This window comes from Pseudoalteromonas sp. 68 DY56-GL68 (assembly GCF_041414825.1).
GTDB lineage: Bacteria > Pseudomonadota > Gammaproteobacteria > Enterobacterales > Alteromonadaceae > Pseudoalteromonas.
The window spans coordinates 137,641-368,326 of the sequence record NZ_JAOCZL010000021.1 but is presented as its reverse complement, the minus strand read 5'-3'; the positions used below and the strand labels follow the sequence as shown (position 1 = coordinate 368,326).

Here is a 230,686-nt window from a genome sequence, read left to right as displayed (position 1 = left end):
CAACCTGTGTGGTACGCTTCACCGTTGCGGATTGGGCTGCCAAGCGCACGAATGCGACCCGCATTAATACCAATCCCTGCACGTTGTGAAACATACTTAACAATCGCAGACGATGTCGCATTAATAGAATCTAGGCTATCACCACACTCGATAAGTACACATGAGCTGAACTGGCGCGTAGGCGTACGCACACCGGCCATGATTGGTGTTGGTAACGAAATCTTGAATGTAGATACTGCATCATAAAAGCGCTTGATGTAGTCAAGACGCGTCTCTTTTGGATAATCAGAGAATAAGCTTGCAGCAACTAAGATATATAAAAACTGTGCACTTTCGTAAATTTCACCAGTAACACGGTTTTGAACCAAATATTTCCCTTCTAGCTGTTTTACAGCAGCATAGCTGAAGTTTAAGTCGCGGTTGTGATCAATATAAGAATCTAACTCATCGATTTCTTGCTCGGTATAATCAACAAGTAAGTGTTGATCATAACGTTTGTCTTCAACTAATTTCGTGATGTGATCATATAAGCGTGGTGGCTCAAATTGGCCGTACGCTTTTTTACGTAAATGGAATACAGCTAATCGAGCAGCAAGGTATTGGTAGTCAGGCGTATCTTTAGAGATCTGATCAGCTGCCGCTTTGATGATAGTTTCATGAATGTCATCGGTACGAATTCCATCGTAAAATTGAATATGTGATTTTAATTCAACTTGCGAGACAGACACGTTATTTAGACCTTCGGCGGCCCAAGCGATCACGCGATGGATCTTATCTAGATCAAGTGACTCTTTACGGCCGTCACGTTTGCTTACAGATAGCTGTTGGTTCATAGTCTTGCCTGTATTCCTTGGGAAATTATATTTTTAGTGAAAATTTATTCTTCAGTATAATTTTTATTATTAAACACTAGATTGTGTGAATTGAATAACATTTAGCCACAATATCTGGTGTTCTTTAAATTGCAGATCACAAGATAGTGTGGTCTGCGATCATTTGCAAGGGACAGAAATGCCCCTATTTGTGGATAACTACTGGATAAGCACATTGTGTTAGTGAGCATTAACCTTTGACCATTCATTGATGATGAAATTTGTAAAAATCAACTCAAGATCTAGAAAATTTACCGTTTTTAAAAATAAATTTTGACTGTTTTTTTTATCGTCAAAGAATGCTCAAAACTCAAACCGATCACAATATATAGTATCTAAATTTAAATATAGCACTATATATGGTTAAATCCATCAATAGGCGAATGCCAATTGAAATCAGCTTGCCAATCCAGAGCAGCATCAACACTGGGTATATAGCCCCATAAAGCAGTAGCACTATACATATTGGCTGCTTTTGCCGCTTGGATGTCGCGCTCTGCATCCCCTATATACAAACAACGACTGGGATCAACATTGAGGATCTCAGCAGTGTGCAGTAGTGGATCTGGAGATGGCTTAGCCACGTCTAGTGTATCTCCACTCACCACAGCCATAGCATTACTTAAAGAAGGGATTGCTTTGACTAAGGGCTCTGTTAAAAAACTTGGTTTATTAGTCATAATGCCCCATTTAATGTCTTTTTGTTCAAGTGCAACTAAGAGCTGCTCTATACCCTTAAAACATTTACTGTGCACAGCAATATCTGCGGCGTAGTAGTCAAGAAGCTGCTGGCGCAAGGCGAGCTGTTCAAGTTCGGGCCATTTATCACCAAAGCCTACTTCTAATAATGCATTTGCACCATTAGAAGCAGCGGGGCGATAAACATGCTCAGCAACAGGCGCCACATTGGCATCTGCTAACACACGGTTTAATGCGCCACCTAAGTCATCTGCGGTATCGAGTAGTGTGCCATCTAAATCAAAGATAAAGGCATCAAAATCGATAGAGGGTGTTTGTACACCACTCATCAGGCTAGTTTCTCAAAGTGAAGAATGTAATTAACACTGACATCATCATTTAAGCTGTACTGCTTAGAAAACGGATTATAGGTAAGGCCTGTACTGGCTCTTACTTTTAACCCCGCTTCCTCTGCCCACGCAATAAGTTGTGCAGGTTTTATAAACTTCTTGTGGTCATGAGTACCTTCGGGAACCATTTTTAAAAGCTTTTCAGCGCCAACAATGGCAAATAAGTATGCTTTCGGGGTTTTATTTAATGTTGAAAAGAATACATCAGCACCTGGTTTGGCAAGTTCTGCTACAGCACGAATAATAGAAGCAGGATCTGGAACATGCTCCAGCATTTCCATACAGGTGATCACATCAAAGCGAGCAGGGTGCTCAGCCGCAAACTCTTCTGCGGGTACTTTAATATAATCAACGGGCACGCCGGTTTCCAAACTGTGTAGTTTGGCAACGGTTAAAGGCTCTTGACCCATATCGATGCCTGTCACTTTTGCGCCCATACGTGCCATGCTTTCACTTAAAATGCCGCCACCACAGCCAACATCTAAGGTTTCCTTATCAAATAAGCCGCCCACTTTATCGGCAACAAAATCCAAGCGAAGAGGATTTATTTCATGAAGAGGTTTGAACTCTCCGTCGCGATCCCACCAACGTTCTGCGATGGCTTCAAACTTTGCAATTTCTGCATTATCTACATTTTGATGTTCGGTCATAAAAAACTTCCTCGTCAATCTGAGGCCATTATATAGGGGTAAATTAATAAATCGCAAAGATTTAGCGCCTGTAAATCTAAATAAATTGTGATAGCATGGTCTGGAAATAATAACTAAAGCTCTGAAGACGGCGCTTTGCCTCTTTATGAGTCAATACTGAAGGAATGTGAAATCAAATGACTGATCTCGCCAATGAAATTCTGCCAGTCAATATTGAAGATGAATTAAAAAATTCCTACCTTGATTATGCGATGAGTGTAATCGTAGGACGTGCATTGCCAGACGTACGTGACGGCTTAAAGCCAGTTCACCGCCGTGTTTTATTCGCAATGAACGAACTCAATAATGATTGGAATAAACCTTACAAGAAATCAGCACGTGTTGTTGGTGATGTAATCGGTAAGTACCACCCACATGGCGACAGCGCGGTATATGACACCATCGTTCGTATGGCGCAGCCTTTCTCATTACGCTATATGCTTGTTGACGGCCAAGGTAACTTTGGTTCTGTTGATGGTGACTCTGCGGCAGCAATGCGTTATACGGAAGTCCGTATGGCGAAAATGTCACATGAATTATTAGCTGACTTAGAAAAAGAAACGGTTGATTACGTACCTAACTACGACGGTACTGAGCAAATTCCTGACGTATTACCTACAAAAGTACCTAACTTATTAGTGAACGGTTCTTCAGGTATCGCGGTTGGTATGGCAACAAACATTCCGCCTCATAACTTAACAGAAGTTATCAATGGTTGTTTAGCGCTTATTCAAAACCCTGATATGTCAATTGCTGACCTTATTGAATATATCCCAGGTCCTGATTTCCCGACTGCGGCGATTATCAATGGTAAAAAAGGCATTGAGCAAGCGTACTTAACCGGTCGTGGTAAAGTATATATCCGTGCTCGTGCTGAAATCGAAGTTGACGAAAAAACCGGTCGTGAAACAATCATCGTTCACGAAATCCCTTATCAAGTTAACAAAGCGCGTCTTATCGAAAAGATCGCTGAGCTTGTTAAAGATAAGAAGATTGAAGGTATTAGCGCACTACGTGATGAATCAGATAAAGACGGTATGCGTATCGTTATCGAAATCAAACGTGGTGATGTTGGTGAAGTAATCTTAAACAACCTTTATGCACAAACTCAGTTACAAACTGTGTTTGGTATGAACATGGTTGCACTAGATAACAACCAACCTAAGTGCTTTAACCTTAAAGAAATGCTTGAAGCGTTTATCGTACACCGCCGTGAAGTTGTTACACGTCGTACCGTATTTGATTTACGTAAAGCCCGTGATCGTGCTCACACGCTTGAAGGCTTAGCGATTGCTCTTGCGAATATCGATCCGATTATCGAACTGATTCGTAAGTCACCAACACCAGCAGAAGCAAAAGCTGCATTAACAGCACGTTCTTGGGAGTTGGGTACTGTTAAAGCAATGCTTGAAAAAGCAGGTGAAGATAACGTTGCACGTCCTGATTGGTTAGCTGATGATTTAGGTATCCGTGACGGTCAATACTATTTATCTGAGCAACAAGCACAAGCAATTCTAGACCTACGTTTACACAAGCTAACGGGTCTTGAGCATGAGAAGATCTTAGACGAGTACCAAACACTCCTTGATCTAATTGCCGAGCTTTTACACATTCTTTCAAGCCCAGAGCGCTTAATGGAAGTTATCCGCGATGAGCTAGTAGAAATTAAAGAGCAATATGGTGACGAACGTCGTACTGAAATCAGTGCAGCAGCTCACGATATTAGCCTTGAAGACCTAATTAATGAAGAAGACGTGGTAGTAACGCTTTCTCACGAAGGTTATGTTAAGTATCAACCATTATCTGACTACGAAGCACAGCGTCGTGGTGGTAAAGGTAAGTCAGCAACGAAGATGAAAGATGAAGACTTCATTGAACGTCTATTAGTTGCTAACACACACGATACAATTCTGTGTTTCTCAACGGCAGGTCGCTTGTATTGGCTTAAAGTATATCAGTTACCACTTGCAAGCCGTGCAGCGCGTGGTAAGCCAATTGTTAACTTATTACCACTTGAAGCTGATGAACGTATTACTGCTATCTTACCGGTACGTGAGTACGAAGAAGATAAATACATCTTCATGGCGACTGCATTTGGTACAGTTAAGAAAACACCACTTACAGCATACAGCCGTCAACGTGCGAGCGGTATCATCGCTGTGAACCTAAATGAAGGCGATAGCCTAATTGGTGTTGATATCACTGATGGCACGAATGAAATCATGCTATTCACTGATGCGGGTAAAGTTGTTCGCTTTAAAGAAGCGGAAGAATCAGCTGTCGTTGATGAAAACGGTAACCCAGTTCTAGACGAAAACGGTAACCCAGAAATCCGCTTCAAAGGTGTACGTCCAATGGGTCGTACAGCAACAGGTGTTCGTGGTATCAAGATGGCAGACGATCAACGCGTTGTGTCGTTAATCGTACCTAAGTCAGATGGTGCAATCCTCACTGTGACAGAAAACGGTTATGGTAAGCGTACTGCACTTGAAGATTACCCATCTAAGAGCCGTGCAACACAAGGTGTTGTATCAATCAAAGTAAGCGAGCGTAATGGCGCTGTGGTTGGTGCAGTACAAGTTGACGACAACGACGAAATCATGATTATCTCGAATCGCGGTACCTTAGTACGTACCCGTGTAAACGAGGTTTCTACGGTTGGTCGTAATACTCAGGGCGTTATTTTGATACGAACTATTGACGAAGAGCAAGTAGTTGGTTTACAACGTATCGAAGAAATCGAAGTTGATGAGCTTGAAGCCATCGAAGGCGAGGCCGTTGAAGTAGTCGATACAAATCCTGAAGAAACGGGTGATAACCCACCTTCAGAATAACATTGATTTAAAAAGCGGCTTCGGCCGCTTTTTTTATTAGCACTATAATTACTGGAATGAGGCAAAGTAATGACTAAATATAATTTTTGTGCAGGACCGGCAATGCTGCCGCCAGCAGTTATGCAAAAAGCACAAAAAGAATTTATAGATTGGCAAGGTTTAGGTGTATCTGTGATGGAAATCAGCCATCGCAGTAGTGATTTCATAGAGCTCACTGCTAAATGTGAAGCTAGCCTGCGTCGTTTAATGAATATTAGCGATGAATTTGAAGTGTTATTTATGCACGGCGGTGGTCGTGGTCAATTCAGCGCAGTTCCGCTTAACCTTCACCTTAATGATAAAACCGCTGTTTATTGTGAAAACGGTGTGTGGTCAAAAGGCGCGACACAAGAAGCCGCAAAATTCACTGCCGTTGAAAGTATCAATGTGCGTGATGATGAGCAGCAAAATGGTCAGTTTTCTATTAAACCAGCGAGCAGCTGGGAATTACCTGCGGATGCGTCGTACATTCACTATTGTCCAAATGAAACCGTAGATGGTATTGAAATTTTTGATGTGCCTTCACATCCGTCAGCTCCCATTGTGGCTGACATGTCTTCGACTATTTTATCGCGCGAAATTGATGTGAATCAGTTTGATCTTATTTACGCTGGTGCACAAAAGAATATCGGTCCGTCTGGCTTATCGATTGTTATTATCCGCAAAACGTTACTTGAGCGCGAGGGCCTTGCAAAGCCAGGTATTCTTGATTACGCCTTAGAAGCAAAACAAGGCAGCATGTATAACACACCACCTACATTTGCGTGGTACTTAGCGGCTGAAGTTTTTGAGTGGCTCGAAGCCAATGGCGGCGTTAAAGCCATGGAAGAGCAAAATATCGCAAAAGCAGAGCTACTTTACAACTACATTGATAGCTCAGATTTTTACAGCAACAAAGTTGCTAAGCATTGCCGTTCGCGTATGAACGTACCGTTTTGGTTAAACGATGAATCGCTTAATGACAAGTTTATCAGTGAGTCAAAAGAAGCTGGTTTATTAGCTCTTGAAGGCCACCGTATTGTCGGTGGTATGCGTGCAAGTATCTATAACGCGATGCCGCTAGAAGGTGTTCAAGCTTTGGTTAATTTTATGGATAAATTCGCCAAGGAGAACAGCTAATTATGGAACAGCTTCGTCTTGAACCGATTACAAAGGTAAATGGCAGTGTGACACTGCCTGGCTCAAAAAGTTTATCAAACCGTATTTTACTGTTAGCAGCGCTGGCAGAGGGCACCACAGTTGTAGAAAACCTACTTGATAGTGACGACATTCGTCATATGTTAGGTGCACTAAAACTTTTAGGCGTTAATGTATCGCTTAATGAAGATAAAACAGTGGCAACTGTCGAAGGTGTTGCCGGTAAATTTAAAACACCTAGCGAGCCACTATTTTTAGGCAATGCTGGTACGGCTTATCGTCCTCTTACAGCGGTGTTAGCGGCGGTAGAAGGCGAATACCAGCTAGTGGGTGAGCCTCGTATGGAAGAGCGCCCAATCGGCCATTTGGTGGATGCGCTACAAGCACTTGGCGGTGATGTTGAATACCTAAAAAATAAAGATTATCCGCCTCTGGCTATTAAAGGCGGCAAAATCAACGGTGGTAAAGTTGCAATTGATGGCAGCATTTCAAGTCAATTTTTAACTGCATTATTAATGGCAGCCCCGCTATTTAATGGCGACACAGAAATCACTATTAAAGGCACCTTGGTATCAAAACCTTATATCGATATCACCCTTGATGTGATGAAGCGTTTTGGCGTTACTGTGAGCCATGACAATTACGAAACGTTTTACGTTAAAGGCTGTCAACAGTATCAAGCACTTGAACGTATAATGGTTGAAGGGGATGCATCTAGTGCTTCTTACTTCGTTGCGGCTGCTGCAATAGCGGGCGGCGAAATTGAGATCAATGGGGTAGGTGCTGCATCTGTTCAAGGCGATATTGGTTTTGCCAAAGTCATGGAACAAGTTGGCGCTAAAATTGATTGGTACGATGAAAAGCTGGTGGTTCGTAAGGGAGAGCTGAACGCCGTAGATATTGATGCCAATGCAATTCCTGATGCGGCAATGACGCTGGCAACTGTTGCGCTTTTTGCAAAAGGTAAAACGGCCATTCGCAATATCTATAACTGGCGTGTAAAAGAAACAGATCGCTTGCATGCCATGGCCACAGAGCTTCGAAAAGTAGGTGCTGAGGTTGTTGAAGGGGAAGATTTCATCGAAATTACACCACCTAAAACATTTAACGATGTAGCGATTGATACTTACAACGACCACCGCATTGCCATGTGCTTTGCGATGGTGGCAGTTGCTGGTAAGCCAATAACCATTAACGATCCTAAGTGTACATACAAAACTTTTCCAACGTTTTTCAAAGTACTAGAGTCTGTCTCAAGTCAATAAAACAGAAGAAAATATAAAAAGTTACACTCTAAATGCGGATCTATTATCAGAACTGACGTATAATATCGCGGTTTTATTTTGGTGTGCATTGCAGGAGGTTATAAATGCAGGCGTTATCAATGCCCGTTATCACCATAGATGGCCCAAGTGGTTCAGGTAAAGGAACTGTTTGCCGCTTGTTAGCCGAGAAATTAGGTTGGGATGTATTAGACAGCGGCGCGATTTATCGTGTGTTGTCACTTGCGGCACTCCATCATCAAATTGAATTAGACAATGAAGAAGGTCTTGTTCCTCTTGCTGCAAATTTAGATGTGCAATTTTTGGTTGATAGCCAAGCACACACATCGAAAATTATTTTGGAAGGCGAGGATGTCACAACCACAATTAGAAACGAAGAAGTAGGGGCTGCTGCCTCAAAAGTAGCAGCACTGCCGCGAGTTAGAGAAGCATTGTTACGCCGCCAGCGAGCATTTAGAACTGAAAATGGTTTAATTGCTGATGGTCGTGATATGGGAACGGTCGTGTTCCCTGATGCACCACTGAAAATATATTTGACAGCTTCTGCTGAGGAGCGCGCGCGTCGACGTTTTGCAGAGTTGAACGAACGTGGTCTAGATGTTACACTAAGTGGTCTACTTGAGGATATAAAGGCCCGTGATCATCGCGATATGAATCGTGAAATTGCGCCGCTTATACCTGCAGATGACGCGATTGAAATCGACACAAGTGATTTTAATGCAATGCAAGTGTTTGATAAAGTTGTAACTTTGTTAGATGAAGCAGTACTTGCAGGTAAGCTTCCTAAAGCTAAAAAGTAAATTTTTTAAGGTGCCGGCAGGAGGCCAGTGCTATTTTAACAACCCCATGCAGCATGGTTGCTAATTGGTTATTTAATTATTTAGAGACGTATAATGTCAGAAAATTTTGCGCAGTTATTTGAAGAAAGCCTAAAGGGTTTTGAAGCAGAGCAAGGCTCTATCGTTAAAGGTACAGTTATCTCAATCGAGAACAACATCGTACTTGTTGATGCTGGTCTTAAATCTGAGAGTGCAATCCCTGCTGAGCAATTCAAAAATGCTGCTGGTGAACTAGAAGTTGCTGTTGGCGACGAAGTAGATGTTGCACTAGATGCAATCGAAGACGGTTTCGGTGAAACTATCCTTTCTCGTGAGAAAGCGAAGCGTCACGAAGCGTGGATCCGTCTTGAGAAAGCGTGTGAAGAGCAAGAAACTGTTACTGGTGTTATCAACGGTAAAGTTAAAGGCGGTTTCACTGTTGAAGTTGATTCAATCCGTGCTTTCCTACCTGGTTCACTTGTTGATGTTCGTCCAGTACGTGACACAACTCACCTTGAAGGTAAAGAGCTTGAGTTCAAAGTAATCAAGCTTGACCAAAAGCGTAACAACGTAGTTGTTTCTCGCCGTGCAGTTATCGAATCAGAAAACTCACAAGAGCGTGAAGAACTTCTTGCTAACCTTGTTGAAGGTCAAGAAGTTAAAGGTATCGTTAAGAACCTTACTGACTACGGTGCGTTCGTTGACCTTGGTGGTGTTGACGGTCTACTACACATCACAGACATGGCGTGGAAGCGTGTTAAGCACCCTTCAGAAATCGTTAATGTTGGCGACGAAATCGCAGTTAAAGTTCTTAAATTCGACAAAGAGAAAACTCGTGTATCTCTAGGCCTTAAACAGCTTGGCGAAGATCCATGGGCAGCTATCGCTGGTCGTTACCCAGAAGGTTCTAAGCTTTCTGGTCGTGTAACTAACCTTACTGACTACGGTTGTTTCGTTGAAATCGAAGAAGGCGTAGAAGGTCTAGTACACGTTTCTGAAATGGATTGGACTAACAAGAACATCCACCCTTCAAAAGTTGTTTCACTAGGTGACACTGTTGAAGTTATGGTTCTTGAAATCGACGAAGAGCGTCGTCGTATTTCTCTTGGTCTTAAGCAATGTATTGCTAACCCATGGCAAGAATTTGCTCGTCTACAAAACAAAGGCGACCAAGTTACTGGTAAGATCAAATCAATCACTGACTTCGGTATCTTCATCGGTCTTGAAGGCGGTATTGACGGTCTTGTTCACCTTTCAGACATTTCTTGGAACACGCCAGGCGAAGAAGCTGTACGTGAATTCAAGAAAGGCGACGAAATCACTGCTATCGTATTGCAAGTTGACCCAGAGCGTGAGCGTATCTCTCTAGGCGTTAAGCAAATCGAAGCTGACCCTTTCAATAACTACCTGGACGCAAACAAAAAAGGTGCTATTGTTAAAGGTAAAGTGACTGAAGTTGATGCGAAAGGCGCAACTGTTGAGCTAATCGAAGGCGTTGAAGGTTACATCCGTGTAGCTGATATCGCTCAAGAGCGTGTTGAAGATGCTACAACTGTAGTTTCTGAAGGCGACGAAATCGAAGCGAAATACGTTGGTGTTGATCGTAAGAACCGCACTTTAAGCTTATCAGTTAAAGCTCTTTTCGAAGCAGAAGAGAAAGAAGTACTAGAGAAGCTTAAGAAAGAAGAGCCTGCGTTCGAAAACGCAATGGCTGCAGCATTCAAAAATGCTCAAAAAGACTAATCTATAGTCTTTAATTGGAAGGGCAGTTTTGCCCTTCCTTTATCTCTTTTTAAGGAAACGTTATGACTAAGTCAGAATTGATAGAACAACTAGCTGAACAACACGCACACATCCCAGTGAAAGATGTTGAAAATGCCGTTAAAGAAATTCTTGAACAAATGGCCGGTTCATTATCTAGCTCAGATCGTATTGAGATCCGTGGCTTTGGAAGTTTCTCATTGCATTATCGTTCTCCACGCACAGGTCGTAATCCAAAGACTGGCGAAACAGTTGAGTTAGACGGTAAGCACGTACCACATTTTAAACCAGGTAAAGAATTACGTGATCGCGTAAATGAGAGTATTGCCTAGTTTTATACAGGAGTAGTTACTTGTTTAGGGTATTAAAAATTGTATTAATAGCGCTGTGTTTATTTATTGCGTTTGTACTTGGTTCACAAAATCCACAATTGGTGCAAATCAATTATTTAATTGCCAGTAATACGTTGCCCTTAGCTGTTGTAATAAGTATCTGCTTTGTTTTAGGTGTCGCCATTGGTTGTTTTATAAGCTTTACACTGTTTTCGCAGTTAAAGTGGCAAAATTATCGCTTAAAGAAAAAGTTAGCGCCTGAAAAAAACAATAAAAAGCTTGTTGCTAATAAAGACACCTAACCATGATTGAGCTTCTGTTTTTACTTTTACCCGTTGCAGCCGGTTACGGTTGGATAATGGGTAAAAACAGTGCTAAAAACCAAGCTCATCAGCTTAATAGACAAATCACCTCTGAATATTCTAAAGGCCTTAAATTTCTCTTAGACAGAGAAGAAGATCAAGGCTTAGAACACCTTATTAACCTTCTTGAAGTCGCTGCTGATTCGGTTGAACACTACTCAACACTTGCAACCATGTTCCGCCGCCGTGGCGAGCTTGACCGCGCCATTAAAATTCATGAGCTGTTATTAAAACACCCAAGCCTTGATGAGCAACAAGCTGCTACTAGTCGCCTTGAGCTTGCTGAAGATTATATTATGGCAGGCTTATTAGATGGCGCAGAAGAACACTTAGTTTGGCTTGTAAAGGCAGGAAACAAAGAAGCGTTAGAGCCAATTATTAATCTTTATTCACAAACCCGTGAATGGGAAAAAGGCATTAATATGTACGAGGCACACAGTGATTTGTTCACTAAACCTCAACATATAAAAGCCATTGCCAACTTTTACTGTGAAGCGTCCTTACAAGATAATGATACGCAAATTATGCGTAAAGCCATTAGCTTAAACCACAAAGCTATTCGCCCATTGTATGAGCTTGGCCACAGTGCATTTATTAAAGAAGACTACGTAAAAGCAATCTACTATTGGCGTGAGCTAATTTGTCAATTTACCTTTTTTGCCCCTGTATTTGTTGAACAGCTAGCTATAAGTTACGAAAAGCTTAATTTAACTCATCAATTCCATGAGCTACTCAACGAGTTGCTCGATAAGGGTGGGGTACTTATAAAAATAAAACACTGCCAAGCTTTACTAGAACAAGGTCATATTGATCAAGCAATAAAATTTTTAACGGATAGTTTAAAGCGTCATCCAACTATTCGTGGCTTTAGCTTCTTATTACAGCTACTTGCTAAACAAAATAATGATATTAAAGATGTGCTAGACCAAATTGATAAGCTAGTTACGTCTTATATCGCAACCAAACCTGATTTTCAGTGCCAACACTGTGGCTTTACTAGTCATACCATTTATTGGGTATGTCCATCTTGTAAGCACTGGGAAACAATTGTTCCAAGCCGTGGCATAGACGGTTTTTAATTCATATTAGTCCATTAGTTTTTAGGAAAGTTATGTCTGTCGAAGATTCAAAAAAAGTATTAATTGCCCTTGATTATGATGATCAACAAACAGCTCTTGCGTTTGTAAAGCAATTATCGCCTGATACGTGTCGCCTTAAAGTAGGCAAAGAAATGTTCACGTATTTTGGTCCTAGCTTTGTTAAGGAACTAATCGACTTAGGTTTTGATGTATTTTTAGACCTAAAATTTCACGATATTCCAAACACAGTGGCTAAAGCTGTGACAGCGGCTGCAAAAATGGGTGTATGGATGGTTAACGTGCATGCCTCTGGCGGCGTTGAAATGATGACTAAAGCAAAACACGCTTTAGAACAGTTTGGTGATGATGCTCCATTACTCATTGCAGTAACCGTACTTACTAGTATGGATGCCGCAGAACTTACTCGTTTAGGTGTAGATAAAACGCCAGAAGAGCAAGTAATTTACCTAGCAAACCTTGCCAAAGAATCAGGCCTTGATGGGGTAGTGTGCTCAGCACAAGAAGCGAAAAAGCTAAAAGCAGAACTCGGCGCAGACTTTAAACTGGTTACCCCAGGTATTCGTCCCGCAGGCAGCGATGCAGGTGACCAAAAGCGCATCATGACACCAAAACAAGCCGTTGAAGATGGCAGCGACTATTTAGTTGTAGGCCGTCCAATCACCCAATCGGCAGACCCCGTTGCAACACTAAAAGAAATTAACGACTCACTAAAATAATCCTCGTTATTTTAAAATAGTCTTTAAAGAGCATTGTAAGCGTGATTTATATCGCGCTAAATACAGTGCTCTTTTTGTTTGTGGCAATTTCCCTAGGTTAACTGCATTTGAGAGTCAGTTAATCAAACTCGTTTTTGGACATAAATGAGTCAGAGTATTTATTCGGTAACGCCTTAATAAACGGCGAAAAATAGTAGGCTAAAATAAGCGACGAAGGAGCGCAAGCCTACTGTTTTGCGTCCATTGTTTAATTAACTTGTTAGGTTTTTAGTCACTAAAAATAAACAAATTACTCTTTTTTATTAAAGGTTTAAGCGATTCAACTGTACCATTATTTATATGATAAAGGATATATGTGTAATCCCAAGTTTCAGCTAAAACTACATTTAAAGAAGGAATAATAATAGTCGTGAAGTTCATTTGCCCTCTATCCATATCTTCTGCGTAAGTGGGCAAATATTTATCTAGGTCTTCAAGTTTATTAATGGTCTCGTTTTCTAAATTGACAGCGTACATTTCATATTCTAAATGTAGCAACCTAACTAATTGATTAAACCTTTCCCATTCAGGTTCTGTTACTTCATCTAGTTTGTAACACTCATCTTGACCTAGCCAGCCACTCCATAAGGAAATGAACTCCTGAGAAAACTCTTTTTTTACTTCCCAATCATCAAAATACTCAGAGATCACAGAAACACCTAACAATTTTATAGTGCGCTCGTCGCGCATCTTTGTGCCGATGTTACGCGCATGTATTAATGAATCTATTTTTAACAAATAACGTAATGCATTGCCAACTTTAATATTTTTATTGACACTAAAGGTATTCAGAAAAAGAAAATGCGCTCGTCGCTCATTTTTTTGAATATGGGAACATAATAATAAACTGTATATTAATACAGTTATTTATGTCATCACCAACATAAAAGTTAGTGGATTATCAGATTATGGAGTAGAGCCAATATCATTAGGTGAATCACTATATCTAATAGCTAAAAGGTGATCTATAGAGTAATTACGTTAATTCACTTTGGGGCAAGGGCTTAAGGGCGGAACTGTGCCAACAAGAGACATTTCGTCTACTCCATTTGACTCATTCGATCTGCGGAACCACCGCCTGGTGCAGAGGGCGGTAGCTTTGGTTTATCTTCACTAATTATAAACATCATAATCCCAATAGAAGCGCCATAGGGTATTAACCAAACGATAATAATCTGTGCAACCTTTTGAGCTTTTTCAAATGAGTCTGACCTCAATATCACAATGCTTGCTACTATATTGCAAAGTGCGGCGATTCCAATCGCAATTTCTAAGTAGTAATTTTCCATTTATCACCTCAGTCTTTAGAGTGCCACGAGTGGACGGTAATAACACTGCAGTCAGCAGACAAAGATAACGGGTTAAAATGCTTTGCGAAGCGTAACATAACCCACTGTTTTTTTTATTTAAATGCCTTGTTAAATTCTTTCGCTACATAATTTGGAACATCTATTTTCTTGCCACCTTTCGTAAAATGATCATCAAAAGCGTATGCCATTTTCTCTAAAGGTGCTTCATAATATCCAGAAGTTTGAATTTCAGTTATGTAGCGTTCCATAAATGGTATTGCACCTAAATGCCTCCATTGTGCAACATGGACAAGTTCGTGAAAATGTAAGCGCAAATCCGATGCAAACTGAGGGAGAACATAATAAGTGTTTTTGTCGTAATTCCGTGCACTTCCATATCTATAAAGTCACCCAACCCCGTTTGACGTAACTCAGGAAAGTTAGGCTTGGGGATTGTATCGACAATCACAAAATATGATTGTTGAAGGAACTCTAAAGGATAAAAACCTTTGAATTCACCAAAGAATTTAGAGCAAGAAATCCTTTGTTCTTGGTACTCAATGTTCACCTGATCAATCCACCTTTCAATTTGATGCAACATACGAGAATCCAGAAAAAAGTAACGCCGTAATAAACGGCACAAAATAGCAGGCTAAAATTGGCGACGAAGGAGCACAAGCCTGCTGTTTTGTGTCCTTTGTTTAATTACTTTGTTAGCTGTACGATTTTTATGATTTTGTTTTCTTTAGATATTGTTAAGTAGCTTATTTCTAGGCAATTGCCATTTTTTATAACTTTACCTGGTAACTCTTTTTCATAGAAAAAAGGTGTTCTTGTATAGTTATTATAAGAAAACTCGACCTCTTGCACTTCAAATGTTGCTGTATGTCCCTTAACTTCATCTAGGCGATAATTTTGAATACAGCCTGATACAAGTGAAAACTCACCCGCATCAATCTGACTTTTAACATCGAGATCTTGTTGTAACTCGGAGTAAGTACTAAACAGTGCAATGAAAAAAATCATACCCAAAATTGATAAAAGCCAATTTCGTGAAATTTTAACCGTGCTCAATACAAGATCAGTGATGGCTGGCAGCCTAACAAAAGCCACAAGCAAAAATAAAACAGGTAGCACCCACAAAAAGTAATCGATGCTGGGTTTTAAACTGATTTCAAAATATGGAATCAAATTTCACCTAGTACAGCTAACGCCGCAAATAAACGGCAAAAATTAGTTGGCTAAAATTTGTGAGGCACGAACAAAGCCAACTGATTTTTGTCCGCACTTTTAATTTGCTTTGTTATGTGTACATTAAACCTAACTAATTAAATAACCAAGTAAAACAAGTGCTAAAACAGAGTAGATTAGTACAAGCCGCAACTTATTAAACCTAAACATAAATTCATAGCCACAAACAGGACATGAATTTTTTGTATATTGAGGAGAAACGTATTCTTGTTTAGGAATTACACTACTCTGGCATTTAGGGCATTTCAAACGATAATCACTTATACATTTTGCTGGGAAGTATTAAATTTACTGATGAATTTTCGGTACACATAACAATTTAATAGTGCGCAAATCGCGCATATTTCTACCACGCAACTGCTCACTTTTCTGATTACTACGTTTTTATCAAATTAGCTAACCTTTTGCTAGTTAACAAAATAATTTAAATTGGTAAAGTGGTCTTATGACAAGAATGCGCAAATTGCTCATTTTCTTGAATATAGGGGAAAGTTGTAAATTTTGAATATAAAGACTGTATCAAAAGAAAATTTTCAATCTTCGTTTGAGGCAGAGCTCTAGAGCAGTTACGCTAACTCATTTTGGGGCAGAAGTGAGTTAATCTGGAAAGGCAGTCTATGGAAGAATAGCGACTTTCACTTTTAAATGAAAAATACTCAAAATTGCGATTGAAAATTTATGGCACACGCACGTTAAGGCTATAAAACCAATAAGAATAAAAAAGAGTAAAGCGTTAACTTTACTCTTTCAGATAATTCAATATCTTGTTGACTCGCAACTTACTTCAACCTAATCGACGTTGCTTCAATATCAATCAAACCTTGCTTAAACAAACCACCAATGGCTTTTTTGTAGTTTGCTTTACTGGTTGAGAAAGTCTTTTTAATTGCTTCTGGGTCTGACTTATCACCTAAGTGAAGTACGCCACCTTCGGCTTTTAATTTTGCTAAAATCTTTTCGCCTAGGTCGTTCACTTTGCCCATGCCTGGCTTTTCAAGTAGTACGTCGATTTTACCGTCTTCACGTACTTTTTGAATAAAGCCTTTTAAACGTTGGCCAACAAACAGCTTTTTAAATACCGTGTTGTAGTAAACAACGCCAATGTGGGCTTCGTTCACGAGTACTTTGTAGCCTAGGTCTGTTTTACCGGCAACGATTAAGTCAACTTCTTCCATTACAGAGTAAGTTGGTTCATCTTTCGATAAAAACTTATTAAAGTTGCTCGATGCACAAATACGTTGGCTGGCGTTATCTAGGTATAAGCGTACAAGGTAAGAAAAGCCGTCTTTCATTTTTGGCTTTTGTTCGTTGTATGGCGCAAGTACGTCTTTTTCGAGACCCCAATCCATAAACGCACCAGTGCTGTTGATTGCTTTAACACGTAGTAGGGCATATTCCCCTACTTCTGCTAATGGTTTTTTTGTGGTGCCAGTTGGGTGACCTGCATGATCTAAGTAAATGAATACCTGAACGCTGTCGCCAGCTTCTAGTTCGTAATCAATTTCTTTGCTTGGTAAGAATACTTCGCCTAAATCACGGCCATCTAAATAAGCACCTTCGTTAGACATTTCGTTAACGAAAAGGGTTTGTGTGGTTCCTAAAATACTCATTGTTATTCCTGTTCTGGCTTTTTCTTACGGCGCATTGGAGCAAAACCATCTACATCAATTGGTGCTTGAATAGGGGCTTTAGGCTTTTTAGGGGCTGCTTTGCGTTTTGGTTTTGCAGGTTTAGCAGCCACTTTTTTCTCTGCTTTTTTCCAAATTGTGTTTGGTTTTTTCTCACGCAGACCTTTAAATTTACCAACAAGGCCGTCAACGGTGAAAAAGCTTAATTCATCATTTAAAAATGCTTTAATTGCTTTGTAGCTAGGCCAATCTTTCGGGCCTACTAACGAAATAGCAGTTCCTTTAAAGCCTGCGCGACCAGTACGACCAATACGGTGCACATACTCTTCAGCATGTTTTGGTAGGTCAAAGTTAATAACGTGAGTCACGCTTAATAAATCAAGACCACGTGATGCAACATCGGTGGTAATTAAGATTTTAAAGTTTTCACGGCTAAAGGCATCCATGATTTCAAGGCGCTTAGCCTGTGTTAAGTCACCCGCAAGCGCTTGTGCTTTAAAGCCTTTATCGTTTAACAATTGGCTTAAACGCTGGGTGTCAGCTCGTGTTGCAGTGAAAATAATGCATTGGCCAACATTATCTTGTTTTACAAAGTGCTCAAGTAGGGCTTCTTTGTGATCTAGATGATCAGCTAAATAAAGCTGCTGGGTAATGTCACTATGTTGCTCGTTAGAGGCACTTAACAATATTTGTTTTGGTGAACGTAATAAGTTACGCGACAAAGCATCAACTTGTGCATGGTCAAGGGTTGCTGAAAACAATAACGTTTGGCGTAAACGGTGATCAGCAAGCTCGTTGATCATTTTAACTTGATCGGTAAAACCTAAATCTAGAATACGATCAGCTTCATCAAAAATTAACAGCTCTAACCCTGAAAGCTGTAATGAGCGTTGACTCAAATGGTCAGCTAAACGCCCCGGTGTGCCCACCACAAAATGTGGGTCTTTACGAAGCGCTTTAATTTGGTCATTAAAGTTTTCACCACCCAGTACTTTTACGGCACTAATGTTTGTACCAGCAATTAATAGTCTTAATTGGCTGTATACTTGGGTTGCTAATTCGCGTGTAGGCGCAACGATCAAAACGCGAGGGTCGCGTTTACTGAGTGCTTTTTGTTTCATTACACGCTGTACAGCAGGTAATAAAAACGCCAGCGTTTTGCCCGATCCTGTTTTTGACTGTGCAAAAATATCATGGCCTGCGATAGCTGTTGGTACCGCGTGAGCTTGAATGTCAGTGGGCTGGGTGATGCCTTGATGCGCAAGTTGTTTTTCGAGGCGTGTATCAATCCCAAGTTCAGTAAAATGCAATGCGTAATCTCCGATGAGCAAAATTTGTAAATCCTGTTCATTATAACGCACTTGCCTCACTTGGAGACAGTAAAAACACAGCTATTTCGCATCAGTTTTTGCAATTATCGCTAATTCGCGTAAAATACGCGCCCTCAATGCGCCGGATTTGCGATTCGGTTAACGCCCCACATGGGCATTTAAAGCAAAAGGTAAAACCATGACTGCTGTTCATAAAGACAATGTAACGAGCGAGCACTTTGTTGTTTGCGCACTTTACAAATTTGTAGCCCTTCCTGATTTTGAAGCGATTCGCCAACCACTACTTAAAGTAATGGAAGACAATGAAGTACGCGGTACTTTGTTACTTGCAGCTGAAGGTATCAATGGTACTGTTTCTGCTAAACGTGAAGGTATCGATAACCTACTTGCATGGTTAGATGCACAACCAAACCTAGATAACATTGTGACTAAAGAGTCATACGATGACGAATGTCCGTTCTACCGTACTAAGGTAAAACTGAAAAAAGAAATCGTCACTATGGGGGTTGAAGGTATCGACCCACGTGAAGTAGTGGGTACATACGTAAAACCAGCGGATTGGAATGCGTTAATTTCAGATCCTGAAGTGATTCTTATCGATACGCGTAACGATTACGAAATCGAGATCGGTACTTTCCAAAATGCGGTTGATCCAAATACTAAAACATTCCGTGAATTCCCAGCGTGGGCGAAAGAAAACCTAGACCCAGAAAAGCACAAGAAAGTCGCTATGTTCTGTACTGGTGGTATTCGTTGTGAAAAATCAACTGCGTACATGAAAGAGCAAGGCTTTGACGAAGTTTTCCACCTTGAAGGCGGTATTCTTAAGTACTTAGAAGAAGTACCAAAGGAAGAAACCATGTGGGAAGGTGAGTGTTTTGTTTTCGATAACCGTGTTGCGGTAAATCACGATTTACAAAAAGGTTCTTACGACCAATGTCACGCGTGTCGTATGCCGATCACTGAAGAAGAAAAGCAAAAGCCTGAATACATGGAAGGTGTTTCGTGTCATCACTGTCACGACAGCCTAACAGAAGAACAACGTGGCCGTTTTGCTGAGCGTCAAAAGCAAATCGAATTAGCACAAGCGCGTGGCGAAGGTCACATCGGTAACGAAGCGCAAGAAGTTCTTCGTAAGCGTAAAGAAGCTAAAAAAGCGCAAAAAGAAGCACAGCGCCAACAGTAATTCTTAGCTCTATGAATTGATAGAAACCCCAGCATTGTCTGGGGTTTTTTGCGTTTAATTATAGTGAAAACTTTAATGTCGTTCCTTAATGATGTACATTAGCGCCGCTTTTGATAAATTTTATACAACCAACTAATTTTTAAATATTTTATACAGAGCTTTAAATTGGCTAAATATAGCGATTAGCCTGCCTTGCTATTTAAGAATGTTGGAACAAAAAGAGAAGGATATCTATGAAATTAAAGCTTACAACCGCGGCACTATGCCTAATGCCGTTACTGTCGTATGCCAATTCTAATAATGAGTTCAGTTACTTTGGTTTAGCTCTACAAAATAATAATTACGATATCAATTTTATCCCTTCGATAGAGCAAGATTCTTTCGCACCACTAAATTACAGTGATGAGCAGTCAGGTAAAGGCTTTAGAGGTTTTTATGGTTATCAGTTTAACCAATATTTTGCCGTTGAAGTGGGACTAGGCTTACCTGGAGAAGCAAACTTTAATATTTACCGTGATACGGTCAATAATAAAAATGAACCGACCAAGGAGACTGTGTACGAGGGAGATTTTAAAACACTTTCTTTTGATACACGAATTATTGCCACTTACCCAATTACGGGGAGTTTTTTCCTAAGAGCACACGCTGGTGCCTACGTCTGGGACAATGATTTTAGCTACTTACAAGAATCAGCAGAATCTTATAGTGTGGTTGAAAAAAGTGATACCGGAGTATCCTTGTTAACGGGCTTTGGTGTTGGCTATGGTTTTAATGATAACGTAGCGGCTACAATCGACTATGAAAAAACCGACATAGCTGATATCTCAACACAAACAATCGTGGCATCGCTTGTGTTTAGGTTTTAACAGCTCATCTAGTAGTCGCTCGATTTATTTAAAAAGTGAGTAGCCATCGTCATGCTACTCACTTCTCATTATTACTCTTTACTCTTTACTCAGTACCAGTGCTATATCAATTAGCTAATAATATTTTGCTTGCAGCCCTTGATTAATAAGCTTTACCAGCCTTTATAATGACATTAGCCGCACTGAACTGCTATTAATCGAACATATCTTCTTATTGATCACAAAGCTGTTACACTTCGTAACAATTAAAACGATTCTTATTTAGGTGAAATTTTGAAGCTTGGCAGATTTCAATCATGGACATTTTTAGCCTGTATTAGCTTTATAACAGTAGCGCATGCAGCAAATGTTGTCGTACAACCCGTTACATTAGAACAAACAAAACAGCAAATAAAAGCTGTTGGTAACGCTGAGGCAATTCATTCAGTAACACTTTATCCTGCTGTAGGGGATAGAGTTACCCATGTACATTTTAAACCAGGAGACAATGTCGAAAAAGGTGAATTGTTGCTCGAGTTAGATTCTCGCCGTCAAAAAGCAGCCCTTACAGAAGCTCGAATTACATTACAAGATACTGAGCGCACTATGAAGCGATTAGTTGAAAGTCATGCTAGAGGAGCTGTCCCACAAAGTGATCTAGATGATGCTAAAACCTTATTTGAACTGGCTAAAGTTCAGTTAACTCAGGCTGAAACTGAATTAGAAGACCGCCAAGTGCGTGCCCCATTTAGTGGCGTGATGGGTCTTACCGACGTTGAAGTAGGCGATAGGATCACCACCCAAACAGCTATTGCAACGATTGATGACACAACTGAGCTTTACATTAACTTTAATGCCCCAGAGGCCGCAGTTAATGTATTGCGAAGCAAAGGCAGTGTGGAAGTGACTCCTTGGCTTAGCGAGAAAGCTTACGAGGCAAAAATTGCACAATTAGATTCGCGTATAAATGGACAAACGCGCACTTTAAGAACGAAAGCAAAACTTGATAACTCAGCCAAGCAGTTTATGCCAGGGATGAGCTTTCGAGTAAATATAAATATACTTGGTGATGATTTCGCTGTAGTACCTGAAGCTGCCATGATGTGGGGCGCTGCAGGCCCTTATGTGTGGAAAAGTGCTGATAATAAAGCGACCCGTGTTGATGTCAAAATTGAACAACGATTAGCAGGACGTTTACTCGTGTCCGGTGGATTAAAAGAAGGTGATTTACTCGTAACTGAAGGTGTTCAGCGTTTACGACCTGACCAAGAGTTAGTTCATATTAATGATATTAAACTGGCCAAGGAGCAATAATGAAACAGCAACCTATGATGGAAGATTTACCATCAATGGCGATACGTCGGCCAGTATTAATTGTGGTGCTGAATTTGTTGATCATCATTGCTGGTATTGCAGCGATAGCAGGTGTTGAAGTTCGTGAATTACCTGACGTGGATAGACCTCGAATTACTGTTTCAGCCTCATTTCCTGGTGGCTCACCTGAAACTGTTGATACAGAGGTGACCAGTAAGCTTGAAGGAGCTGTAGCAAGGGTAAGTGGCGTTAAGACTATTCGCGCTCAAAGTGAAGAGAATAACGCTCGCATTGTGGTTGAGTTTCGACCTGGCATAAATTTAGACGATGCAGCAAATGAAACCCGAGAATCAGTCGCGCGTGTTCAGCGTGAATTACCTGAGGAAGTTGAACGTGTATCTATAATAAAAGCCGATAACGATGCCGAAGCGGTTGTATCGTTAACGGTATCAAGCGACAGCTTGTCACTTGAGGCGTTAACTGAGCGCGTTGATGTCGATTTAGCACCTCAGTTTTTAACTATTCCTGGAGTTGCTGATGTACGCTTAAACGGTGATCGTGAACGCGTATTACGTGTTCGAATAGACCCACTCAAACTGAGTAGCTTTAATCTAACTGTGCCTGATATTGCTAACGTGCTTCGCCAAGCGCCTTTTGACGTACCAGCGGGAAGTTTAAAGTCGAGCGATCAACAAGTGATCGTGCGTGCCGATGCAACGTCTATTTCTGCAGAGCAGGTAGCCGATATTATTGTTCGTGATGATACTCGAATTGGTGATGTCGCTGCGGTGTATTTTGGCCCTGCAGATCCGCGCTCATTTGTAAGACTCAATGGCACGCCAGTGATTGGTATGGAAATTATTCGCCAAGCACAGTCAAATACTATCGAAATATCTGATGAAGTTCTTAGCTTAATTGAAGGAATGCGCGAACGTTTTCCTGAAATGGAGTTTACGCTTACCTCTGATGACGCACAGTTTATTAGAAGCTCCGTTGATGAGGTTATCAACTCTTTATTACTGACAGTGTTGCTGGTGGTGATTACGCTTTGGGTGTTTATTGGCTCATGGCGAGCAACCCTTGTTCCTGCCTTTGCAATACCTGTGGCATTAATTGGATCGCTCGCGCTTATTTGGGCACTAGGTTTTTCGATTAATATTTTAACTTTATTGGCGTTAGTGTTAGCAACAGGTCTAATTGTTGATGATGCGATTGTGGTGAGTGAAAACATACAGCGGCAACGTGGTTTAGGGTTGGGTAGGCGTGCAGCAGCGGTTATTGGCACCCGTGAAGTATTTTTTGCAGTAGTAGCAACGACCGCAGTACTTGCCGCAGTATTCGTGCCTATTGCTTTTTTACCTTCAACAGCAGGGCGACTGTTTAGAGAATTTGGTGGGGTACTAGCCGGTGCAGTGATTATTTCCAGCTTTGTGGCCCTTTCATTAGTACCTGCATTGACCTCAAAGCTGAAATTAAAGCAAGGTGGTTTTCATCCTTTCGCTAAATTGGGACATGGTTTAGCAGCAATATATAAACGCTCTATTCATGGTGTGCTTGAACATGCGTGGTTAACATTTTTTGCGTGTTTATTGGTTGCTGCAGGCTCTGGTGCACTTTATTTCAATTTAGATAATGAGTTATTACCGACAGAAGATCGCGGCAAAATTAGGATTTTTGCCCGTGGCCCAGATGGGGTTGGCCTTAATTTTATGGATAGGCAAGCTGTGCAGATGGAAGATATTTTATTACCTTATGTTGAAAGCGGAGAAATTGAGTCAATTTATACTGTAGTTGGGCAGTGGGATCCTAACATCGTATTCATTACAGTTCCGTTAAAACATTGGGATGAACGTCATTTTAGTCAGCAAGAAATTATTGATAAAATTCGCGAACCATTGGGTAATATTCCAGGCGCGGCGGGTTATCCTGGTGGCTCAAATAGCTTGAACTTACGTGGTCAAGGTGGGGGAATCGAGCTTGCATTACTTGGCCAAGATTATTTAGAGATATTTAAAGCTGCACAAGACTTCTCTGCTGAAATTGAAAAAGCGATGCCAGCTGTTGCCCCTGTGCGTATTTCGTATCAGCCATCGCAGCCACAATTGCGGGTTAATATTGATAGGCGCCGTGCTGAAGAATTAGGGGTATCGCTCAGTGATATATCAGTGACGCTACGAGCGGCAATTAATGGTGATGATATCGCCGATTTAAACATTGGTGACCAATCAATCCCAATTATGCTGCAAGCTCAAAACCAAACAATAACGAACCCTGATGATTTAGCCAATCTATATGTTGGTACGCGCGATGGCGAGCTAGTACCACTTAGCAGCGTCGCAACTATAACGGAAGAGGGTGTTGCTGCAGAGCTTGAGCGCCATGCACAGCGTAGAGCCATTGAGCTTAGTATGGAGTTACCTGAAGATGTGACAATCGCTGAGCTGGTTACTAAAATTCGTGAAATTTCGCAGCAAAGTTTACCAAGCGGTATTAGCCTTGCGTTCAAAGGTGAAGCCCTTACCTTTGAAGAAACCGCCAATGAAGTACTTATAACCTATGTTCTAGCATTCTTAATTGTTTTACTTGTGTTGGCAGCCCAGTTTGAGAGCGTTAATAGTGCTATAGTGGTAATGATAACCGTACCATTTGGTATTACATCGGCAATATTAGCCCTGTATTTAACGGGTACTTCATTGAACATTTACTCGCAAATTGGTTTAGTGATGCTGATTGGTTTGATTGCTAAAAATGCGATTTTACTGGTGGAATTTGCTGACCAGCTACGGGATCAAGGCCGCTCCGTTAGAGTTGCAGTTGAAGAAGCCGCTTTAGTGCGTTTACGACCTATTGCCATGACATTAGTCTCAACTTTACTGGGTGCTTTACCGCTCATTCTTTCAACGGGGGCGGGAGCCGAAGCACGAAATGCAATAGGCTGGGTTGTATTTGGAGGCTTAGCACTTGCTGTGTTATTTACGCTTTATTTAACCCCTGTTATTTACCTCGGTTTAGCGCGTTTTACTAAACCAAGAGGGGATGAGTCTAAACTACTTGCCGATGAGCTTGAAAAAGCTTAATTTATTAAAATCGGCTATTTTTCTTTGAAAAAATAGCCGATTACGCTCACAATCAAGAAAAAGTTTCTGACTAGGTACGCATATGCAAGCCGAACACATCGATATTGCCCAATTTTTGAAAGATCACGCTCCTTTTGATGATCTCCCTGATGAGGCCATTAATAAACTCGCATCACAAGTTGAAATTGCTTATTTTCGCGCAGGTACACAAATATTAAATTATGGCGAAGATATCGCTGATTTATACGTTATTCGTACCGGTGCGGTTGAAATGTATCGTCGTGACGGAGATTTGTATAACCGTTTAACTATTGGCGGTATTTTTGGGCAAATGGGTTTGCTAATGAATCGCAAAGTTCGGTTTCCAGCAAAAGCACTTGAAGACACACTTGTTTACTGTATCAATGTAGAGTTATTTAACCAGTATTGTGACCAGTTTGAACCCTTTGCGGACTTTTTTGAAGCTGATGGTAATGTGCGCTTACATCAAGCAATCGTTGAGCAAGCTGATAGTAACGACTTAACTACAGCCAAGGTAAAATCTTTATTGCACCGTGATGTTGTAACGGTTGCCAAAGATGCAACAGTTCAAATGGTGGCGCAGGTGATGACACAAGAGTCGGTTTCGTCAGTTCTAGTCACCGATGCAGACAAACCTATTAGTGATGACCCCGATGATGATGATGGCCAAGTAGTGGGGATCATTACCGATAGAGACTTACGCTCAAGTGTAATTGCAAAAGGGCTGAGTTATGAGTCACATGCTCAGCAAATAATGCAAACAGATTTAGTACTCCTTGATAGCAATGCGTATGTATTTGAAGCCGTTCTTGCGATGCTTAGAGACAACATTCATCACTTGCCCATTGTGGTAAAGAAAAAGCCTATAGGTGTTATTTCATTATCCGATATTTTACGCTATGAGTCGCAAAGTAGCTTGTTATTAGTGCGCGGTATATTAGCACAGCAGTCGGTGGAAGATTTAGCTCATTATGCAAGGCAACTGCCGAGTGTGTTTGTACGTATGGTGAATGAAGATGCCAATTCACATATGATTGGTACGGCAATGGCTGTAATTGGGCGCACATTTAAACAACGCTTGCTTGATTTAGCTGAAGAGCAATTTGGCCCACCGCCTGTTCCATATTGTTTTATTGCATTAGGGTCTATGGCACGAGATGAGCAGTTAATTGTGACCGACCAAGACAATGCCATTATTCTTGATAATAGTTTTGATGAGTCTTTGCACGATGATTATTTCCAAAAGCTCGCTGATTTTGTCTGTGATGGCTTGGCTGAGTGTGGTTATAAGTACTGTGATGGTGAAATTATGGCGTCATTTAAAAAGTGGCGTTTAACACGAGAGCAATGGCAAGAACAATTTGCAGGCTGGATAGCAGAGCCTAAGCCTCAAGCTTTATTACACAGTTCTATATTTTTTGATTTGGACGGCGTTTACGGCAAAACCAAATGGGCTGATGAATTAAAGCGTTTTATTGCAAAAGAAGGGCGTAGCAATAAACGATTCTTAGCCAATATGGCAGCTAATGCGCGTAACCGAACCCCACCTTTAGGCTTTTTTAAAGATTTCGTTTTAGAGCACAATGGTCAGCACAAGCGTTCTATGAATTTGAAACGCCGTGGGACAGCACCTTTGTCTGATGTTATACGTGTACATGCACTGGCAATTGGTAGTAGAAAGCAAAATTCATTTGAGCGCATTGAAGATATTATCGATGCAAAGCTTCTTCCCGAAGGCAAAGCGCAAGACTTACGAGATGCCCTTGAATATATCGCTATGATCCGTATTCGACATCAAGCATGGCAAATTGAAATGCTCGATGAAGAACCTGATAACGATTTAGAGCCACATTTGCTATCACCTTTTGAGCAGCGAAACTTAAAAGAGGCGTTCGCTATCTTAGATAAAGCGCAAAACTTCTTAAAATTTCGCTACTCAGCCAATTCAGGAATGAAATAATGGCTGCTCACCCTTCAAAAATTGATTGGCCGAAGCGTTATGAGCTGTTAGCTGAAAAAAGTACGCACCCAGTGATTAAAAGTTTTTATCAATCAGCTGTATCAAATGGCAGTTTACCAATTAGTGAAGTGCCATTGGTCGCGTTAGATTTTGAGACGACCGGTCTAAATTTTGATAAAGATGATATTGTTAGTGTGGGGTTAGTCCCTTTTACATCAAAACGAATTTATTGCAAAGACAGCGCCCATTGGCTCGTCCAACCGCAGCAAAAGTTAGATGAAGAGTCTATTGTTATACACGGAATAACACACTCTGAGCTCAAACATGCCCCTGATTTTTCGTCAATTATGGAGCCGGTACTTGAGGCTTTAACAGGTAAAGTCATCGTGGTTCATTTTGCGCCAATTGAAAGGCACTTTTTGTATCAGGCAATGATGTCACGCGTTAATGAAGGGGTAGAATTTGCCGTTATTGATACATTAGAGCTTGAAAGAAGGGCTCTGAAGGCAAAGCAGGGATTACTAGGTCGGTTATTTAACTCCAAACTTGGCTCGGTAAGGTTAGCTGATTCACGAACACGCTATTCTTTACCCGCATATCAAAATCATAATGCTTTAAATGACGCCATAGCAACCGCCGAGCTATTACAAGCGCAACTCGCTTACCATTACCGACCAGATACTGAATTGTCTCAACTCTGGTTTTAGCTCAGTAAGGAGCAATTGTGAAAATAGATGATATTAAGCTTTTTATGCTGGTGGTTGAGCTACAAAGCTTTTCAAGTGCTGCAGAAGCGCTAAATCTACCAAGATCAACTGTGAGCAGACGAATTAGTGAACTGGAAACACAGCTGAGTGCCAAGTTACTAATTAGAACAACACGTAATCTAACGCTAACGACCACGGGGTTAGATTACTACAACAATATGTTGAATATTATTCCTCAACTTGATAAAGCGAATGAAGTTGTAAGAACTCAAAGTCACAGTCCAACAGGGCGTATAAAAATAGGTTTTTTAAATGAATCAGACATTCTTTGTCATGATATTTTGCAGGGTTTTTTACGTCAATATCCGAACATTCAGATCGAAACTCACCTAAGTAGCTTGGGTTACCATGACATTATCAGCTATGGTTTAGATGCCAGCATTCATATTGGACCAATAGCAGACAGCTCCTTTGTAGCGCGCCAAATCAAGCCTTTTAAACGTAAGTTATATGCGGGCAGGCAATACATTGAAAAGTTTGGTAAACCTAAGTCGTTAAATGAGCTTCAAGATCATTCTATAATTTTACTGCGTTGGCCTGATGGTCGGCTAGAAAATACCCTGCAATTTCAAACTGAAAGTGTAGTCGTAAACAGCCAATTAATTGTTAATAACTCCTATTTTATAAGGCATAGCGTATTAGCTGGCTCAGGAATAGCATTGATGCCTGAGATTGTTGTGAAAGATGCCCTAGCCGCTGGGGAAGTCGTTGACATACTGCCAGAATACGAAACTATGATTGAGGATATCTGGTTAGTTTACCCAAGTAGGCAGGGTACTTCTCATGCCGCTAGGTTATTTATTGATTATTTCTTAGATCAAGTAAACAAGTGGCAGTAATTGTCTCAATAAATGGAATAGTGTTTGCCGCTATAGGCTAATTATCTCACTATTATTAAATAATATAATCGCTTTCCCAAAACAACATATGGAAAGCTATATTATGAATAGTTTAAAAACTTTATCTATCTTAGCTGTGGCAATCGGGGTAACGGGTTGCCAAGCTGAACTTAAAACACCAGAAAAACCACTTAGACCAGTCAATGTTGTTCAATTAGAGCATAAGGAAAACTACAGAAATTTCAGGCTTAGTGGCGTAATACAATCACAAAAGCAGGCTGATTTGTCGTTCCGCGTTGCTGGTAAAGTTGAAAATATATTTGTAAACGAAGGCCAGTTTGTCAGAAAAGGTCAAATACTTGCGTCGTTAGATAGCCATGATTTTGAAGTGCAAGTCAGTGAGTTGCAAGCACGCTTAGATGAAGCCGTTGCGAGTAAAGAGCTGGCAGGGCTTGAGCTTTCTCGTATTCGCAATGCCAGTAAAGATGGCGCAATAGCAAGTATAAAGCTAGACCGTGCTGAAACTATGTATAGCCGTGCAATTGCTAATGTAAAATTAGTTACACAAGCCCTGCAAAAAGCAGAAGACTCGCTACGTTATACCAACCTTAAAGCCCCATTTGATGGTGTTGTCGCACAGATTGCTATTGATTCATTTGAACAAACATCACCACAATTTTCTGTTTTAACCCTTCATCAACCAGATTTACTCGAAGCGGTCACTGATGTGCCAGAAGGCGCTATTAATGAAATTGCACTTGGTATGCCTGCACAGATTAATTGGCATGGGCACGATAATTCTTTATCAGCGACCGTGACGGATATAGCAAGCGTACCACATCAGCTTAAACGCACTTATGAAGTCACTTTTGGAGTTAAAAACCCGAATAACGAGCCGCTTTTTTCCGGAAAGCCTGTATACGTAGACCTTAATATTGTAGATGAAGAAGGTAAGTTCTGTGTTCCTACGCAAGCACTGGTGCAACAATCAGTAAATAGTTTTGTGTTTAAAGTAGAAGGGAATACCGTTCAAAAGCTACCGGTTGAGATAACAAACCAAAAACAATCGGTTGTGTGCATAGATGGTAAGTTAAAGCGTGGCGATTATATCGTTACTTCAGGCAGTGCATTTGTTGAAGATGGTCAGCAAATAAGTTTTGTTCAAGAGGTGAAGTAAGCTATGAATTTATCTACTTTCGCACTTCGCCAACGAACATTTGTGATTTTTTTCACAATACTTTGCATGATTGCTGGTGTTTACTCTTATTTTGACTTGGGTAAGTTAGAAGATCCCACTTTTACCGTTAAAAGTGCGGTTGTTGTTACGCTTTATCCTGGTGCATCAGCCGAGGAAGTTGAGCAGCTCGTAACGGACAAAGTTGAAACGCGGCTGCAAGAAATGGGGTCACTTTGGAAGCTTCGTTCGTTATCTCGCCCAGGAAGCTCAATGATTTTTGTTGACCTCAAAGAAAGCTATTCTTCTGAAGAGTTACCCCAACAATGGGACTTGTTAAGACGAAAAGTTCAAGATGTTAAATTAGAGCTACCGATTGAAGCTCAAATATCGGTAGTGCAAGATGAATTTTCTGAAGTTTATGGGATGTTGTTTGCAGTCTATGGTGACGACATTCCAATGCATCAACTAGATGATTATTCGAAAGAATTGCAACGTCGAATTAAAGCTGTTGATGGCATTAAAAAAGTACAATTACATGGTGTGCGTAAACAGGTTGTCAATATTGCTGTAAGCGATACAAAGTTAGCACAAAGTAATATCTCTATGTTGCAGCTTGTTGATCAACTTAATGCTCAAACAAGCCCAGTGAATGGTGGAGACTTTGATATTGGCAAAGAGAATATTCGTGTTGAGCAAACAGGCCAATATCAAAATCTTGCTGACATACAAAATTTAATGATTCGTACAGGTATCAATGAGCTTAAAGATAGTTCTGGAGTCGTACGTCTTGGTGATATTGCCACTGTTACTATGGGTTATGAAACACCAATCAATACAGCTAGCCGTTTTAATGGTCAACAGGCAGTTACACTGGCTGTTAGCCCAGAAAATGGCATAAATGTCGTTAATATTGGTGATGAGTTAAAATCTGTACTTGCAGATTTTGAATCTGAACTGCCTATTGGTGCAAGTGTTGGCATCATTGCTTACCAGCCTGATGAGGTTACAAAATCAATCAACAACTTTGTCGCTAATTTAATTGAAAGTGTCGTAATTGTGGTTGTTGTGCTGTTCATTTTTATGGGCTGGCGCAGCGCGACAATTGTTGGTGTTAGTCTATTTTTAACTATTTTATTTACATTAGTGTATATGAATATGACTAATGTTGATCTTCAGCGTGTGTCACTTGGTTCATTTATTCTTGCCTTGGGTATGTTAGTTGATAATGCGATTGTAATTGTTGATTTATTTGTCGCTAAGTTAAAGCAAGGCATTCAAAGAACAGAAGCCGTTAGAGAGTCCATTTCAGAAATGGCTTGGCCATTATTAGGCGCAACAGTTATTGCGGCGATGGGAACAACGCCAGTGCTGTTTTCACAGACAGACTCTGCCGAGTTTTCTTTATCAATAGTGCAAGTGTTATGTAGCTCATTATTGCTCTCGTGGGTTGTAGCAATGATAGTTACGCCACTACTATGTTGGGCGTTTATTCGTGTAGATAACAACCACACAAAGCAGAAAGAATCTAAGGTCATGGCAGGGTATCGCAAAGCAGTTAACTGGACTGTCGATAATCCTAAAAAAGCAGTTTTAATGGTCGTTCCTTTGCTTGTTGCAACACTCCTCGCGGCGCCAATGCTAAAAGTAAACTTTATGCCAAGCTCAGACCGTGCAATTGTGTTTTTAGATTACTGGCTACCTAATGGTGGTCGAAGTGATGTTGTTTCTGAGGACATGAAAAAAGTTGAACAATGGTTACTCGCACAGCCAGAAGTAAAAAGTATTTCAAGCTACATTGGTGAAAGTGCGCCCCGTTTTTCTGTAACAGTTGAGCCAGAGCCCCTGGATTCAAGCTATGGGCAAATCCTCATTAATACACAAGATTTTGCAGGCATAGCACCATTAGTTGAGCGAGGCGACCAATGGTTAGCTGCTGAGTTTGCACATGCTGAACCGCGCTTTAGAGATTTAAAATTAGCGACGAAGGATAAGTATTCAATTGAAGTTAGATTTGAAGGGCCGGATCCAGAAGTATTAAAGCAACTGTCAAAACAAGCGAAAGACATTATGAGCTCACATCCAAATACCAAGTATGTACGTGATGATTGGCGTCAAGAAAGTAAGGTTCTTGTTCCAATTATAAATCAAGAAGCGGCAAGGCTTGCGGGTGTAAACCGTACTGATATCGCAAGAGCACTTAACCAAGCTTCTGAAGGTATGCAAATAGGTTCCTTGAGTCAAGGTGATGACTTAATCGCAATTAAGCTAATCAATAGCGATAGTAGTATTGAGCAGCTTGATAATATTCCAGTGAGATCATTACTTTCAAGCCATAGTGTGCCACTTGGGCAAGTTGTTGATGATATACAAATAAAAGGCGAGCAAAGTGTTATTTGGCGTCGAAATCGTCAACCAGCCATTACTGCACAGGCGGGTGTAGTTAATGCAACTCCTGCATCAGTACGTTCTGAATTAGCACCTCAAATAGAGTCGATGACTTTACCTAAGGGCTACAGCATGCATTGGGGAGGAGAGTATTATGATGAAAAACGCTCGATTGATGATCTTTTAGAGCAGAACCCTAAAGCGACAGTATTAATGCTGCTTATTTTAGTGGCCATGTTCAATGCATACCGTCAGCCACTGATCATTTTTATCACTCTACCACTTGCAAGTATTGGGATTATTTGGAGCTTAATTGCATTAGATAAACCATTTGGCTTCATGAGTATTGTCGGCATGATTTGTCTGTCAGGCATGATTATTAAAAACGGTATTGTACTAATGGATCAAATTGAGCTTGAGCGAAAAAATGGCAAACGTATTGTTAATGCAGTGAAAGATGCAACTCTCAATCGTACTATGGCAATTTCAATGGCTGCGTTGACAACGGCACTTGGCATGATTCCATTATTAACAGACAAGTTATTCGACCAAATGGCCGCCACTATAATTGGAGGGTTGATGGCCGCTTCTGTTTTATCACTGTTTATTATGCCTGCACTATATCGTTTGTTTTATGCGAAAGAAGAGCGATTAGAAAAGCAACTGCAACACGATAAAGGCGAGGAGTATTAAAATGAAAAAGCTAACATTAACAATCATTTCATCAGCATTACTTATTAGTGGCTGCTCTATGACGCCAGATTATGAAAGACCAGACGTGAGTGTTGCTGATGTGTATTTAAATGCATCAAATTCGAAAGAGATACAACAGCAATTAACACAGCAGAATTGGTGGCATAAATTTGCTGATGAACAACTTATTGAGCTTGTTGAGGATGTTCAACAGCAGAACATTAATATTAAACAAGCCAGTGAGAGGATTAACGCAGCGAATGCTTATCATCAATCAGTCGCGTCGTATAAAGTTCCGACTCTTTCTTTAAGTGCAGGTGTGGTTGATTTACGGTTTAGTGAAAATGAAGCCGTTGCCGGTGGGTTAATTGGTGATATTGCCTTACCAGACAGTTTTGGTGGGGGCTATATCTCCGGTGCCAGTAGAGATAGTAAAGATCATTTTGTCGGTTTAAATGCCAGCTGGGAGCTAGATATATTCGGACGTATAGAGAGTATGTCTGCCGCTGCAAAAATTAGAGCTGAACAAGCAGAGGTTATGAAAACAGCTGTCAATACAGCTGTTACAGCTGATGTTATTAACAACTATTTGCAGTACCGAGGCGCGCAATCTCGCCTTGCTATTGCTCAGCAAAATGTAGTGCAACAAGAACAGTCTTTAGCGCTCGTTAGATCATTATTTGAAAATGGTTATAGCTCTGAATTAGATATTGCCAATGAAAAAACAATGCTCGCGACGACTAAATCTGCACTCTTGCCACTTAAAACAGCGCAGCAAGTTCACCTGAATCGCATTGCTATTTTGCTTGGTGAGTCTGTGAACCAAACTAAATTGAGATTTACTGATGCACCATTACCACAAATGCAAGGGCTGGTGCCAACAGGGTTACCTTCACAACTACTGACAAGACGTCCCGATATCGCACTGGCGGAGCGAGAAATTGCTGCCAAAAATGAAGAGGTGGGTGCGGCTATCGCTGCTAAATACCCAAGCCTTTTCCTTACTGGTGCGCCAAGCTTTGTAGCGGGTGACTTTGATGATCTTATTAATTCGGATTCAATATCTTGGTCATTAGGCGCTGGAGTAAGTTGGAATATATTTGATGGCGGCCGAGCTCAGGCCATGGTTGATATGCAAAAAGCCAATTTTAAACAGTCAGTGTTAAGCTATCAGCACACTGTTAATGCTGCATTTAATGAAGTTGAAACAACGCTCTACGCGTATGCGAATGCTCAGCAATTCAATACTCAAATTTCAAAAGCTGTTAGTCATGCTGAAATGGCATTGGATAAAGCAAGAGTTTTGTATCGTGATGGTTTAATTGATCATATTTCAGTTCTAAATGCGCAAAAACAGAACAACCAACTAAAAGATGCAGAAGTTTTAGCTAGATTAAACACTTCAACCACAGTCGTAATGTTACACAAAAGCTTAGGAGGGGATTGGCAGATAAAAAAATAGTTTAAGATATTCCATATGTTGAAACAAAACCCAACAAGAACTGACTCTCCTGTTGGGTTTTTATTTTTTATCGTCCTCTTGGCTCAGTTCTTAAACCAAGCAGCAAGCTCACACACATTAACAGCAGTACTACGGTGAAAGGTAAGCCTGTTGATACAGCGCCAGCTTGTAATGCCTCGATAGCTTGCGTGCCGCCAATCCAAACTAGAGCAGCAGCAATTGCGCCTTCAATGGTCGCCCAGAAAATGCGCTGTGGTACAGGTGCATCAACCTTACCGCCTGCGGTAATCGAATCGATAACTAATGAACCTGAATCAGAAGAAGTGATAAAGAACACGAGTACCAGCACAATTGCAATGAATGAAAGCACTTGTGACATAGGTAATGCTTCAAACATTTGGAACATAGCCAGTGGTACATCAGTTAAGCCTTTTTCACCTAGTACACCCACTTTATCCACCACTTGTTCAATAGCGATACCACCATAAATTGACATCCAGAAGATAGTCACAACGGTAGGCACAAGTAATACGGCAATTAAGAACTCACGAATTGTACGTCCTTCAGATACGCGCGCAATGAACATACCTACAAACGGTGACCATGAAATCCACCAAGCCCAGTAGAATACAGTCCAGCCATGCATCCAGGTTTCATCTTCACGGCCATGCGGGTTACTCAGTGGAATAATGTTTTCAACATAACCCATTACCGTATTAGGAAGGTTGCCAAATGCTGCAGAAAAACCAACAAGTGCAACAAATACAAGTAATACAAAAGCGATAAGCATGTTTACGTTACTAAGCAGTTTTACACCGCCGTCAATACCGCGAACTACAGAAATCACAGCAAGTAACGTCACACCAACAATAACGCCAATTTGTAAGCCAATGCCGCTATCGGTTCCAAATACATGATTAATACCTGCAGCCGCTTGTTGTGCCCCTAAACCAAGAGACGTTGCAAGACCAAATAGCGTGGCAAGTACAGCTAGAATATCAATAAGGTGGCCAGGCCAGCCCCACGCTTTGTCGCCTAAAATAGGGTAAAAAATTGAACGAATAGATAGCGGCAGACCTTTGTTATAGCAAAAGAATGCGAGCGAAAGCGAAACAACCGCGTAAATTGCCCAAGGGTGTAAACCCCAATGGAACATAGTTGCACCCATTGCTAGTTTGGCAGCTTCTGGGGTGTTAGCTTCAACGCCGAGTGGTGTTTCATACCAGCCTGTAAAGTAGGCAACGGGCTCAGCTACGCCCCAAAACATTAAGCCAATACCCATACCTGCAGCAAATAGCATTGCCAGCCATGAAATACGAGAGTGGGTTGGTCGCGCTTCTTTACCACCAAGTCGGATATTACCGTAAGGAGACACAATCAACGCCAAGCAAAACAATACGAATAAGTTTGCTGACCACATAAAAAAGCCATCAAAATTATTAATAATGTCATTCTTTATACCGTCAAGGGTTGCTTTGGCCGTTTCGGCGTCAGAAATGAGTGTAGCCACTAAAAATAGCGCAATTAAGCCTGCACTAATACCAAATACGGGGTTGTGCACATCAAAGCCCCATTTTTGTACATTGTCCTGACCGACAGTGTAATCTGTATTGTCGATACTGTACTTGTCATGATGTTCGCTCATGAATACCTCTTGTTGTAATTTTATTTAGCAGATAGCTAAACGGCCGGTAGGCACACAAATTAGCTATATCAGTATTTTTACGTTCGAAATTTAAAAATAGTTTGAATACTAATCATAATAGTGCCCATGATTAATCTTTAGTGTAGGAGGTCGTACACAAATGTAAATGCTTTTGTCCCTAAATATCCGAATAAATACAGTTTTTTAGCTTGTTTGAATGTAATTTAAACAGTTATGGCGCAGGTAGATAATTATTTGATGACAGTGAAATTTTCGAGAAGCTAATTTGTTACGTTAGTTAAATTGCTGCAAGTGGTGACTTGCAGCATAATATCAAAAGCTTATTTTTTGTACGCGTCGTTGTGAACCCCAGCAGCACGACCAGAAGGGTCAGCATTGTTTTGGAATGATTCATCCCAAGCTAGAGCTTCAGGTGTTGAACATGCAACAGACTTTCCATGGGGAACACATTTAGCTGCAGCATCACCAGGGAAGTGTTCTTCAAAAATACTACGATAGAAATAGGCTTCTTTAGAATCAGGCGTATTAATCGGATATTTATACTTCGCATTGGCAAGATCTTGATCGCTTACTTGCTCATTCACATACTCTTTTAAAGTATCAATCCAGTTATAACCTACGCCATCAGAAAATTGCTCTTTTTGACGCCAAAGCACTTCGTCTGGCAGGTAGCCGTCGAACGCTTCACGAATAATGTGTTTTTCGATTTTACCGTCTTTACACATTTTCGCTTCAGGGTTAATACGCATTGCGACATCAACAAATTCTTTATCTAAGAATGGCACTCGCGCTTCAACGCCCCATGCAGCCATTGATTTATTAGCGCGTAAGCAGTCAAACATATGAAGCTTAGACACTTTACGATTGAGCTCTTCATGGAACTCTTGTGCATTTGGTGCTTTATGGAAGTATAAATAACCACCGAATAATTCGTCAGCACCTTCACCCGACAACACCATTTTAATACCCATGGCTTTGATTTGGCGTGCCATTAAATACATAGGTGTTGAGGCGCGGATGGTTGTTACGTCATACGTTTCGATGTGGTAAATCACTTCACGCAGTGCATCAATGCCTTCTTGAATAGTAAAGTGAATAGGGTGATGAACCGTGCCAATCATATCAGCTACTTTTTGTGCCGCAGCTAAGTCAGGTGAACCTTCAAGCCCAACCGAAAATGAATGCAGCTTTGGCCACCATGCATCAGACTCGTCGTTATCTTCAATCCGTTTTGCAGCAAAGCGTTGCGTTATAGCAGAAATAACCGATGAATCTAAACCACCAGATAGTAATACACCATAAGGAACATCACACATTAATTGACGTTTAACCGCAGCTTCAAGACCTTGTTTTACATCACTTGCTTTTGCATCGTTATCTTTTACTGCATCATAGCTTTGCCAATCGCGGGCGTAGTACTTTCGTAATTGACCATCTTTGCTCCATAAGAAGTGCCCAGGAGGGAACTCTTCAATATGTTTACAAATTGGCGAAAGTGCTTTTAATTCTGAGGCTACATAAAAGTTACCATGCTCATCATGACCCGTATAAAGCGGAATAATACCGATATGGTCACGGCCTATTAAATAGGCATCTTGCTCTTCGTCGTATAAACAAAACGCAAAAATACCATTTAAATCGTCTAAAAACTCAGGACCTTTTTGCTTGTATAAAGCCAATATGACTTCACAGTCTGATTGCGTTTGAAAAGTAAAATCGCTTTCTAGATTTGCAGCTAACTCTTTGTGGTTATAAATTTCACCATTAACAGCAAGTATATTAGTACGTTCAGGGTTATACAGTGGTTGGGCACCACTTGATACACCTACGATAGCAAGGCGTTCATGAACTAAAATCGCTTTATCAGACGAATATACGCCAGACCAATCTGGCCCGCGGTGTCTTAAAAGTTTTGACATCTCAATTGCTTGACCACGCAATTGTGTGGGATCAGATTTAATATCTAATACACCAAAAATTGAACACATAGTGACTCCTCATTCCTATTATGTGTGCAGTTAACATAAATTTAAAACTGCGAACCTTTGTTTTAACAGAAATAATTACCTAAGTCACACAGGTTTTCTAAATATTTAAGAATAAAATATGCACCATAATAGGTGAGCGTTGCACCAAAATGATCAATAACTATTTTGCAATAAGCTCATAGACAATGGATAAATCGGAAATCGCTCTATATCCAAAAGCGAGCAGCTATTTTTTTAGTTAATCTTTGCACTGGTTTTGTGCAGTAGACTGGTTAAATAATTTGTGCTGGTGATCTTGTGTATACAAGATCTATAAATTGAGCAGCACAGAGGGGTGCTGCTCACTATTTTACTGTTTATTTTTATATTCTAGAGCAATTTTTAATTGATTTAGATGAGAAGTTAGCTTTTGTTGTGCTTTAGTTGCCTCATTTAAACTGACGAATTCAAAGTGTAAAAAATCCCCCGGTTTTAATTGGGCAAAGTGTCTTAAATCAGCCTCAATAACTGTACCTAGTAATGGATAACCACCGGTTGTTTGAGCATCATTTAAAAGAACAATAGGCTCGCCACTCGGTGGCAACTGGATACTACCAGGCATGACTGCCATAGAAGGTAATGATAAACCATGTTCTAATTTGCATTCATCACTACTTAACCTCGCTCCCATGCGGTTACTACTGGGCGAAATATGCCATGAATGATTAATAAATTTGTCGATGCTTTGCTCTGGCAGTAATTTATTGTGAGGGCCTTCATAAACACGTATGTGTGTACTTTTTGGTGGAAGCATCGCACCTAAACCAATTTTGGTTTTGTACTGTGGTGTTATGTCTATGCTGTCACCAGGGTTTAAAGCGTTACCATGTAAACCACCAAACTTAGCGGTTAAATCGGTAGAGTAAGAGCCTAATATAGGCGTTGGTAATTGCCAAATACCACCTATAGCAAGGTAGCTTCGAAATCCATGTCGTGCAGCATTAAGTTTTAATACATCGCCTTTTTTTATGTAATAACTCCAGCCTGGTTGAAGAGGGTTACCATTGACTGTAGCTTTCATATCCGTGCCGTGTAGGGCAATGTAGTAATCATTATCGAATTTAATTTCGGCAAGACCTAACGTGATTTCAAGTACAGGGCAATTATCAGGGTTACCGACTAGTCGGTTACAAATAATTTGTGCATATGGGTCGATACAACCTGATTGACCAATACCTAAATGTCTTGAACCTGTGCGTCCTTGATCTTGTATAGACATTTGCATACCCGGTTTAACAACGGTGATCACGATAGCACCTCCTTGATTGTAAACTCGATGGTATCACCTGGCGCAAAAGCGCAAGGAGAGGGAGCATTAATATCAAATAATTTAAAGTCGGTGTGACCTATAATTTGCCAGCCACCTGGCGAAGTTTCTGGGTAGATACCAGTTTGTTCACCGCCAATAGCAACTGAGCCTTTAGGAACAGATGTACGAGGATCGCTACGTCTCGGTGTGTATAACTTTTTATCTAAACCACTTAGATAGGCAAAGCCTGGCTGGAATCCTAAAAATAATACATGGTAGGTGCCACTACTATGTAATTGTACTACATCATCCACGCTTAGGTTGTGATAGTGTGCAACATGCTTAATGTCAGGGCCATGAACTCCACCGTAACGTGTCGGTAACTGATGGTGGGTAGAGTTAAATTTTAATGATGAGACTTCAAGCCAGTGCTCATTCAAAGCTGATAACCAATATTGACGTCTTAAAGGATCGTTTAAATATAAAGTCAGATTATTGTTTGCCGGCACTACATCAATAAAATCACCAGATTGTTGGCAGAGTTGTGCTAAAGCCCAGACTTTTTTTTGTGTTTCTAGAATTGTCTGTTCTGAATGACTTACATCAAAATAAATGCAGTGAGTGGTAAGTACAGTAATCGATGGCGAGCTGTATGTAGTCATTGCATCCCAATTTAAAAGTGATTAGTCATAGCAACATAGCATAAAAGCACGAATTTGTTGATGTAAATACAGTTTTTGTATTTTAATCGAGTGTTAATTGCCTACAACCTGGTGTTGTAGGCAATCTTTTTGTTACTGGTTGTTTAGAAGCCAGTTAGATAACAAACGCACACCGTAACCAGTGCCGCCTTCAGCAAGCTCATCTTTTGCTTTGCTGTTAAGCGCATTTCCGGCAATATCAATGTGAACCCAGCGAGTTTCACCCGCAAAGTTTTTCAGGAAGCTAGCTGCTGTTGTTGCACCTGGACCATGTGAACCAATATTTTTTAAGTCTGCGATATCAGACTTTAATGCATCTTCGTAGCCAAGGGGTAAACGCCATACATTTTCGTTTACTTGCTTACCAGCGATCGTTAGTTGCTCTACTAATTGGTCATCCTCAGAGAAAATGGCAGCATAGTCATTACCTACAGCACCAATTTTAGAGCCGGTTAATGTTGCAACGTCAACCATAATACTTGGTTTAAATTTATCACGGGCGTACCACATTGCATCGCTAAGCACTAAACGACCTTCAGCATCGGTGTTTACAATTTCTACGCTTAGACCTTCGGCTGTACGTACTACATCGCCAGGTGCAACGGCAAATTGTGACACCATATTGGCTGCCATGCCCATTACTGCAACGACATTAGTATCAGCTTTTGCTAGTGCCATTGCTTTAACCGTTCCAAGTACCGCTGCTGCACCGGCCATATCTGATTTCATGCGGGCAATTGATGCACCTGTCTTTAGACTATAACCACCAGAGTCAAATGTAATACCTTTACCCACTAAAGCGATCGGTGTATTTTTATTTCCTTGATAATGCGCAACAACTAAACGTGAACCTTGTTCGCTACCACGACCAACTGCTTCTAGTGCACCCATACCAAGTTTTTTGATTTGCTTAGGCTCTAAAATAGAAATTTTGACACCTAACTTTTTAAGTTCTTTTGCAGCTTTTGCAAAATCAGCCGGCGTCATTTCAGTTGCAACTTCACTTGTTAAGTCGCGAGCTAAAAATACGCCTTCTTCTATATGTTGTAGTAAAGTATGGTTTTTGACCGCTTGGTCTATATTTTCTACATCGACTGTATAGCTCACTAAGTGACTATCTTTTTCTTTTTTGTAAACTTCAAAGCGGTGGTCACGTAGATTTGCGCCATGGGCAAACTCTGCAGCATATTTAGCGTTAGTTTCTTGATCAGTGATTGTTGAGAAATCAAGGCTGACGTTTTCTTGTTTTGCTTTATGTAGCTGTGCATGTACATTGCCACCAAGCTTTGCCATTTTTGCTGCATCTAGCTTTGCTTGTTCACCTAAGCCAACTAGAAGAATACGTTGATGCTGACTACCATTTGGAGCAATGATCTCTAATGTCTTACCATATTTAGCTTCAAAGTCTGAAAAATCAATCACTTTGTTGATGTGAGTTTGTGTCTCTGAGGCTAAATGATTGAATTTGGCGATTTGTGTTTCAGTGTCTAAAAACAATACCAAAGTGTTATCTGTTGCTTGAATAGATTGCTTAAAAGTGAACTCTGCTGCATTCACTTGCGTAGCAAGCGTTATACCCAATGCAAGAGCAGATAAGCTATGTGCAATTCTCATTTATATATCCCAATGTTAAAAAAAGCTTTTTTTACCCTATTAACACTAAAGAGTTAAATTTTAAGCGGTGAATAGCCCGTGGGATGCGTTTAAGTTGAAATATTTTATATTTCTCTTAGGTCTATTAAATACACACGCTATGACGAGGTAAATTAGTATGACAATTAAGTCTTTATTGGTGGCATGGTTCACCGCCAGTGCAGTTGCTAGTATCAGTCCCGTTTTGGCCAAAGAAGACCTGCCTAATGCAACTAAGCATATTGAAACTATAGTATTAGGTTCGGGTTGTTTTTGGGGAGCAGAAAAACGCTATGAAGCCCTCAACGGTGTGCTCGATGCGGTATCGGGTTATGCTGATGGCCAAGGCTTTAAGGCGACATATAAAAATATTACACGTAGTTCTCGTCGTTTTGATGAAAACAATTACGCTGAGGTAGTTAAAGTAACTTATAACAGCAACAAATTAACGACAGAAGATCTTTTAAAACATTACTTCGAAAGTCATGATCCCACACAGCTTAACCGGCAGGGCAATGATATTGGCACACAATATCGGTCGACTATTCTAACCAGCAACTCCAATCAGCTTGTTAGTGCAAATCGCCTTAAAGAAGAGTATCAAAAAAAATTATCATCTGCAGGCTTTGGTGAAATTAAAACGGTTATCAAACCGCTTGATAGGTTTTTTAAAGCAGAGGAGTATCACCAAGACTATATAAAGAAAAATCCGAATGGCTACTGTCCTGATCATTCTACAGGGGTTGTATTTAGCCCATTAGAAAAGCCTAAAATAGATAACACTGCCTTACTCGCTAACAAACACATCGTAGTAATAGATGCTAAAGGCTATTGCCCGTATTGCGAAAAATTTAAAAAAGAAGTTGCTAATGCTTACAAGGGCACAATCCCTATGACTTTTCGCCATGCTGATCAACTCGCTGGCTTGGTTATTAACACACCTACTTGGGCAACACCCACACTTTTATTTATCGAAGATGGTAAAGAAGTTTATGGGCGTCAAGGGTATGTAAATAAGGAGGAGTTTTACAAAGCATTGGGCGCATTTAAATTGGGGGACAGTGAGGCCTTTCGAGTGGCATTTCATTCCAGAACAGACAGCCCGTTTTGTAAGGAATATGACATTTTTAAAAATACCCCAGATGGCATTTTTATCGATAAATTAAGTGGTGCACCATTATTTGATACCCGAGATAGGTTTAATTCAGGAACAGGGTGGTTGTCTTTTACTCACCCTGTTAAAAATAGTGTAACGATGCATGAAGATAATAGCTATGGTATGCAGCGCATAGAGCTAAAATCCAAAAGCTCAGGGATTCATTTAGGGCACTTATTTCCGGGGGAAGGTCCAAGAGGACAAGATAGATATTGCATCAATGCAACAGTACTTGAGTTTGTTCCGCGTAGTTAAATGTTATTAGTAAAAATTAGTTGAAACCATAGTTATAGCCTATCCTAAAACTATGGCTGGAGAAACTAGATACTTTTTGTGTTGAAAACCAAACTAATTTATACGTTAATTTTAAAATTGTGCTTATTTTCTAATGGATTAGTGTGTAAGGAATTAAAAGCCATCGTGATAGGTGTAGAGAATATAGAGTATCTACCTTATTACGATGGCAGTGACAGTAAAAAGCCTAACTTCACAGGATTTAGTGAAAAATTGCTTAAACAATTCAGCAGAGAATTTGGTTATAGCGTTAAGTTTTATCCCGCCCCTTTAAATCGTCTTTATAGGGATCTGGTTACTGAAAACTATATTGATTTTAAATATCCTGACAATCCGCAGTGGCAAAAATCGTTTAAAGATACATTTTCGAAATCTAACCCCATTATTTACTCAGAATCTATTTTGAATACAGTTACAGGCATTGCGAGTTTGCAACAAAATACCACGCTTTCGGACTGTAGTAGGATAGGTAAAGTTCGAGGCTTTACATCACAAAGTTATAAATCACATTTTATGAAAAAGCAGATAGACGTTGTGGAGACGGCTGATACCAGTGAATTGATTTCTTTATTATTGTTAAAGCGAATAAATTGTATTTACATATCTAAAGATGTTTTGAACTATAAAATGCGAGAAGAGTTTGAAAACAGAGTGCCCGTGTACTTTCACGATAAACTTGCGGTAGATGTGCAAAGTTTCCATCTATCAACAGTTAAATATCCTGATGTTATTGAGCAATTTAATTTATATTTATCTACCCACAGTGACCAAGTTAGAGCTTTAAAGCAGCAGTTTGATATTGGCCTTTAATCAGGTCAAAAAAAAGCCCAGTCAGAACACACAAGAACCGGGCTTTCGACAACAATTTGGTTGGGGGAACCTTTACAACTACAGCGCTAAGTTTTGCTTTGCACGGCTTAAGTTGTGGTTTACAAGTTCATTTTTAGAAATTTGTACTGCTTCATAAAAGTCAGAAAGCGCGGCTGTATCGTTTTCAGACATGATGCGTGCAACACCTCGGTTACTTAGTGCAAACGATGTTAACTCGCGGCGTTTGTAACCTGGTACTTTACTTGTACTTAGAAGAGAGATTGCTTGTGTACACAGGCTTTCTGCTTCTGAAAAATTCTTTTCTTTAACGCTTAATGCGCAGCGGTTGAAGGCAGTTTCGTATTGGCTGGTTGCATTATCGTTGGTTTGCGCTTGCTCAATAACCATCAGTTTATAATCAGCTTGTGCGGCTACTGCCATCGCTGAGCAAGTTAATAAAGAGCTAAGTGCAATAGTGGTTACAAGTGTTTTTAACATGATAGTTTTCCTTTGAATAAGTTGGTGTTTCTTGCCAACGAGTGAACTTTAAAATATTCCTATAAGCTAAACAAACGATTAAATTAAACCTGATAGATGAAGAAATTTAATCTATAGAGTAATTACTCAGAGCTTGGAGTTTTATGAAGGTTGAGCGTATGTAATGTCGATTCTAGTATCTTTAACAACTGAAATAAGTTTGGCTGAGTGCTTATAAATTTTCATGCCTGGCTCATTTATATACATCTGTAGACTGTGATTTTTATATGGAGATAGGTTTAGATAAACGAGATAACTTTTTAACAGTAGCCATTGGTTAGTAACTTTGTTAAAAATTATGGAAAAAGCATTTCAAGGTGGCATTTAAATTTCAAAGTTACCTGTATTTTTACAAGTTGAAAATGCTTCTGAACCTGAGTAAATATGTTTGTATATGAGAATCGCGGTGTTTAGCAAAACAATTAAAATTTTTGTCAAAGAATCATAGACGAGCCTATAGTGAGAACAACAAGGAAAGAATTATGAAAACAGGATTTTTATCAATTGGATTTTTATTTATATCAAATGTTGTGTTTGCTGATTGTAAAGTTGCGCTTGAAGAAAGATTAAAAGAAGATTTAAATCTTACATACCAGCAATTTGATCAGACTTACGATGCTGGATTTAGGTTACTTGAAAAATCAGGCTGTCATGCTGAAGCTGCTATTCTGATTAAACGTTTTATTACCCATAATAATTCAAAAGAAAGCTCATTAACTTGGCATTTAGCACAAATGGAAGGGCTAGCGGGTAATTATAAACACGCTGTTTTTCACGCAAAAAAAGTATTGGATCCCAATGAAGACTTAAGTAATTCAAAAATGTATTGGAATGACTTTGTTTTAGGGAACATCGCTTTTTGGAGTAAAGACGAAGCAAAGCTAAGAAAGCACATAGCGAATATAGAAAATGGTCAAAATTTTAAACCTAATCAGATAAACCTCAATTTCCTGAATCAGTTACTCAAAAATTTTGATTCAAGCTACAAACAGGCATTGTCTGAAGCAAGTGGTGAGTGAGTCTAAAATACAAGTGGCTTATTGTATGGCAGCACTGCTTCATCGATTTTCCAAACCATACATTTTATTTGACTGAATAAAATGAATAACCGGAGACTCAAATGAACAAGGAAGTAAAAAACACATTTGATAAATACCCTGAAAATGCCAGAGCTAAGCTCTTCGAGATTCGAGAGTTAGTTTTTCAAATTGCATCTGAATTGGGCCTAGGTGAAGTTGACGAGACACTAAAATGGGGAGAGCCTAGCTACAGTGTAAGAACAGGCAGCCCTTTTCGAATCGACTGGAAGTCAAAGTCACCTAACAATTATTATCTGTTTTTCAACTGCCAAACTAAATTGGTAGATACATTTCGTGAACTATATGGTGAACAGCTTCATTTTCAAGGAAATAGAGCAATAGCTCTTTGTTTATCAACATCGTTACCAAAAGCAACAATAAAGTCTTGTTTGATGTTAGCTTTAACTTATAAGCAGCGAAAGGGATTACCTCTTTTGGGGATGTAAAGTTTCGGATCAGAAAGGTTTGAAGTGGACTATAGTCGATTTGCTTTAATACGACCTAAGATTGCAGTAAAACGGAGTCAATATTGAGCCTTAGTGTTCAATCAAAGTTATTAATTAGTGCGGGTGTTATTGCGTTTTTTTTCTGCTATCTGGCACGTACTCTGTATATTTGGCGGGCCTAGTTGGTATGTTTTTGCTAGGGCTCCTCAACAAATTATTGAATCTTCAATACACGGAACTTTGCTTGCCCCCATTGGCACACTAATAGTAGCGAGCTTAATGTTTGCTTGTGCTGTGTTTGCTTTTTCAGCGGCGGGCTTAATCCGCAAAGTTCCTTTTCTCAAACCTGCTTTAGTAACTATTGCGGTAATTTGTACTTTACGGGGTTTAGTTGCTATTCCAATATTTATTACAACCTCAGGTTTAGATATTTGGCAAATAGTTGCAAGCGTTACTTGGTTTTATGTTGGCGTTTGTTTTGTTTTGGGTTCTATAAAGTAATGTTGAATTTGAAAGCCTTCTATAAAACAAGCTATTTAAGTGTTGGGAGGCATTCAAAGTACATAAACGACAAAACCCAGCCGAAGCTGGGTTTTGTTTGAGACAACACAATTCTGTGAGAACTTATAATGCTAAGTTCTCTTTCGCACGCGTTAAGTTGTGCTCTACTAACTCGTTACCTGAAATTTGTACTGCTTCGTAGAAGTCAGACAGTGCAGCTGTGTCGTTTTCAGACATGATGCGAGCAACACCGCGGTTGCTTAAAGCAAATGACGTTAATTCACGGCGTTTATAAGCAGGTACTTTGCTTGTATTTAGTAAACTGATTGCCTTTGAACAAAGCGTTTCAGCTTCGGTAAAATTCTTTGCTTGAACACTTAACGCACATTGGTTAAATGCTAATTCGTATTGACGGTTAACCTCAGCACTTGCCTGTGTCGATTGGTCAATTACCATTAATTTATAGTCACTTTGATCAGCCATTGCCATAGCTGAACAAGTTAATAAAGAGCTAACTACAACGGGTTTCATAAGTGTACTAAACATAATCTTTTCCTCTGTTATATCGGTATCAAGTGCCGACAATTGAACTTTAGTTGAGTAGAAAAAATTCAACAAACGATAAAAAAACACTCAATAGATGAAGAAAATTAACTTATAGACTTTAGTCTAATGTAATAATTTAAGACTAAGCGCTGTATGCATTAGTTTATAAGGGTTATGCTTAAATTGTCGTAAATTAAAAGTATAGAGTTTTAAATAGCTGAACAATAATTTGATGATTTAAAAAGCCTAACTGTCCCCACTTTAAGTTGAGGGCTTATTGATGGATTGAAAATGGACTTACTAACCCTTGTACTGGTAGTTGCTATTGGTTTAATTGGCTTTTATATATTACTAAGACGCTTATTACGGATGGTAAGGTGGGCTAAAACGAGTTAAAGCTTAGTTGATTGTTATTTAAGATATTATAGATTTAGACAACCCTCAGGTTTCTCTGAGGGCCATAATAACTACTTAAGGTGCTTAAAAGTATCAATCATCCATTTTATAAATAGCTCTAATTGTGCATTGGTTTCACTTGGTTCGTGTTGCACTAAGTAATATTTATCCTTGGTTTTTAATGGCATATTAGTGAAATTAAATAACCATTGCTCATCAAACCAAGTCTGACTGATAGGTAAGGGGATTAGGGCAATACCCATACCCTGTTGCGCAGCACGTGCCACACCAAACATACTATCAACCTGAATAATTTGCTTTGGTGCAAAGTCTTCAACGCCTGCATGTTCTGCCCATTGGTGCCAAGCCCAGGGACGCGCCTTATGAAGTATTAGAGGAACTTCATTTAATGCCTGAAACGGGTTTTCTTGCCATGCTTGCCAGTTTTCTTTATTGCAAGCTGGCGTATACGATAGCGAAAACAACTCATGTACAACCCCTTCGTGCGGTTTAGACGAAGACAATACAATCGATAAGTCGCTTTGCTTAGTCAGCTCTTTACGCGTTTTTAAGGTATTAAGCTGTAAGTTTGTATTTGGATGATCGCTAGTCCATTCGCTCAGTTTTGGCATTAAAAGCTCACTGGCGAAAAACTCAGGTAGCGTAATACTTATAGTCACGTTCTCTTGTAACTGACTAAACTCGTTAATGGTTTTTTCTAGCGCTTTAATAAGCGGCGATACAGAGTCATAAAAATTTTTCCCCGCAGCTGTTAAGCGGATAGAGCGGGTTTGACGTTCAAACAGTTCAATACCCAATTGTTCTTCTAATTGTTTGATCTGATGGCTTACGGCTGAAGGCGTAAGGTAGAGTTGGTTTGCAGCATCTTTAAAGCTAAGGGTGCGTGCAGCAAAACAAAATGAGCGTAAGCCACGTATAGGTGTTTGCATAGTTAATTTCAGTAAGTCTCAATAGCGCTTGTTAGTTAATTAACTGCTAAGCAATTATTATCCCAAAATGTAAAAAGTAAGAGAGTAAAAGTTGAATATAGCTAATATTTGCACAAATGCATAAAAAAGACTCTTTAATTGATTGTTTAATCTACTTTTATTGCATTTAAAAGATTTTAGCAGTTTTCTGAAACAGGTAACACCCTATACTTCAAAGACTTTCACTTCACAAAGTTAGGGCATTTTATACTATTTATGTGACAAATTGGTGCAACTTACAGTAAATCAATAGATAAAAAAAATCCCTCTTGCGAGGGATTTTGGGTAACTCAGCGCCATTGGCACTGGGAATGAGGTCGGTACATGGGATGTGAGTGGTTTAAAAAACCATCTCTGGAACATCACCTTCAACAAGCAATTTGCCTGCCGTTTTGCTAATTATTTCATCTACTGACACGCCCGGAGCGCGTTCGATTAGATGAAATGCGCCGTCTTTAACTTCTAGTACGGCTAAATCAGTTACGATTTTCTTTACACAGTTAACCCCAGTTAGCGGTAAAGTGCAACTTTCTAATAACTTAGAGTCGCCATGCTTGCTTGCATGAGTCATCGTAACAATAATATTCTTCGCGCCAGCAACGAGGTCCATCGCGCCACCCATGCCTTTAATTAGCTTCTTTGGGATCATCCACGATGCGATGTTACCGTTCTGGTCAACTTCAAATGCACCTAAGACCGTTAAGTCTACATGACCACCCCGTATCATGGCAAAACTATCTGCACTATTAAATATTGCTGCACCTGTGGCTGCTGTCACGGTTTCTTTACCCGCGTTGATCATATCTGCATCAACTTGGTCTTTGGTTGGGTACGCACCCATACCTAATAAACCATTTTCAGACTGCAACATAACTTCGATACCGTCAGGTACATAGTTAGCAACCAGAGTAGGGATACCAATACCTAGGTTTACGTAATAGCCATCTTGTAGTTCTTGTGCAACACGCATTGCAACTTGTTCACGTGATAATGCCATTTTATTGCTCCTTAATCGCGAGTTGTTACACGTTCAATGCGTTTTTCAAAGTCGCCTTTGATCACGCGATTAACATAAATACCTGGGGTATGAATTTGGCTTGGCTCAAGTTCACCTGGTTCAACAACTTCTTCAACTTCAGCAACGGTAATTTTACCTGCTGTCGCGGCCATCGGGTTGAAGTTCATTGCGGTGTGGCGAAATACAAGATTACCGTAGCGGTCGGCTTTCCATGCTTTAACAATGGCAAACTCACCAGTAATTGACTCTTCTAAGATATACGGGCGACCATCAAATTCTTTGACTTCTTTACCTTCGGCAACAGGGGTGCCGTAACCTGTTGCTGTATAAAACGCAGGAATACCCGCACCACCAGCGCGCATCTTCTCAGCGAGTGTCCCTTGTGGTGTTAAAACAACATCAATTTCGCCATCGAGTAGTTGTTTTTCGAAAAGCGCATTTTCACCCACATAAGACGCGATGATTTTTTTAATTTGCTTATCGTGAAGTAAAACCCCTAAACCAAAATCATCTACACCGCAGTTGTTTGAGACAACGGTTAGATTTTTAGTCTGTTTACGCTTAATTTCACTGATAAGTCCCTCAGGAATACCACACAAGCCAAAGCCACCAGCGATAATAGTATCGCCATCTTTTAAACCTTCCATTGCAGCTTCATAACTTGAAACCACTTTATCGAAACCGGCCATGAGCCTACTCCTTAATTATTCTGAGTGTTCTTTAGAGCAAGTGATACCTTGCTGACAGGTTGTTTATTTAATGCACTGCAAATAGCCCAACCAGCTTTCGCCAGTCTTTCTAAATCAATTCCATGCTCTATGCCAAGCCCTTGCAGTAAGTAAACTACATCTTCAGTGGCAACATTTCCTGACGCGCCTTTGGCATAAGGGCAACCACCAAGGCCTGCAACGGCACTGTCAACCGTTGCTATACCGCGGCTTAGGGCGGTGTAAATATTTGTTAGCGCTTGCCCGTAGGTGTCGTGAAAATGTACAGCGAGTTTAGATTTATCAATATGTTGCAAGAGTATATCTAATAACTCATCGACTTTTCTCGCTGTACCTACACCAATGGTGTCACCTAGGCTAATTTCGTAACAACCAAGCTCAAGTAATCGCTTTGAGACGTTTAATACATCATTGTAGTCGACATCACCTTGATATGGGCAACCCATAACGCAGCTAACATAACCTCTAACACGAATGTTATTCGCTTTGGCAAAAGCCATAACATCTTTAAAGCGATCAATACTTTCATCAATAGAGCAGTTAATGTTCTTTTGACAAAACGCTTCACTTGCTGCTGTAAAAATCGCAAATTCTTGTATGCCGACTTGTTTTGCCGCCTCTGCACCTCGTAAATTTGGGGTGAGGGCACTTAAATTAACGTCTGGCAAACTTAACGCGCTTATTACATCGCAAGAGTCAGCCATTTGTGGCACCCATTTAGGTGACACAAAGGCGCCTGCTTCTATATCTTTAAGCCCAGCATCTGCAAGGCCGTTGATAAGAGCGACTTTATCTTGAGTGCTAACGGCGGCTTCATTTTGCAAGCCGTCTCTGGCGCCAACTTCTACAATACGAACAAAATCAGGAAACTGTGCCATTACGCCTCCGGCTCTTCAACAATCGCGAGCATATCACCGTGGCTCACCAGTTCACCTTCAGCAAAGCAATAGCTAGTTAATACACCATCATGCGGGGCATTAAGGGTGTATTCCATTTTCATCGCTTCAATGATGACAACAGCGTCACCTTTAGCGACAGTACTACCCACTTCAACTAAATGTTTAACAACAGTACCATTGAGTGGTGCAGCGAGTGGCAATGCATCACTTTCGTGTTCACTAATATAGTGTTTATCAATCAGTTCTAGCACCGTTTGCTGTGCTTTGTACATCACTGTGATGTGAGAGTCTGTTTGATTAATATGAGCCACAACTTTTTCGCCATTAACGACTAGGTTTGCAAGGCCATTTTCAACCTTACCCGAGGTTGTATAGTCAACCCCATCTAAGCTAATTTCAAAGCCTTCTGATGTTTTAACCGCATGAACGTTTAAATCAACAAACGGAATTGTTGTTTTAGCGTCACTGTTTAGCATAAAGCCTGTTAATTGTTGCCATGGGCTGCTGCTTTCACCTTTTAGTTGATGTGCATACGTATAGGCTGCCACAACGGTCGCAATAACAAACTGTTGCTTGTTTTTAGCAACAAGTCGCTCACCTTGGTCTTCAATAAAGTGCGTATCGGGTGCACCTGCTTGAAAAGTAGGGTGGTTAGCAAGGTTATGTAAAAAATTAACGTTACAGCTAAAACCTGCTAGGTGGAATTGCTCTAATGCTTTTGATAAACGCCCAAGCGCTGCCTCACGGTTATCGTCATGAACAATTAATTTAGCAATCATAGGGTCGTAGAACGGGCTAATTTCATCACCCGCTGCAATCCCTGTATCTATACGTACAAATTCAGATTCGTTCGGTGTAAATAGGGCGTCAATGTGGCCAGAACACGGAATAAAGTCATTACTTGGATCTTCTGCATAAATACGCGCTTCAAAGCTGTGACCTTGTAGCTGAATATCTGCTTGGCTAAGTGGTAAAACTTCACCTGCCGCAATATTGATTTGCCAATTCACCAAATCAACACCGGTTACCATTTCTGTTACTGGGTGCTCTACTTGTAAACGGGTGTTCATCTCCATGAAGAAGAATTCATCACCGCATAGTAAAAACTCAACAGTACCAGCACCGCGATAGTTAATCGCTTTGGCACAACGTACCGCTGCTTCACCCATTTCTTTACGAAGTTCATCAGATAGACCCGGAGCAGGGGCTTCTTCAATTACTTTTTGGTGACGACGCTGTAATGAGCAGTCACGGTCGCCTAAGTACACACAGTTACCATGACTATCAGCAAAAACTTGTACTTCAACATGGCGAGGTTTGGTGACATAGCGCTCTAACAGTACTAAATCGTTACCAAAGCCGGCTTTTGCTTCACGTTTTGCACCTTCAAGAGCACTGATAAAGTCTTTTGCGTGTTCTACAACTCGCATACCTTTACCACCGCCACCAAAGGCCGCTTTAATCAGTACCGGGTAACCAATTTTTTCAGCTTCAGATTGTAAGAACTCAGTATCTTGATTATCACCATAGTAACCAGGCACTAAAGGTACATTTGCTTGGTGCATAATTTCTTTAGCGCGTGTTTTTGAACCCATGGCTTCAATGCTTGATGCTGGAGGGCCAATAAAGGCGATATCATTTTTCTCACACGCGAGTGCAAAGTCACAGTTTTCAGATAAAAAACCATAGCCAGGGTGAATACAATCAACACCTGCTTGTTTTGCAACATCGATGATTTTGTCTGCGACTAAGTATGAATCTTTACTTGGAGCGGGGCCAATGTGATAGGCCTCATCAGCAAGCTTTACGTGCTGAGCATGTTTATCAGCATCTGAATACACTGCAACCGTTGTTAAGCCCATTTGCTTTGCTGTACGCATAACACGGCAGGCAATTTCACCACGGTTGGCAACGAGAATTTTTTTTAATGATTTTGTTGTCATAATGGGTCCTATTTCTGCCAGTTAGGGGCACGTTTTTCAAAAAATGCAGTCAGACCTTCTTGGCCTTCTTCAGATACACGAATGCGAGCAATGCGCTCAGCGGTTAACTCAATCAGTGCATCATCAATTACGTTGCCAGCCACATCGTTTATTAGCTGCTTTGCTGCTTTAACAGCAATAGGGCCATTGTTAACAAGGTTTTGTAAGTGTTTATCGAGCGCTGTTTGTAAATCGCCGGTGATCTGGTGAATTAAACCCAGTTGCTTAGCTGTATGCGCGTCAAAAATCTCTGCCGTTAAAAAATAACGACGTGCAGCGCGCTCACCAATAGCTTTAATGACATAAGGGCTGATAACCGCAGGAATAAGACCCAGCTTTACTTCACTTAAGCAAAATTGTGCATCGTCTTGGCAAATTGCGATATCACAACACGCAATCAAGCCTAACGCACCGCCAAATGCAGCACCTTGTACGGCACAAATTGTTGGATGTGGGCTGGTAGCAAGGACTTTCATAAGCTTTGCTAGCTGCATAGAATCCGCTAAGTTTTCTGCAAAGTCATTGCCTGCCATCGACTTCATCCAATTTAAATCAGCCCCTGCAGAGAAGTGCTTACCTTCGGTTTTTAAAACCAATGCGCGCACATCGCAACTGTTTGCGTGTTCAATTAAACGGATCAGCTCACTAATGACTTCTTCGTTAAATGCATTGTGTTTTTCAGGGCGACTTAGTACCAGTACAGCCACATTTGATTTTGTTATTTCGAGTGTTACTGACATAAGGCCTCCATTACATTCTAAATACGCCGAACTGCGAATCGCGCTCTGGTGCATTTTTAGCTGCACTTAAGGCAAGCCCCAATACATTGCGGGTATCAGCAGGATCGATAATGCCATCATCCCAAAGGCGGGCACTGGCGTAATATGGATGACCTTGTTTTTCGTATTGCTCGATAATTGGCTTTTTAAACTCACGGACTTGCTCATCAGTCATGCTTTCGCCTTTACGGGCTAAACCGTCTTGTTTTACTTGAGCAAGAACGCCAGCTGCTTGTTCACCACCCATTACCGAGATACGGGCGTTTGGCCACATCCACATCATGGTTGGTTCGAATGCACGGCCACACATACCGTAGTTACCTGCACCATACGAGCCACCAATTAACACGGTGAATTTTGGTACATCAGCACATGACACAGCGGTTACCATTTTCGCACCATGTTTGGCGATACCTTCGGCTTCGTACTTTTTACCAACCATAAAGCCAGTAATGTTTTGTAAAAAGACCAAAGGAATTTTGCGTTGTGCACATAGTTGTATAAAGTGCGCGCCTTTTTGCGCTGATTCACTGAATAAAATGCCGTTGTTGGCAACAATACCGACAGGGTGACCAAATATTTTTGCAAAGCCGGTTACTAGTGTTTCGCCAAAGTAGCGTTTAAATTCATCAAATGATGAATCATCAACAACACGGGCAATTACTTCGCGTACATCAAATGGCTTTTTGAGGTCGGTACCCACAATGCCGTAAATTTCGTTAATGTCGTAACGCGGCGGTTTAACATCATCAAGTAACGGTGCAGTAGGGCGTTGATAGTTAATTCGTTCAATACATTGGCGCGCGATAGAAAGTGCATGGGCATCGTTTTCAGCATAGTGATCGGCAACACCTGATGTTTTACAGTGAACATCAGCACCACCGAGCTCTTCAGCACTCACTTCTTCACCTGTAGCCGCTTTAACCAGTGGCGGGCCTGCTAAGAAAATTGTGCCTTGCTCTTTTACGATAATACTTTCATCAGCCATCGCTGGTACATAAGCACCACCTGCAGTACATAAACCCATTACGACCGCAATTTGTGGAATGCCTTTACCAGACATACGTGCCTGATTATAGAAAATTCGGCCAAAGTGTAATTTATCTGGAAATACATCATCTTGCTCAGGCAGGTTTGCACCGCCTGAATCAACTAAATAAATACACGGTAAATGACAACGCTCTGCGATATCTTGGGCACGTAGATGTTTTTTCACTGTTAGTGGAAAGTATGTACCGCCTTTTACGGTTGCATCATTGGCGATGATCATACATTCAACGCCTTTCACACGACCAATCCCAGCCACAACACCGGCACAAGGAATAGCTTGTTCATATACGCCAAAGGCAGCAAATTGTGAAATCTCTAAAAATGGCGAGCCTTCATCAAGTAGCGTTTCAATACGGTCACGAACAAACAACTTACCACGGCCTTGGTGGCGCTCAATCAGGGCAGGGCCACCACCTAAACGGATATCCGCTACCTTTTCACGTAAATCACTTACGAGAGCGGCCATGTTGTCGTGATTTTGCAAAAATTGCGGATCGTGTGGATTTACACTCGATTTTAAAATCGTCATAACAAGGTCCTATCGGCTTTCAGTGAATAATTCGCGACCAATTAGCATGCGGCGGATTTCAGAGGTACCTGCACCAATTTCATATAGTTTTGCATCACGTAATAAGCGACCAGTCGCGTATTCGTTGATATAACCATTACCACCTAAGATTTGAATAGCATCTAGGGCCATCTTAGTTGCAAGCTCTGCTGCATATAAAATAGCGCCAGCGGCATCTTTACGCGTTGTTTCACCGCGATCACATGCACGAGCTACCGTGTAAACGTATGAACGAGCAGCATTCATTTGCGTGTACATGTCAGCAATTTTGCCTTGAATAAGCTGGAACTGACCAATTGGGCTATCAAATTGTTTACGCTCATGAATATAAGGAACCACAATGTCCATACATGCTTGCATAATGCCAAGCGGGCCTGCGGCCAAAACAACACGCTCATAATCAAGGCCACTCATAAGTACTTTTACGCCTTCGTTTAAGTTACCTAGAATGTTTTCTGCTGGTACTTCGCAGTTCTCGAACACTAATTCACAGGTGTTAGAGCCACGCATACCAAGTTTGTCTAGCTTTTGCGCAGTAGAGAATCCTGGTGTGTTACGCTCAACGATGAACGCTGTGATCCCTTTTGGGCCGGCATTTAAATCTGTTTTTGCATAGATAACAAAGGTATCGGCATCTGGACCATTAGTGATCCACATCTTGTTACCGTTAAGTACAAACACATCGCCTTTTTTCTCAGCTTTTAATTTCATTGATACAACATCAGAACCCGCATTTGGCTCACTCATCGCAAGGGCACCAATGTGCTCACCACTGATAAGCTTAGGCAGGTATTTTTCTTTTTGAGCCTGTGACCCATTACGGTTGATTTGGTTAACACATAGGTTTGAATGAGCACCATAACTTAAACCAATCGATGCGCTTGCACGGCTAATTTCTTCCATTGCGATTACATGCTCAAGGTAACCAAGGCCCGCACCGCCAAATTCTTCAGGTACTGTCATACCTAATAATCCCATTTCGCCAAGCTGTGGCCAAAGTTGATTAGGGAAGGCATTGTCTATATCGGTTTGTTCTGCAAGTGGGGCAATTTCTTGGCTCGCAAAGCTATTAACGTGATCGCGGATCATGTCTGCTGTTTCGCCAAGCCCGAAGTTCATTTCTTTGTATAGTGAAATAGTGCTCATAATGTGTGTTCCTGTGAGAGTCTGTTGACGAGATTGTTGTCAGGTTATTCGTCTAAATTATTAAGGGTTTCACGACAGCGGCGTTCTGCTGTAACCAATTCCATCAGAACAACTTTAATGTCGTCCATTTGTTGGCTTAGGTCCGCTTTTTTCTCTGCGATAAGGTCAAGCATAGTCACTAGCTGTTTAGCGCTTGATTTATCTGCGTCGTACAGTTCAAACAAACGACCCGTTTCAGCTAAGGTAAAACCTAAGCGTTTACCGCGTAGAATAAGTTTTAGTCTTACTTTGTCGCGTTTTGAATAAATACGGGTTTGACCGTTTCTCTCTGGTGAGATCAGGCCTTGGTCTTCGTAAAAGCGGATAGAGCGGGTGGTAATATCAAATTCTTTTGCTAGTTCGCTGATACTAAACGTTTGCTCATTGCTAGCAGGTTCAACTGCTGCGCTTTCAAAGTTTGTTTGATTGTCTTGTTTCATGATTTATTTACCTCATTCGAATAACACCAATATAAGTGAAGTTTACGTAAAGGTAAAGGGTGATTTAGGAGTTATACTTTAGACTTATAAAGATAACTGGTTGGATTTGTTGAAAAGCTTTATTTATCTAGCCTTGTAAGCAGATGTTCGATTTTTAATACAACAAAATACAGATAAGTTTACAGTTTTAACGACCGCAAAAAAGTTGATTTTAGATTTACGTTGGCGTAAACGTAAATATTATGTATGCTGAATTAAATCGAAATTAAACTATAACAAATTAACTGTTTGGTTACACATGATTTGAACACATGATGATAACCACTTACATGGAGCCAATTATGACTACTGAAGCCGTTGTTATTGTTGCCGCAAAACGTACCCCTATGGGTGGTTTTATGGGCGCACTAAGTGGTGCACACGCAACTGATTTAGGTGCTACAGCTATTAAAAGTAGCTTAGAGCAAGCCGGTTTATCTGCCGATAAAATTGACGAAGTGATCATGGGCTGTGTATTACCAGCTGGTCTTGGTCAAGCACCTGCACGCCAAGCAATGTTAAAAGCAGGCCTTAATCAAGGTACTGGCGCTACAACGATCAACAAAGTATGTGGCTCTGGCTTAAAAGCTGCAATGTTTGCACATGACTTAATTAAATCAGGCTCTATCAATACCGCTGTTGCGGGTGGTATGGAAAGCATGAGTAATGCGCCTTATATGTTACCAAACGCACGTTCAGGTATGCGTATGGGTCATGGCGAAGTAAAAGATCACATGATGTGTGATGGCCTTGAAGATGCTTACGACAACAAAGCAATGGGTTGTTTTGCACAAGACACTGCCGATCAGTATTCAATTGGTCGTGAACAAATGGATAACTTTGCGCTTAGCTCACTAACTAAAGCGAATAGTGCGATTGAAACAGGTGCATTTGCAAACGAGATTGCAGCGCACACTATTTCTACACGTAAAGGTGATGTGACCGTTGCGATTGATGAGCAACCAGGCAATGCACGCCCTGATAAAATCCCAGGTTTACGTCCTGCATTCAAAAAAGATGGCACGATTACAGCTGCAAACTCGTCATCAATTTCTGATGGTGCAGCAGCGCTTGTGTTAATGCGTGAATCAGATGCTAAAGCACAAGGTTTAACGCCACTGTGTCGTATCGTAGCTCACAGCACACATTCTCAAGCACCAAGCGAATTTACTTTAGCACCGGTTGGCGCGATGCAATCGCTTTTAGAAAAAGCCGGTTGGTCTGTGAATGATGTTGATTTATGGGAAATCAACGAAGCGTTTGCCATGGTGACTATGCTTGCAATTAACGAGTTAAAACTTGATGAAAGCAAAGTTAACGTCAATGGCGGTGCCTGTGCACTTGGTCACCCAATTGGTGCAAGCGGCGCGCGTATCTTAGTTACCTTAATTCATGCATTAAAGAATCGTGGTCTTAGCAAAGGTGTTGCCTCACTGTGTATCGGTGGTGGTGAAGCTGTTGCTATGGCAATCGAAGCTATTTAATCACTTTAGAATTTTAATCTCTCACAGCCGCAACGTATTTCAAAAACTATCATGTTGCGGCCTCTTTATACCCACTGGGGAGGAGTGCCTCATGCACCAAGTACCTTTATTTATCAACGGCGAATTTACCCAATCAAGTTCAACGCAGTTGATTGATGTTATCAATCCTGCAAACCAAGAAGTGTTAGCGCAAGTGCCGTGTGCAACGGATGCTGAAATGGATGCAGCCATTGCCTCTGCAAAAGAAACGTTTAAAACATGGAAAGAAGTGCCAATTTCTGAGCGTGCGCGTATTATGATGAAATACGCAGCACTACTAAAAGAAAACCATGACGAGCTTGCGACGATTATTTGTCATGAGCTGGGTAAAACTTTTGAAGACGCCAAAGGCGATGTTTGGCGTGGTATTGAAGTGGTTGAGCAAGCAGCCAATGCACCATCACTAATGATGGGTGAAACAATGGAAAACGTAGCGCGTAAAATCGATACTTACTCTTACATGCAGCCACTGGGTGTATGTGCGGGTATTACGCCATTTAATTTCCCTGCGATGATCCCATTATGGATGTTTCCACTGGCTATTGTGTGTGGTAACACCTTTATTCTTAAACCATCAGAGCAAGATCCACTAACACCGATGCGTTTAGCTGAACTATTTGTTGAAGCGGGCGCGCCAAAAGGGGTGTTACAAGTTGTTCATGGTACAAAACCACAAGTTGACCGTCTATTAGAAGACCCAGCAGTACGTGCTATTTCATTTGTTGGCTCGTGTGGTGTAGGTGAATACATTTATTCAAAAGGCACAGCAAACCTTAAACGCGTACAAGCGTGTGTAGGTGCAAAAAACCACATGGTTATTATGCCAGATGCAAGTAAATCGCATGTTGTAAACAACCTAGTAGGTGCGTCTGTAGGTGCTGCGGGTCAGCGCTGTATGGGTATTTCGGTTGCTGTATTTGTTGGTCAAGCTAAAGACTGGGTTGATGAAATTAAAGCAGGCTTTGAAAACGTACGCCCAGGTGTATGGGATGATGCTAACGCGGCTTACGGCCCACAAACATCAAAAGCAGCTAAAGACCGTATTCTATCACTTATCGCAAGTGGTAAAGAACAAGGTGCAACGTGCTTAATTGATGGCTCTGACTTTACTGTTGAAGGTTACGAGCAAGGTAACTGGGTTGGTCCAACGCTATTTACTGATGTAACAACCGAGATGGATTTATACAAAGAAGAGATCTTTGGTCCTGTACTGGCTTGTATGTTTGTAGATACTCTTGAAGAGGCGATTGAGCTTATCAATAACTCGCCTTACGGTAACGGTACTTCGTTATTCACATCAAGCGGCGCTGCTGCACGTAAATTTCAACATGAAATCGAAGTAGGTCAAGTCGGTATTAATGTGCCAATTCCTGTGCCACTCCCGTTTTTCTCTTTCACAGGTTGGAAAGGCTCATTCTACGGCGACCAACACACCTACGGTAAGCAAGGTATTCGTTTTTACACAGAAACGAAAACAATTACTTCACGTTGGTTCGAGGATGATATCGCCTCAGGTCCGAACATGAGTATCAACCTTAAATAAGCCGTAATTAATTTACTGCTGAGCGAGCACACGCTCGCTCAAAGAACACACATTTAAACGACAACAATCGTTATTCACACAAGAATAAGACAACAAATAGAGGTCTACTATGGACTTTAATTTAACCGAAGATCAGCAAGCGTTTGCTGAAACAGCCCGTCAGTTTGCAGAGTCTGAACTTGCTCCACATGCAGCTAAGTGGGACCAAGAACACATTTTCCCAAAAGACACCATTAAAGCAGCCGGTGAGCTAGGCTTTTGTGGTTTATATACCCCTGAAGAAGCGGGTGGCTTAGGTTTATCTCGCCTTGATTCAAGCATTATCTTTGAGCAGCTTGCCATGGGTTGTACCGCAACAACCGCTATGTTGACCATTCATAATATGGCAACCTGGATGATTGCAAGCTTTGGTACTGAGGAAGTAAAAGCCCAGTACTGCGAACAATTAGTAATGGGTGAGTTACTTGCGTCTTACTGTTTAACAGAGCCTGGCTCTGGCTCTGATGCGGCATCGTTAAAAACCAAAGCGGTTAAAGAGGGCGATGAGTTTGTGATCTCAGGCTCTAAGATGTTTATTTCGGGTGCTGGTGAAACTGATTTACTAGTAGTTATGGCGCGCACTGGTGGTGAAGGCGCAGCCGGTATTTCGGCATTTGTTGTGCCTGCAGATGCAGCAGGTATCGAATACGGTAAAGCTGAAGAAAAAATGGGCTGGAATGCACAGCCAACACGTTTAATTAGCTTCGAAGGTGTCAGAATTCCTGCGGCTAACTTACTAGGTCAAGAAGGTGAAGGCTTTAAGTTTGCAATGCAAGGCTTAGATGGCGGTCGTATTAATATTGCTACCTGTTCATTAGGTACAGCACAAGCAGCTCTTAATACTGCGCGCGAATACCTAAAAGAACGTGAGCAATTTGGTAAGCCATTAGCTGCTTTCCAAGCACTGCAATTTAAGATTGCCGATATGAACACCGAGCTTGTTGCTGCTCGTCAAATGGTGCGCTTAGCCGCATTTAAACTAGATACCGGTGACAGTGAAAAAACCACTTACTGTGCGATGGCTAAACGTTTTGCTACAGATGTTGGTTTTAAAGTCTGTGACGACGCATTACAAATTCACGGTGGTTACGGTTACATCAAAGAATACCCATTAGAGCGTCATTTTAGAGACGTCCGTGTGCATCAAATTCTTGAAGGCACAAACGAAATCATGCGTGTGATTATCGCACGTCGTATCTTAGCTGAGTCAGCTGGCGACATTCTATAAGGAGCAACCTATGTCTAATCCATCGATTGATTTAAATATTGAAGGTAACGTAGCGGTTTTAACCATGAATAATCCGCCAGCGAATACCTGGACACAAGATACATTAACCGCGCTTAAAGACACTGTAACTGAGCTAAATGCTAACAAAAATGTCTATGCATTGGTGATCACAGGTCAAGGTGAAAAGTTCTTTAGCGCAGGTGCTGATTTAAACGTGTTTGCCAGCGGTGACAAAGGCGTTGCTGCCACTATGTCAAAAGTGTTTGGTGATGCATTTGAAGCGTTAACCAATTTCCGTGGTGTATCAATCGCGGCAATTAATGGTTATGCCATGGGCGGTGGTCTTGAAGTGGCTCTTGCGTGTGATATTCGTATTGCTGAAGAGCAAGCTCAAATGGCACTTCCTGAAGCGAAAGTTGGCTTGTTGCCTTGTGCTGGCGGTACGCAAAACCTTGCATGGCTTGTTGGTGAAGGCTGGGCAAAACGCATGATCTTATGTGGCGAGCGCCTAAAAGCAGACAAAGCACGCGAAATTGGCCTTGTTGAAGAAGTGGTTGGTACTGGCGAAAGTTTAGCTGCGGCAATGAAACTTGCTAACCAAGTTGGCGAGCAAAGCCCAGTTGCTGTGACTGCATGTAAAGAGCTTATCCAAAAAGGTCGCACACAACCTATGTCTCATGCATTGCCATTAGAGCGTGAGTTGTTTGTACAGTTGTTTGATACGCAAGACCAAAAAGAAGGCGTGAATGCATTCTTAGAAAAGCGTAAAGCAAATTGGGTAAATGGCTAATGACTAATGTAACACTACTAAATCATCAAGATGCGCCTGTGGTGTTTGAAACTGCAGAGGCCGAGAGCGGCCTCATTGCAATTGCGACACTCAATGCGCCTAAGTCTTTAAACGCTTTAAATTACGACATGATCCAATTGCTAGAGCCTCAGCTTAGAAAATGGGCTGACGATGACGCCGTTGCCATGGTCGTTCTAAAAGGGGCTGGCGAAAAAGCATTTTGTGCCGGTGGCGATGTAGTAAGCCTGCATAAAGCAATGAGCACAGGTGAGCCTGCTAACTACATTGAAGACTTTTTTACCCTTGAGTATAAATTAGACTACCTAATTCACTGCTATGAAAAGCCAATATTACTTTGGGGTAATGGCATTGTTATGGGTGGCGGCCTTGGTTTAATGGCTGGGGCAAGTCACCGTGTGGTAACAGAGACATCACGTATTGCCATGCCTGAGCTAACCATTGGTTTATACCCAGATGTGGGCGGCAGTTACTTCTTACATAAAATGCCTGAGCAAGTCGGTTTATTTTTAGGATTAACTGCGGCGTCTATCAATGCTGAAGATGCCTTGTTTGTTAATCTTGCTGATCACTATGCAACAGCAGATAAATATGACGCTATTTTAACGGCTATCACAGCTGAAAAGTGGGGCAAAACAGCTTCATTAAACCACGAAAAGCTGACAAACATTTTAATCTCCATTGATAATATTTCAGGCCGTGTCCCTAAAGGTAATATAAAAGATAACTTAGCGGTTATACAAAAGCTGGCTGAATTTGATTCATTGCAGGGAAAAATCGACTACATTCAAGCTTTAGAAACCGAAGACAAATGGCTTACCCGTGCGCAAAAGTCATTAGCACATGGTTGTCCGCTTAGTTGTGCGCTGGTTGAACGTCAATTAGCAAATTCAAAAGAGATGACGTTAGCACAGTGCTTCAAAATGGAGCTGGGTATGTCAGTACGCTGTGGCGAAGTAGGCGAGTTCCAAGAAGGCGTTCGTGCGCTACTAATCGACAAAGACGGTGCACCTAACTGGCAGTTTAAATCGCTTAGCGATATCGACGAAGCAGTTGTAGATAGCTTCTTTACAGCACGCTGGGATGAGCAATCTCACCCACTTAACTCATTAACGTCATCTTAAGTCCAAGGGGTAAACAAATGGCTAAATTAACAATAGGATTTATTGGTTTAGGCAACATGGGTGGCCCAATGGCGGCAAACCTTGTCAATGCAGGTCATACAGTTCGCGTGTTTGACTTGAATAAAGCGGCGGTCAGTGAGCTTGCCGATAAAGGTGCAATTGCTGCAAACGATGCAGCAGAGTGTGCCATTGGCGCTGATATTTTTATCAGTATGCTACCAGCAAGCAAACACGTTAAATCGCTTTACTTAGGCGAAACAGGTCTTATCAACTTACTTGATAGCAAAACCTTAGTGATTGACTGCTCAACCATTGATGCAGAATCAGCGCGTCAAGTGGGTAGCGAGCTTGCTCAAAAAGGTATTGATTTTGTTGATGCGCCGGTATCAGGTGGTGTTGCAGGAGCAACAGCGGGCACTTTAACATTTATCGTCGGTGGTGAGCAAAGCCACTTTGAAAAAGCCAAGCTTGCTCTAGTAGATATGGGTAAAAACATCTTCCATGCTGGTGATATTGGCGCAGGACAAGTCGCAAAAATCTGTAACAACATGCTGCTAAGCATTTTAATGGCTGGTACTAGCGAAGCACTACAAATGGGCATTAACAACGGGCTTGAGCCAAAAGTGTTAAGTGACATCATGACTGCAAGCTCTGGCCGTAACTGGACACTTGAGCTTTATAACCCATGCCCTGGTGTAATGGAAACGGCGCCAGCAAGTAATGATTATAAACCGGGCTTTATGGTTGATTTAATGGCAAAAGACTTAGGTCTTGCTATGGAAGCGGCTCAGCAAAGTAATTCATCTACCCCAATGGGGTCAATGGCGAAGAATCTATACACTATGCTTCAGCATCAAGGTGCGGGTAGTGATGATTTTAGCGCTATTTTTAAATTATTCTCGAAGTAGGAGATTGTTGTGGAAATTAAAAACAACAACATCGTAATTACCGGTGGTGCGCAAGGTTTAGGTTTTGCAATGGCCGAGAAATTTGCATCGCTTGGTGCGAACATCGCCCTTATCGATATGCAACAAGACGTACTTGATACTGCAGTATCAGCGCTTGCCAAGCATGGTACAAAAGTCGTGGCGTATGCTGCTAATGTTACAGATGAAGATGCAGTGGTAGCAACGTTTAACACGATTAACAAAGACTTTGGCCATATCGGCGTGTTAATTAACAACGCGGGTATCTTACGCGATGGTATGTTTATCAAAGCAAAAGAAGGCAAAGTAGTTGATAAAATGTCGTTGGCTCAATTTCAATCTGTGATTGATGTGAACCTGACCGGTGTATTCTTAGCTGGTCGTGAAGCTGCGAGCCACATGATCGAGTCTGGCAAAGGTGGCGTTATCGTTAATATGTCGAGTGTTGCCCGTGCTGGTAACATTGGCCAAACAAACTACGCAGCGTCTAAAGCCGGTGTTGTTGCGATGACAACGGGTTGGGCGAAAGAATTAGGTCGCTTTGGTATCCGTGTTGGTGCAATCGCACCAGGTGTTATTCGAACAGCAATGACAGATGCAATGAAACCAGAAGCAAAACAACGCATGATGGCAGTAACGCCAGTGGGTCGTTTTGGTGAAGCACAAGAAATTGCCCAAACAGCACAATACATTGTAGAGAACGATTTCTTTACAGGTCGTGTTGTAGAAATTGATGGTGGTATAAGACTTTAATTTCAACTACCCATTGAGTCCAAAACGGTAAGCTTTGCTTGCCGTTTTTTTGCTTTAAGTCGCAACAAACCTTAATTGAACTCAGCCCTTGTAATTAACTTTCCTACATTCAATAATTAAAGTCGTTTTCTACCTTGAGAGATGCAGTGAATCCTAAACAAATCCGCAATTTTTATATTAATGAAGAACAGTCTGTTTATTTGCTGTCTCACCATGATGCTAAAAAGCACCGTCAATGGCTTAACATTTGTATTAAACAGCTAACCTTGCTTGGTTACAGCGATGTTGAATTAATAGGTTCTGGTGCATTTGGCTTTGTATTTGCGGGTATTGATGACGAAGGGATGCCTTGGGTCTTTAAGTTTTCACGCATAACCCTTGCGCAAAGTGTGCGTGACCGTTTAGAAGACGAAGCGTACATGCTCTCGCAAGTGAATAATCCACTGGTGCCAAAATTTTATGCATTTGAGCGCATTAAAAAGCAAGGCATTTTAATGATGGAGCGCGCTCTAGGTGAAGACTTAGAAAAAATCTCCATCAAACAGGGGCGTTTTAGCGCAGCAAAAATTATGGCGCTGGCGCTTAAGCTTCGCAATGTTCTTATTGACTTACGTGAACACAAAAATGGCATCAGCCCGCAACCAATTGTGCATGGCGATATTAAACCCTCTAACATCGTTTATGATGAACAAACCAATAAGTTGTCGTTGGTGGATTGGGGCAGCTCTGTATATGCACAAATAGACGCTGAAGGTAATCCGGTTGCCAGCAATTTTATGGATCTTATGTCTGCTGATATCAGCACCACTAATGCACGCATGGGGGATGTGTATTTTATTGGTGATGAGCAAATGTCGGGCGGGCAGTCATCGCCACGTTTTGATGAGCAAGGTGTTGCATCAACCCTTTATGCACTGGCGTCTGCACAGTCGTGTCGATTTGGAGCTGCGGTTATTCCGGCTACAAGCCTCAATTTACCCATGGAGCTTGCCCGTGTTATTGACGGTATGCTTTCAAAAAATAAGTCCACTCGTGATGGTGCGGGTGATTATTTTATGCGTAACATGCCTACAATGGCCAAAGCTTACCTCCCTGAGTTACCCCGTAAAGTCATTCGCCCTCATATTCCTTATTGGTTTAGTGAGTTTGATGAGCACCCAGATACCGTGGTTTATAGCTCCCGTAAACAATTTTTACGGCAAGCCGACCATAATCAACAATTACTTGATGTAAACGATGCCCAGCTCGATAGATACTACAAAGAATTTTTATTTGATACCGGCGACACCGAAAAAGCATTTTTGGCCTCTATAAGCCGATTAGCAAAATACCCAGTAGTAGGTGGCCTAAGTTTTCATTGGAAAGAAAACTCACTGTTTGTTGAATCATCGCTGATTCTGCATGATGAAACACTCGGCACTGCCTTTACCGATGCGATTAACAACACGGTGATGTTAGCGCAGGGGATTGAACAAAAAGGCCTCTTTAAATGTTGCTTGTTTGATGCGCGCAAAACCATTCAGCTCGAACGCGATGGCACCGGTGCGTTTAAATTTGAACACTTACCTGAACTTGATTATGAAGTAATGGATGTACAAGCCTCAGATGTAACCAGACCACACTCTTACTTTGAAGATGGTAAAGATCCTGATGAGCAATTGCAGCTCCCGAAAAAGGTTATAAAGTGCGTATTTGAGCTAAACCAGATACACCATACAGGCTGTATCATTTTTGAAGCCTTACCTGATAGGATGAAAATACATCATTACTATCGTCTGCTTGATGCCAGTAAAGAGCCTGAATTTAAACGTTTATTAAGTAAGCTCATGCAATATGCAGTTAATATCACAGATGTAGGTGTGGCAGGCTTTATGAAGCTACCTTACAAAAACACCCGTGAATTTGATTTATGCACTAAACAGCCCGATGAGTTTTATCCAAGAGATCCAAAGCGGGTAAGTTGAACTATAGTATGTACATTCAAATTAAAAACTTATAGATTAGGAACACTAGAAGTCGTAGGTTGAGAGTTTGTGTGAAAGATAATTTAGTAATGGTTTGTTATAAAGGTGAGTCTGGTTCAAGTGATATAAGGACTTTTAATAAAGGTGATATTTTGTATCTTTCACTGAAAGATATACTTGTTATATTAACTAAAGAAAACAGGAAGTTAAATGAGCTTCACATTGCAAAATCATTAGTTAATGTATTAAAAGCACAAGTTAAAATTTTAGATGATGACGAATATATAATGATTCCCAATTCATCAAATGATGATTTAGAGGTATACGTCACCCAACCTGGCTTGTATCGAGTTCTCTCAAGTGACTCAAGTCAAGCAGGGAAAAAATTTCAAAGATGGCTTTTTCATGAAGTCGTACCAGCTCTTACAAAATATGGGGAATACCCCGCTCCTATCGTAAGTAAAGATTCTGATGTGAAAAGGCTTGCACAGACATTACTTATGGAAATTGAGCAGCGAGAAGAATTAGAACGTAAAACAAAAGAGCAGTTTTTATTGCATGAACAGAGATTGGATGCTTTAGGTTCTAAATTAGAATCTATAAGTTTAAAAAGTTTGGATTCCAACAGTTTTGAAACAGTTAAAGAGTTTTGCAATAAAAATAGTTTATGTTCTTCGAAAGAACAGCTTATCTTAGGTTGGTGTATAAAGATATGTGCTGAATGTGGGGAACCTTCTAAAAAAGTAATATCTAATGGTAAAGAAGAAATTACATTTCCTAATCATGTGCTTATTAATGCGTTAAAAGAAGCAAAAGTAATAGTTTAATTTTTAATATGTAAACTTGGTGCAGATTCTTTCCTTAGATTTATGTTATTACGGTACTTACGGCCAATAGAGGGGGATTTAAACCTGCTGTGGTGATTATGTAAATTCTAACCATGTTATTGGGACAATCATAGCAGTTGAAAAAGCTGAACTTTCGCATTTTCACTCTATACCTAATAAAAAATCCTGCTTCTAGAGAAGTAAGCCCCCGATAAAAAGAGTAATCACCAGCAAGTTCAACATTTTGTCTATTAGTTTTTTTTGTTGCAATTATGGGAATTGTTTATACAAGTATGTAATTGTGAAGGTGAGTGTTATTAGGCTTTTATCAGATGGCTTGAAAGCTAGACGAAGACCAAATAATAATTATTGGAATAGAAATTATTAAATGGAGTTATTATATGTTCTGGCTAATATCATTTATTATTTTGCTAGCCATTACTGTCGTGCCATTTCCTTTCAAGGTATATGGATATCTATCAGGTAAAGATGACAGTCCTAAGCTTGTTAAATTTGAAGAAATAACAAATGCGCTCTTTATGTCTGTGGGTTTGTTCGGATTTTATGGATTTATAACAGATAAAGTTTTTCTAACACCTCTATTTTGGAATGGATGGTTATGCGTTGCTATAGTTTGGTCTTTGCTGCCTTTAGTTTGGTCACCTAAGCTTGATTATGCTACTGAAATTCTCGGCCGTAATAAGATGCGGTTGCTGGCAGGTGTCAGTTCTATTTTGTACCTCCCTTTGCTTTTTGCAGTCTATTTTTATGCAAACTCAATTTAAACTTCGCAGAATTTTTTATCCTAAAGCAAGCTCATATTTAGAAGTGAAACCTTAGAATGGAAAATAAATAACCTGCTAAATAGCAGGTTATTAACGATGGAATTCTTACTTATGCTCTTCAATTATCTCAGTGATACCCTCTGCCGAGAGTATTTCTATCCAATAGCCATCAGGGTCTTTAATAAAAGCTAGGCCTTTCATCGAGCCATCGTCTGGTTTTTTGACAAACTCAACATCGTATTTTGCAAAACGCTCGCATGCTGCGTACACGTCTGGCACGCTAATACCTATATGACCAAAGCCTTTTGGTTCATCATTACCACTATGGTAACCTGTAAAGCTGTCGTCCTTTTCTGTGCCCCAGTTATGTGTAAGCTCGATAAGAGCAGGGCGGCGAAACACCCACTGTGCTTTTTCTTTATCGGTGCCTGTTGGCATGTCTTGCTCATAGCCTAAAAAGTACAGCGTAAACTCCATTTTAGGGAAGTCATATTTACCCAATAACTTCATGCCTAAAACGTTTTGGTAGAAATCTAGAGACGGCTTTGGATCTTTAATGCGCAACATTGTTTGCTGCATAACATAACCTTGCGTTGCATTCGTGATTTGTTCTGGTGATTCGTTGTAGTGAGACATACATGTCCTTTGAAAATAAGAAAAGAAATAACATATCAATACAGTTTTAATATAGTAATCAACCTAAATGGAAATTTAAACCACAATTAAGAAGGCTATTTATAGGCTATATAATCTTACAACTTGCTAAAATACAGTAGTGGCTAATTTACATGTGATTGAGTTAATAAGAATCAAGCATCTTTGTAACAAGGCTAAAGTCAAAAGGGCTGGTACCAATTTGTTTTTCTAACTCATTTTTAAACGCTTTACTTTGCATCTCATAGTGGACTTTCATCTTTAATAATTCAGATGATTCATACAATAGCTCAAAGCTTGATTTTGAGTAATCAGATATACCTAAACCAAGCTCATTACGTGTGAAGTCTAATTGACCAATGGCAAAAGCTAATGATTGACGTAAGCTGTTTTCACACAAGTTTCTATTTCGTACATTTAAGTAGAACAGTGATTTCAAAAAAGCGTTTCTATCTATATTTAGTTTCTCAAATGTCTTAGTATTAAGTTTTAATGACGATGAGTTAGCAATCTCTTTGCATTCAGATATTTTGTCCGATAAAAGAACTATTTTTCTTTTTACATCTTCTTCTAACAGTTTAAGTACAGCCTCATTTTCGGCAAAACTTGTAGTTGGCATTAGTACTAAAAAAATAACGAGCCAAAAACTATAAATTTTATTTACAGCCATTATACACTCTCTGCTATAACTTAAGTTTTTTTAGGTTATGTGCGTTTATTCCTTAATTGAAAAAGCCGCCACATAGGCGGCTCTTTTCAACTCACAGCATACAGTCTCAAGACTTTCTAGTGGGTTAATTACCCCACGGGTTACTGGCACTTGAACGCTGCTTACGGGCACGGGCTTTTTGCTTCGCTTCTTTCTTCTCATGAATGCGTTTTGCATCGGTAAAACTTAACTCACAAGGTTCACCTGGTTTTTGATCAGCTGGGATCACACGATCGCGCGGCGGTAATTCGTAGTTTACATCGTCAGGGCGTGGTAAGTTTTTAAGACGATACAAATAAAAGTTCTCGACTTTTTCTTGTGCCCATTGGGTTTTACGTAAAAACTTAACAGCAGATTTTACATCTGGGTTATTCTTAAAGCAGTTCAAACGCATATAGGCGTGGAGTAATTCCCAGCCATATTGTTCGACAAGCTCTGTGACGACTTGCTCGATACCAACACCTTGCAGTGGGTTATTGCTGAAAATTTCTTTATTACTCATTAGACTGTCCGGTATTACAAAACTAGGGTAAGTATAATTGCCTTTACCCTAGTTTTATAGCTAACTTGCTAAGAATGTTTATATTCGCGCCTATTCTTTGCAATTAACTACAACGCGGCCGCGAATTTCACCTTTTAATAGGGCTTCTGCATTTGCAACGGCATTAGAAAGTGGAATTTCTTGCGAAATAGTATCTAGGTACTGAGCTTCAACTAACTCACTTAAACGTTGCCATGCTTCAATTCGGTCGGCTTTTGGGCGCATTACACTATCTATGCCCATAAGACTAATGCCACGAAGGATAAACGGTGCTACCGTTGCCGGAAAGTCCATACCTTGTGCTAATCCACATGCTGTTACAACACCACCGTATTTAATAGATGCACAGACATTGGCAAGGGTGTGGCTTCCCACAGAATCAATTGCGCCAGCAAATTGCTCTTTTGCGAGCGGTTTACCTGGCGCTGAGAATTCATCGCGAGATAGAACGCGTTTTGCGCCTAATTTTTTAAGGTGGTCTGCTTCATTCATTCGACCTGTTGTTGCAACCACATCAAAGCCAAGCTTATTTAATAAGTAGATTGCAAAACTGCCCACACCACCATTAGCACCGGTGACAAGTATTTCGCCGCTTTGTGGTGTGATACCTTGTTTTTCTAAGGCGATAATACTCAGCATTGCGGTATAACCTGCCGTACCAATTTGCATTGCCTGTTTTGGTGTTAAATTAGCGGGGAGGGGGATAAGCCAATCTGCACTCATAGACGCTTTTGAACTCAAACCACCTAAGTATTTTTCCCCAACACCAAAACCATTTAACAGGACTTTATCACCAACTTTAAATTCATCGCTCTTAGACTCTGTCACTGTGCCTGCAAGGTCAATCCCAGGGATCATAGGAAATGTTCTCACTACAGGGCCTTTACCAGTAATCGCTAAGGCATCTTTGTAATTTAACGTACTGTAGTCAACATCAATATTTACATCGTGCTGGTGGATGCTCTCTATAGGAAAGTCAGTGTAGTGGGCACGATAACCTTGATCATCTTTGTTGATAACTACCGATTTTACTGATGTTGTCATGTTGACTCCTTTTAGACCGATCGTCTTTTAATGGTTAAAATAAAACCGTATTAAAACGGCTTTATAAAATTAAGCGTAAAAATTGTGCTGTATAAAGGGTAAGTGGTTCACTTGATTTATCAAGTTTAGAGCGCATTACTGCGCCTTCCCAGCCGATCCAGAAAAACTCAGCAAGCATCTTACAATCTGATGATTGAGGTATTTGCTTTTGCTGCTTTGCGTCAACTAGGCACTGCTCAATTAAAGCTTGCCAGCTGATGTAAGCTTGCTTAATACGTTCTATCATTGGCTCATCAAGGTAACTGAGTTCTTGATTTAAATTGCCAATTAAGCAGCCACGCTTAAACTCAAACTTTGTCATGCCGTGTTTGGCGTCGTTAGCAAACAGTACAACTCTTTCAAGCGGGTTTATTTTTTCATCAGTTAGATGGCGTTTTAACTTTGCTTGAAAATAGCTGTCGTAAGCATCAATAAGTGCTAAGCCAAAATCATTCTTACTTTTGAAGTAATGATAAAAAGAGCCCTTAGGTACCTGCGCTGATTTTAAGATTAAATCAATGCCGGTTGCACTAAAGCCTTTTTCAGTTAATACAGCTAAACCCGTATTAATTAAAAGAGCGCGAGTATCTGCATTTGAACGTGCTATTTTTGGTGGCCTGCCACGACGGCTTGGCGTTGTGTTATTTGTTTGCATACTTAATATTAGACCGATCGGTTTTTAATATGCAAGTAATTAATTGCCTAAATTGTAATCATCATAAATTTGTCATGATTACAATTTAAATGGGAACTTTGCCGAAACGGCTTAGGTCACAATTATGAAGCTAAAAGAGATAAAATTTTTAGCCGAATTTAAGTGTATTTATAGGTGGTTTTAGATGAGAGGTACGACCACTTAGTCATTTAAAATGTTAATTCAGTTGAGCATCAGCATGTTACTTGTTGTCAATTTATTTAATTGCTTTTTGCTATTTGAATTTAACAGTTTTATTAACTATTCATTAAATGTAGATGTCAATTTCGCTACATATCTATAAATATAAAAGGTGAGGATATTACCTATGAAGAGACAGAAAAGAGATCGTTTAGAAAGAGCTCATTCTCAAGGTTATAAAGCAGGCTTGGCAGGCCGTTCCAAAGATCAATGCCCTTATCAACAAATCGACCCTAAATCTGAATGGTTAGGCGGCTGGCGCGAAGCAATTGAAAACCGCAATATGTTTAAAACTTAATATAGGCACCTGTTAATTTACGCAAAAAAGCCCCATGCAGGGGCTTTTTTGTATCTGCAAACAAGTAAAAAATTAGAATGCAGTTGTATCTTGGAAAAGACCTACTTTAAGATCTTTCGCTTCATAGATTACACGGCCATCTACTTCTACAGTACCATCAGCCATACCCATGAATAATTTACGTTTGATAACACGTTTCATGTCTAAACGATAAGTAACTTTTTTAGCTGTTGGTAGGATTTGACCTGTGAATTTAACTTCACCTACACCGAGTGCACGGCCAAGACCAGGACCACCAGACCAACCAAGGAAGAAACCAACTAATTGCCACATTGCATCAAGGCCAAGACAACCAGGCATAACAGGGTCACCTTTAAAGTGGCAGTCAAAGAACCAAAGATCAGGGTTAATATCTAACTCGGCAACGATCTGGCCTTTACCGTGCTCGCCGCCATCTTCAGTAATTGAAACGATGCGATCCATCATAAGCATGTTGTCGCTAGGTAGGCGGCAGTTGCCTTCACCAAACATTTCACCTTGACCGCAAAGGATTAGTTCTTCTTTTGTATAGCTGTTTTTAGGTTCCATAACTCTTATTCGTCGCTTAGAAATTGCCATGTACTTTAGCGTACACTTGTACGCTAAACAACTCGGAGCAGTTAAATAATTTATATTTTCAGCTTGTTTTATGACCACTTAATTAAACTGTTACAGATAAAGGGAGATAAAACCGCGCATTGTGAAGTAAAAATCATTATAATTGCTGTGATTCTTTAACCAGTCTAAAGGAAATTTATGATCCTTTTTGTAAACTCACTGACAGTGATTGATTTTTCTTACTTGTGTAATAAACGCGGCGCAGTTGGCGAGAGCTGGATTGTGGATTTAACTCTACATGGTCAGTTGAATGATGAGTCGATGGTGCTGGATTTTGGTTTAGTTAAAAAGCAAATTAAAGGCATTATTGATGACTGTATTGACCATAAACTTGCTGTGCCAGCAAAATTAAATGGTTCACTAACACAGCATGCAGAGCATAGCGTGCTAGATTGTCACTTCGGTGATAATTATCACTTAGCAATGAGTGCACCAAATCAAGCCTTTTGTTCTATAGATGCTGATATCATTGATGAAAACTCAGTGACTGAGTTTTTAATTAAAACGATAATGCCCCAGCTTCCTAATAATATCGAAAAAATCGAAATTAGCTTAAAGCCAGAACATAGCCAAAGCTTCTACTATCATTACAGCCACGGCCTTAAAAAGCACGATGGTAATTGCCAGCGTATTATCCATGGTCATCGCTCACAAATTGGAATTAGCCTTGACGGTATGGCTATGCCTCGCTTACAAAAAGAGTGGGCAGATAAATGGCAAGATATTTACTTAGCGACAGCTGAAGATGAAATAAGTAAAGCTGAACTTCAACATATAAGTGCTGAGAGTAACGATGTGTGTTTTGCCTATACATCACAGCAAGGTTATTTTGAAATGGTGATAGATAAATCACGCTGCGACATTTTACCTTGCGATACGACAGTTGAATGTATTGCTGATTATTTAAGTTCACAAGTTAAAAACCAATACCCTGAATCAGAAGTAAAAATTACAGCCTACGAAGGGGTTGGCAAAGGGTCTATTAGTTATGCATAAAGTATTACTGATAGCAGCATTTGCAGGATTATTTTCTTTAACTGCAAGTGCTGTTGAATTAAAAGGACATTTAACTCAAGGCGGTTTAGTTACTGGCCAAATTGAAGGTGCTAAAAGTGTTAGTTTCAATGGCGAGCAACTTAAGCTTTCAACAAATGGTGAGTTTGTATTTGGCTTTGGCCGTGATGCAGATACGAATCATAACCTTTCTTGGGTTGATAGTGCTGGTGTGAGTCACGAGCAAGCAATTGTAATCACTAAGCGTGATTACAAAATTGATAAAATCACGGGTGTTGCAAAAAAATATGTTTCGCCACCTAAAGAAGTGTCTGAGCGTATTAGCCGTGAAGCTGTTGCAGTACGTAAAGCTAGGCATGTAAATTCTGACTTACGATACTTTTTAGATCCGGTTTATAAGCCTGCAAGTGGGCGTATTTCAGGTGTTTATGGTAGTCAGCGCTACTTTAATGGTGAGCCTCGCCGCCCACATTTTGGGTTAGACATTGCCAATAAAACAGGTAGCCCTGTGTATGCACCAGTAAGTGGTACGGTGGTGTTTGCTGATGCCGATTTATACTACTCTGGCGGCACCTTGATTCTTGACCATGGCCATGGCGTTACCTCGACTTATATTCATTTAAGCAAATTGGATGTAAAAGTAGGGGATGAAATTACGCGTGGTGACAAAATTGCTGAGATCGGCGCAACAGGCCGAGTTACCGGCCCTCATTTAGACTGGCGTTTTAATTGGAAAAACGAACGCCTTGACCCTGCGCTAATGATGCAAGACACATTAGCTAATGAAAAGTAGAGACTATGACACAACAAATCGATCGTGACGCTATTATTGCACAGCGTATTATTGACTCAACAACGTCAGTAACAAAAACTGTTTTCCCAGGCCGTACAAATCACCATAACACATTGTTTGGTGGAGATGCGCTAGCTTGGATGGATGAAGTCGCCTTTATTGCAGCAACCCGTTTTTGTCGTAAGCCTCTTGTAACGATTTCGTCTGACCGTGTTGATTTTAAAGAGGCTATTCCGGCAGGTACATTTGCCGAGCTAATTTCAAAAGTTGTTCACGTTGGCAATACCAGCCTTAAAGTAGACGTAGAAATCTTTTTAGAAAGAATGCATAAAGATGACAAGCATTTAGCTATTTCAGGTAGCTTCACGTTCGTAGCTGTTGATGATAACCACAGACCAACACCGGTAGTTTGCGATAAGATGATCAATGGTTTCGAATAACACTTACTATAAGTTTTAAATAAATTAAGTACCTTCGGGTGCTTAATTTATAATATACAAAGAACACATCATACTAAAAGTATTAAAAGTTACCTTCAACAACTGTTAAAATAATTTAGCAAGGTGTGTACAAGGAATAGATGTATGAGGGATTTCTTTCTTTTTATTTTTTTAGAATAGTTTAGTGTAGCCCCATTAAAAGAAGCTACACTGTTTATCTAGTTACAAAACCATAGCCGCAACCCAGCCTGCAATAAGTAGCGGAATATTAAAGTGGATAAAAGTAGGTACCACAGAATCCCAAATATGGTCGTGTTGACCATCCGCGTTTAGGCCTGATGTTGGGCCAAGTGTTGAGTCTGAGGCAGGGGAGCCTGCATCACCTAAAGCGCCCGCGGTACCAACCAATGCAGCGGTTGCCATTATCGAAAAATTAAGTTCCATACAAAGTGGTACAAACAGGGTGGCTATAATAGGCACTGTTGAAAACGAGCTACCAATGCCCATAGTGATTAATAAGCCAACTAGTAAAATTAATGCTGCGGCAAGTGGTTTGTTACCTTCAATCATTCCTGCGGCAGAGGTAACTAATGAAGCGACATCACCCGTAGCTTTCATCACAGAAGCAAAGCCCTGTGCTGAGATCATAATAAAACCAATCATCGCCATCATAGCAATGCCTTTACTGAATACATCGCCGTTTTGCTCAAGCTTTACAACACCAAACAAGGTAAATATCGCTACACCAACAAGGCCGCCTAAGATCATAGAACCACTAATATTTTGTGCGATTAAAGAGCAAAGTACGGCAGCAATACCAACAGCTAACACCTTTTTAGGCTGCTCAATCACAACCTCTTGTTGTTGCTCTGTTAGGCTATGAGACTCATAACTACGGCGTTTCCGATAGCTGATAAATACCGCAACCAATAAACCAAATAACATTCCAATAGCTGGAATGATCATTGCCATCGGCACTTGTGTATTAACAATCTCTAAGCCATTTTCAGTGAGGTTTTTGTGTAAAATGGAGTATAAGTAAATGCCACCAAAACCATAAGGTAATACCATATAAGAAGTGGCTAATCCGAAGGTTAAAATACATGCAATAGCGCGTCTATCGAGGCGCAATTTATTAAATACAATCAGCAATGGCGGAATAAGTATTGGGATGAAGGCTATATGCACAGGTATTAAATTTTGCGATGAAATCGCACAGAGTAAAATAATACTTAATATAAGATAACTAAGTGTCGTTTCGCCTCTATGACTATTCTCGTTTACTTGCTTAAGTAACTTAGACGCTAAAATACGTGTTAAACCCGACTTAGAAATAGCCACCGCAAACGCACCTAACATCGCATAGCTAAGCGCTATTTCAGCACCACCCGATAAGCCATCATTGAATGCATTAACAGTTTCAGTTAAACCAAGGCCTGCGGTTAAGCCCGCAACAATGGCACTCACGGTCATCGCGACAATGACATTAATTCGACAAAGCGTTAAAACCAGCATCAACATAACGCCGACAATTACTGCATTCATATTGTTCTCTATTTGGCTGTTTTGAGAGAGTTTAACAGAACTCGCACACGGTTTTTGCGATTTTGAGTATATGATTGTTGTTGATAGCGTACTTCGACGATTATTTGCTCAAACTCGTTTAAATAAGGCTCCAACACAGGCTTTTGCTGTCTGATCAAAGCGATATTTTGTAGTGGTGTGTTGGTTTCAAAAGGCTCAAACCCTTGCTTTTTAGACCACTGATAAAGCTTAGTGATGTCATCAACCAATGGTTCGCTACTTCGAACTGGGCGCTTACTATATAAAAAATAGCCAGTAAAGCTCAGTAATAAAGTACCTAACACAACTAATGGCGTAAGCCATGCTGATTTATTACCAAACAGTGAGTCAAATAAACTTTGTTGTGATTCTTGGTCAAACGTAAGCACCCAGTTAGTCCATTTATAGTCGAGCTCTTCAAGGTGAATTCTAAGCCAGTTTATAGCTTTAAAATGGCTCCAGCGCTTTAGACCAAAGTTAAGATTGTCGTTAAAGCTTTCGTTTAAATCCCCCAGTTGTGATAGTGAACCATTTAAACGCTCTGGGGCAACAACAGAGGTTGCATCGAATATGTGCCATTTTTGGTCGAAGAACACTTCAACCCATGCATGCGCATCATATTGGTAAATGTTAAGCGTAGCGGCTTTAGTTTGTTCACCCCCTAAATATCCAGACACAACACGGGCAGGGTAACCAGCGACACGAAACATAAATGCAGCCGTGCTGGCATAATGTCCACAAAAACCACGTTTGGTATCAAACACAAACTGGTCTAACGTATTATCACCATACATTGGCGTAGGTGTTAATGTGTAAGCAAACTGCTGCTGATTAAAGTAATCAAGTAGCGCGTTAAAGTAACCTTGCGCATTTTCATGCTTAGCAGCCAACTCTTTAGCCAATGCTGTTGTTTGTGGATTGGTTGTGTTCGGTAAGCGGGTATAAATGCGTTTTTCAAAGGCATTCAGGCTCAGCATAGCCTCACTGCTGGTTACCGCGTATTTAATGTTTTTGTTTAAGTTACCTTTACGTTTTAACAAGCCATTGTAGGTTGAGTGCACATCTGAATTAGTACTTTGTGCAAAGCCAAGGGCAAATAGCCAATTTGAAGATGAGGGCTCTGCAATAACCTGATAATTAACGCTATTACTTTGAGTAATTGTACGGCGAATTGGGTTAAATTGTTGAGATTTTAAAATGTCCGATATTAACCAGTCACTACCATTAAATTCATCATGAATAAGGCTTCGCCAGTAATAGGGGGCTTGTAGGACTTGCCCTGGCTGTTGTTCTACCCGAAAAACCAAGTCATCTGACTCAGCTAATTTCGCAATAGAAAAGGGGTTAACTTGTTCTGATAAACCCGTTTTAGCAAGCTTGGGCCCCGGTAGCTGCCAAAATGCAGGTAGTTTGGGTAAAAACAAAATCAAAAATGCTGCTATGGGTAAGGCCAGTAGAATGGTTTTAACACTTTGTTTGTTAGCGGCCTTAAAGCTTTGCGGGCTAGTTAAATAGCCAAGTACCGCGAAGTTAACAATATAAAGTACACTGACTACCAAGGTTTCAAATAACCCTTGATGAAACAAATACACCGTTGAAAGGTTAAAAAACACCAGTAAACACACAGTTTGAAACTGTTTAACGGTTTTCGCTTGTAACAATTTAAAGTTGCTAGCAAGTAGCATCATGGATACAAACAACTTTACCGTATCGCTCACACCAACCAGAACAAATAAAGCAATTAAGCTAACTGCAGCCAAAATATTTGCCACCAATCCATTTAGTTTTTTATAAAACTTACCTAAAAACAGGTTTAAAAAGCTTAAGCCAGCTAATATGGCTAAAAATGGAGTAGGTACTTCAGTAAACAAAAAACCACTGATAACAATAAACAGCAGTGATAAAACAGTATTTATAAGCGGCGTATTCATAATTAAAACTCCGCTAATGCTTGCAGGCAGGCTTTTTGATGATTGATCCCTTGGCCTTTAGCAATGTATTTCTTGGGCAAGGTTAACGAAAAAGCCATGTGTTGACCGGTTAATTGGTTTACCAAAAAGCATAATTGGCTTAAACGTTGTTCGTTATTGCCAGTTAACATATTGAAATTAAGCGCTAATTCCTGTGATGCATCACTGGTAAACTCTTTCGTTAATAGCTGCTGAGTTTTAGCGTAGTGTTTCCACGATACCTTATTAAGCGCTGTACCTTGCACAAAAGGGGTAAGTTGATGAAAGTCATCATTACCCGCTTTAACTTGTGCGTTATCGCCGTCGTGTTCGTCATTGTCATGGAGCTGAGTATCAAGCTTTTCAGAAGCGATAGGCTGTGGGTAAACATACACCGTTTCTGTTGGCTCTATGTAACTCCACACAGACACTAAACCAAATGGAAAGTGACTAATAATTTTAACTCTATCAAAGTCATAAGCACCACGTTCACTGTATTTAAGTGCTATTTCAACGGTCTTTTTCTCTTTATTTTGTAGTGACACAGTTTCAGATTCAAGGTTGTCATTAACGAATTTTATAAGTTCACAGTGTGATTGTGCTTGTACTTGAAAACGCGCAAGAGGAGTTTCTGGCGCATAACTTTCGTTTACTGACTGGTATTTAACCGACAAACCTCGCACATTTTTATAGCCAGTGAGTATCGCAAACACCAAAACCACCACCATTAAATACGCCATGGCTAAAATCAGGTTGTTTTGATAGTTAATGCCCATTACAAAATTAAGTAGTGCAATCAGTAAAAACTGCCCACCGAGTTTTGAAGGTAATACATAAATGGTTTTATGTTGGAGTTCAATTTCGTTAGTTTTATGCTTGTTTTTTAATAACTTATTAAAAACGAAACGACGAAATTGATTAACAAAAGCAGAGCGCTTAAACATGTTTTATAAGCTTACAGGCACATGTTTAAGTGCATAGCCACTGTCACCCGCGTTTAAACCAAGTCTGTGATCAGTCACACTTGGAAAAACCGCTTGTACATCTTCAGGCATTACAAAATCACGACCTTCAATATACGCCCATGACTTCGCAGCGCGGGCAAGCGCAATACTGGCTCTTGGAGATAGTGGGTTTACAAAATGATTATCTTGGCGAGTAAACGCAACGAGCTCAAGGATATAATCAACCACTGCGTTGCTTACCGTTACCGTATTAATTTCTTTTTGAATAACAGCAAGTTGCTCAGGATTAATGCGAACAGGCAAGTCATCATAATTACGATTGTTTAAGCCTAAAATGAGGTTTTTCTCAGCGTGTTTATCAGGAAAGCCTAAACTAATACGCATGAAAAAGCGGTCTAATTGTGATTCTGGTAACGGATAAGTGCCAGATTGATGCACAGGATTTTGCGTAGCAATCACAAAAAATGGTGATGGTAGGGCGTGTTTAACCGAATCTACCGTTACTTGTTTTTCTTCCATTGCTTCTAACAGTGCACTTTGTGTTTTAGGACCTGCACGGTTAATTTCATCGCCTAAAACAACTTGGCTAAATACAGGACCTTGATGAAATGAAAAACTATGTTCTTTAGCATCAAAGATGTTAGTACCAAGAATGTCAGAAGGTAATAAGTCACTGGTAAATTGTATACGTTGATACGACAAGCCAAGCACTGCGGCAAGTGCATGAGATAACGTGGTTTTTCCCATGCCTGGTAAATCTTCAATTAACAGGTGGCCTTCACTAAATAAACACGTAAGGGCGAGTTTGATTTGTTGTTGCTTACCAAAAATAATCGTTGATAGGTCATCTATAATGAGTTGGATTGTCGAATTCATAAACTACTTAATTTGTTATGGTTTCCATCAATTCTAGACGTTTCATAACAGAGTCGACTTTTTTTGCGTTGAATGGTTTGGCGATAAAACCTTTAGCACCAAGTTCCCAAGTATTTTGAACATTCTCAAGACTGTTATGGCCAGAGCACATAACAACATGTGTATGTGGATGATGGTCGTTTAAGTATTCAAAAATTTCCGTACCATCAGTATTGGGTAGCTCAATATCAAGAAAGATAACATTCGGTGACTTTTCTTCGATAACAGTTTTAGCTGATTCAAAATCTCGACTTTCTAAAATATCTTCAAAGCCAAGACCAGTCAAAATTTGGTTTAGATAATCTCTGATGTCTTGCATATCATCAATTATCAAAATAGGTTCCAACGGCTTCACAAATTCCATATTGTTACATCTTATCGTTACATCTCAAGTTGATAGTTTTAATATAAGTCATGAGATAAGTAAGCTCAAGAAACAGATACTAATAAAATGAATAATATGATAAAACACCTCCTTAATGTCCGATACCGTCTAGTATTGGACTTAGTATACATAGAGGATAGGTATGACTATATATAGATACTTAAATTCCTATAATTTATATTATGTTAAATACTGTATTTTCTGTCATATTGTCGGTGTTTCCTCGTTCGTTTTAAATCTGTATTCTACGCTCCGTTTTTATAAGTTTTCTATTTTTGGCTATCAATCTATAAAACTAATTGAAAATATAATTATCAATCTAAAAAAATCATCAAACATTCCTCCGCGCAGACGCAACAACATAACAACGTCAATGGATTTAAATGGAAATGACTGATTTTAAACAACTGCTATTTAGAGCTGGATTTATGAATTTCGGCAAACTTGATCGCCGCGCAGCTATGGATTTTTTGTTAATTAAGTCTGAACGCACACTTGAACGCTGGATTTCAACAAACAACCCTTGCCCACGCGCGATTGCAATGCTTGAGTCACGTATTAATGGGAGTTTTACGTTTCATAGGTCTTGGGATGGTTTTTTCATATGTCGGGATGGATATTTGTGGACGCCTCGCGGTAAACGCTACGAACCTAGCACTATCAATAAAATTGATTTCTTACAGCGTTCGATACGTTACAACGAGTCTGAAACCGAATCCCTTAAACAGCAAATAGCCCACTTACATGATTTAGTCCAAGCCAGTGAAACCCTCAAAACAATTGGTAATGACTTAATTAAAATGGGCGATCAACTAGCCCTCAAGGATATTGTTTTAAAATACGGTGACAAAAAAACTGCTTAGGCCTTGCCGCGCTTTTGATAGCGCGGTTTTTTTCTATTGTGCTATTTTGGACGTTTGGCTTTAACTCTTCCTTGCCCTAAAATGGGTTAGAAGAAATTGCTTAACGAGCTAGAAACGCTATTTACATTTTGCTATAAATCATGAATAAAGATTCGCTGTCTAAGAATTTATGCGCATTCACCACTAATGCAAGTACCTTACGATTTATTGGTGTGGTGAGTTCAGAACTGGCGGAAAATCAAATTAAATATAACATCTTCAACTCAAGGGAAATCGATGTCTAAAAATAACCAAATATTGCTTGATGCAATAATTAAACAAGAAATGGAAAATTTTGAGGAAAATATTCCTTTAAGTGACTTCTTTGAGTTCTACTCTGCGCTCCAAGTTTTGAAGGAGAATGAATTAAGCTATGACGAAATAAATTCTGGTATTGCAGGACAGAGCCATGATGGCGGTGCTGATTCACTTTATTTATTTGTAAATGGTGAGCTAGTAAAAGAAGATGAAAATCTTTCTGATAAATATAAGAAAAATGTAGATATTGAATTTGTATTAATTCAATCAAAATATGAAAATTGTTTTTCTGAAGATCCGCTTTTAAAATTATCTAGATTATGTAGAAGCCTTTTCGATTTGGACTTTGATGCTTTCGAATTTTCTGGACAATATAATGAAAAAATATTAGCTGCATTTGAATTATTTAAAAATACTTATGTTGGACTTATTACCAAGAAACCAAAGTTAAAAATTAGTGTTTATTATGTATCCAAAGGAGTTGAGTTACATCCAAATGTAGAGAAACAAGCCAAAGACTTAGAGAAGGATATCGTAGGTAAGTTACCTGCTGCTGAAGCTAAGGTTATATTTCTTGGTGCTGAAAAGTTAGTAAAAATGGCGCAAGAAAGACCTAATGATGTATTTCGTTTAAAGATATCAGAAACTCCACTATCAACGTCTGAACAAGTATTTATTGCTCTAACAAACTTGGCAGATTACTTTAACTTCATTACTGATGACGATGGAAAGTTGATTCGACATATATTCGAATCAAATGTTAGAGACTATCAAGGCAAAACGAATGTAAATAATGAAATACAAGACACACTTGAAAACCCTGGCAATGAAGAGTTCTGGTGGTTAAATAACGGCGTTACTATTTTAGCTAGTGAAGTTGCTGCCCCTGGAGGAAAAGAGTTAGTTGTTCATAACCCTGAGATTGTAAACGGTTTGCAAACATCTTCTGAAATACATCGATTTTATAATTTACACCAAGATAAGATAGCTGATGAAAATCGAGATGTGCTTGTTCGAATCATTGTTCCGGAGAGCGAAGAGACTCGCGACAGAATAATTCGAGCGACTAATAGTCAAACTCCAATTCCAAAATCATCACTTAGAGCAACAGATCAAGTACACCGTCAAATAGAAGATTTTTTAAAACCAAGAGGTCTTTTCTATGACAGAAGAAAGAACTTTTATAAAAATGAAGGCAAGAAACCTAAAGAAATTATTAGTGTACCTTTCATGTCCCAATGTCTAATTTCAGTTTTAATGCAAAAACCCAATTTTGCAAGGGCTCGACCTTCAACGTTGCTAGAAGATGATGAATCATATTCTAAACTATTTCATAAAAATAATGATCTACAGTCATACTATTTAGTAGCCCTTTTAGGTCGGAGAATTGAAGAGAAGTTGAAAAAAGACAAAGACTATACAACAACAGAAATAGCAGATATTAAATTTTATATATTGTATACAGTAAGTTGTTTGATGACTCAAAGCTTGTACCCAAGAAGTAATCAGTTGTCAAAACTAAAACCTGATGATTTAAAAGATGCTATGTTTAATTATGCGTTAGCTACGACTTATGATTTGTACCGTGAACTTGGAGGTACAAATAAAACCGCTAAAGGTTCTAAATTAATCGAAGCTTTAAAAGAAAAAATCAGGGCGGATAAACAGTTATAATAAGTTGCTTAAACGGACATAAAACAGCTGGCTTTTGCTCGTTCCCTGTAGTTTTAGCCAACTATTTTATTTCCTCTTAACAAAGCGTTACCGAATAAATACTCAAACACGTTTTTGTCCAAAAACGTGTTTGACCGGACTCCCCTGCTCGCTCACAACCGACTGTTAGATGAAATTTTAATCTATTTATTGATTACACCCAACTCTTAAAATTTCCCAAAAAAGGCCGCGATTAAGCGGCCTTTTTTATTGTCGTTCCGTCTGGGGTGACGATGTCCCCGCCTTTGATATACCGAAACCCTTTTTTTAGTTTTCCATTTTCAAATGCGTTTTTATATTCATCCTGCAGGACAGGCTTTTTAACGATAGTTCTTCGATTGTGGTACATAATGAGCCTTTTTTATTTTAGTGAATTAACTGTTGTAGCATCGACCAAGCCATTTAAAAGCGGATAATATTTAGGTTTTAGCCTTAAGTATGGGTCGAAAATTTCCTCTATTAAATCGCCGTTATCATCGTGTTTTAGGTATATGGCTTTTAACCAAACCTTATCAATGACTTTGTAATTACTATCTAGCTTATCAGAGTTTAAATAAAACTCACTATTTGGGCTTTTAATGTAATGACTGCCATTAACGAGAAATTGCACTTCTGCAAGTGCTTGGGCAACTGGCCGAGTAAGTGTATTGACGGTTTTATCAAATGCTTCAAGTGGCGCGGCCATTTTACGGTAAATAAAATAACCAGCGCCAATAATTAGAGCCCATTTTACAGTATTCATTAAATACCGACCTTCACGCGTAACTCGGTGATTATTTTTTGCATCTCCTTGATGCACTCTTTTAACCCTTCGTTTTGTCGGCGCAAATACCCTATGTGTATTTTGTTAGTGACTACGACTGTTGTAATTAACACTATTTGCATAATGATAAAAACAAAGTCTTTTAAGCCTAGGTTTAAGTTATCCATTTTTAGCCCGCCTAAATTGTCCGATAAACTGAGGCACTACATTTTTTAAGCTTGCAATACCCCACACAGCGCCATTAATGGCAACCCACGTTTGCACCAACCACGGCGGCACATTTTCAAGGTTTTTGAAGATGGCGTCGCCCTGCTCTGGTGATATGACAGTAATCAATATTGGGGCGGTAAACATGGAGTAACTAAAGAACCTAAGCGTTTTGTCTTTATCACGTATGCTTTGCATTTCCCAATCATGATTATTATCAGTCGTTGATTGTGCTAAGCGAGCTTGATTATTAATGACCGCTAAATCACGGTCTTTTTCAGCTTTTTTAATTTGGCCGTAGTAATCAATTGCTGTAGTTAGGGGCGCAAAAATACCTCTAAGGAATTTAAAAAACGCGTTCGCTTTACTCATCGTCTAAAATTCCCTTGGTGTGTTTCTTTACCTGATAAACAACGAGCGCGCCAAGTATGGCACCCGCTGCGGTTGTTAATAGCCACTTAGTATTCATGCTGCTAATGCGACCCCTTCACGCGCTTGATTAAGATTAAATGCACCTTTTGCACCCTCAAAATCTGACATTGCAAGCATAAGTTCAGGGTAAAGATACGCTGGTACTTCATCATAACGATTTAAGCCAATCCGATTACTCACGTAGTTAATGTAGTTTTCTGTGTGATTAACGTAAGTTTGCCCATCATGCTCGCCGTTCGCCGGTGCCCAACGGTTGATGATGTCGTGTAATGTGTATAAGCCGTGTTTGTGCTTATACGTCATCAGTAGCTTGTAAGCAGCACGAAACCCAAACGCAGGGCTGATAAATTCCTCATACCCTTTCTCTATGTCGCGCTCTCGCTCACCTTCCCAATCATTACCGATACGAATATTTAGCGGATTGTTATTTCGCACGTTCGGCGGCAACTCGCTTTGTTGTTTTTTAGTTAGCATATAAATAACCCCTATGGTGCAGAGGGTGACAAGTAAATTATACTTGTTCACCTGTCACTTCCTCTTGCTCTGGATAATAGCGCTTGATTTCGTAAATGGTTGGGTTACCCGCTTCATCTTTAGCGTGAACGTACATCACTAAATCACCAATTACAGGCTCAGCGCCTAAGTTGTTTAAATTGATAAGTTGCATATTAAGCCCCATTTAATAGATAAAACGCTGCGCGTCTTGTGTATACATTTGATGTAGATTCCGTCATCCCTGAGATAGTGTTAATTGTCACTCTCAAGGAGCTGTTAAACGGAATGCCGCACTTTTTAGCGACAGTACTTCGCGTAGGAAATATCGCTTCTCGTAGAACAGTTGAGCCAGCTGCGAATACATCGAATGCACCTAATACGAGGCTTCTATTACCAATCAGTGTTTGTGTAAAAACAATTGGGTCTTCATCGTCTATTTCGATAATGACTTGCACTTCACCACCTGAGCCGCTTTCATGGGTTTGGAAGCCTGTAAAAACACCGTTCCCCTGAACATCTGCCACAACAACGTTTTTGCTTGAACCCTCGTAAATAGCACCTTTGTGGTAATACGAATAAAAATTCACTATTTCATCAAGGTTCAAGTCAGCACCAGCGTAAAGCGTTTGTCTACTTGTTGCTGTGATCAAAGACAAACCGCTATTTTTAAGTGCGTTCACGCTCTTTTGAAGCGCAGCAACCTTTGTATCAAAATGGCTATTGATAGCATTTTTTGCTGCTGTTATTGCCGCATCCGTAAGCGCTTGTTTATCTATTACCGCTTGTATTGTTTCAGCTTTAGCGTTAGCAATCGCTTGTTGTGTCGTATCAATTCCCTGATTTGCTGCGGCCAAGTTTTCTAACGTTTGGTCAAGCTTGGTTCGGTTCGCAGCTGCAACGCTTTTGAGCCACGAAAAATCAAGCTTCTGAGCTTCTGTTTGTTCATCAATTAATGGCTTTAAATTTGGTTGATTATTTACGCCCGCCATTGCTCACCCCCCGCTAATGTTACTGGTTCGTCACTTTCGTTCTTTACGAAAATTGACGTAGCCATGTTTTCAAATTCACGTGAAGCGGGGGCATTTTTATTGCCTGATAAAAATATCCCCGTACCAACATTAGTCGCACTTGTACCAACCCGAACCGCCGTAAAATTAGGTGTGTCAGTTATTACCTGGATTAACACGTTTCGGTTTTCAGCATCACGCGCCGGAAATACTTCGAGCGTTTGGCCAACCGCTAACACCGTTTTATTACTTGCTAATGACTCAAAGTTATTAGCAGGCAATAGTGCCATCTTGCCGTTTTCTACCGTTGCGTTTGCATCAACTTGTATCGATTCACGAATGCGCGTCACTTCAACCGCATTAGAGATTGATACCGACCCTTTACCACCCGTACTGACTTTGATGTTTGATACTTCGTATTCAAGCTCAACAGTGTGTTCACTTACGTTTTTAAACGTTACGTCGCGATATTCTTCAAGCTCAAAATTTCGGTTAACTTCACCAACCAATTCACCAAAACCGCCCGACACAATAAACGGTAAGTTTGCATTAACAATTGACAGGTATTTACCCGATGTGATGATGGGGCGCTCCTGCCCCGCCCCCAGTGTGATTTTAGGCATTTCGCCCCCTACTTAATGATGTAACAATGACAGCAATACCAATAACCCCCAGCGCTAACGCCATGTACTTGACCATCTCACCTGATTGCTTAGCGACAATGTCTTGACCTTGTAACGCTGTATTTCGAGCAAGCTCTGAAATAATGCTTTTATCTTCGCTCGCTGACTGTGCAATTTGAGCAACTGTTTGCGCTGAGTTGTTTAGTTGCGTCTGTGTTGTGCTGCGTAAGCTGTCTGACAACTCGGTCACCGCATCAACGCTAAACTCACTAAAACTATCAATTGTTGAACGGCCAAAATCACCGACTTCATTAATTGCTGTGTTTGCTGTATCACTTACGCGCTCTACGGCCTCCCCTGCAAAATCTAATGATGAGTCAACAACTCGGCCATTCTCTTTGATTGCATCAGCGGCGGTTTTAGCGGCAGTTTCAGCAGCTTTATTTGCTGCATCGATGGCCGCTTTGCTCACGTCCTTATTTGCATCAACGACCTTTTCACCAAAGCTTAATGCACCGCCAGCAACATCACTTGCAAAGTCGAACGCATCACCAATTGCCCCACCATCAAGCACGTTAATATTGCCGCTATTGCCTGCAAAATCACCGTCATTTTCAACGCTGTTATCTATATCCCACTCTTGCGAGTTATCGATATCAATTTCCCACTCTTGGGAGTTATCAACGCTGTTATCATTTGATGATTCATCATGAATAACGTTGCCGCCTACGCCCGCGTAATCACCATCATTAACAATGTTGTTGGTGGTTTGCTGGTTGCTCGTAGACTGACTAGTTTTAGATTTACCCCCCATGGCAATCTCCTAGCGTGTTAGGCGAAATGTTGGGGGTCTGCTCACATTACCGCCGATTGCATCACGGCGAGCGCGGCGAACTGCGCGATTAACTCGACGGCGCTTTAGTTTATGCGCGCCTTTCTTCGTTAATATTTTCATAATTTTACCCTGTAGATATATTCGTCATTGCCAAATACGGCCTTGCGAACTTCGATTAATTGCGGCTTGATGGCTAACGCTTTGACGCCTTTGGCCAAAAAGTGAGGGTTTCTAGTGTGGTAACGAATTGAGCTAAAACCGCGTTGTTTTGCGAATAGTACAAACTCATTAACGACACTTGCTAAGTTAACGCCCGCCACTGCAACAAAAACAAGCTCTTGCCCTTCTGGGCGAACAACGGCATAAATGTTCTTATTGCTCGACTGGTAAACACTCGCACCCCCTTGCTTAATTTCACGCTTAATAGCCCCTGCACCACCCTTTAAAGCGGGAGCAAGGGTCTTTTTCGCTATCTTAAAACTAACTGGTTGCATGTTATTTTTTCAGCATGTAAACGAGGGCAAGGCCAGCTAAACCAGCGATTAGCCACGGGTTAACGCCTGTACCGCCATAATTCAAACCGCCAAAAGTCGCGTTTGAATCAAAGCCTTGGTCACCGCTGGTTGCGCTACTGCCGCCGCCCGTCATACCACCACCTAAAGCACTCATTGGGTTCATTGCCCCTAAAGCGCCTGCCCCCATTCCACCTAATGCACCTAAACCAACCATTAGCGACCTCCTTTATAAACTTGGTAGGCGATGTATCCACCGCCTGCCACCAAGCCAATTTTTAGTGTGTTATCTAGCAGTGAGTTGAGCGCTAGGCCACCTACACCGCCTGCCGCGAAGGCTAAGAGTAAAGGCATAATTCCCCCTTACTTTTTAAGCAGTAATATCGCGACAATTGCACCACCAATAAACAACACTTTATTGTCTACCCCCGCAATAATCTGATTAGTTACAACGGGTGTGCCTGTTTGCTGGCCATCATTTGTAACAGCAACCGTAGTTGTGCCATCAACCTTATTGCCTTTTAATGGCTCATTTTCTTTCAGGTTATCTACGTTTTTTGCGTTATCAGAGTTGATTGTTTTTTGGTAGTGCTCGTATTGATCACCAATAACGGTGCTTGCGCCATCGTATAAATCGCTGCCAACATCAACAACCGTCTCAACCAGTGAATCCCACCAAGACATAAACCCTCCTTAAGCCGCTGCTTGAAGTTCTAACTTCTGAACAGCGAGTTGTGCTAGCTGCTGGCGTGTCGGCTTAGGTTTTACTTGCTTAAAGCCTTGAATGTGGGTTTTGATTGCGCCTTTACCGCTCACGATAAATTCAAAGTTCAAATCAAGCGTGTTAAACGCACCTTCTTTACCAAAGCCCAGTGCAGTGAAATCTAAGATGCAATACCCCGCCTGTGGTGCAACACCCGCCATACGCTGCAAGCTGTAATCTAAGTCACTGCGTGTAACGCGGTGAATAACCTTAGAGCCACGTTTAACGCGAATCTCTGAAATTGTGACTTCATTTTCAGCAAAAACCATGCGTTGCACTTGCTCTGTTGCACTGCCGTTAGGAAACGCCCACGTATGTTCGCCGCCAGCTGCACTGTATTGCGTTGCTTCGTAACGAGTAGGCACATAAATTCGGCCAGTTGGTTTACGGTCTGTTACCCATGCTTTTGCTTTAAGTGTTGGCACATCTGGATCGGTTGCACCTTTGCCTTTAAATTTAATTTGCAGGCTCACCGTATCGGTTAGCTCTGTTACCAATTGCGTTTGATAAACACCTTCCGCCGTGCGGTATTCAAATTTAGATAAATCTAAAACAAAACGGCCTGTTTCTTGGTGCTTTTGATAGGCCTTATCAAGGACGTCCAACATTACGTTAGACGAATAGACAACTGGCGAACCATCAATATCGACGGTGATTTTTTCAATCGTTGGCACTTCTTTTAAATTTGTTTCAATCTCAATAGCGTGATAAACAAGACCCGCTTGCATTTTTATGGTCGCTTCTTCGCCGTATGCAACGCCTGTCGCCCCTTCGAGTTGGATCATTGTTGGCTGCATTACACCCATCATCAGCGCAATTGCTGCTGAAATACTTGTTTCATTCATGTTTTAACGTCCTGCGTTAGTTATTTAATCGTTGTTTAACTGGCAAGCGCCAATTAACCAATTACATCTTCTACTGCATCAACGTTGTTTGATGCCCACACAACACCCACCGCAATCAGTGTGCAAATACCAATTACCATGTAGTTACTTTTGGTCAGTTTCATTTTGTTTGCTCTCGCTTTTACTGTTTAAAAAAAGTGTTTAATAAGTTTTACTGCTGCAAACGCAGCAACCGCTGCGCCTGCGCCGACTATCATTTGTTTGTTCACATTTGCGCTCATAGTTGCGTTGTTTGCTTGAGTGGTTTTTAGTAAACGCTACCGTTTCGGCTTGGGTCAATGGGGGTAATTGAGGGTTAACCTATTAGGTTTATTTAGATGAAAAAAAACCGCAATTAAGCGGTTTTTGACTCGGAGAATGGTTTTAAAAGCGGAGTTTTCCTTTTTTTACATTACCAAAGCCCTCACTCTTAAAATAATATTCGAGCTTGTTTAGAGCCATGATATCGGCAGGTTTAACTTGCAGTTCTTTCGCTACGCGCTCGACATCACTAATCAAGTTTTGGCAACCTATCCATTTATAACCAGACATAGAAATCACCGTGTTTGGTATCGGCGCTAAGCGCTGGCTAATAGAATGAACCATGATATTGAATTTACGAGCTGCTTCTAATAACTCGCCATAAATCGAATCTTCATCACCCGCAGTAATCGTTACGCGGTTAATTTCTTCTGCAATGAAGTGCAATGTTTTTGGGTGCTTACCGTTTCCCATCCCCCAGACGATGGCACACACTTTTAAAAACAGCTTACGAATACTGCTTTTGTCTTTTGGTGGGTTAGTAGGTGTAAATGCTATTTTAAAACCTTGCTTGGTTTTACGGCCAGCATGTAGCGCCATTAAAAAGCCTTTTAGGCTTGAATAGGTGCGAACCTGACGACCTAAAAACTCTTTGCCTTTGTATTGGCCGTACAAATCCCAAAAAACAACTTGATCAATGGGCTTGATAAGCCCCATTTTACGGGTTGCTGTCGATTTACCCGACCCCGTAGCGCCCGCATAAAGCGCATGAGTAATGTTTAGAGCATCATTAGGGTTGATAGGTGATAAATCCATGATTAAGCGGCCTTTGGTTGTTCTGGTGCGGCTTCTGGCTGCATAGGCTCACTATGTTGTGCTTGCTGCTCATCCGCTTCGGGGTTTTCATTCGAATTAACGACTTTTTCTTTATCCATTGCCTTAAGCGCTTTAATTTGGTTTATAGAGCCGTAAGTGAGAGAGCCAACAGCAATAGCAGCCATTACCTCAGCTTCATAGTCACCCATCATAGACACTAACGAGCCGCTATACTTCTGTATGGCGGGTTTAATCGCTTCAATCGTTTCTTGTTTTTCATCGGCAGCAATTGCGAACTTATGATGCCCGAACTTCTTAAACATAAACTCTAAGCTACCTACAAACTTAGACGCAGCGAACAAAGAACCCGCTTCACTCTTAAGCTCATTTACTAGCTCAGTTCGTTGCTGGGCTTCTTTTTCTTCTTTTGTAAGAGGGGTTTCATCTTGAACCCCCGCAGCTTTAGGGTCAAAATCGCCATCATCTAAGCCTAATGTCTTTGCCATAGCCAACACCTCAGCTTCACGGTTTATTTCATCCTCAATAGAGGGTTTAAACTCATCGTTTAATGCTGCTTGCTCGGCATGTTGTTCGTTGTTTTTGTCTGTCATGATTTACCCTTTTAAATTGCTAGTAATGCGCCAACACCCGCGCCGATGATGGCAAACAAGCCAACACGTTTTGCATTGTCAGGCTTAGCTTGATCAACTGAGGTTGTTGTTTCGGTTTGAACCACTGTTTTAGCGGTATTCAGCGGTACAGCAGGTGCGTTTTCTTCGGCTAGTTTTTCGGTTAACGGTTCGGCTTGCGTTTGGCTGTAAACCGCTATTTCTGCGGTATCTATCGGCTTAAGCGGCTCACCCGTTTCACCACCCACCTCTAAACCGCACTCTAAACCTATAGCCTTAATTTCATCTATTACACTGGGCGCGTCAGGTGTATTTTCTTCGTGAGTTTTCACAGGTAATTCACCTTGTACGTCACAGATTTTTTGCAAGGCTTCAATATTCGGCTGCATGTTATCCAGTATTTTTTGTTGATATTCTTTCCCTGCGCATTGGTCGGTACCACATTCCTCACAAATAAGGTAACGGGTATTTTTACGTTTTCCTTTTGGCTGGTGAACACTGGCCACAGAGCCGCAATGATGTAAGTAAACGCCTAATATTGGGTTTCTACTTGTACGAAGCGGGTGCGTCCCGCCATCAGGTGCCGGTACTGTTTTACTTGGTAGTTTCATCACTAACCCCTTTTTCACTTTCTTCGCTTGGAACTACATGCGAACACAATTTGATAACACACAGCCACATAGCCACCCAAGCAACCAGACCAACGGCTAAACCGCAGGCAACCATGATCCCATCATTGGTTTGAACCCAATCACTCATGCGCCCCCCTAATTAACTGCTTTAACTCATCAAGTTCTTTAGCGGCCTTCTGACTCTCTTGCTTCAGTTCCCCGCAGAGTGCAACCATCATTTTTAATAGAACCAACGTTTCATCACCCAAATTTACTGCAGCAGTTTTGGCTTGCAGCATACTTGCGCGCTTAGTCACCAGTGCGGCCACTTCAACCTTGTTGATTTGCTCGTTAACTTTCTCTATCACTTAAGTACCTTTTTATCTAAATCGGCCTGAAAGCCGCAAAAAACGAAATTTGTGGATAAGTGGACAAAAACCCCTGCGGGCTTTATTGACACACTTAACACACAATACAATCAGCCGTGGATATGTGGACAAAAGCCCCTCTGGGGCTTGTTGACACACATACCGCACCGCCCTATAAGTTTTCTTGTTTTGTTTAATAAACTAGTTCGGCTTTTTTTGCGCCCTTCGGGCGCGATAATGTTGCCCTTGCAGGGCCTTGCTCCTCACTTACGCCCTTGGGGTTGTATGGGCCACAACAAAGAGCCGTTGTGACCCAGAATAATGTTGGCCCCTGCGGGGCTATTCTCCTGTTTATAATGCGCGCCCTAAAAGGGCTGGAGACTCTTATATCCTTGCTGCCCCTCGCTGCGCTTCGGGTGCAGCAAGCCCCTTACAAACCGCTACAAGATTAACCGAACTGAATCGGTACTTGTGCTAATTGCAATGTAGGCGCTGCATCCAAAGTCGCATTAAGGGGCTTACCAGTACACACTTGCTCAGTGCGCACTGGTAAGCCTTTGCTTCGGATGGCGGCTTGTCTTGGTAAACTAACCGCAAGAGTGACTATTCAAGTGCTTTCAACCTATGCACCCCTGATACCCATGCTCACTCTCATAGCGTTGGCCGTATTCCTAACGGTGATTATGCGCAAGGTTGCGAACCTTGTATTACCCCAGTTGGGCGCCTGTCCTAGCCGTTGCCGCTATCGCTTCGTACATGTAGGGCTGTTGGTATTGTTCCCGTGATAACCCTATTAGGTCACTCAAACCTCACGATTACGGAGCACTCAAACCACAAAACTCTATGATCCAATTCAAGTACTAAAGCCCATAACCGTTATTTAACGAGTGTATTCTTAGGTAAAGCCACCTCAATGGCTTTAGCTAAAAACACAAAAACCAGCAATAAGCTGGTTTAGGTTAATAAATCGAGGGCTTCAGCGTGTTTCTTAAGCTTTACAAATTCATTAGGTAATAACTGAAAACAACCACAGTTAACGTGAGTACCCATCATTTGCTTGTAGCAATTGATCAACTCAAGTTCATCATCAAAAGTAAGCGTATCAAAAAACGCTGTAACACCACCCGTTGAGTGAACGAATTTATACTCAAGGTTTACGTTAATCTTAGTATCGAAAACTGTAGAGAGGCTTAAAATATTGTTAGGTGCATCAATCATCTATATCTGTCCATTATCTTGGCGGTTATATTTTTATTGTGTTCAGTCTTGGCTAATGTTTAGGCGGTTACTGTTTCAAAGTTTTTGTAAACAGCAACCGCCAGCGAACCGCCAAGATCGCGAAACAGCCGCATGACTGATTCGGGAGTGATATTAGTCACTAGCGTCGTACTAAGTCAATGTCGTCGGACTGATGCAATAGCCATTGACTACGACTATAATCAAATTTACCGACACGCCAAGACGGACAGAAAACGTATGGAAATAAGAACTTCACTTGAACTATTAGATTGGTTTAAAAGCGTTGCAGATGTTGACTCTGACTATATGGTTAGCAAGTTGACAGGTATACCAAAACAAACGCTTAGCACAGTTAGAACCAAAAACGCTGAGTTTTCTGACCTTACAGCACTTAAACTGCTTTTAGTTGGTGAACACCCTGAACCCCTTGAAACTATGGCACTTTTAGAGGCTTACAAAGCAGAAAGGAAGGGAAATGAAGCTGATGCAGAAATTTGGCGTAAAAGTGTCGCTTAAATGAAAAGTACCCCCGACATTTTGACGGTCTTGACTTTCTTAGATTCCCTACCCGCAAGGGCTGAAACCATGGTGTACACTTACGATTTATATTATGTTAAATACTGTGTTTATCTTTATAAGCAGGTTCATTAGTCGTTAGATTTTAAGGTTTTTCAGCCCCTTTTTTGGTTAATTTGGGTTTTCATGATTTTCATAACTTTTTATGAACTGTTCATTTTTTACTTTGTAAACTGTTCAAACTAACTTTCTTCATTCCAATAAGTCCACAACGATGACTTTTTACGAACCTAGATTTGAAATGTCTTTCTTATATGTATATCAAAAAACATAAAAACAATTTTGCTTTCACAGCCAGTAACCGTTATGGCTTAAAGTTTATTACTATGATTTATTCCTACAAAATGACTATTTTATAGACCAATTTGCCTACTACAGCCGATGCTTTCTACAAAGTATTTATCATGGCTTACGAGTATAAACCCGCCTTTATAACCCTGTAATGACTGAGCCAAGAGCTGTTTTGATTCAAGGTCGAGGTGGTTATCGGGCTCATCGAATAACAAAAATGCAGTGCTTTCAATATTACTGACGATACACATGGCGAGCTTCATTTTCTCGCCACCACTTAAAAATGCGGCATGTTTAAAAACAGCATCTTTTCTAAAGCTAATACTGGCAAGTAGAGTACGTGCGGTGCTCTCATCTAGGTTTTTACAGTAAGTTATCACGTTTTTAAGCAGGGTTAGCTCGTCGTTAATTAATGTAAAATGTTGGTCTAAATAATAGAGTGCTTGATTGCAATGTAACCGCCCTGCTTTTACTGGTATGTCGTATATTAGGGTTTTAAGTAAGATTGATTTTCCTGAACCATTTGCGCCCGTTAAATGAATTTTATCATCACTGAATACCTGTAAATTAAGCGGTTTTTGTGTGCCGTGCGCTAATAGAACGCCCTCCAAGCTAAGTACTTTGTGGGGTTTAATCTCAACAGATTGCGCTAAGTAAAATTGCTGTGCTTTAGTTTGTTCAAGCTTGCTCGAAAGCTCTTGTTCATTACGAGTGAGTTCACCTTCCCGCTTGGCGGTGTTTTTACTTTGCGATGACAAATTAGCGCTGGCTTTATCTTTTTTAGTATCCATCAACTTTTTGGGTTGGCTGCCAGACTTTCTAAGTTTAGCACCTTGGTTTGCTCGCTTTTGTGCTTTTTGCTTTTGTAGTTGCTCTGCTGCTTTGAGTTTAGTTTGCTGTTTAACAACGTGGTTTAACTTGTTTTCAAGCGCAGCAACTTGTTGCTGTTTTTGCGTTTGGTACTCAGAAAAACACGTGCCATATTGTGTTAAACCAAGGGTTGTTAGCTCCCAAACTTCATGGACTTGTTCTAACAATTCTTGGTCATGACTTATCAGTAATAGCTGCCCTTTAAAGTTGTGTATTTGATTTATAAGCCAGCTTTTACCTTTTGCATCTAAGTGGTTTGATGGCTCATCCAGTATTAAAATGCCAGGCTTGAGGCAGTTTAACTGTGCCCAAAGCTTTAATTGGCTAAGCTGGCCGCCGCTTAAATGTTTGCTTAAGGAGTTAGGGGTTTTGCTTTTTACGCCAAGCCTTAAAAGCTCTGCGTTAAAGCGCTCTGGTAAGTCCCAATTGCCTTCAAGTAAAGATAAATTTTGTTCTGTAACTTGCCCTTGGTTTATCTTATCAAGGGCATTTAATACAGGCTCTAGTCCAATAGCTTCTGCAATAGTTTGGTTTTCAGCCTGATTTACATCATTCATCTGCTGATAAAAGCCAAGGGTTGAATGGCAAACAACCGTGCCAGAGCTAGGCTCTTTTTGCTTAGCGAGTATTGACGCTAATATAGATTTACCACAGCCATTTTTGCCGACTAAGGCAGTAACTTTAGCTGTGAGTGAGAATGAAAGGTCGTTAAACACTACATCGCCATTGCCATGTTGATAACATAAATTAAAAGCTTGAAGGTGTGGCATAGTGCCTCCTGTATTACAGGGGCAGTGATACCAATCCACAAAATAGACTACTTAATTAAGCGAATTGGTACTAAGCGTTTGAAGTGATAGTGAGCAACGCCTACTAACCCTGTTGGTCCAAAAAGATAGAATGAAATTGGATAACAGGTTTAGTTGTTCATATTGGCGGTAACTCCTAAAAAATGAGGTTAGATAATAACCAGACGATGCTCAAATAGCAACGAGTTATATTTTAATGAAATGAATTTCTAAATCTTTATATAAAATCTAATATAGGTTAAACAACCAAAAAAGCTACTTTGCTTATTAACTACCGGTAGCTATAAAGAGCATTGGAATATCCGCCAAAACTCATTCAATGTATATACGAAAACAAAAAGCATTGATTACTGATATAAAATCAGATTGTCTCCATCTTTTATTTTAACTGCTACTGAAAAAAGTCATGAATACGTTGAATTTCTAACTAATTAAGATATTGAGAGTATAGTTTTTAATCAAAAAGCAAGAAAAAAAGATTGTGCTATTATTAGCAATTAAGCTTAAAGCACCAACTAGTAGTATCGCTGGAAATTTTCATGAGAGTAGCTAAGAGTAGTTAATTAAATTAAATGGAGATAAACTAATGAAACACAGCTTCCTAAAGTTAATGGTAATTGTAACGCCCTTATATCTAGTAGCGTGTGGCGGTGGGGGCTCGGATTCAAACACAAGTAATGAAGACGCCAGCCCCCCTACTTCTGATGATAATAATGATCAGGTTGTCAACACGACTGTCCCAAAAAAAGTACTATCATCACTGATTGTTGACGCTAATGGCGATAATAATATGGATATTATTGTGTCAGCTTATAGTAATACGGGTTATGAAAACCCTCTTTTAATGCTTAATGATGGTAATGGCGAATTTACAGAGCTTGAGGGCGCAATTGCACTGAATAATAGTAATCAACAAATAAAAGCAAGTCCTCACATGGCAATGATTAATGCTAACAACGATGAGTACAGTGACGTTATTTTAGTTAACACTAATGAAGATTACACAGAGTCAGAGTTCCATTTACTTTTAGGTTCTGATTCTGGGCAATTTACTGACGCAACGACGAATATAAGTGAGTCAATCTTCACTGGATGGGGAGAGGTTATCGTTGCTGATATAGACCAAGACGGTTTTGATGATTTTATTCTTGCTCAAAATCCTAATGGAGCGCAATGCGAAGTCACTCAAACGAGTAAATCTGGATGTTTTGGTGGAACAATCTATTTAAACGATGGAACAGGTTTATTTTCACCTACCAGTATTGAGCTATTTGACGATAGCAATGGTGCTCAATACAGTGCTAGCTCCTTACAGTTTACCGACCTAGCTTCTGGTGGAATTGTTAATAGTGAAATTAAAGAAGTGTGGCGGGTTGAAGCTGGTGACCTCAATGGTGATAGCATAATTGACCTAGTGGCTCCTACATTTGGTGAACGAATGATCCCAAGCTTCATCAATCAAAGCTCTGCGGGTAATGTTAGCTTTAGAATTACCTATTCTGATGTGCCTTTGTCAGCTGGCGGTGGCAGCGCTTTATTAGATGTTAATCGTGATGGCTTTTTAGATTTAGTGATGTCTGAAGCAATTTATAATGGCGCTGTTGTAGCAGATCATGATACACAAACAACACCTGTTTATATTGCGGTTAATGATGGTAATGGAAACTTTACAGAGGCAAATGACCTTTTTGAACAAGGAGTTGCTAAGGTACAACATGCAAGAGCATGGATAGTGGCTGACTTTGATTTAGATGGGAACGACGACTTATTTGTAGCTGATCATGGCTATGATTTTCCTCCATTTAGTGGATATCAAAACTTACTATTAATGAATTCAGCAAGTGGTTTAACAAACACAACCGAATTGGCTTTAGGAATTGAAAATACTTTTACACATGGTGCCAGCGTAGGTGATATTAATAATGATGGCTACCCAGACTTATACTTAAATAACGACCTTCAATTAATTGAAACAAGTTCTGAAAGCGCCTCAGCTTCACCAAGACTGTGGTTAAACAATGGAGACGGTACATTTACTGCCTCATCTCAGGAACTGTAAATTTGATAGCCGGCTTCTTTCAACCCAAGGTCGGCTTTTTATCTTCTTTCTGTTTACACCTATAGCTTTAACAGTTTAAAACTAATTATGTTAGCCTATAAGTGATTTTAAACAATAGGTGTAACTTTGAAGCTGATTAATAGCAAAGTTGTATTACAAAACCAAACGCAAATTAAACTTGAGTTAGATAAAAACAAGCGGGTCTTTGTTATTGGCGATTTAGATGCTGACTTAGCAAAATTTGAACAAGCGCTTGAATCTGTTAATTTTGATAAAAATCACGATGTACTGTTTTCGCTTGGTGATGTTATAGATAGAGGTAATGATAGCGTAAAGCTTCTTCAACGCTTTATTGAGTTGGGTGTTTACATGTCATTGGGTAATCATGAGCATATGTTGCTGGAATCATTATTGGCACATGATGAAGCCTACTTTTCGTTATGGGTTAAAAATGGTGGTCGCTGGCATATAGATGCAAGTGATGATGAACTTGAATTTGTTTGCAATTACTTACGCAAACGCCCTCTTTCATATTTGTTAGATTATCAAGGTGTTAAAATAGGTTTATCACACACTGTGTCGCATAATTGGAATTGGTTGGTCCCTTCAAATAATAAACAGTTTGCTGTGTCTGCACTTTTGTGGGAACGAACAATAGCAAAACAGAAGATTGTTGAAGATAATCAGAGCGTTGATTTATCTATTCATGGTCATAACACAACTCAACGCGCCTATTGGCTTGGCAACACTTACCATATAGATACCAACTACCTTGGCGGGAAGCCAACGATTGTAGAGCTTGAACCTTTAATTAATCAGTACAAAGCCTTTTAATGTAAAGTGGCAAGTCTCGTCACTGCGTTTTCTTCGAGGTATTGTTTATATTGATAGCGGGCGTGCCAAAGTTGCTCATTTGTTTGCTGCAGATAGATTATAGGTCCACTGCTCTTCTTAGCTAGGTTTGTCAGTTTTGTATATTCAAGCGTATCAATCTTACCATCACTGAAATAGCTTTTAGCGACTTGCAAAAACTCTTCATCTTTGTAGATATCGCTATGCCATATGAGTGAGCGATACATACTTGCGGTTATTTCGCGTGGCTTATCATTTGAGCTAAAGAGTTTAACCTCGGAGTAAATCGAGTTACCTGTGATTACAATCCCTATTAATGAAAGCGTAGTGAGAGTCATCATCCATTTCATGCTTCTATCCTCACAGTTAATTACTTTTAACTATAGGAGAGAAAGATGAATGTTTGCTGTTTATTTAATCAATTTGTTGTGGGTTAAGTATTCTTTAAACACTTAGTTATTGTTTTAAATGTTGTTTAACGTATCAGGTAAAACCTAATACGTTATCAACGTTAATGCAGTGCAGCTGTAAATGGAATTTGCTTACAAATTTCTGCTTCAGCAACGAGGATCTCTTCTAATCTTGTATCCACTTCTGCTTTGTCAAAGTATTCGTATGCAAGTTCTACAAATAAGTTTTTATGTTTTTCTTCAGACTTAGCGATTGCTACATAAAAATCTTTTTCTTTACCAGCAGGAAGTGCCTCTGCAACTAAAGAGAAGCGTTCATGACCTCGCGCTTCAATGACGCCAGCGACTAATAAACGATCCATTAAAAACTCATCACGGCCATTTCTGAATAATGCGCGAATATTCTTAATATAAGGATCTTTTTGATCATTACCTAATGAAACATCACGTTCCATTAAAAGCTTGAGTACTTGTTTAAAATGAATCATCTCTTCTAAAGCTAAATCAGTCATAGCTTTAACCAGCTTACGACGATCTGGATAATGAGATAGCATTGACATAGCCATACCCGAAGCTTTTTTTTCAGCTGCGGCATGGTCTTGCAAGAAAGTATCAAAGTCTGCAAGAACACCTTCAGTCCATTCAAATGGCGTGTGATATTTTAATTCAAACATAATAGTGAGCAACTTAACTAATAATGGCGGCGATTTTAGCGTATTTACGTTATAAAATCTTGTGATTGTAACCCAGTGACTTATCTATTTTCCCATTTCGTGTAGAGGCCACTTTTTTAGGGTGTTTTATGTCATTCCAAGCTGTTACTTTGCCCGCTATATTCAGTGGTTTAAAGGTGATAGTTTGCTCTGTTTGAAGAAAGCTTTGAAGTAGTTTAGGACTTTGCTCGTCAGCAACATCCAAAGACAAGAGCTGGTGCTCTCGCCCTCTAAAATACTCAAAAACTTGATTTTGGTGGCGGTTATAACACTGTGTTAGGTATTCGTCAGATTCAATATCGGACAAATTAAAACGGCCAAAAGTATCTATGTAACAACGTTTAAGGTGAGTATTAAAGCCACCATCTTCTCGCATTAAGTTGGTGTGCATTCTTGTAAGTAGTTGTCTTATTGATGGCAACCATTTAGTTAGCTCACGCTCTAAATTAATAAATCTACAATTATCAAAGTGCTTGTCGAGTAGTTTATATTCATTGAACACAGGGGTATCTGCAATTACTTCTGCGCTGTGAATTGATTGTTGGGTATAAGCAGTGTGTGCAGTTTTGTATCCTAGCTCTAAAAAGCTATGGCATATGCTGGTTGTGCCTGTGCGTGGCAAACCGATTATAAATATCTTATTTTTCATTCACAGTCTGTATTGTTAACCACAAAGACGCATCGTCTACTGGGGTTAATGGAGGTAAATCTTTGTTCTCTAATTCTATAATAGTCTTAGTGTGTATGCTGGCATTATTGATTGCTGCGCCATTATATTTATAAAAAAGGCGATCAAATTCACCATTTTCACGCATGATCTTAATACCTTTAGTCACTGCATCAGCAATGTCAGTGTTGTTCTTATTAAAAAAGAAATATATTGGGCTTGGGTATTTCAGCATGAGTTGTGGTAACACTTCAAGTTCCATATCATTTTCAAACATTGCTTTTTCTATATCAACTTCCAAAATTGAACGAGGAAACAATTGCCCTCGCCCTTTATTTAGCATGTTAAAAAGTGACGTATAATCTAAAGAGGTAGATACAACGAATCCGTTGTCTCGTAATATTTTTGTATCTGGCCAGTCTTGCCCTTGAACGAAGTAAACTGTTTTTAAATCATCTAACGTGTGCAGTTGCTCTAGCTGTTTTAATTGCGATTGGGTTGTTAAAAGTAAACGCCATCCGTATAAACCTTTGAACAAAGGCACTCTTAACGGGAATAATCGTTGCTCTCGTTCAATCGTTGTCATGGTCCAGTTGACGTTGATCTCTCCGCCAACTTCTATTTGTCTTAGTACGCGGCTTTGGCCTAGAAGATGTTTAGAAGGAGTTAGAGTGAACTTTACACCACTATGCTCTAAAGCAGAGCGAAGTAAAATGAGCGGATAAAGCACGTCTTCATCTAAATTCGGCATGGTCTTAGGATAGACAACACGGAGCGTTTGATTTTCTGAAGTTATGCTTGATGTTGGATTGTCCATTTCTACACTTGCAAGCGCGTTTTGACAACATAAAAGAAAGGCAAGTGTAAAAACAGATGTTTGCATAAGCTAAATAACTCGTGTAATTAATAATAAAACAGCGCTTAATAACATCGTTAAAAATGTAAGCGCCATACCAATAACACGGAATTTCAATTGATTTTCTGCTAGTGCGTAACTGTGGCAAATGCGTCCGACGACTAACATTAACCCTAAAACATAGCAGTAATGACTTGAAAGACCTTGATACTCTACTAAAAATAGCAGAATCAACGAAAAAGGCACGTATTCGATAAAATTTCCATGAGTGCGAATTGCAGTATTTAATGCGCTGTCTCCGCCGTCTCCCAACGAGACTTTCTTTTTTTTGCGTAGTTTAATTACCCTAAAACTTAACTGGATGTACATTATCGCCAAAACGGCTGCAAATATTGAAACAATCACATTTTTTCCAAATTTTTATTTAACATTAGACGCTTAGCCAAGTTTATTGCTAGGCTGTTTGTATATTCTCAACTATTATGACTTGATCATATCGAAAGTCTAACTGTTCTTAAGGAAGTGCATGTTTACGCCAAGAAAATTAGCCGATAACTACCGAGAAATGATAAGCAGTATAGGGTTTTACCCATCTATGCTCTCGGTGATGTTTTTAGTTTTTGCTTTAGTGACAACGGCTATTGAGTATTCGTCTTTATCGATGGAATTTAAAGAGCTAATTGGTGTGTTACTGGTCGACAGTGAAGAAAACGCCAGAACTATCTTAAGTACACTAGCAGGCAGTATTATTTCACTCACTGTGTTTAGCTTTTCGATGGTCATGATTGTATTAAATAGTGCCAGTGCCGGCCTATCTCCCAGAGTACTACCTGGCCTAATTACTCGTAAATCACATCAACTTGTACTGGGTTTCTATTTAGGCAGCATTATTTACACCATTATTATGCTTATTAATATCCGTACTATTGGGGATGGAGATACGGGGATCCCTTCTTTAGGCATCTTGTTTTCATTAATTTTTGGCCTTATTTCATTGGGCTTTTTTGTTTACTTTATTCACTCAATTTCTAAAGCAATTCAAGTAGATAATGTTCTCAACGATTTGTTCAAGAATACCAAAGCGGAGCTAAAGAGTATTATTTCAATGCAGGAGGAGAACCCTGTTAGCGACTTTCCTAGCTTTGATGATTGGCATAGCATTAAAAGTAAAACAGAAGGTTACTTTAAAGGTGCACACAGTGATAAATTATGTGCTTTGTGTAAAAAACATAACATCAGAATTTATATCTCGGTTAAACAAGGTTTTTTTACGGTTAAAGGTTATCCCTTTTTAAAGTGTGATACGGATTTATCAGATAAACCTGAACTTGTAGAAGAGCTGCTTGCTTGTTTTATTTTTTATATCGAAGAATACATTCGTGACCATTACCGCTATGGTATGACGCAAATTTCTGAAATCGCAGTAAAAGCGATGAGCCCAGGTATTAATGATCCTGGTACGGCAGTAAAAGCAATTGATATGTTGAGTATTCTACTTATTAAAAGGCTCAATATTAACGATGTGAACTACTCGCTGAAGCATGCTGAGGGTGATAAGCCGTATTTATATCTCCACGAAACATCTTTTGACGAGCTATTGCACGATAACTTTACCCCTATACGCAATTACGCCAAGGGTGATGCCTATGTAATGGTTAACGTACTCGAAGCGTTTAAAAATATTCTATTTAGATCGTCTGAAAACAGTGAAGCCACAGAGAGCCTATTCATTTATTTAGAAGCGATAGTAGAGGATATAGACCGTAATACAAATAATGATTACGACAGAGAGCAAATTACCAACATGCTAAAAGCAATTGCGAGAATATCTGAAGACAAAGGGGAAAAATTGGTGGCAAAATTTACCACCAATTCTGAAGATTAATTTTCGATGAGGTAAACAGCGTAACTACTGGCCGTGATGGTGATTTCACCACTTTGATAGGCATCAGGCACGTAGTTACCTGATGCATCTGCGGCAACCATCATTTTTTCGGCACGCATATACGGTTGTACATCGCTCTTTAGAGGACTGTTCGAAGCCGTATATAAACCTTTTAGCTCTACACCATAATCACTAGCAAACTCTTTTGCTGCTGCTTTGGCATCTTTTATCGCGAGCTTTTGTGCTTGTTTGTGCAGCTCATCATAGCGGCTAGAAACAAATTGAGTTTGATTTATTTCATTAATACCTGAATCAACAAGTTGTTGTAATAAAATTGGGTATTTTTTTAAGTCTTCTAGAGTCAGAGATAAGCTCCGCGTTACACGGTAACCAACAAAATTTTGTTTACCTGTTTCTCTATTGTATTCGGTTTGCCTATGAATCGAGATATTAGAAGCATAAATACCTTTTTCATCTACACCTTGGCTTTTGGCTAACTTTATCGCTTTAGCCATTGTGGTGTCAGCTTTATTTTTTGCTGCTATTAGGTCTTTATCAACTTCGACGATACCCACTGTCAGCTTGACGTTATCAGGAATAGCGGTAACGGTTGCTTGGCCTTGAATGTAGATATGAGGTGAATCAGGTGCTGATTGAGCAAATACATTTAAACTGATTGCACTGGCAATTGTGGCAAAAACGAACTTACGCATAATTCATGTTCCTTAACTATAAACTCCGTCCATTATCACCTTAAAGGGTTAATTCAATATGAACAAGGTGATTGCGCAAATTTTTTAATAACGATAAAAAAAACAGGCTAAAAAGCCTGTTTTTTCTAAATAGAAATAAAGAATTAAATACTACGACGTTTGTAGTTACGGTATTCAGGTAACCAGTAATTCTTTTCGATTGCAGCCCATAAAGCTTCATCGCTTAATTCAAGTGCAACGCCCTCTTCCATCGCTTTTTTAGCGACAGCAAAAGCAATACGTTTACTTAAAGCTTGGATCTCAGTTAAGGCAGGTAACAAACTACCCTTACCGGTATTAGCACGAGGCGAAGACTCTGCTAACGTTTCACTTGAAACAATTAACATTGCATCTGTAATACGGGTTGCTTTAGCTGCAATAACGCCTAAGCCAATTCCAGGGAAGATGTAGCTGTTGTTACATTGAGGAATTGGAAATACTTGGCCATTGTAATTAACAGGATCAAAAGGGCTACCTGAAGCAACGATTGCTTGGCCGTCTGTCCACTCGATTACATCTGCAGGAAGCGCTTCCACTTGCTTCGATGGATTACTCAATGGGAAAATAATTGGCTGTGCACATGATGCATGCATTGCACGAATAACTTGCTCTGTAAATAATCCAGGTTGACCAGATACACCGATTAAGATGTCTGGTTGTGCACAGTGCATTACATCAAGAAGTGATGCGTACTCACCACTGTAAGTCCACTCACTTAAGTGTGCTTTCGGTTGAGCTAGTGCATCTTGGAAATCACGTAAACCTTCCATACCCTCAGTAAGTAGACCAAAACGGTCAACCATGAAGATTTGAGAACGAGCTTGCTCATCGCTAATGCCTTCAGCAACCATAGTACTGATAATTTGCTCCGCGATACCACAACCAGCAGAACCTGCGCCAACAAACACTACTTTTTGCTCAGAAAGCTTTGCACCTTTTACACGACATGCAGCAAGTAATGAACCCACAGTCACAGCAGCTGTTCCTTGGATATCATCATTAAAGCTACAAATTTCGTTACGGTAACGTTTCAGTAAAGGCATTGCGTTCGGTTGTGCAAAATCTTCAAACTGTAACAGCACACTAGGCCAGCGACGTTTAACGGCTTTAATAAATAATTCTAAGAATTCATCATACTCGTCTTGTGAGATACGCTTATGACGTGCGCCCATGTACATTGGGTCATTAAGCAGTTTTTCGTTATTTGTACCAACATCAAGCATTACAGGTAATGTATAAGCAGGGCTAATACCACCACACGCTGTGTAAAGTGATAATTTACCGATTGGAATACCCATGCCACCAATACCTTGGTCACCTAAACCAAGAATACGCTCACCGTCCGTTACAACGATAACTTTAACTTTACCTTTTGTAGCATTACGTAAAATATCATCAATTTGGAAACGATCTTCATAAGAAATAAATAAACCACGGGCACTGCGGTAAATATCCGAGAATTTTTCGCACGCATCACCCACTGTTGGTGTGTAAATGATAGGCATCATTTCTTCAAGATGATCACGCACTAAGCGGTAGTATAAGGTTTCGTTGTTATCTTGAATTGCGCGTAAGTAAATGTGCTTATTGAGGTTGTCGCTAAAGCTTGAATATTGCTGATAACAACGCTCAACCTGCTCTTCGATAGTCTCGTAACGAGGAGGTAATAAGCCAGCTAAGTTGAAACTTTCTCTTTCTTTTTGTGAAAAAGCGCTGCCTTTGTTTAACAGTGGCGTTTCAATAAGGCCTGGGCCTGAATAAGGAATATATAGATAATTTGGATCGGTATTTGTAGTCATATTTCCAAGCTTTGATGCGTCATAATTATGACCTGACATTATTACTGTTGAAGGTGAAATTGCAATGACAATCCACCTTGTCAGACCATTGAAGAAAATGAATTTTATGCTCTAAACTGCATACTCTTTAGTATACATGAAAACTCAGCAGCTTTAAGGCTGCTGAGCGCGTTTTTAATGGCTTTTATCACTTAAAGCAATACCTTCACGACGCGGATCAGCAGCGCCGTAAAGTTTACCCTCTTTTAGTTCAACAGCATGTAAACCAGAGTTTAAATCTAAGATGCGAATATTGTGTCCACGGTTAACAAAATCAGCTTTATGATTTGCAAGCTCGGTGCCTTTTTCAAGGCTGGTATAGTTATTTCGGTTTGTAATGCGTGGTAAGTTTATCGCTTCTTGCGCGTCTAAATTCCAATCAAGCACACCAACAACCACTTGCGCTACATAATCAATGATACGACTACCACCGGGTGAACCAACCACTAAGCGCAAGCTACCGTCTTTGTTAAACACCATTACTGGCGACATTGAGCTACGCGGGCGTTTACCTGCTTCAACACGATTTGCTAAAGGTTTACCATCTTTTGTTGGCGATAAAGCAAAATCAGTCAGTTGATTGTTTAAAATATACCCGTTCACCATGACTGTTGAACCAAACGCCATTTCAATAGAGCTTGTCATCGAAACCGCATTACCTTCACTATCAACAATAGATACATGACTTGTTGAAGGCAATTCATACGCATCATCTTGTGCATAAGCAAGTGAGTTAGGCGGCGTGCCTGCTTCGGCATGAACATCTTTCTCTGAAATAAGTTTAGCGCGACTGGTAATGTACTCTTTGTTTAATAAGCCTTCGGTAGGAATTGCCATAAAATCAGGGTCACCCATGTATACATTTCTGTCGGCAAAAGCTAAACGCGATGCTTGAGTAAAATAATGAAGCGCTTGTACTGAGTTAGGTTCAAGCTTTGCCATTTCTTTGTGCTCAAGCAAGGCTAGAATTTGTAACACAGCAACTCCCCCACTACTAGGTGGTGCCATTGAGCACACTTCATATTGATGATAATCAACACACACTGGCGCACGCTCTTTGCTTTGATAGTTTGCTAAATCCTCTACGCGAAGTGTGCCTGGCGCTACAATTGAATTTTGCACTGCATGAACAAGTTGTTGTGCATTTTCGCCTTTGTAAAAAGCATCAATACCTCGTTTTGCTATTTCTTTATAAAGTGCTGCAAGCTCAGGGTTTTTCTTAACAGTGCCAATAGCGAGCGGCTTTCCGTCTGGAAAAAAGTAATCACGAATAACAGGTAACTTTGTAACACCAGGGTTTAGTTCTTTAGCTAGTAACTTATGCAAGCGAGGCGAAACAACAAATCCTTGTTCTGCAAGGGCTATTGCAGGTTGAAATAACGTTTCCCAAGAAAGCTTGCCGTAGCGCTTATGAGCTGATGCAAAGGCATGTAAAATACCCGGAACACCCACTGAGCGACCACCAACCACCGCTTCAATCCATTTTACCGCTTTACCGTGCTCATCTAAAAACAGTGTTTCATCCGCATTACTAGGCGCAGTTTCACGGCCATCAAAACTTGTTAAACTCTTTGACTTATTATCAAAGTACATCATAAAGGTGCCACCACCTATGCCTGATGATTGTGGTTCAACCAATGTAAGAACGAGTTGAGTGGCGATTGCTGCATCAACTGCTGTACCGCCTAGCTCAAGCATTTTTTGCCCTGCTTTTACAGCATAAGGATTGGCTGCTGCGACCATATATTTATCGCCTTCAACGACTTGCTTATGAGCAAATCCCGTTGCAGCTTCTGGTTCTCTTGTTTCAATTTTTGCCGGTGCAGCTAAAAGTGTTGAACAATACAGTAATGAAGAAGAGAGCACGATAAGTGCTTTGGTTTTAAAAAACATAAAAAACTAAATCCCGGTTGTTTTGTTTAATTGGCATCTTGGTGTGAAACGTGCACAATATGCAAAAAATGTCTAAGCCATAAAAATAACATGATCAACCTGCCCCTGAAACCACTATATGTACTTCCTCCCCTATGTTTAATCTTACTAAGCTCTTTTTTTGCGGCATTTAATCTAAATGATTATTTAGAATTTAACCGGTTGTTAGTTACAAATGGTGAATATTGGCGGATTTTCACTAGTCAATTCGTTCATGCAAATTGGCCTCATCTTTTATTAAATTGCGCTGGTATTTTTTTAATATGGGCATTACATGCTGAGCATACATCACCATTTAGATACGCTTTTAACATCGCTGTTCTTGCACTTTGGTGTGGATTAGGCGTGTGGTTATTTTGCCCTGATATTTATATTTATACGGGACTTAGTGCATTACTGCATGGTGTAATAATTTGGGGATCGGTAAAAGACGTACAAGCAGGCCTATTTTCAGGCTGGTTGTTGTTCGTAGGCACATGGGCGAAAGTTATTTGGGAGCAAATTGCAGGCCCTAGTGATTCAGTGAGCCAATTAATTGCATCAAATGTGGCTGTAGATGCTCATCTTATTGGTGCACTAGGTGGCACAGTACTGGCTTTACCAGTATTTTTAAATGTTTTAAAGTCTACATATAAAAACAGCCACTAATAAGTGGCTGTTTCATCTATGTCCTAAAACTAAAGCGTTTCTTTAAACAACTTATAAATACGACGGTATTCATCTAACCAGCTTGATGGCTGTACAAAGCCATGTGGTTCTACTGGGAAAATAGCTGTTTCAAAGTTTTCTTTTTCAAGCTCAATTAAACGCTGCACTAAGCGTACTGAGTCTTGGAAGAATACGTTATCATCTACCATAGGTGCGTTGATTAATAAGCGATTTTTCAAACCTTCCGCAAAATAAATTGGTGAACTCTTCTCATACGCAATTGGGTCAACATCTGGGTGATTTAAGATGTTCGACGTGTAAGGACCATTGTAGTGAGCCCAATCAGTTACTGGACGAAGCGCTGCACCTGCTTGGAATAGATCAGGTTGTGTAAATAGCGCCATAAACGTCATGAAACCACCGTAAGAACCACCATAAGTGCCTACCGCTTGTGTATCTACGTTAGCGTTATCTGCCATCCAGCTTACGCCGTCTGCTAAATCTTGAATTTCTGGCGTACCCATTTGGCGATAAATTGCTGTACGCCAGTCACGCCCATAACCTTTAGAGGCACGGTAGTCCATGTCCATGACTACGTAGCCTTCTGAAGCCAGTAGTGAATGGAACATAAACTCGCGGAAGTAACCAGACCAACCCATGTGTGAGTTTTGTAGGTAACCAGCACCGTGGTTAAAGATAACCGCTTTACGGTTTTTACCTGTTTCGCCTTCTTTATAATCAGCTGGGTAATATACTTTTGCGTAAATTGGTTGATCAGTGTGGCTTGAAGGCACTGCAACGATTTTAGGTGCAATTAACTTCTTCGCTAAGAACTCACCAGATACCGTATGCGTTAGCTGAGTTGCTTGGGTATTTGCTTTTGCATCAGCAACATATAGCTCAGGTGGCGACATAATCTTAGAGTGGGTTAGCAATAGTTTGCTTTCATCTGGACTTAACTGGTAATCAGTCATGCCATCAAGGTTAGTGACTTGCTCAGACTCACCGTTTGCAGGGTTTACACGATAGATTTCGTAGAGACCTGGGTGCTCAACGTTTGCTTTGTAGTAAATCGCTGAGTTATCAGCCGTTAACGTTAAGTTAGAAACAACAAATTGGCCTTTAGTTAGCTGCGTTGCTTTACCATTTAGTGGCTTTTTGTAAATATGGCTGTAACCAGACTCTTCAGATAAGTAGTAAAGCGTATCTGAGTTGTTCAACCAACCAAAGTCGTTGTATGCGTAGTTTACCCATGCATCGTCATGTAAACGGTGCTGTGAAACAAGTTTGTTGTTTTGTGTATCAACAGTGGCTAACCAACGGTCTTTGTTATCCCATGCTTCAAGCATAAGAGCCACGTGTGAACCATCTGTGTTCCACTGGATAGCACTTTGATCCCAACCCCAATCCATCATTAGGTTGATAGCGCGTGGTGCTTTTTCCGACTTATAAGTTTTGCCATCACGAGCGTAGTTTTCTTTCTTAACAGCTGCAAGAACGTCTTCATCAAAACCTGGTAAGGTATCGAATGCAAGGGTTGTTTGCTCACCTGATTTAAGGTCGATGTAGATAACATCTGAGCTGATTGGTTTTTCATCCGCAACACGACGGCGTACTTTTTCTGCTTTTACGCGCGCGTCATCAGCAATGTAATTAGGCATGATATCGCCTTCATCGCGCCATGAGCGGTTTTCAGTGGTTACTGCAACGAGTGCTTGGCCATTTGGTGAAAGCTGTACATCTGCTAAACGTTTATCTTTGCCTAAATAGAACTGTGAATTAGCAATACTGTCGTTTTGCTCATTAATTTGCTCTTTACGCGCTTCACGGTCTTTTTTGTTTTTGTGAGTCAGCGCAATGTAATCAATTAGTTTGTGCTGCTCTTTTGCAATATACGTGTCTGGCTCTTGCACACCTTTAGGTGCATCGTCTAGGTGTAAGTTAACTAATTCAACTTGACGGCCTGTTGCCAAATCAACTTTATAAAATGCATTACCTTGGCGATACGCAAGGCTGCCATCCGTTAAGAACTGCGGCTTTGATTGCTGTGCGCTGTCGTGCGTAATTTGTGTAATTTGACCAGTGCTTAGGTTTTTAACAAAGATATTACCTTCAAATGCATACGCCTGTTGCTTCTTATCAGCCGAGTAAACTGCGTTTTTTGCACCTACGGTGTGCAATTTGTTTAACGCTAATTGTGATGCAGATTGACTATTAACCGCTTGAACATATAAATCGCGTAACTCACTACCCTGTTGCTTTTGTGCATAAACAATGCTGTTAGAATCACCGTTCCAGAAAGCACGTTCTGGCTGACGGCCTAACCAATCAGGGTGAGCCATTGCTTGCTCTAGCGTGATTTCGGCTGAACCTGTGTCAGCAGGGGTAACAACAACTGGGGCTACATTGGTTACTTGTTCTTCAGAAGGTGTTGAGGCGGTTGATTGACAACCAGCTAGCATAAAGCTAGATGCGACTGCGAGAGCCACTAACGTTTTATTAGCAGTGGTTTTGAATTTCATAGTGCTTCTTACGGGGTTATTATAATTCGCCCTATTTAAGCAGAAGCACTGATGAAATAGCAATTTTTATAGGATAAACAGCCAAACTTTTCCGTTTAATTACAGCTTATTTCAAGCTGATATCAAGCCACACCATACGATGATCAGATGATGCATTACGATCTTTAATCAAACGGTATAATTCTGAACTTTTTATTGGCCAAAATACCCCGCCGTCGTTGATCTCAATACCATAATTAGAAGGGAGTACGTAATCAGCACGGGCTTGCCAATAAGCCGTGTAGTTTTTTGCATATTCTTCTTTATAGGATTGTTTAGCCCCTTTGCTAGAAGGTGTAAATGAGGTATTTACTAGAGGATTTTTCAAAATTTGGTCTGTTGTTCCAGGACGAGCTTTACCACCTTCAGGTGCTGCATTTAAATCACCAACAATCACAAAGCGACTTTTCGCTTTTAAGCCCCCTTTTTGACCTTTATCATCATAAATGTAGTTAGCATTGTTGATGTAATCAGCAATCAGGCGCACTTCATCGTGGTTACGCTTACCGTTACGGTCTTCATCACCATCAAAAACTGGTGGAGTTGGGTGTGAAGCAAGTAAATGAACCGTTTTTCCTTTAACATCAATTGGTAGATCCCAAAATGATTTAGAGCTTAGGTGAAGTGCTTGCCATTCCTCAGCAGAATACCAGTTTTTACCAGTTTTAGGGTCGGTAGGCATTTGCGCATTAGGCATATCTTTATATTTGAATGTTTGTAAAGTACGCGCTTTATCTAAATCAATTGGGTAGCGAGAAAGTACTGCCATTGCATAATGCCCTTCAAAGAAGCCAAAGCCTTGCGCGTCTCCTTTGTAATGCCCCTTTACACCATCGTTATCTAAATCAAACTCAGTAGGTAACCCCGTATTGACTGGTGCAATAAAATAATACGGATAATCAATTGCAACCTGCTTATTTTGCGATACTTGCAGGTAGTTTTTACGAAATACGTTAATGCCTTTGTCGGCATCAATATAATCAAACTCGTTCAGTAGAATAACATCTGGTCTTACACGTTGGATAATCTCTGCTATGTTGCGAATTTGCTGGTGGTTACTTGCTAATGCTTTGCTTAATGCATCTTTATCGACCGCCTCACCTTTTTTAGCATAGTTTGTTGCATCCATGCTCACGTTGAAAGTGGCAACACGCAGATCTGCAGCCGCTAAATTATTAGCAAATAAGCCTGCAGCGAGTGCTATTGAAGAACTTAATAAAGAATTTTTCATGAAATAAATCCGTCTACTATTAGTAGTAAAATAATACTGCTGACAATGATCCATAAGATCATCGCCATGATAAAAGGTTTAATGCCCGCTTGTTTTAATACTGAAATTGATAAACCACTGCCGATTAAAAATAAGGTCATTACCAAAACTTGCTTAGCACCGATGTTAAGGGCGTGCCACAGTGTTTGATACTCTGGAAAACTTGAGTTAATAAGCGCAGCCGCCAAGAAACCTATGATAAACAAGGGTATACTGGCTTTTTCATCAGACTTCCAAAACACACCCGCGATGCTTGTATAGGGGATGATCCACATCGCTCTGGTGAGTTTAATGGTTGTTGCAATAGCAAGCGCTGATGCGCCATAAGCGGCTGAAGCCCCTACTACACTGCTAGTATCGTGAATCGCAAGTGCCGCCCAAACACCGAATTGCTGCTCAGTCAGGCCAAAGTAATGACCAATCATTGGGAATAACACTAAGCCGAGGGCGTTTAATAAAAACACCACAGCGAGTGATATAGCTACTTCGTGATCTTTGGCCTTGATTACAGGCGCCATTGCAGCAATGGCGCTACCACCACAAATGGCAGTACCAAATGAAATAAGTACACCGGTATTTTTATTTAATTTAAATAACTGAGACAAAATTTCGCCAAGCCCAATAATCGCGGTAATACTAACGATTGTAAGCACAATAGAGCTACGCCCTACTTCTATTACTTGACTAAAATCAACAGCAAAGCCAAGGCCAATAACCGCTAACTTTAGCATCCATTTACTCATTTTTTGTGACTGTGCTGCAAATGGGTTACCCAATAACATGGCAAACAAAGCACCAACAACAAGTGCTGTAGCTGAGCCAACAAATGGCAAAGCAGATGCTAAAAATAACGTAATAAATAGTATTTGTTTTGGGCGTTCGGCTATCACAACGGCGCTCTGATTAGTTTGTTGGTTAACTTATGTACTACAGGTGCGACAAAAATAACGGTAGGAAATGCCACACAAAAAGCAAAAGCCCATGCTTTAAGCCAAATGGTTGCAATGCTATCGATTAAACCAACATTAAAAATGCTGATCACCAATGACATAAATCCAGACATAAACAGCGCCATAAAAAACGCAAATACGACTGTTCTAAATCGAGGATGTAACATAACAAGCTAATATTAATATAAAAATATTAGTCTATAGGAAGAAAAACCTGACGCAAGTGCTTTGAGACAAGAGGTGTTATTCTTGTAGAGAAATTAAAAAGCCGAGATAAACTCGGCTTCTTAGAATTTAAACTGATCAGTTTAAAATAAGTTGGGTGCTGGTAGCAGCAACGCCGGGGTAATCGTGTTCTGGCAGCACTTCAGCAAGTAGCGCTAAACGCTCACCAAGCTGATGAAGATTATTGGCCGAAACATTAATATGCCCCATCTTACGACCCGGTTTAGCCGTTTTACCATACCAGTGACTTGTAACGTCTGGCGTTGCAAGTACTGAGTGTGGAATAGAAGACTGGCCTAGTACATTGATCATAGCTGTAGGACGAAGTAACTCTGTACTACCTAATGGTAAACCAGCAACTGCACGCATATGATTTTCGAACTGTGAGCAATGCGTACCCTGCTGTGTCCAGTGACCAGAGTTATGAACCCGTGGTGCAATTTCGTTAACTAATAACGTGCCTTGCACATCAAAAAATTCGATTGCCAGTACACCCACATAATCAAGCTCTTGCGCTAGCTTGTTAAATGCAACCTCAGCTTGTTCTTGAATTGCGGCTTTTTCTTTACCCGCTACTGAAAGCGTAAGTACACCGTTAGTGTGTTGGTTTTCAGTGAGTGGATAAATAACTGTGTTACCCGCTTTGTCGCGTGCCCCAATGATAGATACTTCACGGTCAAACGGAATCATCTTTTCAGCGATAATAGAGTGCGGTGCAGTTTCGGTGCCTGATGCGATGAAATCTGCCATTTCTGACCAGATTTGGTCAATTTGATCATCAGACTTTAAGCGCCACTGCCCTTTACCATCGTAACCCGCTTGGCAAGTTTTGATCACAAGCGGCTTGCCTAAGCGCTCTACAGCAGCAATAAGGTGCGCTTTTTCTGTAATTAATTGGTAAGGCGCACATTCAACATTTGTTTTATCAAGTAATGCTTTTTCAAGTGCGCGGTCGCCACCGGTTTTAATCGCTGCTTTACCTGGGTAAAACTTATTGCTTTGACAGCATAGCGTTAGTACATCATCAGGAATGTGTTCAAACTCAGCTGTAATGGCGTCTGCGTTATCAATAGCTTGTTGTAATGTGCTTTTGTGAACTTCACCGGTTAACGGATGAATGATTTTTTCACTACCCACATCGTAGGCAACAACATTTAAATCAAGCGGTGCACCCGCTAAGCTCATCATGCGAGCTAACTGACCTGCACCTAAAATTAAAATATTCATATTACTCTGCGGGATTAGGGTTAGCTAAGATAGTGTCTGTTTGTTCTTTACGGAAAGCTTCAACTTTTGCGAAGATTTCTGGCTGTTGGCAACCTAAAATTTGTGCCGCTAAAAGGCCAGCATTTGCAGCACCCGCTTCACCGATAGCCAGTGTACCTACCGCAACACCTTTAGGCATTTGGCAGATAGATAATAATGAATCTACACCATTAAGTGTTTTTGATTTAACGGGTACACCTAAAACAGGCAGTGAAGTAAATGCCGCGGCCATACCAGGCAAGTGCGCAGCCCCACCGGCACCGGCGATAATAATTTTAATGCCACGATCTGCAGCTGAGCTTGCATAGTCAGCAAGTAATTGAGGGGTACGGTGAGCAGAAACAACTTTAGTCTCGTATTCAATGCCAAACTTTTCTAGCATTAACGCCGCATGTTCCATCGTTGGCCAGTCTGATTTGGAACCCATAATAATGCCAACTGTCATAAATACACCTCAGTTAAATTGTTTTCTAAAAAGCGGACTTTTGTCCTTATTTTGTGGCGGGTATTATATACCCAAACCACCTCAAGATGCGAGTTTCAGTTGGAATTAAAAGCGATTTAGGCAAGGCATTAATTACAAATAATAGTGGTTCTATTGTTAAAATGAATAACGCAGTATAAATCGCTTTTAAACCACATAAATATGCGACTCTAGAAGCACAAAAAAGCCATGACATGCATGGCTTTTAATCACTCATCAGCTGATTATGCTTCTTTGCTTGCTAGGTACTCAGTGTATGTACCTTTAAAGTCGATAATTTTGCCGTCTTTAATTTCCCAAATACGGTTAGCAAGTGATGATACAAATTGTCTATCGTGAGATACGAACAACAAAGTCCCTTCGTATGCTTCAAGTGCTAAGTTAAGCGCCTCGATAGATTCCATATCCATGTGGTTGGTTGGCTCATCCATTAATAAGATGTTTGGTTTATGCATCATAATTTTGCCAAACAACATACGGCCTTGCTCACCACCTGAAATAACTTTTACTGACTTTTTAATGTCGTTTTGTGAAAACAGCATACGACCTAAGAAACTACGAACAACTTGCTCGTCGTCACCTTCTTGTTGCCATTGTTCCATCCACTGGAATAAGTTCATGTCTTGTTCGAACTCGTCAGCATGGTCTTGTGCGTAATACCCAATATTTGCGTTATCTGACCATTTAAATTCACCTTGTTTTGGTGCTAAACGACCTGCAAGGGTATTTAATAATGTAGTTTTACCAACACCGTTCTCACCGATGATCGCAATACGCTCGCCTACTTCAACCAAGCCTTCAAGGCCACTGAAGAGCATGTTATCGAAACCTTGTGCTAAGTTTGTTAGCTCTAAGGCATTACGAAATAATTGCTTTTCTTGTTCAAAGCGAATAAATGGGCTTTGACGCGAAGATGCTTTAACTTCTTCAAGCTGAATTTTATCAATTTGTTTAGCACGTGATGTCGCTTGCTTTGCTTTTGAAGCGTTTGCAGAGAAGCGCGATACAAACTGTTGAAGCTCAGCAATTTGGCTTTTCTTCTTCGCGTTTTCGCTCAGTAGACGCTCGCGAGCCTGTGTTGCAGCAAACATGTACTCATCATAGTTACCAGGGTAAATACGAAGCTCGCCGTAATCGATGTCAGCCATGTGTGTACATACTGAGTTTAAGAAGTGACGATCGTGCGAAATGATGATCATAGTGCAGTCGCGCTGGTTTAACACGTCTTCTAACCACTTAATAGTGTAGATGTCCAAGTTATTGGTAGGCTCATCGAGTAGCATGATGTCTGGATCAGAAAACAGTACTTGTGCAAGTAACACACGCAGTTTAAAACCCGGTGCGATTTCAGACATAGGGCCGTAGTGCTGTTCTGTGCCAATACCAACACCAATCAGTAACTCACCCGCTTTTGCTTCTGCTGAGTAACCATCCATTTCGGCAAACTCAGTTTCAAGGTCTGCTACACGCATACCATCTTCTTCGCTCATTTCAGGTAAGCTGTAAATACGGTCACGTTCTTTTTTTACTTCCCACAGCTCTTTATGACCCATGATTACCGTGTCAATTACAGAAAACTCTTCGTAAGCAAACTGGTCTTGATTTAGTTTTGCAACACGCTCGTTTGGATCTGTACTGACATTCCCTGAAGATGGCTCAAGCTCGCCACTTAGGATTTTCATGAAGGTTGATTTACCACAGCCATTCGCACCGATTAAACCGTAACGGTTACCATCGCCAAATTTTGCTGAGATATTTTCGAATAAAGGTTTAGCACCAAATTGCATGGTGATATTAGCTGTACTAATGATAGCGGTACCCTCCAGCGGGTAAAAAAGTAAAACGAAACTGTGTGCAATTTTAAACTAAAGCCGCCTAGCACGCTATGAAAGATTGTTTAAAACAACCTAGTCATTTTACAACTTAATTAACTAGGTCTATCTTTAGTGAACATGCTCACTTTTATAAGTGAACGCGCTCACTTTAAAGTTACTTTAAATAAAACAAGATAATAGCTATGGGCAATCATAATAAGACACATCAGCATATTCTAAATACTGCGTGGCAGCTTTTCGCAGAGCATGGATTTAATGATACGTCTACACGTCAAATATCTTCTGCTTGTGGTGTTGCTGTCGGTACTTTGTTTAAACATTTTGAGAGTAAGATCGCTATTTTGGAGGCATGTCTTGAATTGAGGTTTAATGATGTATTAGAGCGGGCTAAAGAAACCGATATTCATCGCTCTCCCCGATTAAAGATCAATCATTACGCACAATACTTTTACCAATTTTATTGCTTACATCATCAATTTTATAAGGTGCTATTTAGTGAACGTTTATTTTCTAAAACATTCAAACAGCGACATATGGAGTTAATTCAAACTTTAGTGTTTTCTGAACAACCACAGTTTAATAAAGTAAAAGCTGCCATCTTGTTGGACTGTTATTTTATGACCCTTATTTATGGGTTAAGTGCTGAAATCCCTAATACCAAACTAATGCTCAGAACGTTGAGTCAAAAAGTGTCTATTTTTTAACTAGAGTAAGCCATTGATAATTCAACATAGTGAACCTGAAATGAATAAATTTTCCTCACAAAGGGGTTCTTTCATGATTTTTTTTCACTTTTTCATGCATTTTAGCTTTGATAATCTCATTCTTTTAGTTAATTTAGACCTATTAGGGACAACAATTAAACAAGGTACTTTATGAAAAGAACACACGCTGCCATTTTTCTCGCTGGCTTAACGATAATCCCAACAGCAAATGCCATTGAGATTTATAAAGATGAAACAAACAGTGTCACTTTTGGCGGCTTTATTGATGCAAGAGTTATTAACACTCAAGGTGAAACCGAAATTGTAAACGGTGCATCACGCATTAACTTTGATTTTAAACGACAATTAAAAAATGGCTGGCAAGCCTTTGCACTGCTTGAATGGGGTGTAAACCCTGTTGGCAGCACAGACATAATCTACAATAACCGCTTTGAATCGATTCAAGATGAGTTTTTATACAATCGATTAGGTTATGTAGGATTAAAACACGATGACTATGGCCAAGTAACAATCGGAAAGCAATGGGGTGCATGGTATGACGTGGTCTACAATACAAACTATAGCTTAGTGTGGGATGGTAATGCTGCAGGTGTCTATACATACAATAAAGATGATGGTGCGGTAAATGGCACAGGCCGTGGTGATAAAGTACTTCAATACCGTAACACTTGGGGGAAATTTCATGTTGCATTGCAAGCTCAGTTGAAATCGGATGACTTTTATACCTGCGACATAGCGGATATATCTCGTAGTTCATGCGAATTATTATTTGAGCAAGGTAATCCTGCGGCGCAAAATGTTGAGTTTAACTCGACTTATGGCGCAGCTGTTACCTATAGAGCAACGGATAATCTAAAACTTACTGCCGGTATTAACCGAGGTCAATTCGATATTGTTTATGCAGATGGCCGTGATCAGCTTGTTACCGATTTAATTTACGGTGTAGGTATAACATATGGTGACTTTTACAAACCAGGCTGGTATGCCTCTGCCAATATAAATAAAAATGAAAACCACGATACCGATAATTTAGGTCGTTTGATAAAAGATGCTGTCGGTTTAGAGTCTATCCTAAGCTATCGCTTTGATAACGACATTCGTACTTTCGTTGCTTATAACGTTTTTGACGCAGGTGATGATTACGTAATTCAACCTAACTTTAACGCCGACCCACAAGACGTTTTTAAACGCCAATTTGCCGTAGTAGGCGCGCACTACTTTATGAGCGATGACACTATTTTGTATATAGAAGCCCGTAAAGATTTTAGTGACTTTTCGAGTAATAACGCTGAGCAAGAAGCTCAAATGTCACAAACAGAAGATGATGGTATAGCCATTGGATTTAATTACACTTTGTAATTAGCAATTAGTGCTTAAGCCCACCTTGGTGGGCTTTTAGCAAGATCAATCAATAAACTAATCAGTTGCCATGAACCCAAGGCAAACAGGTGGCCAATACACAAACATATACTAGAACTAATTAACCAAAACATCAGGTTGTTTTCTGGAAGCCTAGACATCAACCTAATGACTGCAAAACCACGAAATAAAAAATGCAGGTGATCTTTAACAGCGCTAATTTTGAAAGCGAAAGACGTTTTATTAAACCTGCACCCGACAGGCAGTAGAGTGCACAAACCAGAAATAACAATACGATGATACAGGTAAAGATTGTTAGATACTAAAGTCATTGTTCTGCAATCTATGCCATCTACTTCCCAGCATTAAAGAAACGATATTAATCGCCCCAAAAATACAAAAGATGAACAAGCGAGGCAACAAAACAACATATTGCCGCAGCCAGAAGACATTATTACTTTAAGATTGCACCCTTCTCCTCTTAAAGTGCCTGATACCCCATTTAGGAGCTTGTACCTTTTTCTGATTTAGTCTCATTTACTGGCAGAGCTATAACTTTATCGGGAGAATTTAATTCAGGAAATGTTTTAGCAGTATAGTCTGCTATCTGAATGGCTCCTGCAACAGTTGAAATAACCAATGCTGTTTTAGCCATAAATTTCCAAAATTTGCCTTTGACCTCATCTGTATCTTTGCCTTCGATGATTTCCTTTGATAGAACAGCTTTACCAAAAGTGGCTTCAACTATATCAACTACTTCAGCAGAGCCAGTAATTTTATACTCTTCTATGGCAATAATTATTTTGCGTAATTGTGAAAGAAAATATTGTTTAATACTCTGAGGTAAGTCTGAATCAATGATTTTATCAATAAGATCTTTAGCTCCATCATAAATGCTCTCTAATTCTGACCTCGGCAAAACAGGTTGAGGACAATTAGTTGATAGCATTCCTGAAGTCATGTGCAGATAATCCAAAATAGGCTCATTTATGTGCTTTATGAATTCATTCCAGCTAGATTCTAAATTACACTTAGAAAAAGCAGTATCCAGATACTTAGTCCAAGACATATATCTTTTTACATCAACATTATCGAGCTTTTTTAATTCAGTTGAGATGTTGTCAACCAATGAAAAAACTTTCCCAATTCGACCGACAAGAACAAAAGAGTTGTCTTCTTCCACGTTTAGTATTCTTGACCAAACTTTTTTACAGTTTTCATTTGGGTTAGCTTCCTTCCCTTCCATTAAAATATTGAGAAGTCGCCCCGCTGAATTGTTTACATCCATTTATTTACCTTACTTTAAATCTATTACAAATACTGATTATGCACATAGCATTTCAGTATTCATGCGAAACACGTTTTTCTATCGCAGCGTTGCTGGTTTTTCTTAATGCTTCATTTTTAACAAACTGGTTAAGTAATTGCCAGTGTTATTAAAATTAAGCACTTTTCGCTTTTTTATGATTATGTTTTAACTGTTTAAACATAAAACTATATGTTTAAGGGATTGAAAGTTAAAACTCGCTTTGCATATTTAAATTACATTGCAGATAATATTCATTAAAAACAATTTAGGTTTGATCGTAACCATCACACTAAACGTAACTCAATCCTTTATGGCGTATGCTAGAAGTCTAAGTGTTTTAAACTATGGCTATGCTGATATTGGATTTGATAAAAATAAAGTATGATGTGTTCCTTTTATACTTAGTGACTATCACAATGAATAATCACGTTCTACTTTTGCAATACGCGTTGTAAACGCGCTGTACCATTTGTCTTTACCCAGCTGTTGTGCAGTTAAGTGTTCTACGTTTTGTTTCCACGATTTAATGGCATCTAGATTTTGCCAATAAGATACTGTAATACCCAAACTATCACGAACAGACTCCATTCCTAAATACCCTGGTTGTTGCTCTGCGAGCTCCACCATTCTAATCGCCATTTTTTCATAGCCAGCGGTATCGTCAGATAAGGTATTAGTGAAAATCACAGCGTAATAAGGCGGTTTTGGCGTATTTGCTATCATTGTAGTTACTTCCCTCTACTTGGTTCAAACCTATCATAGCATGGAATTTCTGTGTTAAACGTATCCCAGTTTGCTTTAGAGCTCACAAAGTTATGACTGATTGGACGCTCGTTTATATCGCTATCTAGTAAACCTAAGCGAATACGTAAGCGGTTTGAATCGTCTTTATTCTCGCTATATAGAGGCGAACCACAGCAGCTGCAAAAATAGCGAATTCTACCTGGTTTAAATTCAAAGGCACTTAGATGCTGTTTGCCTTCTGTGAGGTTAAAACCATCTCGTTGAATAAAGCCATTGGTTGCGTAGGCTGTACCAGAATTTTTACGGCATAAAGAGCAATGACAATGAATAATTGACTCTATGCCACCAGCAATAGTTACTTTTACTTTGCCGCACAAACAACTTCCTTGATACATAGTCCCTCTCAGGTTTAAAGATTAATAACCGCGATGCTTCCAAAATTCAGTGGCAGTGCCTTCGGCTTCCTTTAATAAATTAAAGGATTTATCGGCAATTATATGGCCATTTAACTCAATAGTCATGCGCCAAATACCAACTTTATTATCAACAGGTGCCCATATCGTATCACCTAAGTAAAACTGCCAATCGTTTGTTTTAACGTACTGTTCGCCCTCAAATGGTGGCATGATCTCGCCATCTTCATCGGGGATATCTGGGTGGTAAACGCAAAATTTTATTTTTTGTCCTTTGGCCTTTTTAATATTAACAATAAAGCCAAATTCAATATCCAATTGTGCAGGAACGTCTGTTGTAAACTCGGTGATTTGAGGCAGGTCTTTTTCTTTTGCATCCCAATGACTGTAAATGCCGTAACTTTCAATACTGGTAATAGCTTTGGCTTTTGCCATAGTTGCTTGGCGCTCCTTTTTATAAATGAGGCGCTATTTTATAGTAGCAGCTCTAACAGAACAAGATTGTACTATTATAGTAACTAGTTAACGTACTTCACCCAGTGAAGGCCATGATGTTGAAAACCGCATTTTGTTAAAAGCTTAATACTGGCGCTGTTATTTGGATTAACTAAAGCGACCACACTGTTTAGTGGTGCCGTTACAAAGGTCGTCAGTTTTTCAAATATCATATCTAATACCTTTTGCATTATTCCTTTGCCAAAGTATTGCGATGCCAATTCAAAGCCCAACATGCCCTGCCCGTCAATTATGTTAAATAAGCCCACGCTACCAATAACTTGCCCACTACTTCGTAAAACAATAACTAAACGAATGCCTTGTTGATTATAAAAACGTTCTATGTCGCCTTGAATAAAATCATACACGTCACCTTTCGTTATATCAGTGTTGTAATCGTTAAACGTTTGTACTTGCGGATCTTTTAAAATATCCCATATCGCTTGGCAATCTTTATGACGAATTGGGCGTAAGTCAAAGGCTAAGTCATCATGGCTAGACACGTTAATTTCTTCTTTTTTCTTTATGAGCTGGCATTATTGTCTTACTATAAACGCAATTTCAAGCAATTAGATTAAGTTCGATGAGTGAAGAATTTAAAGTAATTCAACCTACCACTACGGTTTACTGTAAAGAACGTGGCGAAGGCTGGACCTTAACAGGCATCACCAGTATTGATGAACACACATCTGTGATGTTCGATGGCGTAAGGTATACCTTACCAGCCCGTGAAATTGTTGAGGTATTATTACCACAACAACTCGAGCGCGAGAAAAACCAACAATAAAAAAGCCAGCATTGAGCTGGCTTTTTCGTGTTTAAATTAACGTAATGCGTTAATACGCTCATCAAGTGGTGGGTGCGATGAGAATAACTCGGCAACACCTTTACCGCTTGCAATACCAAATGCCATCATCGAACCTTCTAGTTGTGATGGGTGGTTTTGTTTTAAACGCTCAAGGGCGCTACGCATTTTATCTGCACCTACTAGTTTAGCTGCACCGGCATCCGCAGAGAATTCGCGTTTACGGCTATAGTAAGCAACAATCACACTTGCTAGAACACCAAATAACATTTGGAAAATCATATCGAATAAAAAGTATGTCCAGCTACTACCGCCCTCTTCTTCATCACTATTAAGAAAGTTATCAACAATACCTGCCAATACTTTCGCCATAAATATAACAAAGGTATTCACTACACCTTGGATAAGTGTCAACGTTACCATGTCACCATTTGCAATGTGTGACACCTCATGAGCCAATACCGCTTCAGCTTGATCTTGGTTCATATTGTGTAATAAACCTGTGCTCACAGCTACCAGCGAGTTGTTCTTACTTGGACCTGTCGCAAACGCGTTCATTTCAGGGCTATCGTAAATAGCCACTTCAGGCATCGCGATACCAGCTTTTTTTGCTTGCGCTGCTACCGTCGAAACTAACCATTGCTCTGTTTCAGAACGAGGCTGTTCAATAACATGTGCACCAGTTGATTTTTTTGCCATCCATTTCGACATAAATAACGAAATAAACGAGCCACCAAAACCAAATACAGTTGAAATAACTAAAATGCCGCCTAAACTGCGATGGCTGATACCCAGTACGCTCATCACAATAGACAACACAATACCTAACACTAGCATTACCGCTAAGTTAGTCAGTAGAAACAAAAATACACGCTTCATAAAAACCTCAGAATAAACATACCAATTGTATTAACTAACGACATGGTTAAAAATCGTTAGTTAATAAAATTATCTGGGTGTTCTACAAACTCAGTTTAGGGCTTATGCAATTGGTTGCAAGGAACTAATTGCAACCAATTGTGACAGAGTATGTCAAAAGTAACAACTCAATTATTATGGGTTGATAGATAAAATTTCAAGTAAGGTTTTGTAAATTTTTAATTTAGGAGTGCCGCCTGTATACGGACTAATCGCTAAAAGCGGGAAAGGTAGTGCTGATTTTAAAGTTTCTAAATTGGCGTCTTGTTCACGCATGTTTGGGTCTACATGATTTGCAATCCAACCCACACAATTTACACCGAGCGCCTTAAAGTGAGCTGCTGTAAGTAAAGCGTGATTTAGACAACCTAGTTTCATACCCACAACTAAAATTACATCCAGCTGCTGTGATTTAACCCAATCACTGAGCAAATCGGTTTCGTTGATAGGTAAACACCAACCCCCAGCTCCTTCTGTAAGAATATAATCGGTATTGAGTGCTTTTACATTCGCATAAGCAGCATCGAGCTTGTCAAATGTCAGTCTGTCGCCTACTTTGGCAGCTGCAATATGCGGTGCAATGGGGGGCTCATAGGTAAAGGGGTTAACTATGTTATATTTAACCCCAATTGATGAGCTTTCCATTAAGGTTAATGCATCATCATTAACTAGTTGGCCAAATGCCTCTTCTGCACCTGCTGCAATGGGTTTAAAACCAACCGCACGCTGTTTATGTTGTGCTAGTAAGTTTAATAATAAACTGGTGACATGGGTTTTTCCGGCATCGGTGTCTGTACCCGTGATAAAAAATTCTTTCATTTTTCAGTTAATTCTATTTTTCTAGTTCTAAAAGGACAACTTGATAGCTCACTCTAGCATGCCCATCAACCAGAGGGTATGCCTTACAAACACTATTAAGTGCCTGCCTTGTTAATAACCCTTGGCGCTTTTGCTTAGTTTGCAATGAAGTAGCACCAATCGCTTTTATCGAGCGCAGTGCTTCTAAGGGAGAGTTATAGGCATCTATATAACATCTATCGGCTGCAAAATTCAGTTTAAACCCCGCCAATTTTGCATACTCAATAATGTGACTAGCACTATGAAACTGATTAATATGGTTTTGCTCGTCTAAACAAGCAAAAGCCTGTTTGATCTCTTTGAGCGATCCATCTACCACGCAGCTTAAATAAACCTTACCACCTGCTTTTAGGGAATAAAAAAGACTTTTAAGTAGCCCTTTTAAATCAGCAGACCATTGCATTGCAAAATTACTAAACACACAATCAAGGGAGTTTTGCTGTAATGGTAGGTTATCCATATCAGCACACACTTTTAAACAACGCGGGCTTTGCTCTGTGCTTAGCATGGAATGACTTAAGTCCATTGCCAATACAGTATCAAAATGTGTTTTAAGCATTGCCGTGTTAACTAAAGGTCCAGCCCCTAAATCAAGACAAGTACCCTGCTGGTGTTTGCTTGCCATCATTTTAAATAAATGCGCAGCTGCTTGTTTTTGTACATTAGCATGGCTCGCGTAATTTGCAGCTGCTTTAGAGAACTTAGTTTGTGTTGTTAGCTTATTACTGTGTTGAAAGCTTAAAGACGCTTGCAGTTGAACACTCATAAACACTCCACTAGCGAATCAACCAGCTGTTTTATATCGTCAGCTTGATGTGCGCTACTTAGGGTTACCCTAAGTCGTGCCGTATTAAAAGGCACCGTGGGCGGTCTAATAGCGGTTAACCACACGCCTTTATCTTTAAGCTTATTAGCAACGGCAAGCGTGTGTTCTGCATCGCCCAATACCAAAGGCTGAATAGCCGTTGTTGATTCCATTAATGCTAAGTTATGTTCTTTTGCAAGCGCTCTAAAGTAGGCAATATTCTCTGTAAGCTGAGCGCGTCTCTTATCCGCCTTTAATAACTTTTCGAGTCGCTCAAGAGTACAACTTGCCATCAGTGGTGACATCGCCGTTGAATAAATGTATTCGCGATTAAACTGCAGCATGTAATCAATCATTTGTTTTGATGCAAGCAGGCAAGCACCACTACTAGCTAGTGCCTTGCCAAAGGTGATGATCAGTAAATCAGGCTTGATTGCCTCACAACTGCCTAAGCCTTGCTCGCCCAATACGCCAAAGCCATGAGCATCGTCAATCATCAGCCACGCATTGTATTGTTTAGCAAGTTTACAGAGTGCTTCAATAGGTGCTTGATCACCATCCATCGAAAAAACACCTTCACTCACAATAAGCTTATGCTTAGCTTTTGATTTTTGTAACCTAGATTCTAAGTGCTTAAGGTCGTTATGATTAAACCGCACCATGGCAGCGGCAGAATGAAGTCCACCATCAATTAAGCTGGCATGATTAAGCTTATCTTGAAAAATTGCCGATGATTGCGCCACGCTTTTATCTTGAAACAACGCTTTTAATACGCTGCTATTGGCACTAAATCCGCTATTAAATAACATAGCGCTTTCATAGCCTAATAACTCGCATAAACGCTGCTCAAGCTGTTGTTGTGGTTTATTATAACCATTCACTAATGCTGAGCTGTGGCTACCTAGTTGCTGCGTTTTTATTTCGATAAAATCATCCGCAAAGCCAAGGTAGTCATTACTGGCAAAATTTAAATACTGTTTACCTGCAACCTGAATAAAGCGCCCGCTCGATTGCTCTATAAGTTGACGCTTTCTCAGTAATGCATCTGCTTGTCGCTCAACAAGATGCTCGGCGATAAAATCAAAAGCCATTTAAATATTACGCTTCGTAAAATAATTCTGATGTTGCTTTATCAGCAACTTTTGATGAAAGTGATGCTGCAACCGCTTCATCAGAATAATCTTCACGGGTTTCTGGGTTCATGCCTAATTTTTTAATCAGCATCATATCTGCGTCTGCTTCAGGGTTTTCTGTAGTCAGTAGTTTATCACCGTAGAAAATTGAATTAGCGCCGGCAAAGAAACACATAGATTGCATTTGTTCATTCATCGCCGTACGACCAGCTGATAAACGAACATAGCTTTTCGGCATCATAATACGTGCAACTGCGATAGTACGAATAAACTCAAAATGATCTAAATCTTCAACATCTTCAAGTGGCGTACCTTTCACTTTAACCAACATATTAATTGGCACACTTTCTGGCTGTTGCGGCAAATTAGCTAATTGCATTAATAAACCAAAACGGTCAGCTGCCTGCTCGCCCATACCAACTATACCGCCAGAGCACACTTTCATGCCGGCATCACGCACGTTATCAATAGTGTTTAAACGGTCTTGATAAGTACGTGTTGTAATGATCTGTTGGTAATACTCAGGTGATGTATCTAGGTTATGGTTGTAGTAATCAAGACCCGCGTCTTTTAAAGCATGGGCTTTTTCGTTATCTAGCATACCAAGTGTCATACAGGTTTCAAGGCCAAGTTCTTTAACCTCTTTTACCATTTTTGAAATATAAGGCATGTCACGTTCTTTCGGATCAGACCACGCAGCGCCCATACAAAAACGGGTTGCGCCTTTTTCTTTGGCAACACGCGCTTGCTCAACCACTTTTTCTACTTCCATTAAGCGTTCACGGTCTAAGTCTGTTTTATAATGACCAGATTGAGGGCAATATTTGCAATCTTCTGGGCAAGCACCGGTTTTAATCGATAACAAAGTAGAAATTTGTACTTCATTTGGGTTGAAGTTTTCACGATGTACGCTGGCCGCTTTAAATAGCAAATCATTGAACGGCATTTCGAATAATGCTTTTACTTCTTGGTGAGTCCAATCGTGACGGACAACTGCGTGCTCCATAATAGTCTCTTTTTTTAAATTATTGGGACGGTTTGATTGGCTTAGTCTACGACTTGACGTAACATTGTCAACGAATCGAAGTGATATAAAGTTTACATATGATTAATAAGCAACCAATAGATTTAGATTTTGATCGTGAGCATATTTGGCACCCTTATACTTCTATGACTCAGCCCCTTCCCGTGTACCCTGTCAGTCATGCCAATGCAAATCGTATTTTCTTAGAAACAGGCGAAAGCCTAATAGATGGTATGGCCTCTTGGTGGAGTGCGATTCATGGTTACTGCCACCCTGTTTTAAATGAGGCAATCACCACACAGGTTAACAAAATGAGCCATGTCATGTTTGGTGGCTTAACTCATGAGCCCGCTGTTGAGCTGTGTAAAAAGCTAGTCAGTATGACACCTGAGTCACTCGATAAGGTGTTCTTAGCCGACAGTGGCTCTGTGAGTGTTGAAGTCGCCATAAAAATGGCCTTGCAATACTGGTTAAGCCAAGGTTATACCAGCAAACAAAAGTTAATGACGCCGCTTAAGGGCTACCACGGCGATACCTTTGCAGCCATGAGCGTTTGCGATCCGGTCAATTCAATGCATAGCATGTACTCAGGCTTTTTACCTGAGCATGTTTTTGTACCTGCGCCCAGTGCTAAATTTAATGGCGAGTTTAGTCCTGCAGAAGCTGATACCCTTGAGAGCTATTTTGCTGCTCACCATCAAGATGTTGCGGCATTTATCATTGAACCCATAGTGCAAAATGCCGGGGGCATGAATTTTTATCATCCTGATTACTTAAAGCACCTGCACATTCTTTGCGATAAGTATGATGTTTTACTTATTTGTGACGAAATCGCCACAGGCTTTGGCCGCACCGGCACCTTGTTTGCTGTTGAGCACGCCAATATAGAGCCTGATATTTTATGTATTGGCAAAGCATTAACTGGCGGCATGATGACGTTATCAGCAACATTAACCACCAGCAAAGTCGCTGTTGGTATCAGTGAAGGTGAAGCAGGCGTATTAATGCATGGCCCAACGTTTATGGGTAACCCGCTTGCGTGTGCCACGGCCTGCGCAAGTATTGATTTACTGTTAGAGCAGCCTTGGCAAGAACAAATTGAATATATAAATGATGTACTAACTACGCAGCTTGCTAAGTGTAAGCAGCTCGATGCGGTCGTTGATGTGCGAACATTGGGGGCAATTGGAGTTGTTGAGCTTAATCAAGCTGTTGATGTAGCAAAAATTCAACGCTTTTTTATCGAGCAAGGTGTGTGGATCCGCCCGTTTGGTAAATTAATTTACTTAATGCCACCCTACATAAGTGATGAACAGAGCTTAACTAACTTGTGTAACGCTATTTATGCAGCCATTGAACAACAGGCGTATTGAAAAGGAAGCTGATGCTTCCTTTTCCTTTAAACTTTACCATTCAAACATATAAGCCATTTTACTGATCATTCTAAGCGGTACTTTATGTTCACAGCGCTTCGCGTAAAGATGCTGCAATGATTTATCTTTAATTTCACCCACGATCACTTCTTTTACTTGATAACCCAATGCAGTAGCCGCTTGTGCGTAAGCGATAAATTCCCACTTTTTGATATTGGTGTTATCGACAATAACTAACGGGATTTCTTCAGCTAGCGCATTAATAAAACGCGCTAGGTTTAGGTTGTGGTATTCAGGTAACTTGTACTTATCAAATTGATACACACCTTCGCTATTGTAAAAATAATCATCTGTTGCGCACACTACATACTCACTTTCATTACCTGCTACCAACTCATCAGCAAGGCTTTGTGCGTAATATGATTTACCTGAGCCTGGTAAGCCGCGAAGAATAAAAACTTGTTTCATAGCACCTGTTATACAAATTAATTAAAGACTAAAGGACAGTAATTGTTAATAATGCCACAAAATAACCAATTAGCGCAGCGAGAATTTAAATAAACGCAAAATTTACGCAAATATTGCTGCTATTTTATCCAAATTAAGAAAAACTACTAAAGAGTATGCCTGAAATGTTTTTTTATTTGATTTACGAGGGTAAGATAGTCGATTCAAGTGCAATGCACAGCATATTAAATATTAGGCAACTTATATCATTGGAGTGAAGATGAGCCATTTAGCGATTTCAGAGCTATTAAAAGGCAAGGTTGCGGTAGACAGCCAAGTAACAGTAAAAGGCTGGATCCGTACACGCCGCGATTCAAAAGCAGGAATTTCATTTTTAGCCGTTCATGACGGTTCGTGTTTTGATCCTATTCAAGCGGTAGTACCTAATTCACTTAATAATTATGATGAAGTTACACGTTTAACAGCAGGCTGTTCAGTTTCGATTACGGGTGTACTGGTTAAATCAGAAGGCCAAGGTCAGTCTTTCGAAATTCAAGCCAACACTGTTGAAGTATTAGGTTGGGTAGAAAACCCAGATAGCTACCCTATGTCTGCTAAGCGTCACAGCATTGAATATTTACGCGAACACGCGCACCTTCGCCCTCGCACTAATATCATGGGCGCAGTAACACGTGTACGTAACTGCTTAGCTCAAGCGATTCACCGTTTTTATCATGAGCAAGGTTTCTACTGGATCAGCACACCAATCATCACTGCAAGTGACTGTGAAGGTGCAGGTGAAATGTTCCGTGTATCTACATTAGATATGCAAAACTTGCCGCGCACAGATAAAGGCGACATCGATTACAGTGAAGATTTCTTCGGTAAAGAAGCATTCTTAACAGTATCGGGCCAGTTAAACGGTGAGACATACGCATCTGCAATGTCAAAAATCTATACCTTTGGCCCTACTTTCCGTGCTGAGAACTCAAATACGTCTCGTCACTTAGCAGAGTTTTGGATGGTTGAACCTGAAGTTGCATTCGCAGATTTAGAAGATATCGCAAAACTTGCTGAAAACATGCTGAAATATGTTTTCAATGCGGTTTTAACAGAGCGTCGTGACGATATGGAATTCTTTGCACAGCGTGTTGAGAAGACAGCTATCTCTCGTTTAGAAGAGTTCGTGACTAAAGATTTCGCACAAGTTGATTACACTGATGCTATCGAAATCTTAAAAGCATGTGGCAAGAAATTCGAGTTCCCTGTTGAATGGGGTGTAGATTTACAATCTGAGCACGAGCGTTACCTTGCTGAAGAGCACTTTAACGCACCAGTGGTTATCAAAAACTACCCGCGTGATATTAAAGCATTCTACATGCGTCAAAACGAAGACGGCAAAACAGTCGCAGCAATGGACGTAGTTGCACCTGGTATTGGTGAAATCATCGGTGGCTCTCAACGTGAAGAACGTCTAGATGTATTAGATAAGCGTCTAGAAGAAATGGGCTTAGATAAAGAAGACTACAGCTGGTACCGTGACCTACGTAAATACGGAACTGTGCCACATTCTGGTTTTGGTTTAGGCTTTGAGCGTTTAGTTGCTTATGTAACAGGTATGGGCAACGTTCGTGACGTTATCGCCTTCCCACGTACTAAAGGTAGTGCAACATACTAATTTTAGTATTTATAGAAACCAGCCTATTGGCTGGTTTTTTTATGCCTAAAAATCATTATAAAACAATTCATTCTAGAAATTTTTAGTTAATGTTCTATAGTCATTAGACCTGCCAAAAAAGGATCTATTATTGGTTATGTTCATTCGCTCACTAAAAGTACTCACACTGACTTTCTTTTTCCTAGGTAAGTCTAGCTTCGCACTTGATGAAGACATTAATACAAAACCTATTTTAATTGCGGGTTCAACGTCTGTGACCGAGTTACTAATCCCACTTAAAGATGATATAAGCCTCGCTTTAGACAATACATTGCAGATAAGACCGATGGGCAGTGACAAAGGTGTAAAAGCGATTGCTGAGGGCCTTATCGATATAGGTACAACATCACGGTACCTAACGAAGCAAGAGCAAGAACAATGGCCTCATTTAAGGCAGATAATCATAGCGCAAGATGCGTTAACATTTATTGTTAACAGCGAACTAAATATTAAAAATTTGAGTATCACCACTCTCAAAAATATTTATCAAGGTAAAATAACCAAATGGTCAGACGCCTCTCAGTTAACGCCTGAATTAAGCAATAAAAATGATGAAATACTGCTTTTTAGTAAATCGACTCATCATGGCAGCTTCGATGTGTTTTTAGAATTTTTAGAACTGGACTATATCAAAGACCCTGAAAGTAACTTTATACGACTAAAAAATGCAGGTAATAGCGGTTTATTTTCAAATCAAAAAGTCGAACTGTATAACCAATTTAATCAAGCACTTGGTATAGTTCAGCGTATTCCAAATGCGATTGCCTATGACTCGTATGGTGCCATTAGTAACCTTGAAAATGATCGCCGCATCAATAAAGTAACGACTCTATCGATAAATGGCGTTAAACCTACTTTACAAAGCATAAGTGACGGCGAGTATGCGTTTGTACGACCGCTCATTTTAATTGTAAACACACGGTCTCCTCGTTCGAAGGAGATAGGTGTGAAACTTACTGCATTACTTAAATCGCAAAAACTAAAAGATAAAATACGTGAACATGGTTACCTACCCGTTCAGTTTTAGCCTCAAAAAATAAAAAAAGCTGTGCACCTAAGTGCAACAGCTTTTAACAACCAGAATCGTTATGAGTTACAGAGCGGTTTCTAGCTCTGGTAACACATCAAATAAATCAGCAACTAAACCGTAGTCAGCAACTTGGAAAATTGGCGCGTCAGGATCTTTATTGATGGCGACAATCACTTTAGAGTCTTTCATACCCGCTAAGTGTTGAATTGCACCACTAATACCTACAGCAATATATAAATCTGGCGCAACAATTTTACCGGTTTGACCGACTTGCATATCGTTCGGTACAAAACCCGCATCAACAGCAGCACGTGAAGCACCAATGGCTGCGCCAAGTTTGTCGGCAATGCCATTTAGTAGTGCAAAGTTTTCACCATTTTGCATACCGCGGCCACCTGAAATAACCACAGGTGCTGCCGTTAGCTCAGGACGCTCTGATTCAGTTTGTTCTTCTGATACAAACTCACTCAAGCCAACTGAACCTTTACACGTAACACTTGTTACAGACACTGGCGCTTGCTCTGATGCAACATCAAAGCTACTGGCACGAACGGTAATCACCTTTTTGCTATCAAGCGATTTAACTGTCGCAATTGCATTACCCGCATAAATAGGACGCTTAAAGGTATCTACATCAATTACATCGATTATTTCAGAGATTTGTGCAACATCTAACAGTGCCGCAACACGTGGCATAAAGTTTTTACCGGTTGTTGTAGCGCTTGCGACAATGTGTGAATAGTTATCTGCTAAAGATAAAACCAGATCCGCTAGGTTTTCTGCAAGCTGATGAGCATAAGCGGTATCATCGGCAATAAGTACATTGCTTACACCTGCAATTGATGCCGCTTGCTCGCTCATTGCAGATAAATTTTCGCCTGCTAGTAATAAATCTACATCAAAGCCTAGTTTAACAGCAGCAGTAATCGTTTTATTGGTTTCAGGCTTTAGAACACCTTTGTCGTGTTCGGCTATCACTAATGTTTTCATTTAGATCACCTTCGCTTCTGTTTTTAACTTTTCAACCAATGTCGCCACATCTTCTACGATAATGCCGCCACTGCGTTTTTCAGGCTCGTTGACTTCAACCAACTGTACACGTGGCGCAAGGTCTACACCTAGGCTATCAGCAGCAATCACATCAAGTTGTTTACGTTTTGCTTTCATAATGTTTGGTAATGAAGCATAACGCGGTTCATTTAAACGTAAGTCTGTGGTTACAATAGCAGGTAGTTTAAGAGCGACTGTTTGTAAACCACCGTCTACTTCACGCGTTACATTAACTGTACCCGCTTGTACATCAACTTTAGACGCAAACGTACCTTGGCCACGACCTGTTAGAGCAGCAAGCATTTGACCGGTTTGATTGTTGTCAGAGTCAATCGATTGCTTACCTAAAATAACCAGCTCAGGTGATTCTTGCTCTACAATCTTGCTCAGTAATTTAGCAACATGTAAAGACTCAAGCTTTTCTTCTGTTTCAATATGAATGGCTTTATCAGCACCCAGTGCTAATGCAGTACGTAATTGCTCTTGAGATGATTTATTACCAATAGTCACAGCAACAACCTCAGTGGCTGTCCCTGCTTCTTTTAAACGAATAGCTTCTTCAATTGCAATTTCACAAAACGGGTTCATCGCCATTTTTACATTAGCTAGATCAACATCCGTTTTGTCGGCTTTAACGCGTGCTTTGACGTTGTAGTCAATTACTCTTTTAATTGGAACAAGGACTTTCATCGTGACTCCATCAATTGTGTGTTCTCAAAGTTGACCTAAACGTCAACTTATTTATTTTATGAATTCAGACTACTTCCTGTTGACGTAAACGTCAACCTAAAATAACCTTAAAGTATTCACAGCCTGTAACGTTTCATTTGCAAGTATGAAATAAGGTTCTTTACAGCAGGTCCGTCACCGAGAAGAGGTTTATATGGTCGAACGCGAAGTCATGGAATTTGATGTAGTCATCGTAGGCGCAGGCCCAGCAGGTTTATCAACTGCAATTAGATTGGCTCAACAAGCACAAGAAAAACAACAAGAATTAATGATCTGTGTGGTAGAAAAAGGCTCTGAGGTGGGCGCGCACATTTTATCTGGCGCGGTTTTTGAAACCAAAGCATTGGATGAATTACTACCCGATTGGCAGTCATTAGGTGCTCCAGTTACCACTAAAGTAACGCAAGATGATATTTACTGGTTCAATAACAGTGACAAAGCCACCAGCATCCCCCACTTTGCTAGCCCTAAAACATTCCATAACGAAGGCAATTACATTGTTTCTATGGGTAATGTCTGTCGTTTTTTAGCTGAACAAGCGGAAAACCTAGGGGTAGAAATCTTCCCTGGCTTTAGTGCGCACTCATTAATTATTGAAGACGAGACCGTAAAAGGCATTATCACTGGCGATATGGGTCTTGATAAAGATGGCAATGAAAAAGATGGTTACATGCCAGGTATGGAGCTCAGAGCTAAATACACGGTATTTGCTGAAGGCTGCCGTGGCCATTTAGGTAAAGAGCTAATCAAACACTTTGCCCTTGATAAAGATGCGTCACCACAGCATTACGGTTTAGGGTTCAAAGAAATTTGGCAAATCGATCCGAATAAACATAAAGAAGGCACTGTAGTTCATGGCACTGGTTGGCCTTTAACCGGTGATACCAGCGGCGGTGCGTTTATGTATCACAGCGACAACAACCAAGTTGTGGTGGGCTTGATAGTTGACCTTAACTATTCAAATCCACATTTGAGCCCGTTTGATGAATTCCAGCGCATGAAGCATCACCCTGTCTTTAAAGATGTTTTAGAAGGCGGTGAACGTATAGCCTATGGCGCCAGAGCCATTGCCAAAGGCGGCCTGCGTTCATTACCGAAAATGCACTTCCCGGGTGGTTTACTTGTAGGTTGTGATGCCGGCACATTAAACTTTGCTAAGATCAAAGGTAATCATACAGCGATGAAATCAGGCATGGTTGCCGCTGATGTAATCGTAGAAGCTCTTAGCGACGGTAAAGAAAATGCCGATTTAGCTGAATATAAAACGGCTTTTGAACTAAGCTGGGCGTATAAAGAGCTCTTCCAATCGCGTAACTTTGGCCCTGTTATGCACAAACTCGGTAAGTTCTTAGGGGGGGCTTATAACACCCTAGATCAAAACCTCTTTGGTGGCAGCTTACCGTTTAACTTTGAAGATAACATACCAGATCATGCCACCTTAGTTGCTGCGGATCAGGCCGAAAAAATCGACTATCCGAGAGCAGATGGCAAGCTTAGCTTCGATAAACTTTCATCGGTGTTTTTATCAAATACCAACCATGAAGAATCACAGCCATGTCATTTAAGGCTAAAAGATAACTCGATTCCTATTGCAGTTAATTTGCCACAATTTGATGAACCAGCACAACGCTACTGCCCTGCTGGCGTTTACGAAGTACAAGAAGTCGAAGGTGAGAAAGAGTTTGTGATCAATTCACAAAACTGTGTGCACTGTAAAACGTGTGACATAAAAGACCCGAGCCAAAACATTACATGGGTAACACCTGAAGGTGCTGGCGGGCCAAACTACCCTAACATGTAATAACGCACGTTACTCATTTAATTAAAATTTATCCTAAATTGCAGGGGCTTCGGCCCCTTTTTTAGGCTATGCTGAAATTGTCGTGTTTAAAATAGTGAGCAAAATATGCCGTCTTCAAGTGTAACCTTTCGTTTTTTAGCTGAACCTACCGATGTCAATTTTGGCGGTAAGGTTCATGGTGGTGTAGTAATGAAGTGGATTGACCAAGCTGGTTATGCCTGTGCTGCGGGTTGGAGTGGTCATTACTGCGTTACTGTATCTGTTGCGGGTGTAAAGTTTCAACGCCCTATTTTGGTTGGTCAAATTGTCGAAGTAAAAGCCAGTATTGCCCACACAGGTAAAACCAGCATGCAAATCTTTATTCAAGTACGCTGCGGAGACCCAAAAACACAAAATCTCGTTGAGACCAATCATTGTGTAATTAGTTTTATTGCCATGGATGAAGCAGGTTACCCAATCGAGGTGCCTACTTACACTGCGGTTACTGATGAAGAAAAGAAAATCGAGAACTATGCAATAAAAATGAAAGAAATAGCCATAGAAACAGAAACATTGCTACAAAAAGCATAATTTGGCCCAGCTTGGTATTTTTAAACTGTACCTAGTAACTTCTACAGGGCAGCCTGAAATTGTTACGAGCGCCAAACTGAATGGCTGATTACAGTTTCAACAAACTGTGCAAAAAATCACTCATTTAGGCCTGAAAACAATGCTTTAGGCCTAGATAACAGTCTGGCACGGTCACTGCAATACTCCTTGGGAATGAAGCGAAACATTCGTTTATTTATTTTATAAAGGAGCTATTAAATGATTAAAGCAATCTCAATTTCTGCAATTTCTCTAGCACTACTAGGTTTCAACAATGCTGCACATGCAGATATTACCGAGATGGATTCACCACGTATTTATACTGGTATTGGTTATGGCCAATATTCATTTGAATTTGAAGACAGTGAAAACGACACTGACTTTGATGACGATTCACAAATGCTAAAAGGTTATGTTGGTACTCAATTCAATAAATACTTAAGCCTTGAACTTGCGTACCAAAATTTCGACGAAGCAAGCGATATTGATTCTAAAGTTGAGCTTGATGGTATCTCACTAGCTGCGCGTTTAGCGGCACCAATCACCGATAGCTTTTCTGTTTACGCAAAAGGTGGCTGGCTTGAATGGGATGCTGAAGTAGAGCAAGATTTAGGCGAACTTGGTAGCATTAGCGCCGATACTGATGGTGGTGATGTGTTTTATGGTGCAGGTATTGAGTATGCTTTCACAACAAACATGCAAGTACGTTTAGAGTATGAACGTTACGAATTAGAAGATGATATTGACCCTGATATGGATGTGGCTTCGGTATCATTCCAATACATGTTCTAATTTAGACCTAGCAGTCTAATTATTAAAAAGGCAGTCTCGACTGCCTTTTTTTGCGCTTACATGTAATGCATGTAAAATGTCGGCAGATTTTCTTAACGACAATGCACAATGAGCGAATACCAATTAACTGCCGTCGGCCACATTCAATCTCCTTATAAACAAAAGTTTGCCATACCTCGTCAACCTCGTTTGGTTCCTGAAGCGAAAGCAAAGCTGGTATTCAGTAGCGATTTCAATCGCGAAGAGTTTGTACGTGGTCTCGATGAATTTAGCCATATTTGGTTATTATTCAGATTTCATGAAACCGCTGATAAAGGCTACTCAGCAATGGTGAGACCCCCTCGCCTTGGCGGAAATGAACGTAAAGGTGTATTTGCAACACGTGCTACCTTTCGCCCTAATGCCATTGGCATGAGTGCTGTAAAACTTGAGGGCATTGAATATAAAAATGGTCAGTTAAGCTTATTGCTTTCAGGTATCGATTTACTCGATGGCACACCGATTTTAGACATTAAGCCATATTTGCCCTACTCAGATGCCATGACCGATGCCACCGCAGGCTTTGCCGATACCCGACCAGAAACCGATATGAGTGTCGAGTTCAGTGATGAAGCGCTTGCGTTTATCGAAAAACAAACTGAACAACCAGAATTAAAAGCCTTCATTAGTAATGTATTAAAGCAAGATCCTCGCCCAGCTTATAAAAAGCAACGCGAGTCTGAGCAAAGCTACGGCATGACCTTATATGATTTCAATATTAGGTGGCAAGTTCGGGATAATCATAATACAGTGACCAGCATTGAAAAATGCTAGACTTTTTGCACTTTTTTTAACACATAGCGCTTTAGTGTCAGTGCGTCCACTGGTAAACTTGGCGACTTGTTATTACTCAAACGTCTTGAGTAAACGATAATAATTTTAACACTACTTGGAATAGAGATGCGTACCAGTCAATATATACTCGCAACACTTAAAGAAACTCCGTCTGATGCAGAAATTGTTTCTCATCAATTAATGCTACGAGCAGGCATGATCCGCCGCGTTGCGTCGGGTTTGTATACATGGTTGCCCTCTGGTCTACGCGTACTTAAAAAAGTAGAAAACATTGTACGTGAAGAAATGGATAAAGCAGGCGCTATCGAAATGTTAATGCCTATTATCCAACCAGCTGACCTTTGGGAAGAGTCTGGTCGTTGGGAGCAATTTGGTCCTGAATTACTGCGCATCAATGACCGTCATAACCGTCCATTTGCCCTTGGTCCAACACACGAAGAAGTGATCACTGATTTTGTGCGCAAAGAAGTGAGCTCTTATAAGCAATTACCACTGACTCTTTATCAAGTACAAACTAAAGTACGTGACGAAGTTCGGCCTCGTTTTGGTGTAATGCGTGCCCGTGAATTCACTATGAAAGATGCTTACTCTTTCCACTTAAGTGATGAGTGTTTAGAGCAGACATACCAAGTAATGCACAAAGCTTACTGCAACATTTTTGAACGCCTTGGTCTTGATTACCGCCCTGTTATCGCGGATACCGGCTCTATCGGTGGTAGCGTATCACACGAGTTCCATGTACTTGCAGAATCAGGTGAAGATGCAATCGCATTTAGTGATGCAAGTGATTACGCTGCAAACATCGAAAAAGCAGAAGCGCTCGCGCCAACTGAAGAGCGCCCAGCAGCAACTAAAGAGTTAAAAGCATTCCCAACGCCTGATGCAAAAACCATTGCTGAGCTTAAACAGCACTACGGTGTTAAACCTCATCGCGGCGTTAAAACATTAATCGTGTATGGTGCGCCAGATGAGAACGAACAACGTGGTTTAGTGGCGCTTGTATTACGTGGCGACCATGAGCTAAACGAGTTGAAAGCTGAAAAGCACCCGCTTGTAGACTCACCGCTTGAAATGGCGAAAGAAGAAGACATCGTTGCTGCTATTGGCGCAAAACCTGGCTCATTAGGTCCTGTAGGTCTTAAAATGCCAATTATTGTTGACCGTTCAGCTAACATAATGGCTGATTTTGTTGCGGGTGCGAATAAAGACGACGAACACTACAGCGGCATTAACTGGGATCGCGATGTAGAAAACTACGAAGTTGCTGATATTCGTAACATCGTTGAAGGCGACCCAAGCCCTTGTGGTCAAGGGTCACTGCAAATTAAACGTGGTATTGAAGTTGGTCACATTTTCCAACTAGGTACTAAGTACTCAGAAGCAATGAAAGCAGGCGTTCTGAGTGAATCAGGTAAAAACCAAGTCATGACGATGGGTTGTTACGGTATTGGTGTTTCACGTATCGTGGCTGCTGCCATTGAGCAAAACAACGACCAATACGGTATTAAATGGCCACAACCTATCGCGCCATTTGATTTAGCGATCGTACCGATGAACATGCATAAGTCTCACCGTATTCCTGATATTGCAAATAACCTTTACAAAGGTTTAAAAGATGCAGGTTTAGATGTGTTATTTGATGACCGTAAAGAGCGCCCTGGTGTAATGTTTAACGATATGGAACTTCTAGGTGTACCTTTCACACTCGTTATTGGTGAGCGTAATCTTGATGAAAATAAGGTTGAGCTTAAAAACCGTCGTACCGGTGAAAAGTTAATGCTTGATTTAGACACAGCAGTGGCAGAGATCGCAGCATTGACTAAAGGCTAATTAAGTCAGCTCCAGAAAATATAAAAAACCGCTTCGGCGGTTTTTTTATTTTTATCAATTGTCATAGATGTTTCGCTAAAGCGTCTTTTAACTGTCATTGATTCTGCCTAGCATTTACTTTATTACACCATGAGTAAATGCCATGAATAACACCACTTGCAGTAATAAAACCCACTATCCTGCCGTTTGGATTTCCGACGTTCACTTAGGTTACAAAGACTGCCAAGCGCAGTACTTACTAGACTTTTTAAATGCCATTGAATGCGATGTACTGTATTTGGTCGGTGATATTGTTGATTTATGGTCGATGAAACGACAATTTTTCTGGCACCCTAGCCATTATGATGTGTTAGCGCTTATTCAACAAAAAGCGAAAGATGGCACTCGCGTGATCTATATACCAGGTAACCACGACGAAACGTTTCGCCAGTATGTCGATGAGTCTTTATTTGGTATTGAAGTACATCAGCAATATATCCACACAACAAAAGCCAATAAACGTTTTTTACTTTTGCACGGCGATGATTTCGACTCAGCAACCCGTTACAACAAGTTAATTAGTATTGCAGGCGATGCAGGATACGACTTACTGTTATTTTTAAATCGCTGGACTAATCGCATCCGCCGGTTATTCGGTGGTCATTATTGGTCGTTGGCGTCATGGATCAAAGCACGAGTGCATAAAGCCCGTGAAGCAATTGATGCATTCGAAAAAGCAGCTATTCATGAAGCGAAAAAGCAAGGTGTGGACGGTATTATATGTGGCCATATTCACCACCCAGCCGTTAAAGTAGTTGATGGTATTTTATATTGTAATGATGGCGACTGGATAGAAAACTGTACGGCTCTTGTAGAGAATGACTGTGGAAGAATTGAATTACTTCACTGGAGTGAAACACAAAAAGTAATTCATTCAGCAGACATCAGCAAGCTAATGCCAAATCCCGCTCATAATAAAGATGCCGCATAGCCAAACTAATATCTAGTCAGCATTAAGCCACATAACGAGTTTATTTCGAAGTGTGGCTTGTTTTATCGGTTTGGTAATATAGTCGTTCATACCTACACTCAGGCACTTTTCTCTATCGCCTGCCATCGCGCTTGCGGTCATGGCAATAATAACAATATCTTGAAAACGTTCTGTTGCGTTACCTTTCCTTATTTGTTTGGTGCAATCATAGCCGTTCATATTTGGCATTTGGCAATCCATCAAAATAAGGTCAAACTGGGTTTCGCTATTTTTAAGAACCTCCAATGCTTCAATACCATCACTAGCAGACTCGATATGAATGTTTGTATCGCGCAAAATAGCTTTACTTACTTCAATGTTGATCAGGTTATCATCGACAATAAGTATAGAGCGATTGCAAAAATCAACATCTACAATTTCTTTTACTATATTATTTTTATGATTGAGTATTTGCTCATCATAGTTAAATAACATCGCTAGCCGATAAATAAGCTCATCTTGTGTTATAGGCTTTGCTATCACTGTCGCATTTGTTGGTAAAGAATATTTTTTTTCTAATGCGGACAAAGTGCCAATCACTAACAGTTTAGTATTGCTATCTTGATTAGCGTGTTCAATAAAGTCACTAATTTGTGGGTGTTTTTGGTCCACAATGATGAGATCAAATTGGGTTTTATTTCCCTTTTCTAATAAGGACCACGACGTTATATGTTGCTCTTCCAATTGAGTAAAAGATTTTAATTGGCTTATTAAATTTTGCTTCAAAGGCTCGTACAATAAAGCAAGCGCTACTTTTTTATTCGCTAGTATAGCAGTTTGACTATTCGATTTACTTGGTTGACTGAGTGTCATCAAAACCGTGGCAGTAAAACAACTACCCTGACCTTTTTCACTCTCAACATCAATATCACCACCCATTAGTTGCGATAACTTGCGACTTATCGAAAGACCCAATCCACTGCCGCCATAGTGCCTAGTTGTACTTGAATCTTCTTGTGTAAAAACATCAAATAGCTTTTGTTGGCTATCTTTTGATATGCCTATGCCCGTGTCTGTTACTTTAAAAGTTAATAATACTTTACCATCCAGCATTTCTCGTTCACTGATATCTAAACTAACAAATCCTTGGTGAGTAAACTTAAACGCGTTACTGAGTAAGTTATTAAGTATTTGCTTTAAACGATGGCTATCTCCAACAAAGCCCCTGTGGCTAACTAAACTTGAATCAAAGAGCACTTCCAACCCTTTCTTTTGGCCTTGTACTGCCATTGATGTCATCAAATCATTACACACAGAAACAACATCAAACTCATGGTGATCTAAATCTAGTTTGCCAGCTTCAATTTTAGAAAAGTCTAGAATATCATTAATCAGAGTCATTAATGATTGTGCGCTACTGTTGGCATAATGTAAGTACTGCTTTTGCTGAGTTGAGAGGGGCTCAACTTCAAGCATTTCTAGCATACCAAGTACACCGTTCATTGGTGTACGTATTTCGTGAGAAATATTAGCAACGAATTGACTTTTAGCCTTACTTGCGGCCAGGGCCTGCTTTGTTGCTTCCTCTAGCTCAGCTGTACGATTTTGGACTTTTTCCTCGAGCGTTTCGTTTAGTTGCTCAAGTTGGTGTTGCGCCCTTTTTAATGAGTTAATATTACGAATTATTGCAGCGACTTGGACTTGTTTTTTAAGCGCATCAAAAATCGGGGCCAGAGTAATTGAGAAATAATGGCACTGTATTTCATCTATATAAATGGCTTCAAACGAGCAGCGTTCATTATTTTTTATAGCTTGTGCAATTCCTTGAAAATCTTCATCATTGTAATTGAACAAGTTATCAAAATTTGTTTCCTTTTCTTTTATGCTAAAAAACTCTTTCGCAGTTTGATTGGCATTGCAAATAGTGCCATCAGGGGTAACCATAATAATTGCATCAGAGGAGCTTTCTATAATTTTGCTGTTTTTTTCTTTGAAAAAGCTCAATTCGAGTTTTCGGCTTATGTCACGCTGATAAATTATAAATAGCACGATCACAGCAATAATAATCAAACATAGCATGGCTATGAATTTATAGCGTTTACTTTTAATCTCATGCAACATAGTCTGGGTATCAACAGACACTGCCAGTGTAAGTGGCTTCATATCAATACCATTGGAGAACTGAATAACTTTCTTTAAATAAAGTTTCTCTGGCAAGCTCATAAAATCGAAAATATCAATTTGATCCATCGCCTGATTAGTTGAAAACTCTTGCTTCCAAAATCGCGCATCCCCTGACTCAAAGCTAAAACGGTATGCTTCATTTGGGTGATAAATAAATTGCTGATCCGCATTAAGTAGGTAGACATCAAAAATATCTGCTGTATTTTCAACTAATCCGTTTAAAAGATCATCGGCATAATAGTTGACGATCAAAACAGCAAAGGGCTCTCCGTACGGGTCACGTACTAATTTTGATACACGATATGTACTCACATAGGGAATTTGTATATGACCATTCTCTCTATTGTAATTAATAGACGAAACATAAACATGACCATTGGGTAACCCCTTTGTTATTTGCATGTAGTCTCGATGACCTTTTAACTGCAAATCAGCTTCAGCTATGCGCTTTACTTCGCCATTAATATTATCAACCCTGACAACTTCTTTACCTTCCTGCCCAACGTAGATATAGCGAGCTTGTGCTAAGTCTTTATCTGTCACCATAAAACCACTGAAGATCTTAGCTAGCCTATCTTTCCATGCTGATATTGGTGTGCCAAGAACAGGATCGATATTCTTATCGTTTGTAGCACGCATAATCGCCATAATCGGGGGAGTGGCGTCTAAGAAATTAAGCGCAGAAATATTTTCTCTAAGTGTAGAGGTAAACCTATTCTCTTTTGTGGTTAGCTCTCGTTTCATTTGCTCTAATGTACGAGCATACACATCTTCACGGGTATCAAATTCAAATTTTATTGTCGCAACGCACGCAAGAGAGATCAAAACCAACAGAGCAACAAAAGGAAGCTTGTGCCGATAAAAGAAATTAGTTGCTTTAAGCAAATCCATTGAATTAAAAAGCCTTATTTACCATTCTTCACAGAGTATAGGAGAATTTCATAATAAAGATGGGGTATAAATAAAAAATATTAATCAATAAGGATGTAACACAAGGTAACATATTGAAAATATTAAAAAAGCACCAAGGTGGTGCTTTTTTGTTAGGTAAAAACAATACGTCTTTTATCTAAATAAGACATCTTCTCTATTAAACCATTTAACACAAAACGTGAGTAAGGCCCCTGCCACTATCAATGTCGCTAGGAAGATCAATCCCACTAATGTGTAATCTACTGTGCCTTTAATGATATCTTTGATTGCAAGTGAAACGTTTGTCACAGGAATAAAGGCTGTTTTGCTAGTCAGTTCAATATTAGGCAAAACTGCAAGGACTATAGGAAAGAAAACCCCCATGCTAAGTGGCGCCATATAGTTTTGCGCTTCTTTAAAGGTTCGCGCATAAATAGAAATGGCCAACGCTAATGAAGAGAAGATTGCAGCGATTGGCAATAACAATACAAAGATCAATCCTAAATCTAACACGGTTAAAGAACTAAATGCGTTTTTAACAACCGCTAAATCCACAAAAGCAATGGCTATTGATATCCACACCCCCATACTAAGTACCGTTATGGTGGTTGTCGCAATTGAAGAAGCAAGTAGGGTTACAAACTTACCTAACACAAGCTGCGTACGCGTAATTGGTGTAAGTAAAAGCGTTTCGAGGGTTCCGCGCTCTTTTTCACCGGCACCTAAATCAATCGCTGGATATGTTGCACCAACTAGGACTAGAGGTATTAGTAGATAAGGAATAAATCCACCAATTTTCTCACCAAGGTTTTCACGTTTATCTGCGGTATCGACCTTCACCACTTTAATAGGCTCGATAATTGCCGCTTGTTGCTGCTCTGATACGCCAAAACTAAGAAGCTTAGTCGTGCGCAGTTTATCGCCATATTCTTTCGCAAGCTCCTTAACGCGGTCAAATAAAAAGTTAATTGCTTTCGCGTCGTTATACACAACTTGCCATTCGCTTTGCTTAGCGTTATCTAAAGTTTGCTTAGCGTCTGACGGTAAATAGATACCCATATCTATGGTGCCCGCTTTAACTGCTTTGGTAAGGTCCTCTACTGTATTAAAGGTTTCGTCACCTTTATATAAAGCAAAGCTCTTGTGATAAAACACCTTATCAGTAAACTCTTGCGCGTAATTACCATTGATGATGGCGTAAGTATGGACCTCTTGTTCTGCCTCTAATGCTGCTTGTGAACTAATAAATGCCATTACAGCAAATAATAATGGGAAAACAGCAACCGGCAGTGCGACCACGAATATTAATGTTTTACGGTCACGTAACAGCTCTTTTAATTCCTTTTTAAATACTTCAAACATCACGATTCTCCGTCAAAATATTCATAAACGCTTGGTTTAGCTCTTCGCTTTGCCCAGTTTGTTTAAACTCATCCAATGTGCCATCAAAACAACTTATGCCTTGGTTTATCACCGCAACACGGTCACAAAGTAACGCAACCTCATCTAAATGGTGCGTTGAGAAGATGACCGGTGTGCCTTGCTCTTTAAGGCCACGAATAAACTTAATAACGGTTTGCGTGGTCATGATATCTAAACCTGTAGTGGGCTCATCAAGAATAACCACATCAGGGTGATGAACAACTGCACGGGCAATATTGGCTTTTTGCTTCATGCCAGTAGATAAATTCTCAGCACGTTTATCAATAAAGTTGTGCATATCAAGTAAGGTGAAAAGCTCATCACAACGTGCTGCTACCGCCTTTTTACTCATGCCATGCAAACGAGCAAAGTACTCAACGTTTTCTTTAACCGTTAAACGTCCGTATAAACCAGTACTCCCTGATAAAAAGCCGATTGATTTACGGCCAACTAAAGGTTTTTTAACAATATCGTGACCAGAGATGGTTATTGTTCCTTCATCAGGCTTGAGCGCTGTTGAGATCATTCTAAGTGTTGTTGTTTTACCAGCTCCGTTCGGGCCTAACAAGCCCAACACTTCGCCTTTATTACAGTGAAAGCTGACCTCTCTCACGGAATGAAAAAACTGCTTGTCTTCTCGGGGATCAATATTATCCGTGTTATTTTTTTTATGATCTTTTGTTAGCTTAAACTTCTTTTTAAGCCCTGCTACTTCAATCATTGCGTTTCCTTCGTTTCGGCCTAAAGTAGTCCGTGTTATTATAAAATTCTGGGTTATTATTCTCAGCCCACCAGCCAGGTACACCTAACAATGGTAAGGGTGACAAATTTTTATTGTCTCGCAAACAATCGTCAACTTTAATCATCTCATAGAGACGTTGATCTATATATGCATACTGCTCGGCTAAATCTTTACAAAATATGTCATCAGGCACAACAATAAATAATGCTTTACCCGTTAAACCTATATAAGGTTGTGTAAGCATTTCGTAGTTAGCATGACCAAACATGTAAGGACGTATAGTTTGACCCCATAATTCGCGCTGTACTACAAATGCTTGCCGCCATTGATGGTCACGTAATTGCTGTTGCCAGCTTTGTTCGGTAATGGCTAATACAACGCCGCATTCATCAAACAAGGTAAGTGCATTTCTGTGTTTACTTCGCTCTTTTAGACCGTGCAGTTTAATTTCTTCAATGTGCTGATGATTAATCAGCGCTTTAGTTTTTGGGAATAAACACCAAATAAAACCACCAAATAGATCATGCCAATTCTGTTGGCGTGTGGGTACTTGCCCTGTTTCAAAAATTATTTGTTCATAATACCGAGTTTCATCTGCAAATTTTTCATCTTCAGTGAAACTAATGGGGATCCCTTGCGAAGTCGTGGCGGTTAAAAATTGATTAAACCATTCACATGATGGCCAATCAGACAACTTATCTATATTAAACAGTTTAACTAAGTCAACAAACGCACCGGTTGTAAGGTACTGCGTTGACCACTGTTCGGGTGCGGTAAATCGTTTCATTTCTTATAACATTTAACTTCTTGATGTATTGTGACTAGTTTACCGCAAAAACTGGTTCTCATTAATAGAACCTCATATACTAATGCTACCTTAAAACAAAAAAGATTGATTATGGAACGTTATTTTTCAATGACAGTGATAGCAAGCGCGATGCTTGTAGGCTGTGCTTCAACAAGTAACACCTCAAATGATGTAGCTAACGCTTATCAGAGTATAAATTCACAGCAATTAGCTGAACACATTAAAGTGCTAGCCTCTGATGAGTTTGGTGGTAGAGCACCTTCATCAAAGGGTGAAGAACTTACTCTAGCTTATTTAACTGATCAATTTAAAGCGCTTGGTTTTCAACCAGGCAATGGTGATAGCTTTTTACAAGAAGTTCCGCTTGTTTCACTTGAAGCAGACTCAAACATGGTACTTACCATTGGTGGCAAAGATTACCAATACAAGAAAGATATGGTGATGGGTAGTAGCCGTATAAGTGCAAAACAAAGCATTAAAGACTCTGAGCTTGTTTTCGTTGGTTATGGTGTAAACGCGCCTGAATATAACTGGAACGATTACGAAGGCCTTGATGTTGAGGGTAAAACAGTTGTAATGCTGGTAAACGACCCGGGTTTTGCGACAAAAAACCCTGATTTATTCACCGGTGATGCAATGACCTATTACGGCCGTTGGACATATAAGTATGAAGAAGCAAGCCGTCAAGGTGCAGCAGGTGCGATTATCATTCACGAAACAGCGCCAGCATCTTATCCATGGTCTGTAGTTGAAAACTCATGGAGTGGTGAGCAATTTGGTTTCCAAAAAGAAAATAATAACATGGACCGTGTTGCTGTTGAGGGCTGGGTAACAACTGATGTTGCTAAGGAGCTATTTACAAAAGCAGGCTTAGATTTCGACACCATGAAAGAAAATGCTGCTAAAGGGGCTTATCATGTTGATATGGGCGACCTGACAGCAAGCGTTGAAGTAAATAATACGATTAAAAAGTCGATTTCGTATAACTTCATCGCGACTTTACCGGGTAGTGAAAAACCAAATGAACATATTATTTACTCTGCTCACTGGGATCACTTAGGTACAGATAAAACCCGTAAAGGCGACCAAATCTATAATGGTGCCCACGATAATGCAACAGGCACTGCAGGCTTAATTGAAGTTGCTGAAGCGTTCGCTACTTTACCACAGCACCCTAGCCGCTCAATGACATTCTTAGCAGTGACAGCAGAGGAACAAGGTTTACTTGGCTCTAAATACTATGCAGCTAACCCTGTTATCCCTGCAAGCCAAACCGTTGCTAACATCAATATGGATAGCTTAAACCTGTTGGGTAAAGTAAAAGACATCAGTGTTGTTGGCATCGGCAAATCAGAAATGGATAGCTTGCTAGAAACAGCTGCCAAAGACCAAGGTCGCACTGTATCTGGCGATCCTAAACCGTCTTCAGGTGGTTACTACCGCTCTGATCACTTTGCATTTGCAAATATGGGGGTGCCAGCAATGTACGCTGGTGGCGGTAGTGAAGCGCTTGATGAAGAAACCGCTAATTACCGTAAACGAATGAGCTTAGTGCTTCGAGGTTGTTACCATCAACCATGTGATCGTTACCGTGATGAGTGGGATTTATCAGGTGCGATTCAGGATCTTCAGTTATTCTATCAAGTAGGCTTTGATATTTCAGAGCGTGAAGAATGGCCTAAATGGAATACAAACTCTGAATTCCAACGCAAATAAATGCAAATGAGATTGATTTTCATTTGAAATGATACTACAGTGTAACCTGATTAATTTTTTAGGTTGCACTGTATGTATTTTTTTTCCCAAACGAGGTTAGTTCCTCAAAAAGCGAGGTGTTACATTACGGATAATAAGCGCTTGTTCTTACCCTTTCTATTGCTTACTGCATTAGCGATACCTGCAAGCCGTGAATTTACATTACAAGCATTGAGCGATGCTTTCTTTCAAGTATCGGTCTTTGTTGCTGCCACTTTATTAATTTATTATTATTTAATCGATCGCCTTCCACAATTACAGCTTAGCTATTTGCGCGCAAAATCAGGCATTCTTGAAGTCAGCTTTGCTTCTATCTTAGGTGCTTTACCTGGCTGTGGCGGTGCCATTATAGTTGTTACTCAGTTTACCAAAAAGCAAGCTAGCTTTGGCTCCGTTGTAGCCGTATTAACTGCGACAATGGGAGATGCTGCATTCTTATTACTCGCCACTCGCCCTCTTGATGGACTATTAATGATGTTGATAGGAGTGAGCGTAGGTATTATTAGTGGTCAAATTGTTAATTTATTTCATTCAAGTTCAAGTTTTCAACCAAGTAATGCGACTGAGTATAATGAAGAGCCACAGTGCCAACCAAAGATACTCGAATATAGCCGCCCTGTTTGGAAGTTAGCTTTAATACCTAGTTTAATTATCGCTTTTGTCATCGCAACAAACACAGATACTCGCTTTTTCGGTGAAGGTCTTGCTAACATAATCACTGTTTTTGGTTCCTTGATGGCACTTTTTACCGTGATTGTATGGGCTTTATCTTCAAAAGGTGCAAGTTATAAGCAAGTCACTAGCGAAGAAGCCCCTTGCACTCCTCCATCAAAGCTTACTAAAGTGTTAATGGACACTCATTTCGTTACAGCATGGGTCGTTGCTTCATTTATGGTGTTTGAAATTTTGGTGAATGTGGCTGGCGTAGATTTAGCTGCATGGTTTTCAGAATATGCCTACTTAGCACCCTTAGTTGCTGTAGCAATCGGCTTATTACCTGGTTGCGGGCCACAAATTGTTGTAATGACACTTTATATTCAAGGGATTATTCCGTTCAGTGCGATGGCAGCAAATGCAATATCGAATGATGGTGATGCCCTATTCCCAGCAATTGCACTAGCACCAAAAGCGGCCTTAATGGCGACGGTGTATTCAACAATACCTGCATTGTTACTCGGTTATGGTTTGTATTTTTACGGCATATAGCAAATACAATATTTAGAATTAAAAAACCAGCCGAAGCTGGTTTTTTAATGCTTACGAGGGCGTGTTGACCTTTGTAGATTGAAATTTGTTCACTCTAGGGGCGATTTAATCGCGGCGCGAGATTTGTAACCTAGTGGGCTAAGTAAAAATCGAGCAAAGCTACCGCATCCTGCTCACGCCCCTTACCTACATCCATGTAGGTAACAAAGAGTTAATCGCCCCTAGGAAGAACCCGAAGGGCAGCGCGTGTTTGGCATTGATGCTGCGTTATCGCCTATTTATGGGGAACAACCACACTACATAGGCTCTGCCTTGCCTAAATACCAAACACACTGCTACAAAATCAACCACAAAAGGTCAACACGCCCTAATGTTAGCTCATCGCCATCATCATTTTTGCAGGATCTTCTAAGTAAGACTTCCACAAGTTGTTGAAGCGAGCAATAGTGCCACCATCAATCACTCTGTGGTCGCCAGACCAGCTTACTTGCATTATAGCTGCTGAAATCACATTACCTTGTGCATCAAAACGAGGTAAGTGCTGCAGTTTACCTAAAGCTACAATCGCCACTTCTGGCTTATTGATGATCGGGGTTGCAATTGTGCCGCCAATCGCACCGATGTTCGAAATACTAATCGTGCCGCCTTTTAAATCATCGGGTGATACACGACCATCACGTGCCGCCTCTGTTAAACGCGTAACTTCGTTTGCAACATCTACGATGCTCTTTGACTGACATGACTTAATGTTTGGTACAAGTAAACCAATCTTAGAATCAACCGCCATACCGATGTTATGATCATCAAAGTAAGTCAGTTCACTGCAATCATCATTAACTTGTGAGTTAAGTACTGGGAATTGCTTAATAGCTAACGACAGTGCTTTGATAAAGAACGGCATCATAGTAAGCTTAACGCCCTGTTGCTTATACTGCTCTTTTAGCTCACTGCGCATTGCGATCAGTTTTGTTAGGTCGATTTCATCACAGAAAGTAAAGTGAGGAATTGTCGATACTGACGCAACCATTTGCTTCGCCATTGCCGCTTTAATACCTTTAATTGGCTCAACACGGCTACCACCAACAGAAGTTGATGATGAAGCTTTAGGCGTAGTATCTTGTGATACAGCTTGACTTGGCGCTTGATTCAAGAAATCTTCGATATCTTGCTTATAAATCCGGCCATTTTTACCCGAGCCTGGCACTTGCGTTAAATCAACATCAAGTTCACGCGCTTTACGACGAACAGCAGGTGAAGCAACCGCTTTTTTGTTAAGTTGTTTTTCAACTTTAGGGGCTGTTTTTTCAGCCGTCTTATTCGCAGCATTACTTTGCGCTTTCACTACCGCAGAACTCACATCTGGCTCTGCACTTTGTCCTGCAATACTCATTTGGAATAATGGGCTGTGAACCGCTGCAATATCACCTTTTTTGTAATAAAGCTTTTCGACTTTACCTGTGTATTTAGCCGGAATTTGCACCAGTGCTTTGTCTGTCATTACATCACAAACCGCTTGATCTTCAATGATTTCATCACCTTCACTGACTAACCACTCCACGATTTCGCACTCAACGATACCTTCACCAATGTCCGGTAAAATAAAGTCCTCTAACTGTGTTCCTGAGGTTGAAGTTTGCGGTGTTGGTTTTACTGGCGCATCCTCAGCGGTTTCAACTGATTGGCTTGGTGCTTCGCCATCAACATCCATCGCAAATAATGGTGCATGGACTTTAGCAATATCACCTTTTGCATAATAAAGTTTACTGATCACCCCATCATGGACAGCTGGAATTTGCACAAGTGCTTTGTCGGTCATCACATCACAAATTGGCTGATCTTCTTTTACAGAATCGCCTTCTGCAACTAACCATTCAACGATTTCACACTCTACGATGCCTTCGCCGATATCTGGCAAGATAAAATCTTTAGACATACTAACTCCTAAAACTCTACTGATTGCTTAATCGCAGCAAGCACTTTAAGTGCATCCGGCACATATTCTTTTTCAAGTGCTAATGGGTATGGCGTATCTAAACCACACACGCGAGCAATTGGCGATTCAAGATGTAAAAAACACTCTTGTTGAATTGTTGCAACGATCTCTGCACCAAAACCATTGGTGATTGGTGCTTCGTGGCTAACCACTAAACGGCCCGTTTTGATTACTGATTTCGCAATCGTTTCTACATCCCACGGTAAAATGGTGCGTAAGTCGATAACTTCACAGCTAATGCCTTGCTCAGCTGCTTTTTTAGCGGCATCTTCGATGATTTCCATCTGTGCACCCCAAGCAAGTAAAGTGACATCAGTGCCCTCTTGCACGATTTCAGCTTTACCGAGCTCGATGCTGTAATCTTCTTCTGGTACTTCACCTGTTGATGCACGATATAAACGTTTCGGCTCAAAGAAAATAACAGGGTTGTCATCCTTAATTGATGCACGAAGTAAGCCTTTTGCTTGATAAGGATTACGTGGCACAACTAACTTTAAACCCGGTGTATGAGCAAAATAGGCTTCTGGTGATTGTGAGTGATATAAACCACCGGCAATACCACCGCCGTATGGAGTACGAATTGTTAAGTTGCCTACATTGAATTCATTACCACTACGGTAACGGAATTTAGCTGATTCATTCACGATTTGGTCAAATGCAGGGAAAATATAATCTGCAAATTGAATTTCAGCTAAAGCAGGTGCACCAAATGCCGCTAAACCATTGGCAAAACCTAAAATACCTTGCTCAGTTAACGGTGTATTGAACACACGGTGCTTACCATATTTTTCTTGTAAGCCAGATGTAGCACGGAATACACCACCAAAATAACCAACGTCTTCACCAAAAATACAGGCATTTGGATGCTCAGCCATGGTGATATCCAGGGCAGAGTTAATTGCATGAAGCATGTTCATTTTAGCCATTACTTTAATCTCCCTGCAGTAGTTGGATAAGCATCAGGATGCTGCAAAATATGCTCTTTTAGTTGTTCGTATTGTTTTTGCAGTGATGGAATTGGCGTATCGTAAACATCTGAAATAAGCTCTTCTAATGCAGGTTTTGCCACTTTTTCAGCACGCTTAAGAGCAGCTAAAATTTCTTCTCGAATTGTTTCTTTGTCTTTAGCGTCTTGCGCTTCGTCTAACCAACCTTGTTTTAATAACCACTTACGGAAACGCTCAATTGGACAGCCTTTATGTTTTGCTTCTTCGTCTTTTGTACGGTAGCCGCTTGGGTCGTCACTAGTCGAGTGAGCACCTAAACGATATGCAATTGACTCGATTAAAACGGGTTCACCTTTAGTCGTTACTATTTCACGGGCTTTTTTCGTTGCAGCATAAACTGCAAGTGCGTCAGCACCGTCAACGCGGATTGTTTTAATGCCGTAACCAACACCACGTGATGCAATTCCATCACCTTTAAATTGTTCATCAGCAGGTGTAGAAATCGCATAACCATTATTACGAGCAAAGAAAATCACTGGCGCTTCATGAACAGCAGCCATGTTTAAACCAGCATGGAAATCACCTTCAGAGGCAGCACCTTCACCAAAGTAACAAATAGTTATGTTATCAATCGTGCTATTTAACTCGCCGGTTTGGGCATCAACATGACGCACTTTTTGACCGTACGCATAACCTGTTGCTTGCGGAATTTGTGTACCAAGCGGTGATGAAATGGTCATGTAGTTGAGTTCGCGTGAGCCATAGTGAATTGGCATTTGGCGACCTTTGCCTAAATCTTTTTCATTTGAAAACATTTGGTTCATGAATTGGTCAAGGCTAAAGCCACGATAACGCAGAGCAGCTTGCTCACGGTATTGGGCCATAATCATGTCGTTTTGATCAAGCGCTGCTGCTGATGCTGTTACAGCTGCTTCTTCACCTAAACATTGCATATAAAAGCTAACGCGACCTTGTCGCTGGGCAGCTTGCATACGCTCATCAAGAGCACGAATAAAACGCATTGTCTCGTATAGATGGATTGCTGTTGCTTTGTCGATATCAGGTGCGGTTGCACCCTCGTAGATGTCGCCTTCCTCATTAAGAATACTTAATGTAGGAATTGTTAATGCGTGACCATCAATAAATGACAGTTCATGATTAATGTTTAGCGATACGTTATTTGGATTACTCATAACCTACCTTCTTTCGTTGTCAGAAACCTACGCCACTGCCCTTATTTGTGTTTTTATCAGCTTGAGCTGCAAGGATAAAGTTTGCGCAATATTCAATCAAATTAAATTAAACTGCCGTCACTTTACGTTAACGTAAGTTGTTATTCAACTAATCATAGACGAATAGTCGATAAATGGCTAAATACGCATGGAAAGTTAACTATACAACAAAATAAAACTATTAAAGTCATACAGTTAACTACATTAAGATGGGTGTTAATGCAAAAAATTTAAATAAAGTTGCTATCAACTTTCATAGGGATAACGGTAAGCAAAGCACGCTGACCTAAGGCTACATCTGCATTTGGAAAGATAATCGCTTCACCGTCAACGTCCGCTTCATACCTGGTCTGACCATCAATCGCTAATAATTCACCTTTGGCAAAACCGGTGAAATTTTCCACATCATCAGCAAATGGGAAACTAAAGTCTTCGCAAGTACGGTTTATTGTTCTATAAACTGAAAACAACTCAAAATCTTCTGCATTGAATTCTTTGTATTCAACAGTTTCTTGACTAATTAATGCAGTTAACGTTTGTTTGGTTTTCTCAAAGCGAGACATGTCATTTTCGCCAAATGGCTTTACTTGACCAAGCTCAACCGTAAATGAGTCAGCGCCATGGACATATGACGAGTAGTAGCTAAACGTTGTTGCCGCAGATTTCATCATTAATACTGTGTTTACGCCACAGCTAAGTAAAAATTGTAACTGCGACTTTTTCCAAGGCTTGCCATGTAAAAATGGATACACTGCAAATTTTTCATTTTTAGAGCCACGTATTGCCGTATGTAGGTCATAATGAAAACGTTCACTGCCTTGGTTGCCTCGTTCGAAGAAATCAGAAACCACATCTTCAAGTAGCTTTGCGCGCACGCGCTCAGGGTTTGAGGCAATCCCTTCAACAGTATGGTGGCCGTTAAATAAACGGTTTAAGTTTTCATCAACAAAACGCTTACCAATATTAATTGATTTAGGGTTACCAAAAATAAACAATACGCGCTGTTTCAGTGTCAGTTCTTCTGCAATGATTGCTTTGATTAATTGATCGCAGATTTCAATTGGCGCTGTTTCGTTACCATGTATCGCACTTGAAAGCACAATATCTTTATTTGTTTGTTCTTTTGGTTGAAACTCTATGATACCCGTATCATGAACTGTTACATCCGTGCCATTTTTAAGGGTGAATGATGATGGTTCTAGTTGAAATTCATTACTGCGAGTAAGTGTTAAAAAGTCGCCTGTACGTTTTAATTCATCTAGGTATGCAGAGGTTGAATAGCTCATTGTTCTATCCTAATAATGCGTGAGAGTAGAATACAAAAACGGCTGAGAATATCAGCCGTTTTAAAAGATAAAAAAGAGATTAGCTAATTACTGAATCAACTAGTTTTTTCGCTTCTTTTTCAAGTAATGCTAAATGTTCTTCACCTTTGAATGATTCAAGGTAAATTTTATAAATATCTTCAGTGCCCGATGGACGCGCAGCAAACCAGCCGTTTTCTGTGACCACTTTTAAGCCACCAATTGCAGCATTGTTACCTGGTGCATGGGTTAGCTTTTGCGTAATGGCATCGCCCGCTAACGTACTTGCAGTAACATCATTATCAGAAAGTGCTTTTAAACGTTCTTTTTGCTGTGAGGTTGCTGGCGCATCGATACGCTTGTAGATAGGCGCACCAAACTCTTGTTCAAGCTCTTTATAAAGTTGTGAAGGCGTTTTACCCGTCACAGCCAAGATTTCAGCAGCGAGTAAACCTAAGATAAAGCCATCTTTATCTGTGTTCCAAACTGTACCATCGAAGCGTAAGAACGACGCCCCTGCACTTTCTTCACCACCGAAAGCAAGAGTCCCTTTACCTAGGCCTTCAACAAACCATTTAAAACCAACAGGTACTTCTTTTACTTTACGATTGTTACGCTCTACAACTTTATCAATCATGCCGCTTGATACAAGCGTTTTACCAATCGCCACATCTTTTGACCAATCACGATTATTTAACAAGTAATCGATCGCCACCGCTAAGAAGTGATTTGGATTCATTAAACCATCAGGCGTCACAATACCATGGCGGTCATAATCAGGGTCATTACCAATACCAATATCATAATCATCTTTGAGTGCGATTAAATTGGTCATGGCATAAGGCGATGAACAATCCATACGAATTTTGCCATCTTTATCAAGTGGCATAAAAGCAAAGCGTGGATCAACATCTTTATTTACGACTGTTAGGTCTAAATTGTATTTCTCCGCGATTACAGGCCAAAAATTAATGCCTGAACCACCAAGCGGGTCAATACCTACTTTTATGTTTGCTTCACTAATGGCTTTTAGATTAATTATATTTTCTAAATCGTCAACATATGGATTAATAAGGTCTTGATATTTTATAAAACCTGAGCGAGATGCTTTAGCAAATGGAAATAGCTCTACTTCAACGAGATCTTCAAGTAGTAACTGATTTGCTCTATCTTCAATCCATTTAGTTACATCAGTATCAGCAGGTCCACCGTTTGGCGGATTATATTTAAAACCACCGTCTTCTGGTGGATTGTGAGATGGCGTAACGACAATACCATCCGCTAATTCATTTGGATTTTGTTTATTATGTGACACAACCGCATGACTGATCACAGGTGTAGGGGTGTATTCGTCGTTTTCTTGCGTAATAACTTGTACTTCGTTAGCAACCAGTACTTCAATGGCTGAATTAAATGCTGCCTCACTCAAAGCATGTGTATCTTTACCTAGAAAAAGAGGGCCAAAAATATCATTTTCTTTGCGGTAATCACAAATAGCTTGAGTAATAGCTAATATATGCGATTCATTAAACTTAACATCGTACGAGCAGCCGCGATGTCCTGACGTACCAAAAGCCACACAATGCTCTGGGTTTTGTTCAAGATCAGGCTCATTTAAATAGTAGGCAGAAACCAGTTTAGGTACATTAACTAAGCTTTCTTGTGGTGCGGTTTTTCCTGCATCCGGGTGAATCGCCATAATATTTCCTTATCGGTTATAAATAGTCACGGATTTTTTCAGCGTCATCACTGCTGTAACCTAAACACAGCGCGACTTCGTGAAGCATCATTTTCTTACGTGTTGTATTTGAGTTCGTCATCACCCAATATTCTGTATCGGTAATGTTTTTCGGGTTCATGCTACTACCACTTTCGAGTAATGCTTCTTTACTGGTAGCAAAATAAACGCGATCACGGCCTTTTATATCTAATACATTCACAAATTCATTTTTGTGAGAACGGTATAAGGCAGCTAAAATGAATAAGAAACGCCCTACAACACCCTTTTGCATTGCAAGCTCTTCTTTGTTCAATACATTAAAAACATTCCCTTTGGCTTGGCTGGTAGCTTTGCTAGGAGCCGTTTTTTCTACTTCTGGCTCAGGCTGTTGTGTATTTTCAGTTGCGTGGTCATTTACAGATTCAACGGTTGAGGTTTCTTGTTCACTATGTTCATTCGTTGTTTCTGCTACCGTGTTACCATCAGAAAGGTTTAATAAACGACGCAAAATAGTTGATGCACTTTCACCAATACTTTGAGTGTTACTTGCTATGTATTGATATAACTCGTCGTCTATGTCGATTTTTTTCATGTTATTCCTGTCTTTACGGGTCACATTTTAAAAGTTCTCAATGATTATACCTAAGCTCGAAGTAATTCTCTATGTTTTGCAATTTGTAATTTCGCTAGGCAAAATACAGCGATTAAAAATAGGAGTTTAAAATGCTATTAAACTACCAACAATTGGGCCAAGGCCCTGACGTTGTATTGATCCATGGTTTGTTTGGCTCACTAGAAAACTTGAATGTTATAGCCAAAGCATTAGCTGAAAATTACACTGTCACTAATGTTGATTTACGAAACCATGGTAGGTCATTTCATAGTGAAACGATGAACTACGAAGTAATGGCAGACGATATTTACAACTTACTAAAGAACTTAAACATATCAAATGCGCATATTATTGGCCATTCAATGGGTGGCAAAGCAGCGATGCAATTAGCGCTCAAGTACAATGAGGTGGTCAATAAGTTGGTTGTATTAGATATTTCCCCTGTAGCAAATAAACCGCGACACAGTGCTATTTTTGCTGGTTTAAACGAAGTGGCTGAATCTAATGTTGCAGATAGAAAAGCAGCAGATCTACTATTAGCAAAACATATCGACGAGATGGGTGTTCGACAATTTTTATTAAAAAGTTTTGCGAAAAACGATCAAGGACAGTATCAATGGCGATTTAATTTAGATGTTTTAAATCAGCAATATGAAAATATTTTGTCGCAACTTGATGAAAATGATTCTTGTTTATGTGATACTTTATTCGTGAAAGGTAATGATTCAGACTATATTTTGGCTGAGCATCGTCCAATGATTATGAATTTATTTCCAAATGCGAAGGCAAAAGTAATTCATGGTGCGGGTCATTGGTTACATGCGCAAAAACCACTTGCTGTAAATAAAGCAATCAGCGATTTTTTACAGCAATAAAAGGCAAGAGAAAATTCACGTTTTTGATCTAGCCCACTAAATTATTATGATTTTGTGTGCTATAGTACGCGCCGTTTAATTTGAAGGTTTATACGTTGATGGTCAGTCAGTTAATTAACGAATTTGATACCTTAGGGTTGTATTTTGGCTTAGCCGGCATTTTCTTTTTTATTGGAATGGCAATTCAAGACGTCCTTAAAAAAGGTGATGTACCAAAATTTGGCCGATACATCGTTTGGTTAGTGCTGTTTTTAGGTTGCTCTGGGTTTATAGCTAAAGGACTTATACAAGTGTTTTGGCAAGGCGCAGGTGTAGGCTAGACATGGCAAAGTCAGAACTAGATAGAACAACACCCGATTTATTTGAATACGAAAAACGCCCTGGTAGGCCTAAAACAAACCCCCTACCTCGCGATATGCAATTAAAAGTGAATAAACGTAATCAAATAAAACGAGATAAAGCACGTGGTTTAAAGCGTGTAGAATTTAAGGTTTCATCACAGTTATATCAAGCATTAAGCGATATGGCAGATGCGCAGAATATTAGCCGTAGCGCGTTGATTGAAACAATTTTACAAGAAAGATTGGCTATTGATAGATAGAAGGTTTTAAATCCATGTCAAGCGTAGGTATTTTTTTCGGAAGCGATACAGGCAATACTGAACACGTAGCTAAAATGATCCAAAAAGAGCTAGGTAAGAAACTTGTCGCTGTTCATGACATTGCGAAAAGCTCTAAAGAAGAGATTGCTGAATTCGATTTGCTATTATTTGGTATCCCTACATGGTACTACGGTGAAGCGCAGTGCGATTGGGATGATTTTTTCCCTGAATTAGAAGAAATCGACTTCGAAGGAAAATTAGTCGCGATATTTGGTTGTGGTGACCAAGAAGATTATGCAGAGTACTTCTTAGATGCTATGGGTATGGTAAATGATATCGTAACAGAGCGCGGTGCAATCGTTGTTGGTAATTGGTCAACTGAAGGTTATGACTTCGAAGCATCAAAAGCACTTGTAGATGACAACCATTTTGTCGGCTTAGGTATTGATGAAGACCGTCAACCAGAGCTTACAGAAAAGCGTGTTAAAGACTGGTGTGCTCAGATTCATGACGAAATGTGTTTAGCGGAACTTGCTGATTAATAACAAGTATTACTCGCATTTACTAGCTGCTGTAAAGATGCACAACCAATTCACTTTTGTTTGAAAAATCGGCAATTAAACGAATTGTTCTTTGCACTTAGTAACTAGGCACGTTATTCTACTAGTTGCTAATGTGTCGTGTGCATCTTAATGATGCCTAGTATAACTAAATAAATTGAGACAGATTGAATGACTGATCACAACTTGGAATTAAAAAAAGCAGGGTTAAAAGTAACGCTGCCACGTATTAAAATTTTAGAGATTCTGCAATCTCCAGACAATCAACACATCAGCGCTGAAGATGTCTATAAAATTTTATTAGACAAAGGCGAAGAGATTGGTCTTGCAACTGTCTATCGTGTTCTTAACCAATTTGATGATGCTGGTATCGTATCTCGCCACCACTTTGAAGGTGGTAAGTCGGTATTCGAACTATCAGGAAGTACACATCATGACCACCTTGTATGCTTGAAGTGTGGTAAGGTTGTAGAATTTGAGGATGATCTTATTGAACGTCGTCAAGTTGAAATTGCTGAAGAAAATGGCATTAAGCTAACTAACCACTCACTATACTTATACGGTGAATGCGTTGACACTGAAAAGTGTAAAGAATACGCTGAATCAAATAGTTAATATTTGTATCAGACATAAAAAAACCTGCAGTTAGCAGGTTTTTTTATGTCTATTAGAAATCAATTAGATAATTTCTAATAACTCAACGTCGAAGATTAACGTTGAGAAAGGTGCGATTGCAGCACCCGCACCGCGCTCACCGTAAGCAAGTTCATGTGGTACATATAGGCGCCACTTTGAACCTGTACCCATCATTTGCACAGCTTCTGTCCAGCCTTTGATAACACCACTTACTGGGAACTCAGCAGGTTGACCACGCTCATATGAGCTGTCGAATACTGTACCATTAATGAGTGTACCGTGGTAATGAGCACGAATAGTAGAATCAGCTGTTGGTTTTTCACCCTCACCTGCTGTAAGAACTTCGTACTGTAGACCTGATTCAGTTACAGTGATCTCTGGGCGCTTTGCATTTTCTTCTAAGAAAGCAACACCTTCAGCAGCAAGTACTTTAGCTTCTTCTTCACGACGCGCTTGAATTTCAGCATTGATTTTTTCAAAAGCAGCTTGAATTGCAGGAATTTCAACTTGGAAATCACTACCGGCATACGCGTCTTTCATACCTTCAAATACAGAGTTAAGGTTTAAACCTTCAAATGGATTCGCTTTTAATTGTTCACCCATTTGTAAACCAATACCATAACTTGCTTTTTCAGCATCTGTTGTAAAAATATCTGACATGTTTAAATTCACGTTTATTAGTTAAAAGACAAAGCCATACTAACATAAAAAAACACTGAATATCGCCTAGTTTTACTGCGTTTGGTCAGTGTTTAAACTAATTCGTTGCTTTATTTTCTCAACGATAAAGGTAGCGATTGGTAAGCTTATAACCATTACTGGAATAAAGTACACATTCATCAACCCTGCTGTGCCTGTAAGAACCAAAGGCACAACAAGTAACCCGCCGAGTGCGATATATGACGCGGCAATAATTGGCCAATGTTTATCATATTTACCAATCAAATGAGCTACAAGCGTATTGAAACCTATACCATATGCAATAGCAGTCAATAGACTGTGTTCTGGCTTAGCATCATGCGCCATTGCAACAAGAACAGTTACACCACTATGATAAAAATAGGAAAAAACTGACCACAGCAACACATGTTTGATAATACGTTGTAGTTTTGAAGGTTCGCTTGTCGGCATTATTTATCTCCAGAAAGCAAAAAACCGCCAGTTAGGCGGTTTTTTAAATAATGGTGGAGAGATAGGGATTTGAACCCTAGAGGGGCTACAAACCCCTGCCGGTTTTCAAGACCGGTGCATTCGACCACTCTGCCATCTCTCCGTACGGCGCGCATAATAGTGTTTACTGAGTTTTTTGTAAAGGTTTATTTTTAAAATATTCAATAAAGTTAATAATATTGCTTGGGCCGTCTTGCTATCCATGAGCAGATCAAGCAAATTAAAACGCTTATAAGTGCAAAGGCAGCTGCTTGAACAACAACATCGATGCGATTAAAGTTGTCGCTTGGAACGATAACAAGTAAAAAAGCAGGTAAGCTTGTAAATGTCAGAACGTAGCAACATATTTTAAATGCACGCCCAAAATCAAACCGTTTAGTACTTTGCATCCACCATGTGAGTAGAAATAACACCCCTACGGCCGACAACCCTAAGAATTGGGGAGCTTTAGTCGACATTGCAACAAAAAACGTAATAATAGCGCCAATTAATCCCCATAATGACCAAGCGAACCAATTTTCTTTTTCACGTAAAAATAAGTTTCCCATTTTTCTCGTCTTCTTTATCGTTATTTTTCTGAGACTTCCATTACATTATCAAAAAACAACCGATTAAAAAACATACCGAAGAAGATTTTTTAGTTTTGCGTCCAAGCGCTTCTTACAGCAAAGATAAACTTGAAAAAAGTAACATAAGCAAGCTTAATCAGATCTGACTATTAAAGTACAAGAAAGTTCAAAAATAATTATAAATTTTCAAAAAATCGTGATGGCTCGTGTCTTACCGGCTTTTTGCAGTCCACTTCTGGTGTTCCTAGATATAAGAATCCGACGATTTCATCCTCCTCTTTGCATCCTAAAGCAGATTTCACGAAAGGACTTTGCGCAAAATAACCCGTTCTCCAAATCCCACCTAGTCCTTGCGCAAAAGCAGCTTGTTGCATTGTTAGTACGCTGCATCCTGCACTTTGTACTTGCTCAATACGCGGTACTTTTGGATTCTCAACAACATTAGCAATGGCAATTATTACCATGGGTGCACGTAATGGTAGAGATTTTGCTCGTTCAATGGTTCTTGCATCTTGCTGCTCAGCAACTGCTGCTTGGTGATAAATTTCACCTAACTTATGTAAGGCCTCACCTTGTGCAACAATAAATCGCCACGGTGCTATGCAACCATGATCAGGCACTTTCAGTGCTGCGCGCTTAATAATTGATAATTGCTCTTGTGAAGGGCCTGGTGCAACAAGCCTTGGATCAGACTGTCGAGTTTGTAATAGCGTTAAAGCGTCCATTTTAAATCCGTAAATACATAATACGAAGCCCCTAATTAATAGGGGCTATAAAATTTAAGCTTAACACTTATTCTAGTTATCAATAAAGTCATTAGTTCGCTTTGTAGCTAACCAGTAATCAATACTCAAATATCTTCCGCCCCCCATAAAGAATAGGCTCAAAAGCATAACAAAATAAATTGCTGAGAATTCTATACCATTATTTAAAATCACTGGTCGACCTGTTTCGTATAGATAACCGGTATGGCCATGTGTTTCTAATAAATCGCGCATTTTAGTTAATCTTTCGGAGGCTTGCGCTGAATTGTCTAAGCTTTCTTGTGCACCTGGGATATTTACCCAGCTTAAAACACGCGCAGGGCTTGTACTCGCATCTGTAGGAGTAACAGCAAACCAGCCATGTTCACTATGAACAGTCGTTGCGGCTACTAACATGGTAATCATAAGTGGTATAGTCACAAGTCGAGTTAAAAACCCAAAAAACAATAGTATTCCACCCAAAAACTCTGTCCATGCGGCTAGAAAAGCTAACAGTGCAGGAAAAGGTAAACCAAGGCCCCACTCTTCATTTCCAAACCATGCGATGATATCTTCGGACGCCAAAAAGTATTGATAAAAATGAGAAACATCACCACTCAGTGCAAGCTTATTGAAGCCGGCAATTATCATAACCGGAGCTAAGATAAATCTGATAAGAAGCGCAGGTACACCGTCAAAAATACGGAGTTTATTTAAGGATTGATCATATGATTTTAGTAAAGTATTCAACATTGTGGCCTCAGTTATAAGACTAATAATTAGTATAGACTAAGACCACATATAGCTGGCGTTTATTTCAATTAGATTTTTCTAGCTACCTGTAACGCTTCAAAAATTGCACGCTTAGCATCAATGGCTGCCGCTAACTTTGCCCCACCAATAACGTGAACTTTCGCATTTTCTTTATCATTTGCAAACGTTTCATTGTTAGACACTTGACCGATACATGCTATGACTGTATCAACATCTAACACTTTCTCTTCGCCTTTGACTGTGATCTTCAAACCCTGCTTATCAAAGCTTAAGTACTGACATTCTGCTATTTGTGTTACACCATGTTGTTTAGCAACTTGGCGATGTATCCAGCCTGTCGTTTTACCTAAGTCGCTACCAAAGCGTCCTTCACTTCGCTTAAGCATATAAAGCTTACGCGCATCTTTGTCTGGCTTGGCTTCACACTCTATTCCCCACTGGGTTTTAAACTGCTCAATAGTTTGACCTTTGTGTTCACTTAAAAATGCCACCATATCAAAACCAATGCCACCAGCACCCAATATAGCAATTTTTTCGCCGAGCTCTACTTCACCTCGGATCACTTCATCATAAGCGAATACGCGTTTACCATCACTGCATTCGATTTTCGCTTCACGTGGACGTACGCCCGTTGCAAACACCACATCATCGTATTGATTAAGCATATTATCTGTAAATTCAGTACCAAGTTTTAGATCAACATTAAGACGCGTTAATTCGTTAGTGAAGTAGTTAAGGGTATGATTAAAATCTTCTTTACCCGGTATTTGCATAGCCAGATTGAATTGACCACCCATTTTCTCTTTGCGCTCAATGAGTGTAACTTTATGGCCTTTTTGTGCAAGATAACAACTCGCAGCAAGACCAGCAGGCCCTGCTCCCACAACCAGCACTAAACGTGAAGACGGTGCTTTTTCAAGGCTATAGTCTAATTCAAACGCCGCTTGTGGATTGACCAAACATGTCGCCCGTTTATTTTTAAATACATGATCTAAACAGCCTTGGTTACAACCAATGCAAACATTAATTTGTTCAGACTTATTATTAATGTATTTATTAAATAATTCAGGATCAGCCAAAAGCGGGCGAGCCATAGAAATAAGATCTGACTCACCTGCCTCTAAAATGCTATTGGCAATTTCAGGAGTATTAATACGGTTTACAGCCACAACAGGTACTGACACAGTGTCTTTTAACCTTTTCGAAGCTTCTTTAAATGCACCAGGCGGAACCATACTGGCAATAGTTGGAACACGCGCTTCATGCCAACCAATTCCAGTATTGAATATGTCTACTCCCGCCTGTTCAAGTGCAATAGCTTGTTGTTTGACTTCATCAGGCGTTGAACCATTAGGGATCAGATCCATGACTGATAGACGAAAAACAATAATAAATTTCTTAGTTACTTTTGCTCTAACAGCCTTAACAATCTCAACAGCTAAACGCATGCGATTTTCTAAACTACCGCCATAGCTATCGGTACGTTTATTTGTGTGGTTAGCCATAAACTCATTGATCAGATACCCTTCTGAGCCCATGATTTCAACACCATCATAGCCAGCTTTTTCAGCAAGCTTTGCTGAGTTCGCAAAATCTTTGATGGTCTTTTTAATTGAACCTAGTGACATTGCTTTAGGTTTATAAGGATTGATAGGTGCTTTAATTGCACTTGGCGCTTGGTTAAATGGATGATAGGCATACCGTCCAGCATGCAATAACTGCAAGCAGATTTTTCCACCTTGCTCATGCACAGCCTCTGTATAAGCACGGTGTTTAATCACATCATAATAAGAGCTAAACGTTGAAGCAAATGGGGTTAATTTACCACGTATATTTGGGCTATACCCGCCGGTAATAATTAAACCTGTGCCCCCTTTCGCCCTTGCTTCATAAAATGCACGTAAGCGTTTACGGTTATGCCAGCCTTCTTCAAGTCCTGTATGCATTGATCCCATAACCAAACGATTACGAAGTTCAGTATGCGGTAATTGTAATTTTTGTTCTAACATGTGTGCCCCGTTAACTGGTCTAACCTCTATAATAATTAGATTCTGCTGCAATAACTGTAAATAATCAACTTTTAGCATCTAATAATCTGTAGCAATTTGTTGATTTAAACACTCTGTTACTATTTAACAGTTAATTTTAAGATTATTCTGAGCTAAGATGAGTTAACTACTAAGTTGTACTGAATTAAGGATTTATTTTGCTAGCAAAGATATTTAAAGGCATTTGGGCAGGGATTAACTTCTCACGCCGATTGGTTCTCAACATTATTTTTTTACTACTAGTAATACTATTTATTGTTGCTATATCTAGTGAAGAAGACAAAGTAAAAGTGGCCGATGGTACTGTATTACGTCTAAACCTAAATGGACCAATTGTTGAAGAGAAAACCTATGTTGACCCTGTTGAAGCAGCTATCAACGATGCAACTATGGGGCAAGAAGCACCATCAGAAATTTTACTTGATGATGTCGTTGAAGTTATTAATCAAGCAACCAAAGATGATCGTATCTCAGTTATGCTGCTTGACCTACAAAAAATGCCAAGTGCACATATCAATAAGTTAAAGCAAATAACAAACGCTATTGATGCATTTAAAGAAGCGGGTAAGCAAGTTGTTGCAACGGGCTATTACTACACGCAAGCACAATATTATATCGCAGCTCATGCTAACGAGGTATCAATGCACCCTTACGGCGGTGTAAGTATTGAAGGCTATGGTATGTTCCCGCTTTATTTCAAAGATGCACTTGAGAAGCTTAAAGTAACACAGCATATTTTTCGTGTGGGCACTTATAAGTCAGCCGTTGAACCATTCATTCGTAACGACATGTCTGAGGCTGCAAAAGAGGCAAACAATGTGTGGCTAACCGCACTTTGGAACGAGTATAAAACAGACGTCGCTGCAAGCCGTCCATTCGATGAAAGCAATTTCGATGAAGATATGGATGTATACCTTGCTAAAATGCAAGCCGTTAATGGTAACTCAGGTCAATATGCACTAAACAACCAATGGGTTGACTCTCTGAAGACGTCACAACAAATTCGTCAACAATTAATTGATGTAGTTGGTACTGAAGAAACAGGCAAAACCTTTAAACAGGTTAGCTTCCGTGAGTATTTATCGCTTGTGAAGCCACCTATTGAATTTGATAACCCAATCACTGAAAAAGTAGCTGTTGTCGTAGCTAAAGGAACCATCGTAGACGGTGAACGCAAAGCAGGTGAGATTGGAGGCGACTCTACCGCCGCCCTACTTCGTGAAGCGCGCCTTGATGACAAAGTCAAAGCCGTTGTGCTTCGTATTGATTCAGGTGGCGGAAGTATGTTCGCATCTGAAGTTATTCGCGCCGAAGTCTTAGCGCTTAAAGCTGCTGGCAAACCAGTTATCGCTTCAATGAGCTCAGTGGCAGCATCAGGTGGTTACTGGATTGCATCTGCCGCTAACGAGATTTGGGCTGCCCCTAGCACAATTACGGGGTCAATCGGTGTGTTCGGTACTTTCATGACGTTTGAAAATACCATGGCTGAGTTAGGTATTTATTCAGATGGTGTGGCAACGACCGATCTTGCTGGCTTTTCGATTGCTCGCCCACTTGATGAGAAAATGGCCGATATCATTCAATTGAGTGTAGAGGATGCTTATCAACGCTTCTTAAATGTAGTAGCTGAAGCACGTAACATGACACCAGAACAAGTGAATGAAATAGCACAAGGCCGTGTATGGATTGCGACCCAAGCAAAAGAACTTGGTTTAGTCGATAAACTAGGTGATAAGCAAGATGCTATAAAAGCAGCGGCTGAACTTGCTAAGCTGGCTCATTACGATGTTAAAACTATTAAACAGTCTTTAACTCCTCAAGAGCAAATGCTGCAAGATATCTTTGGTACAGCAGCTGTTAAAAGCTTCTTTGCTAAGTCTGGCTCATCACAATCAGTACTGGCAACGCAAGCTAACTTACAAAGCCTTATTAATCAGTTAAGTAGTGAAATTGATAACCTAAAAGATTACAACGATCCACAAGGTGTTTACGCTCGTTGTTTAGTATGTAACGTAATTCAATAACTTACTTCGCTAAGCAATTTTAGGTATACTTAGCCCAGTTATTTTACTGGGCTTTTTTATGAAACGTAAACGTATATATATCGCCTACACGGGCGGCACAATCGGAATGAAAAAATCAAGTCGCGGTTATGTTCCGGCAGAAGGTTTTTTAACCGAAACAGTGGTTAATAATGCAGAGTTTAATCGCGATGAAATGCCTTTGTTTGATATTCACGAATATTGCCCGCTCATTGATTCTTCAGATATGTCCCCTGCCCACTGGCAACTCATTGCTGACGATATTAAAAGTAAATACCAAGATTATGATGGCTTTGTAGTTTTGCATGGTACCGATACCATGGCCTACACAGCTTCTGCCTTGTCTTTCATGTTCGAAAATCTAACAAAACCTGTGATTGTGACGGGCTCGCAAATTCCACTGTCGCAACTTCGTTCTGATGGCCAAGTAAATTTACTTAATGCAATGTATTTAGCCGCTAATTACCCAATTGCTGAAGTAAGCCTGTTTTTCAATAACCAACTGTTCCGTGGTAACCGTGCAACAAAAGCCCATGCCGATGGTTTTGATGCGTTTGCTTCACCTAACCTTGAACCGTTAGCATTATCTGGAATTAATATTCAACTGATCAAAGGGCAACTTAGCCCTTACGTTGACAACGAATTACAGGTATCGAATATTACACCACAACCAATTGGTGTGCTTTATCTATACCCTGGTATAAGCCCTAAAGTGGTAAAAAGCTTAGTTAATGATGACATCAAAGCACTTGTTTTACTTAGCTTTGGTGTGGGTAATGCCCCACAAGATCCAGCGTTTTTAGATATTCTAAATGACGCTAGTAAACGCGGTATGGTGATTGTTAACCTAACACAGTGCTTAAAAGGTCAAGTGAATATGGGGGGTTATGCAACAGGTAATGCCTTATTAAATTGTGGTGTGATCAGTGGCTACGATATGACATTAGAAGCGTGTTTAACCAAGTTACACTACTTATTTAGTCAAAAGCTTGAAGTAGAAACAATTCGTCACTTGATGCAAGACAACCTGCGTGGTGAATTAAGCCGATAATCAATACAATTGAATACAAAAAAGGCACCAACTGGTGCCTTTTTTTATACTTTTGATAATTAACGAACTTTTTCGTCAATTTCAACTAAGTCTGTTAAATGGCAAATCTCACCACTGTGAGTTTTAATACCATGCTCACCGAAGTAGTCACGTTGTGCTTGAACAAGGTGACCATTACTTGGCGTTGTTAACGTCGCAATGTAAGTTTGTGTTGCTGTTAACACAGGGAACGCAAGACCAGATGCAACTGCTGCACCTGTCACTTTACGTAATGCTGCTGATTCACGCTGCATAGAATCGATAAACTCAACACCTTCAGCTACATTATCTAAGTAATCTGCACGGATGATACAACCAGCGCGCCATGTTTGTAGCGTTTTCGAAAGGTCAACTTTCCACTGATGGGCACGAGACGCACCTTTGATAAGCGCTAAACCTTGACGATAAGCAAGTAAGCTCGCCAATGTGAATGCATCTTTTAACTCTGCTAAGTCTAAATCAACGGTATCAGTTGCTTTGGCAGCGTAAGTCATTTCTTTCGCAGCATGTGTATCACAGGTATTTGTTAAGTGACGAGCTTGTACAGCTGCCACTAATGATGGCACTGCAATGCCAAGCTCTAAGGCATTTTGTGCAGTCCATAAACCCGTGCCCTTAGCGCCAACCTTGTTATCGATTAAATCGACTAGTGGCTCACCTTCTGTCGTTTCAAGACTTAAGATATGGCTTGAAATTGACAATAAGTAGCTATTTAAAGTGCCTTCTGACCAGTCATTGAAAATATCAGCCACTTCTTTCGGTGAACGATTGGTGCCTAAACGCAGTAGTTGGTACATTTCTGCAATTAACTGCATTAACGCATATTCGATACCGTTGTGAACCATTTTTACAAAGTGACCACTTGCAGATTGGCCTACACGCGCAAAACATGACTCACCTTTGTAGCTTGCCGCTACTTTTTCGAACCACGGCTCTACACGCTCCCAGCCGCCTTCTGAGCCACTCGCCATCATAGCAGGACCGTGACGCGCACCTTCTGCACCGCCAGAAATACCCATAGTGGCAAATTCAAATTTGTTTTGATATTTAAGTTTACGGCTAATACCATCTTTGTAGTTACTGTTGCCGCAATCTACAATAATGTCATCACAGTCAACGCCTGCTTCTGCAAGCTCTGTACATACTTTATCAACCAATTCACCAGCAGGAACTAATAGTAAGATTGAACGAGGCGGTTCTAAGCGTCTAACCATATCATTTAAATCAGACACTATGTGTAAACGGTCTGCCAAACCAAGCGTTTTCGCACAGCTTAGTAACTCAGCACCCGCATCAGGGTTTTTATCATAAGCTACTAATGTCAGCCCTTTTTCAATCAGGTTGAGGGCAAGATTTTTACCCATAACGCCTAACCCTACTAATGCAACTTGCATTTAGTGTCCTCCTCGGTAACAACTATTGGTTAGTTAATCAAAATAATTACGCGCGCATTATACCCAAGCAGCCCAAAAATGCGAGCTTGTAAGCTAAGTTGATATAAATCATCAAAATCATGAAGCGACGTTATGGTCAGTATATCAAAATAACGCAGGCATCGGACCAGATTTTTATAATACCCTTTAAAAAGGTATGTGTATTGACGCTACCTGACACCGGTGTCATAATAACGTCATTGTTACTTTGTATATTACAATTTAATACAGGCAGTCTGATTCTCATACGTAAGAACACTATTTTTACTTATGAGTTCTACAGCGTGCTTATGTATAAGCCAATATAAATGGTTTAATTGCACGGCTTTTTAATAGATAACCATCAATTTGCTTAATTTAATTAAGCGCACAGGAGAATTTGATGCTAAGACGCACAAAAATTGTTGCGACCCTTGGACCGGCAACCGATCGCGATAACAACCTAGAAAAAATTATTCGTGCAGGTGCAAATGTTGTTCGTTTGAACTTCTCACATGGTGTAGCACAAGATCATAAAGACCGCGCTGAAGCGGTACGCAGCATTGCTAAGCGTTTAAGCAAGCACGTTGCTATTCTTGCCGACTTACAAGGCCCTAAAATTCGTGTCTCAACTTTCAAAGATGGTAAAGTAAACCTAGAAGTAGGCGCAAAATTTACTCTTGATGCAGAAATGGAAAAAGGCCAAGGCGACGTAAACGCGGTAGGTATCGACTATAAAGAGTTACCAAACGATGTTAAATCAGGTGACTTACTATTATTAAACGACGGTTTAATTCAATTAACAGTTGATAGCGTAGATGGTGCCCTAGTTCACACGACTGTTACTGTTGGTGGCGTACTTTCAAACAATAAAGGGATTAACCGTTTAGGCGGTGGTCTAACAGCCCCTGCTTTCACTGATAAAGACAAAGAAGACTTAATCACTGCCACTGAAATTGGCGTTGATTACATTGCTGTTTCATTCCCACGTAGTGGCGATGACATGCGTTATGTTCGCTCTTTAGCAGAAGCAGCTGGCTCAAACGCGCAACTTCTTGCAAAAATAGAACGTGCAGAAGCGGTTGAAACAGTTGAAGCGATTGACGATATCGTACTTGCTTCTGACGCTGTTATGGTTGCACGTGGTGACCTTGGTGTTGAAATTGGTGATGCAGCCCTTGTTGGTAAACAAAAACTTATCATTAGCCGTGCGCGCTCGCTAAACCGTACTGTTGTTACAGCAACACAAATGATGGAATCAATGATCGATAACCCAATGCCAACCCGTGCAGAGGTTATGGACGTTGCAAACGCAGTACTTGATGGCACTGATGCCGTTATGCTATCAGCTGAAACAGCCGCTGGTGACTACCCTGAAGAAACTGTTGCTACTATGGCCCGCGTTTGTTTAGGTGCAGAATCTCAAAAAGAAACGCACGTTTCTAAACACCGCTTAGACAGTCGTTTTTCATCAAATGCTGAATCAATAGCCTTATCTGCTATGTATGCAGCTAATCATTTAGATTCTGTAAAAGCGATTGTGACACTAACAGAATCAGGCAGCACAGCTAAGTTAATGTCGCGTATTAGCTCGGGTCTACCAATTTACTCACTATCGCGTCATGCAAGCACATTGGGTCAAACAGCTCTTTACCGTGGTGTTTACCCTGTGTTCTTTGATTCAACAAAATGTGAAGATGACAGCATGGTTCGTGACGCATTAAACACACTGGTTGAGCTTGGTTCTCTTGTGGCTGGCGACACAGTGATTTTAACGCACGGTGATGCGATGGAAACAATTGGTGCTACAAACACAATGAAGATTGTAACAGTTTAAACTAGTACAATTACTCGTTAAAAAGGCGCATTTAATGCGCCTTTTTTGACTTAATTAGTGTCTATTGTTAACTAGCTGGCCAGTGCTGCTTTTACTTTATCGCGGTAGCTACGGCTCACTTTTAATTCTTGGCCGTTATCAAGCACTAATAAATATTCACCGCTTACTTGCGTTACAAGCTTGCTAATTTGCTTAGTATTTACAATAGCACTACGATGAACACGTACAAATAATTGCGGGTCGAGCTCTTGTTCAAGCTCTTTCATTGTTTTACGTAAGATATGTGTTTGTCCGTCTTGGCAATGTAAACACATATAATCACCTGCCGCATCAACCCATTGAATTGTCACCACAGGCACACGAACAATCTCACCCTGCTCTTTTACAGCGAGTGATTCTGGATAACGCCTATCTGCTAGGCTATCTCCTGTTGCTAATTTCTTTAAAATTTCTTCGCAGTTGTTACCTGTAATACCCGCAACAAAGCTCGCTAGTTTCTTCTTATGGGCGTTATCTTGTTGTGTCTTTAAATAAGTATGCACTTTCTCTACCGCCTGTTTTAGTCTGTTGTCATCGACTGGTTTAAGAATATAATCCAATGCATGAATTTCGAATGCTTTAACAGCAAACTGATCAAATGCCGTTACAAAAACAATTGCTGGTAGTGGATTAACACTCTCGCTTAATGCTCGTGCTACTTCAAAACCATTCATGTTTGGCATTTGGATATCCAAAAATACTAATTGAATGTTACCAGATAAACACTCATCAATTGCTTCTTGTCCATTGCTACATAAACGAATAACTTCCAAATCGTCAAACTCAGAAAGTCGTACAGCTAAGCCTTTTCTGGCTAATGGTTCGTCATCAACAATCAGCGTTCTAATTTTGCTCATTTATTTAACAGCCTTTTCAAACGGAACACGCAGATTTACCTTTAATCCACTTGGCGTATTGTCAGAGAGTACAAACGAATAATTGTTCTCATAAAGTGTTTTTAGTCGGTCTTTGGTATTTGCTATGCCAACGCCTTGAGAATTAACCAGTTGGCCATTTATCAGCTCGGTACCAGGACCATTATCGCCTACTTCCAATAATAGTTCATTTGCGAAAACTTGTGCTTTTATATCAATTACACCACCTTCATTTAGTTGTGCAATAGCATACTTAATGGCATTTTCGATGATCGGTTGCAGTATTAAACTTGGCACTAGCGCTTCTTTTGCTTGCTCACTCACTTCAACATTTACCTGCAAACGTTCATCAAAACGTACTCTTTCAATTTCTAAGTACAACATTAAAGCATGTAACTCCTGCTCTAATGGGACTTTTTTGATTGGATCTGTGTTTAACGTATAACGTAAAAAGTCACTTAACTTAGAGACCATTAGATTTGCATCTTTGTTCTCTTTTACCAATATCAATGTAGAAATAGCATTAAGCGTATTAAATAAAAAATGCGGGTTTAACTGATAACGAAGCATTTTTAGTTGAGCTTCATGGGCCATTGTTGTTGCTTTTAACGCTTTTTGTCGCTCACTTTGTAAAAGCTGGTAATACTTAATTCCAAAGTACAAACCACTCCAACACAGAATGATATAGACAGAATCTAAACCTTGTTGAAGGTAATAAAACCACTCATTTGGCCTATAACCATGGCGGTATATTTCCCATAAATTGAACTTTTGTACTACTGCCCAAAGCGTTCCCGTCAAATAAGACGCACCAAAAACAACGAGCATTAATACCCAAGGTGACGCGTTCCATACTTTCCTATACATATAGCGTAAAGGTATCGTCATTAAGCATCCTGCATAAGCATTCAAAACGATAACAAACACGTATATGTCACGCATTTCAAATACTTTTGAGCCTATATAATTTACTAATGCATAGCCAATCCAGCCAGCGATCTGCAGGACCCAGAAAAAACGTTGTCGATTATCAACTAAAGATTGCCAATTCAAAATAACGAGTTACCTTATATACTTATTTTTATTATACCGATAGTCACGAGAATAAAGCACTGCCGCCTATCTTGATTTTTTATAGCCTTACCGCATTCTTCAGGCATTAAAAAAGCGAAGACTACTACAGCCTTCGCTTTATCATTGCTTTATTTTTAAGCTAATTTATCTGAAGCCACTTTATAATTTGGATCTTCAATCACATTAACTTCAACAATATCACGTGCCTTATGAAGGAGTTGAATGCAATCAGGACTCAAATGACGTAAATGTAATTGCTTACCTGCTTTCTTATATTTATCCGCTAGGCTATCTATGGCTTCAATTGCACTATGGTCAGCAACACGGCTGTGCTTAAATTCAATGATCACATCTTGAGGATCATTTTTAACATCAAATAATTCAGCAAAGTTTTTCACTGAACCAAAGAACAATGGACCATGTAGTTCATATACTTTTGAACCTTGTTCGTCTATGTAATTACTTGTGTAAATGTGCTTCGCATGCTGCCAAGCAAATACTAGTGCAGATACAATGACACCCACACAAACCGCTATTGCCAGGTCGGTTGCAACGGTTACACCTGAAACTAAGACAATCACAAACGCATCTGACTTAGGTACTCGCTTCATCATTTTGAAACTTGCCCACTCAAATGTGCCTAAAACAACCATAAACATAACACCAACTAGCGCTGCTAATGGGATCATCTCGATTAAACTTGCTGCAAACACGATAAAAACAAGAAGCAATAAAGCTGCACTAATGCCAGATAAACGTGAACGACCACCCGAGTTTATGTTGATCATTGATTGACCAATCATGGCACAACCACCCATTGCACCAAAAAAACCACAGGTTACATTGGCAGCACCTTGACCTATACACTCTTTATTACTGTGGCCGCGAGTTTCTGTGATCTCATCAATTAAAGTGAGTGTTAATAATGATTCAATTAAGCCAATTGCCGCTAGGACTAATGCGTAAGGGAAAATAATTTTAAGCGTTTCTAAATTAAAAGGCACCATAGGAATATGAAATTCAGGTAAGCCACCTGCAATAGTCGCTTGCTCGTTACCTGTCATGCCTTTTAGAAAATCAAGTACCGTGCGCGCTTCTAAATCCAGACCAATGACTAAACCTGTCACGGTCACAATCGCAACAAGCGAAGATGGTACTGCTGTCGTGAGCTTTGGCAAAAAATGAATAATAGCCATAGTTAAGGCAACTAAACCAAGCATAATATAAAGTGCTTGACCTTCCATCCACTGCTGGCCGCCCATGCCATCTGGTACTTTAAACTGCCCTAACTGCGCTAAGAAAATAACGATTGCCAAACCGTTTACAAATCCCAACATCACTGGATGTGGCACCATGCGGATAAATTTACCGAGCTTAAACACACCCGCTAAGATCTGCAATATCCCCATTAATAGTACAGTGGCAAATAAATACTCTACACCATGATCTAATACTAAACTTACCATCACAACAGCCAGTGCGCCTGTAGCACCCGAAATCATGCCTGGTCGACCACCGAAAATAGCCGTTATTAAGCCAACAATAAATGCAGCATATAAACCGACTAATGGTTCAACGTTAGCAACGAAAGCAAATGCAACTGCTTCTGGTACTAATGCTAACGCTACAGTCAGGCCTGATAAAATATCGTTTTTAGCAGAGCTGGGGGCTTTGCTGAGTAAGTTAAACATTAAGATCCTCTTTCTTATGAATGCATTTTGGCAAGGCGCAGAATTCTAGCAAAAACTCGATACGTTAACAATTATTAACAACAAAACGGCTAGCACCATAAAATGCTAGCCGTTTTTTGAAAAAGACTAAGTGTAGTAAATAAAAGAACTAAAGTGGTAACGACGTACTACGTTTAACACACGTCATTGTAACATTCGAATGTACTTCTTGAACGAACTCTAGATTCAAAAGGTTGTCACGAACAAACTGCTCATAACCTTCTATTCCTTTTGAAATAATACGCAACATAAAGTCCATTGTCCCCGCCATACTATAACATTCAGTGACTTCATCATAACTCATGATCAAACGTTCAAATTCAGCAAGATTTGTTCTGCCGTGGTTAGACAAGCGAACGTGGGCGTAAACCAACATATCAAAGCCAAGCTTTTTTTCGTCGAGCAAAGCAACTTTACCTTTGATATAGCCATCCTGCTCAAGCTTCGCGATACGACGCCAACATGGAGATTGAGATAAACCAACTTTATCGGCAATTTCTGCCGTTGATAAGCTAGCATCTTGCTGTAACAATGCCAAAATTTGGCGATCTACTTGGTTTAGAGACATTTTATTTCTTTTTCTTTAAAGTTATTGGTTAAATTATACTACTGATTTAAAAATCAGTCTGCTCATTTTCAATTATTTATGCAAAAAAAATGCAATTTCAGCCATAGCGTCCACTAATAAATGGGTTTGTTTTTCGTTCATGGCCTACGGTCGTATTCGGACCGTGCCCCGGAAGAATTTTAACGTCATCTGCTAGACTCAAAATTTCAGACTTAATAGATGCAATTAGTTGCGCACTGTCCCCTTTAGGAAAGTCTGTACGCCCTACTGAGCCTTGAAAAATTACATCACCAACGAAAACTTGCTCTGATGCATCATGGTAAAAAACAACATGCCCAGGAGTATGCCCAGGGCAGTGGCGAACTGATAAACAAGTCTCTCCAACATAGATTGTGTCACCATGAGCTAACCATGCATCTGGATAAAATGGCGTAATCGGCGCAAAACCAAACATTTTCGCTTGCATTGGTAACGAATCAAACCAAAACTTATCATCAAGATGTGGCCCAATGATTTTTACACCAAATTTATCAGCTAGTTGTTTCGCTGCACCAACGTGATCAAGGTGACCATGGGTTAAAAAGATAGATTCAAGTTCACACCCTAATGCACAAAGCTCTGCGCTTAGTTTATCGGCGTCCCCGCCAGGGTCTATCAATGCCGCTTTATTGGTATTTGTACAAACAACAATACGACAATTTTGTGCAAAGCCTGTTACTGGAACTGTAACAACATTCATTTTATTGCTCCATTGAAGGTTGTTCAAAAGCCATTAAAATTGGATACTGCAAATAAGCCTGATCATAAAATGGTGATCGCTTGTATAGCCAATTAAGACGTGCTTCTGGGTCTTTAGCAAAGGCTTTATCTTCACGGACCTTTTGATCAAACTCTAGCGCAAGCTCTGGTTGCTCTTGTAACATTTGCTTTGCGTAAGGTATCAACGCATAGTTTTCCATATACTCAGTGCGCTGAAAAATAGTATTGAATTCTCCCCACGCAAAGAATGAATCAGGTGCTTCAGGATGCAGCAAATGAGTTGCTAGCTCTGAGTATGGCTGATTTGTTGATACCTTATACCAGCCAGTTACATCAACATCAGTGATACTCTTGTAATCGAAGCTTGCTTCAACCCGAAAACGTCCTTCAAAAGGCACGTTAGCAAAAGTATAGTCTTTTACCGAAGCCTGTGTTAACGATTTAGGCCCAGTGTCCTTAACACGCAACACTTCAACACCATGTAGTTTTAATTTACTAATAATTGCACTATAAGCTGGCGAAATATAAAAGGCGCTAGGCACATTAACTGTTTTTTTAACGATTTTTTGCCAGTAAATAGGCAATGCATCATAACTTTCTTCTTCACCAAGATAAGCTACTTCCGCTTGCCCCGATAACTCACTTTTACTACGCGTATATTTAATTCCTTTAAATACCAGTGTATCTGGTTCTGTAGCATAGCTGCGCTCAACCACCAGTTGCGTAGGTTTAAATTCACGTTCTTTTTTAACCGCTGCTTGTAACGCTTGATTATTTTTTGCGAGTGCATCAATGGCACCATCTAGAAACACATAAGTGCCAAGTACACGCTGTTTATAAGGCTTCAAAGAGTGATTCTCAACTAAAATACTCGGTAAAGAGCGCAAATCACCCCAGCCGTTTGAATAACGGGGGGTTGCGACCCAACCGGCTAACCCCTTTTTAAAGTCACGTTTATCCATAACAAAAACTAACGGACCAGGAATATGACCCATTTTCGTCAATTTAGCATCGATAATTGGTTTGAACATTGTATCAAGTGCTTCTGAAACACTGGGCGATTCACTTGAAAAAACAGGATTATAGCCATACGTTACATCATACTGATAATCAGCGCCGTCAGTAACATGCACATCGACATAGAGATCGGGTTTGAACGTATTAATAACCTTCAAGACACCTCGCACTTCTGGGGTATCTAACTTAGTGTAATCTCGATTAAGGTTTAAATTTAAACCATTGGTTCTGAAGCCCATTTCAACGGGGCCACGCTGATTTATACGATTGAATTGGCTACTTCTTTCATGTCCATCAACATTTAAAATAGGAATGAAGAGTATATTCACTTTACTCAAGATATCGCGGCGCTTGCCTGTTGCAATGTCACGCAGCAGCATAAACATGGCGTCTTTGCCATCAATCTCACCACTGTGTATACCTGCTTGAATAAAAATTGTTGGTTTAGCATCAGACGTTAACTGCGCTGCATCGAACAAACCTTGCTCATTCGCAACTAACATTTTTATCTTACGCCCTGCACTGCTTGTTGCTATTGTTTGTACTTTAAACTGTGTGGGGTTGGCAGCCACAAGTCTATCAACAAATGCCATGGTATCTTCATAATTTGGCGAACGCATACCGCCACTTAATTCAAAATCTGTAGTTAATGGACCTTTTTCTTGCATCAACGTCACACTTTCACCTTGCCAAGGTTTTAAGGGTGGTAAGTGACTGTCCATGGTCACAGCAGCAGATAAAAACATTAAGCTAGCAAACATATTACTCTCAGGTGCGATACTTATTTAATTAGAAGAAATTATAACAACTAATCTGAAATGATTGCGTAAACTGCGGTGATTCAACAAAAAAATGGAGCTAATGACATGCGTATATAATTATTTCGCAAAGAAATGTTTTGAGTTTGAGATCAAAAAAAGGAGCACAAGGCTCCTTTTTAAAACTTTTATGAAAAGCGAATTAAGCCGCTAGGCCTTCTTTTGCTTTTTCAACAAGTGCTGCAAATGCAACTTGGTCATAAACTGCGATATCTGCAAGGATCTTACGATCGATTTCTACAGAAGTCTTTTTAAGACCATTGATAAAACGGCTGTATGAAAGACCGTTTTGACGAGCTGCTGCATTGATACGTGCAATCCAAAGTTGACGGAAAGTACGTTTCTTAGCACGACGGTCACGGTAAGCGTATTGACCCGCTTTAGTAACTGCCTGGAAAGCTACGCGGTAAACACGTGAACGTGCTCCGTAGTAACCTTTAGCTTGCTTTAAAACTTTTTTGTGACGTGCACGTGCGATAACACCGCGTTTAACTCTTGCCATTTCTGAAGACTCCTATTAAGCGAATGGTAACATACGTGAAACTAGACCATGGTCATTCTTATGAACCATCATCTTAGGACGTAAGTGTAATTTACGCTTAGAAGTTTTCTTAGTCAGAATGTGACGAAGATGCGCTTGTTTACGCTTGAAACCGCCAGAAGCAGTCTTTTTGAAACGCTTAGCAGCGCCTCTGTGAGTTTTTAGCTTATAAGCCATTGCAATAACTCCAAATGTATTGCTTTACGATTAGGCAAGCAGGCGAGAGGTAAATAAATAACTCTACTTTATAAGGCCAAACTTACCGCCAATGTCCGGTGAAAACTCAGTCAATATAACTGCAATTTTACTTTAAACCGGTTATTTCAGGTGAACAGCAAGCTGTTACTTGGAGACCTGAAATAAATTCGGTGCGCATTATCGCTTGTTTATTACTTTTTAGCAATAGGGGCCATCATCATTACCATTTGACGACCTTCAACACGATTTGGGAAAGACTCAACTTGTGATACATCTTCCAAATCAGCTTTAACACGATTTAATAATTCAATACCAATTTCTTGGTGAGCCATTTCACGACCACGGAAACGAATAGTAATTTTAGCTTTATCACCCGCTTCTAAGAACTTACGCAAGTTGCGAAGCTTAACCTGGTAGTCACCTTCATCCGTACCTGGACGGAATTTGATTTCTTTAACCTGGATCTGCTTTTGCTTTTTCTTTTGTTCTTTTAGTTCTTTGCTTTTTTCAAAGATGAACTTTCCGTAGTCCATAACCTTGCATACAGGTGGCTCTGCATTAGGACTAATTTCTACAAGATCTACACCCGCATCATCTGCCATAGCTTGCGCTTCTTTTAATGACACGATGCCAGCTTGCTCGCCGTCAATGTCAATTAAACGAACTTCTTTAGCTGTAATATCTTCGTTGATACGATTTTTTTGAGCTGTTTGTTGCCCTTTCTTGCCGCCTCTAATGGTACGATCCTCCAAGAATATAAAATAAAAAGCGTGTAGTTGGCTGTTTGTTATGCCCTACACGCTCATGATTTATTGTCGATTTTTTATTTCGTCGCTAATTTTAGCTACAAAATCATCAACATTAAATTTGCCTAGGTCTTCACCTGTGCGAGTGCGTACTGCCACTTCTTGTTGTTCAACTTCTTTATCGCCAACAACAAGTAAATATGGAATACGTTTTAACGTATGTTCACGGATTTTAAAGCCAATCTTCTCATTTCTCAAGTCAGCAGCGGCTCTAATTCCAAGTTTATTTAATTTTTGTACAATTTCTTGAACATAATCAGCTTGTTTATCTGTGATATTCATGATCACAACTTGCTTAGGAGCAAGCCATGTCGGGAACAAGCCTGCGTATTCTTCAGTTAAAATACCAATGAAACGCTCGATTGAACCTAATATAGCACGGTGGATCATAACTGGTGTGCGACGTTCGTTGTTTTCAGCAACATAAGTTGCACCTAAACGACCCGGTAATGCAAAATCAAGCTGCACTGTACCACATTGCCATGCACGGTCTAAACAGTCATACAATGTAAATTCAATTTTCGGACCATAAAACGCACCTTCACCCGGTAGATAATCAAACTCAATGTCGTTTGCTTTTAATGCATCAGCTAGCGCAAGCTCAGCTTTATCCCACATTTCATCTTCACCGATACGTTTTTCTGGGCGAGTAGATAATTTTACTACAATCTTCTCAAAACCAAACGTTTCGTATGTGTCGTAAACCATTTTGATACATGCCGATACCTCATCCATGATTTGCTCTTCAGTACAGAAGATATGCGCATCATCTTGAGTAAAGCCACGTACACGCATTAAGCCATGCAATGCACCTGATGGTTCGTTGCGGTGACAACAACCGAATTCAGCCATACGTAATGGCAAATCACGGTATGATTTTAAACCTTGGTTAAAGATTTGTACGTGACCTGGGCAGTTCATTGGTTTAATGGCATATTCACGTTTTTCAGATTCAGTTGTGAACATGGCATCTGCGTATTTATCCCAGTGACCTGATTTTTCCCATAAACCACGGTCCATCATTAATGGACCTTTCACTTCTTCGTAATCATACTCACGTAGTTTTTCACGAACAAAGTCTTCTAGTTCACGGTAAATGCTCCAGCCATCATTGTGCCAAAACACCATGCCAGGCGCTTCTTCTTGCCAGTGCCAAAGGTCAAGTGCTTTACCGATACGACGGTGATCACGTTTCTCAGCTTCTTCTAAACGTTTTAAATACGCTTTAAGTTGCTTTTTATCTGCCCATGCCGTGCCATAAATACGCTGTAGCATTTTATTTTCTGAATCACCACGCCAATATGCACCCGCCACTTTCATTATTTTGAAGTGTTGGCAGAATTTCATATTTGGTACGTGTGGGCCACGACACATATCAACATATTCTTCGTGATGGTATAAACCCGGACGGTCATCTTTTGCGATATTCTCGTCTAAGATTTCCATTTTATATGTTTCACCACGTGCTTCAAAAGTATCACGCGCTTCTTGCCAGCTGACGGTCTTTTTAACCACATCGTAGTTTGTTTTAGCAAGCTCAAGCATACGCTTTTCAATTGCATCTAAATCGTCTTGGCTTAAAGAATGCTCCATATCGATATCGTAATAGAAACCGTTATCGATGGTCGGACCGATTGCCATTTTCGCTTCAGGGAAAAGTTGCTTAACTGCATGACCAATAAGGTGCGCACATGAGTGACGAATGATCTCTAAACCGTCGTCTTCTTTTGCTGTGATGATTTCTAAGCGTGCGTCATCGGTAATTAAATCACATGCATCAACACGTGAGCCATTAACACGGCCTGCAATGGTTGCCTTGGCAAGGCCAGGACCGATATCACTTGCTACATCATAGGTACTTACTGGGTTTTCGAAACTACGCTGACTGCCGTCAGGGAGGGTAATAACTGGCATTATAAATCCTTACTACAGTGGTGATGCCTACAATGCATCACATGTATTTTTTAAAAAATTAATTTGTAAACTCTGCAACGCTTTTACGAATAAGCATTGCCATTTAGTGCCTATTTAGGCTCATATTCACTGAGTCTTCGCAAACATGAACAACCATTGTCGCCGCTAGTGAATTCAAATACAAGTAGTTAGAAGACTAAATTGACAATTACTTATCCCATTTCATACTTAGTGAAGATAACTTTTTGGGTAAATATGATGTCAAAACCTCGCACAGTTAAATTTGCAACGTTTAATTTGCTAAATTATACAGCACCACCCTATTCTTTTTATCAGCAACATGAACATTATAATAAAACCCAGTGGCGTCAAAAGCAGCAATTTATCGCCCAATTTCTAAACCAAACCCAAGCCGATATAGTCGCTTTTCAAGAGGTTTTTAGCTATCAAGCACTGGAAATACAATGTAAAGAAGCAGGTTACGACTACTTTGAAATAGTTGACACGCCAAGTCACGATGCGCTGTATCCACAGGTACTTTTCAACCCTATTGTCGCCTTAGCCAGTAAGTACCCTTTAAAAAGCTGTGAACCACTAACCCCCTGCCCAGAACTGCTTGAATACTTGAATAACCAAAATGAGTTCAAGTTCAATAGAACCCCTATCAAATGCTTAATCTCAATCCCTTTTTTTGGTGACATTTGTTGTTATGTTGTTCACTTTAAATCACAACGCGTGCAATCAATGGCGCATATTTTAAACATTCACAATCTTGAAGACCCATTACTTCAATTACTACATCAGACAGTGGGAACCATGCAATCGCAAATATCACGCTCCCTTGAGGCGTCTATTGTTTATTACGATGCTTTAAAGACCCAGCGTGAAAAGCAATGTGCAACTATTGTGATGGGTGATTTTAATGATGTACTTACAAGCCCAACACTGTCATTTATGACACAAGGTTTCCATCCAACACGTTGTGAACCATGCATTGAGCAGAATGAACCTGTGGTCGGATTAACGGATGTGTATCAATTTAGTGATGAAAATAAAGCAGGCTATACTAAGCCTTACAGTCATTATTATCACCGCCGTGGTAGCGTACTTGACTATATACTTGTTTCTGCACATTTCAATCCTGAGTGTGCAATGTCAAAAGTCAGCTCTGTCTCATACTCAAGCTTTGAAGATCATTTAAATCCTGCCGAAACACTTGAAGACATAAGCGTCAGTGACCATAGTGCGATTGCAATTAAAATTCATTTTTAAAGCAACTGTTTTTCAAGTCGTTACTTGCTATAATTGCGAAAATTAAGTTATTTAGAGAATGACCATGAGAACATGCGGTGTAGAAATTACCGGCAGCGACGTACTGCTGTGTATTTTAACAAAAGATAATGATGTCTTTGATATCCGTGATATAAGACAAACTCGCTTTACCTTAGCTAACGGTAACGACACTGAAGTTATGCGTAAATTTCAATTTGATTTCAGAAAACTAATGCAAGACTATCAAATTGATTCTGTAGCAATTAAAGAGCGTCAACCGAAAGGTAAATTTGCCGGTAGTGCAAAAGGTTTTAAGATGGAAACAGCTATCCAACTTATCGAAGAACTAGATGTAGAAATATTAAGCGCAACGGCAATAAAAGAGCAACTAAAACGTAACCCTCTCCCTATTGCATTCGAAGATACAGGCCTTAAAAAGTTTCAAGAAAATGCCTTTATTAATGCCTACGTTTATCTGATGCGTAAAACATACAAGCAAGGCGAAGCCTAAGCCTAAACATCATCAATACTTAAAACGTGCTTATGCACGTTTTTTTGTGTCTGTAAAAAGCCATCCTTTCCTCTGCACTTAAAAATACACTCTGTACATTAGTCTTATATTACTTTCATTTGTCGACAATCTATGCTTAGTTAAACATGTAAGCTAATGCTAAAAAATATTCAACCTATTGGGTTAGCTATTTTCGCATCAAGTCCATGACAACAATTTAATAGGACACGGAGAACACAATGCAAGCAAATAACATACATGGTAACAGTCTCCCATTAACACAGAGCTATTTCCAAGGCGCTACAGACGTTCCCTTGATTGACAAAACAATAGGTCAGTACCTTGACACTATTGTCGACAATAACCCTGAACACCCCGCTATTATTGTTAATCATCAAAACATCCGCCTGACGTACAAAGAATACCAACAGCAAATTAATCAGCTCGCTATGGGGCTGCTCTCCCTTGGCGTTAAACCAGGAGACCGTGTTGGTATTTGGTCTCCTAATAATATTGAGTGGTGTTTAACGCAATTCGCAACCGCAAAAATTGGTGCCATTATGGTATGTATTAACCCTGCATATCGTCCGAGTGAATTAAAATATGCTCTTAACAGCGTTGAGTGCTCAACGCTCATTACCGCAAGTGAGTTTAAAGCGAGTAACTATATAAGTATGCTTAATGAACTTGCATCTGAGCTAAAAAGTTCACATGCAGGTGAATTAAACCTAAATGCCCTTCCACATTTAAAAAACATAATCCGTATTGGTAATGAGCCAGCTCCAGGAATGTTTAGTTTTGATGATATTATGCAACGCGCTACAGATGCTCATAAACTCGAGCTCGATGCGATAGCTGCTACATTGCATTGCGAGCAAGATATCAATATTCAATTTACATCAGGTACCACTGGTAACCCAAAAGGCGCGACCTTATCCCATAAAAACATTCTCAATAATGGCTTTTTAATGGCTGAGGCTATGAAACTAACATACCAGGATAAGCTCTGTATTCCTGTACCTCTGTACCACTGTTTTGGTATGGTGTTAGGTAATTTAGTGTGTATTAGTAAGGGCGCAACAGCAGTCTTCCCTGGTGATTCATTTGATCCTAAAACAACCCTTGAAGTAGTAGAAAAAGAACGCTGTACCGCTCTTCATGGTGTACCGACCATGTTTATAGCAGAATTAGAACACAAAGAGTTCGCTCAATATGATTTATCTAGTCTACGAACAGGCATCATGGCCGGTTCGACATGTCCTGAGCAAGTTATGCGCAAAGTTCATTCATTAATGCACATGACTGAAGTCGTGATTGGTTATGGTCAAACCGAATGTAGCCCGATTAACAATGTGACTGAAACTGACTCACCAATTGAAAAGCAAGTGAGTACTGTCGGCCGTGCTCTAGCCCACACCGAAGTAAAAATTATTGATGAACTGGGTGATATTCAACAGATTGGCATCCCAGGTGAAGTATGTAGTCGCGGTGCGGGTATCATGCGCTGCTATTGGAACGATAAAGAGAAAACGGATGCCACCATCGATAAGGATGGCTGGTTACACTCTGGTGATTTAGGGGTAATGGACGAAGAAGGGTTTGTTTCTATTGTTGGCCGCATTAAAGATATGATTATACGTGGCGGGGAGAACATATACCCACGAGAAATAGAGGAGGTACTTTACACCTATCCAGGTATCCAAGATGCCGCTATTTTTGGAATTAGCGATGAAAAATATGGCGAAGAAGTGTGTGCGTGGATACAACCACAAGATGATGCAGTGCTAGATGAGCATGCCATTCGCACTTTTTTAAAAGACAAGCTTGCCTATTTCAAAGTACCAAAACATATTCGCTTTGTAGATGAATACCCAATGACAGTTACCGGGAAACTGCAAAAGTTCAAAATGCGTGAGCAAATGCAGGAGTTGCTCAGTGAAAAAACATTCTCCTAATTAAGAGATAGCTAAAGCTCTGCATTACCTGAGCTTTAGCTAAAAGCACATTTTCTATTTATCTAAAATAGCCTCAAAGCCCCCATATATCATGCGTTTACCGTCAAATGGCATGGGGTTGTTCTCAGGGCTCATTCGAGGGTCGCCCATTATGTTCTGCCAACCGTTATCACGAGCATCTTTGGATGGCCAGATCACCCAAGAAAACACCACCGTTTCATTCTCTTGAGCTTTAACAGCCATAGGAAATGAAGTTACTTCTCCATCAGGAACATCGCTTCCCCAAGCCTCGACCACCTTTTATGCACCGTATTCTTTAAATATTTCGGCTGCTAACTCTGCATGAACTAGGTACTTTTCTTTATTTGCTGTTGGTACAGCGGCTACAAATCCATCGATAAATGACATAAGCTATCTCCTTTTGTTAACACATTAACCATAGTTAAAGAAAAGAGAAGTACATAATGATTTAGTCAATAAACGCTTAAAGCTACCAAAATGGCACTTACTCAGCTATACAACGCCTTGTTTTATCATCGCTTCTGCTACACGTTCGAAACCAGCTATATTAGCACCAAGGCTTAAGTCGTCCTTATGAGAATATTGTTTCGCTGTCGTCGAAACAGTCTCGAAGATAGTCCTCATAACTTGTTGGAGTTTTTCATCAACTTGCTCTGGTCGCCATGTTTGCATGCTAGCATTTTGTGCCATTTCAAACTGACTAGTTGCCACACCACCCGCATTTGCGGCTTTGCTGGGTCCAAGATAAACCTTATGCTTTTTAAAAACAGTAAGCGCTTCTGCTGTGCTAGGCATATTTGCACCTTCACATACAATTAAGCAACCATTCTCTACAAGTGAATTCGCATCATTTTTAGTAATTTCATTTTGAGTTGCACAAGGTATGGCAATATCAGCTTCATATTGCCATACCTTATGGCCATTGCTTGGGTACTGATTAACGGGTGTAAACTCTGCTTCAGCGTGCGTGTTTAAGTAGTCTCGAAGTTCAGCTCCTTGTTCGGTTTTCAAGTGTTTAACAAGCTCAACATCTAAACCATCTTTGCAGTATAAAGTCCCTTTTGAATCGCTACAGGTTAAAACGATAGCATCACACTGGCTAAGCTTATCCATCAGATGCAATGCTACATTACCCGCGCCAGATACGAGACAACGCTTTCCTTTTAAAGAGTCATTTTTAGCATCAAGCATAGCACTTAGAAAATAAGCTATGCCATAGCCTGTCGCTTCAGCCCTTAATGCAGAGCCTCCCATCAGTAAAGGCTTACCCGTGAGCACCCCTTGAAACTGATTAGTTATGCGCTTGTATTGGCCAAATAAATAGCCTATTTCTCTTGAACCTACGCCTATATCACCCGCTGGTACATCCGTTGTAGCACCAATGTGCCTATATAGCTCTGTCATGAAAGACTGGCAAAAGCGCATAATCTCGTTATCACTTTTCCCTTTCGGGTCAAAGTCTGCACCTCCTTTTGCGCCGCCTAAGGGTAAACCCGTTAACGCATTCTTGAGGATCTGTTCAAAGCCTAAGAACTTAACGACTCCAAGATTTACGCTGGGATGAAAACGTAGACCTCCTTTAAAAGGCCCAAGAGTAGAGCTAAACTCAATACGATATCCCCTATTAACATGCACATTCCCGTTATCATCAAGCCATGGAACTCTGAAAATAATTTGCCTTTCTGGCTCAACTAATCGTTCGATAATGCCCAGTTTTTTGAAATCATTATTACCATCTACAACATGGTTAAGCGATGATAGTACTTCCTCAACAGCTTGATAAAACTCAGGTTCGTTAGGGTTAGATTCCTTTACTGTTTGCAGAATTCCTTGTAGATATTGCATGCCAACTCCTCTTTTAAGCTATTGAAATAACTAGTTACTAATTAAACTCTATCCTGTAGAAGATCGATCACTTAGAATAATGAGAGAAGACTACTCTATAAAAACGGTTTAAAAGGTCAAGTGATCATGTGAGAGAGCCACTCGCAAAGTTAACTTTATTGCTAGAGCATATTGTTTGTTGTGGATTTAAATGAAAAGAGAAGACATTTTTAACGGTGCTAACAGAGGGTTAATTACAGAAAATAGCTTTGTCGAAATGCGAATTAGGATCAATCATAGCGCACATTGGAGTACGCTATGACACATAATAATTTACTTACTCGGCCACTCAAATGCGCCCACATCCCCAGGGAACACAACCGGCGATTCAATACCGTCTTTGTTCACTGATACGACACCAAAATAGTAATTATCGATCACGACATTTTTAAGGGTTGCTTCGGTTACCTTGCCAACGTCCCGGCTAAACTGCCACTGTGGTTCACTGGTATAACGCCAATAAATTTTATAGCTAACCACAGTTGGATCATCACTTTTATGCCAAGCTAGTGTTGTACTTGGCTTTACAGCACCTGAAATACTGACACCTGTCGGCGGGGCTGGTGCCCAGGCCATTGACGCCATAGTCACAGCATTTAATGAGGTTAATTTAGCCGCATAGGCAAAATCAACATGATCGATGGTGTCACCGTAAGTGATACCATTTTCAGTACGTAGGTCTTGATGCTGTTGATTGTAATTTTCATTGGTTTCCATAATGCGCACCGCTGCAAAGCCAACATCATTAAATGGACGATGATGCCCTCCTCGACCAAATCTATCGAGTCGATAGACCAACATGGTATCGAGATTTTCAATATATCTATCGGCAATTGTATCAATGTAGCGTGCAAGGTTACGACTTGCAGAGTCGACTTCACCACCGGTAAAACGGCGTTTATGAGCTTGCTCTTTTGTTTCTATAACGCGTGTACCTTCTGAGAAAATACGTGCTGTTGTGTTATCTGTAACGCCATTAATGCCGGTTGAATTACCAATCATGTCGTTATTTAAAACACCATGAACACGCCAGTTATGCTCTTGTGCATATTTAGCTAAAATTTTACCACCAAACAAGCCTTGTTCTTCACCAGATAGTGCTGCATAAACAATCGAGCCATTAAATTTATGCTTTGATAAAACACGCGCAGATTCAAGCACACCAGCCACACCGGATGCATTATCGTTAGCCCCTGGCGCATCTGATTTATAGTCCATTACATCAGAGACTCTCGAATCAATATCTCCGGACATCATTATCATGCGATTTTCATCAACTTGGCCGCGCTGAATAGCCACGATATTGACAACCTCTACTGGGTTTGGAATACGCTTTTCACCAGAAATAGTGTCTTTTACTTCGATAATTTCTAAGCAATTACCACAGGCTTTTGAAATAGCCTCGAACTCAGATTTTATCCAGCGCCTTGCCGCACCGATTCCGCGCGTATTTGATTTTGTTTCCGATAAGGTGTGACGAGTGCCAAAATCAACCAGCGTTTGAATGTCTTGCTCTATACGCGTTTTTGAAACTGCATTTGCAATATCATGCAAAGCTTGTTGATCTTTGTATTGAGGTGTCGTGGCATGCGCTGCCGCTGTTAATAATAGTGATGAGCTAAACAAAGCACCACTTGTGGTTATTATTTTACGCTTAAACATAGTTTCACTCCTTCAATGAATCATTCAAGGCTAACTAATATTTCATTTCACGCAATAGTTATGAGTTAGAAGACAGATTATTAGGTTAAAACAATTGGTAAACTAAATTTAGTATGAGGCCGATACTAAGATTTATCAGCCTAAATGGTCGTTTTTTCTAAAACTACTCTGGCTGTTTTACACTGGGGAGTTTTATTCCGCTGTGATAAAAAATGACTCGATTGCCACCTGAGTTTTTTGCATTATACATCGCCTTATCAGCACATTGGATTAAATACTCAGCATCACCATAATGCTCGGGGAATAAAACTGCACCAATACTTGGCGAGTAACTTAGAAACTCATTATTATATTCAAGAGGTTTACAAATCTCTTGACGTAATAAGTCAACGATTTCAACAACATCTTGCTTATTACTAATGCTGTTTAAAATAACAACAAACTCATCTCCCCCCAAACGCCCTACACTATCTTCTTTTTTAAGTTGGTGACGAAGACGTTTCGCAACTGTTTTTAATAGCTTGTCACCCGCTGCGTGACCATGAAAATCATTTACTTGCTTAAACCCATCTATGTCAATAAAGAGGACAGCGATAATTGTCGATATTGTATTAGCAACAGATAATGACTCTTCTAGCTCTGAAATCAAAAAGCTGCGATTAGGTAAATCTGTCAATGGATCATGACCTGCCATATAAATCAGTTTTTGTTCGAGATTCTTTTGCTCGGTAATATCATAAGCAATGGCCACCCTGACTTGTTTTTCTTCAGACCAATAAACTGACCATAAAACATGCACAATACGGCCATCTTTTCTAACCCACCTGTTTTCAAAACGTGGTTGCTGATTATTTATAACAATTTGATTAATAGCATTGATAGTTTTAGCTCTGTCTTCTGGGTAGACAAAATCTAACATATTTCTACCGATAGCTTCTTCAAGCGTGTAACCAAAGATAGTTTCAAAAGCAGGGTTAGTAAAAAGCAAGCAGCCCTTTGCGTCTACTACACAAACAGCATCTAATAAAAGCTCAATAATATCAGACAAGTATTCAGGCGTTTCTTTCTTCATAAGCGACTTTCAAGCTGACTATAAAATGAGTATAGCCTAAACCGAGCAAGTAACTGAGTAATTAAGTATTAGTTGGGTACAACTTTTTTGATAAAAAAGTTGATACGATACAGAAAAATACAATGCCGCTTAAATCCGCAAGTAAATCAACGAGATCAAAAGAACGCGTGGCAATAAAGTATTGACTGAACTCCTCCAAGAAGACAAAAGTAAATACAATTAAAGCAGCCCAATATATTTTAACCCCCCCAATAACACTGGCTTTGAACTTAAACGCTAAATTTATAAATAGTGTGAGCAATCCAAACAAGAAAAAATGTCCTAGCTTATCGCCATAAGGTATTGCAGCAACTAAATCAAAAAACACCGATTTTTGACCTGTATTAGCAAGATAAATGACCCAACCGATAAACCCAAAAAAACCAATTGCTAATAGAACAAGAAAACGTTGAAACATGTGGTTACGGTGCCATATGAGAAGTTAAAAACAAAAACTGATAGGGAATGACTTTATTCCAATAATGCCAATCATGAATCCCTGGACGTTCAATATAATCATGTCGAATACGCAGTTTTAACATCGCTTGATGCAAGGCTCGATTTTGCTGAATAAAAAAGTCATCAACACCAATATCGAGCATGATAGGAAGATTATCAGCGCTTTTTTTCCATGCTGTATTACCTGCTGCAATTTTATGAAGGTTATTAACTATCGCGATGCTATCCCACCTTGCTTGATTTTCTGCATAATTACCAAGCACCTTAGTAAGATCAAACTCTGCACTGAAAGGTCTTACATCAACCCCCGCAGACATCGCGGAAACGGCTGCAAACCGATGGGGATGATTAATCGCAATATGCAGCGCACCAAAGCCACCCATCGATAACCCTGTAATTGCTCGGCCAGTTTTAGACCGATTAGTCGAATAATTAGAATCGATATAGTTTACAACGTCTTCAACAATATATGTTTCATATTGCGATGTTTTGTCGACCTCAGAATCTAAATACCAAGAGCCGAAGTTACCATCAGGATTAACAACGATAACATTATATTGGTCAGCAAGTTGTTCAATATTAGTGAGCTTTGTCCAGTCAGTGTGATTACCACTAAAACCATGTAATACGTAAACAACATTGTAGGTTTTAGACTCTTCGTAGTGGTCAGGTAAAGTAATTGTCAGCGGTTTTTCTATCGCGGTCTTATTACCTTTAAAGGTGAAAGTGTCTGTTTGATAAGCACTTATAGGTAAGCTAATCATGAGTGCAAATAAGCTAAGCAGTTTTTTCATGGTGAGTTCCTTTTTCTTATTATAGTTCCATGGCAATTAAGATATGTAAACAATTGAATCATGATGTATTTTAATAGTTTTTTAGGTAAATCAACTGCTAAAAATTCTGCTCAGTGATATAGTTAGGCAATCTTACTTTGAAAAGTGTCGTGTATGTATCGTTTATTTGAACGGATGATAAATCCATTTCCAAAAGAGCAGCCTTCCCAGCCACCCAATACGTTATTTGCATTTTGCCGCCATTATACTCGAGGCATGGAGTTATCACTGATACTGATGTCTCTAAGTGCTGCAGCTTTGGCTATTTTAGAGGTGTCGCTCTTTAGCTACATGGGGCAACTAGTTGACTGGTTAGGCCAATACACTCCAGAGACATTGTTTGACCAACAAAAGTCAGAGTTAATAAAAATGGCTGTCATATTATTGGTTGTTTTGCCAATCGTCGTTTTTTTTCACTCTGCAATTTTACACCAGGCCTTGCTTGGTAATTACCCTATGTCGATCCGTTGGTTAGCACACCGTTATTTGCTGCGACAAAGTATCGGTTTTTACCAAAATGAGTTTGCCGGACGAATAGCAACGAAAGTGATGCAAACATCACTGGCAGTGCGTGAATCTGTCATGAAGCTACTCGATGTGTTGATGTACATTGTTGTTTACTTTGGCGCTATGGTGTTTCTAGTTGCAGACTCAGATTGGCGCCTAATGATCCCGTTATTAGTGTGGTTACTCTTTTATGCCGCTATACAAATGTACTTTGTACCACGATTAAAAAAGATCGCGAGTTCACAAGCTGATGCTCGTTCGGAAATGACCGGTCGAGTGGTAGATAGCTATACGAATATCTCCACCATCAAATTGTTCTCATACACACAACGCGAAGAACAATATGCCAAGGATAGTATGGATGTATTTTTACAGCCTGTTTATCAACAAATGCGCTTAGTAACGAGCCTAAACTTTTCAATCAATACACTAAACTACCTTCTTGTATTTAGTATTGCTGCTTTGTCGCTGTACCTATGGTCGATTAGTGCAATATCAGTGGGGGCAATTGCTATTGCTGTGAGCTTAGCACTTCGCTTAAATGGCATGGCTCAATGGATTATGTGGGAGATCAGTAGCTTATTTGAGAATATTGGTACAGTAGCTGATGGCATGAAAACCCTATCAACACCTATTGATGTCGATGATAAACCAAACGCAGAAACATTAGCTGTAACGCAAGGTGAGATTACGTTTGATTCAGTACAGTTTAACTATGGAAAAGCGGCGAATGAAACCAACAGAGGCCCAGTTATCGATGGATTAAACCTTACTATCAAGCCTGGCGAGAAAATAGGTTTAGTTGGCCGCTCTGGTGCGGGGAAATCCACACTCGTCAATCTGTTACTACGCTTTTATGATGTTGATTCAGGCTCAATTAGTATTGATGGCAAAAACATCGCCAACGTAAGTCAGGAAAGCTTACGCAAACATATTGCGATGGTCACACAAGATACGTCCTTATTACATCGTTCAGTCAAAGATAATATCCTCTATGGACGACCTGATGCCTCTGAGCAAGAAATGCTAGCAGCAGCAAAACAAGCAAAAGCAATTGAGTTTATTGAAGACTTAGAAGACAGCAAAGGCAATAAAGGTTTTGCTGCACAAGTGGGTGAACGCGGTGTTAAGCTTTCTGGTGGACAGCGTCAACGTATCGCTATAGCCCGTGTGTTATTAAAAGATGCCCCTATTCTTATTTTAGATGAGGCAACCAGTGCTTTAGACTCAGAGGTAGAAGCTGCTATACAAACAAGCCTAGATGACTTAATGACTGGCAAAACGGTTATTGCCATAGCCCACCGTTTATCAACAATTGCACAAATGGATAGACTTATTGTGCTTGATGAAGGCGGCGTAGTTGAACAAGGCTCTCATGAGGAACTAATCCAAAAAGGGGGGATTTACGCTGCACTTTGGTCACATCAAACCGGTGGTTTTATTGGTGTAGAGTAGCTCTATCAGCGTTTTTTATATGAACATCTAAATTTTTTCGCTCCGCAGCCAAAGTTTAGATGTTCGTTATACCAATTCGCTTAATCATACATCAACGATGTCTACATATATAAAGTAAAGCTCGCTTGCTTGAGTCACTACAAAGCGTTACCATTGCGCCTAAAATAAACACAAAATAATGGATTATGAAACATTTATTCTCGCTTTTAATTCTCACAGCCTCTTTCTCTTCGCAGGCTGACACGCCCTACTTCGGTGTTGATTACATGCTCAGTGATATTGAGATCAGCAGCGAAAGTGCCAAACCAACAGCCACTTTTTTAAGAGCTGGGGTAAGTAACAAAAATATGGCATTTGAAGCTCAATACCTCGTTTCAAGTAATGATGATGATATCTACAATATAAATTTCGATATTGATAAAAGTGTTGGTCTTTATTTTGTAATGCAATCAAATATCGTCAATGGTTTTGGCCTAGATGTTTCATTGGGCTATGCGAAAACTCAAATGAAAGTAACTTCAACTTCCCAAGAGCTTCCTACCGACTATGACTACGATGGTTTTGCATGGGGCGTCGCAATACATCAAGAAGTGCCTTACATTAAAAATACACATGTAAGACTTGCTTACCAGTCTTTGTTTGAAGGCGATGATGTTGACATCAGTGGTGTAACGCTAGGTTTCACCTATCAATTTTAAGTAGTCAGTCAAAAGGAATTCCATGAAAAAAATATCGAACATTACAAAGCTGTCAACTGTTGCTCTTATTGTCACTTCAATTCTAGGTTGCGGCTCAGAGACTGACTCATCAAAACTAGCAAAAGAAGTTGAGCTAGAAAAGCTTCGCGAAAATGGCACTATTATTGAGACCGTCAGCATTGAAAATAGTCAGGTTCGACTCAAAGCGGGTGAAACGCATCAATTAATTGCAACCGGTATTGATAGCAACGGCGATTCGAGAGATATTACTGACGAGTTAACTTGGCAAACAAGTGATGAAAGCATCGCGAAAATAAGTAGTAGCGGGCTCCTAACAGCTCTAAAAAATGCTGACTCTAGCCAGGGGCTGTTAACCATAACGGCAACCACTATTAACGATATTTTTGATGAAGAGGAAATTTCTATCAGTGATGTGGCAGCCTCGTCAATTTCGTTAAAACAAATAGCGCCAGCATCAGGGAGCATTAACACCTGTATGCCTGCTAGAATATCGGCTGATATTACCTATGCTGATGGGTATATCGCCCAAAATAGTATTAGAGGTGTTAATTTTAGTATTGATGAAGACTCCACAGCTAAAATAAATAACCAAGGCATCATTTATACCTCTGCTGCAGACATAGAAAACACAACTGTTACTGGAACAATCAATAATGTTTCAGGAGAGTTGGTTGTTACTGCAGATCCTGTCAATTTAGAAAGTTTAAATCTAATTGTTGCGGAAGAAACAGTGGATGAGATCACACTGAATGTTGGCGAACAAATCCAACTCGCTGCGCAAGCAACTTATGATGAAAGTGTTTCTGAGCAAGCTGTTAATATCAACCCGAGTGTCAATTGGTCTGTGATCAATGCAGGCTTAGTTGGGCTTTCAGAAAATATCAGTACTGATGAGGATGACAATGCAACTATTTTAGCTTTAAAACCAGGCGTAACACAGTTAATTGGTTCGTGTGGTCCAAAACAAAAAATAGCGACATTGGTGATAGAAGGTAATGACGATCTCAATTCTATTCAGATAAACGAAGGCAATAGCGAATATACAATCTCATCATCAGAGACATTAGATTTGCAATTAACAGCAAATTACAATTCAAGCCCTCAATCTTTAAATGTCACTGAGTTTGCTACTTGGAGCACGAATGATAGCAACTTAATAACAGCCAAACTAATCAACCCTGGTACTCAGCAGGCGGCTTTTAGAGTAACGAGTAAGGCTAATAATTTAGGTACCGCAGTTATCACTGTGACATATGACTCGCAGGTAAGCAGTACCCTCATTAACATCGAGTGACCATAAATAGGGCTCTTTTACTAAAGAGCCCTTCTCTATTAATACAGTAGACGTATTCCTACCAGTACTAGCATTGTAATATTAGATACCAAGCCAATTAAGAAGAAATAGCTGCGTGGGCTTGGGTTTTTCTCAGTGGCTATCGAGTAATAAAGCATCATATGTACTGCTCTTGCTACCACATACAACCACACGCACACGGCAAAGACGCCACTAGTGAGGTTCAGTGTAAAAGCGAGCAGCAAAGTCCCTATAAATAAGGGGCTATTTTCCAATGTATTCATAAAAGTGCGATGGGCACGAAATGTGAAACTCTCATGGCTCAATTCAGGTTCAAGCTTGCCAGGGATTGCCCCCGCTCGTTTTGCCTTTGAAACAGTTGCCACCAACCATTGAATCAGCAGCATTATGAGGTATGCGTAGAACGCAAAATATACAGTTAACGATAATTCGGTCATTTATTGCTCCTTCAAAGTAGTCTAAACAATGGAAGCAAAAAACAAACCAAAATAACTCATTGAATAATATCCCTTTTTAATAAATAAAATATATTTCAATCTACAATTTACTTGGTTATGTATAAACTTTTCATACTCGTTAAATAACCTTTTAGTGGTGATTGTTTATCCTTGATGCACTATTTGATTAATCAATATGCATCAAGTTGCTCAAATAATTATTGTTGATAGTCGTCACAATTATTGGTGGCAAGAAAAGTAAATACGTTTTTATCAGGTAGATGCTTGAATAGCGCATAGCTGTAACCATTTGATCCATCGTAGGAAATGGGCTTGTTACTGAGTATATCTTTCTCTAGCAATAAGATGAGTTGTGATCGGTAGTTTTGTGTTGTAAAAAACCCTTGCCAATACTCACTTTACAATTGAATCTATTTCAAAGTGAGTATTCTCAGCAAGTGTGATTTGCTGTTTCTATTTTGCAAAGCCGTATGACTCAAAAAATAACTTTTGCCCTTTGAGTCAAGAGTTCATATTTTAAATCAACTTATTGAACTTTCTGCCCGTGTCTGTGCAAGTAAACGGCACTTTATAGCGCCGTTTTTAGCATGATAAGAGCAGTTAACTAAATTTATTGAATATACGCACCGCCACATACCGGATTATAGGTTCCTGTTATATGGCTACTCTTTTCACTTGCCAAATAGCGAACAGTATTTGCGACATCTTCTGGCTGTGCAATTTTTTGCGTTGGGGTATGCTGTCTAATCATTTCTTTAAATTCTTCTGGTGCTTGTTTTGTCGCATCGGTTTCAACTAGTCCTGGAGCAACAATATTAGCAGTTATTCCATATGGGCCTAACTCTTGAGCTAAATATTTATTGAAACTATCTAACGCGCCTTTTGCGGTACCATGAGCAATAAAAGCTGGAGCTGGAGTTTCAGATAATGTGCTAGAAATAAAAATCAAACGACCGAATCGCTTTTCTTTCATTACTTTAGCTGCAAATTGAGCTGTATTGTACGCAGCAAACATTTCATCATTTAACTTTTGAGAAAACTCTTGCCAAGTCTGCTCAAGAAAAGGTTTGGAGGTGAAATTCATATTAGCATTTGAAACAAGTGTATCAACTCCTCCATATTGACCAACAAGATTAATCATTTCTTCAACTTGCTGTTGATCACGTACATCAGCCTTAACGGGAAAAGCTTCACCGCCTTTAGCGATAATTTCATCAGCTAGTTGCTTAGCAACTTCAGAACTATTTACATAGTTTATAAATACTCGATACCCTTCTTCAGCTAGTGCCTTAGCGCTAGCAGCACCAATACCTCTTGCACCACCTGTGATCAACGCATTTCTTTTTGACATAAGAACTCCTTAATAGTTTTTAAAGATTAATATTATAATTCAAGCAAAGAACGTAAATTAGTAACAACTTGCCCCAGTAATTCTTCTGACTCGCTGAGGTTTTCAGGGGAAATTTCCTTTTGTGAATCTTGTAAAACGCCATTTGCTATGTCCGAACACTGGACAACGATGTTAAGCGACTGCTCTGTTAGCTTTACTAGCTTTGTCCGATTATCACTGTGTGATTTAAATCGATGTACCCAGCCATTTTTCTCTAATACTTCAATTGAGCGACTCACACTCGACTTTTCAAGATACAGTATTTCGCATATTTGACTTTGAGATAATGAGCCAAACTGTTTTAAAATGAGGATTACCCCCCATTGTTCAGCGGTAATGTAGATACCAGCTTGCTTAAATCGAGAGGTTAATACGCGGTTAAATAATCGACTAGATAGCCCTGTAAGGTGGCCTAAAGAATGAGTTAACGATATTTCTGGTAGCTGTTTTTTACATTCCATAATTTAACAAGCTCAAATTAGTTGCATATACAACAAAATATAACAAACGAGATCCATTTACAATAAAAATTGCTAAATTAAATAAGGGTCATTATTAAATAAGCTTGATCTGTTTTTTTCTTTACCAAAGCCCTTATAGCCATTACCCTGATTGATTAAAATATTTGTGTGGTTTGGTTTCTTAACCTCTTCATACCAACGTACTAATTATAAATAGGTTTTTTATGCGTTTAGGACCAGGACTTCTTGTCACTGCCGCCTTTATCGGCCCAGGCACCATCACCACTGCAAGTGTAGCCGGTGCTAATTTTGGTTTTGCTTTGATATGGACGTTACTTTTCTCTGTTATTGCCACCATTCTACTTCAATCAATGGCTGCTCGCTTAGGTGTAGCAACTGGGCATGACTTAGCATCAGCTTTAAGAACAACGATTCAAACACCCGTTTTTAAAGCTTTAGCGGCTATTTTAGTGATCAGCGCCATAGGTATTGGTAGTGCAGCTTATGAAGCGGGTAATTTGACAGGTGCAAGTTTAGGTCTGCAAGAAATTGTTCCTTCTGTGAGCCCATTATTATGGACTCCACTGATAGCAATTCTAAGTGCTGTACTTTTATATACAGGTAAACATAAGGTAATAGAAGGCGCATTAATTATTCTCGTTGTACTAATGAGTATAGTGTTTATATCAACTTTAGTAATGGCTGCACCGTCTTTAACGGCGATTTTAATAGGCTTCATTCCAAGCCTACCTGACGAATCAATCACAACTGTGCTGGCATTAATTGGCACGACAATTGTGCCCTATAATTTATTTTTGCACTCAGGTGTCCTTGCAGAAAAGCATGATAAAAATAAAGACATGCAAAAATTAATAAAAGAAACAAACCTTGATACTGGTATATCGATCACGCTTGGCGGTGTGATCACCTTAGCAATTTTATCGACTGCTTCCGTGGCTTTTTATGGTACTGAAGCTGGCAAAATATCTGCAGCTAACATGGCCGTACAACTCGAACCTTTATTAGGTTCAATGGCTCACTACTTCTTCGCACTTGGTTTGTGCGCAGCAGGTCTAACAAGTGCTATAACCGCCCCTTTAGCAGGGGCTTATGCTGTGTGCGGTATGCTTGGCTGGTCAACACAAATGAGTAACACGCGTTTTAAACTTGTTGCAATTACTATTTTACTGTTTGGTGCATTTGTTGCTTCACTCGGTCTTGATCCTGTCGCTGTTATTATTTTTGCACAAGCAGCTAATGGCCTCCTGCTACCTATTGTAACGACGTATTTGGTATGGCTAGTCAATCAAAAAACTGTAATGGGAGATTACACTAACTCTATGCTAGTAAACCTAGTGACAATACCCGTACTTGTACTTATTTTTGGACTGAGTAGCATCAAGTTGTTTAGCTTGATTTTCTAAGGATTTATAGCCGCAGGTTTATAATCTGCGGTTTTAATTTGTCTTAATAAACACGATTCAGATTACACTGTATGGTTTTAGTAAACTTTGCAGCATTAGCTTGTGACATAGAAGTACACCTAAAGTTATAGAATACCTTCTAATTTCTTTCCTTATCACAAGCTTTTAGCAAATCATCTGGGGTTATTACAATTTGCCGTGTTGTATTTTCAACTTTCTTTCTTACCTCTTCTTTACTAAAAACCAAGTGACAACCACTACCATTACTTATTTCAATAGAAGACAGTTTTATATCCATTACCTTTGACTCACTTGATGACTGCTCATATTGCCATACGTTAACTTCATCTGATTTTAATGGCATGTCCATTATCTGAGTACCGTACTTGGTTTGAAACTTTACTTTAACCAAAAGCTCTTCAGAGGTAGAATTTTTAACACTCGCCCAATAAATACTTGAGCAAGAGCCCAAAGCAAAAATTATCAGTAACCAAAAAATTGATATTTTTAATCTTTCCATAAAATACTAGAACTCCAAATCAATCTTTTTATGTCAATTTCAACAGCTTTGCTACCTGATACACGCTCCTTCAAATTAGGTGTATTTTTAGTTTCATTATAATATTTCATCAGATCTATCTTTCCCTGTTTTGGATAACCAGGAGAAGACGACTTAACCTTTTGAAGAATTATATTAGTACTCCCTTTATGACCCCACGATAAGCTAATACCTCCTACATGCATAAGTATTGAATGACCAAACTCATGTGCTGAAACTAATTTAAACTCATCATCAATCAACTTCTCCGGGATGCCAGCTCTTATAGACCCTCTTTGATAAACAAAACTCGCATCAATACCTAAAATAGCGGGATTCATGGAACGACTATAACTTTCACTTTCTTCAATCTCTAAATCCACAGCAATAGCGTTGGAACTATTTTTATGCACAGGGTTAACTATTACGTTAAAGCGAACACCGGCAACTGTAATTGTGTTTGACCAATATTGCTTAATACCCGTCTACGAATATTTTTCTTCAAAAAAGCAATTAGACGACAGGTACTAATAAGCTTTAAAGCCAATTTATTTACTTTTATAAAAAAGCCGTTGCTCATAAAAACAACGGCTTTTTTATTTCTGAGGCTTTAAGCTAATAAGCTTAGGCTTTACCAATCACTTCTAAGCCACCCATGTATGGGCGTAACACTTCTGGTACAACAATTGAACCATCAGCTTGTTGATTATTCTCTAAGATAGCTACCAGTGTACGACCAACCGCTAAACCTGAACCATTTAGTGTATGAAGTAGCTCTGGCTTTTTCTCGCCTTGACGACGGAAACGCGCTTGCATACGACGCGCTTGGAAATCAACCATGTTTGAACATGATGAGATTTCACGATAGGTATTTTGTGCAGGTAACCATACTTCTAAATCGTAAGTTTTTGCTGCGCCAAAGCCCATATCACCCGTACATAAAATCACTTTACGGTAAGGAAGTTCTAATGCTTGTAAGATTTGCTCAGCGTGACCTGTAAGCTCTTCTAGCGCTTGCATTGAATCTTCAGGCTTTACTAGTTGTACTAACTCAACTTTGTCGAATTGGTGCTGACGAATAAGACCACGTGTATCACGGCCATAGCTACCTGCTTCACTACGGAAACAAGGCGTATGCGCTGTTAAACGAATTGGTAAGTCGCTTTCGTCGTAAATTTCGTCGCGAGCACTGTTCGTAAGCGGTACTTCAGCTGTAGGAATTAAGCTAAAACCAGGTTGTTGCTGACCGTCGTCATCCACTAAACCTAAGGTGTGGAATAAGTCACCAGCAAACTTAGGTAATTGGCTTGTACCGTATAAGCTTGCGCTATTAACAAGGTAAGGCACATACATTTCTGTATAGCCGTTTTTGTCTGTGTGGGTATCCAGCATGAACTGCGTAAGAGCACGGTGCATACGTGCAACTTGACCACGCATAACGGTAAAGCGTGCGCCACTAATTTTAACGCCCATTTCAAAATCTAGGCCATTTACATCTTGACCAACATCAACGTGATCTTTTACTTCAAAGTCGTATGACTTAGGCGTACCCCATGTAGAAATTTCAACGTTTTGGTCTTCGTCTTCACCTACTGGTACAGACTCATCAGGTAAGTTTGGAATAGCAAGCGCAATTTGTTTAAGCTCTTCAAGTACTGCGTCTTGCTCAGCTTTAACGCTGTCTAGTTGATCACCAAGGTTACTGACTGAATCAAGAAGCTGTTGTGCTTTTTCGTGCTCGCCTTTCGCTTTTGCTTGGCCGATAGCTTTGGAACTTGCGTTACGCTCACTTTGAAGTTCTTGCGTTTTTACTTGTAATGTTTTGCGTTTTTCTTCAAGTGCAGTTACCGCTGCAGTATCAAGTTCGTAACCGCGTGATGCTAAACGTGCAGCCGCTTGTTCGATATCTTGACGTAAATATTTAGAATCTAACATGTTAGTTTTTAACCTTTTTGCATTACCAGCTGAAGGCCCAGCCAAGCCATAAATATACACACCACCACGTTTAAGGTGATATTGAGGGCCATTTTAAAAAAGTGACCTTGTTGCAACAGCAACAACGAATCCATTGAGAATGTTGAAAAGGTGGTCAATGCACCTAAAAAGCCAATACCAATTAAGGTTTTAGCGGGGCTAACAGCGATTATTTCTTTTTCAATCAAGCCGTATAAAATGCCCATTAACAATGAACCAAGAATATTAACTGTCAACGTGCCAAAAGGGAATCCCCTACCGAGCAGTTTTAGCATGGTTTCGCTAAGAAAATAGCGTAAACACGCCCCAGAAGCACCACCCATTGCAATCATCATGTAAAGTTTCAAACTATTCATAACGTTTAATATCACTTTGCTCGTTGCGCTGAGTTAAATATTCCAGCTTTTGTTTAATTTTTTGTTCAAGGCCGCGATCAGTTGGAAAGTAATACTGGCGATCATTAATTGCCTCAGGGAAATATTTTTCACCAGCTGCAAAGGCACCTTCCTCATTGTGCGCATACCGATATTCAGCGCCATAACCCAAGTCTTTCATTAAGCTAGTTGGTGCATTGCGTAAATGCTCTGGCACCGGATGACTCGGCTCATTTTTAGCATCTTGCAGCGCTTGGTTAAACGCCATATACACAGCGTTACTTTTCGGCGCACTGGCTAAATAAATGGTGGCTTGTGCTATAGCGCGCTCACCTTCACTTGGGCCAACACGTTGAAAAATATCCCACGCATTGAGTGCGACTTCCATAGCTCGTGGGTCGGCATTGCCAATATCTTCTGTGGCAATCGCTAATAAGCGCCTTGCCACATAAAGCGGGTCTCCGCCACCAGCTAGAATACGGCAATACCAATATAAGGCACCATCAGGTGAACTTCCACGCACTGACTTATGAAACGCTGAAATCAAGTCGTAAAACTCATCACCGCCTTTGTCATACTTGGCTAAATGTGTTGGTAGCACTTGGCTTAAAACATGTTGATCAATAAGATATTTGCCCTGCTGCTCAGAGGTTAAATCAACCGCTTGCTCTAACAAGTTAAGCACTTTACGCGCATCGCCATCACTTGCTTGGCAAAGCGCTTGTTTAGCGTTTTCGGCAATTTCAATGTGTTTTTGGCTGAGCTCTACGTCTTCACGTAAGGCGCGCTCAATGACGGTAAATAAGTCAGTTTGCTCAAGTGCTTTTAATACATATACACGGGCACGAGACAGTATCGCGTTATTAAGTGCAAATGATGGGTTTTCAGTGGTCGCACCAACAAAAATAAAGGTACCGTCTTCGATATGTGGTAAAAATGCATCTTGCTGAGATTTATTGAAGCGATGTACTTCGTCTACAAATAGTAAGGTGCGTTGCCCTCGTCCTGCAAGATTTGCTTTCGCTTCGCTTACTGCCTCACGAATATCTTTTACACCCGCTGTGACTGCCGACATTTGAATAAGGCTGGCATCGGCATGGTTAGCAATAATCTGTGCTAACGTGGTTTTACCAACGCCAGGTGGTCCCCACAGAATAAGACTGTGGCAGCGACCTGCAAGAATCGCTTGGTAAAGAGGTTTATCGGGGCTTAAAAGGTGCTGCTGACCTATGTAGTCATTCAGTGTTTCGGGTCGCATGCGCGCCGCAAGTGGGCGCACATCAGGTCCAAAGTTAAATCCGAGGTTACTCAAGCCTTAATCACCTTGGCTTTGGTCGTCAACTTCAACGCCCTCAGGAATAGTAAATTCAAAGGTTTGAGTTGCTAGTGTTTCGTTTACCTTGGCATCCTTAAAGGTAAATAAAGATTGCTGGCCTGAAGTATCTAATACTGTCAGTGATGCTAGGCCTTGCTCTTTGGCATTAAAGCTAATGTCTAACTTTTCAACTTGGCTCTCAACGCCTTTGTTTGGCGTGACACTAAAGCCAGCATCGGTTGCCACAACTTGGTATTTAGCCCATTGCTCTGGATCTTTGGAGGTCAACAACACAAACGGTGTTGAATCAATCAGACTGTGGGTATTCATAATGGTAACTTGCTCAGCAAAGCTGTCGAAGTAATACGTTTTATCGCCATTTGATACAAACAAGGTATCGTCTGGGCTTTGTTGTTGCCAGCGGATCATCATAGGCTGCTGAAGGGCAATATTTCCCTCACCTTGCATAATAGCTTCACCTTGTGAATCGGTCACTTGCTGTGAAAACTCTGCTTTAAAACTTTTAATCGCAGCCAGTTGTTGTTGCAATGCTTCGCTGTCGTCTGCAAAACTTTGACCGCTTAATAAACAGCCCACAACTAAGGCTAGGTATTTAAATTTTTTCATTAATTTGCTCCACCATTTGGCACTAAGACTTCGCGGGCACCGTTGTGTCCTGGTGCGCTAACAATGCCTGATGTTTCCATTTGTTCAACTAAGCGTGCTGCGCGGTTATAACCTACGCGAAGCTTACGCTGTACACTCGATACCGACACTTTGCCAGTTTCAATTACAAATGATACTGCTTCATCGTAAAGCGGATCTGACTCTTCATCACCGTCTTCACTGGTTTCTCCTGGGAGTAAAATTTCCTCTGCGGCATCACCACTTAAAATTTCATCGATATAATTTGGTTTGCCACGTTTTTTCCAATCGTCTACAACCGCGTGAACTTCGTGGTCATCTACAAACGCACCGTGTACACGCACTGGTACACTGGTACCTGGCGGTAAGTAAAGCATGTCACCCATACCTAGTAAGTTTTCAGCGCCTTGCTGATCTAAAATAGTACGCGAGTCAATTTTACTTGATACTTGGAACGCCATACGGGTTGGAATATTCGCTTTAATTAAACCTGTAATAACGTCAACCGATGGGCGCTGTGTTGCTAGTACTAAATGAATACCTGCAGCACGGGCTTTTTGCGCGATACGTGCAATCAGCTCTTCCACTTTTTTACCCACGATCATCATCATGTCGGCAAATTCGTCAATTACCACCACAATACTCGGTAATTTATCTAGCTCTTCAGGGCCATCGGCCATGCCGTCGGTATCTTTAAAAAGAGGATCGAGTATTGGGTGACCCGCTTCTTTGGCATCACGTACCTTTTGGTTATAACCTTTTAAGTTACGCACCCCAAGTGCCGACATCAGCTTATAACGACGTTCCATTTCGCCTACACACCAACGCAATGCATTGGCTGCTTCTTTCATATCGGTAACAACTTCACATAATAAATGTGGGATGCCTTCGTACACAGAAAGTTCAAGCATTTTCGGGTCGATCATGATCATACGAACATCATCAGGGCCCGATTTGTACAGTAAGCTTAATATCATTACATTAACGCCCACTGACTTACCTGAACCTGTAGTACCCGCAACAAGTAAATGTGGCATTTTGCCAAGGTCAGCACAAACAGGCTCACCAGCAATGTCTTTACCTAGCACCATAGTCAGCGGCGATGGATTTGATTCAAACTTAGGTGCGTTAATAACTTCGCTTAGACGCACTATTTCACGATGTTTGTTTGGCAGCTCTAAACCAACATAGGTTTTACCCGGAATAACCTCTACAACACGCACACTGACAGCAGACAGTGAACGCGCTAAATCTTTAGCTAAGCCAGTGATTTTAGCCACTTTTATACCCGGCGCCAAATCAAGCTCAAAACGTGTAACAACAGGGCCTGGGTATACACCTACAACTGCTGCTTGAATATTGAAATCAAGGAGTTTGGTTTCAACTAAACGCGAAATACCGTCAAGCTCTTCTTGGGATAAAGGATTCTTCGCTTTATCTGGTCGGTCTAATAAATCAAGTGACGGTAAAGGATTAGCCGGTGGCTCTTCATCTAATAACGCTTCAAATTTTTCTTTCGCCGTTGGCGGTGGCTGATACGCAGGCTTTGGCTTGGGCATTGGGCGCGCAGGTGATACGACTGTCGTAGTCGGTTTTTCTGGTTCAGCATCTACTACAGGACTTTGGTCAAGTGCATTCAGTGCCGATACGGTGTCGAAGGATTCATCATCAAGTGCACTAAAACCTATTTCTTGATCCAAAATATCATCTAGCTCATCGAACCCCTCAAACTCGCTATCTGGCTTTTTAGTCTCGTTCGATGATTTTTGCTTAGCTTCATTCTCTTTATTAAAGCTGATTGACGGCTCGTTATCTGGCTCAACAAAGTTAGCATCCGACTCAGTCTCTGTTACAGGTTTGATAGCCTCTTTTTCTCGATGTAACCACGCAGATAATTGTTCACGCAAGAAATAGAAAGCTTGCATGACCCATTTACCCACAAAATCAACAAATTGAACCCACGACACACCGGTTAAAAGTGTTAACCCAGCAAAGAAGAAGCAGAGTAAAAGAATCGAAGTACCAGTAAAATTAAACGTTGGCATCATCGCTGAGGCAATGATATCCCCCACTACCCCACCAGATGAGAAGTTATAAATATCATCAAAATTTATACTACTAATTGCTGTCGCTGACGTTATAAATAAAGCGAACCCGATAACTCTTAACGACAATGTGGTGTAGTCAAGCTGGAAAATGCGATGTGGTTGTTTAAACAGTAAATAGCCGAACAATTGGATAGCGGCAGGCACTAGATAAGCTAACCAGCCAAATGTAAGCAGCAATATATCTGCTACCCAAGCACCCGCAGTACCTGTAATATTTTTTACATTGACGAACTCACCAGTTTGCGACCATGATGGATCGGCCGGATCAAAACTAATTAATGCACATAAAATAAATACTGCTGCAAAGGTACTAATAATTAGTCCTGTTTCTAGCAGTCTTTGAACACCATTTAGGCGCATAGCTCCCTATTCCTTATTATTCTTTACAACTGATCGGTTAGCAGTGAAATACCTTAGCAGGAAATGCCGTTTTATGCACTTTATCTTAACCATGATGGACTGATAATGAACAAGTTTTTATTACTCTACCTGCATTTTAACAGCTTAAGCAATATATGGGCGAATAATCACGCCTTGCTCACCTTTCACTTCTTCCATAACTACATAAGTACGACTTTCACTCACATTAGGGAGCTTTAACAAGATATCCCCTAAAACATTGCGATACTCTGACATATCGTTAACACGTGTTTTTAATAAAAAGTCAAAGTTACCTGACACTAAGTGGCACTCAATGATTTCATCGTGTTTTTTTACAGCAGCATTAAATTCTTCGAATACATCAGGTGAAGTTTTAGTAATAGTCACTTCAACATAAACAGACAAACCTTGCCCAAGCTTAGCAGGGTCAACTACAGCCTTGTAACCTACTATATAACCTTCCCTTTCGAGCTTTTTTACCCGCTCTAAACAAGGGGTGGCACTTAGCCCTACACGCCTTGCTAGTTCTACGTTAGAGATCCGACCATCAAGCTGCAATTCCATCAAAATTTTACGGTCAATTCTGTCGAGTAATTGATGCATAGTGCCAACCAGAGTTTTAAACTATTAAAAAATATATTTTAGATTATATCACTAGATAATACACAAAAAAAGGTGAGACACACTGCCTTGTCATGAATATAATAGTCGAAAATTTCATCCCGTTCTATTAAGGCGAAAAATTATGATTATTGGTGTACCTAAAGAAATTAAAAACCATGAATACCGTGTAGGTATGGTTCCTGCGAGTGTTCGTGAATTAGTAAACCATGGCCACCAAGTGTTTGTTGAAACTGATGCAGGTATGGGCATTGGCTTCACTAATGAAGACTATGTTATTGCAGGCGCTGAAATTCTTCCTACAGCAGCAGACGTTTTTGCTAAAGCTGACATGATCGTTAAAGTAAAAGAGCCACAAGCTGTTGAGCGTGCGATGTTACGTGAAGACCAAATTCTATTTACTTATCTTCACTTGGCACCAGATCTTCCACAAACTGAAGACCTAGTTAAAAGTGGTGCTGTGTGTATCGCTTACGAAACAGTAACTGATGCACGTGGTGGTTTACCACTTCTTGCTCCTATGAGTGAAGTTGCTGGCCGTATGTCTATTCAAGCGGGTGCACAAGCGTTAGAGAAATCTAACCACGGTCGTGGTATGTTACTTGGTGGTGTACCAGGTGTTGAGCCAGCTAAAGTTGTTGTTATCGGCGGTGGCATGGTTGGTCGTAGTGCAGCGCAGATGGCTGTTGGCCTAGGTGCTAACGTTGTCGTACTTGATCGTAATATCGATGTACTTCGTGCTCTAGACGCGCAATTTGGTAATAAAGTACAAGCTATCTACTCTACTGCTGACGCGTTAGAAAAACACGTACTAGAAGCTGACCTTGTAATCGGTGGCGTATTAATCCCAGGTGCAGCTGCGCCTAAACTTGTAACTGCTGAGCACATTAAAGCAATGAAACCTGGTTCTGCAATCGTTGACGTTGCAATCGACCAAGGTGGTTGTATCGCAACATCTAAAGCAACAACTCACGCAGATCCTACATACATCGTTGATGACGTTGTTCACTACTGTGTTGCTAACATGCCAGGTGCTGTTCCACGTACTTCTACGTTCGCACTAAACAACGCGACATTACCATTTATCATCAACCTTGCTAACAAAGGCTACAAGAAAGCGCTTCTTGACGATGCACACTTCTTAAAAGGCTTAAACGTGATCAAAGGCCAAGTTACTTATAAAGAAGTAGCTGAAGCATTCAACATGGAATATGTTGACCCACGTACAGCGGTTGAAAATGCTTAATTAGCATTTTGGCACAAAAAAAGCAGCGAATTCGCTGCTTTTTTTATATCTGTTTATTACTGAGATTAAATAAACCGTTTGATAATAAAGTCGACCTTTACACGCTTAGCTTGCCCAAGTAACTTTTTAACTGGCAAAGGATAATCGTCCATTGTTTCTAAGTCCTGCGGCCCTGTCAGTCGACGACAGTGAGTTAAAATGGCTTTTTTCTCTTGCTCAATTTGTGGCAAGATTCGTTGCTCAGGATCATCAATTAAAATACCATTCTCGATATCTAATCCCCACGCACGAGGGTTTAGATTATGACCACTCAATAAATGAGTACGATTATCTCTGCAAATTCCCTTCAAATGAAAAGAATTGCTTTCATGCTTCCACAGATAGACATTTAAGTTGCCATTGACAATATGACGCTTTTGAGATTTTAAAAACTTATATAAAATCGTTTCATATAAATACGGTAATGCCCCAATTTTACTAAATGGCTCACTGGGTGGAAGATAAAAATCATTTGCCGTTTTATCGCCTACCACAATAGTCACTTGTTTACCTTGTTTTAATAATCGACGTAGCGATCGCAGTAACGGCGCAGGAAAATTAAAATAAGGTGTGTACAGAACTAACTCTTGCTCTGTCGTATCAAACAAAGACTTAATTAAGCGGTTTAGCTTATTACTACGGCGACCGAGGCCCAAAAATAGCCGAACCCCCAGTTGTGCAGAACTTGCTTCACTGGCACTGTTATAGCTGGCAGATTTAAGCTCTCTCATTAGCTGCTTTTGCGCAACTTTTATATCATTAAATTTTGTTAAGGGACGGCAGTCGAGACGCGGGACAGCTTCAGAACTAAGTAGGTACGTATGTATAAAATCAATAACCGAATTACATAAGCCTGCTTGATTAACAAGAAAATAACGGTCAAGGCGATATTTATCATCTTGTTGTAAGTACACGTTATTTAGGCTTGCTCCGCTGTAAAGCAAGGTGTCATCAATAACAAAACCCTTTAAATGTAGTACGCCAAATAGTTCTTTTGCCTTAACTGGCACACCATAAACTTGCACATTAGATTGAAACTTTTCGAGAAAGTCGCAATACATGCTGGCGTTACCCTCTGATTTTGCAGCACCAATTAAACCTCGTTGCGCGCGATGAAAATCTACCAACACCTTTATATCTAATTCGGGATTAGCCAAAGATGCTTCATGTAAAGCGCTTAGTATTTCACGTCCTGCTTCATCATCTTGCAAGTACAACGCAGTAATATAAATTCTTTTTGTCGCTGTGCGAATTAGTCGTAATAACTCACTGCGATATTCTTTTGCATTGGTTAAGACTTTTATATCTTCTGTAGTCAGCCCAAATGCGGGCTTTTCCTGCCAAAATACCATAGTTGCCTGTTCGGTTGTTTAGCTCTTGTGTGTAAGCTAATATCAAAATTAGCTAAAACATACCAAAAAAAAATTGCTTGGTCATGAATAAACGTACTTTGTTGGTGCAATACATTACTTTGTGATTATTTAATAACCAAAACCGAGCTCTAAACTCTACTAATAGAGTATTTACTTAATAAGTACGTACTGCTGGTTTGACTCGTATATTTGTTTATACATACTTTTTTAAGTAAGGATTATTTGACAGCTTTGCGATTTCTGCAAAAAAATAATCAGCCCTTTTGTTTACATCCGCCTTGTTTTTCTTAGAATCGGGCGCATTAACAATCGTATTAAAACGTATTTAGGAAAAACCATGACGAACGCAAAACATTGTAAACTTCTCATTTTAGGCTCAGGCCCTGCTGGTTACACCGCAGCTGTTTACGCTGCCCGTGCCAACCTTAATCCGGTTCTTATTACCGGTATTCAACAGGGTGGACAATTAACAACCACCACAGAAGTTGAAAACTGGCCTGGTGATGCTCATGGTCTAACGGGTCCTGCGTTAATGGAGCGAATGAAAGAACATGCTGAGCGCTTTGAAACAGAAATTGTTTTTGATCATATTAACAAAGTAGATGTATCTAAACGCCCTTTCACATTAACTGGTGACTCTGGTACGTATACCTGTGACGCGCTTATCATTGCAACAGGTGCTTCTGCAAAATACTTAGGCTTAGAGTCTGAAACAAACTTCCAAGGCCGCGGTGTTTCAGCGTGTGCAACCTGTGATGGTTTCTTTTATCGTGGTCAAAAGGTTGCGGTTGTTGGTGGTGGTAATACGGCTGTTGAAGAGGCGTTATACTTATCTAATATTGCAGAAGAAGTTCATGTAATTCACCGTCGTGATAGCTTCCGCAGTGAAAAAATCTTATCAGATCGCTTAAAAGAGAAAGCACAGAACGGTAATGTAGTTTTACATTATAACCGTACTTTAGACGAAGTATTAGGCGATGAAATGGGTGTGACAGGTATCCGTATCAAGGCTACAGATTCACAAGAAACAGAAAACCTTGATCTTGCTGGTGTATTTATCGCAATTGGTCACAAACCAAATACCGACATGTTTGAAGGTCAGCTTGAAATGAAAGACGGCTATTTAGTTGTTGAATCTGGCTTAAACGGTAACGCAACACAAACAAGCGTCCCAGGCGTGTTTGCTGCAGGCGATGTGTCTGATCACATTTACCGTCAAGCAATCACATCAGCTGGTACTGGCTGTATGGCAGCACTTGATGCAGAGCGTTTCTTAGATAACCTATAATTTTGTTAATCTAACACAACAAATTTAGGGGCTGTTACCAACAGCCCCTTTTTTATAACTAAGATTTTGTTAAAATTAAGCTAAATAACAACGATAACGCAATATGATCAAGCAACTATACCAACTCTCAGCCGAGGGTGTCGATTTTCCAAATCCTGAATTTGCGCTTGACGAGCCAGATGGCTTATTAGCTATTGGTGGCGATTTATCCGTTGAACGCATCAAAAATGCTTACAAACATGGTGTCTTTCCATGGTTTAGTGATTATGAGCCGATTATGTGGTGGTCGCCTAGCATGCGTGGTGTTATCGAGTTGGACGAATTTCACGTGAGCCGAAGTTTGAAAAAACATTTGAAGCGCACTCCTGTTCGCGTCACGGTCAACCAAGCGTTTGCACATGTTATTAATGCCTGTCGAGAGCAGCGCTTAGATGCCGAAGGTACGTGGATCACTGAACAAATGATGCATGCCTACATCGAAGCACATCATCAAGGTGTCGCGCATAGCCTTGAAATTTGGCAAGATGACCATTTGGTCGCTGGCCTTTATGGCATTATGCAAAACGGTATATTTTGTGGCGAATCAATGTTTCATCATACATCCAATGGTTCGAAGTTAGCTATGTGGGCGCTTGTCAATTGGTTAAAAAAACATAATGCACATTTTATTGATTGCCAACTTGAAAATCCCTACCTGATAACGCTAGGTGCAAAAGTTATCCCGCGGACTGAATTTTTAACTAGACTTAAACTAGCCCAACAATACGTACCAACATCGCACATGTGGCAACCGCAAGAGTTGATAAATATTTATGACTGAGCATTTACCCACTAGGCTAGGTTTGAGCCAGCAATTTGATTGCAGTTATTTACCAAACCGACAAGAACAACTGTTAGTTATTCTTGATCCAAGCTGTTACTGCGCTGAGAAGTTTGAACAACTACTCGCGCTAGGATTTAGGCGCAGTGGCGATCAAATTTATCGACCGCACTGTCCAGCGTGCAAGGCATGTAATTCGATAAGGGTGCTTGCACAGACGTTTCAACCCTCAAAATCACAAAAACGTAAATTAAACAAAGCGCAAAAAGTATTCACTGTTAATTACAGTGAGTATGAACGAGCAGACTATTACCCTCTTTACTGCAAATACATAACGCAGCGCCATCAAGATGGTTCAATGTACCCACCAGAACAAAATCAGTACGAAAGTTTTTTATTCTGTCAGTGGTTACCTATCACATTTATTGAGCTACGTGATGGAGATAAACTTGTTGCAGTTGCTGTTACTGATAATATGGATAATGCCGTCTCTGCTATTTATACGTTTTTTGACCCTGACTACGAATCGTACAGCCTCGGCAGTGTAATGATCATGCACCAAATAGAATTTGCAAAGCAACAACAAAAACAATTTGTCTACTTAGGCTATCAAATAGACGAATGCAATAAAATGAAATATAAAACCCAATTTTTGCCAGCACAAAAGCACATTGGCGATCAGTGGTTGGCGATTTAATTTACAAAATTAAGCCCTGTAGCTTTACTTATTGCTGTATTTTCGGCAAAATCTGCAGCGTTTAACTATTAAAGAGGTGTTACGCTAAACATGGCGAAAGAAGACGTAATCGAAATGCAAGGGACAGTCCTTGATACTTTACCAAATACAATGTTCCGAGTTGAGCTAGAAAATGGTCACGTTGTTGTGGCTCATATCTCTGGTAAAATGCGCAAAAACTACATCCGCATCTTAACTGGCGACAAAGTAACCGTAGAAATGACTCCTTACGATTTATCGAAAGGTCGCATCGTATTCCGTGCTCGCTAGTGCGTTAACGAGAGATTTAGCTTTTTGCTGCTTTGAATGAGCAGATGTGTTTATTACAAAGAGCTAAAAGCGTTTGTTAAATGGTGTTAAAACTAGTCTTAGTTTTAATTCCATTTAATAAACAAAAAGCCCAGCATTTGCTGGGCTTTTTGTTACCTGTTTTAGGCTGTTTCTAAGCTTGTTTCATATTCAAAGTGAATTTTCTTATCCTTCACGGAGACTTTTACAGAGCCCCCATCTGATAACTCACCGAATAATATTTCATTAGCGAGTGGCTTTTTAAGCTCCTCTTGGATAACGCGAGCCATAGGACGCGCACCCATTGCTTTATCGTAGCCTTTATCAGCTAACAGCTCTCGTGCTTTAGAAGTCAGCTCCAAATTAACCGATTTTTTATCAAGTTGTGCTTGTAATTCAACAATAAACTTATCAACTACTTGTAGAATCACCTCTTTTTCAAGGTGGTTGAACCAAATAATATTATCTAAACGGTTTCTAAATTCTGGTGAAAATACCTTGTTAATTTCACTCATTGCATCGTGTGAATGATCTTGCTCAGTAAAACCTATTGACTTACGCACAGTCTCTTGCACACCTGCATTCGTTGTCATCACCAACACAACATTTCTGAAATCAGCTTTGCGGCCGTTATTATCAGTCAATGTACCGTGATCCATAACTTGTAATAAGATGTTGTAAATATCAGAGTGTGCTTTTTCGATTTCATCAAGGAGTACCACGGCATGCGGGTTTTTGATAACCGCTTCAGTCAATAGACCGCCTTGCTCAAAACCAACATAACCTGGAGGCGCACCAATTAAACGGCTGACTGCATGACGCTCAACATACTCAGACATATCAAAGCGAATAAATTCAACGCCCATACACTTAGCAAGTTGTTTAGTCACCTCTGTTTTACCAACCCCTGTAGGACCTGCAAATAAGAACGAGCCCACTGGTTTATCTTCATTTGCAAGGCCTGAACGTGATAATCGAATAGCAGACGTGAGCGCGTCAATTGACTGGTCTTGCCCAAACACTAACATTTTTAAGTTACGGTCAAGGTTTTTCAGCGTCTCTTTATCACTTGAAGACACGCTTTGCTGTGGAATACGCGCCATTTTCGATACGATCAGTTCAATATCGGATACGCCAATCGTTTTCTTACGTTTTGATATAGGCTGTAAGCGCTGATTAGCCCCTGCCTCATCGATAACATCAATTGCTTTGTCTGGTAAGTGGCGTTCATTAATATATTTAGCACTTAGCTCTGCAGCTGCTTTAAGTGCTTTTTGTGTATAGCGTATGCCATGATGTTCTTCATAACGCTCTTTCAAACCATTAAGAATCTTAGTGGTGTCTGAAACACTTGGCTCAAGAACATCAATTTTTTGAAAACGACGCACCAGTGCACGATCTTTTTCAAAGATATTTTTAAACTCGTTATAAGTGGTAGATCCCATGCAACGCAATTTACCACTTGAAAGTAGCGGTTTAATTAGATTAGAAGCATCCATTACACCACCTGATGCCGCTCCAGCACCGATGATGGTGTGGATCTCATCGATAAATAGAATAGACCCAGGTTTTGCTTGCAGCTCTTTGAGCAGTGATTTAAAGCGCTTCTCAAAATCACCACGGTACTTTGTACCGGCCAGTAATGCACCCATATCAAGTGAATAAACAACCGCATCAGCAATTACTTCAGGTACTTCTTTGTTGACAATACGATAAGCAAGACCTTCAGCAATAGCCGTTTTACCTACCCCAGCTTCACCAACAAGCAGCGGGTTATTTTTCTTACGACGACATAAAACTTGAACTGTACGCTCAACTTCACTGTCTCGCCCAACCAGAGGATCAATGTTGCCATCAATCGCTTGTTGGTTAAGATTTGTTGTAAAGTTCTCGAGCTTAGTCGGCTCTTCACCTTGAACTTCTTGTACCTCTTCATGGATATCATCATGGTCTTCACCGCCAATTTCATCATCGGCTTTGGAAATGCCATGAGAGATAAAGTTGACAATATCAAGACGATTTACATCCGCTTTTTTCAGTAAATAGACGGCTTGGCTTTCTTGCTCAGAAAAGATAGCCACCAGCACGTTGACGCCAGTAACTTCATTTTTACCTGATGATTGTACATGGAATACAGCACGTTGCAGAACACGCTGAAAACCTAACGTTGGTTGTGTTTCACGGTCTTCTTCTAAATCAGGAATAACAGGCGTCGTTTCATCGATAAATTCAGATAACTCGACTTTTAAAGTGCCCATATCTACGCCACACGCATTGAGCGCTTCTCCAGCAGAAGGGTTATCGAGCAGCGCAAGTAAAAGGTGCTCGACGGTCATAAATTCATGGCGGCGTGTTCTCGCTTCGCGAAACGCCGCATTTAAGGTTAGTTCTAAGTCTTTGTTTAGCATTGGCAACCCCTTACTGAGATAATATTTATATACCGTTGTGATGGGCTAAATGTTCACCCTACCTTGGTATTTATTCCTGCTCACAACTACATAGCAGTGGATGCTCGTTATCGCGTGCATAACGATTAACTTGCTCAGCTTTGGTATGTGCAACATCGGCGCTATAAACACCGCAAATTGCTTTACCATTATGATGAACCTGAAGCATCACATCTGTTGCTCTTTCGCTATCCATATTAAAAAACGTCATTAGTACTTCTATCACAAAGTCCATAGGCGTGTAATCATCATTATTCAAAATGACTTTATATTTTCGCGGTGGTTGCAGCTTTTGCTTCTCACTATCGCGAACCGTTTCAATAACACCAGAATCTTTCATGCCACTCATAATTAAATATAGTCTTGTCTTTAGAACTCAAGCAAACTTGAATAAAAAAATAAATAAATTGTTAAAAAATAGTTCAAAACACTTGACTGATTGACTAAATAAACTACAGTCAAAGATAGATTGATTAAACCTTAGTCAGTCTAGCAAATTACACGGTTTAGAATAACTAAATTAGTCAACTTATAGAAGGATGTAGAAGTATGGCTTGTGGAAAAGTCAAATGGTTCAACAATGCCAAAGGTTTTGGCTTCATCGTAGAAGACGGCAGCGAGACTGATATATTCGCTCATTACTCAACGATTGTAATGGACGGTTATAAAACACTTAAAGCTGGTCAAGATGTAACATTCGAATTGCAACAAGGTCCAAAAGGGTTACACGCAACGAATATTGCCCCTAACGATGAGCTCTCTTAGGTAAAACCTGTTCGAGTACCAAGCGAGCGACCTTGTTAAGATCCTCGCTTACTTCCCTCCCCTAATGTTTCTGATATGACCTTGAAAATCTATTTTTCAACCCCACTTCTACTTTTATTAATAGCTATTTGACGACAAAATTGTTGAATTGTTATTAGCCCTTTAGAGTCAAGCTTGTTACACTCTTGTTGCTTAAATTTAGCGATTTAGTCAATTTTGACTAAGGCTAATGGCTAATTTTATTTTGTCAGCTGTTAAGCTAAAAACCTTACAGTCTGTCAGTTGTGACTATTTTGATAGCCAATATTAAGTAGTAACACCTAACAGACTGATTGCTATTTTATAGCAGTAAATTTGCATTGTTGAATATGGCTAATTAAGGGTGGCTGTTCACAGCTTAACCAACCATTACGCCAACTATCTAGGAATGATGATGACATCAAAAATTATCTATACTAAAACAGATGAAGCGCCAGCATTGGCAACATATTCATTGTTACCAATTATCCAAGCTTACACTAACGCAGCTGGTGTTGAAGTTGAGACGCGTGACATTTCATTAGCGGGCCGTGTAATTGCTAACTTCCCAGAATACCTAACTGAAGAGCAACGCATTAATGATGCCCTTGCTGAATTAGGTGAAATGGCTAAAACGCCTGAAGCAAACATTATCAAGCTTCCAAACATCAGTGCGTCAATTCCACAACTACGTGCAGTAATCAAAGAGCTACAAGAGAAAGGCTATGCCCTGCCTGATTATCCTTCTGAGCCAAAAACAGACGAAGAGAAAAAAGTTAAAGCAACTTACGACAAAATTAAAGGCAGTGCTGTAAACCCTGTACTTCGTGAAGGTAACTCAGACCGTCGTGCTCCAAGTTCAGTAAAAGAGTACGCACGTAACAATCCACACTCAATGGGTGCATGGAGCAAAGATTCTCAATCTTACGTTGCAAGCATGGAAGACGGTGACTTCTTTGGTTCTGAGCAATCAGTAACGGTTGCACAAGCAACTGACGTACGAATCGAGCACGTTGCTGAGAATGGTGACATCACAGTTCTTAAAGCAAGCACACCATTACTCGCGGGTGAAGTAATTGATGCTTCTCGCATGAGTGCTGCTAAGCTTCAAGCTTTCCTTGCAAAAGAAATTCAAGCAGCAAAAGATAAAGGTGTGTTGTTCTCGTTGCACATGAAAGCAACGATGATGAAAGTGTCTGACCCAATCATCTTCGGTCATGCTGTAAAAGTATTCTTTAAAGACGTATTCACAAAACACGCTGATCTTTTCAAAGAGCTAGATGTTGACGTAAACAACGGTTTTGGCGATGTTTTCTCTAAAATTGAAAGTTTAGATGCTGCTAAAAAAGCAGAAATCGAAGCTGATATCCAAGCAGTTTATGACAACAATCCAGCTATTGCGATGGTTGACTCTGACCGTGGTATCACTAACCTTCACGTACCAAGTGATGTGATCATTGATGCGTCAATGCCTGCTGCAATTCGTTCAAGCGGTCAAATGTGGAACAGCGAAGGCAAATTACAAGACACGAGCTTTGTCATTCCAGATCGTTGTTACTCAGGTGTTTACCAAGCAACTATCGACTTCTGTAAAGAACACGGTGCATTCGATCCAACAACAATGGGTAGCGTGCCTAATGTTGGCTTAATGGCTCAAAAAGCAGAAGAATACGGTTCACATGATAAAACGTTTGAAGTAGCGGCTGCAGGTACTATCCGTGTTGTAGACAGCGCTGGTACAACTTTACTTGAGCACGCTGTTGAGCAAGGCGATATCTGGCGTATGTGTCAGGTGAAAGATGCACCTATTCAAGATTGGGTTAAACTTGCTGTTAACCGCGCTCGTGCAACAGGCACACCGGCTGTTTTCTGGTTAGACGAAAACCGCGCACACGATGCACAGTTAATCAAAAAAGTGAATGCATATTTACCAAACCATGATACTGATGGTTTAGACATTCGTATTCTTGCGCCACTAGAAGCAACTCAATTCTCATTAGAGCGCATTAAAGAAGGTAAAGACACAATTTCTGTTACAGGTAACGTTTTACGTGATTACCTAACTGACTTATTCCCAATTCTTGAGCTTGGTACCAGTGCGAAAATGCTGTCTATCGTACCTCTTATGAATGGTGGTGGTTTATTCGAAACAGGTGCAGGTGGTTCAGCGCCTAAGCACGTTCAACAATTCGAAAAAGAAAACCACTTACGTTGGGATTCATTAGGTGAATTCTTAGCGCTTGCTGCTTCTTTAGAGCACCTAGCGGTAAATACTGGTAACAAAAAAGCACAAGTTCTTGCTGATACGCTAGATAAAGCAACAGGTACTTTCCTTGCTGAAAACAAATCACCTTCGCGTAAAGTGAAAGAGATTGATAACCGTGGTTCACACTTCTTCCTATCATTATTCTGGGCACAAGAGCTTGCTGCACAAAATGATGACGCAGAACTAAAATCACAGTTCACACAAATTGCCGCAGATCTTGAGTCTCAAAAAGACCAAATCGTTACTGAATTAAACGATGCGCAAGGCCCAGCGATGAATGTGGGTGGTTATTATCAGCCAAATGACGATGCGGCATTCAAAGCGATGCGTCCAAGCACGACATTTAATGATATTTTAGCTAAGTTAGTTTAGTTTTAATCTGTTATAAGGTGCTTGATAAGCGCCTTTAACTGATATGAAAAAGGCCGCATTTGCGGCCTTTTTAGTTTGTTAGCTAATGCGCTTATTTTGTATAAGCTCGAGGCATAGCTGAATCTGTTGTGTAACGCTCACGTAGTTTGTCTTGACGTGCTTCGGTAGAAACCTCTTCACCATTGATCCACATTTTGCTCACGTGTGAATTAAGCTCAAAAGGATCGGCAGACCACATAACTAGATTGGCACGTTTACCTGTTGCAACAGCACCTGAATTAAGCCCAAATATATCGGCAATGTTACTCGTTACAGCACTCAGAGCCCCCTGTTGAGTCATACCGTAAGATACAGCGTTACCTGCATCAAAGCGTAATTGGTATACGTTATGGCTTGAGTCACCGGCAACACCAATAATCACTTTAACACCGGCTTTTTCAAGCTTACCTGCGTTAGCAAGGTTTGCATGTAATGAGTCAAAGCTACCTGGTAAGTTAGCCATTGAACTGATGATCACAGGCACATCAGCCTTTGCTAGTGCATCAGCAACTACAACAGCATCATCACCGCCATGAATCACTAAATTAATACCATAGGTTTCTTTTAGCTTAACAAGTGAAAAAATGTCTGATGCGCGTTGAACACTTGCAATCAGCGGCATGTCACCCGCAAGCACTGCTGCTAGCACTTTTTGCTCTGTAGAAGGCACTTTTTCGTCATCTTTTTTAGCTGACTTTTCACCTTCAAGCTTGTCGATAAGTGTTTTCATTGACATCGCACGAGAGCCCTTGCTCTTTTCACCTAGGTGAACAACAAGTGCAACTTGCTTTTTATTAACACTTTCAAAACTACCCGATAAATCAACCACAGATGCAAGGCCAGCAAAGATACTTTCACCGCCGTTAGGGACAATTACATCTTGAGTAATGCCACCCTTTCGGGCGTAAGGAATTAAGCTGCTACGTGGGTTAAACGCAAGACTTGGATCAAAATCGATAGTTGCTTTGTCATCACTACCATCACGTGAGCCTGCAACAGCTCCCACCTCAACTAAGCCAAGTTGGTTCATTGTGCCGATAAAGCCTGCAGTTACGATTTGGCCTTTTGCATCAATAGTTGTGTCTGCGTTAATCGATGTCGGGTTAATTGCAACAATTTTGCCATCTTCAAAAACAACGCTTGCGCCTTCTAGCACACCTTGCTCTGTTGAAGTGTGTAGTGTTGCATTTACAATTGCCACAGATGCAGCACTTGCTGTCGCAGAAAATAAGCCAGCAGCAACAAGTGACAGCTTTAATGATTTAGTTAATTTTGTCATCAATGTTACTCCTATTTTTGACCTAGCATGAAATCACTTTGTGCTTGGTATTTATCATCGTTACGATCATAAACTTTGGCACCATCGATAAATACTTGCTCAGCTTTTGCGTACACACTAAATGGGTTTTGATTCCAGATAACAACATCAGCTTGTTTACCCGATTCAAGAGAACCTGTTTTATCATCAATACCCAGCGATTTAGCCGCATTTGAGGTGATCCACTTAATTGCATGTTGTTCAGAAATGTCATAACCAACATCGTTTGCACGATACATAACTTTCCCAGCTTCTTGGTTTAGACGTTGAATAGTTGTATCTGAATCAGAGTGAACAACAGCGCATGAATTTTTAACTGCATCGACAATTGCAACGTTCTCTTGAACCATGTCATAGGCTTCCATCTTAAAACCCCACCAATCTGGCCAAAGTGCTGCACAGTTACCATTTTCTGCTAGTAAATCAGCTATTTTGTATGCTTCAACACCGTGGTGGAAAGTACCTGAGTGATAGCCAAACTCTTTGCCAAGGTCAATCATCATGGCCATTTCTTCTGCTTTATAGCAATGGTTATGAATGAGTATATCGCCCTCAAGTACACCTGCTAGAGTATCTAGCTTAATATCACGATGTGGTACTTCTGGGTTCTTACCCGCGTCATAATCACTGTCGTATTTATCCCATTGGCGTTTATATTCAGCAGCTTCAATCCATGCAGTACGATACCCTGCCATATTCCCCATACGCGTTGATGGTAGAACACCTTTGCTGCCATAAACACGTTTCGGGTTTTCACCACACGCCATTTTTAAACCATAGGGTGCATCAGGAAATTTCATACCTTGCATTGTATGCGAAGGAACATTTTTAAGGGTTACACCACGACCACCAATCAAGTTTGCTGAGCCTGGTAGAATTTGTAATGACGTAATACCGCCCTCACGAGCACGATTAAAACCAGGGTCTTGTGGCCATACAGAATGCTCAACCCACACCTCTGCAGTCACAGGGCTGGTCATTTCATTACCATCTTGGTGAGATGCAACCGATGGAGTTGGATAAGCCCCTAAATGTGAGTGCACGTCAATAATCCCAGGTGTTACCCATTTACCTTGTGCATCGATTGTTGTATCAGCTTGAACACTTAACCCCTTACCAACTTGTTGTACTTTGCCGTCAACAAAATAGACATCAGCCTCGTCTAAACGCTCGCCGGTGCCTGTTAATACAGTCGCATTAGTGATAAGGGTACTCGTTGAAGTAAGTGGCTGATAAGTGCTAGGATATGGGTTTTTATTAATTGAGACTCTAGGGTCTTGTGGGCCATTATCTTGACAGCCGGCTAACGCGACACCAAGCGCCATGACCAACAAGGATGGTGCAAATTTTTGCATTCTTACGTTCCTCTTTTTTTATTATTTAATTACTTTAACTAATTGTTAATTTTAATGCGAGTAAACGAGGCCAGTGACCAATATACAAGATGAATAACTAGCCTCACAGAGCACTATTTTTTTATGTAATTGTTATATAGCTGCTCTAACGCACCTTCGGTAGTTAAGCTCGGATCTTTGTTGATAAAATGTTTCACTGTTCGTGTAACAAAATCAGAGTTTTGTTTGTGTTGCTTAGCAAAACTTTTTATTAACGTATCTGCGTCACTGGCAGCGGTTACTCTGTCATGGCGATGCCTGTATTGGCCTAAAGCGCGGTTAAAATCACCGTTATAATCTTCTACCACCAGCTTATAAAATTCACTTCGATCGACACCAAGATCATTAATGCAATAATTGAGTGCGTCTTTAAAGTCATAAAATGTCTTACCTTGCACATCAAATTCTGCACGTTTTTCGCGTACAGTGACACTGGCATCTTCAGTCGCATAACTATAACCTTGAAAAGCTAAACGCTCAGCCGCCTCTGCACCTAACTTCATACCGGCCCGAATACTATGAACAAACTCATCACTCATATCATCAAGTTCACTTTCATGCCACATATGGAAAATGCGTAGTGCCTTAGCGTATTTCGTTGTTATTTTCTTTTTCACTTTTATAAAACGTGCATCAATGGTGAGGACACGTTCATTATGCAGTAACGCAAAGCATTCATAACAGGCTGGAATAGAGATAAACTCAGCGTCCTCTCCTAGATCAACAATACTTTGCAGCATATGCAGTGGCGGACAGTAATCACGCTCAGTTGCTTCACAGCCGCAGTAGAAACACTGATTAAAGTGTTTTGAGCTTACTGCATAAGCTTGTTGATAATAGCCAGATAGTTTTTTAGTCACTTATTCTCCTCACGTTTTAATAGGCGTTGTAAAACTGATTTAGCGCTAGTGTAAATACTCAAATGTAAGTACGAAGTTAAAACCATAAATTAAACCCAACGCCATTTCGCTTTTTCAATTCAAAGGCAAAAATACTTTTCGTTAATTGTGTCAAAAGTAATACTTAATATACAAACTTTTCAATGGGTTAGTTTAATTTATACATATCTTCATACTTACTTACATCTTATCGATTTTCATTAACAGCAACCAGATAAAGATAAGTTAATAATTAAGATGTTCTAACCAAATGGGATAAGCATTCAAACCATTTAATCGCTAAGACATCAACCGGAGAGAAATATGAATACGTTAACAACAACACTTGGAACAGCTCTTATTATTGGCTCATCTGTGATTACTTTTGATACAAATGCAGCGCAATTTGTAGCAGCAGATGATTCACCTGGCACGCAAACGTGTATGGCAATTGCCTCAAACAATCGTTTAGATCTTGTGCATAAAATGCGAGACTTAGGCATCAATAGGCGTGTAATTTCAGACAAGCTTCTATGTAATAATATGTCTACTGCAAAATTTGCGAGTATTTATGGCTTCAATAAGACAGCAAAGTATCTAAAATTAGAATCAACCCAAACAAGTATTCATGACTTGGCAAAAACAGCTGATGATACTGTTATTGTCATTGCTGGTTCTAAGTAAAGCCACTTAGCAACAGGTTTTATATGCCTGTTGCTAACCTTTAAATAAGTGCTGCTAGCAAGCCAAATAAGCCACCAAAAACGCCACCCCAAATCACTAACCAGCCTAAATGCTCTTTAATCATTGTTTGAATAATATTTTTTACCATTGTGGGTGTAAGCTCATTTAAGCGATCATCAACTAGCGCCTCAACTGTCGTATGTAATGAGCTGCCAATATGCGAACTTGCAAAAAGCTTGTCATCTAAAATAGCTTTAAACTCGTCGCTGTGTGAAATGTCAATTACCGCCTCTTTCATTTTCACGATAAACGGCTCACGCATCGGCTCTAAAGCCTGTCGGCCACCGAACATTCCTAGCATACTGCCAAATTGAGAAGCTTCAATCACTTCGATTAATGAGTCATAAGCGGGGCTCAGATTCACATCTGCTATCACTGGCTCAAGGTCAATATTGGGCTTTGCCATTGCCATTACTTGATCAATTTTTTGCTCAGTAAAGAACTCTGTCATAACCAAGTTTTTAATCGCCACTTTAAACGATTCAAATTTAATTGTTATAACACCCGAACCATATAAAAAAGGGACTTTTTCAAACAACATATGAATTGCAACCCAGTTTGTTACTGCGCCCGACAAGGCAAACAAGCCCACTGATAAAACAATTTCATTGTCTAGCAAGAAGCCCAACAATACTAAAATCGCAGCGACAAGATTAGTCACAAGACTTTTGTTCATTCAATTCCCCAGAAAATCTTATTAATCTTGATAATATTAACGCTATGAGTTTGTTAATTCATCGTCTTTTTGCCATAGTTTAGTTAGATGGTCAAAAGGTGAGCAAAACCTATGTGGAATTCAGTGAATGAGCAAATTAGCCAAGCAATGCACTTTGACTTTAAACATACTTTTAAACGCCAATTACAATCACCTAGTAACGATAAATATTTTGAGCTTGCCAATGATTCACACCGTTACTTTGTAAAAGTTGCACATGTCAGTGAGTTAGATCGCCTTGAATGTGAAGCATTTAACCTTAAACTTCTTACCCAAGAGAGCCTGTTTATGGTTCCCGACTGCATCACAGTTGGTAGTAATATCGAATTTTCTTTCATTGTGCTTGAGTGGCTTGAACATGATAAACAACCGCATGATTGTTGGCACATTATGGGCGAGCACTTAGCAACTCTACATAAAAAACACACACAAGCCATGTTTGGTTATGACAACGACAATTTTTTAGGTCCGACAGTGCAACCAAATAGGTGGCATAAAAAATGGGATGTATTTTTTGCTGAGGAGCGCATCGGTTGGCAGCTTCAGTTGCTGCATGAAAAAGGCATAGAACTCGTTAATCAAGATATGTTTATTGCTTTTATAAAGGACATGCTACACGGCCATCTAGTCGAGCCATCTTTGTTACATGGTGACTTTTGGCGCAGAAACATGGGATTCATTCATGCTGTTCCAAGTATTTACAACCCTGCCTGTTATTATGGTGATCGGGAATGCGATATTGCTATGAGTGAGTTATTTGCCCCACTCCCAGACGCATTCTACAGTGCATACGATAGCCAATACCCACTACAAAATGGTTATCAGCAACGCAAACAAATTTATCAACTTTACCCTATTTTAAATAATGCGAATATTTTTGCTGGCCACTATCTGACTGAAGCTAAACAACAAATTAATTTACTCCTTAAATAATCTCCATGCCGCTGTAAAGCAAATGTCATAAATGCAAAATCAGAACTATAATTTGCCTTAGAACATGTTCAAATACAGGTGCTAGCCACTTGTTTATTAGCTGGCTAGTAAGTTATATCAATCGTATTAAATATAAATTCATTTTTGATGGGTTAGAGTTTAATAAAGATTGCAATTTAACTAATTCAGGCATGCCTGATTAAGGTAAAAGCTGATGAAAAATCATTTCACACAACGTATTTCATGCCCTCATTGTGGTCACCATATTCATGTTGCACTAGATGCCAGTGATGGTGACCAAGATTACTACGAGGATTGCAGTGCGTGCTGCAACCCTATTCACTTGAATATGCATATAGATTACGCGCAGAACAAACTAGAGTTGCATGTTGATAGTGATGATGAACAAATTTTTTAATTTGCTTGCCGAGCTAAGTAGTTCTCAACTGTGTTGATGATAGTGTAAGTTTGTTGATCAACTTCAATATTGAGCCTGTCACCAACACTATATCTATCTAGGTTTGTAATAGCGAGAGTCTCTGGGATTAGGTGCAACCAAAAGCCCTTTTCATCGACCTCTCCTACCGTAAGACTTGCGCCATTTACACTCACAAAACCCTTATATAGAACATACTTTTGCCAAGTATTTTCTATTGCTAACTGAATTTTGCAGTTATCTTGTGTATGTGTAATTGCTAAAATTTCCGCCATGGTATGGATATGCCCAGACACAATATGGCCACCGAGTTCTGTGCCAAATGTTACAGAACGTTCAAAGTTAACCATATCATTTACTTTTAAAAGGCCTAAATTGGTTAACTTAAGGGTTTCATCTATTACATCGAAACTAATTATGGTGTTTTCTTGTGATATCTTTTCAAACTTTACAACCGTTAAACAACACCCATTGATAGCAATACTTGCACCAATTGCTAGGTTATTAGCATAAGCGTCCTTAACGTTTAAAGTGAGCCTTAAAACACCTTCTTGAGTCGCTATATGTTCAACTAGCGCTTGGGTCTGCACAATTCCGGTAAACATAGATATACCTTCTTTTCTTCACTAAATAAGTAACAGCGATTTTTATTGATCTATGAATAGATTACAATGGCTGCCTGTTTATTTAGTCGTGTATTTTATGTCTTTTTGTAGTTGGGAAGCCAAACGGTTAATTTCTCTAGCCATCCCTGTATTTTTGGCACAAGTTACCCTTATTTTGATGACGGTGGTGGACACTATTATGGCAGGGCAAGTTAGTGCAACTGATCTCGCTGCATTGTCTATCGCTACAGGTATTTGGAACCCCCTAATGCTTGCATTACAGGGAATTCTATTAGCACTTACAGGGATTATTGCTCAATTTGCTGGCTCCAATGATAAACAAGGGATCAGCCATTATTTTCAACAAGGCTTATACTTAGCGCTGGTATTGAGTGTTATTGGACTAGGACTTGCCAGCCTTGCCGATATAGTGCTGGTTCAGTTAAATACATCACCAGCGATTTTAACCCTTTCAGAGCAATACATTTATTTTGTTAAGTGGGGGATTTTTGGCTTTTTACTATTTAGCGTATATCGGAATATAACCGAAGGTATGGGCATGACTAAGCCTGCATTTTATATCAGCTTAATTGGCTTAGCAGTGAATATTCCGGCTAATTATATATTTATTCACGGAAAGTTTGGTTTTGATGCCTATGGCGGTGCAGGTTGTGGTATTGCGACCGCCCTAGTGTTCAGCGCAATGGCGTTAACACAAGTTATATACTGCCACTTCAGTCAAAAAATTAACGCCAAATCTTTATTAGCAAACTTTGCCTTACCTAAAGTAACGACTATGTGGACAATTACAAAAGTGGGTATTCCAATTTCTTTAGCAACTTTTTTTGAAGTGACTCTATTTGCATGTATCCCTTTATTCATAGCGCATCTAGGAGCCGTTGCTGTAGCGGGCCACCAAATTGCTGCCAGTGTCACAACGTTGTTATTCATGATGCCGCTGAGCTTATCTATTGCGATTAGTATTCGTATTGGAAACCTATTTGGCCAAAAGCATTACGATCAACTTAAAAATGCAGTTAAAACTAGCTATATTTTAGCCGCAATAATTGCCTTTATATTAGCCACTGTCACTTTTTTTGCACGTGATGTGATAAGTCAATTATATTCTGATAATCCTGAAGTACTCGCTCTTGCTTCATCAATCATGGTGCTTGCTTGTATCTATCAATTGCCCGATGCACTACAGGTATCAGCTAATGGTATTTTGCGAGGATTAAAATACACTGCCCCTATTGGTTATATTACCTTTGTGTCATACTGGTTGATCGGCTTTGCTCTTGGCTACGTACTTGCTCGTACAGATTTAATAGTATCAGCAATGGGCCCACACGGCTTTTGGATTGGAATTATTGTAGGTTTAAGTGCTGCGGCTATTATGTTGATGCTTACAGTACATTGGCGATTTAACCATGCACCTTTTAAACATACCTAAAACTTTTTTGAAGCTCACTGTGATTATGGTGAGCTTCCTTGTCGTTGCTTGTTCTGAGTCTTCGGGAGAACTTAATCAAACCTATGCACAGCGGCTACACAATGTTCTTAAATTTAACGATTTTGAGTTAAAAAAGCCGACTACTTTCCCTGTTCAACATGACAAAATTGACGCACATAATAATACGACCATTGGCATGCTTGAGCTTGCCCAACTGCGTCAATGTAAACTCGCGATTCTAATCGCTGAGCACAATAACCAACTTGGCAAAACCGCTTCAGCTGCAAATATATTGAAATACCAATTAGATTTTTTACAAAGTGCAAATACTTGCTTAGCAACCCTTGAACAAAGTGATGAGCTTTATAAAAAAATAGCATTTACAGCAGAGCAAAAAACAATCGCCCTGCCTACTTTTTTTCAAGCTATGCTCAACAACGAACCAGAATTTAAACAAACTTGGCAGCTAACATCTGTGCATCTTGCAGAAGATACCTCTGGTTTTACTGAGACAGAACAGGCAATGCAAGAATTTGCCAAACTTGCTGAGCAGATAAATTCAGGTAATGTAAAAAATGTAGATACTGAGTCAATTGTTAAAAACTTACAGGTTTTGAACCAGTTCAATTACAATAAACTTTTAATATCAGCAGCAAGAACACAGATTAGTTATAATAACCAACTAACAAAACTTTTAACTCAGTTTTCAAGTAACGAGTTATGCCCTCTCAATAAAAATAAACAAAAAGCACGCACATTAAGTAATATCTTCAAAAAGTTTTATTTGCAGCAACTACAGCCCTATCAATCATTTTTGACAGGTAAGTTAGAAGCCCTACAGCCACTCTACTTACAAGTGTGGGGTGATACCTCAATGCATCGTTATGTGTCTGCTTCTGGCGAACATGCTATTTTAGAGCAGCTAAAGCAATCAGCGAAAAGCCACGTACAATGGTGGCAAAACTTTTATAAAGAGTGTGAAATTAGCCCGTTATGAATAAAAAAACAGCACTTAACACAAAAATAGCTAATCCTGCTTGATTCACACAACTAGTCGCTATATATTAGCCTCCGTTGTTTAGCCAAACAAACAACAATTTTATATCAAAATACAACCGTAGCTCAGTTGGTTAGAGCACTACCTTGACATGGTAGGGGTCGGTGGTTCGAATCCACTCGGTTGTACCAAGATATAGGTATAACCAAAGGAAACAGCACTACCACTTTTAATGGCCCAGTCCAAAGGTCGGTGGTTCGAATCCACTCGGTTGTACCAAGATATTTGCCTGTACGACCGTAGCTCAGTTGGTTAGAGCGCTACCTTGACATGGTAGAGGTCGGTGGTTCGAATCCACTCGGTCGTACCAATTTATTCAAATTCTCATAATTTTATCGAGC

Annotated in this window: 221 protein-coding genes, 3 tRNA genes and 2 pseudogenes (1 of these 226 cut by a window edge); 88 read left to right on the top strand and 138 right to left on the bottom strand. The window is 40.1% G+C overall.

Features of this window, described 5'->3' with window-relative positions; all coding sequences use genetic code 11:
- From nrdA to ubiG, 3 genes are all read right to left on the bottom strand, one after another.
- Window positions 1-833, bottom strand: the 5' portion of a protein-coding gene (gene nrdA / locus NYF15_RS16135) for a class 1a ribonucleoside-diphosphate reductase subunit alpha (protein WP_371354108.1). The gene continues 1,453 nt to the left of window position 1, outside the view; the window shows 833 of its 2,286 coding nt (coding positions 1-833); its start codon is at window positions 831-833; its stop codon lies off the left edge, out of view.
- Between the two features lie 392 nt (window positions 834-1,225).
- Entirely contained in the window at window positions 1,226-1,900 is a 675-nt protein-coding gene (locus NYF15_RS16130) for an HAD family hydrolase (RefSeq protein ID WP_371354107.1), read from the bottom strand.
- A complete protein-coding gene (gene ubiG / locus NYF15_RS16125; RefSeq protein ID WP_130149810.1) occupies window positions 1,900-2,610 on the bottom strand; it encodes a bifunctional 2-polyprenyl-6-hydroxyphenol methylase/3-demethylubiquinol 3-O-methyltransferase UbiG in 711 nt (236 codons plus the stop codon). Before ubiG ends, NYF15_RS16130 begins: the two co-directional genes overlap by 1 nt.
- Window positions 2,611-2,786: 176 nt before the next feature.
- Between ubiG and gyrA the strand changes: the two genes are divergently transcribed.
- The 9 genes from gyrA to pyrF all read left to right on the top strand — a co-directional run bounded on the left by gyrA (window position 2,787) and on the right by pyrF (window position 13,031).
- On the top strand, window positions 2,787-5,483 hold the full coding sequence (gene gyrA, locus NYF15_RS16120) for a DNA topoisomerase (ATP-hydrolyzing) subunit A (RefSeq protein WP_130149811.1): 2,697 nt from the start codon (window positions 2,787-2,789) through the stop codon (window positions 5,481-5,483).
- 69 nt (window positions 5,484-5,552) lie between these two features.
- Window positions 5,553-6,641: a 3-phosphoserine/phosphohydroxythreonine transaminase gene (serC, locus tag NYF15_RS16115; protein ID WP_371354106.1), complete on the top strand. Its 1,089-nt coding sequence runs from the start codon at window positions 5,553-5,555 to the stop codon at window positions 6,639-6,641.
- 2 nt (window positions 6,642-6,643) lie between these two features.
- On the top strand, window positions 6,644-7,924 hold the full coding sequence (gene aroA / locus NYF15_RS16110; RefSeq protein WP_371354105.1) for a 3-phosphoshikimate 1-carboxyvinyltransferase: 1,281 nt from the start codon (window positions 6,644-6,646) through the stop codon (window positions 7,922-7,924).
- A 104-nt stretch (window positions 7,925-8,028) separates the two neighbouring features.
- Window positions 8,029-8,742 (top strand): (d)CMP kinase, encoded by a 714-nt coding sequence (gene cmk, locus NYF15_RS16105; protein ID WP_371354104.1) that lies wholly within the window; start codon window positions 8,029-8,031, stop codon window positions 8,740-8,742.
- 93 nt (window positions 8,743-8,835) lie between these two features.
- Window positions 8,836-10,503, top strand: coding sequence for a 30S ribosomal protein S1 (gene rpsA, locus NYF15_RS16100; protein ID WP_062569026.1), 1,668 nt, complete (start codon window positions 8,836-8,838; stop codon window positions 10,501-10,503).
- 62 nt (window positions 10,504-10,565) lie between these two features.
- Window positions 10,566-10,853 carry an integration host factor subunit beta gene (gene ihfB / locus NYF15_RS16095; RefSeq protein WP_062569027.1) on the top strand — a complete coding sequence of 96 codons (288 nt, stop codon included), beginning with the start codon at window positions 10,566-10,568 and terminating at the stop codon, window positions 10,851-10,853.
- Between the two features lie 20 nt (window positions 10,854-10,873).
- Window positions 10,874-11,155 (top strand): lipopolysaccharide assembly protein LapA domain-containing protein, encoded by a 282-nt coding sequence (locus NYF15_RS16090; protein WP_062569028.1) that lies wholly within the window; start codon window positions 10,874-10,876, stop codon window positions 11,153-11,155.
- Window positions 11,156-11,157: 2 nt separating this feature from the next.
- Entirely contained in the window at window positions 11,158-12,294 is a 1,137-nt protein-coding gene (lapB, locus tag NYF15_RS16085; RefSeq protein WP_371354103.1) for a lipopolysaccharide assembly protein LapB, read from the top strand.
- Between the two features lie 32 nt (window positions 12,295-12,326).
- Window positions 12,327-13,031, top strand: coding sequence for an orotidine-5'-phosphate decarboxylase (gene pyrF, locus NYF15_RS16080; RefSeq protein WP_130149816.1), 705 nt, complete (start codon window positions 12,327-12,329; stop codon window positions 13,029-13,031).
- Between the two features lie 267 nt (window positions 13,032-13,298).
- Here pyrF and NYF15_RS16075 read toward each other — a convergent pair whose 3' ends face one another.
- From NYF15_RS16075 to NYF15_RS16050, 6 genes and pseudogenes are all read right to left on the bottom strand, one after another.
- Window positions 13,299-13,721 (bottom strand): hypothetical protein, encoded by a 423-nt coding sequence (locus NYF15_RS16075; protein ID WP_371354102.1) that lies wholly within the window; start codon window positions 13,719-13,721, stop codon window positions 13,299-13,301.
- 389 nt (window positions 13,722-14,110) lie between these two features.
- Complete coding sequence (locus NYF15_RS16070; protein WP_371354101.1) at window positions 14,111-14,359, bottom strand: hypothetical protein; 249 nt, start codon at window positions 14,357-14,359, stop codon at window positions 14,111-14,113.
- A 113-nt stretch (window positions 14,360-14,472) separates the two neighbouring features.
- A pseudogene (locus tag NYF15_RS16065) lies at window positions 14,473-14,960 on the bottom strand (hypothetical protein).
- 104 nt (window positions 14,961-15,064) lie between these two features.
- Complete coding sequence (locus NYF15_RS16060) at window positions 15,065-15,550, bottom strand: hypothetical protein (RefSeq protein WP_371354100.1); 486 nt, start codon at window positions 15,548-15,550, stop codon at window positions 15,065-15,067.
- Window positions 15,551-16,389: 839 nt separating this feature from the next.
- On the bottom strand, window positions 16,390-17,220 hold the full coding sequence (locus NYF15_RS16055; RefSeq protein ID WP_371354099.1) for a S1 RNA-binding domain-containing protein: 831 nt from the start codon (window positions 17,218-17,220) through the stop codon (window positions 16,390-16,392).
- A 2-nt stretch (window positions 17,221-17,222) separates the two neighbouring features.
- Window positions 17,223-18,548 carry a DEAD/DEAH box helicase gene (locus NYF15_RS16050; protein ID WP_371354219.1) on the bottom strand — a complete coding sequence of 442 codons (1,326 nt, stop codon included), beginning with the start codon at window positions 18,546-18,548 and terminating at the stop codon, window positions 17,223-17,225.
- A 199-nt stretch (window positions 18,549-18,747) separates the two neighbouring features.
- Between NYF15_RS16050 and NYF15_RS16045 the strand changes: the two genes are divergently transcribed.
- The 10 genes from NYF15_RS16045 to NYF15_RS16000 all read left to right on the top strand — a co-directional run bounded on the left by NYF15_RS16045 (window position 18,748) and on the right by NYF15_RS16000 (window position 34,295).
- A complete protein-coding gene (locus NYF15_RS16045; protein WP_371354098.1) occupies window positions 18,748-19,755 on the top strand; it encodes a rhodanese-related sulfurtransferase in 1,008 nt (335 codons plus the stop codon).
- 233 nt (window positions 19,756-19,988) lie between these two features.
- Window positions 19,989-20,621: an outer membrane beta-barrel protein gene (locus tag NYF15_RS16040; protein ID WP_371354097.1), complete on the top strand. Its 633-nt coding sequence runs from the start codon at window positions 19,989-19,991 to the stop codon at window positions 20,619-20,621.
- 315 nt (window positions 20,622-20,936) lie between these two features.
- Window positions 20,937-21,914 (top strand): efflux RND transporter periplasmic adaptor subunit, encoded by a 978-nt coding sequence (locus NYF15_RS16035; protein ID WP_371354218.1) that lies wholly within the window; start codon window positions 20,937-20,939, stop codon window positions 21,912-21,914.
- Window positions 21,914-24,991 carry an efflux RND transporter permease subunit gene (locus NYF15_RS16030; RefSeq protein ID WP_371354096.1) on the top strand — a complete coding sequence of 1,026 codons (3,078 nt, stop codon included), beginning with the start codon at window positions 21,914-21,916 and terminating at the stop codon, window positions 24,989-24,991. The genes NYF15_RS16035 and NYF15_RS16030 overlap by 1 nt, the downstream gene beginning before the upstream one ends.
- A gap of 82 nt (window positions 24,992-25,073) precedes the next feature.
- Window positions 25,074-26,972, top strand: a complete 1,899-nt coding sequence (locus NYF15_RS16025) for a DUF294 nucleotidyltransferase-like domain-containing protein (RefSeq protein ID WP_237118599.1) — start codon at window positions 25,074-25,076, stop codon at window positions 26,970-26,972.
- Complete coding sequence (locus NYF15_RS16020; protein WP_371354095.1) at window positions 26,972-27,679, top strand: 3'-5' exonuclease; 708 nt, start codon at window positions 26,972-26,974, stop codon at window positions 27,677-27,679. Before NYF15_RS16025 ends, NYF15_RS16020 begins: the two co-directional genes overlap by 1 nt.
- Window positions 27,680-27,696: 17 nt before the next feature.
- Window positions 27,697-28,578 carry a LysR family transcriptional regulator gene (locus NYF15_RS16015; RefSeq protein WP_371354094.1) on the top strand — a complete coding sequence of 294 codons (882 nt, stop codon included), beginning with the start codon at window positions 27,697-27,699 and terminating at the stop codon, window positions 28,576-28,578.
- A gap of 103 nt (window positions 28,579-28,681) precedes the next feature.
- On the top strand, window positions 28,682-29,755 hold the full coding sequence (locus tag NYF15_RS16010; RefSeq protein ID WP_371354093.1) for an efflux RND transporter periplasmic adaptor subunit: 1,074 nt from the start codon (window positions 28,682-28,684) through the stop codon (window positions 29,753-29,755).
- 3 nt (window positions 29,756-29,758) lie between these two features.
- The gene (locus NYF15_RS16005; RefSeq protein ID WP_371354092.1) at window positions 29,759-32,833 is read left to right on the top strand and encodes an efflux RND transporter permease subunit; all 3,075 of its coding nucleotides are present in this window, start codon (window positions 29,759-29,761) and stop codon (window positions 32,831-32,833) included.
- 1 nt (window position 32,834) lies between these two features.
- Window positions 32,835-34,295 (top strand): efflux transporter outer membrane subunit, encoded by a 1,461-nt coding sequence (locus tag NYF15_RS16000; RefSeq protein WP_371354091.1) that lies wholly within the window; start codon window positions 32,835-32,837, stop codon window positions 34,293-34,295.
- A gap of 67 nt (window positions 34,296-34,362) precedes the next feature.
- Here the strand turns inward: NYF15_RS16000 and NYF15_RS15995 are convergent, their stop codons facing one another.
- The 5 genes from NYF15_RS15995 to NYF15_RS15975 form a co-directional block, all read right to left on the bottom strand.
- A complete protein-coding gene (locus tag NYF15_RS15995; protein WP_341804291.1) occupies window positions 34,363-35,940 on the bottom strand; it encodes a BCCT family transporter in 1,578 nt (525 codons plus the stop codon).
- A 341-nt stretch (window positions 35,941-36,281) separates the two neighbouring features.
- A complete protein-coding gene (gene asnB / locus NYF15_RS15990) occupies window positions 36,282-37,949 on the bottom strand; it encodes an asparagine synthase B (protein ID WP_371354090.1) in 1,668 nt (555 codons plus the stop codon).
- A gap of 349 nt (window positions 37,950-38,298) precedes the next feature.
- Window positions 38,299-39,237, bottom strand: a complete 939-nt coding sequence (locus tag NYF15_RS15985; RefSeq protein ID WP_371354089.1) for a biotin-dependent carboxyltransferase family protein — start codon at window positions 39,235-39,237, stop codon at window positions 38,299-38,301.
- Window positions 39,234-39,899, bottom strand: coding sequence for a 5-oxoprolinase subunit PxpB (gene pxpB, locus NYF15_RS15980; RefSeq protein WP_371354088.1), 666 nt, complete (start codon window positions 39,897-39,899; stop codon window positions 39,234-39,236). Before pxpB ends, NYF15_RS15985 begins: the two co-directional genes overlap by 4 nt.
- Window positions 39,900-40,031: 132 nt before the next feature.
- Window positions 40,032-41,552, bottom strand: coding sequence for a leucyl aminopeptidase (locus NYF15_RS15975; RefSeq protein WP_130149832.1), 1,521 nt, complete (start codon window positions 41,550-41,552; stop codon window positions 40,032-40,034).
- Between the two features lie 157 nt (window positions 41,553-41,709).
- Here NYF15_RS15975 and msrA point away from each other — a divergent pair, with 157 nt between their 5' ends.
- Window positions 41,710-42,981, top strand: a complete 1,272-nt coding sequence (gene msrA, locus NYF15_RS15970) for a peptide-methionine (S)-S-oxide reductase MsrA (protein ID WP_371354087.1) — start codon at window positions 41,710-41,712, stop codon at window positions 42,979-42,981.
- Between the two features lie 165 nt (window positions 42,982-43,146).
- Entirely contained in the window at window positions 43,147-43,830 is a 684-nt protein-coding gene (locus tag NYF15_RS15965) for an amino acid ABC transporter substrate-binding protein (RefSeq protein WP_371354086.1), read from the top strand.
- A gap of 78 nt (window positions 43,831-43,908) precedes the next feature.
- Here the strand turns inward: NYF15_RS15965 and NYF15_RS15960 are convergent, their stop codons facing one another.
- Entirely contained in the window at window positions 43,909-44,328 is a 420-nt protein-coding gene (locus NYF15_RS15960) for a hypothetical protein (protein ID WP_341804298.1), read from the bottom strand.
- Between the two features lie 521 nt (window positions 44,329-44,849).
- On the opposite strand from NYF15_RS15960, the gene NYF15_RS15955 reads away from it, so the two are divergent.
- From NYF15_RS15955 to NYF15_RS15945, 3 genes are all read left to right on the top strand, one after another.
- Window positions 44,850-45,386, top strand: coding sequence for a hypothetical protein (locus NYF15_RS15955; RefSeq protein ID WP_371354085.1), 537 nt, complete (start codon window positions 44,850-44,852; stop codon window positions 45,384-45,386).
- Between the two features lie 101 nt (window positions 45,387-45,487).
- Entirely contained in the window at window positions 45,488-45,892 is a 405-nt protein-coding gene (locus NYF15_RS15950) for a DUF1801 domain-containing protein (protein ID WP_371354084.1), read from the top strand.
- 129 nt (window positions 45,893-46,021) lie between these two features.
- On the top strand, window positions 46,022-46,393 hold the full coding sequence (locus tag NYF15_RS15945) for a hypothetical protein (RefSeq protein WP_371354083.1): 372 nt from the start codon (window positions 46,022-46,024) through the stop codon (window positions 46,391-46,393).
- A gap of 123 nt (window positions 46,394-46,516) precedes the next feature.
- On the opposite strand, the gene NYF15_RS15940 is transcribed toward NYF15_RS15945, so the two are convergent.
- The 10 genes from NYF15_RS15940 to NYF15_RS15895 all read right to left on the bottom strand — a co-directional run bounded on the left by NYF15_RS15940 (window position 46,517) and on the right by NYF15_RS15895 (window position 56,973).
- Window positions 46,517-46,939, bottom strand: a complete 423-nt coding sequence (locus NYF15_RS15940) for a hypothetical protein (protein WP_341804301.1) — start codon at window positions 46,937-46,939, stop codon at window positions 46,517-46,519.
- Window positions 46,940-47,406: 467 nt separating this feature from the next.
- Window positions 47,407-48,285, bottom strand: coding sequence for a LysR family transcriptional regulator (locus tag NYF15_RS15935; RefSeq protein ID WP_371354082.1), 879 nt, complete (start codon window positions 48,283-48,285; stop codon window positions 47,407-47,409).
- Window positions 48,286-48,664: 379 nt separating this feature from the next.
- Window positions 48,665-49,321, bottom strand: a complete 657-nt coding sequence (locus NYF15_RS15930) for a 3-oxoacid CoA-transferase subunit B (protein ID WP_054553796.1) — start codon at window positions 49,319-49,321, stop codon at window positions 48,665-48,667.
- Between the two features lie 11 nt (window positions 49,322-49,332).
- Window positions 49,333-50,031 (bottom strand): CoA transferase subunit A, encoded by a 699-nt coding sequence (locus NYF15_RS15925; protein ID WP_371354081.1) that lies wholly within the window; start codon window positions 50,029-50,031, stop codon window positions 49,333-49,335.
- An 11-nt stretch (window positions 50,032-50,042) separates the two neighbouring features.
- The gene (locus tag NYF15_RS15920) at window positions 50,043-50,948 is read right to left on the bottom strand and encodes a hydroxymethylglutaryl-CoA lyase (protein WP_371354080.1); all 906 of its coding nucleotides are present in this window, start codon (window positions 50,946-50,948) and stop codon (window positions 50,043-50,045) included.
- Window positions 50,948-52,912, bottom strand: a complete 1,965-nt coding sequence (locus tag NYF15_RS15915; RefSeq protein WP_371354079.1) for an acetyl-CoA carboxylase biotin carboxylase subunit — start codon at window positions 52,910-52,912, stop codon at window positions 50,948-50,950. Before NYF15_RS15915 ends, NYF15_RS15920 begins: the two co-directional genes overlap by 1 nt.
- 8 nt (window positions 52,913-52,920) lie before the next feature.
- A complete protein-coding gene (locus tag NYF15_RS15910; RefSeq protein ID WP_054553800.1) occupies window positions 52,921-53,691 on the bottom strand; it encodes an enoyl-CoA hydratase/isomerase family protein in 771 nt (256 codons plus the stop codon).
- 10 nt (window positions 53,692-53,701) lie between these two features.
- The gene (locus tag NYF15_RS15905; RefSeq protein WP_371354078.1) at window positions 53,702-55,309 is read right to left on the bottom strand and encodes a carboxyl transferase domain-containing protein; all 1,608 of its coding nucleotides are present in this window, start codon (window positions 55,307-55,309) and stop codon (window positions 53,702-53,704) included.
- A gap of 9 nt (window positions 55,310-55,318) precedes the next feature.
- A complete protein-coding gene (locus NYF15_RS15900) occupies window positions 55,319-56,494 on the bottom strand; it encodes an isovaleryl-CoA dehydrogenase (RefSeq protein WP_063705375.1) in 1,176 nt (391 codons plus the stop codon).
- Between the two features lie 44 nt (window positions 56,495-56,538).
- Window positions 56,539-56,973 carry a MerR family DNA-binding transcriptional regulator gene (locus NYF15_RS15895; protein ID WP_036968456.1) on the bottom strand — a complete coding sequence of 145 codons (435 nt, stop codon included), beginning with the start codon at window positions 56,971-56,973 and terminating at the stop codon, window positions 56,539-56,541.
- A 341-nt stretch (window positions 56,974-57,314) separates the two neighbouring features.
- On the opposite strand from NYF15_RS15895, the gene NYF15_RS15890 reads away from it, so the two are divergent.
- The 10 genes from NYF15_RS15890 (at window position 57,315) to NYF15_RS15845 (ending at window position 68,532) form a co-directional block, all read left to right on the top strand.
- Window positions 57,315-58,496: an acetyl-CoA C-acyltransferase gene (locus NYF15_RS15890; protein WP_371354077.1), complete on the top strand. Its 1,182-nt coding sequence runs from the start codon at window positions 57,315-57,317 to the stop codon at window positions 58,494-58,496.
- A gap of 91 nt (window positions 58,497-58,587) precedes the next feature.
- Window positions 58,588-60,078: a CoA-acylating methylmalonate-semialdehyde dehydrogenase gene (locus NYF15_RS15885; protein ID WP_054553805.1), complete on the top strand. Its 1,491-nt coding sequence runs from the start codon at window positions 58,588-58,590 to the stop codon at window positions 60,076-60,078.
- 109 nt (window positions 60,079-60,187) lie between these two features.
- The gene (locus NYF15_RS15880; protein WP_237118578.1) at window positions 60,188-61,345 is read left to right on the top strand and encodes an acyl-CoA dehydrogenase family protein; all 1,158 of its coding nucleotides are present in this window, start codon (window positions 60,188-60,190) and stop codon (window positions 61,343-61,345) included.
- A gap of 10 nt (window positions 61,346-61,355) precedes the next feature.
- On the top strand, window positions 61,356-62,135 hold the full coding sequence (locus tag NYF15_RS15875) for an enoyl-CoA hydratase (protein ID WP_237118577.1): 780 nt from the start codon (window positions 61,356-61,358) through the stop codon (window positions 62,133-62,135).
- Entirely contained in the window at window positions 62,135-63,277 is a 1,143-nt protein-coding gene (locus NYF15_RS15870) for an enoyl-CoA hydratase/isomerase family protein (protein ID WP_371354076.1), read from the top strand. Before NYF15_RS15875 ends, NYF15_RS15870 begins: the two co-directional genes overlap by 1 nt.
- A gap of 17 nt (window positions 63,278-63,294) precedes the next feature.
- Window positions 63,295-64,185, top strand: coding sequence for a 3-hydroxyisobutyrate dehydrogenase (gene mmsB, locus NYF15_RS15865; RefSeq protein ID WP_371354075.1), 891 nt, complete (start codon window positions 63,295-63,297; stop codon window positions 64,183-64,185).
- A gap of 9 nt (window positions 64,186-64,194) precedes the next feature.
- Window positions 64,195-64,956 (top strand): SDR family oxidoreductase, encoded by a 762-nt coding sequence (locus NYF15_RS15860; protein WP_371354074.1) that lies wholly within the window; start codon window positions 64,195-64,197, stop codon window positions 64,954-64,956.
- Window positions 64,957-65,102: 146 nt separating this feature from the next.
- Complete coding sequence (locus tag NYF15_RS15855; protein WP_371354073.1) at window positions 65,103-66,920, top strand: serine/threonine protein kinase; 1,818 nt, start codon at window positions 65,103-65,105, stop codon at window positions 66,918-66,920.
- A 71-nt stretch (window positions 66,921-66,991) separates the two neighbouring features.
- Window positions 66,992-67,747 (top strand): BRO family protein, encoded by a 756-nt coding sequence (locus tag NYF15_RS15850; protein WP_371354072.1) that lies wholly within the window; start codon window positions 66,992-66,994, stop codon window positions 67,745-67,747.
- Between the two features lie 401 nt (window positions 67,748-68,148).
- The gene (locus NYF15_RS15845; protein ID WP_371354071.1) at window positions 68,149-68,532 is read left to right on the top strand and encodes a hypothetical protein; all 384 of its coding nucleotides are present in this window, start codon (window positions 68,149-68,151) and stop codon (window positions 68,530-68,532) included.
- Window positions 68,533-68,637: 105 nt separating this feature from the next.
- Here the strand turns inward: NYF15_RS15845 and gloA are convergent, their stop codons facing one another.
- From gloA to NYF15_RS15820, 5 genes are all read right to left on the bottom strand, one after another.
- On the bottom strand, window positions 68,638-69,168 hold the full coding sequence (gloA, locus tag NYF15_RS15840) for a lactoylglutathione lyase (protein WP_371354070.1): 531 nt from the start codon (window positions 69,166-69,168) through the stop codon (window positions 68,638-68,640).
- A gap of 163 nt (window positions 69,169-69,331) precedes the next feature.
- Entirely contained in the window at window positions 69,332-69,856 is a 525-nt protein-coding gene (locus tag NYF15_RS15835) for a hypothetical protein (protein WP_371354069.1), read from the bottom strand.
- A gap of 124 nt (window positions 69,857-69,980) precedes the next feature.
- On the bottom strand, window positions 69,981-70,397 hold the full coding sequence (locus NYF15_RS15830) for a VF530 family DNA-binding protein (RefSeq protein WP_193988807.1): 417 nt from the start codon (window positions 70,395-70,397) through the stop codon (window positions 69,981-69,983).
- 90 nt (window positions 70,398-70,487) lie between these two features.
- Entirely contained in the window at window positions 70,488-71,480 is a 993-nt protein-coding gene (locus NYF15_RS15825) for an MDR family oxidoreductase (RefSeq protein ID WP_371354068.1), read from the bottom strand.
- A 61-nt stretch (window positions 71,481-71,541) separates the two neighbouring features.
- Window positions 71,542-72,174, bottom strand: coding sequence for a TetR/AcrR family transcriptional regulator (locus NYF15_RS15820; RefSeq protein ID WP_237118566.1), 633 nt, complete (start codon window positions 72,172-72,174; stop codon window positions 71,542-71,544).
- Between the two features lie 367 nt (window positions 72,175-72,541).
- Between NYF15_RS15820 and rmf the strand changes: the two genes are divergently transcribed.
- Window positions 72,542-72,712, top strand: a complete 171-nt coding sequence (gene rmf / locus NYF15_RS15815; RefSeq protein WP_062569403.1) for a ribosome modulation factor — start codon at window positions 72,542-72,544, stop codon at window positions 72,710-72,712.
- 72 nt (window positions 72,713-72,784) lie between these two features.
- Here rmf and fabA read toward each other — a convergent pair whose 3' ends face one another.
- A complete protein-coding gene (fabA, locus tag NYF15_RS15810) occupies window positions 72,785-73,300 on the bottom strand; it encodes a bifunctional 3-hydroxydecanoyl-ACP dehydratase/trans-2-decenoyl-ACP isomerase (protein WP_062569073.1) in 516 nt (171 codons plus the stop codon).
- A 207-nt stretch (window positions 73,301-73,507) separates the two neighbouring features.
- On the opposite strand from fabA, the gene NYF15_RS15805 reads away from it, so the two are divergent.
- From NYF15_RS15805 to NYF15_RS15795, 3 genes are read left to right on the top strand one after another with little or no spacing between them, the layout of a single operon-like run.
- Entirely contained in the window at window positions 73,508-74,365 is an 858-nt protein-coding gene (locus NYF15_RS15805) for a 6-carboxytetrahydropterin synthase (RefSeq protein ID WP_371354067.1), read from the top strand.
- Window positions 74,358-75,176, top strand: coding sequence for a M23 family metallopeptidase (locus NYF15_RS15800; protein ID WP_371354066.1), 819 nt, complete (start codon window positions 74,358-74,360; stop codon window positions 75,174-75,176). Before NYF15_RS15805 ends, NYF15_RS15800 begins: the two co-directional genes overlap by 8 nt.
- A gap of 5 nt (window positions 75,177-75,181) precedes the next feature.
- On the top strand, window positions 75,182-75,616 hold the full coding sequence (locus NYF15_RS15795; protein ID WP_062569076.1) for an acyl-CoA thioesterase: 435 nt from the start codon (window positions 75,182-75,184) through the stop codon (window positions 75,614-75,616).
- 222 nt (window positions 75,617-75,838) lie between these two features.
- Here NYF15_RS15795 and NYF15_RS15790 read toward each other — a convergent pair whose 3' ends face one another.
- The 5 genes from NYF15_RS15790 to NYF15_RS15770 are packed head-to-tail and all read right to left on the bottom strand — an operon-like array spanning window position 75,839 to window position 81,372.
- The gene (locus NYF15_RS15790) at window positions 75,839-77,161 is read right to left on the bottom strand and encodes a Na+/H+ antiporter family protein (protein WP_237118563.1); all 1,323 of its coding nucleotides are present in this window, start codon (window positions 77,159-77,161) and stop codon (window positions 75,839-75,841) included.
- A gap of 8 nt (window positions 77,162-77,169) precedes the next feature.
- Window positions 77,170-79,110 (bottom strand): transglutaminaseTgpA domain-containing protein, encoded by a 1,941-nt coding sequence (locus tag NYF15_RS15785; RefSeq protein WP_371354065.1) that lies wholly within the window; start codon window positions 79,108-79,110, stop codon window positions 77,170-77,172.
- Window positions 79,111-79,112: 2 nt separating this feature from the next.
- Complete coding sequence (locus NYF15_RS15780) at window positions 79,113-80,072, bottom strand: DUF58 domain-containing protein (protein WP_237118561.1); 960 nt, start codon at window positions 80,070-80,072, stop codon at window positions 79,113-79,115.
- A gap of 3 nt (window positions 80,073-80,075) precedes the next feature.
- Window positions 80,076-80,969 (bottom strand): MoxR family ATPase, encoded by an 894-nt coding sequence (locus NYF15_RS15775; RefSeq protein WP_237118560.1) that lies wholly within the window; start codon window positions 80,967-80,969, stop codon window positions 80,076-80,078.
- A 7-nt stretch (window positions 80,970-80,976) separates the two neighbouring features.
- Complete coding sequence (locus tag NYF15_RS15770) at window positions 80,977-81,372, bottom strand: response regulator (RefSeq protein ID WP_237118559.1); 396 nt, start codon at window positions 81,370-81,372, stop codon at window positions 80,977-80,979.
- A gap of 404 nt (window positions 81,373-81,776) precedes the next feature.
- On the opposite strand from NYF15_RS15770, the gene NYF15_RS15765 reads away from it, so the two are divergent.
- Entirely contained in the window at window positions 81,777-82,256 is a 480-nt protein-coding gene (locus tag NYF15_RS15765; protein WP_371354064.1) for a DUF3653 domain-containing protein, read from the top strand.
- Between the two features lie 276 nt (window positions 82,257-82,532).
- Window positions 82,533-84,227, top strand: a complete 1,695-nt coding sequence (locus NYF15_RS15760; protein ID WP_371354063.1) for an AIPR family protein — start codon at window positions 82,533-82,535, stop codon at window positions 84,225-84,227.
- Between the two features lie 400 nt (window positions 84,228-84,627).
- Here NYF15_RS15760 and NYF15_RS15755 read toward each other — a convergent pair whose 3' ends face one another.
- The 20 genes from NYF15_RS15755 to NYF15_RS15660 form a co-directional block, all read right to left on the bottom strand.
- Window positions 84,628-85,008, bottom strand: coding sequence for a hypothetical protein (locus tag NYF15_RS15755; protein WP_371354062.1), 381 nt, complete (start codon window positions 85,006-85,008; stop codon window positions 84,628-84,630).
- Window positions 85,008-85,196, bottom strand: coding sequence for a hypothetical protein (locus NYF15_RS15750; protein ID WP_371354061.1), 189 nt, complete (start codon window positions 85,194-85,196; stop codon window positions 85,008-85,010). The genes NYF15_RS15755 and NYF15_RS15750 overlap by 1 nt, the downstream gene beginning before the upstream one ends.
- A complete protein-coding gene (locus tag NYF15_RS15745) occupies window positions 85,189-85,608 on the bottom strand; it encodes a hypothetical protein (protein WP_371354060.1) in 420 nt (139 codons plus the stop codon). The genes NYF15_RS15750 and NYF15_RS15745 overlap by 8 nt, the downstream gene beginning before the upstream one ends.
- A 93-nt stretch (window positions 85,609-85,701) precedes the next feature.
- Window positions 85,702-86,142, bottom strand: a complete 441-nt coding sequence (locus NYF15_RS15740; RefSeq protein WP_371354059.1) for a hypothetical protein — start codon at window positions 86,140-86,142, stop codon at window positions 85,702-85,704.
- A gap of 37 nt (window positions 86,143-86,179) precedes the next feature.
- Window positions 86,180-86,335: a hypothetical protein gene (locus NYF15_RS15735; protein ID WP_371354058.1), complete on the bottom strand. Its 156-nt coding sequence runs from the start codon at window positions 86,333-86,335 to the stop codon at window positions 86,180-86,182.
- 1 nt (window position 86,336) lies between these two features.
- On the bottom strand, window positions 86,337-87,152 hold the full coding sequence (locus NYF15_RS15730; protein WP_371354057.1) for a hypothetical protein: 816 nt from the start codon (window positions 87,150-87,152) through the stop codon (window positions 86,337-86,339).
- Window positions 87,140-87,793 (bottom strand): hypothetical protein, encoded by a 654-nt coding sequence (locus NYF15_RS15725; RefSeq protein ID WP_371354056.1) that lies wholly within the window; start codon window positions 87,791-87,793, stop codon window positions 87,140-87,142. Before NYF15_RS15725 ends, NYF15_RS15730 begins: the two co-directional genes overlap by 13 nt.
- Window positions 87,786-88,607 carry a hypothetical protein gene (locus tag NYF15_RS15720; protein ID WP_371354055.1) on the bottom strand — a complete coding sequence of 274 codons (822 nt, stop codon included), beginning with the start codon at window positions 88,605-88,607 and terminating at the stop codon, window positions 87,786-87,788. The genes NYF15_RS15725 and NYF15_RS15720 overlap by 8 nt, the downstream gene beginning before the upstream one ends.
- Window positions 88,608-88,616: 9 nt before the next feature.
- Entirely contained in the window at window positions 88,617-88,748 is a 132-nt protein-coding gene (locus tag NYF15_RS15715) for a hypothetical protein (protein ID WP_371354054.1), read from the bottom strand.
- Complete coding sequence (locus NYF15_RS15710; protein WP_371354053.1) at window positions 88,745-89,122, bottom strand: hypothetical protein; 378 nt, start codon at window positions 89,120-89,122, stop codon at window positions 88,745-88,747. The genes NYF15_RS15715 and NYF15_RS15710 overlap by 4 nt, the downstream gene beginning before the upstream one ends.
- A gap of 1 nt (window position 89,123) precedes the next feature.
- Window positions 89,124-89,357: a hypothetical protein gene (locus tag NYF15_RS15705; RefSeq protein WP_371354052.1), complete on the bottom strand. Its 234-nt coding sequence runs from the start codon at window positions 89,355-89,357 to the stop codon at window positions 89,124-89,126.
- Window positions 89,357-89,494, bottom strand: a complete 138-nt coding sequence (locus tag NYF15_RS15700) for a hypothetical protein (protein ID WP_371354051.1) — start codon at window positions 89,492-89,494, stop codon at window positions 89,357-89,359. Before NYF15_RS15700 ends, NYF15_RS15705 begins: the two co-directional genes overlap by 1 nt.
- Window positions 89,495-89,503: 9 nt before the next feature.
- Window positions 89,504-89,824, bottom strand: a complete 321-nt coding sequence (locus NYF15_RS15695) for a hypothetical protein (RefSeq protein ID WP_371354050.1) — start codon at window positions 89,822-89,824, stop codon at window positions 89,504-89,506.
- Between the two features lie 9 nt (window positions 89,825-89,833).
- Window positions 89,834-90,748 (bottom strand): major capsid protein P2, encoded by a 915-nt coding sequence (locus NYF15_RS15690; RefSeq protein WP_371354049.1) that lies wholly within the window; start codon window positions 90,746-90,748, stop codon window positions 89,834-89,836.
- Window positions 90,749-91,171: 423 nt separating this feature from the next.
- Window positions 91,172-91,864 (bottom strand): hypothetical protein, encoded by a 693-nt coding sequence (locus NYF15_RS15685; protein ID WP_371354048.1) that lies wholly within the window; start codon window positions 91,862-91,864, stop codon window positions 91,172-91,174.
- A gap of 2 nt (window positions 91,865-91,866) precedes the next feature.
- A complete protein-coding gene (locus tag NYF15_RS15680; RefSeq protein ID WP_371354047.1) occupies window positions 91,867-92,475 on the bottom strand; it encodes a hypothetical protein in 609 nt (202 codons plus the stop codon).
- A gap of 11 nt (window positions 92,476-92,486) precedes the next feature.
- On the bottom strand, window positions 92,487-93,104 hold the full coding sequence (locus NYF15_RS15675; RefSeq protein ID WP_371354046.1) for a hypothetical protein: 618 nt from the start codon (window positions 93,102-93,104) through the stop codon (window positions 92,487-92,489).
- Window positions 93,088-93,252, bottom strand: a complete 165-nt coding sequence (locus tag NYF15_RS15670) for a hypothetical protein (RefSeq protein WP_371354045.1) — start codon at window positions 93,250-93,252, stop codon at window positions 93,088-93,090. The genes NYF15_RS15675 and NYF15_RS15670 overlap by 17 nt, the downstream gene beginning before the upstream one ends.
- Complete coding sequence (locus tag NYF15_RS15665; RefSeq protein ID WP_371354044.1) at window positions 93,245-93,472, bottom strand: hypothetical protein; 228 nt, start codon at window positions 93,470-93,472, stop codon at window positions 93,245-93,247. Before NYF15_RS15665 ends, NYF15_RS15670 begins: the two co-directional genes overlap by 8 nt.
- A gap of 954 nt (window positions 93,473-94,426) precedes the next feature.
- Window positions 94,427-94,690, bottom strand: coding sequence for a hypothetical protein (locus tag NYF15_RS15660; RefSeq protein ID WP_371354043.1), 264 nt, complete (start codon window positions 94,688-94,690; stop codon window positions 94,427-94,429).
- 132 nt (window positions 94,691-94,822) lie between these two features.
- Here NYF15_RS15660 and NYF15_RS15655 point away from each other — a divergent pair, with 132 nt between their 5' ends.
- Window positions 94,823-95,227 carry a hypothetical protein gene (locus NYF15_RS15655; RefSeq protein ID WP_371354042.1) on the top strand — a complete coding sequence of 135 codons (405 nt, stop codon included), beginning with the start codon at window positions 94,823-94,825 and terminating at the stop codon, window positions 95,225-95,227.
- Between the two features lie 413 nt (window positions 95,228-95,640).
- Here the strand turns inward: NYF15_RS15655 and NYF15_RS15650 are convergent, their stop codons facing one another.
- Window positions 95,641-97,218, bottom strand: a complete 1,578-nt coding sequence (locus NYF15_RS15650) for an ATP-binding cassette domain-containing protein (RefSeq protein ID WP_371354041.1) — start codon at window positions 97,216-97,218, stop codon at window positions 95,641-95,643.
- Between the two features lie 625 nt (window positions 97,219-97,843).
- Between NYF15_RS15650 and NYF15_RS15645 the strand changes: the two genes are divergently transcribed.
- Both NYF15_RS15645 and NYF15_RS15640 read left to right on the top strand, forming a co-directional pair.
- Window positions 97,844-99,316 carry an FG-GAP repeat domain-containing protein gene (locus NYF15_RS15645; protein ID WP_371354040.1) on the top strand — a complete coding sequence of 491 codons (1,473 nt, stop codon included), beginning with the start codon at window positions 97,844-97,846 and terminating at the stop codon, window positions 99,314-99,316.
- A 126-nt stretch (window positions 99,317-99,442) separates the two neighbouring features.
- Window positions 99,443-100,150, top strand: a complete 708-nt coding sequence (locus NYF15_RS15640) for a metallophosphoesterase (RefSeq protein WP_371354039.1) — start codon at window positions 99,443-99,445, stop codon at window positions 100,148-100,150.
- Here NYF15_RS15640 and NYF15_RS15635 read toward each other — a convergent pair.
- The 5 genes from NYF15_RS15635 to NYF15_RS15615 form a co-directional block, all read right to left on the bottom strand.
- Complete coding sequence (locus tag NYF15_RS15635; RefSeq protein ID WP_130149888.1) at window positions 100,147-100,518, bottom strand: hypothetical protein; 372 nt, start codon at window positions 100,516-100,518, stop codon at window positions 100,147-100,149. The two genes, NYF15_RS15640 and NYF15_RS15635, sit on opposite strands and share 4 nt — an antisense overlap.
- Before the next feature lie 161 nt (window positions 100,519-100,679).
- Entirely contained in the window at window positions 100,680-101,252 is a 573-nt protein-coding gene (locus tag NYF15_RS15630) for a tRNA-(ms[2]io[6]A)-hydroxylase (RefSeq protein WP_062569088.1), read from the bottom strand.
- Window positions 101,253-101,301: 49 nt separating this feature from the next.
- On the bottom strand, window positions 101,302-101,940 hold the full coding sequence (locus tag NYF15_RS15625; protein ID WP_371354038.1) for a sulfotransferase: 639 nt from the start codon (window positions 101,938-101,940) through the stop codon (window positions 101,302-101,304).
- Window positions 101,930-102,841 (bottom strand): transporter substrate-binding domain-containing protein, encoded by a 912-nt coding sequence (locus NYF15_RS15620; RefSeq protein ID WP_237118555.1) that lies wholly within the window; start codon window positions 102,839-102,841, stop codon window positions 101,930-101,932. The genes NYF15_RS15625 and NYF15_RS15620 overlap by 11 nt, the downstream gene beginning before the upstream one ends.
- A 3-nt stretch (window positions 102,842-102,844) precedes the next feature.
- Entirely contained in the window at window positions 102,845-103,219 is a 375-nt protein-coding gene (locus tag NYF15_RS15615; RefSeq protein ID WP_371354037.1) for an MAPEG family protein, read from the bottom strand.
- A 121-nt stretch (window positions 103,220-103,340) separates the two neighbouring features.
- Between NYF15_RS15615 and NYF15_RS15610 the strand changes: the two genes are divergently transcribed.
- The gene (locus NYF15_RS15610; protein ID WP_371354036.1) at window positions 103,341-104,699 is read left to right on the top strand and encodes a DUF2254 domain-containing protein; all 1,359 of its coding nucleotides are present in this window, start codon (window positions 103,341-103,343) and stop codon (window positions 104,697-104,699) included.
- Here NYF15_RS15610 and NYF15_RS15605 read toward each other — a convergent pair.
- From NYF15_RS15605 to ggt, 3 genes are all read right to left on the bottom strand, one after another.
- Window positions 104,696-105,412 (bottom strand): SIMPL domain-containing protein, encoded by a 717-nt coding sequence (locus NYF15_RS15605; protein WP_130149893.1) that lies wholly within the window; start codon window positions 105,410-105,412, stop codon window positions 104,696-104,698. The two genes, NYF15_RS15610 and NYF15_RS15605, sit on opposite strands and share 4 nt — an antisense overlap.
- Before the next feature lie 143 nt (window positions 105,413-105,555).
- A complete protein-coding gene (locus NYF15_RS15600) occupies window positions 105,556-107,250 on the bottom strand; it encodes an NAD-dependent malic enzyme (RefSeq protein ID WP_130150099.1) in 1,695 nt (564 codons plus the stop codon).
- A gap of 174 nt (window positions 107,251-107,424) precedes the next feature.
- Entirely contained in the window at window positions 107,425-109,182 is a 1,758-nt protein-coding gene (gene ggt, locus NYF15_RS15595; protein WP_371354035.1) for a gamma-glutamyltransferase, read from the bottom strand.
- Between the two features lie 90 nt (window positions 109,183-109,272).
- Here ggt and rrtA point away from each other — a divergent pair, with 90 nt between their 5' ends.
- Window positions 109,273-109,869: a rhombosortase gene (gene rrtA, locus NYF15_RS15590; RefSeq protein ID WP_371354034.1), complete on the top strand. Its 597-nt coding sequence runs from the start codon at window positions 109,273-109,275 to the stop codon at window positions 109,867-109,869.
- A gap of 29 nt (window positions 109,870-109,898) precedes the next feature.
- Here rrtA and NYF15_RS15585 read toward each other — a convergent pair whose 3' ends face one another.
- From NYF15_RS15585 to NYF15_RS15555, 7 genes are all read right to left on the bottom strand, one after another.
- Window positions 109,899-112,391 carry a prolyl oligopeptidase family serine peptidase gene (locus NYF15_RS15585; protein ID WP_371354033.1) on the bottom strand — a complete coding sequence of 831 codons (2,493 nt, stop codon included), beginning with the start codon at window positions 112,389-112,391 and terminating at the stop codon, window positions 109,899-109,901.
- Window positions 112,392-112,497: 106 nt separating this feature from the next.
- Window positions 112,498-113,661, bottom strand: a complete 1,164-nt coding sequence (locus NYF15_RS15580) for an endonuclease/exonuclease/phosphatase family protein (protein ID WP_371354032.1) — start codon at window positions 113,659-113,661, stop codon at window positions 112,498-112,500.
- On the bottom strand, window positions 113,658-114,590 hold the full coding sequence (locus tag NYF15_RS15575; protein ID WP_371354031.1) for a YeiH family protein: 933 nt from the start codon (window positions 114,588-114,590) through the stop codon (window positions 113,658-113,660). The genes NYF15_RS15580 and NYF15_RS15575 overlap by 4 nt, the downstream gene beginning before the upstream one ends.
- A complete protein-coding gene (locus tag NYF15_RS15570) occupies window positions 114,587-114,775 on the bottom strand; it encodes a DUF2798 domain-containing protein (RefSeq protein ID WP_267136315.1) in 189 nt (62 codons plus the stop codon). Before NYF15_RS15570 ends, NYF15_RS15575 begins: the two co-directional genes overlap by 4 nt.
- Before the next feature lie 178 nt (window positions 114,776-114,953).
- Window positions 114,954-116,102, bottom strand: a complete 1,149-nt coding sequence (locus tag NYF15_RS15565) for a 5-(carboxyamino)imidazole ribonucleotide synthase (RefSeq protein WP_371354030.1) — start codon at window positions 116,100-116,102, stop codon at window positions 114,954-114,956.
- A 1-nt stretch (window position 116,103) separates the two neighbouring features.
- On the bottom strand, window positions 116,104-116,586 hold the full coding sequence (gene purE, locus NYF15_RS15560) for a 5-(carboxyamino)imidazole ribonucleotide mutase (protein ID WP_054553887.1): 483 nt from the start codon (window positions 116,584-116,586) through the stop codon (window positions 116,104-116,106).
- 263 nt (window positions 116,587-116,849) lie between these two features.
- Window positions 116,850-118,436 (bottom strand): ABC-F family ATPase, encoded by a 1,587-nt coding sequence (locus tag NYF15_RS15555; protein WP_083515305.1) that lies wholly within the window; start codon window positions 118,434-118,436, stop codon window positions 116,850-116,852.
- Between the two features lie 206 nt (window positions 118,437-118,642).
- Between NYF15_RS15555 and NYF15_RS15550 the strand changes: the two genes are divergently transcribed.
- A complete protein-coding gene (locus NYF15_RS15550) occupies window positions 118,643-119,164 on the top strand; it encodes a TetR/AcrR family transcriptional regulator (protein ID WP_371354029.1) in 522 nt (173 codons plus the stop codon).
- Window positions 119,165-119,335: 171 nt separating this feature from the next.
- Window positions 119,336-120,544, top strand: a complete 1,209-nt coding sequence (locus NYF15_RS15545) for a porin (protein ID WP_371354028.1) — start codon at window positions 119,336-119,338, stop codon at window positions 120,542-120,544.
- 502 nt (window positions 120,545-121,046) lie between these two features.
- Here the strand turns inward: NYF15_RS15545 and NYF15_RS15540 are convergent.
- The 5 genes from NYF15_RS15540 to NYF15_RS15520 form a co-directional block, all read right to left on the bottom strand.
- Window positions 121,047-121,832: a hypothetical protein gene (locus tag NYF15_RS15540; RefSeq protein WP_371354027.1), complete on the bottom strand. Its 786-nt coding sequence runs from the start codon at window positions 121,830-121,832 to the stop codon at window positions 121,047-121,049.
- Window positions 121,833-122,264: 432 nt separating this feature from the next.
- A complete protein-coding gene (locus NYF15_RS15535; RefSeq protein WP_371354026.1) occupies window positions 122,265-122,576 on the bottom strand; it encodes an antibiotic biosynthesis monooxygenase in 312 nt (103 codons plus the stop codon).
- Window positions 122,577-122,581: 5 nt separating this feature from the next.
- The gene (locus NYF15_RS15530) at window positions 122,582-122,992 is read right to left on the bottom strand and encodes a GFA family protein (RefSeq protein WP_371354025.1); all 411 of its coding nucleotides are present in this window, start codon (window positions 122,990-122,992) and stop codon (window positions 122,582-122,584) included.
- A 21-nt stretch (window positions 122,993-123,013) separates the two neighbouring features.
- Window positions 123,014-123,445 carry a DUF3859 domain-containing protein gene (locus NYF15_RS15525; protein WP_371354024.1) on the bottom strand — a complete coding sequence of 144 codons (432 nt, stop codon included), beginning with the start codon at window positions 123,443-123,445 and terminating at the stop codon, window positions 123,014-123,016.
- Window positions 123,446-123,528: 83 nt separating this feature from the next.
- The gene (locus NYF15_RS15520) at window positions 123,529-124,008 is read right to left on the bottom strand and encodes a GNAT family N-acetyltransferase (RefSeq protein ID WP_371354023.1); all 480 of its coding nucleotides are present in this window, start codon (window positions 124,006-124,008) and stop codon (window positions 123,529-123,531) included.
- An 80-nt stretch (window positions 124,009-124,088) separates the two neighbouring features.
- Between NYF15_RS15520 and NYF15_RS15515 the strand changes: the two genes are divergently transcribed.
- A complete protein-coding gene (locus NYF15_RS15515) occupies window positions 124,089-124,292 on the top strand; it encodes a hypothetical protein (protein WP_054561447.1) in 204 nt (67 codons plus the stop codon).
- A 36-nt stretch (window positions 124,293-124,328) separates the two neighbouring features.
- Here NYF15_RS15515 and htpX read toward each other — a convergent pair whose 3' ends face one another.
- From htpX to bioB, 5 genes are all read right to left on the bottom strand, one after another.
- A complete protein-coding gene (gene htpX, locus NYF15_RS15510) occupies window positions 124,329-125,189 on the bottom strand; it encodes a protease HtpX (RefSeq protein WP_054561446.1) in 861 nt (286 codons plus the stop codon).
- A 174-nt stretch (window positions 125,190-125,363) separates the two neighbouring features.
- On the bottom strand, window positions 125,364-126,047 hold the full coding sequence (bioD, locus tag NYF15_RS15505) for a dethiobiotin synthase (RefSeq protein WP_371354022.1): 684 nt from the start codon (window positions 126,045-126,047) through the stop codon (window positions 125,364-125,366).
- Window positions 126,048-126,060: 13 nt separating this feature from the next.
- Window positions 126,061-126,852 carry a methyltransferase domain-containing protein gene (locus tag NYF15_RS15500; RefSeq protein ID WP_237118536.1) on the bottom strand — a complete coding sequence of 264 codons (792 nt, stop codon included), beginning with the start codon at window positions 126,850-126,852 and terminating at the stop codon, window positions 126,061-126,063.
- Entirely contained in the window at window positions 126,849-127,982 is a 1,134-nt protein-coding gene (locus NYF15_RS15495) for an aminotransferase class I/II-fold pyridoxal phosphate-dependent enzyme (RefSeq protein ID WP_371354021.1), read from the bottom strand. Before NYF15_RS15495 ends, NYF15_RS15500 begins: the two co-directional genes overlap by 4 nt.
- Before the next feature lie 7 nt (window positions 127,983-127,989).
- The gene (bioB, locus tag NYF15_RS15490; RefSeq protein ID WP_054553903.1) at window positions 127,990-129,030 is read right to left on the bottom strand and encodes a biotin synthase BioB; all 1,041 of its coding nucleotides are present in this window, start codon (window positions 129,028-129,030) and stop codon (window positions 127,990-127,992) included.
- 98 nt (window positions 129,031-129,128) lie between these two features.
- Between bioB and bioA the strand changes: the two genes are divergently transcribed.
- Complete coding sequence (gene bioA, locus NYF15_RS15485) at window positions 129,129-130,421, top strand: adenosylmethionine--8-amino-7-oxononanoate transaminase (RefSeq protein WP_371354020.1); 1,293 nt, start codon at window positions 129,129-129,131, stop codon at window positions 130,419-130,421.
- Between the two features lie 33 nt (window positions 130,422-130,454).
- Here the strand turns inward: bioA and NYF15_RS15480 are convergent, their stop codons facing one another.
- Window positions 130,455-130,889, bottom strand: a complete 435-nt coding sequence (locus NYF15_RS15480; protein WP_130149912.1) for an AAA family ATPase — start codon at window positions 130,887-130,889, stop codon at window positions 130,455-130,457.
- A 259-nt stretch (window positions 130,890-131,148) separates the two neighbouring features.
- Here NYF15_RS15480 and asnS point away from each other — a divergent pair, with 259 nt between their 5' ends.
- Both asnS and NYF15_RS15470 read left to right on the top strand, forming a co-directional pair.
- Entirely contained in the window at window positions 131,149-132,546 is a 1,398-nt protein-coding gene (gene asnS, locus NYF15_RS15475; protein ID WP_130149913.1) for an asparagine--tRNA ligase, read from the top strand.
- Between the two features lie 136 nt (window positions 132,547-132,682).
- Window positions 132,683-133,612: a PstS family phosphate ABC transporter substrate-binding protein gene (locus NYF15_RS15470; protein ID WP_371354019.1), complete on the top strand. Its 930-nt coding sequence runs from the start codon at window positions 132,683-132,685 to the stop codon at window positions 133,610-133,612.
- A 66-nt stretch (window positions 133,613-133,678) separates the two neighbouring features.
- On the opposite strand, the gene NYF15_RS15465 is transcribed toward NYF15_RS15470, so the two are convergent.
- Entirely contained in the window at window positions 133,679-134,605 is a 927-nt protein-coding gene (locus NYF15_RS15465; protein ID WP_371354018.1) for an FAD-binding protein, read from the bottom strand.
- On the bottom strand, window positions 134,606-135,355 hold the full coding sequence (locus tag NYF15_RS15460) for an electron transfer flavoprotein subunit beta/FixA family protein (protein ID WP_237118530.1): 750 nt from the start codon (window positions 135,353-135,355) through the stop codon (window positions 134,606-134,608).
- 193 nt (window positions 135,356-135,548) lie between these two features.
- On the opposite strand from NYF15_RS15460, the gene NYF15_RS15455 reads away from it, so the two are divergent.
- The 6 genes from NYF15_RS15455 (at window position 135,549) to NYF15_RS15430 (ending at window position 142,209) form a co-directional block, all read left to right on the top strand.
- Window positions 135,549-137,195 carry an electron transfer flavoprotein-ubiquinone oxidoreductase gene (locus NYF15_RS15455; protein ID WP_371354017.1) on the top strand — a complete coding sequence of 549 codons (1,647 nt, stop codon included), beginning with the start codon at window positions 135,549-135,551 and terminating at the stop codon, window positions 137,193-137,195.
- Between the two features lie 105 nt (window positions 137,196-137,300).
- Complete coding sequence (locus NYF15_RS15450; protein ID WP_130149918.1) at window positions 137,301-137,765, top strand: acyl-CoA thioesterase; 465 nt, start codon at window positions 137,301-137,303, stop codon at window positions 137,763-137,765.
- A gap of 237 nt (window positions 137,766-138,002) precedes the next feature.
- A complete protein-coding gene (locus NYF15_RS15445) occupies window positions 138,003-138,575 on the top strand; it encodes an outer membrane beta-barrel protein (RefSeq protein WP_237118528.1) in 573 nt (190 codons plus the stop codon).
- A 108-nt stretch (window positions 138,576-138,683) separates the two neighbouring features.
- Window positions 138,684-139,388 (top strand): tRNA (N6-threonylcarbamoyladenosine(37)-N6)-methyltransferase TrmO, encoded by a 705-nt coding sequence (gene tsaA, locus NYF15_RS15440; RefSeq protein WP_237118527.1) that lies wholly within the window; start codon window positions 138,684-138,686, stop codon window positions 139,386-139,388.
- A gap of 126 nt (window positions 139,389-139,514) precedes the next feature.
- A complete protein-coding gene (locus NYF15_RS15435) occupies window positions 139,515-141,239 on the top strand; it encodes a proline--tRNA ligase (RefSeq protein ID WP_371354016.1) in 1,725 nt (574 codons plus the stop codon).
- Between the two features lie 142 nt (window positions 141,240-141,381).
- Window positions 141,382-142,209 carry a UDP-2,3-diacylglucosamine diphosphatase gene (locus NYF15_RS15430; protein ID WP_371354015.1) on the top strand — a complete coding sequence of 276 codons (828 nt, stop codon included), beginning with the start codon at window positions 141,382-141,384 and terminating at the stop codon, window positions 142,207-142,209.
- Window positions 142,210-142,221: 12 nt separating this feature from the next.
- On the opposite strand, the gene NYF15_RS15425 is transcribed toward NYF15_RS15430, so the two are convergent.
- The 4 genes from NYF15_RS15425 to NYF15_RS15410 all read right to left on the bottom strand — a co-directional run bounded on the left by NYF15_RS15425 (window position 142,222) and on the right by NYF15_RS15410 (window position 148,235).
- Window positions 142,222-145,263: an ATP-binding protein gene (locus NYF15_RS15425; protein ID WP_371354014.1), complete on the bottom strand. Its 3,042-nt coding sequence runs from the start codon at window positions 145,261-145,263 to the stop codon at window positions 142,222-142,224.
- 174 nt (window positions 145,264-145,437) lie between these two features.
- Window positions 145,438-146,646: an ABC transporter permease gene (locus NYF15_RS15420; protein WP_237118523.1), complete on the bottom strand. Its 1,209-nt coding sequence runs from the start codon at window positions 146,644-146,646 to the stop codon at window positions 145,438-145,440.
- Window positions 146,639-147,427, bottom strand: a complete 789-nt coding sequence (locus tag NYF15_RS15415; protein WP_130149924.1) for an ABC transporter ATP-binding protein — start codon at window positions 147,425-147,427, stop codon at window positions 146,639-146,641. The genes NYF15_RS15420 and NYF15_RS15415 overlap by 8 nt, the downstream gene beginning before the upstream one ends.
- Window positions 147,420-148,235, bottom strand: coding sequence for a DUF3025 domain-containing protein (locus tag NYF15_RS15410; protein WP_237118521.1), 816 nt, complete (start codon window positions 148,233-148,235; stop codon window positions 147,420-147,422). Before NYF15_RS15410 ends, NYF15_RS15415 begins: the two co-directional genes overlap by 8 nt.
- Window positions 148,236-148,346: 111 nt before the next feature.
- On the opposite strand from NYF15_RS15410, the gene NYF15_RS15405 reads away from it, so the two are divergent.
- Both NYF15_RS15405 and NYF15_RS15400 read left to right on the top strand, forming a co-directional pair.
- On the top strand, window positions 148,347-149,972 hold the full coding sequence (locus NYF15_RS15405; protein WP_237118520.1) for a M28 family metallopeptidase: 1,626 nt from the start codon (window positions 148,347-148,349) through the stop codon (window positions 149,970-149,972).
- 72 nt (window positions 149,973-150,044) lie between these two features.
- On the top strand, window positions 150,045-151,217 hold the full coding sequence (locus NYF15_RS15400) for a putative manganese transporter (protein WP_371354013.1): 1,173 nt from the start codon (window positions 150,045-150,047) through the stop codon (window positions 151,215-151,217).
- A gap of 373 nt (window positions 151,218-151,590) precedes the next feature.
- Here NYF15_RS15400 and NYF15_RS15395 read toward each other — a convergent pair whose 3' ends face one another.
- From NYF15_RS15395 to seqA, 6 genes are all read right to left on the bottom strand, one after another.
- The gene (locus tag NYF15_RS15395) at window positions 151,591-153,150 is read right to left on the bottom strand and encodes a dihydrolipoyllysine-residue acetyltransferase (RefSeq protein WP_371354012.1); all 1,560 of its coding nucleotides are present in this window, start codon (window positions 153,148-153,150) and stop codon (window positions 151,591-151,593) included.
- A gap of 8 nt (window positions 153,151-153,158) precedes the next feature.
- Entirely contained in the window at window positions 153,159-154,136 is a 978-nt protein-coding gene (locus NYF15_RS15390) for an alpha-ketoacid dehydrogenase subunit beta (protein ID WP_130149929.1), read from the bottom strand.
- Entirely contained in the window at window positions 154,136-155,350 is a 1,215-nt protein-coding gene (locus tag NYF15_RS15385; protein ID WP_130149930.1) for a thiamine pyrophosphate-dependent dehydrogenase E1 component subunit alpha, read from the bottom strand. Before NYF15_RS15385 ends, NYF15_RS15390 begins: the two co-directional genes overlap by 1 nt.
- A gap of 269 nt (window positions 155,351-155,619) precedes the next feature.
- Window positions 155,620-156,675 carry a succinylglutamate desuccinylase gene (gene astE / locus NYF15_RS15380; protein ID WP_371354011.1) on the bottom strand — a complete coding sequence of 352 codons (1,056 nt, stop codon included), beginning with the start codon at window positions 156,673-156,675 and terminating at the stop codon, window positions 155,620-155,622.
- Between the two features lie 79 nt (window positions 156,676-156,754).
- A complete protein-coding gene (gene pgm, locus NYF15_RS15375) occupies window positions 156,755-158,392 on the bottom strand; it encodes a phosphoglucomutase (alpha-D-glucose-1,6-bisphosphate-dependent) (protein WP_371354010.1) in 1,638 nt (545 codons plus the stop codon).
- A 16-nt stretch (window positions 158,393-158,408) separates the two neighbouring features.
- Window positions 158,409-159,005 (bottom strand): replication initiation negative regulator SeqA, encoded by a 597-nt coding sequence (seqA, locus tag NYF15_RS15370; protein ID WP_371354009.1) that lies wholly within the window; start codon window positions 159,003-159,005, stop codon window positions 158,409-158,411.
- A gap of 131 nt (window positions 159,006-159,136) precedes the next feature.
- On the opposite strand from seqA, the gene NYF15_RS15365 reads away from it, so the two are divergent.
- The 5 genes from NYF15_RS15365 to fur all read left to right on the top strand — a co-directional run bounded on the left by NYF15_RS15365 (window position 159,137) and on the right by fur (window position 161,677).
- Window positions 159,137-159,901 carry an alpha/beta fold hydrolase gene (locus tag NYF15_RS15365; RefSeq protein ID WP_237118513.1) on the top strand — a complete coding sequence of 255 codons (765 nt, stop codon included), beginning with the start codon at window positions 159,137-159,139 and terminating at the stop codon, window positions 159,899-159,901.
- Window positions 159,902-159,999: 98 nt separating this feature from the next.
- Window positions 160,000-160,221 (top strand): DUF2788 domain-containing protein, encoded by a 222-nt coding sequence (locus NYF15_RS15360; protein WP_062569139.1) that lies wholly within the window; start codon window positions 160,000-160,002, stop codon window positions 160,219-160,221.
- A gap of 2 nt (window positions 160,222-160,223) precedes the next feature.
- Window positions 160,224-160,502: a LexA regulated protein gene (gene ybfE / locus NYF15_RS15355; RefSeq protein ID WP_062569140.1), complete on the top strand. Its 279-nt coding sequence runs from the start codon at window positions 160,224-160,226 to the stop codon at window positions 160,500-160,502.
- 14 nt (window positions 160,503-160,516) lie between these two features.
- Window positions 160,517-161,044 carry a flavodoxin FldA gene (fldA, locus tag NYF15_RS15350; protein ID WP_371354008.1) on the top strand — a complete coding sequence of 176 codons (528 nt, stop codon included), beginning with the start codon at window positions 160,517-160,519 and terminating at the stop codon, window positions 161,042-161,044.
- Window positions 161,045-161,233: 189 nt separating this feature from the next.
- A complete protein-coding gene (gene fur, locus NYF15_RS15345) occupies window positions 161,234-161,677 on the top strand; it encodes a ferric iron uptake transcriptional regulator (RefSeq protein ID WP_062569142.1) in 444 nt (147 codons plus the stop codon).
- A 63-nt stretch (window positions 161,678-161,740) separates the two neighbouring features.
- On the opposite strand, the gene NYF15_RS15340 is transcribed toward fur, so the two are convergent.
- The 7 genes from NYF15_RS15340 to NYF15_RS15310 form a co-directional block, all read right to left on the bottom strand.
- Window positions 161,741-162,358 carry an FKBP-type peptidyl-prolyl cis-trans isomerase gene (locus NYF15_RS15340; protein WP_130149936.1) on the bottom strand — a complete coding sequence of 206 codons (618 nt, stop codon included), beginning with the start codon at window positions 162,356-162,358 and terminating at the stop codon, window positions 161,741-161,743.
- 72 nt (window positions 162,359-162,430) lie between these two features.
- Window positions 162,431-162,829, bottom strand: coding sequence for a hypothetical protein (locus NYF15_RS15335; RefSeq protein ID WP_237118512.1), 399 nt, complete (start codon window positions 162,827-162,829; stop codon window positions 162,431-162,433).
- A gap of 51 nt (window positions 162,830-162,880) precedes the next feature.
- Window positions 162,881-162,971, bottom strand: a tRNA-Ser gene (locus NYF15_RS15330).
- Between the two features lie 67 nt (window positions 162,972-163,038).
- Complete coding sequence (locus NYF15_RS15325) at window positions 163,039-163,416, bottom strand: hypothetical protein (RefSeq protein ID WP_130149938.1); 378 nt, start codon at window positions 163,414-163,416, stop codon at window positions 163,039-163,041.
- Between the two features lie 197 nt (window positions 163,417-163,613).
- Window positions 163,614-164,162, bottom strand: coding sequence for an NAD(P)H nitroreductase (locus tag NYF15_RS15320; protein ID WP_371354007.1), 549 nt, complete (start codon window positions 164,160-164,162; stop codon window positions 163,614-163,616).
- Between the two features lie 72 nt (window positions 164,163-164,234).
- The gene (locus NYF15_RS15315; protein WP_371354006.1) at window positions 164,235-164,933 is read right to left on the bottom strand and encodes a DoxX family protein; all 699 of its coding nucleotides are present in this window, start codon (window positions 164,931-164,933) and stop codon (window positions 164,235-164,237) included.
- Window positions 164,934-165,001: 68 nt separating this feature from the next.
- Window positions 165,002-166,963 carry an FAD-dependent oxidoreductase gene (locus NYF15_RS15310; RefSeq protein WP_371354005.1) on the bottom strand — a complete coding sequence of 654 codons (1,962 nt, stop codon included), beginning with the start codon at window positions 166,961-166,963 and terminating at the stop codon, window positions 165,002-165,004.
- Between the two features lie 197 nt (window positions 166,964-167,160).
- Here NYF15_RS15310 and sppA point away from each other — a divergent pair, with 197 nt between their 5' ends.
- Together sppA and ansA are read left to right on the top strand one after the other, a co-directional pair.
- Window positions 167,161-169,026, top strand: a complete 1,866-nt coding sequence (gene sppA / locus NYF15_RS15305; RefSeq protein ID WP_371354004.1) for a signal peptide peptidase SppA — start codon at window positions 167,161-167,163, stop codon at window positions 169,024-169,026.
- 58 nt (window positions 169,027-169,084) lie between these two features.
- Window positions 169,085-170,095, top strand: a complete 1,011-nt coding sequence (gene ansA / locus NYF15_RS15300) for an asparaginase (RefSeq protein ID WP_054561413.1) — start codon at window positions 169,085-169,087, stop codon at window positions 170,093-170,095.
- Between the two features lie 59 nt (window positions 170,096-170,154).
- Here the strand turns inward: ansA and gndA are convergent, their stop codons facing one another.
- Entirely contained in the window at window positions 170,155-171,528 is a 1,374-nt protein-coding gene (gene gndA / locus NYF15_RS15295; protein ID WP_371354003.1) for an NADP-dependent phosphogluconate dehydrogenase, read from the bottom strand.
- A gap of 421 nt (window positions 171,529-171,949) precedes the next feature.
- Between gndA and pyk the strand changes: the two genes are divergently transcribed.
- The gene (pyk, locus tag NYF15_RS15290; protein ID WP_130149943.1) at window positions 171,950-173,383 is read left to right on the top strand and encodes a pyruvate kinase; all 1,434 of its coding nucleotides are present in this window, start codon (window positions 171,950-171,952) and stop codon (window positions 173,381-173,383) included.
- 71 nt (window positions 173,384-173,454) lie between these two features.
- Here the strand turns inward: pyk and NYF15_RS15285 are convergent, their stop codons facing one another.
- From NYF15_RS15285 to thrS, 10 genes are all read right to left on the bottom strand, one after another.
- The gene (locus NYF15_RS15285) at window positions 173,455-174,279 is read right to left on the bottom strand and encodes a LytTR family DNA-binding domain-containing protein (protein WP_130149944.1); all 825 of its coding nucleotides are present in this window, start codon (window positions 174,277-174,279) and stop codon (window positions 173,455-173,457) included.
- Window positions 174,280-175,350, bottom strand: a complete 1,071-nt coding sequence (locus tag NYF15_RS15280; protein ID WP_062569153.1) for a sensor histidine kinase — start codon at window positions 175,348-175,350, stop codon at window positions 174,280-174,282.
- A 155-nt stretch (window positions 175,351-175,505) separates the two neighbouring features.
- A complete protein-coding gene (locus NYF15_RS15275; protein WP_062569154.1) occupies window positions 175,506-177,062 on the bottom strand; it encodes a SulP family inorganic anion transporter in 1,557 nt (518 codons plus the stop codon).
- A gap of 148 nt (window positions 177,063-177,210) precedes the next feature.
- Window positions 177,211-177,669 (bottom strand): Lrp/AsnC family transcriptional regulator, encoded by a 459-nt coding sequence (locus tag NYF15_RS15270; protein ID WP_036968198.1) that lies wholly within the window; start codon window positions 177,667-177,669, stop codon window positions 177,211-177,213.
- Between the two features lie 97 nt (window positions 177,670-177,766).
- Window positions 177,767-178,408 carry an MBL fold metallo-hydrolase gene (locus tag NYF15_RS15265; RefSeq protein WP_371354002.1) on the bottom strand — a complete coding sequence of 214 codons (642 nt, stop codon included), beginning with the start codon at window positions 178,406-178,408 and terminating at the stop codon, window positions 177,767-177,769.
- Window position 178,409: 1 nt separating this feature from the next.
- Entirely contained in the window at window positions 178,410-180,206 is a 1,797-nt protein-coding gene (locus tag NYF15_RS15260; protein WP_371354001.1) for a M14 family metallopeptidase, read from the bottom strand.
- A gap of 199 nt (window positions 180,207-180,405) precedes the next feature.
- Window positions 180,406-180,765 carry a 50S ribosomal protein L20 gene (gene rplT, locus NYF15_RS15255; protein WP_062569157.1) on the bottom strand — a complete coding sequence of 120 codons (360 nt, stop codon included), beginning with the start codon at window positions 180,763-180,765 and terminating at the stop codon, window positions 180,406-180,408.
- Between the two features lie 15 nt (window positions 180,766-180,780).
- A complete protein-coding gene (gene rpmI, locus NYF15_RS15250; protein WP_054554888.1) occupies window positions 180,781-180,981 on the bottom strand; it encodes a 50S ribosomal protein L35 in 201 nt (66 codons plus the stop codon).
- Window positions 180,982-181,193: 212 nt separating this feature from the next.
- Window positions 181,194-181,754 carry a translation initiation factor IF-3 gene (gene infC, locus NYF15_RS15245; protein WP_083515308.1) on the bottom strand — a complete coding sequence of 187 codons (561 nt, stop codon included), beginning with the start codon at window positions 181,752-181,754 and terminating at the stop codon, window positions 181,194-181,196.
- A gap of 57 nt (window positions 181,755-181,811) precedes the next feature.
- On the bottom strand, window positions 181,812-183,722 hold the full coding sequence (gene thrS, locus NYF15_RS15240) for a threonine--tRNA ligase (RefSeq protein WP_371354000.1): 1,911 nt from the start codon (window positions 183,720-183,722) through the stop codon (window positions 181,812-181,814).
- Between the two features lie 258 nt (window positions 183,723-183,980).
- On the opposite strand from thrS, the gene NYF15_RS15235 reads away from it, so the two are divergent.
- The 3 genes from NYF15_RS15235 (at window position 183,981) to NYF15_RS15225 (ending at window position 187,460) form a co-directional block, all read left to right on the top strand.
- The gene (locus NYF15_RS15235; protein ID WP_130149948.1) at window positions 183,981-184,994 is read left to right on the top strand and encodes an endonuclease/exonuclease/phosphatase family protein; all 1,014 of its coding nucleotides are present in this window, start codon (window positions 183,981-183,983) and stop codon (window positions 184,992-184,994) included.
- Window positions 184,995-185,058: 64 nt separating this feature from the next.
- Window positions 185,059-185,505, top strand: a complete 447-nt coding sequence (locus tag NYF15_RS15230; protein WP_130149949.1) for a DUF3010 family protein — start codon at window positions 185,059-185,061, stop codon at window positions 185,503-185,505.
- A 239-nt stretch (window positions 185,506-185,744) separates the two neighbouring features.
- A complete protein-coding gene (locus tag NYF15_RS15225; RefSeq protein ID WP_371353999.1) occupies window positions 185,745-187,460 on the top strand; it encodes an AMP-binding protein in 1,716 nt (571 codons plus the stop codon).
- A gap of 54 nt (window positions 187,461-187,514) precedes the next feature.
- On the opposite strand, the pseudogene NYF15_RS15220 reads toward NYF15_RS15225, so the two are convergent.
- The 6 genes and pseudogenes from NYF15_RS15220 to NYF15_RS15195 form a co-directional block, all read right to left on the bottom strand.
- Window positions 187,515-187,868: pseudogene (locus tag NYF15_RS15220) on the bottom strand (DUF1428 domain-containing protein).
- Between the two features lie 105 nt (window positions 187,869-187,973).
- Entirely contained in the window at window positions 187,974-189,326 is a 1,353-nt protein-coding gene (gdhA, locus tag NYF15_RS15215) for an NADP-specific glutamate dehydrogenase (protein ID WP_371353998.1), read from the bottom strand.
- 312 nt (window positions 189,327-189,638) lie between these two features.
- On the bottom strand, window positions 189,639-191,027 hold the full coding sequence (locus tag NYF15_RS15210; RefSeq protein WP_371353997.1) for a M28 family peptidase: 1,389 nt from the start codon (window positions 191,025-191,027) through the stop codon (window positions 189,639-189,641).
- Between the two features lie 163 nt (window positions 191,028-191,190).
- Window positions 191,191-192,099, bottom strand: coding sequence for a diguanylate cyclase domain-containing protein (locus NYF15_RS15205; protein ID WP_130149956.1), 909 nt, complete (start codon window positions 192,097-192,099; stop codon window positions 191,191-191,193).
- A 61-nt stretch (window positions 192,100-192,160) separates the two neighbouring features.
- Entirely contained in the window at window positions 192,161-192,556 is a 396-nt protein-coding gene (locus NYF15_RS15200) for a VanZ family protein (protein WP_130149957.1), read from the bottom strand.
- Between the two features lie 4 nt (window positions 192,557-192,560).
- Entirely contained in the window at window positions 192,561-193,391 is an 831-nt protein-coding gene (locus tag NYF15_RS15195) for an alpha/beta hydrolase (RefSeq protein WP_371353996.1), read from the bottom strand.
- Window positions 193,392-193,544: 153 nt separating this feature from the next.
- On the opposite strand from NYF15_RS15195, the gene NYF15_RS15190 reads away from it, so the two are divergent.
- The 3 genes from NYF15_RS15190 to NYF15_RS15180 all read left to right on the top strand — a co-directional run bounded on the left by NYF15_RS15190 (window position 193,545) and on the right by NYF15_RS15180 (window position 197,405).
- Window positions 193,545-195,392, top strand: a complete 1,848-nt coding sequence (locus tag NYF15_RS15190) for an ABC transporter ATP-binding protein (protein ID WP_371353995.1) — start codon at window positions 193,545-193,547, stop codon at window positions 195,390-195,392.
- Window positions 195,393-195,577: 185 nt separating this feature from the next.
- Window positions 195,578-196,090: an outer membrane beta-barrel protein gene (locus tag NYF15_RS15185; protein ID WP_130149960.1), complete on the top strand. Its 513-nt coding sequence runs from the start codon at window positions 195,578-195,580 to the stop codon at window positions 196,088-196,090.
- Window positions 196,091-196,112: 22 nt separating this feature from the next.
- Window positions 196,113-197,405, top strand: coding sequence for an Ig-like domain-containing protein (locus NYF15_RS15180; RefSeq protein ID WP_371353994.1), 1,293 nt, complete (start codon window positions 196,113-196,115; stop codon window positions 197,403-197,405).
- A gap of 38 nt (window positions 197,406-197,443) precedes the next feature.
- On the opposite strand, the gene NYF15_RS15175 is transcribed toward NYF15_RS15180, so the two are convergent.
- The 3 genes from NYF15_RS15175 to NYF15_RS15165 form a co-directional block, all read right to left on the bottom strand.
- On the bottom strand, window positions 197,444-197,863 hold the full coding sequence (locus tag NYF15_RS15175) for an MAPEG family protein (protein ID WP_130149962.1): 420 nt from the start codon (window positions 197,861-197,863) through the stop codon (window positions 197,444-197,446).
- Window positions 197,864-198,494: 631 nt separating this feature from the next.
- Window positions 198,495-199,235, bottom strand: a complete 741-nt coding sequence (locus NYF15_RS15170; protein ID WP_371353993.1) for an SDR family oxidoreductase — start codon at window positions 199,233-199,235, stop codon at window positions 198,495-198,497.
- A gap of 32 nt (window positions 199,236-199,267) precedes the next feature.
- Window positions 199,268-199,735, bottom strand: coding sequence for a MarR family winged helix-turn-helix transcriptional regulator (locus NYF15_RS15165; RefSeq protein WP_371353992.1), 468 nt, complete (start codon window positions 199,733-199,735; stop codon window positions 199,268-199,270).
- Window positions 199,736-199,959: 224 nt separating this feature from the next.
- Here NYF15_RS15165 and NYF15_RS15160 point away from each other — a divergent pair, with 224 nt between their 5' ends.
- Entirely contained in the window at window positions 199,960-201,159 is a 1,200-nt protein-coding gene (locus NYF15_RS15160; protein ID WP_371353991.1) for an Nramp family divalent metal transporter, read from the top strand.
- 139 nt (window positions 201,160-201,298) lie between these two features.
- Here NYF15_RS15160 and NYF15_RS15155 read toward each other — a convergent pair whose 3' ends face one another.
- From NYF15_RS15155 to lrp, 8 genes are all read right to left on the bottom strand, one after another.
- Window positions 201,299-201,679, bottom strand: coding sequence for a hypothetical protein (locus tag NYF15_RS15155; RefSeq protein WP_371353990.1), 381 nt, complete (start codon window positions 201,677-201,679; stop codon window positions 201,299-201,301).
- Window positions 201,667-202,110 (bottom strand): hypothetical protein, encoded by a 444-nt coding sequence (locus tag NYF15_RS15150; RefSeq protein ID WP_371353989.1) that lies wholly within the window; start codon window positions 202,108-202,110, stop codon window positions 201,667-201,669. The genes NYF15_RS15155 and NYF15_RS15150 overlap by 13 nt, the downstream gene beginning before the upstream one ends.
- Before the next feature lie 211 nt (window positions 202,111-202,321).
- A complete protein-coding gene (serS, locus tag NYF15_RS15145; RefSeq protein ID WP_130149966.1) occupies window positions 202,322-203,632 on the bottom strand; it encodes a serine--tRNA ligase in 1,311 nt (436 codons plus the stop codon).
- An 8-nt stretch (window positions 203,633-203,640) separates the two neighbouring features.
- On the bottom strand, window positions 203,641-204,027 hold the full coding sequence (gene crcB / locus NYF15_RS15140; protein ID WP_082389253.1) for a fluoride efflux transporter CrcB: 387 nt from the start codon (window positions 204,025-204,027) through the stop codon (window positions 203,641-203,643).
- The gene (locus tag NYF15_RS15135; protein ID WP_371353988.1) at window positions 204,020-205,357 is read right to left on the bottom strand and encodes a replication-associated recombination protein A; all 1,338 of its coding nucleotides are present in this window, start codon (window positions 205,355-205,357) and stop codon (window positions 204,020-204,022) included. The genes crcB and NYF15_RS15135 overlap by 8 nt, the downstream gene beginning before the upstream one ends.
- Before the next feature lie 3 nt (window positions 205,358-205,360).
- On the bottom strand, window positions 205,361-205,987 hold the full coding sequence (lolA, locus tag NYF15_RS15130; protein WP_341802821.1) for an outer membrane lipoprotein chaperone LolA: 627 nt from the start codon (window positions 205,985-205,987) through the stop codon (window positions 205,361-205,363).
- On the bottom strand, window positions 205,987-208,473 hold the full coding sequence (locus tag NYF15_RS15125; protein ID WP_371353987.1) for a DNA translocase FtsK 4TM domain-containing protein: 2,487 nt from the start codon (window positions 208,471-208,473) through the stop codon (window positions 205,987-205,989). Before NYF15_RS15125 ends, lolA begins: the two co-directional genes overlap by 1 nt.
- 144 nt (window positions 208,474-208,617) lie before the next feature.
- Window positions 208,618-209,097 (bottom strand): leucine-responsive transcriptional regulator Lrp, encoded by a 480-nt coding sequence (gene lrp, locus NYF15_RS15120; RefSeq protein ID WP_062569178.1) that lies wholly within the window; start codon window positions 209,095-209,097, stop codon window positions 208,618-208,620.
- 142 nt (window positions 209,098-209,239) lie between these two features.
- Here lrp and ald point away from each other — a divergent pair, with 142 nt between their 5' ends.
- Window positions 209,240-210,361, top strand: coding sequence for an alanine dehydrogenase (gene ald / locus NYF15_RS15115; RefSeq protein WP_130149970.1), 1,122 nt, complete (start codon window positions 209,240-209,242; stop codon window positions 210,359-210,361).
- 65 nt (window positions 210,362-210,426) lie between these two features.
- Here ald and pssA read toward each other — a convergent pair whose 3' ends face one another.
- Complete coding sequence (gene pssA, locus NYF15_RS15110; protein ID WP_371353986.1) at window positions 210,427-211,752, bottom strand: CDP-diacylglycerol--serine O-phosphatidyltransferase; 1,326 nt, start codon at window positions 211,750-211,752, stop codon at window positions 210,427-210,429.
- 358 nt (window positions 211,753-212,110) lie between these two features.
- Here pssA and trxB point away from each other — a divergent pair, with 358 nt between their 5' ends.
- From trxB to infA, 4 genes are all read left to right on the top strand, one after another.
- Window positions 212,111-213,061: a thioredoxin-disulfide reductase gene (gene trxB / locus NYF15_RS15105; RefSeq protein ID WP_237118491.1), complete on the top strand. Its 951-nt coding sequence runs from the start codon at window positions 212,111-212,113 to the stop codon at window positions 213,059-213,061.
- Between the two features lie 103 nt (window positions 213,062-213,164).
- Entirely contained in the window at window positions 213,165-213,881 is a 717-nt protein-coding gene (gene aat / locus NYF15_RS15100) for a leucyl/phenylalanyl-tRNA--protein transferase (RefSeq protein ID WP_130149972.1), read from the top strand.
- Window positions 213,874-214,578, top strand: coding sequence for an arginyltransferase (locus tag NYF15_RS15095; RefSeq protein ID WP_371353985.1), 705 nt, complete (start codon window positions 213,874-213,876; stop codon window positions 214,576-214,578). Before aat ends, NYF15_RS15095 begins: the two co-directional genes overlap by 8 nt.
- A 90-nt stretch (window positions 214,579-214,668) precedes the next feature.
- A complete protein-coding gene (gene infA / locus NYF15_RS15090; protein WP_002962494.1) occupies window positions 214,669-214,887 on the top strand; it encodes a translation initiation factor IF-1 in 219 nt (72 codons plus the stop codon).
- A gap of 161 nt (window positions 214,888-215,048) precedes the next feature.
- On the opposite strand, the gene clpA is transcribed toward infA, so the two are convergent.
- Both clpA and clpS read right to left on the bottom strand, forming a co-directional pair.
- Complete coding sequence (clpA, locus tag NYF15_RS15085) at window positions 215,049-217,313, bottom strand: ATP-dependent Clp protease ATP-binding subunit ClpA (protein WP_371353984.1); 2,265 nt, start codon at window positions 217,311-217,313, stop codon at window positions 215,049-215,051.
- A gap of 70 nt (window positions 217,314-217,383) precedes the next feature.
- Entirely contained in the window at window positions 217,384-217,692 is a 309-nt protein-coding gene (gene clpS / locus NYF15_RS15080) for an ATP-dependent Clp protease adapter ClpS (protein ID WP_193988873.1), read from the bottom strand.
- Between the two features lie 209 nt (window positions 217,693-217,901).
- Here clpS and cspD point away from each other — a divergent pair, with 209 nt between their 5' ends.
- Together cspD and NYF15_RS15070 are read left to right on the top strand one after the other, a co-directional pair.
- Window positions 217,902-218,117, top strand: coding sequence for a cold shock domain-containing protein CspD (gene cspD / locus NYF15_RS15075; RefSeq protein ID WP_062569186.1), 216 nt, complete (start codon window positions 217,902-217,904; stop codon window positions 218,115-218,117).
- Window positions 218,118-218,550: 433 nt separating this feature from the next.
- Window positions 218,551-220,773, top strand: a complete 2,223-nt coding sequence (locus NYF15_RS15070) for an NADP-dependent isocitrate dehydrogenase (RefSeq protein ID WP_371353983.1) — start codon at window positions 218,551-218,553, stop codon at window positions 220,771-220,773.
- A 91-nt stretch (window positions 220,774-220,864) separates the two neighbouring features.
- On the opposite strand, the gene NYF15_RS15065 is transcribed toward NYF15_RS15070, so the two are convergent.
- The 3 genes from NYF15_RS15065 to NYF15_RS15055 all read right to left on the bottom strand — a co-directional run bounded on the left by NYF15_RS15065 (window position 220,865) and on the right by NYF15_RS15055 (window position 224,384).
- On the bottom strand, window positions 220,865-222,091 hold the full coding sequence (locus NYF15_RS15065) for an amidohydrolase family protein (RefSeq protein ID WP_371353982.1): 1,227 nt from the start codon (window positions 222,089-222,091) through the stop codon (window positions 220,865-220,867).
- A gap of 11 nt (window positions 222,092-222,102) precedes the next feature.
- On the bottom strand, window positions 222,103-223,485 hold the full coding sequence (locus NYF15_RS15060; RefSeq protein ID WP_237118487.1) for an amidohydrolase: 1,383 nt from the start codon (window positions 223,483-223,485) through the stop codon (window positions 222,103-222,105).
- Window positions 223,486-223,598: 113 nt separating this feature from the next.
- On the bottom strand, window positions 223,599-224,384 hold the full coding sequence (locus tag NYF15_RS15055) for a hypothetical protein (RefSeq protein WP_371353981.1): 786 nt from the start codon (window positions 224,382-224,384) through the stop codon (window positions 223,599-223,601).
- 342 nt (window positions 224,385-224,726) lie between these two features.
- Here NYF15_RS15055 and NYF15_RS15050 point away from each other — a divergent pair, with 342 nt between their 5' ends.
- Window positions 224,727-225,086, top strand: coding sequence for a DUF3718 domain-containing protein (locus NYF15_RS15050; protein ID WP_130149979.1), 360 nt, complete (start codon window positions 224,727-224,729; stop codon window positions 225,084-225,086).
- A 40-nt stretch (window positions 225,087-225,126) separates the two neighbouring features.
- Here the strand turns inward: NYF15_RS15050 and NYF15_RS15045 are convergent, their stop codons facing one another.
- The gene (locus NYF15_RS15045) at window positions 225,127-225,822 is read right to left on the bottom strand and encodes a DUF445 domain-containing protein (protein WP_237118484.1); all 696 of its coding nucleotides are present in this window, start codon (window positions 225,820-225,822) and stop codon (window positions 225,127-225,129) included.
- 111 nt (window positions 225,823-225,933) lie between these two features.
- Here NYF15_RS15045 and NYF15_RS15040 point away from each other — a divergent pair, with 111 nt between their 5' ends.
- Both NYF15_RS15040 and NYF15_RS15035 read left to right on the top strand, forming a co-directional pair.
- Complete coding sequence (locus NYF15_RS15040) at window positions 225,934-226,794, top strand: fructosamine kinase family protein (RefSeq protein ID WP_130149981.1); 861 nt, start codon at window positions 225,934-225,936, stop codon at window positions 226,792-226,794.
- A 214-nt stretch (window positions 226,795-227,008) separates the two neighbouring features.
- Window positions 227,009-227,212, top strand: coding sequence for a CPXCG motif-containing cysteine-rich protein (locus NYF15_RS15035; RefSeq protein WP_062569194.1), 204 nt, complete (start codon window positions 227,009-227,011; stop codon window positions 227,210-227,212).
- On the opposite strand, the gene NYF15_RS15030 is transcribed toward NYF15_RS15035, so the two are convergent.
- A complete protein-coding gene (locus NYF15_RS15030; protein WP_130149982.1) occupies window positions 227,209-227,835 on the bottom strand; it encodes a riboflavin synthase subunit alpha in 627 nt (208 codons plus the stop codon). The two genes, NYF15_RS15035 and NYF15_RS15030, sit on opposite strands and share 4 nt — an antisense overlap.
- A 97-nt stretch (window positions 227,836-227,932) precedes the next feature.
- On the opposite strand from NYF15_RS15030, the gene NYF15_RS15025 reads away from it, so the two are divergent.
- The 4 genes from NYF15_RS15025 (at window position 227,933) to NYF15_RS15010 (ending at window position 230,655) form a co-directional block, all read left to right on the top strand.
- Complete coding sequence (locus tag NYF15_RS15025; protein ID WP_371354217.1) at window positions 227,933-229,288, top strand: MATE family efflux transporter; 1,356 nt, start codon at window positions 227,933-227,935, stop codon at window positions 229,286-229,288.
- Complete coding sequence (locus NYF15_RS15020; protein ID WP_371353980.1) at window positions 229,266-230,285, top strand: DUF3080 family protein; 1,020 nt, start codon at window positions 229,266-229,268, stop codon at window positions 230,283-230,285. Before NYF15_RS15025 ends, NYF15_RS15020 begins: the two co-directional genes overlap by 23 nt.
- 114 nt (window positions 230,286-230,399) lie before the next feature.
- Window positions 230,400-230,476: transfer RNA gene (locus NYF15_RS15015), tRNA-Val, on the top strand.
- A 102-nt stretch (window positions 230,477-230,578) separates the two neighbouring features.
- Window positions 230,579-230,655, top strand: a tRNA-Val gene (locus NYF15_RS15010).
- Window positions 230,656-230,686: the final 31 nt, after the last annotated feature.

Coding starts and splice junctions, on each gene's coding strand:
- NYF15_RS16130 (WP_371354107.1), bottom strand. CDS start 1,900: ATGAGTGGTGTACAAACACCCTCTATCGATTTTGATGCCTTTATCTTT.
- ubiG (WP_130149810.1), bottom strand. CDS start 2,610: ATGACCGAACATCAAAATGTAGATAATGCAGAAATTGCAAAGTTTGAA.
- gyrA (WP_130149811.1), top strand. CDS start 2,787: ATGACTGATCTCGCCAATGAAATTCTGCCAGTCAATATTGAAGATGAA.
- serC (WP_371354106.1), top strand. CDS start 5,553: ATGACTAAATATAATTTTTGTGCAGGACCGGCAATGCTGCCGCCAGCA.
- aroA (WP_371354105.1), top strand. CDS start 6,644: ATGGAACAGCTTCGTCTTGAACCGATTACAAAGGTAAATGGCAGTGTG.
- cmk (WP_371354104.1), top strand. CDS start 8,029: ATGCAGGCGTTATCAATGCCCGTTATCACCATAGATGGCCCAAGTGGT.
- rpsA (WP_062569026.1), top strand. CDS start 8,836: ATGTCAGAAAATTTTGCGCAGTTATTTGAAGAAAGCCTAAAGGGTTTT.
- ihfB (WP_062569027.1), top strand. CDS start 10,566: ATGACTAAGTCAGAATTGATAGAACAACTAGCTGAACAACACGCACAC.
- lapB (WP_371354103.1), top strand. CDS start 11,158: ATGATTGAGCTTCTGTTTTTACTTTTACCCGTTGCAGCCGGTTACGGT.
- pyrF (WP_130149816.1), top strand. CDS start 12,327: ATGTCTGTCGAAGATTCAAAAAAAGTATTAATTGCCCTTGATTATGAT.
- NYF15_RS16070 (WP_371354101.1), bottom strand. CDS start 14,359: ATGGAAAATTACTACTTAGAAATTGCGATTGGAATCGCCGCACTTTGC.
- NYF15_RS16055 (WP_371354099.1), bottom strand. CDS start 17,220: ATGAGTATTTTAGGAACCACACAAACCCTTTTCGTTAACGAAATGTCT.
- NYF15_RS16045 (WP_371354098.1), top strand. CDS start 18,748: ATGACTGCTGTTCATAAAGACAATGTAACGAGCGAGCACTTTGTTGTT.
- NYF15_RS16040 (WP_371354097.1), top strand. CDS start 19,989: ATGAAATTAAAGCTTACAACCGCGGCACTATGCCTAATGCCGTTACTG.
- NYF15_RS16030 (WP_371354096.1), top strand. CDS start 21,914: ATGAAACAGCAACCTATGATGGAAGATTTACCATCAATGGCGATACGT.
- NYF15_RS16025 (WP_237118599.1), top strand. CDS start 25,074: ATGCAAGCCGAACACATCGATATTGCCCAATTTTTGAAAGATCACGCT.
- NYF15_RS16020 (WP_371354095.1), top strand. CDS start 26,972: ATGGCTGCTCACCCTTCAAAAATTGATTGGCCGAAGCGTTATGAGCTG.
- NYF15_RS16010 (WP_371354093.1), top strand. CDS start 28,682: ATGAATAGTTTAAAAACTTTATCTATCTTAGCTGTGGCAATCGGGGTA.
- NYF15_RS16005 (WP_371354092.1), top strand. CDS start 29,759: ATGAATTTATCTACTTTCGCACTTCGCCAACGAACATTTGTGATTTTT.
- NYF15_RS16000 (WP_371354091.1), top strand. CDS start 32,835: ATGAAAAAGCTAACATTAACAATCATTTCATCAGCATTACTTATTAGT.
- NYF15_RS15995 (WP_341804291.1), bottom strand. CDS start 35,940: ATGAGCGAACATCATGACAAGTACAGTATCGACAATACAGATTACACT.
- asnB (WP_371354090.1), bottom strand. CDS start 37,949: ATGTGTTCAATTTTTGGTGTATTAGATATTAAATCTGATCCCACACAA.
- pxpB (WP_371354088.1), bottom strand. CDS start 39,899: ATGACTACATACAGCTCGCCATCGATTACTGTACTTACCACTCACTGC.
- NYF15_RS15975 (WP_130149832.1), bottom strand. CDS start 41,552: ATGAGAATTGCACATAGCTTATCTGCTCTTGCATTGGGTATAACGCTT.
- msrA (WP_371354087.1), top strand. CDS start 41,710: ATGACAATTAAGTCTTTATTGGTGGCATGGTTCACCGCCAGTGCAGTT.
- NYF15_RS15960 (WP_341804298.1), bottom strand. CDS start 44,328: ATGTTAAAAACACTTGTAACCACTATTGCACTTAGCTCTTTATTAACT.
- NYF15_RS15955 (WP_371354085.1), top strand. CDS start 44,850: ATGAAAACAGGATTTTTATCAATTGGATTTTTATTTATATCAAATGTT.
- NYF15_RS15950 (WP_371354084.1), top strand. CDS start 45,488: ATGAACAAGGAAGTAAAAAACACATTTGATAAATACCCTGAAAATGCC.
- NYF15_RS15940 (WP_341804301.1), bottom strand. CDS start 46,939: ATGTTTAGTACACTTATGAAACCCGTTGTAGTTAGCTCTTTATTAACT.
- NYF15_RS15935 (WP_371354082.1), bottom strand. CDS start 48,285: ATGCAAACACCTATACGTGGCTTACGCTCATTTTGTTTTGCTGCACGC.
- NYF15_RS15930 (WP_054553796.1), bottom strand. CDS start 49,321: ATGGCATTATCACGTGAACAAGTTGCAATGCGTGTTGCACAAGAACTA.
- NYF15_RS15925 (WP_371354081.1), bottom strand. CDS start 50,031: ATGGCCGGTTTCGATAAAGTGGTTTCAAGTTATGAAGCTGCAATGGAA.
- NYF15_RS15920 (WP_371354080.1), bottom strand. CDS start 50,948: ATGGCACAGTTTCCTGATTTTGTTCGTATTGTAGAAGTTGGCGCCAGA.
- NYF15_RS15915 (WP_371354079.1), bottom strand. CDS start 52,912: ATGACAACAAAATCATTAAAAAAAATTCTCGTTGCCAACCGTGGTGAA.
- NYF15_RS15910 (WP_054553800.1), bottom strand. CDS start 53,691: ATGTCAGTAACACTCGAAATAACAAAATCAAATGTGGCTGTACTGGTA.
- NYF15_RS15905 (WP_371354078.1), bottom strand. CDS start 55,309: ATGACGATTTTAAAATCGAGTGTAAATCCACACGATCCGCAATTTTTG.
- NYF15_RS15900 (WP_063705375.1), bottom strand. CDS start 56,494: ATGAGCACTATTTCACTATACAAAGAAATGAACTTCGGGCTTGGCGAA.
- NYF15_RS15895 (WP_036968456.1), bottom strand. CDS start 56,973: ATGAAACAAGACAATCAAACAAACTTTGAAAGCGCAGCAGTTGAACCT.
- NYF15_RS15890 (WP_371354077.1), top strand. CDS start 57,315: ATGACTACTGAAGCCGTTGTTATTGTTGCCGCAAAACGTACCCCTATG.
- NYF15_RS15885 (WP_054553805.1), top strand. CDS start 58,588: ATGCACCAAGTACCTTTATTTATCAACGGCGAATTTACCCAATCAAGT.
- NYF15_RS15880 (WP_237118578.1), top strand. CDS start 60,188: ATGGACTTTAATTTAACCGAAGATCAGCAAGCGTTTGCTGAAACAGCC.
- NYF15_RS15875 (WP_237118577.1), top strand. CDS start 61,356: ATGTCTAATCCATCGATTGATTTAAATATTGAAGGTAACGTAGCGGTT.
- NYF15_RS15870 (WP_371354076.1), top strand. CDS start 62,135: ATGACTAATGTAACACTACTAAATCATCAAGATGCGCCTGTGGTGTTT.
- mmsB (WP_371354075.1), top strand. CDS start 63,295: ATGGCTAAATTAACAATAGGATTTATTGGTTTAGGCAACATGGGTGGC.
- NYF15_RS15845 (WP_371354071.1), top strand. CDS start 68,149: ATGTTCTGGCTAATATCATTTATTATTTTGCTAGCCATTACTGTCGTG.
- gloA (WP_371354070.1), bottom strand. CDS start 69,168: ATGTCTCACTACAACGAATCACCAGAACAAATCACGAATGCAACGCAA.
- NYF15_RS15835 (WP_371354069.1), bottom strand. CDS start 69,856: ATGGCTGTAAATAAAATTTATAGTTTTTGGCTCGTTATTTTTTTAGTA.
- NYF15_RS15830 (WP_193988807.1), bottom strand. CDS start 70,397: ATGAGTAATAAAGAAATTTTCAGCAATAACCCACTGCAAGGTGTTGGT.
- NYF15_RS15825 (WP_371354068.1), bottom strand. CDS start 71,480: ATGACAACATCAGTAAAATCGGTAGTTATCAACAAAGATGATCAAGGT.
- NYF15_RS15820 (WP_237118566.1), bottom strand. CDS start 72,174: ATGCAAACAAATAACACAACGCCAAGCCGTCGTGGCAGGCCACCAAAA.
- rmf (WP_062569403.1), top strand. CDS start 72,542: ATGAAGAGACAGAAAAGAGATCGTTTAGAAAGAGCTCATTCTCAAGGT.
- fabA (WP_062569073.1), bottom strand. CDS start 73,300: ATGGAACCTAAAAACAGCTATACAAAAGAAGAACTAATCCTTTGCGGT.
- NYF15_RS15805 (WP_371354067.1), top strand. CDS start 73,508: ATGATCCTTTTTGTAAACTCACTGACAGTGATTGATTTTTCTTACTTG.
- NYF15_RS15800 (WP_371354066.1), top strand. CDS start 74,358: ATGCATAAAGTATTACTGATAGCAGCATTTGCAGGATTATTTTCTTTA.
- NYF15_RS15795 (WP_062569076.1), top strand. CDS start 75,182: ATGACACAACAAATCGATCGTGACGCTATTATTGCACAGCGTATTATT.
- NYF15_RS15790 (WP_237118563.1), bottom strand. CDS start 77,161: ATGAATGCAGTAATTGTCGGCGTTATGTTGATGCTGGTTTTAACGCTT.
- NYF15_RS15785 (WP_371354065.1), bottom strand. CDS start 79,110: ATGAATACGCCGCTTATAAATACTGTTTTATCACTGCTGTTTATTGTT.
- NYF15_RS15780 (WP_237118561.1), bottom strand. CDS start 80,072: ATGTTTAAGCGCTCTGCTTTTGTTAATCAATTTCGTCGTTTCGTTTTT.
- NYF15_RS15775 (WP_237118560.1), bottom strand. CDS start 80,969: ATGAATTCGACAATCCAACTCATTATAGATGACCTATCAACGATTATT.
- NYF15_RS15770 (WP_237118559.1), bottom strand. CDS start 81,372: ATGGAATTTGTGAAGCCGTTGGAACCTATTTTGATAATTGATGATATG.
- NYF15_RS15765 (WP_371354064.1), top strand. CDS start 81,777: ATGGAAATGACTGATTTTAAACAACTGCTATTTAGAGCTGGATTTATG.
- NYF15_RS15760 (WP_371354063.1), top strand. CDS start 82,533: ATGTCTAAAAATAACCAAATATTGCTTGATGCAATAATTAAACAAGAA.
- NYF15_RS15755 (WP_371354062.1), bottom strand. CDS start 85,008: ATGAATACTGTAAAATGGGCTCTAATTATTGGCGCTGGTTATTTTATT.
- NYF15_RS15750 (WP_371354061.1), bottom strand. CDS start 85,196: ATGGATAACTTAAACCTAGGCTTAAAAGACTTTGTTTTTATCATTATG.
- NYF15_RS15745 (WP_371354060.1), bottom strand. CDS start 85,608: ATGAGTAAAGCGAACGCGTTTTTTAAATTCCTTAGAGGTATTTTTGCG.
- NYF15_RS15740 (WP_371354059.1), bottom strand. CDS start 86,142: ATGCTAACTAAAAAACAACAAAGCGAGTTGCCGCCGAACGTGCGAAAT.
- NYF15_RS15735 (WP_371354058.1), bottom strand. CDS start 86,335: ATGCAACTTATCAATTTAAACAACTTAGGCGCTGAGCCTGTAATTGGT.
- NYF15_RS15730 (WP_371354057.1), bottom strand. CDS start 87,152: ATGGCGGGCGTAAATAATCAACCAAATTTAAAGCCATTAATTGATGAA.
- NYF15_RS15725 (WP_371354056.1), bottom strand. CDS start 87,793: ATGCCTAAAATCACACTGGGGGCGGGGCAGGAGCGCCCCATCATCACA.
- NYF15_RS15720 (WP_371354055.1), bottom strand. CDS start 88,607: ATGGGGGGTAAATCTAAAACTAGTCAGTCTACGAGCAACCAGCAAACC.
- NYF15_RS15715 (WP_371354054.1), bottom strand. CDS start 88,748: ATGAAAATATTAACGAAGAAAGGCGCGCATAAACTAAAGCGCCGTCGA.
- NYF15_RS15710 (WP_371354053.1), bottom strand. CDS start 89,122: ATGCAACCAGTTAGTTTTAAGATAGCGAAAAAGACCCTTGCTCCCGCT.
- NYF15_RS15705 (WP_371354052.1), bottom strand. CDS start 89,357: ATGGTTGGTTTAGGTGCATTAGGTGGAATGGGGGCAGGCGCTTTAGGG.
- NYF15_RS15700 (WP_371354051.1), bottom strand. CDS start 89,494: ATGCCTTTACTCTTAGCCTTCGCGGCAGGCGGTGTAGGTGGCCTAGCG.
- NYF15_RS15695 (WP_371354050.1), bottom strand. CDS start 89,824: ATGTCTTGGTGGGATTCACTGGTTGAGACGGTTGTTGATGTTGGCAGC.
- NYF15_RS15690 (WP_371354049.1), bottom strand. CDS start 90,748: ATGAATGAAACAAGTATTTCAGCAGCAATTGCGCTGATGATGGGTGTA.
- NYF15_RS15685 (WP_371354048.1), bottom strand. CDS start 91,864: ATGGATTTATCACCTATCAACCCTAATGATGCTCTAAACATTACTCAT.
- NYF15_RS15680 (WP_371354047.1), bottom strand. CDS start 92,475: ATGACAGACAAAAACAACGAACAACATGCCGAGCAAGCAGCATTAAAC.
- NYF15_RS15675 (WP_371354046.1), bottom strand. CDS start 93,104: ATGAAACTACCAAGTAAAACAGTACCGGCACCTGATGGCGGGACGCAC.
- NYF15_RS15670 (WP_371354045.1), bottom strand. CDS start 93,252: ATGAGTGATTGGGTTCAAACCAATGATGGGATCATGGTTGCCTGCGGT.
- NYF15_RS15660 (WP_371354043.1), bottom strand. CDS start 94,690: ATGATTGATGCACCTAACAATATTTTAAGCCTCTCTACAGTTTTCGAT.
- NYF15_RS15655 (WP_371354042.1), top strand. CDS start 94,823: ATGACTGATTCGGGAGTGATATTAGTCACTAGCGTCGTACTAAGTCAA.
- NYF15_RS15650 (WP_371354041.1), bottom strand. CDS start 97,218: ATGCCACACCTTCAAGCTTTTAATTTATGTTATCAACATGGCAATGGC.
- NYF15_RS15645 (WP_371354040.1), top strand. CDS start 97,844: ATGAAACACAGCTTCCTAAAGTTAATGGTAATTGTAACGCCCTTATAT.
- NYF15_RS15635 (WP_130149888.1), bottom strand. CDS start 100,518: ATGAAATGGATGATGACTCTCACTACGCTTTCATTAATAGGGATTGTA.
- NYF15_RS15630 (WP_062569088.1), bottom strand. CDS start 101,252: ATGTTTGAATTAAAATATCACACGCCATTTGAATGGACTGAAGGTGTT.
- NYF15_RS15625 (WP_371354038.1), bottom strand. CDS start 101,940: ATGAAAAATAAGATATTTATAATCGGTTTGCCACGCACAGGCACAACC.
- NYF15_RS15620 (WP_237118555.1), bottom strand. CDS start 102,841: ATGCAAACATCTGTTTTTACACTTGCCTTTCTTTTATGTTGTCAAAAC.
- NYF15_RS15610 (WP_371354036.1), top strand. CDS start 103,341: ATGTTTACGCCAAGAAAATTAGCCGATAACTACCGAGAAATGATAAGC.
- NYF15_RS15605 (WP_130149893.1), bottom strand. CDS start 105,412: ATGCGTAAGTTCGTTTTTGCCACAATTGCCAGTGCAATCAGTTTAAAT.
- NYF15_RS15600 (WP_130150099.1), bottom strand. CDS start 107,250: ATGACTACAAATACCGATCCAAATTATCTATATATTCCTTATTCAGGC.
- ggt (WP_371354035.1), bottom strand. CDS start 109,182: ATGTTTTTTAAAACCAAAGCACTTATCGTGCTCTCTTCTTCATTACTG.
- rrtA (WP_371354034.1), top strand. CDS start 109,273: ATGATCAACCTGCCCCTGAAACCACTATATGTACTTCCTCCCCTATGT.
- NYF15_RS15585 (WP_371354033.1), bottom strand. CDS start 112,391: ATGAAATTCAAAACCACTGCTAATAAAACGTTAGTGGCTCTCGCAGTC.
- NYF15_RS15580 (WP_371354032.1), bottom strand. CDS start 113,661: ATGAAAAATTCTTTATTAAGTTCTTCAATAGCACTCGCTGCAGGCTTA.
- NYF15_RS15570 (WP_267136315.1), bottom strand. CDS start 114,775: ATGGCGCTGTTTATGTCTGGATTTATGTCATTGGTGATCAGCATTTTT.
- NYF15_RS15565 (WP_371354030.1), bottom strand. CDS start 116,102: ATGAATATTTTAATTTTAGGTGCAGGTCAGTTAGCTCGCATGATGAGC.
- purE (WP_054553887.1), bottom strand. CDS start 116,586: ATGACAGTTGGCATTATTATGGGTTCCAAATCAGACTGGCCAACGATG.
- NYF15_RS15550 (WP_371354029.1), top strand. CDS start 118,643: ATGGGCAATCATAATAAGACACATCAGCATATTCTAAATACTGCGTGG.
- NYF15_RS15545 (WP_371354028.1), top strand. CDS start 119,336: ATGAAAAGAACACACGCTGCCATTTTTCTCGCTGGCTTAACGATAATC.
- NYF15_RS15540 (WP_371354027.1), bottom strand. CDS start 121,832: ATGGATGTAAACAATTCAGCGGGGCGACTTCTCAATATTTTAATGGAA.
- NYF15_RS15535 (WP_371354026.1), bottom strand. CDS start 122,576: ATGATAGCAAATACGCCAAAACCGCCTTATTACGCTGTGATTTTCACT.
- NYF15_RS15530 (WP_371354025.1), bottom strand. CDS start 122,992: ATGTATCAAGGAAGTTGTTTGTGCGGCAAAGTAAAAGTAACTATTGCT.
- NYF15_RS15525 (WP_371354024.1), bottom strand. CDS start 123,445: ATGGCAAAAGCCAAAGCTATTACCAGTATTGAAAGTTACGGCATTTAC.
- NYF15_RS15515 (WP_054561447.1), top strand. CDS start 124,089: ATGAGTGAAGAATTTAAAGTAATTCAACCTACCACTACGGTTTACTGT.
- htpX (WP_054561446.1), bottom strand. CDS start 125,189: ATGAAGCGTGTATTTTTGTTTCTACTGACTAACTTAGCGGTAATGCTA.
- bioD (WP_371354022.1), bottom strand. CDS start 126,047: ATGAAAGAATTTTTTATCACGGGTACAGACACCGATGCCGGAAAAACC.
- NYF15_RS15500 (WP_237118536.1), bottom strand. CDS start 126,852: ATGAGTGTTCAACTGCAAGCGTCTTTAAGCTTTCAACACAGTAATAAG.
- NYF15_RS15495 (WP_371354021.1), bottom strand. CDS start 127,982: ATGGCTTTTGATTTTATCGCCGAGCATCTTGTTGAGCGACAAGCAGAT.
- bioB (WP_054553903.1), bottom strand. CDS start 129,030: ATGGAGCACGCAGTTGTCCGTCACGATTGGACTCACCAAGAAGTAAAA.
- bioA (WP_371354020.1), top strand. CDS start 129,129: ATGATTAATAAGCAACCAATAGATTTAGATTTTGATCGTGAGCATATT.
- NYF15_RS15480 (WP_130149912.1), bottom strand. CDS start 130,889: ATGAAACAAGTTTTTATTCTTCGCGGCTTACCAGGCTCAGGTAAATCA.
- asnS (WP_130149913.1), top strand. CDS start 131,149: ATGAGCCATTTAGCGATTTCAGAGCTATTAAAAGGCAAGGTTGCGGTA.
- NYF15_RS15470 (WP_371354019.1), top strand. CDS start 132,683: ATGTTCATTCGCTCACTAAAAGTACTCACACTGACTTTCTTTTTCCTA.
- NYF15_RS15465 (WP_371354018.1), bottom strand. CDS start 134,605: ATGAAAACATTAGTGATAGCCGAACACGACAAAGGTGTTCTAAAGCCT.
- NYF15_RS15460 (WP_237118530.1), bottom strand. CDS start 135,355: ATGAAAGTCCTTGTTCCAATTAAAAGAGTAATTGACTACAACGTCAAA.
- NYF15_RS15455 (WP_371354017.1), top strand. CDS start 135,549: ATGGTCGAACGCGAAGTCATGGAATTTGATGTAGTCATCGTAGGCGCA.
- NYF15_RS15450 (WP_130149918.1), top strand. CDS start 137,301: ATGCCGTCTTCAAGTGTAACCTTTCGTTTTTTAGCTGAACCTACCGAT.
- NYF15_RS15445 (WP_237118528.1), top strand. CDS start 138,003: ATGATTAAAGCAATCTCAATTTCTGCAATTTCTCTAGCACTACTAGGT.
- tsaA (WP_237118527.1), top strand. CDS start 138,684: ATGAGCGAATACCAATTAACTGCCGTCGGCCACATTCAATCTCCTTAT.
- NYF15_RS15435 (WP_371354016.1), top strand. CDS start 139,515: ATGCGTACCAGTCAATATATACTCGCAACACTTAAAGAAACTCCGTCT.
- NYF15_RS15430 (WP_371354015.1), top strand. CDS start 141,382: ATGAATAACACCACTTGCAGTAATAAAACCCACTATCCTGCCGTTTGG.
- NYF15_RS15425 (WP_371354014.1), bottom strand. CDS start 145,263: ATGGATTTGCTTAAAGCAACTAATTTCTTTTATCGGCACAAGCTTCCT.
- NYF15_RS15420 (WP_237118523.1), bottom strand. CDS start 146,646: ATGTTTGAAGTATTTAAAAAGGAATTAAAAGAGCTGTTACGTGACCGT.
- NYF15_RS15415 (WP_130149924.1), bottom strand. CDS start 147,427: ATGATTGAAGTAGCAGGGCTTAAAAAGAAGTTTAAGCTAACAAAAGAT.
- NYF15_RS15410 (WP_237118521.1), bottom strand. CDS start 148,235: ATGAAACGATTTACCGCACCCGAACAGTGGTCAACGCAGTACCTTACA.
- NYF15_RS15405 (WP_237118520.1), top strand. CDS start 148,347: ATGGAACGTTATTTTTCAATGACAGTGATAGCAAGCGCGATGCTTGTA.
- NYF15_RS15400 (WP_371354013.1), top strand. CDS start 150,045: ATGTATTTTTTTTCCCAAACGAGGTTAGTTCCTCAAAAAGCGAGGTGT.
- NYF15_RS15395 (WP_371354012.1), bottom strand. CDS start 153,150: ATGTCTAAAGATTTTATCTTGCCAGATATCGGCGAAGGCATCGTAGAG.
- NYF15_RS15390 (WP_130149929.1), bottom strand. CDS start 154,136: ATGGCTAAAATGAACATGCTTCATGCAATTAACTCTGCCCTGGATATC.
- NYF15_RS15385 (WP_130149930.1), bottom strand. CDS start 155,350: ATGAGTAATCCAAATAACGTATCGCTAAACATTAATCATGAACTGTCA.
- astE (WP_371354011.1), bottom strand. CDS start 156,675: ATGAGCTATTCAACCTCTGCATACCTAGATGAATTAAAACGTACAGGC.
- pgm (WP_371354010.1), bottom strand. CDS start 158,392: ATGGCGATTCACCCGGATGCAGGAAAAACCGCACCACAAGAAAGCTTA.
- seqA (WP_371354009.1), bottom strand. CDS start 159,005: ATGAAAAAAATCGACATAGACGACGAGTTATATCAATACATAGCAAGT.
- NYF15_RS15365 (WP_237118513.1), top strand. CDS start 159,137: ATGCTATTAAACTACCAACAATTGGGCCAAGGCCCTGACGTTGTATTG.
- NYF15_RS15360 (WP_062569139.1), top strand. CDS start 160,000: ATGGTCAGTCAGTTAATTAACGAATTTGATACCTTAGGGTTGTATTTT.
- ybfE (WP_062569140.1), top strand. CDS start 160,224: ATGGCAAAGTCAGAACTAGATAGAACAACACCCGATTTATTTGAATAC.
- fldA (WP_371354008.1), top strand. CDS start 160,517: ATGTCAAGCGTAGGTATTTTTTTCGGAAGCGATACAGGCAATACTGAA.
- fur (WP_062569142.1), top strand. CDS start 161,234: ATGACTGATCACAACTTGGAATTAAAAAAAGCAGGGTTAAAAGTAACG.
- NYF15_RS15340 (WP_130149936.1), bottom strand. CDS start 162,358: ATGTCAGATATTTTTACAACAGATGCTGAAAAAGCAAGTTATGGTATT.
- NYF15_RS15335 (WP_237118512.1), bottom strand. CDS start 162,829: ATGCCGACAAGCGAACCTTCAAAACTACAACGTATTATCAAACATGTG.
- NYF15_RS15325 (WP_130149938.1), bottom strand. CDS start 163,416: ATGGGAAACTTATTTTTACGTGAAAAAGAAAATTGGTTCGCTTGGTCA.
- NYF15_RS15320 (WP_371354007.1), bottom strand. CDS start 164,162: ATGGACGCTTTAACGCTATTACAAACTCGACAGTCTGATCCAAGGCTT.
- NYF15_RS15315 (WP_371354006.1), bottom strand. CDS start 164,933: ATGTTGAATACTTTACTAAAATCATATGATCAATCCTTAAATAAACTC.
- NYF15_RS15310 (WP_371354005.1), bottom strand. CDS start 166,963: ATGTTAGAACAAAAATTACAATTACCGCATACTGAACTTCGTAATCGT.
- ansA (WP_054561413.1), top strand. CDS start 169,085: ATGAAACGTAAACGTATATATATCGCCTACACGGGCGGCACAATCGGA.
- gndA (WP_371354003.1), bottom strand. CDS start 171,528: ATGCAAGTTGCATTAGTAGGGTTAGGCGTTATGGGTAAAAATCTTGCC.
- pyk (WP_130149943.1), top strand. CDS start 171,950: ATGCTAAGACGCACAAAAATTGTTGCGACCCTTGGACCGGCAACCGAT.
- NYF15_RS15285 (WP_130149944.1), bottom strand. CDS start 174,279: ATGAGCAAAATTAGAACGCTGATTGTTGATGACGAACCATTAGCCAGA.
- NYF15_RS15275 (WP_062569154.1), bottom strand. CDS start 177,062: ATGTTTAACTTACTCAGCAAAGCCCCCAGCTCTGCTAAAAACGATATT.
- NYF15_RS15270 (WP_036968198.1), bottom strand. CDS start 177,669: ATGTCTCTAAACCAAGTAGATCGCCAAATTTTGGCATTGTTACAGCAA.
- NYF15_RS15265 (WP_371354002.1), bottom strand. CDS start 178,408: ATGAATGTTGTTACAGTTCCAGTAACAGGCTTTGCACAAAATTGTCGT.
- NYF15_RS15260 (WP_371354001.1), bottom strand. CDS start 180,206: ATGTTTGCTAGCTTAATGTTTTTATCTGCTGCTGTGACCATGGACAGT.
- rplT (WP_062569157.1), bottom strand. CDS start 180,765: ATGGCAAGAGTTAAACGCGGTGTTATCGCACGTGCACGTCACAAAAAA.
- rpmI (WP_054554888.1), bottom strand. CDS start 180,981: ATGGCTTATAAGCTAAAAACTCACAGAGGCGCTGCTAAGCGTTTCAAA.
- thrS (WP_371354000.1), bottom strand. CDS start 183,722: ATGCCAGTTATTACCCTCCCTGACGGCAGTCAGCGTAGTTTCGAAAAC.
- NYF15_RS15235 (WP_130149948.1), top strand. CDS start 183,981: ATGTCAAAACCTCGCACAGTTAAATTTGCAACGTTTAATTTGCTAAAT.
- NYF15_RS15230 (WP_130149949.1), top strand. CDS start 185,059: ATGAGAACATGCGGTGTAGAAATTACCGGCAGCGACGTACTGCTGTGT.
- NYF15_RS15225 (WP_371353999.1), top strand. CDS start 185,745: ATGCAAGCAAATAACATACATGGTAACAGTCTCCCATTAACACAGAGC.
- gdhA (WP_371353998.1), bottom strand. CDS start 189,326: ATGCAATATCTACAAGGAATTCTGCAAACAGTAAAGGAATCTAACCCT.
- NYF15_RS15210 (WP_371353997.1), bottom strand. CDS start 191,027: ATGTTTAAGCGTAAAATAATAACCACAAGTGGTGCTTTGTTTAGCTCA.
- NYF15_RS15205 (WP_130149956.1), bottom strand. CDS start 192,099: ATGAAGAAAGAAACGCCTGAATACTTGTCTGATATTATTGAGCTTTTA.
- NYF15_RS15200 (WP_130149957.1), bottom strand. CDS start 192,556: ATGTTTCAACGTTTTCTTGTTCTATTAGCAATTGGTTTTTTTGGGTTT.
- NYF15_RS15195 (WP_371353996.1), bottom strand. CDS start 193,391: ATGAAAAAACTGCTTAGCTTATTTGCACTCATGATTAGCTTACCTATA.
- NYF15_RS15190 (WP_371353995.1), top strand. CDS start 193,545: ATGTATCGTTTATTTGAACGGATGATAAATCCATTTCCAAAAGAGCAG.
- NYF15_RS15185 (WP_130149960.1), top strand. CDS start 195,578: ATGAAACATTTATTCTCGCTTTTAATTCTCACAGCCTCTTTCTCTTCG.
- NYF15_RS15180 (WP_371353994.1), top strand. CDS start 196,113: ATGAAAAAAATATCGAACATTACAAAGCTGTCAACTGTTGCTCTTATT.
- NYF15_RS15175 (WP_130149962.1), bottom strand. CDS start 197,863: ATGACCGAATTATCGTTAACTGTATATTTTGCGTTCTACGCATACCTC.
- NYF15_RS15170 (WP_371353993.1), bottom strand. CDS start 199,235: ATGTCAAAAAGAAATGCGTTGATCACAGGTGGTGCAAGAGGTATTGGT.
- NYF15_RS15165 (WP_371353992.1), bottom strand. CDS start 199,735: ATGGAATGTAAAAAACAGCTACCAGAAATATCGTTAACTCATTCTTTA.
- NYF15_RS15160 (WP_371353991.1), top strand. CDS start 199,960: ATGCGTTTAGGACCAGGACTTCTTGTCACTGCCGCCTTTATCGGCCCA.
- NYF15_RS15155 (WP_371353990.1), bottom strand. CDS start 201,679: ATGGAAAGATTAAAAATATCAATTTTTTGGTTACTGATAATTTTTGCT.
- serS (WP_130149966.1), bottom strand. CDS start 203,632: ATGTTAGATTCTAAATATTTACGTCAAGATATCGAACAAGCGGCTGCA.
- crcB (WP_082389253.1), bottom strand. CDS start 204,027: ATGAATAGTTTGAAACTTTACATGATGATTGCAATGGGTGGTGCTTCT.
- lolA (WP_341802821.1), bottom strand. CDS start 205,987: ATGAAAAAATTTAAATACCTAGCCTTAGTTGTGGGCTGTTTATTAAGC.
- NYF15_RS15125 (WP_371353987.1), bottom strand. CDS start 208,473: ATGCGCCTAAATGGTGTTCAAAGACTGCTAGAAACAGGACTAATTATT.
- lrp (WP_062569178.1), bottom strand. CDS start 209,097: ATGCATCAATTACTCGACAGAATTGACCGTAAAATTTTGATGGAATTG.
- ald (WP_130149970.1), top strand. CDS start 209,240: ATGATTATTGGTGTACCTAAAGAAATTAAAAACCATGAATACCGTGTA.
- pssA (WP_371353986.1), bottom strand. CDS start 211,752: ATGGTATTTTGGCAGGAAAAGCCCGCATTTGGGCTGACTACAGAAGAT.
- trxB (WP_237118491.1), top strand. CDS start 212,111: ATGACGAACGCAAAACATTGTAAACTTCTCATTTTAGGCTCAGGCCCT.
- aat (WP_130149972.1), top strand. CDS start 213,165: ATGATCAAGCAACTATACCAACTCTCAGCCGAGGGTGTCGATTTTCCA.
- NYF15_RS15095 (WP_371353985.1), top strand. CDS start 213,874: ATGACTGAGCATTTACCCACTAGGCTAGGTTTGAGCCAGCAATTTGAT.
- infA (WP_002962494.1), top strand. CDS start 214,669: ATGGCGAAAGAAGACGTAATCGAAATGCAAGGGACAGTCCTTGATACT.
- clpA (WP_371353984.1), bottom strand. CDS start 217,313: ATGCTAAACAAAGACTTAGAACTAACCTTAAATGCGGCGTTTCGCGAA.
- clpS (WP_193988873.1), bottom strand. CDS start 217,692: ATGAAAGATTCTGGTGTTATTGAAACGGTTCGCGATAGTGAGAAGCAA.
- cspD (WP_062569186.1), top strand. CDS start 217,902: ATGGCTTGTGGAAAAGTCAAATGGTTCAACAATGCCAAAGGTTTTGGC.
- NYF15_RS15070 (WP_371353983.1), top strand. CDS start 218,551: ATGACATCAAAAATTATCTATACTAAAACAGATGAAGCGCCAGCATTG.
- NYF15_RS15065 (WP_371353982.1), bottom strand. CDS start 222,091: ATGACAAAATTAACTAAATCATTAAAGCTGTCACTTGTTGCTGCTGGC.
- NYF15_RS15060 (WP_237118487.1), bottom strand. CDS start 223,485: ATGCAAAAATTTGCACCATCCTTGTTGGTCATGGCGCTTGGTGTCGCG.
- NYF15_RS15050 (WP_130149979.1), top strand. CDS start 224,727: ATGAATACGTTAACAACAACACTTGGAACAGCTCTTATTATTGGCTCA.
- NYF15_RS15045 (WP_237118484.1), bottom strand. CDS start 225,822: ATGAACAAAAGTCTTGTGACTAATCTTGTCGCTGCGATTTTAGTATTG.
- NYF15_RS15040 (WP_130149981.1), top strand. CDS start 225,934: ATGTGGAATTCAGTGAATGAGCAAATTAGCCAAGCAATGCACTTTGAC.
- NYF15_RS15035 (WP_062569194.1), top strand. CDS start 227,009: ATGAAAAATCATTTCACACAACGTATTTCATGCCCTCATTGTGGTCAC.
- NYF15_RS15030 (WP_130149982.1), bottom strand. CDS start 227,835: ATGTTTACCGGAATTGTGCAGACCCAAGCGCTAGTTGAACATATAGCG.
- NYF15_RS15025 (WP_371354217.1), top strand. CDS start 227,933: ATGTCTTTTTGTAGTTGGGAAGCCAAACGGTTAATTTCTCTAGCCATC.
- NYF15_RS15020 (WP_371353980.1), top strand. CDS start 229,266: ATGCACCTTTTAAACATACCTAAAACTTTTTTGAAGCTCACTGTGATT.